The organism is Pseudomonas sp. AC169 (genome assembly GCF_979258515.1).
Genome location: NZ_OZ409866.1, coordinates 3297184 through 3527869, shown reverse-complemented (window position 1 = coordinate 3527869; position 230686 = coordinate 3297184). Strand labels below are relative to the sequence as shown.

Here is a 230686-nt window from a genome sequence, read left to right as displayed (position 1 = left end):
AGAGTCCTGCGGCAGAAATTCTTCGAAGCGGACATCGGCGTCTCCGGCGTCAACTTCGCCGTCGCCGAAACCGGCACCCTGCTGCTGGTGGAAAACGAAGGCAACGGCCGCATGACCACCACCGTGCCGCCGGTGCACATCGCCGTCACCGGCATCGAAAAAGTCGTGGAAAACCTGCGTGACGTGGTGCCGTTGCTGTCACTGCTGACGCGCTCGGCGCTGGGCATTCCGATCACCACTTACGTCAACATGATCTCCGGCCCGCGCAAGGAACACGAACTCGACGGCCCGCAGGAAGTGCATCTGGTCCTGCTCGACAACGGTCGCAGCCAGGCTTTCGCCGACAGTGAATTGCGCCAGACCTTGAACTGCATCCGCTGCGGCGCCTGCATGAACCATTGCCCGGTGTACACCCGCGTCGGCGGCCACACTTATGGCGAGGTGTATCCGGGGCCGATCGGCAAAATCATCACCCCGCACATGGTTGGTTTGGCAAAAGTGCCGGATCACCCGAGTGCTTCGTCGCTGTGCGGTGCCTGCGGCGAAGTGTGCCCGGTAAAAATTCCTATCCCGGCCATCCTGCGACGCCTACGCGAAGAAAACGTCAAAGCCCCGGACAGCCCGAATCAAGTGATGCGCGGTCAGGGCAGCAAGTATTCGCGCAAGGAACGTTTTATCTGGAACGCCTGGGCCAGGCTCAACAGCTCCCCGACTCTCTACCGATTGTTCGGTTTCTTCGCCACACGTCTGCGTGCGTTGACGCCAAGCAACGTTGGCCCGTGGACGCAAAACCACAGCGCACCAAAACCCGCCGCCCGCTCACTGCACGACATGGCCCGCGAGCATCTGGCCAAACAGGGAGATCGCTGATGAGCGCCAAGCAAAATATCCTCGGCAAACTGCGGAAAAGTCTGACCGGCGCCACGCCGATTGCCGACGACTTCGACGTCGATCTGGTGACGCAGCCTTACACCTACAGCGCCGAACAACGCATCCCGCAACTGCGCAAATTGATGGAAGCGGTTCACACCGAAATCCACATGACCTCGGGGGAAGAGTGGCCGGCGCTGCTCGCGCAATTGCTGCGCGATCGTCAGTTGCCGAGTCTGTTGATCGCACCGACTACAGCCCATGGGCAAAAAATCACACAGCACTGGGCGAACAATCCCGAGCTGCCGACGCTGAAATCCTACGACCGGCCGATGGAAGAGTGGAAAGCCGAGCTGTTCAACGACACCCCGGCCAGTCTCACTGGCACCCTCGGCGCGATTGCCGCCACCGGCAGTCTCATCATGTGGCCGACCCGCGAGGAGCCACGGTTGATGAGCCTGGTGCCACCGGTACATTTCGCCCTGCTCAAGGCCAGTGAAATCCGCGACAACTTCTATCAGGTGCAGCAGGAATACGAATGGGCGCAAGGCATGCCGACCAACGCGTTGCTGGTGTCGGGCCCGTCGAAAACCGCTGACATCGAGCAAGTGCTGGCTTACGGCGCACACGGCCCGAAAGACCTGGTGGTTCTGATCCTGGAGGACCAATGACGCTTCCGGTGAATTTCCTGCGTGATGTGCAACAACTGATTCCGGCCGAGCGCCGTTTTGACGATCCGTTATCGACTCTGGCCTTTGGTACGGATGCCAGTTTCTATCGACTGATTCCGCAACTGGTGATCCGCGTCGAGTCCGAAGATGAAGTCGTGGCTCTGTTGAAACTGGCCCAGCGCGATAACGTCCCGGTGACCTTCCGCGCCGCCGGCACCAGTCTCTCCGGCCAAGCGATCAGCGATTCCGTTTTGATTGTGCTTGGGGATAACTGGAACGCCCGCGAGATTCGTGGCCAAGGCACGCAAATCCGCCTGCAACCAGGCGTGATCGGCGCACAGGCGAACGCTTGGCTGGCGCCGTTCGGGCGCAAGATCGGTCCGGATCCGGCGTCGATAAACGCTTGCAAGATCGGCGGCATCGTCGCCAACAATGCCAGCGGCATGTGCTGCGGGACGGCACAAAATACCTATCACACGCTGGCCGGGATTCGTCTGGTGCTGGCCGATGGCACGCGTCTGGATACCGAAGATGCTGCGAGTGTCGCGGCATTCCGCGTTAGCCACGGCGATCTGCTTGAGCGCGTGGCGACTTTAGGTCGCGAGACTCGCGCCAACACCGAACTGGCTGCACGAATTCGCCACAAATACCGTCTGAAAAATACCACCGGCCTGTCGCTCAACGCCCTGGTGGATTTCGATGAGCCTGTGGATATCTTGAGCCACCTGCTGGTCGGCTCCGAAGGCACCCTCGGTTTCATCAGCGCGGTGACTTACGACACCGTGATCGATCACCCGAACAAGGCTTCGGCGCTGATCGTGTTCCCGGATGTCGAGACTTGCTGCAACGCGGTCACCGTGCTGAAAAGCCAACCGGTGTCCGCCGTAGAGTTACTGGATCGGCGCAGCCTGCGCTCGGTGCAAGACAAACCCGGCATGCCTGCTTTCGTAAAACAGCTGTCGAACAATGCCTGCGCGCTGTTGATCGAATCCCGCGCCGCGTCTTCCACTTTGCTACAGGAACAACTGGCGCAGATCATGGCGTCGCTCAGTGGCTTCCCGGTGGAGAAGCAGGTCGACTTCACCGAAGACCCTGTGGAAAATGCCAAGCTCTGGGCCATCCGCAAGGACACCTTCCCCGCTGTCGGCGCGGTGCGCAAAACAGGCACCACGGTGATCATCGAAGACGTGACATTCCCGGTCGAACAACTGGCCATTGGCGTCAATCGCTTAATCGAACTGTTCGACAAACATGCCTACGACGAAGCGATCCTTTTCGGACACGCGCTGGAAGGCAATCTGCACTTCGTCTTCACCCAAGGCTTCAACAACCCGGAAGAAGTCGCACGCTATCAAGCGTTCATGGACGACGTCGCGCAACTGGTCGCCGTGGAGTTCGGCGGCTCGTTGAAAGCCGAACACGGCACCGGCCGCAACATGGCGCCGTTCGTGGAATTGGAGTGGGGCAGCAACGCGTATCAACTGATGTGGCAGCTCAAACGCCTGCTCGACCCGAACGGCATTCTCAATCCGGATGTGGTGCTGAGCGAAGATCCGCAGATCCATCTCAAACACCTGAAACCGCTGCCGGCGGCCGACGAGATTGTGGATAAGTGCATTGAGTGCGGTTTCTGCGAACCGGTCTGCCCTTCTAAAGGCCTGACCTTGAGCCCGCGCCAGCGCATCGTGATCTGGCGCGATATTCAGGCGAAAAAACGTGCGGGCATCGACACCCGAGAGCTGGAAGAAGCCTACGAATACCAAGGTATCGACACCTGCGCCGCCACTGGTCTGTGCGCGCAACGTTGCCCTGTAGGCATCAATACCGGTGAGCTGGTGAAAAAGCTCCGAGCCCGGCACGCGACGCATCAGAAAACCGCTGACTGGATCGAAGGAAATTTCGCCAAGACTCTGCAAGGCGCACGCTTCACCCTGCACGTGGCCAACGGTGCGCGGATGATGCTTGGCGCACCGCGTCTGGCAAAGCTGTCGGCAACGATTACGCGACTGTCTAAAGGCCAGGTGCCGTTGTGGACGAATGCGATGCCGCAGCCGGAGAAGGCGATTCGCTTCAGCCCCAGCGTCTCAGACGAACGTCCGCGTGTGGTGTATCTCGCAGCGTGTGTCTCGCGAGTCATGGGTCCGGCGGCGAGTGATAAAGAGCAAATGTCGCTCTACGACAAAACCCGTGGACTGCTGGAAAAGGCCGGCTACCAAGTGGTGTTCCCGGACAATCTGGACAACCTCTGCTGCGGTCAGCCCTTCGCCTCGAAAGGCTACGCCGAACAGGCCGAACACAAGCGTCAGGAGCTGATCAGCGCATTGCTGCATGCCAGTCGCGGCGGTCTCGATCCGATCTATTGCGACACCAGCCCGTGCACGCTGCGGCTGGTGCAGGACGTAGGAGAAACCCGCCTGGATCTGTACGACCCGGTGCGCTTCATCCGTACGCATCTTCTCGAACGACTGGATTTCACTCCGCAAGACACACCGATTGCCGTGCACGTGACCTGCAGCACGCAACATCTGGGCGAAAGCCAGGCGTTGATCGATCTGGCGCGTAAGTGCAGCAACAACGTGGTGATCCCGGAAGGCATTCATTGCTGCGGATTTGCCGGTGACAAGGGCTTCACCACGCCAGAGTTGAACAGCCACTCGCTACGCACGCTCAAGGATGCCGTGCAGCATTGCAGCGAGGGGATTTCCACTAGCCGCACCTGCGAGATCGGCCTGACGCAACATGGCGGAATCGACTATCACGGGCTGGTCTATCTGGTGGATCGAGTAACCCGGGCGAAGGCCTGCTGAAGAAAAATAGAACCCTTGAGTTCGACTGTAGTCCACAGAATAACCCCGACTGATCGGGGTTTTTCTTCCATTCGGTTGCTCGTCTTGACGGCCAGCGAAGTCTGGACCCACTCGGTTCAAGGAGTTACACATGAAACGTTCTGTACTGTTAGGTCTGTTCGTTACTGCATCGATGATGGCGTCCACTTCGTTCGCCGCCGACAAGCCTGCCGATCTGTGCGATGCCAATATTCAGACCATTGATAATGGCAAGGCGCAGCTTTCAGCGAATCCAGAATTGAGTCAGCGTGCCGAAACCAGTGTGGCCAAGGCCAAGGCACTCAAGGCCCAAGGCAAGATCGACGATTGCGTTGCTGAAACCTCGCAAACCATCGTAGAACTGCGCAAAGCCACCGGCACCAACAACTGATCAGCGTCCCGGCCAACCTTCGGGTTGGCCTTGCGGGCTGATTGGCGTACACTGCGCAGGCTTGTTGCTCAAACAGATGTACTGAGCAATGAGTTCGGGGCCGTTTAGGATTCGACGCCGGTTGCGAAACTCTAGGTGCATGCCGACTTGGTAACAGAAGTCGTAAATCCACTGTTGCAACTACTTATAGTTGCCAATGACGACCAATACGGTGTTGCTCTCGCTGCTTAATTGCAGCTGACAATGCTCCTGGTACCTTCGGGTCCAGCAATCATCAGGGGATGTCTGTAAACCCAAAATGATTGTCATATAGAACAGAATCGCCGTGCAGTACGTTGTGGACGAAGCGGCTAAAACTTACACAACTCGCCCAAAGCACCCTGCCCTTCGGGTCGCTGAGGGTTAACTTAATAGAAACGGCTACGCATGTAGTACCGACAGCGGAGTACTGGCGGACGGGGGTTCAAATCCCCCCGGCTCCACCAAATACACATCTAAAGACGTCCAAGGACGTCTTTTTTTGTGCCTGTAAACCAGCAAAATCAAGGCTTTAGCGTCTATTAGCGTCCATGGGCGTCCGACACAATCCACGTAACCTGGTATTCCAGATGGTATTCCAAGCCCTTCAGTGGTAATTTTTGGAATACCAATTGATGTCATGGAACACCTCATGTGCGCCCAAGCCACCCGCCTCTCTGACCGCCAGCTCAAAGCGGTAGAGCCGAAAGACAAGGACTACGTCCTTAGCGATGGAGACGGATTACAGCTGCGCGTGAGGGTCAATGGCTCTACGCTATGGAACTTCAACTACCGGCAGCCGATTACCAAAAACCGTATCAACATGGGCCTCGGCACCTACCCAGAGCTCTCACTTGCGCAAGCTAGGAAGAAGACGGTCGAAGCCAGAGAGCTTCTCGCCCAGGGCATCGACCCGAAAGAAAAACGTACCGAGTTGGAGCAGACAAAAAGGCAGGCAACCGAACACACATTCGAGAACGTGGCGTCTGCGTGGTTTGAACTGAAAAAGGATTCGGTCACTCAGGCTTATGCCGAGGACATCTGGCGCTCGCTCACGCTGCATGTCTTTCCATTGCTGGGAACAACACCTATCTCGCAGATCAATGCCCCGATGGTCATCGAACTGCTGCGCCCTTTGGAAACCAAAGGTAGCTTGGAGACAGTGAAGCGACTGACCCAACGACTCAACGAAATCATGACCTACGGCGTGAACTCGGGAATGATCTTCGCCAACCCGCTTAGCGGCATCCGAGCTGTTTTCAAAAAGCCGAAAAAGCAGAACATGGCCGCTCTCCGTCCCGAAGAGCTGCCAGAGCTGATGGTTACCATCGCTAATGCGAGCATAAAAAGAACAACACGCTGCCTAATCGAATGGCAACTCCACACCATGACCCGTCCTGCGGAAGCCGCCACGACCTCCTGGGCTGACATCGATCTCGACAAGAAAACTTGGACGATACCAGCAGAGCGGATGAAGAAGCGGCGTGCTCACGTCATACCACTGACCGAACACGCACTTGCTCTGCTTGAGACAATAAAACCCTACAGCGGTCATAGGGAGTTCGTGTTCCCAGCAGATAGAGACCCACGAACTCACTGCAACAGCCAGACAGCAAACATGGCCTTGAAACGTATGGGCTTTGAAGGGCGTTTGGTGAGCCACGGCATGCGCTCCATGGCCAGTACTATCCTGAACGAACAGGGATGGGACCCGGAGCTAATCGAAGTCGCACTTGCACACGTGGACAAAGACGAGGTGCGCAGCGCCTACAATCGTGCGGATTACATTGAGAGAAGGCGCCCCATGATGATCTGGTGGAGCGAACACATCCAGCAAGCCGCTACCGGCAGCTTGTCGGTCTCAGCCATTCAGGAAACGAGGGGGCTGAAAATAGTATCGAGGCGCTGAACTACACCTCAATTAATCTGGCGCGCCAGATAATTGCATCGACTTAACCAGATACTTGCATTCATTTTGACCACCGCCTGCACCCGGCCTGAGCAGCACATGCCGTAGTGACGACAGCTGCACTCGCCCCCAAGCGGTCAGTCGACTAGTCCGCTCTGCGAAGCCAAGACATGGTGTGCACTCAAATTAGGTGGACACCATCGCCTTAAGCGACGGTGTCAGGAAAATGTCTTGCCCGGCCGGTTACGAAATACGCATGCTGCCTGGACGCTTACGACCAACTGGATTCAAACCGCCAAGTCTCCCTCCCCGAGCAAATCCTGAAAGAATCCCGCTCCAGCCTCGGTCAAAACCAGACCGCCCTTTGCATTTCGGTAAGCAACATTTCTGGCCTCAAGTTTCTTAACGTGCTCGACGAGGTTTCCGGACTTCATGCCGCACGCTATCAATACCTCGACCTTGTCCTGCCCCTTGCCGATCTCTTCGATCCGTATATCCGAGAGTCCGGCTTCGTCCTTCAGCAGTAAATCCATGGTGTAACCGAGCTCCATGATGCCGCGGAAAAGGACCAGCAAAAGCCCCTGGAAGTTACGAGCAATATCATCCCTCTCGACTTCAGACGCATCAGCAGTGCGGATGAATGCGAAACCACTCCGCATCACCAGTTCATAGCCGATCAATTCGTAGATAGCACGGTACTGATCAAAGTTGTTCACCAGCTCTTCAAAATGCTGGTTAGAAGCCAACTTGCCCTCAATGCACTGTGTCCGATTGATCATTTTCCCGTACATCAACTGAGCATAAAGCTCCGTCGAGAGCTTTCGATTCAGGACTCTGGACTGGACATGAAGAGGGGCAGGCGAATGTTCAAACATGTGGCGTCTCCAGACGTACCTTGTAGTAGCGCAGTCGTTCAGTCTCGGTGGCGAGCGTGCCGACCTCAAAACGTGGGATCAAGGCAATGCCTTCGGTACCTTTAAGGCAGCTCAATCCGACAAGTAGGTCATTTAGGCCGCAGGGGTCCAGATGGCTGCTTAGGTAGTAGTTCAGTTCTTCATGGAGATCGTCACAGGGGCGTAGCTCCCAGCCAGACACCAGACGACTGATCGAAAACAAACGCTCATCCTCTTCACGCTTAAGACCCAGCGTAGAAAGCTGAGTCGGTTTGACAATCTGAGGTACGGCCACCGGAACCTGGACGTTGGGCAGCTCAGTGCGCAGGTGTTCAGTGAGCAGCAGGCGGTGATTCCGCTCGGGCCATTCGACCTTCGAATCGAAGCGCCTAAACCTCAGGCCATTGAAGGTTGGCCAGTTGTTGAAAACATCGTCGTTGCTCGGTAGCTGATTTCCCTTGAGAGTCCCGTCGTGCAGGTTCTGTACTGCCCCATGCAAAATGTTCCATGCTTGCTCGATTTTGTCGTAGGCCAGGCGATGCGTGGCATTCTGCTGCACATAGCGCATCAGCGATCCACGAATCACATCAATATCATATCGGTAGGAGCGAATGGCCTCGATGTTGTAGTAGATCGAGGTGGCCAGCCGTCGGTGCCCATATTGCGCCAGATGGTCACCGATCATGGTCAGAGCCTGAAGAGCCGGCTTACCCTCCTTCAGGTCCGTGTTCTCGGCAAGGAACTCCAAGGCAGGCAAGATGTTGCGCAGGTAGATGCTATTGATCTCGCTGAGTGCTTCCTTGGCCGCTGACACCTCATCAATATCGTCATAACGCATCTGATCGACAATCTCACCCAGGCGAGTGAGGCGCGATTGGAGTGCCGACACGCAGTCATTCATCTTTGACAGTGCGCTGCGGATCTCTTTGCGCAGCGCGTCTACCTGTTCTTTGAAGTCGAGGTCACCGTCACTAAACGACTGCATGCCAGCAAAAATTCCGTAGAGCCGATTGAAAGAGGCTCGGATTATCTCGTAGTCAGCGCTATTCAGTTTCCTCAGACGGGCCCCATCGAAGTGACGGAACATCTCGATGATGAAGGGCGCGAAAACCATCACTCCGCGGGCGTTATCGACATGGATAACCAGACCAACGCGCTCCAGGTTCTCGATCGACAGCGCAGCCTCCAGCTTACGCCGCGCAGGCGGAACATCCTTCGCGGGCCGATCCTTGTTAAGCGGCCCCACCCTGTCCATCAGCTCGGTCAGCTTGTGCTGGTACATGGCTATCCGGACCTCTTCACCCTCACCAACCTTGTCCATGTAATCAATCAGGTCGAGAAACAGCCCTTTGTTCTCGATCATGGAGATCGTGGCGAACTCCGCATTGACGATCATTCGGTCGGAGCCTCTTCTTCAAGCTCAGACGCGGGCACCTGGCTAGCCGGCGCCTGTTCACCTCCAGGCGCAACCGAGATCAGCGACTCACATTCGCCCGTGAAGATGATGGTTCGTTCAGCACTGTAGGACTCATCTACGGCTTCGAAATAGCTCAAATTCATGAAGGTGCCGATTACCTTCCCGATCGCAGGAGTCCACTCCGGGGTCGCGCCGAAGATGCAAAAACCGTCGGCCTCCGCGATGTCCCGAGCGGACTTCAGGTTGGCCACATCCAACTGGGAAATCTCATCAATCAGCAAGGGCATCGACACCTTGCTGTCGCTTTGCAGAAGCTCCTTGAGCAGAAAGGCAAGTACACGGATGTTGATCATCACCGATGTGCCGGTGGACTGCGCCTCAATCTTGAACTCTTCACGACCTAGCAGGCGAACACGGTACTCAACGCTATTGATCAACTTAGCCAAGTTCAGAGTGGCATCACGGCGCTGATCGGATTCAAAGAACTGGGTAAAGAAGCTACCCAAGCGGTCATACAGCACCTGTGGCGGGAGCTCACCGCCACTCATATTCACCGCTTCAAGGACGGATAGGAGTTCATCGAACTGCGGATGCAGTGTACAGCCGATGCGAATCTCCGCGATATTCGAAATCCTGATGGACTTCAGATGGTCCTCGATCTCGCTAATGAAGCCGGTAATAAGCGTTCTCGTCGCACGGATTTGCCGCATCTGAATATCGGTGTCGGCATTGTGTGCGGCCACCTGATGGAAGAGATTGTCCTCTTCGGAGGTGAGCCGGGCATAAAGCAGGGCATAACGTTCATGCAGCTGGCGCAGATCATTCAGCTCGTAAGCGGCACGGTGCGCTTGCTCGGGACTTTTGTCATCGAGCGGTACCGCATCCAGGAGGTCGGAAACGTGCTTGCAGGTCTCTTGCATCAGCCCCACCAGATTTCGCGACTGATAATCCATGTCGTCGATCAGAGCCTGATTGACCATGACGCACTGAGGGGAGTCCCGCTGGAAGCCGTTTTTCAACAAACCCAGGCGTAGGTGCATATCCTTGATGCGGTTTGCCCAGTGTGTAACGTCGTTGGATTCTTCTTTGGCACGCTCCAAAGCACTCGCGGCAGCATCCCTGTGTGCCTTGGCTTCGTCGAACTTAGAGTTTGCTTCAGCAGTCTGCCCCTCTAACAGGGCTAATTGCTCCTTGGCGTACTCATATTCGCCTTCGAGACGCTGAAGGTCTGCGTCAATACGTTCAGCACTCTTCAGCAGGCTGATGGCGCGCTCATCCTTGACAATCACTTCCAGCAGTTCCTTGCTACGAATCGCCAGCTTTTCTTCGGACTCGGTAACGCGCGTGGATAGCTCACTGTAGCGAGCCTGGGCTTTGCGTAACTGCGTAGTCATGTTACCCAGCTCTACCTGTTTACGCTCGAGCAATTCGGCGGCACTGTAGGACTGGAGCAAGATGCCGGAAGGCTTGCCGAGAAACCTGAGATCATTATCCTCGACGCTGAAAAGGCCGGCGAAGCGCTCAATGACGTCCCGAGTTGTCGGCTCCAGGGCCTCGCACCCAACGCTGAATGCCTGCTGGTTGAGGGAAAACAGCCGGTCAGCGGCCTGTTCGCTCAAGAGATCCAAGACACTGATGGACTGGTTTTTGATCCACTGATCAGCGTCATCAATCAAGGGCTTGAGCCGCTTGATCTCACGATTTTTTTCCTCGAACTCGCTGCGCAGTTTCGCCTTGTCGTTACAAATTTCAAGGTCATGCCGGGCTTCTTCGAGGGCTTCAAGGCGGATTTTAAGGACTTCCTCGAGCGATATGCCTACGTAGCCCGTGCGGACCGCACCGAGCTCAATCGCATCCTTCCGGATCAGCTCGAAGGCCTTCTTGGCGCTATTAACCAAACCGCGGCAATGGTTGTATTCGGCCCACACACGAGCTACGTCCCGTTCCACCTCCCGGCTGTGATCGTTGCGCGACGAATATTCGGCCGCGCGCTCCTGGCGAACTTTTAGGAGCTGTGCCGTCACCTGTTCGATACTGTCTTCCGCGTCGAATAGGAGGTTCAGTAGGACACTAGAACGCGACGACAAGTCAATAAATCCCTGGTTGTATGCGTTCCAGTAGCGCTCTCCGTTGCTGATCGTCTGTAGACGGTCTTGGGTACCACGAAGCCGTTGATAGCGCGCCAGGATTTCGCCAAAGTTGACATTGACCTCAGCTTCAGTCCTGGCCTTGCGACCTTCGATGATGGTCGCAATGGTATCCGGCAGAGTGCGTCGATCTTTAGCTCCAATGTCGAATGACAGATGGATCAGGCGCTTCCAGGCATCGATCTCGCGCTGTTTGGCACCCCCACTTTTAAGTGGTAGCAGGCAATAGCGCCCAGCATCCGAGCGAGTTGGCTGGTGCTTATACATGCGCTCTTTGATGGTGCCGGCGTCGCGGATCAATACCCCGCTCATCTTCTTCAACTCGGCCGCCACCGACTTGATGCTTAGCCCGGAGACAGGTGCACCTTGGCCGCCATTGATCGGCGAGTACACGTTCCAAAACAGGTGCTCGATCTCGCTGAACGCGCACGGCACGCCAGTACGTTCGTAGCTGAAGGGCTTGTTACCCTGGTTCAGGACAATGCAGAACGGCCCGTGCGGATTTTCCGCCTCCAGAATCACGAAGGAGCTGCGCTCCGGAAAATAGAACTGATAGGTGGAGTCGCGGCCATAGAAGCCGTTCGGATTTTTAAGACCGAACTTATGCTCACAACCGTGCAGATTCTCTTCGGGCAGCAGGAAGAACTTCATCGAGTTTAGAATCGACGTCTTGCCCCCGTTGTTGGCCCCGAGCAGGCAGATGTGCTCGTTCAGCGGCACCTTCACGTAGCAATACTTCCCGCTGTTTACGAGAATGATTTGCTTGAAGGAGAACGACCAGTAGAAGTCTTCGATGCTCATGCGTGCATTCCTTCGCCTGGCAGAGTGAGCAGATAGGTCTCCTGCTCCAGAACTGCGTTCTGCCGGCGCATGTGGTGGATGAGTTGGTCGGTCTCGGGCGACAGGCCTGCGTATTGAAGAATGTCCTGACTGCTTTGCCCGGAGAGGCTATAGCGCGAGCGCCCAAGTCGTTCCTCAACGTCGGCCGGAGCCAGGAAACGAAGGCGCGATGTGGGGAGCTGCTTGCGCAATGTGGCGTACATGCGTAGCCCACCTGGATCAACATCGAACAGGCAATGCAACTCACTAAAAGAGTCCAGGAAGGCCGTGTTCAAACGGTTGGTCACCTGGTTACCTGAGCCGTAGATCAGCTCAATCTCTGTGTGCGCTCGATGCAACAGGCCAGTGATGAGGGTGAGCGTTCGCTCTAGGTCGAGAAAGTTCTCCAGGTTTTCCACAATCACCCCAACCTGCCCTGTTGGCCTGGGGGCGTGCCAGTGATCGACCTCGTAGAGAGCCACAACAGGATGTGGGTGTGACTGAGAACGTATCAGGAGGTAGGAGCCGGAGACGCTGGCGCGATGGCTGTCGCCATCGAAAGCAGCGCCTATCCGGCCGGCAAGTCCAGACGGCCTGAAGCGTTCAATCAGGGCGGCGAATGCCGTAGAGTCGGTGATGTGGATCTGGTAGCGGGTCTTGCCCAGCCTGGTCGAAGTGAAAAGGCGCAAGAGTTCGTGGCGCTGGCATCCTGCCTCGACAAGCCGCTCCAGCAGGACTTCAAGATTGATCGCTTGGCCAGCCTCGATCTTGGCCAGGTAGCCATGAATGGTTGCCGACATCAGCAACTGGCCACGCTGGACCGGTCGCGCAGTCGGCAGGGAATGATGAGATTAGTCACGCTCGCTCCTGAGGTTGCGCCGGCTGGCGCACAAATGATCCTTTTGATCCTTGATGGTAACGGATAGGCGAAAAATCCCAAGCCCAACTTTAGCTGCCAAGAATGTGCCTGCTTGAGCTCCTTGCGCTGTTGCAGCAATTGGCGATACCGGGTACGCGCAGCACTGGCAATGCCCAGTATTGCAATCTGCAACGCCTGTTGGCGGTGTTCTGTGCGAACCCGATCGATTTCCTCACGAGCGAACTCGACCTGCCACTGTGGTTGCTCCACATGATCCTTCTCTGCACGCATACCGGCGGTGAGCTCACGGACATTGGCTTCTTGCTGATGATAAATTTCGCACAAGCGATACAAATGCGACTGGCACCCGATCAACGCAACTATCGCCTCACGGCGTCGCAGCACCTGCCAGAACAAGGCGATACTCGCCAGCACGGACACCAAGACTCTGATATCAACCACAACCCAGGAAAGCGCCATCACATTCATCCTCTGTTCTCCCTAAACCAGCCGGCACCATCTAGGCCGACTTGAACGACAGGGTCACGATATGTAACGTTAGAGGACATATCTAGGGTGTTTACCTATACAGGTAAAGTTTTCGAGCAGATGGAGAGGCCATGAAACGCAAGCAAGCAATCGAATACGTACGCTGGGATCTGGCTCTGCGCTACCGCCTGATCGAGACCGTTGCCTGGTGGGAGGGCCGCTTGACCACCAATCACCTGATGCAGAGTTTCGGTATCAGCCGCCAGCAAGCCTCGAAGGACATCAATACCTACATCGCCGAGCACGCGCCAAAGAACCTTGAATATGACAAGCATTTGAAGGGATACGTACCCAGCAGGCATTTCAAACCACTCTTCATAGACGACAGCGCCAGCGCCTACCTTCATCTAGTGAACCAGAACCACGACCGCGCACCTCACATAGACGGGTTGGCATTGGCCTACGCGCACACAGAAGTGCTCGGCGTACCAGACCGCTCGGTTCGACCCGAAGTCCTCCGACCGCTACTGAAGGCCTGCCGCGAAAACCTGCGTCTAGAGTGCGACTACGTTTCGTTCACCACACCCAACGGCGAGATCCGCCTGATATCCCCGCATACGTTGATCTATACCGGTATACGCTGGCACGTACGTGCCTACTGTGAGAAGAACCGCGATTATCGGGATTTCGTCCTCAGCCGCTTTCGAGGCATCCCAGAGTTAATGGATGATCAATCTGAGCAGCACCGCGAACACGATCAGGACTGGCAGACACTTGTGTCGGTGATCATCGTGCCAGACTCTAGACTGAAACCGGAGCAGAGAAGCATCATCGAGGCCGACTACGGCATGCAGAACGGGCAACTCGTCGTCGAGACGCGAGGTCCTTTGGTGCAGTACGTACTGCAGCGCTACCAGATCGACCCGACCAAGGTACATTCAAAAGCGACGGCGCAGCAGATCGTGGTGGCCAATCTGGAGGGGCTACAGTCTTGGTTGTACCGTTGAAAAATCGAATCATCAACGAGCATCGATGGGATCCGGTGCTCATTGAGGTAACCACGCAGGATGTAATGGACGGACGCTTACCCTTTATCTTGCACGTGCAGTTGCAGGGTACCGGTCAGCATTCCCAGTGGATTCAACTGCCCTTAGCAGCGGACAGGAAGGAAGCGCGAAACTGGCAAACGCTAATCGAACAGGCGGCGGGGCGGGGCGCGTAGTAGGCGTCGCGCTCGGAGCCTATAGCGGGCACAGGTTGTTCAAACGTCAGTAACATCGAAGGTCATTCGGGGCGGCCGCTCGCCCGCCCCTTTCCTCACATCCCAATATGGTTTTCCGCGCATGCGCGGATTTTAGATCTGGTGGCACGATGGACCTTACACAAACTACCACCCTCACTGGCAGTGGCCATGCAGAAGAAACCGTAGAGCGTGACGGCGTACGGATGACGAAAGCTGAAGCAAAGGACGCTGCTGAAGAGCGGTTCAAGGCAGGCCAAGAGGCTGCTGCCAATGACGTCCCCTTCGCCACCTTCAGCGGGTTGGATGCAGAGAGTGAAGCCTATGCGGATTTCAAAGCAGGCTACGACAGCCCCTTCAAACAGGCAGATTGGGAAGTCGAGCTGGCCGGCAATGCTCAGGACCTCTACGGATTGACTCGGGGTGGCGGAACGCCGGACTACTTCAGGATCTGGGGTGGCGTAGATGACTGGCATGACTGCCCGAGCGATAGGTACAGTTTTAACTCGCTGTACTTCGAAGGCCAGCATGACCCCGAGGTAATCTGGCAGTTGGCCTACGAACTCGTGAGCCTGCTCAACGGCGCAAGTGAGCTGTTCGGGATTCGGTCAAGGAAGCAGGTCATTCGCGGCATTAACTTCTGCGGAAAGCCAGTTCGGTTCAGAGAGCAAGCTCGGGTGATCTCACTGTTAGGAAGGCCACCCATGTCACCGCGGAGATGGACTGAGCATCTGAGCAAAGCGATGCAGACATCTCCACGCCTAGCATTGCTGATCCTGGCGACGGAGAACGAGGACGTCTACATGATGCTGAAGTACCTAGGCTTTGAGCCAAGTTGGTCTAACTATTACAAGCTGCTGGAGACGATGGAGACCCACGCAGAGCTGAAAGAGAAGACCATTCCTGGTACAAAAGCATCGAGGGGGCGATTCACCAACAACGCGAACAATTTCTCACTCGTTGGCTACGATGCTCGCCACGGTCTTCAGCCGGTTGGCGACAAGAAAAACACTGTAGCCGTCATGACCATTGAGCAAGCCCACGATTACATCTCGGGCGTCTGCAAGGCCTACCTGAACATCGTGTACCCAGAATATTTCAGATTCCAATGATGAGCTTTCAGGCATCCGCCCAGTGAGTTGTGTTATGACTTTTACGCAGGCTGGGGCGGATTGCCTGATGATCGATCTGACCGCCATCAGGAAGGGCTAGAGCCTGTGGCGCAGATAACAAGCTATTCCTACGCGGTTAACGCACGATGCGGATATGCGTATCGCCGACCCGCTCCGCATACCCCTCAAGCAAAATAGGCCCCACATAAGAAGCGATCGCCACCGAGGTGATATTCGCCTGAAGCCAGGCACCAATACTGTCAGCATCGGCGCTTGTCCGAGATGCACCAATAGGCACCGCACGGTTAAGGAAGGTATTTCTCAGTGCCGCATACTGCTCGGCACTGACATGGATCTTTCTATTTTTGCCATAGGTGATAGTAGTACCGGTCAGTACCGTGCCCTCGTAGTCGAAATTGCTACGCATTCCCCAAGTCTTCATAGAGCCCCCATATCTAGCGTTCCAAGCACTTTAATTGTGCTACTCGACGTTGCCTGCAGGTTGAGTCGTCAGCCTGCAACGACCCTTTTTTTGTACACTGCATGACGGGAAGCCGTGGTGCGGATGAATTCCAATCCGAAATCCGCTGCTTCACGTTTTACCTGCTTACCAAAAGTCACCCGGCTTGAGCGATCAAGGGTCTGCCAGACCTCTTGGCCGATGATCTGAGGTATCTCGAACTCCATGTCCTCGGGCAATTTCAGGACGTTTTCTTTTAGGACGGCGGCGGCGCGATCTGCAGGGGTATCCGTACTTTTCACGTGCGCTTGCAACAAAGCTAGAATCGTTGCCGATACGTCGGGCTGTTTTTGTGCCCAGGCAGCGAGCTCGGGGGTAAGCATGAGGGAGATAACCATGGAAGCTCCTAGTGCGCGCATTGCAAAATGCAATTAACAACCGCAAATACAATTGCATTTAAAAATGCAAAATACAACTCAAATATGCAATTTATTTGGGTGACGTAATTCCCTATTCGCCCGCCCACGCAGCTGGTGAGTGAAAATTGGGGAGCTGCTCCCGCATCGTTGACAACCGATTTAGTTATGCAAGACCGGGATACCCGATCGCTTACCCCGTTCTTTCTGATTACGACTTTGACATTGTCAGATTTTTAGTACTAATATCTGACAATGTCAAAACCGGTATTCACTGGGGGCTGGGCGAAATGAGCGATGGGCCACATAGAAGCTTGAAGCTGCGAAAGCCATGGAAAGAACTGGCAAAGCGTGCGGACCAAGATACCTACGATGCCTCCCAGATAGCTGAGGCTACGGCGCAAGCAGTTGCCAGTGACTTCAAAATGGAGGTCTCGTGGCATCTAATGGAAGCCTTGAAAGCAGTCTTTACCGGCTGTGATAACTCTCTGGAAATGCCGGAACTTGCGCTGGATCAACTTGAAAATGCTAAAGCCCTAGCAGCAGCCTCCGTTTTTGGAACGAATCTTGTGGAATGGAGCATCACCCTTATCCATGAAGGCAAATTTGGAATTGAAGCATTCCATGAGGCGGTAGGCCTCGCCGCCAAAGACCGATGCCACGCAAACATACGGTCGATCGAAGAACACTACCTTCGCGACTCGAATGAGCAAAGAGCAGAGCACGTGAGCAAGAGACTCCAGAATGCCATTTCTACTCTATCGAGTACCCAACTCGGTCTGGATCTTGTGGGCCAAGAGCCCACTCGAATCCTCCCCCCTAGGAAGATGGAAGGTCTTGATGACGGGGTATCGTTGTGATGAACACTTTGCCGCCTAAGGAAATAGCTGTAGATATACTTGAACCTGGAGCCCGCAAAAGAAACGGTGTGATCCCGTGTTACATCGAGAAGAACATCGAATTCGACCTTGAGGCTCTCGCGACCTTCTCATCCCATGACAAATGGGAGCCCGTGACGCATGACGCATTACTCATAGCCGCTGCAGTTGAGTTTTGTGATCGCTTCCTTGTCCGGAGTTCCATGAGTTGGGGTAGGCGCTTCATCGTGCATGTGCCAGTTCACGACGTTGAGCAGTGGTCGAGTAACAAGGTAGATCGAGCGCTCGTCAACGCACTGAACCTCCTGACCGGCGACGACTGGCATTTCAACTTTCGACCTCGAAAACAAGTTGCACAGAGACCGCCGCAAGGCCAAATAGCTTTCCCTTCCGATGCAGAGGCGGTCATTGCCTTCAGTGATGGAATGGACTCACGGGCGGTCTCTGAGCTTGAGAGCAAGCGCCTAGGTAAACGCCTTATTCGTCTTCGAATAGGGAACAAACAACACGATATTTCAAAGAAGGAACGTCAGAGGATTCCATTCACGGCCATTCCTTATTCAGTCAAACTTGATGATGCGAGAAGCGCCGAGAGAAGTGCACGCAGTCGCGGATTCAAGTTCAGCATCATATCCGCAATTGCGGCGTACCTGATCGATGCACCAATGGCCATCATCCCCGAAAGCGGACAAGGTGCACTTGCACCTGTGCTCCTTCCTGTTGCGCATGGGTATGAGGATTATCGAAATCACCCTGTCTTCACCAAGCTGATGGAGTGCTTTATCGAAGCACTTCTTGATTATCGATTCCAGTACACCTTCCCCAGGCTCTGGATGACGAAAGGCGAGACCCTGCGCGAGTATGTCGAAACCTGTGGCACTAGCGCGGATTGGGTAACGACCAGGTCGTGCTGGCAGCAATCCCGACAAGTAGCCGTTTCAGGCGCAAGAAGACAGTGCGGCATATGCGCCGCGTGCATGCTTCGCCGCCTTAGCGTTCACGCTGCTGGATTGGAGGAACCCCCAACGAATTATGTGTGGGAATCCCTAGATAGTCCGACCTGGAAGACAGGCGCAGCAAAAGAATTCACCAGTTTTACCGAAGCCTTGCGACAATACGCTATCGCAGGGGTACTTCATTTCGAGCACCTTTCTTCGATTCGGGAATCTTCGCAGTACGAACTGATCAAACGCCGCAGAACGAGCGAACTGGCTCGAGCTCTGGCCGAGTCGCCACATGCCGTGGCGCAGAACCTTGACAGGCTCTTGCAGCAACATGCCAGGGAATGGTCAGCGTTCACGAGCGATATGAGATCAGAGTCGTTCGTGAGGAAGTGGATAGATGGCGCATCATGACCAAACCAGATTTTGAACTGAACCCAGCTGAACTGGGTGAACGACTGAAGGTCGCGCGCGAAACCGCGGCCTTGACCCAAGACGCAGCGGCCAAAGCAATTGGCTTTGCTCGAACCACTCTCGTGGCCATTGAAAAAGGGCAGCGCTCTGCAAGGCTTGACGAGATCCAGATGCTTAGTCGCTGTTATGGAGTATCCGCTAACTCTTTGCTACGCCGAGAAGCGGTCCATGTGGATCTTGTTCCTCGTTTCCGCTCACTCCCAGACACTGGTGATGCCGGCATCGAGCAAGCTGCTCGGATGCTGAATGATCTCGTCAGGGCGGAAGTAGAACTTGAGAATATTTTAGGCGTTCGGAAAACCTCGAATTATCCGACCGAAAAAAGCATCTTACCTGGCGATGTACGCAAACAAGCAGAGCACGATGCACATAGCCTCCGAAGCTGGCTAGGGCTCGGCGAGAGCCCGATTCAGGATCTGTTTTCGCTCATAGAGATGCAACTTGGAATTCGTGTCTATAGCCGGAGACTTGAATCGAAAGTGTCTGGGCTGTTTGCCTATGACGACGCCGTTGGCGCCTGTATGCTAATAAATGCAGTACATCGGAAGGATCGTCAAACTCAGACTGGCGCCCACGAGCTCGGGCACTTTATAGCGACGCGGCGTCAGCCCGAAATTTATCAAGCCGAAAAATATGAGAACTCGCGTGAAGAGCGTTACGCGAACGCTTTCGGAAGCGCGTTTCTAACGCCAGCCCGTACCGTCATGGAAAAGTTCAAGGAAGTGACTATTGGATCAACCCACCTCACTCGTCGGCACATCATCCTGCTCGCTAGTTTCTTTGGCGTTTCACGCCAGGCGATGGTGATGAGGCTTGAAGAATTGGAACTGACGAAAAAGGGAACTTGGGATTGGTTCATGGATAATGGCGGTATAACCGACGACCAAGCCCAGCAGGTACTAGGCTCGATAGCTCACGATTCCACGCCTATGGAAGGCGCGCAATCAACGAGGCTTTTTTTGTTAGCTATCGATGCCTGGAAGAAGGATCTAATCAGCGAAGGGCAAATGTCGGATTTGCTTAAGCTCGATCGGGCGAAAGTACGCGATTTGCTTGATGAGGCAGAAGAGGATGAAGTTGATGACCTTTTCAAGCTGCCTCACTGATCAAGAAAGCATTCTCGTTCTTGACGCCAGTGTCATCATAAACTTGCTGGCGACCGATCATGCAAGCGCAATCCTGCAAGCAGTTCCGACTCCTATTGTTGTCACCGACAATGTAATACGGGAGATTGAGCTAGGGGCAGCAAACGGCCGGCCTGAGCCGAAACAGCTTTTGGAGCTAATCCATAATCAAATTTTAAAGAGAGAAGAGCTTTCTGGCATTGCATTAGAGCACTTCTTCGACTTGGTATCCGGATCCACGGCGGCCTCGCTAGGAGACGGAGAAGCCGCGACACTCGCGCTTGCACATTGCAACGGTTTCACTGCTGGTATTGATGAAAAAAAAGCAACCAAGATCTCCTCTGAACGCTTTGAAAATCTACGCCTGATTACGACGGTGGATATTCTCGCCTATGAACCTGTGCGGATTTCACTCGGAGATGAAGCGCTAGCTAAGGCAACGCTTCAGGCATTGAAAAACGCCAGAATGCAAGTTCGAGAAAACCAATTCGACTGGATTCAAGGGCTGATCGGATGTGAGAACGTAAGTTTATGCCCAAGCCTGAGGCGGCTCATAAAACTCAAGGCTGCAGGACGTTGTTGAATCGGTCAGTAATAGGCTAGAAAGTAAGGGATCAGTAAACACGCCTTGCGTGTTTACACAGTTTGCACTTGGCTCATTATCCCAACTCATAATCCGCATGCCCAACTTTGACCAGATACGCATCGCGTAATGGATATAGTCATGCAGATATTGAATAGCTGCCTCGAATGCGTTGCATGGAACCAGGCTTCACAGCGACCGCATTGGAACCAACTGCCACGACCAGTGCCCTTCTCATATCGGGTGTGTTCAACCCAGTCAAGCCGCGAATCAAAGGCCAGGTTACCGCGATTGTGTTCACTGCTAAAAACTCACGTTGCTCGCTCTCTGAGGACAGATTAAAAAACCTCAGCGCACTATACACCGGACTCAAAACGCTCAACCCACGGACCAAGCCATCATCATACTCTCGCCAGCTTTATGCCTACAGGTGAGCACGATGAAAGACCTTCATTGAACAGCAGCGCCAGCCGCGTCACTTCAGCCTTCTGCTAACCACCCGTGCAAGCACTCGAAAACAGCATCGCGCCTAGTAAGTACCCCAGCCAAATCAACGCTGCAGATCACCAGTTGCACATCCGTGCCTTGGATCGATAGCTTGTCACGCACCCCTGGACTGACGCCTTCCATCGCCGGATAGATCAGCGCCAGCCGCTGACATTGGTAGCGCTGGGCGTAGCTGACCAACTGATACAGGTCGGCTGATGAAATACCCAGCTTGCGCTCTTTGAGATTAAGGATTTTCCACTTGGCATCTGCAATAGCGACCACCTGCGTTCCATGGAGCACCGAGATATCTGGGCGCAATTGGAACACCTCACGCCCTACCTCATTGACCGCAAGATGGCGACGTGGCCCCTGAGCCTGGATGTGATGATCCTTGAAGGTGCGGCGCATCCGCCAGGTAACATAGCCTTCAAACAAACGGTTCATATCGAACAGCAGGGCCAGCGCCGGCATACCGCCGGCAGTCACATTAGGGTGCAGTGCACGTAGAAAGTCCCCACAACGCTGGAATACGGGCTGCCAACGCTGATTGAGCCGATCGAACGCCAGCCCCTCAACTGCCTCAGACGTGAAATTGCGATCCGAAACCGCCGCAAGGTGTATCAGCAGCTCATTGATGCCACGCTTGATACCGGGATGCTGGGTGCGCCGCAACAGCAGACCTAGCACATGGCGTAGCACCTGGTTGTATGGGGTGTCGATATCGAACTCATCAAAACGGCAATGTACTCGCTGCGGTGTGAAGGCATTCAGCCGCACCTGCCTGACCAAATCAATTCGTCCGCGTACGGTGCTGAGTTCATCTTGTCTCGGCACATATCGACGAATCAGTCCGAGCTGCATCTGCTGAGCGATCATGCCGCGAAAGTGTTCAATGAACACATCCAACAGAGCATGTCTTTGTTGGCCCAGTGAAGCCTCTCCGATACTGGGCGGCGACAACGAACCGGTTAGCTGCAGCAGGCGTACTAGAATCTGCCGGCACAACTGCGCGTCACGCTCGTGGCGAGCGATCTTCGGTAGTACCTCGATGATTAGCTCACCGAGCTGGATCACCCCGCAAAACTGGGTGAATTTCACCGCTGTCCGCCGCCACTCAAGCGCCTTGGCTGGCAAGGAAGCAGCAAGCTGTTCGAGCAATACCGCTTGTTGCAAGCTCAGAGACTGACCGCCTCCGGCTCGAATGGGTAGCCACTCGTGCTCGAGAACCTGCAATAACGTCATGCCAGGAGCTCATAGATCTTTCGGATGGCCTCTGGACTGATCTCACCTGGTGAACACACCTCGTAGCGCTGCGACTCGGGAAGGTCATCCTCCAGCTCGCCGAAGATATCGCTCGCCAAGTCACTGAATTCGCGGACGATCTGCATTTCAAGCGGAGCCTTTACATCCCCGAATATCAGCCGAATGCGCTGCCAGTCGTTGTAGAAGACTTCTTGCAATAGCGGAATGACTTCGCGGCACAGCACACTGCGCAACCCTTCCATGTCGCTCACTCGAGTAAGGAAGGCATGACCGATTGTTTGATCCCGGTGCAGCAAATAAGCGATACGACGGTTCAGCGTATCCAACAACGCGCGCAGGTTCAGCACACCACCCTCGCCATCCGGGATATACCCATCCCCCTGTGCCCCTGAAATCACCAGCGAATCAGGCATCAGCTCACGGAATTGGAAGCGTCGGCGCAAGGCCGCATCCAGTAGCGCAATCGAACGGTCCGCCGTATTCATGCTGCCGTAGATATCTAGGTTGCGTGGTACTCCGAAATGCTCCCCGGAGTAAGGCAGAGTCAGCTCCATGCCATCCAACAGTCGGCCTTCGATGTCATAGTGGGCGCGCTTGTCCACCTCAATTAGCGTGATCAGCTCACCCAGGATCTTCGCCACATTGCCGCGGTTGATCTCGTCGATGAAGATGGCATAGCGATGCTGCGGATTCAGCCTGGCCCGTTCACACAGCCGCTTGAACACGCCTGGCTTCACTGCATAAATAACACCCTGACCGTCAGCGGACGGTTCAGGACGTATACCCTCAATGAAATCTTCGTAGCTATAGGACTGATGGAAAGTGACGAACTCGTAGCGCTTAACCAAATGCTGATTGGACGACTTCGGGCCTTTCTTGATCAGCTCCGAATGCTCGATCCACTCAGCGCAACTCTCCTTCCAGTCCCCTGCAAGAAACCATCTCCCTTCCTCGTCCTTATCGAACACATGCGGAGCCCTCCGGGCTGCCGTATCGCGTTGAACGGTCGCTGAGTCGAGAACTGTATGACTCTGCAATGCCTCCCAGCAAGTCGCGCGCAGGTTACTGTTGCTACTGCGAGACTTCGCCTTAGCGACAAAATAGCGATGGCCCATCAACTGACTAACTTTCGCTTTGCCCCCCAGGGCGTGAAGGGCCATGAAAATCACCTGCCACCAGACCACATCCACTAAGTTAGAAAGGAGCCACTCGGTCTCCGTCAGCGTGCTCGAACTGTCTTCATACTTGGATAGGCGCGCTTTCAGGCTATGAGTCTTACCGGTACCAGGAGGGCCATAAAAGATCAGATTCCGCGGTTCCTCGACCAGCAATGGCTTACCCGAAGGCGGCTGTTCAGTTTCAGGCTTTGCCAGGCGCCAACGATCTGCCCAAGGGCTTGTATAAAAGTCCACTTCACTACCTGCTGCGGTCTCCTCGGCCTGCCGAATTTCCAGCAACTCTCTGTCGAGCTTAATCGCTGGCCATGCCTTCACCTCAGGAAGTGCCAAAGTCTTGAAGGCAGATATGATGCTAGCTTTGTCATTGGGGCTGGCAATCCGCTCGAAAGTCCCCGGGAACAACAAATGAAGCAGAATATGCCGCATCTGCCGGCCGCCGCCCCATGGCTGAGCATCCAACCATTCAGCACAGTGCCAAGGCTCCTTCAGATACTCCTCTTGCTGAGCGCGCGGTAACTGATGAAAAGCCTTGACCATTCGAATCAACCAAGCCAGCTCTTCAGCCCGGTAACGATTAAAGCCCTGCCCTGCCGAGCCTAGCCCCTCAAGGGTTTCGTCTGTCATCAGCGTATTACTGAGCGGAAAATCGCTCCCCGACCAACTCCATACCTGCTTGATATTTTCGCGCTTCTTGGTCGCCGTTACATTGCTTTGGAACAACATCACCACCCAGAGCACCTCGGCCATCAGTTGGATAGCCTCGGGCGACGCATCAGCCAACTGCCCTTTAAGCTTCTCCAAGAAGACCGCCGAGGTCTCATCGGGGCTGTCGATGAAACGCAAATGCAGCTCACCAAGCAGATCACTGGTCCAGCGCGGGCCAACAGCAAAAAGCGTCTGACCGTCGAGCAGGCAGTTTTGCTTCCACTGCTCGAAGGCGGCAAAGATGGGTGCTGCATTGTGATGAGGGTTGAAAGTCGACATGACGTTCCCTGTAAAAGCAACTGCGAATTCAGGTACCAGACGCACCTGACGTTAAGTACTACTGCGCGTTGTAGTCCACCCGATTCCACTCAATCGCACGCTTACGCCAATGCTGTTCGATGGCCTGGGTAAAGTCGGCGCGGACAATCTTGGCGCGAGCCTCGCACCAGTCGGCAGATTCGCGGCGGATAACCAGCCCCTCCAAAGGGCCGCTACGAAAATGACTAGACGAAATCTGTACCTGCTCAAGTAGCGACTTCACACTGGTTCGCCCAGAACACACCTGCGGCACGATCTTCAAACCAGCCTGGGCGGCCAGCGTATTACGCCGCGTGGTGCTCCAGAACTTACCGGCGTGGCGGTCATATACATCGAACAACAGGAACCAGTCCGGCAAGGTGCCGTAATCCAGTGAATGCCGAGCAGCACACCACTCGCCGAAAAGCAGCAGTTCGGGGCGTAAAACCACGCGGATCGCTTTGCCATGCTGGGCCAGCCAGGCAGGCAGGCGTGAGAACTGCCCGGCATGCGGCTCCTGTAGGTACTGGCCACGATTCTGTGCACGCAGTTGGCCGTCGTCCGCCAATGAGAGGCCCAAATTTGCCCCGTCGAGCTTTTCCTCCACCGCCACGCTACCCGCCAGCAGGACCTTGGCCTCCGCTGCGTCGAGCACCTTGTCGTCGCGGGGTTTATCTGCACCCAACCAGACAAGATGTGGTGTGTGGGGGAAACGAAAGAACTCAGTCATCGCAACTGCTTTTCTGCATGTTTCTGCCGCGACCAGTCTTCAATGATGGGATCAAGCAGTATCTGATGGGTCTGAAGCGCCACTTCCCAGTCATGCCAGTCCGTGTCGCCAGCAAAAGCGACACACCCCTCCCCGAACGCTACATGTGAAGCCAAAGCAGCAGCCACCATCTTCCTGTCTGCTAAATCATGTACCACGGCCTGTAAGGATTGCGGTAAGACTCCACCGTTCTCATCGTATTCCACTGTCACATTGTCCACGGCGGCTGTGCTCCACTTGTGCATCACCACCTGAATGCCGAAGTCGTTAAATCCCAGCTTGTGATTGTACTCCTCATAAATTTGGCCCTCCCCATCTAGGACCAACCGGGAGTCGCTCTGCTGAAAGCTGTCCAGCCAGGTCCAGACCACCATGCGCAGCGCCGGATCTTGAGGAGTTGCGTCAATGTCACTGGGATGTACCGGATCAGCAGCACTCGCTGCGATCAGCACATTGGTATCGACCACATAACGCGCTTTCAAATCTTTCATGATTTGGCACCTTTCTGACGCTCAAACATCAGTCGTGCCTGTTCGCGTGTCTCACCCAACGCATCACCAAAGAAACCTTCAGGCCAATTCCTTACCCGTCCAAACGCATCAAGCTCCAACTCACGTAACCTTGCATAGTTATGTTCGCGCTCGACGAAGTACATCGCTGCCTCGGCTACTGTACTAATTTCCTGCTTTGCCACAAGCGTCTGCATACGCCGGAACAAGTGCTCTGAGTGTGTCTCGACGATGAACTGCACCTTGCGCTCACGGCTGATCTGGGCAAACAGTTCGGCCAAAAGGGACTGCGCCAACGGGTGCAGATGACTTTCTGGTTCCTCGATGATCACAATATGTCCGGGCTCGGCAAACAGAGCCGACACGATGACCGGAAGAACCTGCGATACTCCTACGCCTACATCCTTGAGGTTCGACATGTTGCCCTGATTCTCGATCAGCAGCTCATAACGCGCCGAGCCACCCAGCGCACGAATGGTAAGGCCATCGGCGAGCCCCATTTCCTTCAGCCAGTGGATAGTCTGCTGGAAGAGTTGCGCCTCAGCTGGCGGGGCCTTTCTGCCCCTGTGTGCAGCTTGTAACGCCACCCCACTGGCAATCAGTGCATCCACGGCCCTCGCGCCATCATCGCCGATACTAGCTGGCATACGGCCTGCCCAGATGTAATCGCGCTGGGCAAGGCGGCGAACCGGCCCCAGATAGATGATCTTGCCCAGCTCATCCAGCAATGCGGGGCCAATATCCCTGATCAGTTCGCCTCGCGTGCCCAGTGAGGCAATCGCCGAGGCTGCAAAGGCGAAGGAGCGCTGAGGCCGAAAGTGCGGGCTTTGCCCCACAGGGCGATGCTCCGCTCCCAACTGCAAGCGGTAGATGCCCGGCCTGCGCCGCGCCACGAAAAAGCCCTGACCATCCTTCCCAAGACGCAGATAATCCAGCTCGGCACTGCCACCCGGCCCCTGCCGGTAGCGTGCGGAAAAGATGGTTGCCTCTTCTGGCTGGCCGGACTCGCTCCACTTGAATTCGACCCCGACCTGATTGGCCTTGATCGCCTCAGACTCACCGCCATGACGGCACAGCAGATCCTTGAATTGCCCCAGCGTGACGGAGTCACCTTCATCAGGGTTGCCGAGATTCAGATCTAGGTTGGGGTCGTCACCTTTCACCGTCTGGCGGATCAGCAATAGACTTTGGATCAGGCTGGACTTGCCTGAAGAGTTAGTACCCAGCAGCAGGGTGATCGGAGCCAGACGCATGGCCCCGGTGGAGCGCCAGATTTTGAAGTTATCCAGTTTCAGATGGGTCAGCATGTTCGCTCCTTAAACCAGCTCGCCCTGCTCCAATTTGTCCCACGCCTCGAGCACCAGGTTCTTGGTGCGATACTCGCCGAACTCACGGATCTCATAGCGTTTCAGCACTGAAAAAGTCTCGGAGGGATAGCCTGGCTTTGCAGACTCTGGATCCAAGATAAATGCAAGTTCAGAACGATTCAGACCATACAAGTAAGCAAAGTAGGCATCTAGCTCAGCCTGCAGGCAGCACCGACGATCCGGATCGAAGGAGAATGGAGCACCAGAATACCCCAAATCAGCCGCCCACTTCCTCAAGTCCACTGCCGTATATGAAAGTTCTAAAACTCTTGGAACAATAAATTCCAGATCAACTTCACCATAAGAAAAAGGCGAAATCACTGGAAACTGCCTCATTGCAAAATAATTAAGATTCAAGCCACCAACCTTATTCCTGACGACATAGTCGAGCACAAGACTAGAAAGATTCCCCAAAAGAGCAGCATATAACCGGCTATCACTAAAATCCCGAGGCATCAAAATATTCAGACTGTCACCTGCCCCTGCATATGGCAGAACAGCAGAAATCAGCGTCCTCGCACTTGCTCGTGAATCCGTGATTTTACGAAATGCGAAATACCATTCTTTAGACCAAGAGAAATCATTCGCTCTAGACTCCACATCAGTATCACGCACCCAATAATAGGGCGAGGGCAGATATTCCGGACTCCGTAGCCTTAAAACATCTACATCAGGCAGTATGTGTGCCCGCTGCCCGCCAGCATCAGAAAAGTCACCATATCGATGAGTGTAAATATGCATGAGCTTAGACTCATACAAGGGAAGCCAGACATCGTCGTTTAGACAGAGCTTATTTCCATCCAAAGCCTCCCACTCACCTTCAAGCCCCGCTTTACTTTTGAAGCGATATGAGTCGTTCGCCATATGGAACATCGCCATAAAGCGAACACCCCAAGGATTCAGTTCCGCCTCCCCTGCGGCAGCTTCGCGCACCAATACTGGAACCCGTGCATATATACCACGGGTAATATCCGCATCCATCCGCGAACGGAAGATCGGGCAGGTACGGGTATTGGGGTTTACCTGGAAGATTTCTTCAGCTGTTAACGTGAATACACGCTCAGGATTCTGCAGTTCATCAAGCTGCTTGCCCTGGAACAGGAAGCGCGTCGCGCCTGCCTGCTGTTGGGAGCCCAGTACTGTAGTCAAGGCAAAGCGAAGCATATGCCCCTGGCCTGCGCCCTTGAAATAACCTTCGTTTTCGAACTCGAAAAAGCTCTCGAGCGACCGTTGCTCGATCAGGTCGCCAAAAAATGCCTTGGTGGTGTTATCGGTAGCCAGCCCGGACGGAACGATAAACCCGGCACGTCCCATCGGGCCAATCACCTGGCGGATCGTCTCGGAGAACAGCGCGTAGGTATTCACATCGCCGACACCGGTCAGCGGGAAGCGCCCACCGTCCTCGCCATTCACATGGGCAAATACACTGGCAGCTTCGGCGGTACGGCGGGCAACAATAAACTCACGATATAACCGCTGCTCGGCCTCACGAGTTTCAAAGCTCGATACTTGGCCCGGATATAGGTTTTGTGCCAGCAGCCCCTGCGACAGCCAGTCAATCCGCTGGCTACGCTCAGCCTTATTCCCCGCACTGGCGACCATTTGACTGCGTGAAGCAAAAAACTCCTCCTCCTGCAGCTTGATGCGCTCCCATGGCGGATTGCCCAGCACGCAGTCGAAGCCACCAGCCCTGAATACCTGCGGAAATACCAGCGGCCAGTGCAGTACCCGCGCTTCCTCACAGGCCATAGTTGCCGCACCAAGCTGCTGTTCATGCTGCGTGCTACGAGATTCGCTAAACAGCTCAAGATACAGCGTCTTGCTGGTGGGAATAATGTCCTGCGATACCTCCGTCTTCTCGAGCAGGAAAGCACCAACCAGCAGATTGGCGGCGTGCAGCAAACGACTGCCTTGAGCTTGCTGCTTGTAAGCACGGTAAGCCTGATCCTTGGCGGCGATATCGGCCAGGGTATCGTCAGGCAAAGCATCGAGAGCTTGCAGCTCGTTGTAACCAACCGCAGACTCCAACGAGAGGCTGATGGTTTGCTGGCGATCAAAGGCTTTCTCTAGAGCTTTGAGACCATCCTTGTTTTCCTTGGCGAGCTGCTTGCAGACACTCTTGTCATCTCCAGAAAGCGCCTTGAAGGCATCTTTCGGAATACCTTTTTCCAACTCATTAAGATCCTTGAGACCAAGCAGCGCGTTACCGCACTGTATATGCGCATCAAGGAAGCCCAGCGGTTTACCAGGCTCCAGCGCCTCCAGCCACAGCGCCGTTTTGCACAGCTCAATGGCCATGGGATTAAGGTCAACGCCGTGAATACAGTGCAACACCACTTCACGTAATGCATGGCGGTACTGCGCTTCGGTGTACTGATCGCCGTGAGCGTCCAACTCAGCCACTTTGGCCGCGAGACGACGGGCCGCGGCGAGCAGGAAGTGGCCACTACCGCAGGCTGGGTCGCAGATCTTGATTAACAGCAGCGCAGCACGTGGCTGCTCGGGATTAGCCTTGAGACGCTGGTCGATCACTGGCAACAACGCGGACTGGATCAGCTCCTGCACCAGGCTGTCCGGTGTGTAGTAAGAACCGCTGGTCTTGCGTGCATTGCCTTGGTCACTCTCGCCCTCGGCATCACCGATAAAGCCAAACTGCCAAGGCGAGGCGGCGGGATTGATACGTGGGATGAGCTCGAGCAGCGACTCGTAAACCGAGCCTAGCTCTTCAGTATCCATGTCGCGGTAGTTGATACGGGTGGCACCGTTCTTGCGCTGCACCCAAGTAACGGCACGAATAGCGCCGAGCAGCGCCTTATTACCGAGATGGGCGGACTCTAGATCCTGACACTGCTCGCCCGCGAAAAGTCCGCCAAGAGCTGGAAGACCGAGCAACGGCTGGCCATTACGCAGTGCCGCGAAGGTGGTGCTTAGTGCTTGCCAGAGGTCGGCGTAGTCGTCATACAAGCGTCGCTTACGCGCTCGCTCGCGAAGCAGACTCAGGCTGTAGCCCTGAGCGTATAGGCGGCAGGCCTCCGGTGTGGCCGTCGCAGGATCATGAAGAATATTGCGATCCTCGGCAGTGAGCAAAAACAGCAAGCGGTAGACCAGACGCAGCAACTGCTGGAAGTAGTCATTAGAACTGAGCTGGCCAGTAGAGAGCGCTTCTCGCAGCGCCTTATTGGCTGGATGAGCCACAAAACCACCACCAAGCGCCCTCAGCGCCTGCTCCACACCCGCACGCAAGTCATCGCGCGCGCGCTCGCCCTCAATCGCAGCCTGCTCACACCACTGCTCCAGCCAGCACTGGGTGACTTTACCGTTCTGGGCGAGAAAGCGGCTGGCATGCAGCGTCAGCCATAGGGCAACAAAGTCCGAGTAGAGGTCGTCTTCGAACAGACGAACCAGATCTACCTCGACAAAGGCAGGGCGCGTCATCGACGGGTTGTCGCGCAGGATACGCAACACCAGCCCGTTGCTGACGATGCCCCACAGCGCCTCGCCGCTGGCGTTGAGGTACTCCTGCAGTAGCCCTTGCGGCGAGCGGCGACGACCCTCGTCGCCGAAGGCGAGGTGGCTCTTGTCCAGATCGAAGTCCGGCCCCGTCAACACCAGCGGGATATGCGCAATGCGGCGGGGCTCGCTGCTGGCACCCATTCCCAGGGCAAACCCTGAGTCGGCCGGATCCTGCTCAACATAGCCCGCCTCGTGCGTGAGCGGAAAACGCCGCTCGCCCAGAGAGCGTGGCTGGCGGCAGGCCTGCAAATCTGTGAAAGCAAACACCTGCTGCAACAATGGCACCAGAAAACGCTCTACGGCTAGCATCGTACGATCAGCGTCCTGACGCTGACGTGCCTCGTTGAAAGCCTCCCACTCAGCCTTGGCAATACGCCAGTAACGACTGACCTCATCACGCAGCTTAAGGGTGCGGTGGAGGCCGTAGTCAGTACTGCCCTGCCCCTTGAGTTTGAGGTCACGCACGGCATTGAGGAACTCGCCTGGAAAAATACCGCCTTCGACACGCAAGCTGTCGAATTCACGGTGGATGGTGCGGGTCATGTGGTGATTTCCGTGTCTTGCCTGCCGGCATGGGCCGGCAGGCGAACATTCATTATTGTCAATCAGCGTTTCAGATCAGTTGTGCGTCCGGCATAAGCACGTAAATGCCGACCACATCGACCGGTAGCTGCGGATACACGTCATAGGTCCCTTTGGCCTTGGCGGCATCACGCACACGACGGTGATCCTTGAGCAGTTCGTTGGCACGCTGGCGGGCGATATCGTCGAGCGCCGGCTGCCAGGCTTGCACATGCTCCAATGCTTGCTCGACCTGCCGCTGACGCATCTCGGGCGTCATATTGCGGCTTACCGGCTGCTGCATTAGAGCCAGTACCTCGGTTGGAGTAATGACTTGCGGTGGATTTTGGCCGTTAACAGCAACAGCGATAGCCTCTTCAGCGAGAAGTTCGCGGCGTTGACTGGCTCGCGTCATAGTCAGCTGGGTGCGCAGACGAACCAGTAGCACAGTAGTACGCAGCGCTACTGCCCGGGTGAACCAGGCACCGGCCCGACAGGCTGCTGCACTGCCGCCCCCTTTAAGCGCCTCCTCAGCGAGCTGGTCAGCCAGCCCAGCTACCAACGGGTGCGTACGGTGGATATGCTCGGCCATCCCAGCCGGTGGATAGCTGAAGTCAATGTTGCGCAAGCTATCAATACCGGACTGAGCGAGACGGTCTCGCAGTGGTTCGGGCAGCTCGGCATAGGGTAGACGCATGATCTGCTTGTACTGACTCAGCGGCGCATTAAGCGCCTGGCAGGCGGCAATAACGAAGCGGCGCACGTCAGCCTCGTCACCCAGCACCTCGGACATACGTGCGAATTCGGGAATGACATCCTCTGGTTTGAGAGTTCGCTGGGCAAAAATGGTCTGGTTGCGGCGCGCCTTTTCTTGAGCGTTCTGCCACTTGCTCTCCAGGTCATCTTCGATGGCCTGCTGACTGTCGAAACCAAAGTCCAAGGAGAAGTTGTGCTTCATCTCGTCGCGAGTGAGCAGCACGGTTCGCATAATTGCCTGACTGATACGGGCTTCATCCTCAGGCATGGGCACGGAAATACCCAGCGCTTTGCGGATGCTATCTGCCTTGCGAATGATGACCTGCAGAACCGCACCGTCCACAGGATTATCAGACCCATATAGCGTCAGAGCACGCACTTTGCTGGAACGCTGTCCAAATCGATCCACGCGGCCTTCACGCTGTTCATGGCGAGTCGGGTTCCAGGAGAGATCGTAATGAACGACAGCGTCGAATACATCCTGCAGGTTGATACCTTCAGATAGACAGTCGGTAGCGACCAGGATGGCCGGCTTGTCGACGTCGCGTAGGACGAGAATCTTTTCCTCGCGCTCGCCGGGGCTGAGCTCACCTGTGATGCTTGTCACTTCGTGATCTTTGAACAACGGCTGCAGGGCCGCCGCCACGTAGTGAGCGGTAGCGATATAGCGGCAGAAGACCACCGGCTTGAAGCCCTGTTTGACCAGCGACTTGATCTCGATGATCAGCTGCTGGAGTTTCGGGTCGTTGTCATCGGCTAGACCAGCGGCCTTTTCGATCAGGTTGCGCAGACGCTCGGCATCCTCCTCCACCACAGCACCTGGTTCGATGTCGTCGGTAGAAAGTCCATGCTCGCTGGAGCCATCCAGCACAGTGTTGATGCCCATGGCCTCAATTTCTGCCAGTTGAGTAGCATCATTGACAGCACCATAACCTTCGGCTCGCTTGAGCCGAGTCTGCAGCGCGCGCACGGCGGCTGCGGGCGAGGAAGAGATACACCTCAGCAATGCTAGAGCAGCCCACCAATTGAGACGCTGATGCAGGGTATCCAGACCTTCCGCCTCACGAACCAACTCGCGGGCGTAATCGAGCACATCGCTGAACAACGCCCCCCAGGAGCCGCTCAGCTGATAGGTCTTTTCTGCTGTTTCGCGTTGAGGAAAGCGCGTGCTGTCTTGCCATTCACTGATATCGACCCGGCGGCGCTGGACCAGGTGATCACCGAGCTGTTTGTACAGCGGGTGGTCGGCGCGGGAAACATCCTTCAGACCTACAAAGGCCTTGTTCAGCAAGCCGAGCAGGTTGTAGTAGGCGTCCTCGTTGCCACTGTGAGGGGTGGCCGTGAGCAGTACCAAGTGACGCTCGGTGTCATCGGCCAGGGCGCGCAGCAGTCGGTAGCGCTGGTGCTTACCGCGACTGAGGCCCTCGGCGCAGGTGTGTGCCTCGTCGACGATGACCAGTTCAGGACAGGCGTTCTGGAACTCGTCGCGGCGCCGGTCAGACTTGATGTAGTCAAGGCTAACCACGGTGAAGGGGTATTCGGTGAATATTGAGGTGTGGGTCTGCAGGCCTCGCTCCAGACGCTCGACGGTACCAGTGGTGACCACCTCGGCGCGAATATTGAACTTACGTTGCAGCTCTTCCTGCCACTGTTCGCAGAGGTGCGGCGGGCAAAGTACGGTGAAGCGCTGGATCTCGCCACGGTCGAGCATTTCCCGGGCGATCAGCCCGGCTTCAATGGTCTTACCGATACCTACATCGTCGGCGATCAGCAGGCGAATCACTTCGTGTTTGAGCGCCATTAGCAGCGGGACCAGTTGGTACGCGCGCGGCTCGACGTTGATGTGACCTAGCGCGCGGAACGGGCCAGCTCCAGCACGCAGTTTTAGTAGCAAGGCATCACGCAGAAGCAGCGCCGAATTCTGCGTACCGCGCTGTGCCTGAGTAGCATCGGGCAACGGGAAGGTCGCCGGTTTCGGCGCCTCTCGCTCAAGCAGAGCGTGAATAACAATTACATCGTCGTCCGAGCCACCCAATGAACGCAAATGCAAACGAGGGCCGTCGGACTCAGGCAGTACGATCCATTCACGCCCGCGGGCGCTGACGATGCTGCCGGGTTGAAACTCCTGAAAAGCGCTCATGCGCGGAAATCTCCAAAAATGTCCGGATAGCGGCGCACGACGTCGGGCCAGCTACGGGTATCACGGGTGAAGCGGATGACCGTAAAACCATGGTCTACCAGCTCGCGGGTCAACTGCTCGTCGAACGCGCGCTGACCCGGCTGCTCATGGTGTGGGCCATCGATATAGACCAGTGCCAGCGCTTCCCGATAAACAAAGTCGGGCCGGGTCTGTTGGGACTCCAGGTAATGCTGGGCAAGATCTGGCTTGCGCAACTGATGTTGCTCGATGAAATCCAGCCATGCCTGTTCCAGGCTGCTGGCGGACTGCTGACGCAGGTTGGCCATGTGGTCCTGCCCTTCGCCGTCGAGGTGTCCGACTTCTAAGGTGGCGCTAGCCAGAGCGCAGAGCAGGTCAGTGACCTCATTGAGCTTGCGATCCAGCAGTTTGTGGTCGGGCTGATTGTAGTAGCTGAGTAGGCAGCGATAACAGGCTGCGTCGCACTCCTCGCTTGCGTTCTCCAGGCTGAAGGCCGACCAACTGTCGTCCGGGCTCCGGTAGTGCATGATCTCCAGCGCCCGGCGTGTGACGCGCGGTAGTCCGGCCGGATCGGTAGCCAAGCGAGTGAGCACACCAGCACCGCCTTCGGCCGACTCGTAGAACAGCATGCTGTTGCGCTCGTCGCGACCAGGCAACGGCTCGACCATCAGCTCGCTTTCTTCAAGCTGGAACTCAGCCTCAATACCGCGCTTAAGGGCGTACTGCAGGGTGGCCATGCCACCTTCATCGAGTGGTATCGAAGGCTTGATCACCAGGACATTTCGACGATCCTCGACAAAGGGCGAGATACGCTGAGCCTGGATTCTATCGATCTCGGCGTTCTCGTTTTCCTCCTTGGGCGCCTGCTCGTCGTTGCTCCAGTAGCCGCTAACCGGGTCAATTTTGAAGCCGTAGATCTCCGTATCCTTACGGCGGCGCCAGCCAAGATTCATGCGCCACACCGTGGCGGCCGGAGCATATTGCAGGTCGAGCAACGGAGCATCACCCTGCAGCATCAGGCTGCGGACTACTTTGGGCACGCCATTTTTTTCCTGATACTGCAAGGTGGTACGCACCTCGTAGCCCTGTCGCATGCGCTCTTCTTCATCACATGTGATGCGGGTAACCCGTTGGGTGCTGACGTTCTCAATACGGAACAGGTTGTTGATGACCTTACCGCCTGCCAGCGGTGCCTGGCACGACAGGCACTGTTCGTAGTGCCGCTGATTGCGGAAATGTCCGTAGCCACAGGCGGGACACAGCAGAGCCTCTTCGGTAACAATCCGAGCCTCGTTGGTGCCCTGATTGCGCACACCTAGAATCACTCGCTTGACCCGGTACTGACTGCCTTCGTGGTAGATCAGGCTCAGCGGTCCAAACTCAGAGATAGCCAAAAAGCGCGGACGAGATAGCACGCTGTCACGGCCGACCCCCCCCATACGGCCGGGTATGAACGCGGAGAGGGGAAGACGCGGGAAGTTGTAACCGGGCAGGAAGCCCTGACTGGCCAGGTAGCGGTAGGTCTCGAAATCCGAATGACCGCCCCCGCTGGTTTCCAGCAGCAGATTATGCTGAATCATCGCCTCGCGGTGACGACGCTCGGCAATCTTGCGCTCTTTCTCGGGCGCTGCCGGGTTGGTCATGATCGCGCTCGCCTCGTCGATCTGCCTGCGCGTGGAGGCATAGAGGTCACGCCAGCGTTGAAGAGCCATGTCGAAGCGTAGGAAAGTGGAACCAAGCTTGGCATCCAGCCATTGAGCAGCAGCCTCGTCAACAGGCTTGCTGCGGTCCAGCCAAATACCCTGCGCGCTTGTTAGCTCGTCACGCAGCATGCCCAGCAAACGAGTTCCGCGTCGACCTGCCCGCGCCAGCGCGTCCTTGTTGCCGAGTGCAACCACATAGTCGTCGAGCAGCGGCATCTCGCTGGGGCTTTCCATATCCAGCATGGTGTTGATGGTCGAGGGCAGCTTGCAGCCAGTTTCCGCCAGCCAGGTGGCGAACAGGTGACTTTCCACCAGATCCTCATTAGCTAGGTCTAAGGTCGGCGGGCTGACCTCTCCATAGACCATGCGCCGCGGCTCCTGGAAGAAGTACTGGTCGTGTGGGCTGAGTGCAGCGCAGTAGGTGATGATCAGCGCCGGTTGCCCGGAACGCCCTGCCCGGCCACTGCGCTGGGCGTAGTTGGCCGGGGTCGGCGGCACATTACGCAGGTAGACGGTATTGAGCGAGGCGATGTCCACGCCAAGCTCCATGGTCGGCGAGCAGAACATGGCGCGCAGATCGCCTGCACGGAAGCGCTCTTCACGCTCCTCACGCAACTCTGCTGGTACCTGGGCCGTGTGCTCACGAGCCTCTAGGGTGAACAAATCACGCTGCTGGCTCTCTAGCATGTCAGCAACGCCGTTGTAGAGCCGCTGGAAATAGGGGTTACGGCTGACCGTCTGGTTGAGCAGGTCGGGCCGTGGATCACCTTTACCCATGCGCCAAAGCAGAGCCTCGCCGAGCACCTGATAACCGCGAATGCCCTTCTCGAGTTCGACGCCCTCGATCAGCCCATAGCTTTCGACGATATCCAGCAGATCCTGGATGAACTGTGCGTAGTTAGCTTCCTTAAGTGGCTCATAATGTCCACCCTCCCAGAACGAAGTGGTCTTAACCACCTGGCCAAAGCGGGTACGCAGGCCCAGGGGCACCGTGTTCAGGTCTTTGCGGGGTTTACTGAGCGTAGCGTAGCCGGCTTCGGTGAGGATCTCGTCCTCGGTAAAGGCCCATGGTTCCTTGAGATGCTGACGGCTCTTGTTTTTCCACTCTTCGAGATTGTAGCGATCGAGGTAGCGGGTCTTGATGCATAGGTTGCGACGCATCACGTCTAACAGCATCTGCACCAGCTTCTGTCGCACGGTGGGGCTGGCGAGCGCCAGCATCGGGTGTACCTGACGCTCACCTGCGACTCCAGGCCTGGAGGTTTTCTGCCAGCGGGCATCGTCGTCGCAAAGGGTCGGCAGGTCCTCGTACTCGATGCGCAACAGGTCAAGCTGTTCGAGGTTGGGATTGTTGAAGCGCCAGCCGCGGCGCAGATCGAAATACAGCCGGTAACCGAGGATGTTGCGCATGGTCTCCTCGGCATCGCGGCGCAGCCGCGGCGCGACGTTGCCGGGATTCTGCAGATATTCGCTGCGGATCAACGGATCATCGATCGCGAAACCTAGGGCTTGGAAAACCTGCTGCGTGATTTGGCTGTCGCTGAGCGGATCGTCGCCACGCTGACGCACGCAGCTGAACAAGGCACTGCGCATCAGCAGTATCTGCATGAAGTCGTTGAAGTGCCCGGCCTGCAACGAAGCGTCCTGACGGTTGTCGGTGAAGCCAAGCAGCTTGCGGGCATCAGCGGCCAGTTCGCTGTCCGCACCCAGCATATACCGCAAGGCGGAAATGCTCAGAATAGTGGTGGCCGAACTGCGCCCTTCACCAGATAGGCCGGACAGCCGCGTCCAGTCCCGACCACGCGACTGATTGGCACCGCAGCACAAACAAAAACGGAAGCTGCCGGGAATAAACCAGCTGCGCACGCCCTGCAAGGTTGTCTGGCCATTGCTAGCGGCAAAGACCTCCTGCGGCTTGTATTTGCGGTAGGAGGACTTGATGCGAGGTTCCTTACCAGCTAGCTCAACCCAGCTTTCTGGATAACTCTCGAGGTTTTCACCATCCCAACTGCGCTGAGGATCGATCATCAGAAAGCCGTGGTGCACATCCTCATCGTCGTGACTGGTTTCCTTGATGCTGCGCGGTGCAAATGAGCGATTGCCGTTCTCGACTTCATCCCAAACTGGATAGTACTCCTGGCCACAATTGCGGCAGAAATGCACACTGTAAAAACGCCGTTCGCGCTCACCAGCAATAGTAAGCTGCCCGGATAAATCCAGCTTGCGTGTGCCTGGCGCTTCCAAAGTGGCGTACAGGTCAGCGGCACCGGAGACGAACTGGTGCAAGCGGAAGGCGAATAGAGGTTTGCCACTAACGTCCTTACACTGATAAGCCGTCAGAAGGAACTCAGATAGGTAGACTGCGCAACGCTCGGCCGACTCTCCGCTCGAATCGGCAAGCCGACGGGCGGCCTCCTCGATGCTAAGCGGTTTTGCGCGCACCCAACGGCCTTCGGTATGCGAGAGTCCGAGCGTCAGCTCGACCCAGGCGGAAATAGGGTGTTCACGCAAGCTCTTGAAGGTGGGGGTCTGCGGCACGCTGGTATTGATGGCACTGGCCAGCACATCTGCAGCGGGGATCTCCAGTGCTGGAGTCACCCGCTGCAGAGTTTCGGTGATGATGTTTTCCGGTTTGACCTTCGCCCCAAAGATCTTCCCGGCAACTTCAGCTACAACCTTGTTGCGTTCGGCGAGAGTGCCTTTTGTGGACATGGTGGCTGATGTGCCAACACACAAAAGACCACTATTTAGGCGTTCGCGCACCCTTCGCACCAGCATAGCAACGTCCGCCCCCTGACGGCCGCGATATGTGTGGAGTTCGTCCAGTACCAAAAATTGCAGTCCATCTGCCGCCTGTATAAAAGCACGATCTTGCTCGCTCTGCCGGGTCATCAGCAGTTCGAGCATCATAAAGTTTGTGAGGATGATGTCTGGCGGATTGATGCGCATTCGATCGCGTTCGTCGGCCTTTTCTTGTCCGGTGTAGCGACCGTAGGTTACCGGACGCCGCTCAGTGCCATAGCTGGCTAAAAACTTTTCCAGCTCCTCACACTGGCTGTTCGCCAATGCGTTCATCGGATAAATGATGATCGCCTTGATGCCCGCTTTGGCGCCCTGCTCCTTGCCCTTAAGGATCGCATCAAAGATCGGAATGAAGTAGCTGAGCGACTTACCGGAGCCCGTGCCAGTAGTCAGAACATAGCTCTCACCTGCTTGGCAGCGAGAAATCGCCTCCTGCTGATGCTTGTGCAAGCTCGCCGGCACGCCTGGTTTTCCGCCTTCCTTACCGAAGCGGAAAATATGCGCACACTCCGGATGTAGGGTCCGGTTGGCAACGAGTTGCTCTATATTCTGCCCGGCGACAAAAAAGGGATTTACCTGAATCAATGGCGATGGCCAGTAACGCCCAGTGCTGTACTCAGCCTCCAAATACGTCCGGATATCCTCAGCTCTCGGATTGGTGAAGCTGCGAGCAAACTGCTCGTAATCTCGAATAACCTGATTGCGAAAGCTAAATGCATCCACCTTGATGCGCTCCTTGGGCTCGAAAATACTGGGACACCGGCCCCGCGTCATATCAAACCAGCATCTTACTTCATAAGTGTCTCAGGTGGGCTGATGGTCTTGATTGGATAGTGGCGATCAGCGAACACCTAGCCGGGAAGGCTAACGTGGTTATGAGCTAGAGGCTCTGCGAGCCAACCTGATTGACTACGTAACAGATCAGCAAGGTGCCTTCGCCGTATGCTTACCGATCTGGTGCATGAAGGACCAGCTATGGAAGGCGCTGCCGTGTAGGCGCTAACGCCGAATAGACCCATATGCCGGTGGAACGCTGGTCTTTCCTTAATCCCATAAGTCCGCATCAAACATGCGCTCTCAAGAACTCAAGCTGGTTCAAAGATATCTCGGTAACTGGGTCAATTTTGTACCGGCACCGACTACCACAAACACAACCTGTAGGCTGCTGCCGCGATAAATAGCCCCTGCGAGGCCCGCGGCAGGGCTCAACGTCGGCCAATAACAATACCGTTGGTGATTCGGCACTTCGTTGGCTCAATGCCATTCCAATGGTTAGTCGCACAACAGCCGTACAAAGGCCACAAAGAAACTCGAATCAAAATATTTTCAGCCCTATATCACCGACATGACAATCACTCCATGGAGCCACCCCATGTCATTGCAGTGTCCCCTTTGTAACTCCCAAAAAATTGCTTCAATCAGAACCGCCATGAAAGCTGGCGCCGCCATCGGCACCATTGGCGGCGCAGCTCGCGGCGCAAGCGCTGCGTTGGCTGGCGGCCGGTTTGGTGCCGCTGTGGGCGCTATTGCCGGACCGATAGGCATCAGCCTCAGCACAATTTCTGGCGCGGTCCTCGGCGGCCTTGTTGGTGGCGTAGGTGGATGTACGTTTGGCGCTCAGCTTGGCGAAAAGCTGGATCGTTATGTCTTAGCAAACAATCTCTGCCTCATCTGCGGTCATCACTTCAACTTAGCTGCCTGACTCAAAACCTACCGACCTTTTTCCGAACAGTGCTGCACGTTGCGCAGCGCTTATACCGCATGAGCCCAAAGGGATTTTCCGCATGAAATATCACAAGCTCAAAGCCGATGAAACGACCGGAACCTATGTCATGGAATCACCAGTCACCGAGGCCGATATTCTGCAGATGGCTCAACAACTAGCGATGAGTCGACTCTCTAAAGGCAGGACACTGACTGATCCGAAGCAGGTTTTCAACCACCTGCAAACGCTACTGCAATATCACGAGCACGAAGTTTTTGCTTTGCTACTGCTCGATACTAAACACCGGGTAATCAGCTTTCGGGAGCTATTTAGAGGTACGCTGGACGGTGCTAGCGTGTACCCACGGGAAGTGCTCAAGATTGCCCTAGAGCACAATGCCGCAGCCGTGATCTTGGTACACAACCATCCATCCGGTGACCCCGAGCCCAGTCAAGCTGATCGCTCACTGACCTGCACGCTCAGAGACGCGCTGAATCTGATAGGGGTACGAACACTGGACCACATCATCGTTGGGAGTAGCGGCTGTACATCACTCGCTGAACAGGGCTACCTGTGAGGAGGCGAGCATGAAGCAAATGCTACAGATCTTTGCAGCCATGTTCATGTTCGCTGGCATTCTGGCGGGATGCATCACAGCGACACTACTGTTGATTCTCATGGTGCGCTTTCCGCTACTGCTGATTGCAGTAGTACTGACCTGTTGGATTTTCAGTCGTCTACGGAGCACTGCGAAAAATACGAAACATACCTGAATGATCAGGAGCATCAACCAACGTCGGGCGCCAGCAGGTGACCGACGTTGGTTGATGGGCATACTTTTTTTGGCCGGCCTATTGCAACTGTAAGACTGCTGGACTGAAAGCGTTCAGGGTACATCCCGAACTTCATCATTAACGGCGATGGATAGTACGTCCGGCCAACTCACCGTCTAAACATCAGTTGGTCAACCAGCTCGGGCGCTATGGGTCAGACGATCTCAAGAGGGCCAGGCACCACCTGAGGCTCAAGATCAAACAGCTCGAGTGCAGGCAGGGCTATTTCATCGAAGGCGATGCAAAGAAGTTTGCAATTTTCACCCTGCTCATCCTACACGATTGGCAACATGCTCTCCCAGGGTAACTGGCAAGCACTGTTCTCAACGTCGTTCGATAGCCCCATCTCTACGCAGATCGTGACCATTGCGATGGCTTTTCTGTTCACGATCTCGTCCGGCGCCATTGCTGCCGGGGCTATCACCAATCGTGACGCTTATCGGATAGAGCTGATCGAGCTGATCGAGCTGGCGTCAGCGTCACGCCAGTCGAGGTTGAAACCTCTTTGGTAATGGCGTCGCAGGGCCGCCAGCATTGACGTCTGGTGAGCATCGACCGAGGCATCTCCCCACTCATCTTTCGAATAGATCAAGTCCATTTTCAAGGAGTCAGGCCGCTTCTCGAGCGCCCGCTTGTTAAGGAATCGCTGGCGCTTTTCGTTGTAGGGCAGATTGCCGTACTCCGAGTTGATACTGCGCGAGACAAGCGCGAGATTGCCAAAGCGGTCCAGCCAATCCTTCGAGACCTTGTTGGTGTCGGTCGCTTGTGGAGACTGCGGCGAAATATGCTCTACCGAGTTCTTTGCGGTGAAACGGAAATTGCCCCATAACTCATGGTCACGTTGCTGTTCATGCCAGAGCACGAAGTCCAGCTTGTAGAACCAGTAATGCGCAAAATCGACGCCGAGGCTCCGCGGCAGCACATCCTCGAACTGGAGTGAAGATGCGGTGCGCCAGGGATCGTCCATGAACGAGCGGGTACGCGCGACAAGCGGTTTGTTGGTGACATCCCCCAGCAACTGGTTATCTAGATGACACAGAAAGCCGTAATAACGCTCCACCTCACCGCCATCACCACGCACGGTGTGCGCATGCTTGTGGATGAAGTAGAGAAATGGCGTCAGCCAGTAATGAGTCGTGATTTCCTGCGAGTGATACAGCATGCTCTGCAGCAACGACAGGCCCTGATGCAGGGAATTGTCACGACTGCGATTGATGTAACGCTTGTCATCACTGGCAGAAATCGAGGTATGGCAAATCTGGTGGATCTCCTCATCGCCTTGATCGACCCACTTGATGACGTACTCATCCCACAGCACGCGCATACGCCAGAGCAGATCGATGAATCCCTGCGCCCTCACCGTACGCTGCATTGACTCCGTCGGCACCAGCAAGTGCGCCTCGAACAAAGCGAGCAACTGGCGATCTAGCACGCGGGGCAGATCCGCCAGCCCTTGCTCCTTCAACCAAATGCGCAACACATGAAGCAAGAAGAGCGGAAAGCCGATAATGCTTCGCGCCCAGGGCGCTTCCCCATCATCCACGGCGAAGGCTGTAGGATCCGTGCCGATATCGGTAAGCTCGCCGTCAACGATAGCTTGCAAGGTCAGTCGTTCGTCGCCTTCCGCTTGCGCGACGTCAACCTTTCGGCTCAGCAGCCCGTGCACGGCGCCTGCATGCAGCAATTGTCCCTTGTTATAGAGATCACCCAGCCGATGCGCCTCGAGCTGGGTTTCCAGGCAAAGATTGCGCTCGACAAAGCCACTCATGTCGGCACAGGCATTCCACAATGCCGCGTAGCGGGAACGGCTTTCTGCAGGGATGTCGCGCAGCAGCCTAGCCTTGAGAATCTCGTGGTGCTGTAGCTGGATGCCACGATTATTGATGACTTCGAACAGCTTGTTCAAGTCCATGCCTTCGGGCACCTGTGTGAGCACCAGCGAGACGTTGCGATAAACAAAGCCGGCCAGCGCCTTGAGATATTCATCATCCACAGGCCCGCCGTCCGCACGTTTGTAGGTCTGCGCGAAGGAGGCCATCAATTGCTGAGCCTCTCTCATGCTCTGGGTGTCTATGGCCTCGCTGGTCGTCGCTCTACCTCCCGGCATCATGCTGACAAGGAAGTCATTCACCTGCTCTCGGATCGAGAAGTGCAGGCGCGGAATCGCACCGCCCTTCAGAACAACTCTGCTGAAGTCCCCCATCACCTGGCTCCATACCGCCACCGTGCTGAGCATCCACAGCGTGGTGAATCGCTGCTGCCCGTCGATCAGGTCGAAGCGGCGCACGCCCTGATCGCGGTCTTCATCGGCGGTTTTCTCCACCAACAGCGTGCCACCCAGGAAAAACTGCGTGTCGCGTCGATCGAAGGCATTGGCCATGTCGGTCAGCAGCGTCTTGATCTGGTCATCACCCCACACGTACAAGCGCTGGTAGATCGGCACATTGAAGCACCAGGCGGCGTCTTGCTTGTTGACCAACTGTTCCAGAGTGCAGAGGCTGGAATCAATTTTCATGGCGACCTTCCTGGAAAGCCTTCAGGAATGCCTCGAGCCATTGCGATTTCCCCGCAAGGCTGCGGTATTCAGAACCCGCTTGCCCCCGATAGAACTCCAGGACAGCCCTTTTGTATCGCCCCTGCACACCATTCCCCACTTCAATCGTTTCATTGGCATACAACGACGCCACGGCCTGTTGCCATTGCTGCAGAAAATCCAGCACCTGTTTCGTGTGGTAACTCTGTGCAATCACATCCAGCAGGTTCAGCTCGGCCAGCCTGAAAAAGTTGGCGGCGGTCTCCTGTTTGACCTGTTTTTTCTCTAGACGAATCGCGCCCAGCAGAAACTCCAGGCGCAGGGCAAACGCAGTCAGTTGCTCAACTTCGAACTGATCCACGTACACCAAGCTGCAGAGCATAAAGATCTCGCGCAGATACTCCTGGTTGTTGCGCAGCAGCTGTCGATAGATAACGCGAAACGAATTCACGTGCCTGCATGGCTCAGGATCGTTCATCAGCCTTTGTAGCAGCTCGGCGTACTTATCTGCGTAGAGAAAGAATCCCACACCCTCATGAATGGGCTGGCGCAGCGCCATCGGCAAGTTCGCGGGGTTGTGGCTGATACGCAGTTGACTGCCCTGCAGTACGTACTCGCCGTCGCCCGCCAGCGTCAGCGCAGTCGCCAGCCGATTGTGCCGGGTGGCGTAGAGCGGCACGCTATCGATACGACTGCGGCTGTCTACAACGTGGGGCCAGGTGTCGCGCTGGAACTCGGCCAGTAGCGCCTCGTGCCTGCCCGCAGGCGTTTGCGATCCACGCCAACGCCGCGCACGCCAGAGAAAACGATTGAATAGGTTGGGTGCGAAATCCTGACCTGGAGAAAGTATCGCGGGGTGGCGTTGCAGTGACTCCCAACGCTCAGCGCAATGCTGCTGCAGAGCTGTCTTGAGCCTGCCCTCACCATCTGCATGATCGATTGCACGCAGGTGATAAGCCTTGAGCAGGTCGGTGGCCTCTAGGCGCACTCCGCGGTTGTTCTGGGTATCGAAAAAGGTGAAGGCAAGATCGGTGCTGTCCACTTCGATCACCGTCAGACAAAGTTTTTCGATGACCTCCCGTGCAATCGGCTCTAGATGCTTCAACGCCTGCAATCCTTTAGAGATATGCCGCGCGGATTGCCCCGAATAGCTGAGCGCCTGGCCCGCTGGCAGCATGCCGGTAGCGCGGTGGTACAACAGCGACAACGCTGTGACGCGTTGCTGACCATCGATGATGAACCGCCTCGACTGGTGTGCATCGCGATGCAGCAACACCACCCCCATGTAGTAAGGCAGGGTGTTGTCCGCCTGCTCTGCAAATTCTGCGAGGTCACTGGCCAGTTGCATCAATTTGTCCGGGCCCCAGACGAAGCCGCGCTGATAGCTGTCCAGTGCCAATGGCCAGTCACTTGCCTTCAGCAAATCGGCGAATGACAGGGTGCTGACCCGAACAAGAGATTCCTGCGTCATGGATCGAGCTCCCCTGCTCAGCTCTCCTCCCAGCGTTTACGCAACGTCCTGATCCGGGCATCACCCCGCAGCGCACGCCGATCTGGCCCACATAGTGCGACTGACCCTTCCGGCAACCCAAAGACTTCTTCGATCGCTGCCCGAATGCTGCTTACCTTCGCATCCGAACGTGCGGCACGATACCGCGCCGCCTTCCGGCTGGCAGTGACAACGGCCAGGTCTTCGTCCTGCTCGTCCGAAGAATCCAGCTCCTCGACATCCCAGACCTCGTCCTCCTCATCCTCCTCGATAGGCTCGGCATCGTCACTGCCCTCTTCGGCCTCTTCGGCTTCAGCTGTCAGGTCTGCCAGACTCTGGCCGTGGGAATACCAGGTGCAGGCGTCCTCTTGCTCCCATACCAAACCATCCTCAACATGGAACGTGCGCAGGGCTGCAGAAGACGAAATGTAATCACTAAACCGCGACTTCACCGTCGACAACTGCTCAAAGCCGACGCCCAAGGCAAGCAGAACTTTCTTGGGACCTGCAACCAACAAGAATTCAGACCAGCACGGCTCGTGGAAATTGACGCTAACAGAACCGTACATGTAGAGGGTCGCCCGCAGTGATGCGTCCTGTTCGGCCAACCGGGTCAGTACCTGCATCACGGTGCGGTAGATGCTGAAGCCAGCATTCTCGATGGACTGCGAATCAACCTCGACGGTGGGCAGCGGGGACCCACTATTGACGAACGCGAGCTCCGATACCGATTTCTTGATCATTGCATTCATTCCTTGAACAGGTCTTGGGCGGGCACATCGCCGTTTGCGGCAAAGTAATGAGCTGGTTTGCAAATCCTTTCGACCGAGTGTGATGAGGTCACGCCCGATAATGGCAAGGGGATGGCTAATTGCGCAGATGGTGCCGGGATACTGCAGTGGCAGCAAGCCCCAAAATCATACCGGGTCGCTCCCCCGACAGATCATTGCCACCGGCCGACACTATCAGCGTCGACACTGTCAGTACCACCTGCCTCAAGAAAGCCCTCCATGCCTACCCGAGCGGCGGAGAGCGTGTAGTTATCGTCATAGACCGTGCAATACCGTGCGAAATTAGTCACAGGCCTGCTGACCGGCTCGTTGTCGGTAACGTCACCGTCGCGCCGGGCTATGTAAAAGTGCTCGATTCTCTTGACCGAGTGACTGAGCTCGGACACGCGGATTTTGGTGAATTCATTTAGCTAGCGCGTCAGCAACGCGCACTCGATTTCCAGCTCCCGGTCCCCCTGTAACACCTGGAACATCTCGACTTTCTGCCTGATTTCAACTCATTGCTGCTTGAAATCCCAATCAAAAAAATTTCAAACCTATATCACCTCTGTGAACGCCCACCGCATCGACTGCGGTAGGGATTTGGAGTGCCTGCTTTTTAGCTCAGCACGCTCATCACTTGAGAGGACCTGCGTATGTATACCCCTTGCCCAAGCTGTAACTCTGGACGCGTCGTCACAAAAAATATCGGTAAGCAAACAGGTGGATTAATTGGTGCGGCAGGCGGTGCCGCCAGTGGTGCCGCCGGCGCCCTGTCAGGTGCAGAAGCCGGCGCGGTGCTGGGAGTAATCGGCGGCCCCGTCGGCATCGCAGTGGGCGGTATTGCCGGTGCCCTACTCGGTGGTCTGTTTGGCGGCGTCGCCGGTGGTCTCGCCGGCGCGACGATTGGCGAAAAGATTGATGACAAGGTTCTGGACAACTACCAATGCGTGGAGTGCGGTCATCGCTTTAGCGTAAGGCGTTAAGTCGTTATGAACCGGCGGCGTTTTCGCAGAAACGCTGCCTTTATCGATTATTTGCCAGGAATCATTCCTATGGCTCATCTTGTTGAAAAAATGGCTTACGTTGGCGCCACGCCTTGGCATGGCCTGGGCAGTCGCCTCTCCCCCAAACAACCCCTCGAAGTCTGGCAACATGAAGCGGGTATGGACTGGAAGATCCAGGACAGCCCAGTGCATTTCAAATCTGAGAACATCGGTGCTCTTGGATCGATTCACTCTTTCCCTGAACAGAAGGTGCTGTATCGCTCTGACACCAAGACTCCACTGTCAGTGGTTTCCAACCGCTACCAGGTTGTGCAGCCCCGTGAAGTGCTGGAGTTTTACCGGGATCTGACTGAGGTCTCGGGCTACGAACTGGAAACAGCAGGAGTGCTCAAAGGCGGTCGCAAGTTCTGGGCTCTGGCCCGTACTGGCCAATCCACTGCTTTGAAAGGCAACGATCAGATCAATGGCTACCTACTGCTGGCCACCTCCTGTGACGGCACCTTGGCTACCACCGCAACACCCACCACGGTGCGAGTGGTCTGCAATAACACGTTGACCATCGCTCTGGATGGTACGGCCCGGGCAATCAAAGTGCCGCACAACACCCGCTTTGATCCGCAAGCGGTGAAGAAGCAGCTAGGTATCGCCGTCTCGCAATGGGACGACTTCATGCACCGCATGCGAATGCTGTCTGAACGCAAGGTTCAATGGCATGAGGCCTTGGGGTTTTTCATGAACGTATTGTGTGATGCCAGCCCCAACAGTCCACTACCAGCAGTACTTCCTAACGAGCGGGCGCTGCGCAAGGTGCAGAGCCTGTATGAAGGTCAGGGGCGTGGCGCCACACTGGTGTCGGCTCAAGGAACCGCCTGGGGCTTGCTCAATGCTGTGACCGAATACGTTGCTCACGAGCGGCGTGCCCGAAGTACCGAATACCGCATGGACTCGGCCTGGTTTGGCCAAGGTGCTGCCCTCAAACAACGCGCCCTGCAGGCCGCACTGCAACTCGCCGCCTAGCCCCACTCACTTACTCAATCATTAAAGCGCCTGGTCAGCTTCTGCTGGCCGGGCGTTTTTTATGCCGCACAGGAAAACATCATGGGCACACAAACTCTGCAACAACCCAGCAGCAAACCCCGTCCTGCCTTACGTCTGGTGGGGACTAAACAACTGCCGCGCGAGGACTGGTTGGCCGTGCGCAAACAAGGTATCGGCAGCTCGGATGCCGCCGCTGCTGTGGGCCTAAATCCTTACAAATCCCAGCTGGAGCTGTGGCTGGAGAAAACCGGGCGTGATAGCTCCCTGCCCAAGATCGATCCACAGGATGAAGAGAGCCCTGCTTATTGGGGCAATATCCTGGAGCCGATTGTCGCAACACATTACACCCGGCGCAGTGGTCACCGGGTGCGCCGGGTCAATGCGGTGCTGCAGCATCCTGATCCCAAACTGCCCTGGATGTTGGCCAACATCGACCGTGAGGTGATCGGCGCCTCAGACGTGCAGATTCTCGAATGCAAAACCGCCGGCATAAACGGCGCACGCCTCTGGAAAGAGGGGGTGCCTGAGTATGTGCAGTTGCAAGTCATGCACCAGCTCGCCGTCACCGGCAAGCAGGCCGCTGATGTGGCGGTATTGCTCGGCGGTCAGCACTTGGAGATCCATCGCATTGAACGCGACGAGTCACTGATTGCTCGACTGGTCGACTTGGAGCGACTGTTCTGGGATTACGTGGTCAGTGATACCCCGCCGCCGGTTGACGGATCTGCCTCAGCGGAACAAGCGTTGCGCTGTCTGTATCCACAGGACAGTGGGCAGAGTGTGGACTTCAGCCAGGACATGCGGCTCTGTACGACCTTTACCGCATTGCAGAAAGTGCGCGAGTCAATTGCACAGCAGGAGAAGCTGGAAGTTCAACTCAAGCAAACATTACAACAGGCCATGGGCGATGCCAGTCGGGCGACCTTTGCCAGCGGCTGCATTACTTGGAAGAAAGCCAAAGACAGCATGGCCCTGGATATCCCCCGCCTACTGAACGAAATGCCCTATCTGCAAGTGCGCTACTCGACCATCAAAACCGGCAGTCGGCGTTTTCTGCTGGCCTGAACGTTTGTTCGCTCCTCGCTTATTCCCATGCCCTTTCTCTCCAACGCCCACCCTGGCCGTTTACGCGGACTCGGTGGCGTATTTATTTCAGATGCAGGAGAACTCCCATGCTCAAAGGTCTGGCTATCACCCCGCCCGTGCTCGGGCGCATTTCCATCGGCAAGGTCGTCGAGAAAAACGGCAAGCGTCTGCCGGAGAAAGATGATCAGTTCACCCTCACCTCTCAGGTACAGAATCGCGACGGCTGGTTACTGCATCCCCTTAACGAAGAACTGCGCAATGGCCAGGACGGCAAGCTGCGCAGTATTCCGATTCGGCTGCTGTTCAACGAGCCGGATCTGAACTTTCGAGCTGACTACAACCTGTTCGACCGAACTACAGGACGACCGCTGTGCGTCGGCAATGGTAAGACCTGCAAGCGTTTGACCAAGGACGGCATCCAATCGTTGCCCTGCCCTTCATCCGATGGCTGTTCACTGGCTCAAGGTAATGCCTGCAAGCCTTACGGACGGCTGAACGTGGTGATTGGTGACGATGATCCACTGGGCAGCTTTGTCTTTCGTACCACCGGCTTTAACAGCATCCGCACCCTGGCAGCACGCCTGCATTACCTGCAAGCCATCTCAGGCAATCGTCTGGCCTGTCTACCCCTGGATCTGCGTCTACGTGGAAAGTCCACTCGGCAGAGCCACGGCACACCAATCTTCTACGTCGACATCACGGTACGCAGTGGGCTGAGCCTAGAAGACGCCTTGCTGGAAGCCAAGCAATTGGAGGAAACCCGACAAGCTTCAGGCTTTGACCAGAGCACCTTGGATCACGCGGCCCGGCTGGGCTTTAACAATGGGGCCTTTGAGGACAGCGAGGAGGACACCGGTGCCGTCGTCGAGGAGTTCTTTCCCGTCCTGGAAGATCAGCCCAACCCTGTAGAGCCCCAAACCCAACTGGCAGCGCCTGCCAAATCCTCACTCGCCCAAAAGCTGGAGTCGCAAGCCACGCGGCAAGAAGACAGGACTTCGGCTCAGTAACCCCTTATCAAACTCTTCTGCGTTCTCCCTACGCTCAGGAATACCCGCATGAAATATCACAAGCTGATAGCCGGTGAAACAACCGGCACCTATGTCATGGAGTCCCCGGTTACCGAGGCTGACATCCTGCAAATGGCGCAACAACTGGCAATGAGTCGTCTTTCTAAAGGCCGGGCATTGACTGAGCCAAAGCAGGTTTTTAGTCACCTGCAAACACTGCTGCAGTACCACGAGTACGAAGTCTTTGCGCTACTACTGCTCGACAGCAAACACCGTGTTATTGCCTTCAGGGAGCTATTCAGGGGCACGCTGGATGGTGCCAGCGTGTACCCGCGAGAAGTGGTCAAGATTGCGTTGGAGCACAATGCGGCAGCGGTGATTCTGGTACATAACCATCCATCCGGCGATCCTGAACCCAGCCAGGCCGATCGCACGCTAACCCTGGCGCTCAAGAACGCCCTCAGCATGATTGGCACCCAGACGCTGGATCACATTGTTGTAGGTCATGAAGGCTGCGTATCGCTGGCTGAACGAGGTTACCTTTAATTCCTATGCTCACACCGTCCGATGGACTGCCCTTGGCGTTGCCAGGGTAGTCATCGGCAAGGTGCCCTTTTTTATTTTTTTGTCGTGATTCTGCGTTGTGCTCAGCTTCTACTGCATCCGAAACCATGGGAACCATCCCCAAAAACCTTCGTGCTCGACTTACACAGATAGCTCGCACGACGGAAGAAGGCGGCCTGTCCGGCTATCTCGTCGCGATACAAGTGATAGTAAGGATTTTGTGGAATCTCGACCAACCCCCTGACAGCCTCTACTGACAACCCTAAAGCACTTGCCCAGGCTCCTTCCAAACGATTGAACATGTTGTCTCTGCCTGATTCGAGCTTACCCAGTGCATTGAAGGCATCGTAGTTCAGCAAGATCGCAAAGTGATGATGTGGCCGCCCGTGCTGCCCTTGCTCCCTGGCCCAGACGTAACGAACCTTGGTGTCGTGTGTATACTTATTCACAAGTTTCGCCATTTGGCGATTGTGCTTGATCTTGGCTTTAAAGGATTCGATGAAACGGTCAACAACCTCGTTCGTGAAAGCGTAATCGGGCAATTGAATGTTAGCTGGTAGCCGTAGGTCAAACCTGAGTGCAAATACACGAGGGTACTGATTAAGCGCTCGAGATACCGTCTGATGAAGACGGTTTAGGTACTCTTGAATAAAAGGCCCCTTATCCACTTGCACGGCCAAGCCTTGATAAGAGCCTTCGTAAAGAAGGGTTAAGTTCGTGTTACCTGGATGTCTAGCCATGATGGAGCTCCGAGTATTGAGTTTCATATAGTCAGGACCCCAAGTACATTTTTACCTTATATCTAAGAATGCGGAGCACAATATTGCTCAGCTTAGAGAGACCACCTCCCCTCCAATACACCCCCTACACTTAACTAATAAAGATAAGCCAACCCCATAACAGAGATGCTTTATAAGCATATTACCAATACCGAAAAACTCTGACGGCACCACACTAAATAAAACACCCACAAACCCTGTTAAAACGCAACATTACAGAGACCACAATCACTCTGGAAAAACACCATCAAGGAACTTATCCTTGATGGTGTTAACTGAACTTAGCCAATCAAGCTTCAAAGCCAACCACAGCAGAACCTCAACTATTCCTACTCACCAATTGATCCCGCTCTTTAACTTTATCCAGAATCCAATCATGAACTTCACTTTCCAGCCAACCTACGCAACGGTCCCCCAAGGGAATAGGCTTTGGAAACAAGTCGCCCGAAATAAACTTGTAAATCGTAGATCTAGCAAGGCCAGTGAGATCCATGACCTCTTTCAATCGAATTATCCTCATGAACGCAGCTCCTGTATTCGTCCAGAGGATTGGCAAGCCCAGTAGAAATTAACGTGCTACCGACTTTACCTCTCATACAGGGGGAGGAGCCTGGCGAGGCAACCGTGGCAGTAAAGCGCACCAAATGTAACCAGACGCAAACGCTACCTGTAAAACGAAGCGACCCCATCTCGCCAGATCGCTGCCACAAACAGGTATCTCCCCAGTAAAGGCTGATAACAGACAACATCCTATCTACTAGAGATCATCTTGATTGACACGTAAAAATGGTAGAGTACACCTAGTTTTTTACTTGAATCGCGCTAGAAGGACCCTACAGTGGCACTACACCTAGAAGACGATCTTTCCCAGATTCTCGGCGAAACGGAATACAAAAACCGCCACGACATATGGCTGTGGTACACACTTGTATTCTTCGAAACTACATTTAACCCAAATGACTACTTCGATACTGGCATGAGAGACAAAATGGCCAGATATCTAAAAACTAGGCCATGGAGAGTCGGCGAATTACTGAAAGAAAGATGCAAACAACTAGTCCACAAAAAAAGAAATTGAATGGATAACAGAAGACCGTCGTGCAACAGAATGGATTACAAGAGAAATTCAAATTTTGACCGAACACAGCCAACTCAATTACTACTTTGACCTCACAGAAAAAGATCTCCCTATAGCGATCCTCGACGTATGGCAAAAAGATATAACTCAGAAAACAAAATTACTAAGAGATCTTGAACAAAGATGGAAAAGCCACCAAACAAACGACAAAGTGTATGCTTGGTTTAAAGACGACGACCAGAAAAGCCAATTCGCTTGGGACTGGCTAACAAAGAACTCCTTCGCCGCCACACTTGGATCAACCCCCTTCGAAACATTCGAAGACATCTTGATTTTTTTTGACAAAACGAATTATTCACGAGAACAAAAAGAACTTTATATAGGAAAAATAAAAAAAGGATGGACCCAACGAAAATACAGGGAAAATCTAAAAGGAAAAGCTCAGTACAACTTCGTTCTTTCAGACAAGGCAATTGAAAGCCTCGAAAAGTTGGCAAGCCGCTATGAAGTTAGCCGAGCAAGACTCTTAGAAATATTGATAGAAATGGAAGCAGAAAAGAATGACCACATACCTGAAAGAATCAGAACATCACAACTACTAAAAATCTCATAACTAAAAAACAGTACCCCACCTTCTTGGGCTCGCCCGTAACCGAGTGGCTCACCGAGGCAGCGCAATGGTGTGCTGGAGGTTGGGAGACCGGCGAGGTACAGCTTTCCCACTTGCTCAAAGTTTGGCGACGCTTACAGCGGGCGGGAAAAAGCGAGACTCCGCTACACCAGTCTCGCAAACAACTGATCTCAGCGCGAAGCATATGAGGAGGCCGCGCGCCTGTTTTACGTGGGTGTGACCCGCGCCAAGGCGCAGGTACATTTAGCGTTCGATAGGGTCGAGTCCCCCTTTATCACCACAATCCGAACGGCGACCTGAATGCGCTGACGATCTTCTGAACCTGGGGCGCACATACGCGACAGCAATAAGGCACGTGCTGACTCGCCAGAGCGAGTGAAGGTATGAACAAGCACCAGCAAGTGCTATCAGAAGCCGTTGGTCGCGCTCAAAAGCGAGAACCGAAGTACAGCGAATCGAGCTCTGGTCGACGTAAAGACGGGAATCTAAGAAGATTCGCGGATGGTATTCCAAAAGGTATTCCAACAAAAAGCTTAACCGAAAATAATCTATTAAAATCAATATCTTAAAGAATCTGTTCAGATTACCCCGGCCCACCAACTCTCAACGACAAAGCCCGCCAAGTGCGGGCTTTGTCGCATCTGGCCATCCCATCCTGCCCCCACCGCAAAAAACCAATCTCTCCCCACACACCTCAATGCTCATGCCGATGATGCACAACCGGAAAATGCGCATGGCTATGCCGCATCGGCTTATGCACATGCGGATGGCTGTGCGGCTCCGTTCCATCCCATCCAAACCCGTGCGTATGCTGGTGATGCTCGTCGTGTGTGTGTGGCGATGTTCATGCTCGAGCAGTTCGTGCTGATGCTCATGAATATGATTCTCCATCAGGTGAATCCATACCCCCACGGCCATCAACGCTGCAGCGAGCAGGAACATCAGCGATACCGACTCGCCCAGCAGCAGAATCGAGATCGCTGCGCCCAGAAACGGCGCGGTGGAAAAGTACGCGCCGGTGCGCGCACTGCCGAGCCCGCGCAGGGCGAGAACGAACATCACCAGGCTGACGCCGTAGCCGAGAAACCCGACCAGCAGGATGGGTACCAGCGAGTCGGCTGCGGGCAGTTGTTTGCCGATGAACAAGGCCAGGCCGCAGTTGACCACTCCCGCCACAAGACCTTTGCTGCCCGCGATAAACAGTGCATCCGAGGCAGACACCTTACGCGTCAGGTTGTTGTCGATGGCCCAGCAAAAGCAGGCGAACGCGACGGCCAACGGCCCTGTCCAGTCCTGCGTCGACACGGCCTCTTGTGGCCACGACAGTACGACACCGCCAGCCACGATGGCGAGCATGCCGATCACGATTCGCCGATCGGCATTTTCCTTGAACACGACCCAGGCCAGCAGTGCCGTGAGCACTGATTCCAGGTTGAGCATCAGTGACGCGCTCGCGCCGGACGTTCTGCTCAAACCGAACATCAACGCCACCGGTGCCAGCACGCCGCCGAAGACGATGGCGCCGATCAGCCACGGCCATTCGCCGGTGCCGAGTCCAGAACGCTGCCGGCCTCGATCGCGGGCGAAACGCAGAACGGTCAAACCCAGCCCGCTGCCCAGATAGAGCAACCCGGCCAATAGAATCGGTGAAATCTCTACCCCCAACAGCTTGGCGAGTGGCGTACTGGCACCAAACAGCGCTGCCGCAATCAACGCGTAGAGCACGCTCACATTCATGACGGGATCACTCGCTCGGGCTGATGGAATGCCGGTGATGATCATGGCAGAACTCAGGTGAGAATTATGTGAACAGTCTCCCTGAAGGATCGAACATCCAACGTCCCCCCCTTCAAGCACACACTCAAATCCAGCAACATTTAATCCGCGCACTCCATGACGCTGGCTCGACGCAGCCTCTATGCTGCAAACATCGAGATGCAACGGAGTTAAAGATGAAAATCTGGATCGCCGCCACGCTGGCTGCACTGATTTCCCTGCCTGTCCACGCAGCAGATGCTGGCGCTGTGCGCGTCGAACCGATCGCTTTCACAACCAGTGCGGACAGTGTCCAGCGCAAACAATCGATCAAGGGTGACCAAACGGCGGAGTACCGATTCAACGCCAGAGCCGGCCAGATGCTCACCGTCGATTTCAAACCATCCAACACCTCCGCTTACTTCAACATTACTGCCAAGGGCGCGGATTACGCGCTGTTCAACGGCTCGATCATGGGCAATCATTTTTCTGGCTCCTTGCCTTCCGATGGCGAGTACACCGTTCAGGTGTACCTCATGCGCAATGCGGCACGCCGCAATGAGGTCGTCAACTATGCGTTGTCTCTGAGGCTCGCCACTGCCGATGCGGTGGACGGGGCAAAACCGTTCGAGCAGACACTGGAATTGCAGGGCATCCGCTTTCACGTCAGCCGTGAACAGGTCGATGGCCAATCCGTTTTGCGCATTGAACCCAAAGGCCTGGAAATCGATAACAGCGCGATCACCCGACCGCTCAAGGGCGATATCGTCCGCGCCGAGATTGGCGACCTGAACAACGACGGTTCGCCCGAGATCTACATCTTCACCCGCGTTCCCGGACGCGGCATGCCGGGGGAGTTGATCGCCTATTCGGCCAACAACAGGAAATCACTGAGCGAAATCTACCTGCCGCCGGTCAGCGACAATCCGAAGATCGCCGAGGGCTATCAGGGCGAGGATTCTTTTGCCGTGGTGGAGAACGCGCTGGTGCAGCGCTTCCCGGTGTATGACAGCGCTGACGCAGGTGCGGGCCGCACGGGGAAGATGCGCCAGGTTCAATACGCGTTGATCGCGGGCGAGGCCGGGTGGGTTTTGCGCGAAGAAAAGGTAACGGAGTATTGATTGCCCGTCACCGGGCTCACACCAGCGGATAAACCCGAAAAGCGCTTTATCGCCACGCCCTCCTTCCCACAACGAACGTCCTAGGAAAATTCCCGCAACACGCGTCGACTTTGATGAACTGGTGGACAGTTCCTCCTGGCGTTACCCTCCACAACCACTGCCATCCAGCGGAAGGTTTGGCAGCCGCAATTGCAGTGAATGTTCACTCCACGGAGCTACGTCATGAAGAAAATCCCTCGCCTTTCGCTGGTTGGCCCGGCACCGTCCGATGCGCCAACGTCCAGCACTCAAATCCAATCGAATAGCACCGAACGCAGCGAGGCGTCGAAGCGGCGGCGTAGCGTGCCGCTGAATCAGCTCATTAGGGTGCGCGACGATGTCGACACACTCACCCTGCTCACCCACGCCAGCGAGATCCTCGATTCCCTCGCGGCCATCAGCGCAAACTTTGCCGATGAGTTCGATGGCTCGAAACGTCATGTGGCGGTGGCGATGAAGCAATTGAGCGCGCTGGCCGAAATTCTGATTTGTCGGGCAAGGGACAATCTGGATCCGCATGGACCGCAGACCTCCTCCGGGCCTGAAACCCGCCATTGACGGGCGAAAACCCGGTGCGCGGTTGCGCATCGGACTGCATTGGAGCCGCCCATCGAGATGAATTTTTCTTCACTGCAGCGGCGCGGCCAACCCTTGTACAGTCCGCTCGCTCATTCAAGAAACTACGGTTCGCCCGCGCTCCTGCGGGCTTTTTTTTGCCTGAAACAAAGTCCCTTCTTCGCCACGACTTGCCGTGACCCCGCTGATTGCGCGACTCTGCCGGAAGATCCCAAACCCCGGAGCGCCCGATGCCGCTGTTGACCCTGCCCTGCCAACGCCTGACGCTGGCGATACTCGCTCCGGATCAGGCCGAGCTTGAAAGCGAGTTCTACCGACGCAATCAGCGCCACCTCGCGCCATGGTCGCCGATCCGCACCACTGACTATTTTTCCACCGAACAGATTCGCCGACGCCTTGAAATACAGGCCAGCGCATTCGAGGCCGGACTGGCCATGCATTTCGCGCTACTGACCCCGGATGGCCAGCAGATGATCGGCGCCTGCAACTTCAGCGGCATTATTCGCGGGGCCTTTCAGGCGTGTTATCTGGGTTATCACATCGACGAGGCCCGACAGGGACAGGGTTTGATGCAGGAGGCGCTGGAGGCGGGTATCGGCTACATGTTCGACAGCCAGAACCTGCATCGGATCATGGCCAACTACATTCCCGGCAACGAGCGCAGTGAGCGCTTGCTTGAGCGGTTGGGCTTCGAACGTGAGGGTTACGCCAAGGCGTATCTGAACATTGCCGGGCGCTGGCAGGATCATGTGCTGACGGCGCTGGTCAATCCGCAGTTCGAAACGCCGGACAAGCGTTGGTCGCGACGACTGGCCTGAGCTTCACAATTTATTCAGGATTGCCGCCGTATGCTTAGGCTCCCGCCCCGTCCGGTTGCCTGAACCCTATGTCACGTGCCGTCACTTCGCTGTTTCTGCTTGCCGCCCTGTTGTTTTTCTTCGCATTGGGCGGCCATCAATTGCAAGGCTCCACCGAGGCTCGCGTCGCCGGGATCGCCATGGAGATGCATCTGGACGACGACTGGGTGACACCTCGCTTGTTCGGCGAACCGTTTCTGGAAAAACCACCGCTAAGCCTGTGGCTGGACGCTGGCGCCATGCGCGTGTTCGGCGTTTCACCGTGGGCGGTGCGACTGGCGTCGGCGGTGGCCGGCTTACTCAGTGTGATGCTGCTATATGGCATGTTGCGGCGTTTCGAGCGGCCGAAAATGATTGCCTGGACCGCAGGCATTCTGCTCGCGACCATGGCCAGTTACTGGAGCAATGTGCGCGGCGTTGGCGAGGACGCGCTGCTCGCACTCGGCGTGACCACGGCGCTGCTGGCCTTTTTCCAGGCGCAACGGGCATCGACCGTGGGCAACTCGCTACTGTTTGTCGTCGGAATTGCCATCGCCACATTGAGCAAAGGTGTGTTGGGGCTGGCCATGCCCGGGGTGGTGATTTTTGCCTACCTGCTGGCTGACAATCTGATGGACAAGCGCCTGAAAATCGCCGACTGGCTGCGACCGGGCTTACTGACCCTGGTCGGTTTGATTCCGCTGCTGATCTGGCTCGTCATCCTCTTTCAGCACGGCGGCGCACAAGCCGTCAGAGAAGTGCTGTTGACCAACAGCGTCGGGCGCTTCAGCGGATCGTTCGTCGAGGCCGGGCACTACGAACCATTTTATTACTACCTCGCCAAACTGCCGGAAGCCTTTCTGCCCTGGAATATTCTGGTGTACCTGGGACTCTGGCATTTCCGCAAACAACTGAAGGTTAACCGTTACCTGTTGTTTTTCAGCCTGTGGATCATTGCGCAGTTCATCATGCTGACCTTGGCGTCGAGCAAGCGCACGGTGTACCTGATGTCGATGACACCAGCCGCTGCGGTGATCGCAGCGGAGTATGCGGGCGTGCTGTTCGAGCGATTGAAGCAGTACGAATCCGGCAATGGATTCGTAGGCCGAATCGCCCGTCACCGTCAGACATTGGCAGTAACTGTGCTCACGCTGGTGATCGGCAGTTACCTCGCCGCCGCGCAATGGGCACTGCCCCACGCCGACAAAAAGCTTTCATTCCTGCCATTGACCGCAGAGATTCAGGCTCTGCAAACTGCCGGGCATCAAGTCGCACTGTTTCAGGCCAATGAGCGGGTCGGTGGCGCCACGGTCTTCTATACCCAGCAAGTACTCAAAGGGCTGGATACCGAAGTGCAGTTGCGAGATTTCCTCGCGGCCTCGCCATCCCATGTCGTGGTAATGGCCGGTGACAGTGAACCCGCGCCGCTACTGAAAGTACTCAAGACCATGATGGTCGGGCGTCAGGCGTATTACTTCGTCGGCTATTGAGGGACCTGCGCAGCCCCATAAAAAAACCCGCCGATGATTGGCGGGTTTTTCATTTGATCCGCACGGGCTCAGATAGAGACCTCAGCACTGAAAGCTTTCTGCTCACGCTTGCCAAGCACCGGCACCTCCAGCCGTGCCCGCCCGTAGAACGCCAACGCCGTCAGCAAACACGCCAGCCACACAAAGATTCCCGCCCAGAAGGTGTGGGACATGTAATGCCAGCCCTGCAGGACGCGGGTGGTGCCGTAAACAAAACCCAACAGCAGCGAGCCCCACAAGATTGCACTGGAAAAACGCCATTGATAGCGCCGCGCCACGAAATACAGCGCCAGCATGGTGAAGCCACCCGACGCATGACCACCCGGCCAGCACCGGCCACTACCGGCTTCGTGGAACAGTTGAAAGTTGCTGTACCACTCAATGTGAGCCATTTTCCCGCCGTACAGCGTGGTCTCGATCGGGCAGTAAACGCTGGTGTGGGATTTGAGGAAGTGGATCACTCCCGTGCAGACCGCAAACGCGACCACCACAAACAGAAAATCCCTACGATGATCAGCGGCAAATCGCAGTACTGGCGCGACTTTGCTGCGCTCCAGCATCGCAGCGAGGCGCGGACGCTTGTGCGGATTGACCAATGGCCAGACCAGCGACAGCAGCGCGCCGATCAGCGCGATTTCCGCCGTCCAGTTGGGAATGATCCGCGCCCATTTGTGGGTGAGCTTTTCAAAGAAGTGGATTTTGTCGAGCGGGAACGACTGCGTCAGTGGATCGAACAGCAGGTTGCTGAAGGCGATGTCGATCTTGGTCATGTCGAACATCAGGAACACCAGCGCCGCGCAGGCTAGCGGAATGCCGAAGTTATAAACGTAGAAACGGGATTTCATCGGGTGGTCACCGTGCGCCAGTCAGAGGCTTCAATGAAGCCGAACATCTTGGGAGCCGCCGGGCTGGCAGCAGAAACAAATAACGACGAGCCGTAACCCACGTCCGAGATCGGCACTTTGAGGTCTTTCTCGATTTGCGCCATGCATTCGCTGTGGGTCACCAGGACCAGATTGCGACCGGGCACCTTGTGGGCCAGCGCATCCTGCAACATGCGGCCCCGGCAATCGATCAACCAGTCTTCGCCGCTGGCGGCATGGTTGAACATGTAAGCGGCGGTCTGCACCGTGCGCATCGACGGGCTGTTATAGATGTCGGCGTTGTTCAGGCCCAGTTGTGCGAACTGTGCACCGACCGCCACCGCGACACTGCGCGAGCGATCGGTGATGCCGTCATTGCCACTCAGGCACGCAGCCCGGGAGTGATCGCAACGCTCAACGTGCCGCACCAAGACGATCATGTCTCCCTTGGCCCATCCCGCGGCCAACGCTTGCGCACCGGCGACATTGCCGTGGGCCAGGTCCGGCACCGCCGCCGGCGCCAGTAACCACAGGGTCAGCGGGATCACCAACACCGATGCCGCCAACATCACCCAGGTGTTGCGAAAACGAGCCAAAAAGCTCAGATCGATCGAGCGTTTGACGCCGAACAGACTCAGTCTCAATTCCACAAAAAACCGCCTCGCCACTCTGCATCACGGGTTCATTCGATGCGGCGAAGGTACAGAGGCGGGCGTGGGTAGCCAGTGAAACCCATGTGAAAAAAGTCTTGGGATCCGTTGTTACAAATTCCGTAGGACAAAATCCTTTCAGCTCTGGGAAATGCGGCCGATACAAACCTGCTAACACCCTTGCTGGCTCAAAAAAACAACAATCTTCCAGCCTAACCGACGACAAGAAACCCAACGTTTCTGGAGGATTTTTGATGAATAGCTGGTTCGGCAACATCAGCGTGAACATGAAACTGGGCCTGGGCTTCGGCCTCGTGCTGGCCCTGACCTGCGTGCTGGCCCTGACGGGCTGGACCAGCCTCGGTGGCCTGATCGACCGCAGCAACTGGATGAGCGACATCACCCAGCTCAACGCCGGTCTGACCAAACTGCGCGTAGTACGCTTGCAGTACATGCTGACCAATGGCGATGAAACCGCCGCGCAAAACGTGCAGACCACCCTTGAAAGCTTCGCCGCGCAACAACAGAAGCTGATCAACAGCTTCAAGAGCCCGGAAAACGTCAAACTGCTCAAGGAGCAGGCCGCGACCATCGCTGAATACCAGACGTCGCTGAATAAAATGCGCAATGCCTATCGCACCGGCAACAGCGCCCGCGACAGCATGAGCGTGAGTGCCGAGACCGCGTACAACCAGATCGAGTCGATCAGCAAACGCGTGCAGCAGATGGACATGAGCGAGCAGCGTTTCGAACAGTTCCAGGCGATCACCGCCGCCAAGGAAGCGTTCATCCTCGCGCGCTACGAAGTGCGCGGCTACACCGCCACCACCAACGCCGAAACCGAGCAGAAAGCCGTTGGCCAACTGGATGTCGCGATCGCCAGCCTCAAGCAACTGAACGTGCATTTTGCTGACTCGCAGCAAGACGCCCTGCGTCAGCTGGAAACCGCACTGGTCAACTATCGCAGCGCGTTGATGGCGTATAAAAACGCCAACACCGACGCGGTGCAGGCGCGGAAAGAAATGACCGATCAGGGCGCCGCCATCGTTACCACGAGCGAGCAGCTGTATCAGATCCAGCTCGACCGTCGTGATATTGAAAGCGCCCAGGCGCGCACCTTCCAGTTGATCAGCACCCTGCTCGCCCTGCTGGTCGGCGTGATTGCTGCGGTGATCATCACCCGTCAGATCACCCGCCCGCTGCAAGAAACCCTCGCTGTGGTCGAGCGTATCGCCAGCGGCGACCTGACCCAGAACGTCACCGTCACCCGCCGCGACGAACTCGGCGTGCTGCAACAAGGCATCGCCCGCATGGGTGTGACCCTGCGTGACTTGATCAGCGGCATCCGCGACGGCGTCACCCAGATTGCCAGCGCCGCCGAAGAACTGTCCGCCGTGACCGAGCAGACCAGCGCCGGTGTGAACAGTCAGAAAGTCGAGACCGATCAGGTCGCCACCGCCATGCACGAAATGACCGCCACCGTGCAGGAAGTCGCGCGCAATGCCGAAGAAGCTTCGCAAGCAGCCGCTGCTGCTGACGGTGAAGCGCGTGAAGGCGACAAAGTCGTTAACGAAGCCATCGCGCAGATCGAGCGTCTGGCCAGCGAAGTGGTGCGTTCGACCGAAGCCATGAGCGTGCTGCAACAGGAAAGCGACAAGATCGGCAGCGTCATGGACGTGATCAAGGCCGTGGCCGAACAGACCAACCTGCTCGCCCTCAACGCCGCGATTGAAGCCGCCCGTGCCGGTGAAGCCGGTCGTGGTTTTGCCGTGGTCGCCGACGAAGTACGTGGTTTGGCCCAGCGCACGCAGAAATCCACCGAAGAAATCGAAGGTCTGGTCGCCGGTCTGCAGAACGGCACCCAGCAAGTCTCGGCGGTGATGAGCAACAGCCGCGCCCTGACCGACAGCAGCGTGGCGCTGACGCGCAAGGCTGGCGCATCGCTGGAAAACATCACCCGCACGGTGTCGAACATCCAGTCGATGAACCAGCAGATCGCTGCGGCGGCTGAGCAGCAGAGCGCCGTGGCGGAAGAGATCAGCCGCAGCATCATCAATGTGCGCGACGTGTCGGAACAGACCGCAGCGGCGAGTGATGAGACGGCAGCGTCGAGTGTTGAACTGGCGCGTCTGGGTGGTCAGTTGCAGCAGATGGTCAGCCACTTCCGCGTTTGATCTTCGTACAGCGCTGAAGCCAAAAACCAATCGCGGGCAAGCCCGCTCCCACAGGGTTCTGAGTCGTTCACAGATGTTGTGTTCGGCTCAGGACGTGTGGGAGCGGGCTTGCCCGCGATTGCGTTATGGCTTGCGCTACTGATGCGTGGTCATACCGTGAAACTGCGTGCCCCGCTTTCAACGCAAAGGCAAATCCAGCTCAACTCCGCCAACGCTTCTGAACCGCTCTTTGATCGTAGTCCCCAAGCCGCCAGTGGATTGATTCTGCTCAAGAGCGTTCTTCAAAATCACACACGCTTGCTCTTCAATCGATCGAGCATTGAGGTCGGCCGCCACCCTAAGCGCTTCGTAGAGCTGAGGGTCAAGATTGTCGATGGTCAAACTTGCCACAATGCACTCCGTCATTACTGAAATCGCAGCAGCGGAGGCTAACATGAAGCTTTTGCTGCGACGGTTTCAGGTTGTAACGTTGAGAAAACCGCGGCAGGTCTGCTACCTCACCGCGTACCCCGCTGCCGCAACGCCGACGGCATAAAATACGTATCCTCCGGCACCGGCTGCGCGAAATCGACAGTCTCCGCTTCCTCGTTATCAAGGTTCTGCACGTAGTAACGCCGTGCCTGCAAATCGTGGAAAACATCCAGCGCACTCCACGTCGTCGGCAGGTCGTAGAAGTTTTTCAGGTAGGCCATAGACACCCGCCACAACTCCCCTCGCCCGTCGTATTGATCAACCAGCGCGGCGCCCCAGCTGTCTTCATCGAGAAACAGCACACGCTTGGAATAGATGTGTCGCGAACCCGGTTTCAGGTTGCCTTCCACCACCCAGACCCGGTGCAATTCGTAGCGGGTGTATTGCGGGTTGAGGTGGCCCGGGGTGAGCAGTTGCGCGTACTTCACGTCGGGGCTGGCGACTTTGTAGTTGTTGTAGGGGATGTAGATTTCCTGTTTGCCCTTGAGCTTCCACTCGTAACGATCCGGCGAGCCGTTGAACAGGTCGGTGTCGTCGGCGGTGCGCAGGCCATCGGAGGATGCGATCGGCGTGTCGTAGGCGAGGTTCGGTGCGCGACGCACGCGGCGTTGGCCGGCGTCGTAGATCCAGGCCTGGCGCGCATCTTTGAGTTGATCGAGGGTTTCGTGCACGAGGGCGGCGCCACCGGCCAGTCGCGCCGGGCTTTTCACGAAGGCGAGGTAGTAGAACAGGATGTTTTTCAGGTCGGCGAACTGGCCGTTCGGGCGGTAATAGTTGAACAGCGCTTCCTGCTGCGAAGTCACCAGCGCGAAGCTGCCGTTGCGCTGGACAGGCGCTTCGGAAGCGCGGCGCACGACGTAGATGCCGCGATAGCGGGTGATATGGTTCCACAGCACTTCAACGCCGTCCTTGGGCACCGGGAATGGCACGCCGCCGTAGGCATCGGAGAAGCCGCTGCCGCCTTCGAGCAGTTTCGCCGAAGTGGCGTTTTTCAGGGTGTTGTCGTACAGCCATTGCGGTGCCGAACCGGAGCGGCGGGACGGATAGATCGGCATCTGGAAGGTGTCGGGGTAGCTGTTGAACAGGGCGATCTGGCCGGGGCTGAGGTGGACTTTGTACTGGTCGAGGTTGGCTTTGGTGATGGTGAACAGCGGTTTGTCGGCGGCAAATGGATCGGGGTGATGCTGGCCCGGTTTGTAGCCGGCCGGGGCTTGAGTGATGCCGCCGGTCCACGCGGGGATGGTGCCGGCGGCGTTGCCCGCGCGTTCGGCGCCCATGGGGGTCAGGGTGGTTTTCAGTTGTTCGGCTTGTTGTGGGGTGATGGCGGCCAGAGCGGTGCCTGCGGCCAGGGTCAGAAACAGCACTAGCGATGTTTTTGTCAGTCTTGAAGTGTGAATCATGACTTTCTCCAAAAATACAAAACCTGTGGGAGCGAGCCTGCTCGCGAAAGCGGTGGGTCAGTCGACATCAATATTGAATGTGCCGGCCTCTTCGCGAGCAGGCTCGCTCCCACAGGGGCTGTGTGTAGCCTTTAAAGGAAATACTTGAGGTTGAACCCGACGTTGTCGCGGTCGCGGATGCCGTTGTTCTGCCCGCCGCCGTAGAACTCGGTGTATTGCAGTTCGGCTTCGAGCTTGTTCTGGTAGTTGGCCTTGATCCCCAGCGTGTAGGCCTTGCGACCTTCGATGGTGTTGCCGGCCTGATAGCTGTTGCCCTCGAAATCGTCCTTGTAAACGATGTACGGCGAGACGTTGACCCCGGCGTACACATCGTTCCAGGTGCCGTTGAGCATCGCCGTGTAGCTGTAGGAATTGCGATTGACCTGATCGTCGCGATCACCGCCAGACACATAGGAATAGTTACCGGTACCGGCGTAGTAACGACGACTGCCGTCATACGCGGTGTATTGCAGACTGCTGCCGCGCAGGTGTTCAGAGGCCAGTTCGAAGATGCCGAACAGCGAGTCGAACGAGGCCGTCGGGCCAAAGTTGTAAATGGTCCCCAGCGAGGTGTTGAACGCTTCGACACGTTCGGCGTTGTTGATCTCGCTGTTGAGATTGACCATCTGCCCGCCGACATTGATCGACCTGCCCGTCACCGCCACGGCAGCTCCGTTGGCCAGGTCACCGATCAAATCGTTGGTGGCTGCGACACCGATCGGCAGATTCGGCCGATAAGCAATTTCACCGAACACCGATGCCTCGCCCAACGTGGTGTTGAAGCTGAAGCCGTACATGCGAATGTCTTCGGCATAACGCCGATGCGCCTGGATATTGCCCATCACATCCGCCGTGGCCAGACCGTTGGCCAACGCCCCGGCCTGACTGCCAGCGACGCCCGTCAGCAGATTGGTCAGCGCATCCATGTCGATGCCGTTGTAGCCGCCCAGGTCCGCCGCGATGGTCGGTTCCTTGGCGTGGTAGTTGACCAGGTACAAACCGAACTCGGTGCTGTTGAGTTGTTCGGCGATGTAGCGAAAGGCGAAGCCGAACTGGCCATCGTTGCGTGCGTTGTAGTCCTTGCCGATGCTCGCCACTTTCAGCGTGTTGCCATAGGCCGGCGTCACGCCGTTGGCGTACAGGCCAGTGGTTTGCAGGGCGGAACTCAGCAATGGGTTGTTGCCCAATGCGCTGTACAAACCGATGACGTTACCGAAGCCCGGTACCGGCGTGTCGAGCGCTGTACCGCTGAAGTTGTTGTAACCGGTGTTGCCACCGTCGGCGAACAGGTCGGTCTGCGAGTAGAACGTACCGACCGGATCAATGCGAGTCTCCTTCCAGTTGGTCTGGTAGAAACTCTCCATGGTCAGCGAATCGGTCAGGCCGATGTTGAAACTCAGCGCCTCAACCGGCACCAGCACTTCCTTCACTTCCGCGCCGGGCAAGCGGTACTTGGCGGCATCCACCGGGTTGGTGGTGTTGATCCCGCCGCGATAGAAAATCCCCTCGCCCCAGTTGAACACCTGCCGACCGACGCGCGCCGTCACCGGCATCTGCGCAACGTCCCAACTGCCATGCACATAAGCGTCGAGCATCTCGATGCGGCTGCCGGCGATGTCGCGGGTCTGGCTGGTGAAATGGTTGTCCTGCGGGTAGCTCTGGCTCGGCTGCGACGGGCTGTTGTTGTCGTAGTAGTCGTTGCGCTTGTCCATCAGTTGCGTGTCGTAAAACGCGGTGCCACGCACGAACACGCCATAGTTCTGATAGTTGGCTTCAAGCTCGGAGGTGATCTTGTACACCTCGGAAACCAGCCCGGTGTCGAAGTTGCGATTGCCGTCGTTGGTGTTGACGTCGTCGTTGGTTTTATCGCGGCCCTGCACCCGCCACAAACGGCCATAGGACAAGGTCGTGTCGAGGGAGCCGGTGACCTGTTTGTCCATGAAACTGAACTCCACCGCGTGCGCCGCATCGACTGCGCACAGTTGCAGCAGCCCTGCCAGGCCGACACCGGGGAGCGCCGCGCCCGTCAGGCGCAATCGAGTGTTGATCATGTATTCCTCCTTCCCTGTTTTTTATTGTTTTGTTGTCCTGCCGCGAGGGCTAGGGCGCCAATCCCGCGCTGACGTAAATCCGGCTGTGCGCGCCGAAATGGCCGAGCAACTTGAACAGTTGCTGATTGAGTGCCGGGTGGTCGAAATCTTCGCGATGCAGTTGATTGCCGCTGCTGAAATCACTGGTAGGCGGTGCCGTCTCAAGCCACTGCCCGATGGCCTCGTCGAACGCTGCGGAATCGTTGACCGACTCGGCGCTGACCACTTCGCGCAAGTAGTCGACCGAGTACGGCGGGTAGGTTTTGTCCTGAGCAACATCGGCGTAAGCCGCGAGCATCGGATGCGGCTGACCGGCGCGCAGCAAGCGCCGCAGCCAGGTCGACTGATACTTCTCGACCTCCATGTGCCGCGTGGCGACGCGTTCGATTGAGGCCTGTTTGTCCTCAGCGAAACCAGCGATTGCCTTGCCTTCCAGCAACAAAAGACTGGCGAGATCGACACCGGGCAACGGCTTGGCGTGGTACGGCTGGGTCAGGTCCTGAATGTGATGCAGGCCCCAGCCGAGAAAGCGATAACCCCAATACGGATGACCGCTGGCAAACGCCAATCGCGCCAGGCCCATGTATTGATACCCGCGCCAGTCCGGCCAACTGCGCTCGAGGAAACCGGCAGCGGCATACACCACCGCGCTTTCATGGAAGAAGCCCATGTGGAACGGCGCCTGCGAGCTGTACTGAAAACGCGCATCGCCGAACGGTTGCGGGCCGAAGCCGTACAGCGCGCCGACCTCGCCAGGGTTGTCGCTGAACAGGTTGATGTCGTGGCCGTAATCCGGCTCGTCGGCGGCGCTGGCGAGCACGGCCAGCGCTGCGACTTTTTCGTGATCGGCGATGACGATGAAGCGCTGGCGATTCCACGGTGACAGGGTCTGCTCGACCATGACCTGATTGGCCTGCAGATGCTCACGTTCGGGCAGGTCTTTGCCGGGCAATGGCTGGATGACCATCGCCAGATGAATCTCGGGATTGATGCGCAGCGCAGTGAGAAAGTCGTGGCGCAAATTGTCACTCGGCACCGCCGGCAATTTCAGATTGTCGGGGCGTGGCGGGTACTGAGCGAAGTGCTCGCGGGCGAAGCTTTCCTGCTGCTCCAACAGCGCCAGAACGGCGGGATATTGCTCGGTGAGAAACTGCTCAAGTGGCTCGACTTCAACCTGCGGTGCATCACGCAACGCCGGCAGATCCTGCAACGCCAGATAGCTGCCGACCGTATGGTTGGACCAGCCCCAGGCGCTCGGGGCCGTTGCACAAAGCAGCAACAGGAGGAAGGTCAGCTTCATTGCTTCTGGTTCTTATTGGAGGTGCCGTGGGGGATGAGCCTAACAACCGACCCCGCTGGTGACACTGTCCGATCTCACCAGAAAAGTTCTCCGATGGCGCCACATCGAGTCGCAATACGGTCCCTGTAGGAGCTGCCGAAGGCTGCGATCTTTTGACGTTGATCTTGAAAAACAAGATCAAAAGATCGCAGCCTTCGGCAGCTCCTACAGGGGGATTTGTGGTGTGCTTTTTAGGCGGGGTAACCGGTGATTTTGCGGATGCTTTGATACAGCGGTTTGAGTTGGCGGTACATGCGCAGGTAGACGTCTTTGTACAGTTGCTCGTAGATTTTTTGCGCATCGGGTTGTGGGGTGAAGACAGCCCCTACTCTGGTCATTGAAGCGATGGCCGTGGGGAAATCCGCATGCAACCCCAACCCCACCGCACAACAAATCGCCGCGCCCAGACCCGACGCTTCATACACATGCGGACGCTCCGCCGGCAGGCCGAAAATATTCGCCGTCAGCTGCATCGCCGCATCACTCTGCGAGCCGCCACCGGCAACGCGCAGACGCTTGACCGAGACCTTCGAACGCCGCTCGATATTCTCCATGCCTTGGCGCAACGCATACGCCAACCCTTCCAGAATCGCCCGGTAAATATGCGCACGGGTGTGTACATCGCCGAAGCCGATCATTGCGCCTTTCGCCTCGACACCCGGCTCGCGAATCCCCGGCGACCAGTACGGTTGCAACATCAGGCCCATCGACCCCGGCGGTACCGCCTCAACCAGTGCATCGAACAACTGCTCCGGCTCGATGCCCTGCTCTTTGGCCTGCTGCATCTCGCGCAACCCGAACTCGTTCTTGAACCAGCTGACCATCCAGTAACCGCGATAAATCATCACCTCGCAGTTGTACTGATCGGGCACCGCTGACGGATACGGCGGGATCAACGGGACAATTTCCAGATAGCGCGAGCGGGTGCTGGTGATCGTCGCCGTGGTGCCGTAAGACAGGCACACCGTATTCGCATCGACCACGCCGGCACCGACCACTTCGCAAGCCTTGTCAGCGCCGGCAGCAATCAACGGCAAACCTTCGGGAATGCCGGTGTGGCGAGCGGCTTCAGCGGTGATGTAGCCAAGGGTTTCACCGGGTTTTTGCAAGCTCGGCAATTGCTCGGGACGCACCGCCAGCGCCTGCCATTTCCAGTCACTCGGCGCGGCCCATTTCAGGCGTTTGAAGTCGAACGGCAGATAGCCGACGCAGCAACCCACCGAGTCGACAAAACGTCCGCACAGTCGATGCGTGAGAAACCCCGAGAGCAGTAAAAACTTGTCCGTCGCCGCCCACACCTCAGGCTGATGCTGAGCGATCCAGTTCGCCTCAGCCTGGGCACGAAAATAATCCACAGTGCCCTGCGCGCCGACAAGTTTGAACAGCCAGCCCCACGGCCCTTTGATCCCGCCCTCGACTTCGCTCTGACGCTGATCGAGCCACAGAATCGCCGGGCGCAATGGCTTGCCCTCGGCATCGACATTGATCACCGTGCCGCGCTGCGTGGTCAGGGAAACGCCGGCAATCTGCGAACGGTCGATGCCGGTCTGTGCCCAGACCTGCTGACACGCCTCGCCGAGTTTCGCCCAGTAATACTCTGGATCCTGCTCGGCCCAGCCCGGTTGCGTCGAGTAATACGCCTGTAATTCGACCTTGCCCTTACCGAGCAGATTGCCCTGCAAATCGAAGAGCAGCGCGCGCACGCTCTGGGTGCCGTTGTCGATGGCCAGCAGGTAACGCTTGTTCGGGTGGTTATCCATGGAGCTCTCTTCAAGGGGCATCAAGGCGTGGCATCCGGCAAGCCGTGATGGCGTTGCCACAACGCCCGGTAACGCTGAATTTCCTGCTGCCAGTGTTCGTCGCTCCAGGCCAGTCGTGGCTGGCAGACCTGGCGGATGGCGGCGAAATAGTCTTCGCCACCGCGCGGTAGCAGCAAACCGAGACGCGTGCGGCGCAGGAGCAGATCGTCGAGGTGCAGAACCATTTCAGTCTCACAGGCGAAAGCCAGTTCGGCCCACAGAGTGTCTGTGGCACCCACCGTTTCGTGCCCTACTTCAACGAGCAACCGCGCCAACCTCGGCAGGTCGCGGCCCTGCCGTCCGGCCAGACGTCGCCATTGTTGGCTGCTCAACTCTGGAATCGCCAGCGCAGGGACGGCGGCAAAAACTGGCGCGGCGTCATCGACGAACGGACGTTCGAGCATGGCCGCGCAGGCCTTTAGCACTTCAATGGCTTGCGGGCGAAACGTGGTCAGTTTGCCGCCGGCCAGGGTCACGCAACCGGGCTCCTGCCACAGCACATGTTCACGGGTTTCGTTCGACGGCTTGTCTTGATGCGCACCTGCGCTGCCCACCACCGGACGCACGCCGGACCAGGTCGATAGCACGTCATTCGCCGTAACCTCAGCGCCGGGAAACTGCTGCGTGCAGGCCGCCAGCAGATAGTCGAGTTCTTCAGCGCTGATGCTCGCGCTCTGATCCAGATCCTCGCGATGATCAAGATCCGTGGTGCCCACCACCGTCGCGCCCTCCCACGGAAAAACGAACACCGGACGCCGATCACGCTCATGTAAAAACGTGAACGCCTGTGCAACCGGCAAACGCCAGCCCGGCAGCAATAAATGACTGCCGCGTAACGGTCGTAATTGCCGAGGGGTCTCATTCGGCCGCAAGCGTTCCGCCCACGCACCGGTGGCCACGGCGAGTACGCCACAGCGCAATTGCATTGACGTGCCGGCCTCGCAATCCTCGATTTGAACGCCGCACACTCGGCCGTTTTCACGCAGCAGCTGTTCGACGCGCACGCCATTGACCACGACCGCTCCCTCGGCCCGCGCTTCGCTCAACACACGCATCACCAGCCGCGCATCGTCGGTCAGCGCATCGACAAAACTGGTGCCGCCGAGCAGGTCATTTTCTCTCACGCCCGGCGCCAGATATCGAAGCTGTTGCGCATCATGAAAGCGATGGCTGCGCCGTCCCGCCAAGGCGTCGTATACGCTCAGCAAACCACCCAGCACCCGAGGCCCGGGAAAGCCGCCGCGATAGTGCGGCATCAGGAAACTCATCGGTTCGACCAGCCCCGGCGCTTCGTCGAGCAAGCGCTGGCGCTCGCGTACCGAATCACGGGTCAGGCGCCACTGGCCCTTGGCGATGTAACGCAAACCGCCATGGACCATTTTCGAAGAACGGCTGGAGGTGCCCCAGGCGAAATCGCGTTGCTCCAGCAGCAGGCAGCGCCAGCCACGACGCGCCGCTTCGCGCAGTATTCCGGCGCCACTGATGCCGCCGCCAATGACGATCAGATCCCAGGGTTCCTCGGCCAGCGTCGGCAGAATCTGCTCGCGCCACGCGGCGTTCCAGTCCTGACTCATGGCCGTCACTCCGTCAACAGCGTGCCGGGGTTGAGGCGCCCGGCCGGATCGAAGTGTTTGCTCAGCGCCTGCAACGCATCCATCGCCAGTGCGCCCTTCTCGCGCAACAGGTACGGCGCGTGATCCTTGCCGACGCCGTGCTGATGGCTGATGGTGCCGTGGTTGTCGACGATGGTCTGGCTGGCTGCGTGCTTGAGCGCTTTCCAGCGCGCGAGTGTCGCCGGATAGTCAGCCGCCGGGCGAAACACGTAAGTGGTGTAGATGCTCGAACCTTCGCCGTAGACGTGGGACAAGTGGGTGAACACATGCACGCGTTCGCCCTCGACGGCCAAGGCCTCGCGCAGGCTGTTTTCGATGCGGTTGAGCAGGTTGTCGACGTTGCTCCAGTCGGTGGCGGTTTCGAGGGTGTCGACCACGTAACCGGCGTTCCACAGGTTTTCGCGCAGGTAAGGGAAACGGAAGCGGTTCTGCGCCCACTTCTTGCCGAGCAAGGTGCCGGTGAACACGCCGCCGAAGGCCTTCAGATGCTGCCGCGCCTGCGTCAGCGACAATGCATTTTGTCGGCGATTGCCGGTGACGCCGAAGGTCAGCAGGCATTTACCCTCTGCCGCCCCCCTTAGCTTCAGGTACTTTTCCAGCCAGGCGATTTGTTGCGGATGACCGGCCAGCGCCAGTTGCGTTTCGGTTTCCACGGCGTTGGACAGGCGCAGCATCGACAGCGGTACGCGCGCCTGGGCCAATTGGCGGATGGCTTGCAGGGCCTTGGTCCAAGAGGGCAGAAACACGCCGTAGAAACGTTCATCGGCCGGCAGCGCACTGACCCGCACCTTGACCTCGGAAATGACCCCGAATCGGCCCTCGCAACCGAGCACCACTTCGCGCAGATCAGGACCCGCCGCTGAGGCCGGGAAAGTTGGAATTTCCAAAGGCCCGGCAAAGGTTTCCAAGGTTCCGCCCGCAAACAATTGCTCGATCCGGCCATAGCGCAACGATTGCTGACCACTGGAACGGCTAGCCACCCAACCGCCCAGCGTCGACAGCTCCCACGACTGCGGAAAATGCCCCAGCGTGTAGCCTTTCGCGCGCAGCTGGCTCTCGACCTGCGGGCCACTCGCACCGGGACCAAACGTCGCCAGCAGACTCTGTTCGTCGAGGTCGATCAGGCGAGTCATCCGCGCCAGCGACACCGTCACCACCGGCCGCGCCGACTCCGGCGGATTGATATGCCCGGCCACCGACGTGCCGCCGCCATACGGGATCAGACACAAGTCCTGTTCATGGGCGAGCGCCAGCAATCGGCGAATATGTTCAGCGGTTTCGGGAAACGCCACCGCGTCGGGATAATTGCCCAGCGCACCCTCGCGCAACGCCAACCAGTCCGGCAGGCTCTGACCTCGGGCATGCAGCAAGCGATCATGGGCATCGACGCTGTACAAGCTGTGCGCCGGCAATCGGGATATCGGCACACGGGCCAATGCTGTTTCGAGCGAAGCATCGGGCAGCGCGCGCCCCTCGCCCAGTCGCTCATGAAGAAACTCCGCGCCCTGGGCCGGCAGTTCGACCACCGTGCTTGCCTCTCCCCAGCCGTTCCAGCGTCGCATGCGTGTGTCCTTTTTGCCGTCAGATCAGTGATATTTCAGGCACCCATACTAGCCAGCGGCCGCAAAGTGTCACGGTCGCATCCGGCCAGTTCCTGTAGCCAATTGAGTCAAACGTCGCGCAAGCGTCAGCCATTTACTTTAGACGCGGTTTCAAATTACCTTTCAGGCTTTCATCCGCCCACGCGGCCGTCGATCAAAGGAAGGGATCATGCAATCGCTCGGCTTCACCTCGGTTCCGCCCCTGCTCAAATACCTGCGCCATGCTGAACAACTGGGCATGGCCATCGAGCCTGCGTTGGCGGCAGCGGGTTTGCAGACGCAACAACTGAGCGATAACACCCTGCGTTTGCCCGGTGAGGCGCATGAACGCTTGCTGGATTATTTCTGCGAACACTCGGGCGATCCGCTGTTCGGGCTCAACGCGGCGAATTTCGTTCTGCCCAATTCGTGGAGCGTGCTCGGTTACATCACCATGAACTGCGCGACCCTCGGTGATGCGATGAGCCGGATCATGCCGTTCGAGAAACTGGTGGGGGACATGGGCGTCAGCCGTGCCGAGTTGCAGGACGGCCATGTACATTTGATCTGGACCTGCCGCTATCAGCGCCCGCGCATTCGTCGGCATCTGGTGGAAAACGTCCTCGGTTCCTGGCTGCAATATGCGCGCTGGATCGCCGATACGCAGATGTCGCCGGCCGCTGTCTGGCTCGAACACGCCTGCCCCGCCGAAGCGACGCCAGCGCAATATGAAGCGTTTTTCGATTGCCCGGTGTCGTTTGATCAACCGTATTCGGCGCTGATCGTACCGCTGGCTTATTTGCAGTTGCCGTTGCGCCAGGCGGATGCGCAGTTGCTGCGCACCCTGGAAGAACACGCACTGGGGTTGATGGCAACGCTGGAGGATGCGTCGCTTGAGCAGCAGGTGAAGAACATCCTGCGGCAGTTGCTCAAGGAAGGGCTGCCGCGCAAGGAGCAGGTCGCCGAGCAGCTCGCTGTTTCAGTGCGCACGTTGCAGCGGCAGTTGCATCAGGCGGGGACGTCTTATCAGCAGATTCTCGATGATCTGCGTCAGGAGCTGGCGGAGCATTATTTGCTCAACAGCACGCTGCCGATTCAGGACATTGCGCAGTATCTGGGGTTTACCGAACCCCGCTCGTTTCACCGCACGTTCAAGAGTCGGCGGGGGATGCCGCCGGGGGAGTTTCGGCAGATGCATCGGGGGTGATTGTTCGGGCCTCTTCGCGAGCAGGCTCGCTCCCACAGTTGATCTCCGTTGTTCACAAAACTGATGGCCACCGCAGACCCATTGTGGGAGCGAGCCTGCTCGCGAATGCGCCAGTTGCAGCACCCGATTCCTACAGGTAAATCTTCGATACTTGAGCGCAATAAACATCCCGCACCACAGGCGTTTAAAGACACTCAGCGTTACGCGAAACAGCCCACAAATCCTTGCGCCGTAACCTACGCCTAAGCCAGAATCCGCCGGCTTGTGCGCCCGGAGCATGCTGCGTAACTTGATTGCGTCACTGATCCCAGTGATCGGGTTTAGTAGCCCGGTGGTAACTCTGCTGGTCGTACACTCATCACAGGTGCTCCCGCACCTGAGCTTTATGGTGGCTGTACGCAGGGCGCTTCGGCGCGCCGGCTTAGCTGAGTTCCCCGGTCTACTAACCTGCGTACAGCTGCCACCCTTTCGTTTAGTAGCCAAAGGGTTGCCGCTCAATAAAGGGAACACAGCTATGTTCAAGATAACGCCAAACCCGCCGGTCACCGACCCGGCCTCCCCCTACGAATCCGCTGATTCAAAGAAATTCCACGAAGCCGCCGAGCGCGCGCTCGACCACTATCTCGGTCCGACGAACGCCGACCTCATGGCCACCCCCTACTCCCCCAACACGCTGTACATGGCCAACCCCAATGCCGACACCGAATCCCTGCTGGCCGACGCCAGCGAAACCCTGGGTTCGGCGACGGTCATGCTCAACAACCATGCCGCGCAGGTTGAAGGCACGCACCGCAAGACGCTGCAGGGTATTGCGCAGGTGGTGATGGTGGCGGAAATGGCCGTTAATCGCGTGTTGGACAGGTTGGTGCCGACCGAATAACAAAAAAAGCCCGCTACCCCAACTGTGATGGTTGGGTGGCGGGTTTCTTTTTGCGCTGTGCCATTTTCCCCTCACCCCAGCCCTCTCCCGGAGGGAGAGGGGGCCGAACGGGGGATATTTGTGAATGACATCGACCTGACAGTGCTGCTTTGAATCCATAATCGCTGCAGATCTTTCAGGTCAATGGATAACTTCATACACCTCGGTCAGTCCCCTCTCCCTCCGGGAGAGGGCTAGGGTGAGGGGCTTTTCGCTTCAGAGGCTGATCGCGTTGGTGAACACCAGCCGATTACCAAACGGATCGGCAATCGTCATGTCCTGGCTGCCCCACGGCATCGCTTGAATCTGCGGGTGCGAAAACTTGTAGTCCTTGGCGATCAGTCGCTGTTGGAAAGCTTCCAACTCATCCGTCTCGATACGCAGCGCCGAACCCGGGCACGCATCGCCGTGATGCTCGGACAAATGCAGCACACATTCACCGCGAGACACCTGCAGATACAACGGAAAATTCGCCTCGAAGCGATGCTGCCAGTCGATCTTGAAACCGAGGAAATCGACGTAAAACTCGACAGCCTTGGCTTCATCGAAAATCCGCAGAATCGGGGTGGTTTTGCCGAAGCTCATGGGGTGCTCCCTGACTGATTGGCCCCACAGTGTAGACGGGGTGGATGTCAGCAATTCGGCCTGTTGATGGCTTTCTTTAGTCGCAATGTGCCATCACTGTGACGCAGTCCGCGAAACCTCAGTGAAAGTTGTCGCGCAAATCACCCTCTCGGGCGAGAAAGCGGCCTTCCCTGCGACCATTCGCCTGCCCGTCGCGATAGCTCAAAACACCGTTGATCCAAACACCGTCGATGCCCAACGCCGCACGTTGCGGGTCGTGAAAGTCGGCCACATCACGCACAGTCACCGGGTCGAACAACACCAGATCCGCCCAATATCCCTCACGAATCTCGCCTCTTTCCTTCAGACCAAATCGCGCCGCCGACAGACCGGTCATCTTGTGCACCGCGGTGTGTAACGGAAACAGCCCGACGTCGCGACTGAAATGTCCCAATACCCGTGGGAAAGCGCCCCACAGGCGCGGATGCGGGAACGGGTCTTCCGGCAATCCGTCAGAGCCGACCATCGACAATGGATGCGCGAGGATTCTTCGTACATCCGCCTCGTCCATGCCGTAGTACACCGCACCCGCCGGTTGCAGGCGTTTCGCGGCATCGAGCAGCGGCATGTTCCATTCGGCGGCGATGTCGATCAGGTCGCGGCCGCTGACCTCGGGGTGCGGGGTCGACCAGGTGATTGTGATGCGATGCGCATCGGTGACCTGCTTCAAATCCAGCGTCGATGAACTCGCCGCGTACGGGTAGCAATCGCAACCGACCGGGTGGGTTTTGGCGGCGTCTTCCAATGAGGCGAGCAACTGCGGACTGCGCCCCCAGTTACCCACGCCGGCGCATTTGAGATGAGAAATAATCACTGGCGATTTCGCATGTCGACCGATTTGAAAGGCTTCATCCATGGCCTCCAGCACCGGTTCGAATTCACTGCGCAGATGCGTGGTGTAAACCGCGCCGAACGCCGTGAGTTCTTCGGTCAGTTGCATCACTTCATCGGTGGAAGCGCTGAAGGCGCTGGCGTACGCCAGACCTGTGGATAACCCAAACGCGCCCGCCTCCAGACTCTCACGCAGTTGCTTGCGCATCGCCACAATTTCCTCCGGCGTTGCACTGCGAAACAGGTCATCCAGATGATTGCTGCGCAGCGCCGTGTGGCCGATCAGTGCCGCCACGTTCAGCGTGGTATTCGCCGCTTCGACCGCCGCACGGTAATCGCTGAAGCGTGGATAAACGAATGCCGCCGCGCTGCCGAGCAGGTTCATCGGATCCGGCGGATTGCCCTTCAGACTGACCGGCGAGGCGCTGATCCCGCAGTTGCCGACAATCACCGTGGTCACGCCTTGGCTGAGTTTTGGCAGCATCTCGGGCTGACGAATCACCACGGTGTCGTCGTGGGTGTGCACGTCGATGAAACCGGGCGCCAGCACCCGCCCTGCCGCGTCGATTTCTTCAGTGGCGCTCGCATCGTGCAAGTCGCCGATGCGTTCGATGCGCCCCTTACGGATTGCTACATCGGCGGGGTAGCCGGCCACGTTGCTCCCATCGATGATGAGCGCATTGCGGATCAGCGTGTCGTACTGCATGTCAGTCTCCCGGCGGCAGACTGGTATCAATGTCTGCCCTTGATCAAATGGTGATCGAAGCCTTGTTCTATCAGGTATCGCCAGGCCGCCTCAACCGCTTCGGGAATCACCTGCGGGGCCTGAAAACCCAGCGAAGGGTAAACCATGATCCGGTGCACATCGCCGACCATTTCGTCGATCACCCCCAAGACTCCGATCAGATTGCTGATCTCGTCAGGAAAACTGAACGACGGCGCGTCCACCCAAGCTTCAACTTCGGGCCACTGAACGGGCAAGGTCAATGCCACGCGGCGGATCGAATTCGGCTTGGTCAGAAAGGTCGCCCGGCGTACATCGGGAAACAGCGCCTTGGCAAACGCAATGTTTTCAGCAAAGTTGGTGGCGCGCGATTCCAGGGTGAACTGATCCGGCCTGACGCCCAGCGCCATGGCCCGTTGGGCAAAAATATCGGCTTCGCTGCGGTCCCACAAATGCTTCGTCCAGTTGCCGGTATGGCCGGTGAACAGCAGGTGTTCAGCAATCCCTTTGCTCAACAGTTCGCAGGCGTAATCGCAGACTCTGAGGTCGTAGGAGCCGCAGACCACAATCAGTTCACACCGCTTGTGCGTGCGCCCGGCGCCAAGGAAATCCCACAGAACGCGGGCGTGTTGCAGGGTCTGGGTCATGGCCGGGCGAACCTCTGTGCAATGTGCCCACTGATGCGCAGACCGCGCTCGGTGTAAGCGTGTGGCCCCGCCTCTGTCCGGGAAACCGCCAGCGCAGTGAAATCGGCATACGCACACAGCGCACCGTGCGCGGTCAGGGTTGGGTCATCGCCAATGCCGATACACAAGGCGCCGCTGCTGATCGCCGACTGCACACCGCTGACTGAGTCCTCGAAGACCAGACATTCATCGCTCTGACGCGCCAATTGAGCCGCTGCCAGGCGATAGGGATCGGGGGCCGGTTTGCCACTGCGTACGTCGTCTCGACAAATGATGCTGTCAAAGACCGAGGTCAGATTGTGTTGCTGCAGAACATGCTCGACGCGTGCCCGCCAACTGCTGGTGACCAGCGCCAGGGGCACCGCGCAATCCTTGAGCAGCGTGATAAACGCCGCGACGCCGGGCACCAGCGAACAATCGGAAAGCTCCTCAAGGGTATCGACCTGTTGCTTGATCGCCACCCGTTCCTGTTCGTCAAACTGTCCGAACAAGGCTTGTAACGTGTAGCCGCCCGGGCGCCCGTGAATGTGCTCGTGGATAAACGCCTGATCGACTTCGATACCGTATTGGCGCGCGACGGTGGTCCAGGCCGCTTCAATGACCTCGCGAGACTGGATCAGCACGCCGTCCATATCAAAGCAGACGGCGGTAAAGGTTCGTTGTGTCATGAGTTGAACTTCGCATTTTCAGATGAGCGAGAAATGCCAGCACTGTGCCCACCAGGGCAAACAGCGCCATCACGTAATAGGACCACTGCGGGTGAGTTTCGTACAAATACCCGGCGAAGGGCGTCGCCAGCCCCATGGGCAAGGCCACCGCCAGAGAGTAATAAACCCCTTGAGTAAAGACTTGAATATCCTGCGGCGCGTGATCGCGAATAAAGCGCATGATCGCCGCGTGATACGCGGCAAAACTCAACGCATGCAGGCACTGCCCGAGCACGATCACTGGCAGCGCATCGCTATTGGAAAACAGCGCCCAGCGCGCCGCAGCACAGACGCTGGAAAACATCACGATGGATAACGGCGAGCACCACGACAGGACTTTGTTGGACAGGGCGAAATAGCTGATTTCGGCAATGACCGCCACCGACCAGAACATCCCGATGGCCGACGAAGAGTAGCCCTTCACGCCCCAACCGATCGACGCGGTGGAGAAATACAGGGTGTGGCTAAGTTGAATGAAACTGGCCGCGGCAATCGCGATCAACAGACTTTTTTGCGCCAGCAACGCCTTCCAGTCCGGCCGTTTGATTGCGCGCCTGAGCGGTTCCGCTTGCGTGCGCGAGACCTGGCGTTTCAAGCGCAGACAGGCGATGGCGGTAAACAACATGCACGCGGCCACCACCATCGGCACCCATGACTGGCTGTACTGCGCAAACAGAAAACCGCCCAGGGTCGAGGTCAGAATAAACGCCGAGGACCCCACCGCCCGCACCCAGCCATAGTTCTGCAGCGCCTGTTTATCGCGCTTGAGCAGATAGGCCTCGGACAAGGGCAACACCACCATCCACAGCCCGCCAAACAGAATGCTCAGCCCGACAAACAGCCACAAATGCACCGGCACGAAATAAAACAGCGCGGTGCACAACGCCGCCGAGAAGCCGAGAAATGCCGCCAGACGCAGTTGGTCTACACGCCAGTCGGCCACGTAGGTGATAAACACTCCGCTGAACACCTGTGGCCAGTACGCCGCCGCAATCAGCAGGCCGATCTGACTGGCGCTCAAGCCCAGTGAATCAAGCCAGGTTGGCCAGAACGGATAGATGATCCCTTCTGCCGCAAAGAATCCGAAGAAGATTAGATACATTCGATATCCATACGCTCGATCCGCCAAAACAGGGCTCCAGCGGAGCCCTGCCCACCTCACTTCATTACTCGAAGCGTGTTTGGGTGAAGCTGTTTTTGCCCTTGCGCCAGACGATCAGCGATTCGCTCATGACCACCAGATCGACCATGCCTTCTTTCAAGGCATCCAGGGCATCCTGAGAAGAACACACGATGGGCTCTTCGTGACGGTTGAACGAAGTGTTGATCAACGCCGCCTGACCGGTCCTGGCGTGCCAGGCATTCAGCAGACGGTGCATGAACGGATCGGCTTGCGGCCGAATGATCTGCGGCCGTGCGGTGCCATCGATGTGCACCACCGCCGGGCTCGCCTCGATGAACGCCGGGTGACAATCGTAGGTCATGGTCATGGTGTCTGCCGCCACTTGCTCCTCGTCCCACCCGACGTAACAGGCGGCGGCCTGTTCAATCGCGGTGACCGGCCCGAAGGGCATGAACTCGGTGCGGTGCATGCGTTTGTTGAGCCAGTCGTTAACCTCGGCATCCTGGGCGTGATAGACGATGCTGCGATTGCACAGCGAGCGCGGGCCGAATTCCATCTTGCCTTTGAACATGCCCAGCACCTGATTTTCCAGCAGCGCCTCGGTGAGCACCTCGATGAGGTTGGCAGGCGTGTGGTAACCCAGTTCCGGGTAGTCGCGATGGATCAGATTGATGTTCTGCGAAACGCTGCGCGACTCCGGCCCGAGCGCCATGGTCGGGGCCCTGAAGCGAGTACCGTTTTGCAGATAAGCGGCGCCGACCGCTGCCGCCAATGCCAGGCCACCATCGCCCATGCACGGCAACACATAGACATTCTTGACGTTGGCAATCTCGCGCAGGCGTTGATTGAGCTTCACGTTGCCAAACACACCGCCGGCCAGACACAGATTGCTGCTGCCGCGTTGTTCCAGATGATGGGTGACCACCGCGACCAGCAAGTCTTCGCTATGCCGTTGTACGGCGGCCGCGATGTCCTCGGGGGTTTCCTCAGCGAACAGCGCTTGCAGCGGATCGCTGTAGTTGTTGTAGGACGGCAGGAACAGATCGCCGCAATACGCCTTGATACGCCCGTCCTCGAAACGGATCATCTGCTGCATCACCCCCAGCAGTTTTTGCGGATCGCCGAAGGCTGCGAGGCCGGTGACCTTGCCTTCATGGCGGTTCGGTTTGTAGCCCAGCAAATGGGTAATCCGCCCGTAAAAATAGCCCAGGCTGTCGATGCTGGTCTCGCGTTGCAACACGCTGGTTTCAGTCGGGCTGTACCAGGTCACGGTCAGCGACTGGAAGTCGCCGCGTCCGTCACAGGTCAACGTCAGCGCTTCATCGAACGGCGAACAGACGTAGGCACCGAGGGCATGACATTCATGGTGATCGATGTAGTACGCCTTGCCCAGCAAACCATTGGCCGCGATGAACTCATCAAATTCGGCGCGTTTCTCTTTATCGTTCCTGACCTCATCGGTGACTCGCTGGCGGAATTGCGTCAGGCCTTGAGGGTTGGTCCTGACCTCCTCAACGATGCGATCAAAATACAATTCAAGATGCTTGTCGGCACTGAATCCGGCGTTCCATCCATAAGCGACATAGTCGACGTCCTCCAGAGACAAACCCGCCTGACTCAAGACGAATTCAATGGATTGGCCGGGCCAGATCTTGTGGTCCTTGATACGGGTGAAGCGCTCCTCGCTGACCGCTGAAAGAATCAGGCCGTCGCGCACCAGGCAAGCTCCCGATAAATCGTTGTTGGTAACACCCAAAATGATCATAACTATTCCTTGTTTTTGCCAATTTCAGTGATGACGTTACCCACGCCCTGAACACGCGAAGCGCAGGCGGGACTGTTTGAAGGAGGTGCGGCAGCAATGGCCGACAGCCATTAACCGCGAGAAGGCGAAGTGAATCTGTCCGCCCGGGATACACCTTTACGAAAAGGCATCAGTAGCGTGCTGTCATCGCAAAATCCTTTTGCATAAAAACTCCACAAGCATTGAGCTGCAGAACCGGCTTCATGCCGTTACAGCCCGTTGATGTGGCTATCCAGAGGGCGACGCGAGGGGCGCCGAGCTGTTTAGCCGGATGACAGCCTAATAGGAAATTTCCGGCTAAAACGGTTCAGGTTGACCTAAAAATTAAATGCCATCTGCCGTGCCATGGTTTTCCGGGACAGCCGTGGAGGTGAAAAAACCTGCGGGAGCGAGCGTGCTGGCGAGGCGTTTTTTTCATTCAACATGCGCGTTGAATGGTTGGCCGCTATCGCTGGCAAGCCAGCTCCCACAGGTTTCGGGGGGATCACTCGGAAGGGCTGAACTCACACCATTTCGTTACGAATCCATTCAACCACCGACGTGCGCTTCGGTGCCCAGCCCAGCAGTTCACGAGCGTGTTTGCCGCGTACTCGGCTGTTGGAGCCGAGGCCGTAGTTGGCCATTTCGTAGCCCCATTCAGCTTCGGCGTCTTTCAGCGGCCAGTCTTGCGGTTGGCCGAGGTTCAGGGCTTCGGCCATGGCGGTGGTCATGTCGATGAACGAGGCTTCGCCGCTTTCGACGAAGTAGAAAGTGCCTGGGATGTTTTTGGTCAGCGCCAGCAGGTAGAGGGCGACGACGTCTTCGATGTGCACGTTGGACCAGATGTTCTGGCCGGTGCCGACGTGGCGCACTACGCCGCTTTTACGTGCCTGCTTGAGCAGTCGCGGCAGTTGCACGCTGTCGCGATTGACGCCCAGGCTGTGGCCGTAAATCAGCGTGTTGCAGATGACGGCGGAATTCACGCCGTCCTTCGCCGCCGCGAGAATCAGGTTGTCGATGGCCACGCGCGCGGCTTTGTCGACGGTCGGCTCCGGCAGGTTGTCCTCAAAGTAGATAACGTCGCTGGATTTACCGCCCGACGCATCGCCAACGATGCTCGAACCGCTGGTGTGCAGGAAGACTTTGTTGGAACCGCGCAAGGCATCGAGCAAGGCTTCGACCGCGCCGCGATGGTCGCTGCTGGCGGCGTTGATCACCGCGTCGGCAGCGCGGGCCTGTTCGGCGAGCAGTGCTTGGTCGTCGAGAGTGCCGATGACCGCGGTGATTCCGATGGCTTTCAGCTCTTCAGCCTGTTCGGCGCTGCGCACCAGGCCTGTGACTTTGTGCCCGGCCGTGACCAGACCGGTAGCGATCGAGCCGCCAATAAAACCGGCAGCGCCGGTGACGAATACGTTCATGGAATAACTCCCTGCGTGAGTAAGTGATGGGACGAGTATCTGCCCCTGAGCTGGAGGGAAAAACCCGCCCCCGCCCAATTCACTCTTGCGCAGAGGTCACGAATCAGCCCTTGAAGTCGGCGCTGGCGTAAGCAGCGAGTTTGCTCTGAATAAAGTCGAGGAAGCACTGAATGCGCAGCGCCAGTTGCGAGTTACGGTAGTACACCGCGTTGATTGGCTGGCGATAACCGCTATTGAATTCGCCGAGCAGGACTTTCAGGCGCCCGGCGCGAATGTCATCGATGGTCATGAAGTGCGACAGACAGGCGATGCCCTGCCCTTCCAGCGCCAGATGGCGCACGGTCTCGCCGCTGGAGGCGCTGATCGCCGGAGTGATCGGCCAGCGGTCGCCGTGCACATAGCGCAGCGGCCACTGGTTGAGACCTTCGTTCTGGGTGAAACCGAGCAAGGTGTGTTCGCTCAAGTCCGCCACTTGCAGCGGCGCGCCGTACTTTTCCAGATAGGCCGGGCTAGCGACAATCAACAACGGACTGCAACCGAGTGAGCGCGCGTGCAACGTCGAATCGGCGAGGGTGCCGATGCGGATAGCGACGTCGGTGCTTTGTTCCAGCAGGTCAATGATCAGGTCATTGCTGTTGAGTTCGAGCTGAATGTCCGGATAGAGCCGGCGGAACTCGTCGATGTACGGGACCACCGCGTGCAGCATGAACGGTGATGCGGCATTGATCCGTAGGCGCCCGGACGGGGTTTGCTGACGAGAGGACAGCCGCTCTTCAAGTTGATCCATCTGATCGAGAATCAGCTTGGCCTGCTCGAAGAAGTACTTGCCCTCTTCGGTCAGGTCCATGCGCCGCGTGGTGCGGTTGATCAGCGTAGTGTCGAGCTTGGCTTCCAGCTTCGACAACGTGCGACTGACCGCCGACGGCGTCTGTCCGACTTGCTCGGCGGCGGCGGAAATCGAACCGCATTCGATCACGCAGACGAAAATCTGCAACTCATCGGATCTGGCTTTCACGGGTGTCCTCAAATCGATTGGCCTGCCCCGCAGGCTCAGGCCTTCGATAGTAGCCGAGCATCAGCCCTTGAGGCCAAACACCTCGGTCAGATGCTGTTCATAGCGCGCCACATCAGCCTCGATGTTCGGCCGTTTCATCACGTCGACACAGAGGAACGTCGGCAAACCGGTCATGCCGAGAAACTCATTGGCCTTGTGAAACGGGAAGTACACCGCGTCGACACCTTTGGCTTCAAAGAAATCAGTCGGGTCATCGAACGCTTGTTGCGGTGCGTTCCAGGTCAGCGACAGCATGTATTGCTTGCCCTGAATCAAACCACCGCTGCCGTACTTCTGCGAGGCATCGGAACGGGTGCGACCATCGCTGGCGTAGAGGCTGCCGTGGCCTTCGGTGAAGACTTCGTCGAGGTACTTTTTCACCGTCCACGGCGCGCCCATCCACCAGCCGGGCATCTGATAAATGATCACGTCGGCCCAGAGGAATTTGGCCACTTCTTCGGCAACGTCGTAGCCCTCGTCGATGAAGGTGGTTTTGACGTCGACACCGCCGCGATCGAGCACGCTTAGCGCCGCTTCGTGCAGGGTGGTGTTGTAACGACCGTCAGAGTGGGCGAATTTTTTACCGCCATTGAGCAACAGCACTTTTTTCATGAGAAAGCCTCGGCGCAGCCATTGGGCTGGATGGAGAAGGGAAACGGGAATGGCGGCAGATTAACGATCCGCCTCGCGCGGAGTAAGCCAGATTTGCGCAAAATACATTTGAGTAAAAAGCACGAATCGAATGCCGATTGTTGCCATAGCATTTGCGGCTATCAGAATTTGAGGAGTTGCTGCGATGAGTGAACGCCAGGGTTTTATCCTGCACGCCAAGACCCGCCCGGAAAAAGCCGAGGCTTTCGAATCACTGTTTCGCGCTTACGTTGAGCCGAGCCGCGCCGAGCCCGGCTGCATCGAATACCACATGCTGCGCGACAAGGAAGATCCGTCGCTGTTCATCTTCTACGAAATCTGGGCGTCGCAAGCGCACCTGGATGTGCATTCGAATCTGCCGCACATGAAGGCGTTTTTTGAACGGCGCATGGATTATCTGGAGCGCGATTTTGATATCCGCCAGATCGAAATGCTCAGCGAGTCCTCGGCTAACCGCTGATCAATAAATGGGCGCCGAGCGCACCCAGACCGACAAAGAAAACCCGCTTGAACAGCACGGCGCTGATGCGCTCGCGCAGCCATTGCCCGAGCAGCATGCCGAGAATGGCCGGGATCAGCGCCAGCAGCGAAGCACTGAGTTCGCCGCCACCGAGGGCGCCACGCCAGAGCAATCCAGCGGCCAGTGCCAACGTCGAAACGGTGAATGACAGGCCCAGCGCCTGGACCAGTTCATCGCGATTCAAGCCCAGTGCTTGCAGGTACGGCACCGCCGGAATCACGAAGACACCGGTGGCCGAAGTGATGACGCCGGTGATCAATCCGCACAAGGGGCCGAGCCAGGTTTCATGGCGCGGGGGGATGTGCAGCGTGGCCAGGAACAGTCCGCTCAACGCGTAGAGCAACAGCGCCGCGCCCAGTCCCCGCACCACCCAATGCCCGCCCGTCATGCCGATCCATAAGGTGCCGAGGCCGGTGCCGAGAAAGATCATCAGCAACATCGGCCAGAGACGCTTGAGCAGCCCTTGCAGATGCCCGCCGAATGCCAGTTGCCAGACATTGGTCAGGGTGGCCGGGATGATCAGCAAGGCGGCTGCCTGCGATGGCGCCATAGCCAGACCGAGCAAACCCATGGCGACGGTGGGCAGACCGAGGCCGATGACACCTTTGATCAGACCGGCGAGCATGAAAGTCATGATGACCAGCAAGGACAGGGCAAGGCCGAGGTGTTGGTAGAAATCTGTGAGAGTGTTCATGGCGTTACTGTGCGCCAGGCGGGGTTGGCTGGAAATCTGCCATATACTGAGGCTGCCTCTCACCAGACAAGAGGCTGATATTTTCTTTGAGGCTTCCGGCCTCTTCGCGAGCAAGCTCGCTCCCACATAGGATGTGTGTCGTACACAACTCCCCTGTGGGAGCGAGCTTGCTCGCGAAGGGGCCAGCCCGAACACACTAAAACCAGAGGCTGCCACCATGCACTTCGACCTCACCGACCTGCGCCTCTACCTGCACATCCTCGACACCGGCAACATCACCGCCGGCGCCGCCCGCAGCCATTTATCCCTGGCCGCTGCAAGCGCCAGAATCCGTGCCATGGAAGCCTCGCTCGGCACCGACTTCCTTGAGCGCGGCCGCCGTGGTGTCACGCCGACGCCAGCCGGTAAAGCGCTGGCCCAACACGCGCGCATCCTCCTGCAACAAGCCGAGCGCATGCAGCAGGATCTGGCCGACTACGCCCAAGGCGTCAAAGGACAGGTGCGGTTACTGTGCAACACCACGGCGATCACCGAATACCTGCCTGAAGTACTCGCGGACTTCCTGCGCGATCACCCAAATCTCGACATCGACTTGCAGGAACTGCCCAGCGCGCGCATCACTCATGCCTTGCACCAAGGCGCGGCGGATTTAGGGATTGTGTCCGACGCGGTGGACACCAGTGACCTGCAGACCCAGCCATTTCGCGACGATCCGCTGGTGCTGATTCTGCCTCTCGACCACCCATTGTCTGACGCCGCCGAGGTCAGTTTCAGCGACGCTTTGCACCATGACTTCGTCGGACTCAGCGCCAACAGCGCTTTGGCGATCTATCTGGAAGAACAGGCCCTGCACAGCGGCGCGCGCATGCAGGTGCGTATCCGTGCGGATGGTTTCGATGGCGTGATGCGCATGGTCGGCCGTGGCGCCGGGCTGGCCATCGTGCCGCTGGCCGCCGTCGAACGCGCGGGGCAGCGCTCATTCAACAGCGTGACATTGAACGAACCCTGGGCGCGCCGAACCTTGATGCTCTGCGCCAAGGATTTCACCACCCTGCCGGGATACGCAAAAGCCCTGCTGCACGCCTTGACTCTCCCCTAAGGGGCAGACTTCATCCTTGGCTTTTCATCAGCAAGGACAGTCATGATGGGTAAACGAATTCTGCTGATTCTCGGTCATCCCTCCTCCACAAGTTTTTGTGCTGCACTGGCCGAGCGCTACGCGCAGTCAGCGATGGACGCCGGTCACGAAGTCCGCCAGTTGCGCCTCGGCGAAATGAATTTTGATCCGGTGCTGCGCGAGGGCTATCAACAGATTCAGGCGCTGGAAGATGACTTGAGCGCGGCGCAGACCGACATCCTCTGGGCCGAACACCTGACGCTGATTTACCCGATTTGGTGGGGTGGGATTCCTGCGCTGCTCAAAGGTTTTTTTGATCGCGCGTTGCTGCCGGGCTTCGCCTTCAAATACCGCGTGGGCAAAGCTTTTCCCGATAAATTGCTCAAGGGCCGTACCGCGCATTTATTGGTGACGATGGACACGCCGGCCTGGTATTACCGCTGGTTTTATCGCATGCCCGGACTGCATCAGGTGCGCAAGACCACCCTCGAATTCTGCGGGATCAAACCGCTGCGCACACTGACGTTTGGTCCGATACTCGGCTCAAGTGAACCCCAGCGAAAAACCTGGCTGGGGCAGGCGCAGGCTATCGCCGCACACTGACTCTGCTGATAATGCAGCGCGCTGTTTCCCACTGAAAAAGGACTTTTATGTACATCGGCCAAGCCGCGCAACGCTCCGGCACCACCATTAAAAGCATCCGTCATTACGAGTCGATCGGCCTGCTGCCCAAGCCCCGGCGTCAGGGCAATTATCGTCTCTACGACCAGCAGACCGTCGAATTGCTGGTGTTCATAAAATGCGCCAAAGACATGGGTTTCCGTCTCAAGGAATTGCAGGTGATTTTCGCCGACCATCAGGGTGAAGCGATGCCTTGGGCACGTGCGCAGCAAGCCATCGAGACGAATAAGCGCGAAATCGGTGATGCCATGACCGAACTCACCCGGCAATTCGCGCAACTGGAGGTATTCGAATCCAGCCTCGAACAGGCCCGAAGCGAATGCCCGCTGGAAAAACTCTGAGCCTGCGCGCGTTTCTGAGCAGCTTGATGTCGACCCCAGACATCTGAACGCCGACCGGGCGCTATAGGGTGCGAGTTCATTTCTCAAATCCACTGCCCGGAGTCCTCATGACCGCGACCGCCCCTATCACCGTTCTGCGCGACACCCATCCGCTACCGGTACTCGATGCCTGCAAATGGGAAAAACTCGAAGGCGACCCGCACACTGTCAACCTCAACGCCTACACCAGCGAAGACGGCAGCAAGATCATGGGCACGTGGATCTGCACCCCGGGCAAGTGGCGCGTCGATTATGTGAAGTGGGAGTACTGCCATTTCCAGGAAGGCTACTGCGTGATCACCCCGGACGGCATGGCGCCGATTCACCTGCGCGCCGGCGATATCTTCGTGGTTGAGCCGGGCATGAAAGGCACGTGGGAAGTGGTCGAGACCGTGCGCAAATATTTCGTGTTCGCCTGATGCAAAAAAGCCGGGAGATCACCCGACGTGATTTCCCGGCAAACAATGTCTGATACACACAAGTCCCCTGTAGGAGCGAGCCTGCTCGCGAAAGCGCACGGTCAGTCACTTCCTTATTGAAGCGACCGCCGTCATCGCGAGCAGGCTCGCTCCCACCGAGGGTTCAGCGCTGTCCTTCTATTGCAGCAGGCTTGCGATAGCTGTTGATGATCGCCGAGAAATCTTTCCCGCCGTCCCCACGCTGACTCATCGCCTGATACAACTGCTGCGCCACCGCGCCGAGCACCACCGGTTGGTGCGCCTGACGCGCCGCTTCCGTCGCCAGCCCCAGATCCTTGAGCATCAATTCGGCACCGAACCCACCGGTATAACCACGGGACGCCGGCGCGGTTTCGACGATCCCCGGCCACGGGTTGTACATCTCGGAACTCCAGCAGCGCCCGGTCGAACTGTTAATGATCCCGGCCAGCACCGTCGTGTCGATGCCCAGCGCATCACCCAGCGCCATCGCCTCACTGACCCCCACCATCGAAATCGCCAGCAGCAGGTTGTTGCAGATTTTGGCGATCTGCCCGGTGCCGACTTCACCGCAATGCACGATGTTGCGGCCCATCTGCGCCAGCACCGGTTGCAGCGTGGCGAACAGTTCCGGGGTGGCGCCGACCATGAAGGTCAGCGTGCCTGCGGTCGCGCCGCCGGTGCCGCCGGACACCGGCGCATCAGCCATGGCCACACCTTGTTTGGCCGCCGCCGCTGCCACATCGCGCGCCGTCTGCGGATCAATGGTGCTGCAATCCACCGCCGGCACACCTTTGCCGACACCAGCAAGCACGCCGTCTTCACCCAGCCAGACACTGCGCACATGCACAGCGGCCGGCAGCATGGTGATCACCAGTTCGGCATCCTCGGCAGCCTCACGCGCCGAAGCACGAATGCTGCCGCCCAGTTGCTCCAGCTCCGCCAGCACGGTTTTGTTCAGGTCGACCAGATTCAGCGAGTGACCAGCCTTGATCAGGTTGCGCGCCATCGGCGCGCCCATGTTGCCCAGACCGATAAATGCGATTTTCATGGCCGTTCCTCAGCGCAGGTTGATGGTGGTGTTCACGCCGTCGTTGACGCTGTCGTCATCGAACCAGCGCGCCGTGACCGTTTTGGTCTGCGTGTAGAACTGCACCACTTGCTTGCCGTACGGGCCGAGGTCGCCGAGTTTCGAACCGCGCGAACCGGTGAAACTGAAGAACGGTACTGGCACCGGAATCGGGATGTTGATGCCGACCTGACCGACATCGATTTCAGTCTGGAACTTACGCGCCGCCGCGCCGCTCTGGGTGAACAGGCCGGTGCCGTTGCCGAACGGGTTGGCGTTGACCAGCGCGATAGCCTGATCGAGGGTGTCGACTTCCAGCACCACCAGTACCGGTCCGAAAATTTCCTGGGTGTAGATCTGCATGTCGGTGGTCACGCCCGAGAACAGGGTCGGGCCGACAAAGTTGCCTTGCTCGTAGCCCGGCACCTTGATGTCACGACCGTCCAGTTCCAGCTTGGCGCCTTCCTTGATGCCGCTTTCGATCAGCTCGAGAATTCGTGCTTTGGCTTTCTTCGAGATCACCGGCCCAACATCGGTGCCCGGCTCGCTGCCGGCGTTGACGGTGAGTTTCTGCGCCAGCGCTTTCAGGTCCGGCAGCCATTGTTTCGCCGCACCGACCAGCACAACGACGGAGGTGGCCATGCAACGTTGCCCGGCCGCACCGAAACCGGCGCCGACCAAGGCATTCAGTGCTTGCTCGCGATTGGCGTCGGCCAGCACCACAGCGTGGTTCTTCGCGCCCATCATCGATTGCACGCGCTTGCCGTGCTTGCCGGCCAAGTCGTAAACGTGGGTACCGACAGCGGTCGAACCGACGAAGGACACGGCTTTGATGTCCTTGTGCGTGCACAGGCCATCGACCACGTCTTTACCGCCGTGCACCACGTTCAACACGCCGGCCGGAACACCGGCCTCGATCGCCAGTTCCACCAACAGCATGGTCGACAGCGGATCCTGTTCGGACGGCTTCAAGACGAACGTGTTGCCGCAAGCGATGGCCATCGGGAACATCCACAGCGGAATCATCGCCGGGAAGTTGAACGGCGTGATGCCGGCGCACACGCCGATCGGCTGACGCAGGGTATAGGTATCAACGCCGCCGGCGACGTTCTCGGCGAACTCGCCCATTTGCAGGCTGCCGATGGAGCACGCGTGCTCGACCACTTCCAGTCCACGGAAAATATCGCCCTCGGCGTCGGCAATGGTTTTGCCTTGCTCGGCGCTCAGGACCACGGCGATGCGTTTGGAGTGTTCGCGGATCAACGCTTGCAGCTTGAGCATGATGCGCATGCGTGCGCCGATCGGGGTCAGTTTCCAGGTCTGGAACGCATGCTGGGCGGCGCTGACGGCGGCATCGACTTCAGCGGCGGTGGCGAACGGGACTTTGGCCAGCACTTGCTGGGTCGCCGGGTTGACGATGTCGTGCCATTCGGTGGTCTGCGACTCGACCCACTCGCCATTGATCAGCAGCTTGACCTTCTGGACCGTGGTTTCGTTGGGCGTAAGCGATGCGTTCATGCTGGTCTCCGAAACTTGTTTTTATCGTAGGAGCCAAGGCGAAGGGTTCGCCTTGAGATGAGGCGTGTGTCACGAATTGGTTGTCGGACTGTTTTTGGAGTATAGATGTGCAAACTTCTAATAAGAACGCACATATAAGCCCGTCCATCATGCAAAAAAACATCACCTCGCTAGGCTCGCTGAACTGGGACGACCTCAAGTTTTTTCTCGAAGTCGCCCGCACCCGCAAGGCCAGCACTGCCGCCAAACGGCTGGCTGTCGACTACACCACCGTGTCGCGGCGGATCAGTTCGCTGGAGGCGGCATTGGGCACTTTGCTGTTCGAGAAGTCGCGGACCAGCGGCTTCGTCCTGACCACCGAAGGTCAGCGTTTGCTCGGTTATGCCGAGTCGATTGAAAGCACCTTGCACATGGCCTGCGAGCAGGTGTCAGGCTCTGGCGTAGCGCTGTCCGGGCATGTGCGCATGGGTTGTACCGAAGGCTTCGGCAGTTTTTTCATCACCCCGCAACTGAGCCACTTCGTCGACGCCTACCCGGCGATCTCGGTGGACATCCTGCCGCTGCCGCACTTCATCAGTCTGTCCAAGCGCGAGGCCGATATCGTCATTGCGCTGGAGCGCCCGGAGCATGGGCCGTACGTCTGCTGCAAACTCTGCGACTACCGTTTGCAGCTCTACGCGACCCAGGACTATCTGGACAAACACCCACCGATCCGCCGCCCGGCAGACTTGGGCAAGCATCAATTCATCAGTTATGTGGATGATCTGGCGTTCAGCTCGGAGCTGCTCTACCTGGCGAACGTGCTGCCCGGCGCCAGCGCCAACTTGCGCAGCACCAGCGTGATTGCGCAGTTCGTCGCGGCGCAGCAAGGGCGCTCACTGGCGATACTGCCGTGCTTCCTCGCCGCGCAGGATCCCCGCCTGCTGCCAGTTTTGCCGGAGGAAATCGACATCACCCGGCAATTCTGGATGTACTGCCGGGAGGATCTGCGAAAGCTCAAGCGGATCACCCTGTTGTGGGATTACATCCGTGAGGTGACTGAGCGTAATCAGGGTCTGCTGATGGGGCAGACCGGCGAGATGCAGTTCGCCGATTAGTCGGCGCTCACCACAATCGAGACCCGGCGGTTTTCCGTGCGACCGGCCGCCGTATCGTTGGACGCCACCGGCTCTTTGCTGCCCAGCCCCTGCAACTGGATGTTCTCTTGCTTCATGCCGACCGTGCCCAGCACGTTGGCGACACTTTTCGCACGACGCAGCGACAGTTGCTGGTTGTACGTTTCCTTGCCCGATGCGTCGGTGTGACCGTCGACCCGTACGCGTTCGATGCCGACACCCAGCAATGCCTTGCCGATACGCTCGACGATCTCGGTGCTTTGCGTGTTCAGGCTTTCGACGTCGCTGCCAAACAGCACTTTGCCGGACAGGCCAAACTCCCAGCCCTCGTCGGTCAATTCAAAACCCTGTTGTTTGAGCACGGCGACTTGCGCCGGGGTCAGGCCTTTCGGCGGGGCGGTCTGGCAACCGGTCAGGGCCAATACGGCCATCAACAGCACAGCGTAAAAAGTTCGAATGGACAGTGTGAACACGAGAGTCAGCTCCTGGTTTGAACGGAATCGACCGGGTGCTCCGCCCCAGCCGTGAATTGGGCGCCGCGCGACAAGCGCTTGGCTTGATACATGGCCGCATCGGCGGCATCGAGCAAGGCCCCCGGCGTGACACCATGATCGGGAAAAACCGCAATGCCGATACTGAGCGAAGTCACCACACTGGTGTCACCCGGCAGCGCGATGGGCATGTCCATGCTGGCGAGGATCTTGTCGGCAATACGCTCGGCGTCTTCGACCGCGTGCAGCGGCGTGAGCAGCACGGCGAACTCATCACCCCCCAACCGCGCCACCAGATCCTCTTCGCGCAACTGCGCACGGACGCGATTGGCCACCGCCACCAGCACCGCATCACCCGCGGCGTGGCCAAAGTTGTCATTGATGCCTTTGAAGCGGTCACTGTCGAGAAACAACACGGCCACTCGCTCATCGTGTTTGCCGGCATTGCGCAACGCACGAATCAATCGCCCTTCGAAAAAGGCGCGGTTTGGCAGACCGGTCAGGCTGTCGTGACTGGCCTGGTGAGCGAGGGTTTCGTTTTCGTTTTTCAGGTGGGTTTGCCACGACTCCAGTTCGTCGAGCAAGGCGTTGAAGTCATTGCCGAGGTTGTCGAGTTCGGCGATCTGCGCTTGTGGTACACGGCGGTCCAGCGCGCGTTCGCTACGTGCGGCGTGCGCCACATTGGCCAGACTGCGCAGAGGACCGGTAATCGCGCGTAATTGGCGCCGCGCCAGATAGAGCGCCACCCAGGCGCTGATCGCGGTACAGAGGATGATCCCCGCCAGACCGCTGAGCAGAAAGCGCATCAGGCTGCCACCATGGCCGGTGAGCAGTACACGACCGATTTCACGGTCCTGATGCTCGATTGGCAGGCTGACGGGTTTTTCCAGGACGGCGCGGGTGATCTGCATTTCCAGCTCAGAGAACAATCCGTTTTCCGGGCGTTGCCAATGTGCGAGCAGTTTTCCCTGGCTGTCCAGTACCTGGGCATCAGCAACCTCTTCGGCAGAAGCAATCAGCGCCAGCGATTCGTTGGCGGCCGCCTTGTCGTTGAACACCACTGCGGCTTCCACGGTGTAGCTGATCGAACGGGCGATCAAGTGCAGGTTGTGATCGGCGTACACCCGTAATGCCAGTACGCCGAGCAACGTCAGCGAAACGCTGGCCATCGCTACGCCCACCAGCGCGACCGTCAGATGCCCTCGGCCAATGACCGAACCCAGTGTTGGGCGGCTATTCGATCTGAACAGGTTCATGGCGCCGCCGGTTTGCGACGCGACAATTGCAGCACGCTGGGGTGAATGCGCACGCCACTGCGGGCAACGGAGTCGAGATTGACCTCGAAGGACACTTGCTCATCGCCAACGCGCAGACAGAACAGGCTACCGACCGTGCACTGATCGCCACCTTCGCTAATGCTCAACACTGGATGACCGATCAGCGATGCGAACAAGCGAGTGCGTTCATCCGCGGTGAGTTTGCCGATGTACACCGCATCGCATTCGCTGACGATGGCCGGGTTGTCGGCCAGCAGGCGATGTACGATGACCGGTCGCCCCGTGGCTTGCGTGGTGCCTTTGACCAGATCATCGGTGTACTCGGTGGGGCCAACGATGCACAGACGTAATTGCGCAGGTTCCACAGGCCAGCGCGCATAGCTGAGAATGCCAAGAACCACCTGAGTGACAGATTTGGCCCGTTGTTCGGCCATGCCCGCCGGCGCTTGCGGCTGCGCGACAGCTGCGCCCGTCAACATCCAGAGCAGAGCGACAAGCAACGCGTGCTTGCAGACAACTACGCGCTCTGTCGCCCAGACAGACACCTTCATGCAGGGATTCTCTTGGATCGTAGCGAAATGATGCCGCAACGATAGCACAGCAGTGAAACGCCAGCGAGGCAGCGACCTCTGACCAGTTGGTCAGTAATCGCCGCTATTCGTCGGGACTTTCACGCCTTAGGCCCGGCGCCCTCCTCCAGTTCCAGCATCAGTCCGCTCAGGCGTTTGACCTTGCGCTGCACCGCTTCTTCAAACACGCCTGCGCGGGATTCGATCAGGGTGAACCAGTGCTTGGCCCGGGTAATGCCGGTGTAGATCAATTCTTTGGTCAGCACCGGGTTCAAAGCATCGGGCAGAATCAGCGCCGTGTGGGCAAACTCCGAGCCCTGGGACTTGTGCACCGTCATCGCATAGACGGTTTCGACGTCATTGAGACGGCTTGGCAATACGAAGCGCACACCGCCCTGACCATCGTTGCGCGGGAACGCCACGCGCAACACCGGTTTACCTGCGTCAGGTCCTTCGCGCTCGGGCAGTTTGAGGGCGATCCCGATATCGCCGTTCATCAGGCCCAGACCGTAATCATTGCGCGTCATCAGGACGGGCCGGCCTTCGTACCATTGCTGATCGTTTTCAATCAGACGCGCTTTGAGCAACGCAGCGGTGATGCGTTGATTCAGACCTTCGACGCCCCACGGCCCTTTTCGCACGGCACACAGCAACTGGAACGTGTCGAATGCCAGCAGGACTTCGCGGGCCCAAATGACCCAGTCCGGATGTTCAAGTGGCCTGCCCGACGCTGGACGCTGATCACGCAGCAGGCTCAGGTAATGGCGGTAGCCTTGTGGACCGTCGCCATGCCCGTCCAGCAACAGACGCTCAAGTTTGTGATCGTGTTCGCCCTTCAGCTGCAACGAATACACATCGTCGTAGTGACCAGTCGTGAGCAACTGGCGCGCTTCATCCGGCAACTGTTGATTGACCCGGCGCGCGAGCTGACCGATTCCACTGCCCTCGCCGAAGCGCCGAGAGTGGCGCAGCATCACCACTTGCTGAGCCAGCGGATGAGAGCCATCGACGTCCTCATGCAAGCCGCTGCCCTGCAACGACTCACCGCTGACCGACTCCAGCCACTGCCGGGTCGGCGGGCTGTACCAGCCACCCTCGGCGTCACGGCACAAATCCCCCAGCACCGCACCGGCCTCCACAGAGGCCAATTGATCCTTGTCACCGAGCAATACCAGTCGAGCATGGGCTGGCAAGGCATCCAGCAGATTGGCCATCATTTCCAGGTCGATCATCGAAGCTTCGTCGACCACCAACACGTCCAGTGGCAGGCGATTGCCGGCATGGTGGCGGAAGTGTCGGGTGCCGGGACGGCTGCCCAGCAGACGATGCACGGTGGTGACGTCGCAGGGGATTTTCGCCCGCACCTCTTCGCTGACTTCCAACGACTGCACTTGCTGGCTGATGGACTCGGTCAACCGCGCCGCCGCCTTGCCCGTCGGTGCCGCCAGTCGAATGCGCAGCGGGTGACCCGTGGCTACGGCAGGCGCTTGAAGCAAGGCCAGCAAACGCACCACGGTGGTGGTTTTGCCGGTACCCGGCCCGCCGGTGACAATGCTGAAGGCGCCTCGAGTGGCGAGGGCACAGGCGAGCTTTTGCCAGTCGATCACAGCTCCCGCTTTGGCTGATCCGAACAGCTCACTCAGTCGCTGCGGCAGATCGTCCGGTGTCGGCTCAACCTGCTGCAGACGCTGGCGCAACGCCGTATCAATCCGCCGTTCATAGGCCCAGTAGCGTCGCAAATACAGGCGTTTGCCCGCCAACACCAGCGGGCGTTGCTGTGCTGAGTCACTGCTATCTGCGGCCAGTGCGACCAGAGAGCTGCCTGCCAGAACCTTGCACCAGTGAGCGCCATCCAGCGCCTCAAGCAATTGCGAAGGCAGCAGCAACACACCACCTTGCACGTCCCCTTCGGGCGGCAGCGACAGAGCAAAGTCGGGAGCTTTCAGGGTTTCATACAGATCGAGACAGACATGCCCGTGGCCAAGTTGGTGGCTAGTCAGGGCAGCCGCGAGCAACACCAGCGGATCCGTGTCGCGCTCAAGTTCGTGAAGGAACGCCACAAATGCTTTGTCCAGCGCACGCAGCCAGCCGCGCTCGACCCAACGAGTCAGCAATATCAACAGATCATCGGCGCTGGTCAGCGGCGACAGCCGCGACAGACTGTCGGCTGCCAGCGGTGTCGGTAACAGATCGGCAAAGGTGCGGCTCATAGCAGGACTCCCTGTTCCCAGGCGGGTTCGGTCTTGGGTTCGGGTTTTCCTTGAAACATTCGGTCGAGACGCTCGATCAGCTCACGGGGCGGACGAGCGAAATACACGCCGCGACTGTCTGCGCGAGTACCCCGCAGGAAAAGGTACAACGCGCCGCCAACATGCCGGTCGTAATCGTAATCCGGCAGCCGTGCCTTGAGCTGGCGATGCAACGCCAACAGGTACAGCACGTATTGCAGGTCGTAGCGGTTGTCGAGGATCGACTGCTCCATGGCTTGCTCGGTGTAAGCCAGTTCATCCACGCCGAGCCAGTTGGATTTGTAGTCCGCCACGTAATAGCGGCCTTCGTGTTCGAAGGTCAGGTCGATGAAGCCTTTGAACATGCCGTTGAGTTGCACCGGTTCTGCCGCCACACGGGCCACGCCTCTGTGAGTGTGCTGGCGCACCAGTTCGTCGAGTTTGAGTACATCGACTTTATGGCTGGCGAACCAGAACTCCATCTCGACCCGATATTGCTTCAGTTGCTCGAGAACAACCGGCGGTTGCCCGCCAGCGATCGGCAATGGCGATGTGAGCAGATGCTGCAGCCAGTCACTCAGGGTGGTGATCCAGCCTTCCCAGCCACGCAGGTTACAGCGCCGGGCAATGGCGTCTTCCAGTGTCTCGCGGGAAACGGCAAAGCCGTCATCACCGGCCCATTCCAGCAAACCGTGGAGAAATGTTCCCGGATTGGGGCCGCGCGGGAAGCGGTGGATATCAGCGCCGCCGGTAATGATTTCCCGCGGGGCATCGGGGTCGAGGCGTTCGTCATCAAACAGTTTTTGCGCTTGCGGGCTATCCGGTGCTTCATCGCTGCCGACACTCAATACGTCGCTGATGCGCAATGCGCTGTAGGAAGCGATCCACCAGTTTTCACTGGCCTTGCGCTTGGGCAACAGTGTGGCGCTCAGCACGGCGTTATTGCGTGGTGGCTGGTAATGCTCGTCGGTAGGTAGTGGCATTTCATCGGTGTGGATAGCCGGGCAGTCTTGTTGCAGGTCTTGCAGCCAGCGTTTCAGTTCGCTGGACTCGCCCAGCGATGCACCACCGCCGAGCAGATAACCCAGTGCCGAAAGGTGCAGCACCGAGCTGTTGTTATTGCCCCGTTTGAGATCCGTCACGCCCAACCAGCACGCGTGCTGCGCGCGGGTCAGGGCAACGTAAAGCAAGCGCAGATCCTCGGCCAGACGCTCATCATCCGCTTGCGCAATCAGCTCGACAGTCGGCTTGAGACTTATCTGAGCCTTGCCTGCGGTATCGTGGTAATGCAGCGGCAAACGGCTGCCATCCACAGGTTTCGCCGAGCAAATGAACGGCAGGAACACGAGTGGATACTCCAGGCCTTTGGACTTGTGGATGGTCACGACCTTGACCAGTTGTTCGTCACTTTCCAGGCGCAGGATCTGCTCTTCGCCAGCCTGACCGGACACTGCCAGCAGCTCGGCCAGATGACGAATCAGCGCTTGTTCACCGTCCAACTCCGCAGCCGCTTGCTGCATCAATTCCGACAGGTGCAAAAGGTTGGTCAGTACACGCTCGCCATCGGTGCGTGTCATCAAGGTTTGCGGCAGATGGAAGTCATGCAGCAGGCGGCGCAACATCGGCAGCACGCCTTGTTTGCGCCATAACTCGCGATAGCCACGGAACTGCATGACCCGGGTTTCCCATACCAGCTCGTCCTGGTTCAGGCGTTCCAGTTCGGCCAATGGCAGGTTCAGAGTAATACAGGCCAACGCGGCTTTCAGGGAACGCTCGACATCCGGCTCGGCACAGGCCTTGAGCCAGGACAGCAGGTCGTGAGCCTCTTGCGCCGCGAATACCGAATCCTTGTCCGACAGGTAAACGCTGCGCACGCCACGGGCAGCAAGTTCGCCGCGCACGGCCTGCGCCTCTTTGCCATCGCGCACGAGAATCGCGATGTCGGACGGCCTCAGGCCTCTGAAGTCTTTGCCGTCCTGGACGAACCCCGCGCTAGCGCTTTGCCCACCATTGAGCAGCGCGGTAATTTCGCTGGCGCACGCCGCTGCCAATTGTTGGCGATAGACCTCCCCTGACAGTGGTTGGTCGGTGGGTAAATGCCAGATATTCAAAGCCGCGACATCTTGCCCGGCAACCTGCAAGCGCTCCTTGCGGCCTTGAGATTCCACAGGCAGGAACGGCACCGGATTGTCGCCGCTTTTCTCCCGAAACAAAAACGCACCGCGCCCCAGTTCCCGGGACTCGGCGCGTGCGAATACATGATTGACCGCGTTGACCATGCCGTGGCTGGAGCGGAAGTTGGTGCCCAGCGTATGCAGTCGGCCGGTGGTTGCCTGACGCGCGCGCAGGTAGGTGTAGATGTCTGCACCACGGAAAGCGTAGATCGCCTGCTTCGGATCACCGATCAGAAACAGGCCGGTGTCAGGGCTGTTGTCTTCGATACGATAGATGCTCTCGAAGATTCGGTACTGCACCGGGTCGGTGTCCTGGAATTCGTCGATCAGCGCGACCGGGAACTGCTCGCGAATCAACGTGGCGAGGCGTTCGCCACCGTTGGATTGCAAAGCAGCATCAAGTCGCAACAGCATGTCGTCGAAACCCATCTCGGCGCGACGCCGCTTCTCTTCTTCAAAGCGTGCGCCTACCCATTTGGCGGCATGTTGCAGCACGGCGGCATCCGGGGTTGGCAATGCATCGAGACTCGACTTTAGGGCCTGCATGGCGTCCAGGCCGGGATGGCTTGGGGGCGGCCCCTTCCAGGCCTCGGCCATGCCATCGGGAGTCAGTCGGGTGAAGCCGGTGCCGATATCGAGTTGCTCAAGGGACCCGTCTTCAGCCCACGCCTTGAGTTTCTCGAACCAGGGTTCAAAGTAACGCGCTTGCATCTTGCGGCCATCGACAGTCTTGCTGGCGACGCCTTGATGACAGATGGCGAGCAATTCGTCTGCCCATTGGCGCCAGGGCATTTTCAGTTCGATCAGTGCCGCACGACGTTCTTGCAGGCACTCATCGATCAGCTCCGCAGGCGCCTTGCCCTCGTCGCTGTCGCGCTCACTGGCAAACAGGCCACGCACGCGAGGCAACAACGCCGCAGGCCCGCCCCAGTTGCTGCGAACCCAATTCAAGGCATCGTCCTGCATCGGGTAACAGAACAGCCGCCAGTAATCACGCAACACTTCACCGAGCAAGTCGCTGTGGTCGGTTTCCAAAGATTGAGTGAACAAGCTACCGCTATCGAACGCGTGCTCACGCAGCATGCGCTGGCACCAACTGTGGATGGTCGAAACGGCGGCTTCGTCCATCCATTGCGCGGCGACATCCAGGCGGCTGGCACAGCCGGGCCATTGTTGAGTGTCGAATTGGTCACGCAATTCGGCGATCAGTGCATCGGGTGCGGGCGTCTCGTCACGGAAGAATCGAGCGGCCTCGGCCAGACGCGTGCGTATGCGCTCACGCAGTTCCTTGGTCGCGGCGTCGGTGAAGGTCACAACGAGAATCTGCGGCGGTAGCAGTTCACGGCCGAACCTGCTCGACTCGTCGCCATGCCCCAGGATGAGCCGCAAGTACAAAGCAGAGATGGTAAAGGTTTTACCAGTACCGGCACTGGCTTCGATCAACTGGCTGCCCTTTAGCGGGAATGCCAGTGCGAGGGGTGTCTTTGTACTCATGCGCCAGCCCCTTCGGTGGACAGCGAACGCCAAGGCGCTTCGAACAGCGGGCGATACAAGGCGTCACACCAACCGGAAAACGTCTCGTCGGCAAGTAATGCCTCAAAATCGGCAAATTGCCGTGACAACGCCGGGCTTTCGCGGCGCTCACCTTCGCTGGTCTGCCCGTCACCCTCATAGGCTTTTCTGGCGGCCGCTTCGGCCTTCAGCGGGTCGGTCTGAGAGAGCCACGCGAAAGCAGTTTTTACCGCGATCGGCAGTGGCTGTCGCATCCCGGCCTGCCAGGCGAGGAGCAAATCGCCGAGGAACCGTATTGCCCGATCTGGCGCCATGGGTTCAAGCAGCAGCGTGTCATCGCTGGCCACCAATGCTGTGCTCAAGGAAAGCCCGCTGGCGCAAGCCACCAGATGATTAACCCAAGGCTTGGTCAGGCGGTGCCATTTGCGACTTTTGATCGAGCCAATGTTGTTGGGAATGGTCGTGACTGACAACAGGCCATCGTCGGCGCGTTGATGCAAACCGGCGAGCCAGCCTTCAAGGCGCAAGCCCTGCAATTCAAGGTTGACCGGCAACGCACTGTTCAACGGCTTTGGCCAGAGCATGAGCAGTTGCTGATAACGCTGTAGCAAATCGGGCAGAGGCTCGATCAACTCTCGCTGCAGGCACTCGCCGAATCCAGCCATTGGCAACAGGCCGCTATTTTGCAGACGCCGGGCCTGGGCAGTCAGCGCCTGATCGACATCGTGCGGTTGTCTGAGAGCTGCTTCGAGCAGACTGTTGCTCAGCGTATAACGCTGCAATGCGTCAAGCACGAAGGGTTCTTCATCGGCCAGCGGTGCTTCAGCGGCCTCGAAATACACCTTGAGACGCTGGGTGAAAAAGTGCCGAACCGGGTTGCGCAAAAAATCCTGCAGCAAGGCCAGGCTCAACGGCTCTTCTTGTACATAAGGGGTGAGCAATTGCGTTTGGTTTCGAGGCGCCTGCTGTTGATGCAGAACCTGCCATTCGCTGGCATAGCTGAAGAGTGGATCGCCTTCATGAAAATAGCGCGCACTGAACGGTTGCAGCGGATGCTCTTGCGTCAAGGCACTCAACAGATCGCCGCTTTCGTCGGGCAATCGCCAACCGCTGGCGAGGTGATCACGCAACTGACCAATCAACACTGAAGCCGGTCGCTCACTGTTGTCGCGAATACTACGGCCAACCCAACTGATGTAGAGCTGATTGCGCGCAGACAAAAGCGCCTCGAGCAAAAGATAACGGTCGTCTTCACGCCGCGATCTATCTCCCGGACGGTAATCGCTGCCCATGAGGTCGAAGTCCAGAGGAGGCTGCGCACGAGGATAGTCGCCGTCGTTCATTCCCAGCAGACAGACCAGTTTGAATGGAATGGCGCGCATAGGCATCAGCGTACAAAAATTCACGGCACCGGCCAGAAAGCGCTGAGACAAACGCCCCTGGTCCAGCCCGGCGAGCCAGGCTTCGCGAACCACTGTCAGTGGCAGCTCATCCGCCAGACCTACAGCCTCACACGTCTCCAGCCAGGTTTCGCGAAGCTCTTCGAGCTGCGCTAACAAATAATCGTCATGCTCGTTGCTGGCTTTGAAGAACAGTTGCATCAGCGCTTGCAATCGATAACCCCACTCGCTGGGTTGAGCGGGTTGAGTGAGCTGCTGATGGGCGAGTTCCAAGGCATCGAGTAGAGCCACCAACGGCCCGATCAGTGCGGCGTCGAGCCCACCAATTTCATCGTAGGGTTCAATCCCTTCACACGCGTTGGCGCTGCCGACGGCATAACCCAGGAGCATTCGGCGCAGACCGAAATGCCAGCTGTTTTGCTCAAGCTCGTCGGGTAACCCCAGACCCGCTCGCTGCTCGGCATTCATGCCCCAGCGCACACCCGCGCCTTCGATCCAGCGGTGCAGGGTTGGCAGGTCGCGCTCCTCCACACCAAAACGAGCGCGAAGTGCTGGAACGTCAAGCAGGTCGAGGATTTCACTGACCGGGAAACGACTGTCGGGAAGCTTGAGCAGGTGCTCAACCGCGATCAGCAATGGATCACGACCACGCTGCCCCTGATCCGCCAATGTGAAGGGGATGAACCGCGAATCATGGCGATCGAGTTGACCAAACACCGCGCGGATATGCGGCGCGTAGCTATCGATGTCAGGCACCATCACGATTACATCGCGAGGACGCAGATCCGGGTTGGCGCTGAAGCGCGCCAGGAGCTGGTCATGCAGTATTTCGACTTCACGTTGGGCACTGTGGGCAATGTGGAAACGGATCGACTCGTCCTGTGCCAGATCGACAGCAGGCCAGTGTTCACGTGTTTCGTTGAGTGGACGCAACTCGAGGATATCGTCCTGTAGTTGATTGAGCAGATTGTGTGGCTGAGTTTCGCTGAACAGGTCTATGCGGCCGTCGCGGAAAGCCGCCCGATAGCTATTGGGATCGTCATAACTGTCGAGCAGGTTGATGTAGTCTCGACCTTGTTTTCCCCATGCAGCCAATAACGGATGGGCGTGCTGGTGCATTGCATCAGGGTCCAGCACTGCGGGCATTCCGGTCTTGCGCGATTGTCGTTTGTACTGGTGCCGCAACAGATCCTTGTCGGCGACAATATCGGCCCAATGGTGACGGCACGGGTTATGTACACATAACAAGACCTGGCTGAAACGCGCAAGCCCGGCCAGCGCCTCAAGCACTTGGGCAGGCAGCGAAGAGATCCCGAATACAATCACTCGCGAAGGCAATCCCGCTGGGGCCTCGGTGAGGTTGTTGATGCGCTCGATAAACCGTTGGTGAACGCCGGCACGGCTCTGCGCCATACCCTGTTCGCCGACGTCATCCAACAGCGCACGCCACAACTCTGCTTGCCAGCAACTGGTGGGGGGCAGAGGTTTTACTTCACCTCTGACATTGCGCAATTGATGCCGGCCTTCTGCCCAGTCTTCAAGCCAGTCAGCCCGGTACACCTGATATTGGTCGAACAGATCCGCCAAGCGTTCGGACAATTGATAACGCTTGCGCAGGTCGGTGTCATGGGTGAGGAAGCGTTGTAGCGGCTCAAAATGCGGACGATCAATGACCTGGGGAAGCAGGCGCATAAGGCGCCAGGTCAACGGGGCTTTATCGAGAAGGGATTTGGGAGGAATTTCATCTCGGCCCAGCACCATGCGGTACAACTGCCACATGAAACTGCCCGGCAGTTGCACATCAATCGCTGCGGCAATACCGCAACCGCCAAGGTCGTCTTCTTCAGGGTCTTCAGCCAAAGCCAATTTGAGCCATTGGGCAATACCGTTGCTCTGTACCAGAGCGATTTCGTTTTCCAAAGGAGCCAGCGGATAGCGTCGCATAATGCTGATCACAAGGCTGCGCAGTTCGTCCAGGCTGTTGCTCTGGACAACCATGAGTGCAGCGTTGAGGGACTGAGCGTCCGGCATGAGAGATTCCTTGGAAAAGTACGAAAGCCAGGGCAGAACCTTAGCATTGTCGGCAGGTTGTGACAGCCGGACAGCGTCCGTGAGTGCTGTAAGAACTTTCCTGCGGGCAAAACAAAACCCCAACTGCTTTCGCAATTGGGGTTTCGGAATTTAATCTTGACGATGACCTACTCTCACATGGGGAAACCCCACACTACCATCGGCGATGCATCGTTTCACTGCTGAGTTCGGGATGGGATCAGGTGGTTCCAACGCTCTATGGTCGTCAAGAAATTCGGGTACTGAGTCGTGGCCTTGTGGCCTCGCTTCAGCAAATTGGGTATGTGACAGCTAGGTGTTTTGTGAGTCTTTCGAACTTTCGGTTCATTTCGTCTTCACACACCGCAATCTGGTCTCTTCGACGCAAATTGCTTGGGTGTTATATGGTCAAGCCTCACGGGCAATTAGTATTGGTTAGCTCAACGCCTCACAGCGCTTACACACCCAACCTATCAACGTCGTAGTCTTCGACGGCCCTTCAGGGAACTCAAGGTTCCAGTGAGATCTCATCTTGAGGCAAGTTTCCCGCTTAGATGCTTTCAGCGGTTATCTTTCCCGAACATAGCTACCCGGCAATGCCACTGGCGTGACAACCGGAACACCAGAGGTTCGTCCACTCCGGTCCTCTCGTACTAGGAGCAGCCCCTCTCAAATCTCAAACGTCCACGGCAGATAGGGACCGAACTGTCTCACGACGTTCTAAACCCAGCTCGCGTACCACTTTAAATGGCGAACAGCCATACCCTTGGGACCGGCTTCAGCCCCAGGATGTGATGAGCCGACATCGAGGTGCCAAACACCGCCGTCGATATGAACTCTTGGGCGGTATCAGCCTGTTATCCCCGGAGTACCTTTTATCCGTTGAGCGATGGCCCTTCCATACAGAACCACCGGATCACTAAGACCTACTTTCGTACCTGCTCGACGTGTCTGTCTCGCAGTCAAGCGCGCTTTTGCCTTTATACTCTACGACCGATTTCCGACCGGTCTGAGCGCACCTTCGTACTCCTCCGTTACTCTTTAGGAGGAGACCGCCCCAGTCAAACTACCCACCATACACTGTCCTCGATCCGGATAACGGACCTGAGTTAGAACCTCAAAGTTGCCAGGGTGGTATTTCAAGGATGGCTCCACGCGAACTGGCGTCCACGCTTCAAAGCCTCCCACCTATCCTACACAAGCAAATTCAAAGTCCAGTGCAAAGCTATAGTAAAGGTTCACGGGGTCTTTCCGTCTAGCCGCGGATACACTGCATCTTCACAGCGATTTCAATTTCACTGAGTCTCGGGTGGAGACAGCGCCGCCATCGTTACGCCATTCGTGCAGGTCGGAACTTACCCGACAAGGAATTTCGCTACCTTAGGACCGTTATAGTTACGGCCGCCGTTTACCGGGGCTTCGATCAAGAGCTTCGCGTTAGCTAACCCCATCAATTAACCTTCCGGCACCGGGCAGGCGTCACACCCTATACGTCCACTTTCGTGTTTGCAGAGTGCTGTGTTTTTAATAAACAGTCGCAGCGGCCTGGTATCTTCGACCGGCATGAGCTTACGGAGCAAGTCCTTCACCCTCACCGGCGCACCTTCTCCCGAAGTTACGGTGCCATTTTGCCTAGTTCCTTCACCCGAGTTCTCTCAAGCGCCTTGGTATTCTCTACCCAACCACCTGTGTCGGTTTGGGGTACGGTTCCTGGTTACCTGAAGCTTAGAAGCTTTTCTTGGAAGCATGGCATCAACCACTTCGTCACCCAAAGGGTAACTCGTCATCAGCTCTCGGCCTTAGAATCCCGGATTTACCTAAGATTCCAGCCTACCACCTTAAACTTGGACAACCAACGCCAAGCTGGCCTAGCCTTCTCCGTCCCTCCATCGCAATAACCAGAAGTACAGGAATATTAACCTGTTTTCCATCGACTACGCTTTTCAGCCTCGCCTTAGGGACCGACTAACCCTGCGTCGATTAACGTTGCGCAGGAAACCTTGGTCTTTCGGCGTGGGTGTTTTTCACACCCATTGTCGTTACTCATGTCAGCATTCGCACTTCTGATACCTCCAGCAAGCTTCTCAACTCACCTTCACAGGCTTACAGAACGCTCCTCTACCGCATCACCCGAAGGTGATACCCGTAGCTTCGGTGTATGGTTTGAGCCCCGTTACATCTTCCGCGCAGGCCGACTCGACTAGTGAGCTATTACGCTTTCTTTAAAGGGTGGCTGCTTCTAAGCCAACCTCCTAGCTGTCTAAGCCTTCCCACATCGTTTCCCACTTAACCATAACTTTGGGACCTTAGCTGACGGTCTGGGTTGTTTCCCTTTTCACGACGGACGTTAGCACCCGCCGTGTGTCTCCCATGCTCGGCACTTGTAGGTATTCGGAGTTTGCATCGGTTTGGTAAGTCGGGATGACCCCCTAGCCGAAACAGTGCTCTACCCCCTACAGTGATACATGAGGCGCTACCTAAATAGCTTTCGAGGAGAACCAGCTATCTCCGAGCTTGATTAGCCTTTCACTCCGATCCACAGGTCATCCGCTAACTTTTCAACGGTAGTCGGTTCGGTCCTCCAGTTAGTGTTACCCAACCTTCAACCTGCCCATGGATAGATCGCCCGGTTTCGGGTCTATTCCCAGCGACTAGACGCCCTATTAAGACTCGCTTTCGCTACGCCTCCCCTATTCGGTTAAGCTCGCCACTGAAAATAAGTCGCTGACCCATTATACAAAAGGTACGCAGTCACAGAACAAAGTCTGCTCCCACTGCTTGTACGCATACGGTTTCAGGATCTATTTCACTCCCCTCTCCGGGGTTCTTTTCGCCTTTCCCTCACGGTACTAGTTCACTATCGGTCAGTCAGTAGTATTTAGCCTTGGAGGATGGTCCCCCCATATTCAGACAAAGTTTCTCGTGCTCCGTCCTACTCGATTTCATGACTAAGAGATTTTCGCGTACAGGGCTATCACCCACTATGGCCGCACTTTCCAGAGCGTTCCGCTAATCTCAAAGCCACTTAAGGGCTAGTCCCCGTTCGCTCGCCACTACTAAGGGAATCTCGGTTGATTTCTTTTCCTCAGGGTACTTAGATGTTTCAGTTCCCCTGGTTCGCCTCTTGCACCTATGTATTCAGTACAAGATAACCATCTTATGATGGCTGGGTTCCCCCATTCAGACATCTCCGGATCAAAGTCTGTTTGCCGACTCCCCGAAGCTTTTCGCAGGCTACCACGTCTTTCATCGCCTCTGACTGCCAAGGCATCCACCGTATGCGCTTCTTCACTTGACCATATAACCCCAAGCAATCTGGTTATACTGTGAAGACGACATTCGCCGAAAATTCGAATTTCTCAACTAAGAGAACTCACAAATTTTACCTTAGCCTGATCCGTTACCAGTGAAAGTAACGTTCAGTCTATCTTTCTATCACATACCCAAATTTTTAAAGAACGATCTAATCAAAAGACTAGAAATCAATATTCTCAATGGAATACTCATTTCTAAGCTTTCAGAAGCAGTTATATGGTGGAGCCAAGCGGGATCGAACCGCTGACCTCCTGCGTGCAAGGCAGGCGCTCTCCCAGCTGAGCTATGGCCCCATAACAAAATTGGTGGGTCTGGGCAGATTCGAACTGCCGACCTCACCCTTATCAGGGGTGCGCTCTAACCAACTGAGCTACAGACCCAATTTCGAGCGCGTAACTGTTAGCTTGGAGCTATCAGCTTGGAGCTTAAAGCTGCTTCTATCGTCTTCTTCAATGAATCAAGCAATTCGTGTGGGAACTTATGGAGCAGCTGATGTCGTCGATTAAGGAGGTGATCCAGCCGCAGGTTCCCCTACGGCTACCTTGTTACGACTTCACCCCAGTCATGAATCACACCGTGGTAACCGTCCTCCCGAAGGTTAGACTAGCTACTTCTGGTGCAACCCACTCCCATGGTGTGACGGGCGGTGTGTACAAGGCCCGGGAACGTATTCACCGTGACATTCTGATTCACGATTACTAGCGATTCCGACTTCACGCAGTCGAGTTGCAGACTGCGATCCGGACTACGATCGGTTTTATGGGATTAGCTCCACCTCGCGGCTTGGCAACCCTTTGTACCGACCATTGTAGCACGTGTGTAGCCCAGGCCGTAAGGGCCATGATGACTTGACGTCATCCCCACCTTCCTCCGGTTTGTCACCGGCAGTCTCCTTAGAGTGCCCACCATTACGTGCTGGTAACTAAGGACAAGGGTTGCGCTCGTTACGGGACTTAACCCAACATCTCACGACACGAGCTGACGACAGCCATGCAGCACCTGTCTCAATGTTCCCGAAGGCACCAATCCATCTCTGGAAAGTTCATTGGATGTCAAGGCCTGGTAAGGTTCTTCGCGTTGCTTCGAATTAAACCACATGCTCCACCGCTTGTGCGGGCCCCCGTCAATTCATTTGAGTTTTAACCTTGCGGCCGTACTCCCCAGGCGGTCAACTTAATGCGTTAGCTGCGCCACTAAGAGCTCAAGGCTCCCAACGGCTAGTTGACATCGTTTACGGCGTGGACTACCAGGGTATCTAATCCTGTTTGCTCCCCACGCTTTCGCACCTCAGTGTCAGTATCAGTCCAGGTGGTCGCCTTCGCCACTGGTGTTCCTTCCTATATCTACGCATTTCACCGCTACACAGGAAATTCCACCACCCTCTACCATACTCTAGCTCGACAGTTTTGAATGCAGTTCCCAGGTTGAGCCCGGGGATTTCACATCCAACTTAACGAACCACCTACGCGCGCTTTACGCCCAGTAATTCCGATTAACGCTTGCACCCTCTGTATTACCGCGGCTGCTGGCACAGAGTTAGCCGGTGCTTATTCTGTCGGTAACGTCAAAATTGCAGAGTATTAATCTACAACCCTTCCTCCCAACTTAAAGTGCTTTACAATCCGAAGACCTTCTTCACACACGCGGCATGGCTGGATCAGGCTTTCGCCCATTGTCCAATATTCCCCACTGCTGCCTCCCGTAGGAGTCTGGACCGTGTCTCAGTTCCAGTGTGACTGATCATCCTCTCAGACCAGTTACGGATCGTCGCCTTGGTGAGCCATTACCTCACCAACTAGCTAATCCGACCTAGGCTCATCTGATAGCGCAAGGCCCGAAGGTCCCCTGCTTTCTCCCGTAGGACGTATGCGGTATTAGCGTTCCTTTCGAAACGTTGTCCCCCACTACCAGGCAGATTCCTAGGCATTACTCACCCGTCCGCCGCTGAATTAAGGAGCAAGCTCCTGTCATCCGCTCGACTTGCATGTGTTAGGCCTGCCGCCAGCGTTCAATCTGAGCCATGATCAAACTCTTCAGTTCAAACATCTTTGGGTTTTTAAGAAACCCTAAACTTGGCTCAGCAATCGTTGGTTACACCTTTGATTTCTCGCGGAGTAACTTGTGATGCTGATAATCTTGTTGACTATCAGTCTGACTCCACAAGCACCCACACGAATTGCTTGATTCAGTTGTTAAAGAGCGGTTGGTTAAGATCTTTCGTCTCAACCGAGGCGCGCATTCTACAGCAGCCTCATTTGCTGTCAAGTGATTATTTTCAGAAGTTTTCGAAGAATTCTTCAACAACTTCAACCACTTGCGCTTCCGATCTCTCGTCAGCGGGAGGCGAATTCTACAGCGTTACACGCTGCTGTCAACACCTCTTTTTCAACTTCCTTCTGGCTTCGATAAACTGAAGCAACCTGCTGCCGAAACCTACATAACTCATTGAATCTCAAGGAGTTTTCCGTTTCGACTGCGCCGGAAGTGGGGCGAATTATAGACATCTGAGATCTGCCGTCAACACCTATTTTCATAAATCTGTCACATCGGTCAAAAAACCCCGAAAATACGAAGGCCGACCCCCAAGGGGTCGGCCTTCCTTGCCCTGCTCTTCTACTTAAAGGCTAGGGAATGCGAATTGCGAAGCCTCGTGGCTCGCCCGCTGCGGCCAGCGCTGAGTGATCGCCTTGCGACGGGTATAGAAACGCACACCGTCCGGACCATAGGCGTGCAGGTCGCCGAACAGCGAACGCTTCCAGCCGCCGAAGCTGTGGTAAGCCACCGGCACCGGCAGCGGTACGTTAACGCCAACCATGCCGACTTCGATCTCGTCACAGAACAGACGCGCCGCTTCACCGTCACGGGTGAAGATGCAGGTGCCGTTGCCGTATTCGTGATCGTTGATCAGTTGCATGGCCTCTTCCAGGCTGTTCACGCGAACGATGCACAGTACCGGGCCGAAGATTTCTTCTTTATAGATGCGCATCTCTGGGGTGACGTTGTCGAACAGGCAGCCACCGAGGAAGAAACCTTCTTCATGACCGGCCACGCTGAACCCACGACCGTCGACCACCAAGGTCGCACCCGCCGACACGCCGTCATCCACATAACCGCTGACTTTGTCGCGCGCCTGACCGGTTACCAGTGGGCCCATGTCCAGACCGCACGAAGTGCCGGCACCGATTTTCAGCGCTTGAATCTGTGGAACCAGTTTCGCTATCAGCGCATCCGCAACCTGGTCGCCGACACAAACGGCAACCGAGATCGCCATGCAGCGCTCGCCGCACGAACCGTACGCTGCGCCCATCAGTGCGCTGACCGCGTTGTCGAGATCGGCATCCGGCATCAGCACTGCATGGTTCTTCGCGCCGCCCAGTGCCTGAACGCGTTTACCGCGCTTGGTGCCTTCGGCGTAGATGTATTCGGCAATCGGCGTCGAACCGACGAAGCTCAGCGCTTTGACTTCCGGTGCTTCGATCAACGCGTCAACGGCAGTCTTGTCACCGTGCACCACGCTCATCACGCCTTTCGGAAGACCGGCTTCCAGCAGCAACTGAGCAATCAGCAGTGTCGAGCTTGGATCACGCTCGGACGGTTTGAGGATGAAGCAGTTGCCGCAGACGATCGCTAGCGGGTACATCCACAGCGGGACCATGGCCGGGAAGTTGAACGGGGTGATCCCGGCAACGATACCCAGCGGCTGGAAGTCCGACCATGCGTCGATGTTCGGGCCAACGTTGCGGCTGTACTCGCCCTTGAGGATTTCCGGGGCCGCGCAAGCGAACTCGACGTTCTCGATGCCGCGCTTCAATTCACCGGCGGCGTCTTCCAGCGTCTTGCCGTGTTCTTCGCTGATCAATTGCGAGATGCGCGCTTCGTTCTGTTCCAGCAGTTGCTTGAAGCGGAACATCACCTGCGCACGTTTGGCCGGTGGCGTGTTGCGCCACGCCGGGAACGCAGCCTTGGCGGCATCGATGGCTTTCTGGATGGTTGCCTGACTGGCCAGTGGCAGCTTGTGGATAGCCTGACCGGTGGACGGGTTGAACACATCAACCGCACGACCGTTCTCGGTCACCAGTTCGCCATTGATCAAATGCGGAATAACGCTCATCGAAAACTCCTGAATTTTGGTCCACAGACGCCCGCGAGGGGCGCCGGTTGTTTGTACTTATATATAGAGGGAAAAATCAGTCGAGCTTGTTCAGCACTTCGCCGACCGCGTCGAACAGACGATCGAGGTCTTGCGGCTTGCTGTTGAAGGTTGGGCCGAACTGCAGGGTGTCGCCGCCAAAGCGTACGTAGAACCCGGCTTTCCACAGGGCCATGCCCGCTTCGAACGGACGCACGATCGCGTCACCGTCACGCGGGGCAATCTGGATCGCGCCGGCCAGACCGAAGTTACGAATGTCGATAACGTTCTTCGAACCTTTCAGACCATGCAGCGCGTTCTCGAAATGCGGCGCCACTTCGGCGACGCTCTGCACCAGGTTTTCCTTTTGCAGCAGGTCGAGTGCCGCCAGGCCAGCGGCGCAAGCCACCGGGTGCGCCGAGTAGGTGTAGCCGTGGGGGAATTCCACGGCGTATTCCGGGGTCGGCTGATTCATGAAGGTCTGGTAGATCTCGGAGCTGGCAATCACCGCGCCCATCGGGATCGCGCCGTTGGTGACTTGCTTGGCGATGCACATCAGGTCCGGGGTCACGCCAAAGGTGTCGGCGCCGAACATGTTGCCGGTACGGCCGAAACCGGTGATCACTTCGTCGAATACCAACAGGATGTTGTGCTGATCGCAGATCTCGCGCAGACGTTTCAGGTAGCCCTGCGGCGGCACCAGTACGCCAGCGGAACCGGCCATTGGCTCGACGAATACGGCGGCGATGTTCGAGGCATCGTGCAGTTCGATCAGCTTCAGCAACTCATCAGCCAGTGCGATACCGCCCTGCTCCGGCATGCCACGGGAGAACGCATTGCTCGCCAGTAGCGTGTGCGGCAGGTGATCGACGTCCATCATCGATTGACCGAACAGCTTGCGGTTGCCGTTGACGCCGCCGAGGCTGGTGCCGGCAATGTTCACGCCGTGGTAACCACGGGCACGACCGATCATTTTGGTTTTGGTCGACTGGCCTTTCAGGCGCCAGTAGGCACGGACCATTTTCACCGCAGTGTCAGCGCACTCGGAACCCGAGTCAGTGAAGAACACGTGGTTCAGGTTGCCCGGGGTCAGCTCGGTGATTTTCTCGGCCAGTTGGAACGACAGCGGATGACCGTACTGGAAGCCCGGCGAGTAATCGAGGGTGCCCAACTGTTTGGAGACCGCTTCCTGAATTTCCTTGCGGGTGTGGCCTGCGCCGCACGTCCACAGACCGGACAGCGAGTCGTATACCCGACGGCCCTTGTCATCGATCAGCCAGCTGCCTTCGGCGCCAACGATCAGACGCGGATCGCGCTGGAAGTTGCGGTTGGCGGTGTATGGCATCCAGTGCGCGTCCAGCTTCAGTTGGCTGGCCAGTGGCGACGGCGCGTTTTCAGGCATGTTCATCGGGCAAAACCTCGCAGGGCATAAGCGTCAGGGAGATAAAAAGCGTTGTTGCAGCTAAATTGCCACGCGGATAAAGTCGGTGAAATTCAACTCTTCTAACCTTCAGTTAGAACTTTGCTAAACAATGAGAACAATAAGATGAGCAGCCGCCGCCCCGATCCGCTGGCCCAGGTCAGTGACTTTGATATTCGCTTGCTGCGGATTTTTCGCAGCGTGGTGGAATGCGGCGGCTTCTCGGCGGCGGAAACCGTGCTCGGCATCGGTCGCTCGGCGATCAGTCAGCAGATGAGCGATCTGGAGCAGCGTCTCGGTTTGCGCCTGTGCCAGCGCGGTCGCGCGGGGTTCTCGCTGACCGAGGAAGGTCGCGAGGTGTATCAGTCGGCGCTTCAACTACTGAGCGCGCTGGAAAGCTTCCGCACCGAGGTCAACGGCCTGCACCAGCATTTGCGTGGCGAGTTGATCATCGGCCTGACCGACAATCTGGTCACCCTGCCCCACATGCGCATCACCCACGCCCTCGCGCAGTTGAAGGAACGCGGGCCGGATGTGCAGATTCAGATCCGCATGATTGCGCCGAATGAAGTTGAGCAAGGCGTGCTCGATGGGCGTCTGCATGTCGGCGTGGTGCCGCAGGCCAGTGCGTTGTCGGGGCTGGAGTATCAACCGCTGTACAGCGAGCGTTCGCTGCTTTATTGCGCGGTGGGGCATCCGCTGTTTTATGTCGATGACAAGCAACTCGATGACGAGCGTTTAAACAGTCAGGACGCGATCGCGCCGACGTTTCGTTTGCCGGCGGATATCCAGGCGCATTACCAGGCGCTCAATTGCACGGCCAGTGCTTCTGACCGTGAGGGTATGGCGTTTCTAATTTTGACCGGACGTTACATTGGATATCTACCGGATCACTACGCCAGTCTCTGGGTACAGCAAGGTCGCTTGCGTGCTTTAAAAGCAGGAACGCGGTTTTACGATTTGAGTCTGGCATCGGTCACGCGCAAGGGGCGGCGCCCTCATTTGGTGCTGGAAAGCTTTTTGGAGAGTCTGGCGGCGACGCGCTGAAAATCCTCCGAGGCCCGCCAGCGTTGGTGCTTGGCGACAAATTCGACAAATAACCTGAGCAAGTGGACAGTTTTTTGCAAAGCAGGATCAACCCCGATCCTTCAACAAGAAGCCTTCAGCCATGCAGCCAGATTCCGCACCGTCCAGCGACCTGATCTACGGCCTCAACGACCGCCCCAAACCGCTCGCCGCCACGCTCGCGGCGTTGCAACACGTGCTCGCCAGTTTCGTCGGCATCATCACCCCACCGCTGGTGATTGGTTCGGCACTCGGGCTGACCGTCTATTTGCCCTACCTGATCAGCATGGCGTTGATGGTCTCCGGCGTCGGTACGTTTATTCAGGCGCGGCGGCCGTTCGGGATTGGCGCGGGGATGATCTGCCTGCAAGGCACCAGTTTTGCCTTTCTTGGTGCGGTGCTGTCGGCGGGGTTTCTGGTCAAGCAACGCGGCGGCAGCCCGGAAGACATTCTGGCGATGATTTTCGGTGTGTGCTTTTTCGGCGCGATGGTGCAGATCGTCCTCAGCCGTTTCATCGGCCAATTGCGTCGAGTCGTTACGCCGCTGGTGACCGGTATCGTCATCACCCTGATCGGCATCAGTCTGATCAAGGTTGGTATTACCGATCTGGGCGGTGGTTTCAATGCAGCGGACTTCGGCGCGCCGGGCAATCTGGCGCTGGGCGTGTTTGTGTTGCTGACGATCATTCTGCTCAACCGCTCGAACACGCCGTGGGTGCGTTTGTCGGCGATCATCATCGGTTTGCTGCTCGGCAGTCTGGCCGCGTGGTTCAGTGGGAAACTGGTGCCGCAGCCGTTGCCTGACTTGCCACTGGTGAGTTTTCCTACGCCGTTCAAGTTTGGCTTCAGCTTCGACTGGACGGCTTTCCTGCCGGTCGCGCTGATTTATCTGATCAGCACCATCGAAACCGTCGGCGACCTCACCGCGAACTGCATGCTCGCTCGCCAGCCCATCAGTGGCCCTTCTTATATATGCCGCCTGCGCGGTGGCGTGCTCGGTGATGGCGTGAGCTGCATGATCGCCGCGACCTTCAGTGCGTTCCCCAACACCACGTTTGCGCAGAACAACGGCGTGATCCAGTTGACCGGCGTGGCCAGCCGCTACGTCGGGTTGTACATCGGCGCAATCCTGTTTTGTCTCGGTATGTTCCCGATGATCGGCGCGGTGCTGCAACAGATTCCGAAACCAGTGCTCGGCGGCGCGACCCTGGTGATGTTCGGCGCGGTGGCCGCAGCCGGCGTGCGCATCCTCGCGCAGTCACCGCTGGATAGGCGCAGCATGTTGATCATCGCCACCTCGTTCGGCGTCGGCCTGGGCATCGCCGCACAACCGAACCTGCTGCACCTGCTGCCGAAACTGGTGCAGAACCTGTTTGATTCGGCGATCACCAGCGGCGGTCTGACCGCAATCATCCTGTGCCTGTTGCTGCCGGAGTCGAAAACCGAGGCCGCTGAAGCGCACGCATCGCTGAACAAGATCGAACAGGCGTAACGGTTTTATCGCTCAAACACTTGTCGGATGCCTGTGGGTGCGCTATCAACGCAACTGGTTGCACCCACAGACAAACCCGGAAGTGCCTATGACCTTTGAAGTCCCAGCCCATGGCGGCAAACCCGCCAGCCGCATTCGTCAGAAAAACGAAGAGACCATCCTCAAAGCCGCCGAAGACGATTTCGCCCGTCACGGTTACAAAGGCACCAGCATGAACACCATCGCGCAGAATGCCGGGTTGCCCAAGGCCAACCTGCATTACTACTTCACCAACAAGCTTGGATTGTACGTGGCGGTGCTGAGCAACATCATCGAGCTGTGGGACAGCACCTTCAACACACTCACGGCCGAGGACGATCCGGCCGAAGCATTGACTCGCTATATTCGCGCGAAAATGGAATTTTCCCGTCGCCAGCCGCAGGCCTCGCGGATCTTTGCGATGGAAGTGATCAGCGGTGGCGAATGCCTTAGCGAATATTTCAACCAAGACTACCGCGCCTGGTTTACCGGTCGTGCGGCGGTGTTTCAGGCGTGGATCGATGCGGGCAAAATGGACGCGGTCGACCCGGTGCACCTGATCTTTCTGCTATGGGGCAGCACTCAGCATTACGCCGACTTCGCCACGCAGATCTGCCGCGTCAGCGGTCGCAGCAAGTTGACCAAGCAAGACATGGAAGACGCCGGCAACAACCTTATCCGCATCATCCTCAAAGGCTGCGGCCTCACTCCTCCTCTATAAGACGTTTATGCCTTTCACCCTCAGCGGTTTTTGCGAGTACCGCGAAGAGATTCGCAAAAGCCGCTTTATCACCTTCGCCACGCCGATCGGCAGCCCTGCCGAGGCCCAGGCATTTTTTGAACAGCACAGCGACTTGAATGCCTCGCACAATTGCTGGGCGTGGAAACTCGGCGATCAATATCGCAGCAATGACGATGGCGAACCGGGCGGCACGGCCGGGCGACCGATTCTGGCGGCGATTGAAGCGCAGGATTGCGATCAGGTCGCGGTGCTGGTGATTCGTTGGTACGGAGGGATTCAACTCGGGACCGGCGGTTTGGCCCGGGCGTATGGCGGTGGTGCGAACAAATGTTTGCAGACGGCGGCGAAGGTTGAGTTGATCAGTCGGGTGGCGTTGAGTTGTGCTCGTGGGTTTGCCGAGTTGGCGTTGGTGAAATTGCGCGTGGCGGATCTCGGTGGATTGGTTGTGGAGGAGAACTTCACGGCGAACGGCGTCGAGTTGAAATTGGCGGTGGGTGAGGCGCAGATCGAGTTGTTGCAAAGCCAATTGGCAGATCTGAGTCGTGGGCGGATTTTGTTGCAGCGGTAAGCCAGATCGCAAGATCGTCCCCAGGCTGCGATCTTTTAGGGCATACCCCGTTTTCCTTATTCCACAGACTTGCCCACATCTGCTGTGCACCCGACTGTGGATAACCTGAGCACATTCCGCTGTAACCCTTCTGTCACGTGGCTTTGCGCGGTTTGTTCACTTTTCGTTCAATTCACCCGACGAACTGAAAATTTCAAACAGAAACAGTCAGTTAGCGTCGTTTATCACCAATAGAAAGAAAGCACCGCAGTGCTTATGCCCGGGTTTGCAGCTTGCGCACAATAACTGTGGAACAAGCTGTGGATAACCCGTTCATGGCTGGCGCAGTCGCAGGTGCTGCCTAGTCCCCAAGGGTTTGCTCGTTTTTTGATCAGTTACCAACGGGCAAAACTGGAGCCGGATCAACGGCTTTGCTCTGAATTGGTGCCGGGCACAGGCTCTTTTTACCTGGAATGCTCTACACCAGCGGCTGGCACACGCGGCCCGCTCGCGTTCCTGACTCAATGGCCAGGAAATTGCTTTATCCACAGGCACAACTCCAAGCAAGTCGAGCCTGTCATGCCCATTGCTCCCGTAACCCCGCGCCTGCAACTGCGCCACATCAGTAAACGCTACCCCGGTTGTCTGGCCAACGACGCCATCGACCTGACCATCGCTCCCGGAGAAATCCACGCCCTGCTCGGCGAAAACGGCGCGGGCAAAAGTACCTTGATGAAGATCATCTACGGTGTCACCCAAGCCGATGCCGGCGAGATGCTCTGGCAAGGTCAGCCGGTGAATATGCGCAACCCGGCGCAGGCGCGGCAGTTGGGCATCGGCATGGTGTTCCAGCATTTCTCACTGTTCGAAACCCTCAGCGTGGCGCAGAACATCGCGCTGGCAATGGGCGCGGCGGCCGGGACACCGAAACAACTGGAGCCCAGGATTCGCGAAGTATCGCGCCACTACGGCATGGCGCTGGAGCCGGAGCGACTTGTCCACAGCCTGTCGATCGGTGAGCGGCAACGGGTGGAGATTGTTCGCTGCCTGATGCAGGACATTCGTTTGCTGATTCTCGATGAGCCGACCTCAGTGCTGACCCCGCAGGAAGCCGACGAATTGTTCATCACCCTGCGCCGCCTCGCCGCCGAAGGCTGCAGCATTCTGTTTATCAGTCACAAACTCGGTGAGGTGCGCGCGTTGTGTCACAGCGCGACAGTTCTGCGCGGCGGTCGAGTCGCCGGTCATTGCCTGCCGGCCGAATGTTCGGATCAGCAATTGGCGCAGTTGATGGTTGGCGAAGCGGCAGCGTTGATCAGCGATTATCCGAAAGTCAGCGGCGGCGCGGCGTTTTTGCGGGTGAGCGGGTTGAGTTGGCATAACCCGGATCCGTTTGGTTGCTCGCTGACTGATATTGACCTGGAAGTATGCAGCGGTGAAATCGTCGGCGTCGCTGGCGTTGCTGGCAATGGACAGGACGAGTTGCTCGCCCTGCTCAGTGGCGAACAAACCTTGCCTCGGGCCGAAGCGGCAACCCTTCGATTCGCTGAGCAGAATGTTGCCGACTTGCGCCCGGACGCGCGGCGCAAACTGGGTTTGGCGTTCGTCCCCGCCGAACGCCTCGGCCACGGCGCGGTGCCGGAATTGAGTCTGGCGGACAACGCCCTGCTCACCGCCTTCCAACAAGGCTTGGTCAGCCACGGTTTGATCGAGCGCGGCAAAGTCGAAGCTCTCGCCCAGCAAATCATTCAGCGCTTCGGCGTGAAAACCCCGGACACGCACACCGCTGCGCGCAGCCTGTCCGGCGGCAACTTGCAGAAATTCATCCTCGGCCGGGAAATCCTCCAACAGCCAAAACTGCTGATCGCCGCGCACCCAACCTGGGGCGTCGACGTCGGCGCCGCCGCGACCATCCACCGTGCGTTGATTGCGTTACGCGATGCGGGCGCGGCGATTCTGGTGATCTCAGAAGATCTCGACGAACTGTTCCAGATCAGCGACCGCCTCGGCGCGTTGTGCGGCGGACGGCTGTCGGCGTTGCACAACACCGGCGACACACAACTCAGCGACGTCGGCAGCTGGATGGCCGGCCAGTTCGACAACCCACCTTCCGCCGCCACGGTTTAACGGAGTTTCAACATGCTGCTTTCCCTCGAACCCCGTGGCCAGCAATCGCGATTGATGCTGTGGTGCTCGCCGTTGTTGGCAGCGGCGCTGACACTTGGCTGCGGCTCGCTGCTGTTCATCGCCCTCGGTCACGACCCGCTGCAAACTTTGCACACGCTGCTGATCGCGCCGGTCAGCGATTTGTATGGCGTCTCCGAACTGCTGGTCAAGGCGCTGCCGATTCTGCTTTGCGCGCTGGGCCTGGCAGTGGCGTATCAGGCGCGGATCTGGAACATCGGCGCCGAAGGTCAATTGCTCTTCGGCGCGCTCGCCGGGAGTGCCTTGGCGGTGAACATCATCGACATGCAAAGTCGTTGGGCGCTGGTATTTATTCTGCTCACCGGCACCGTCGCAGGCGCGGCGTGGGCCGGACTTACCGCGTGGTTGCGCACACGCTTCAATGCCAACGAAATTCTCACCAGCATCATGCTCAATTACATCGCGCTGAATCTGCTGTTGTTCTGCGTGCACGGGCCGCTGAAGGATCCGGCCGGATTCAACTTTCCCGAATCGGCGATGTTCGGCGACGCCAGCCGTTTGCCGCTGCTGATGGAGGATGGCCGCGTGCATGCCGGGGTGTATTTCGCCCTGCTCGCACTGGTCGTGGTGTGGGTGTTGCTGCAGAAAAGCTTTGTCGGTTTCCAGATCAAAGTGCTCGGGCTGGACAAGCGTGCGGCGGGGTTTGTCGGCTTTCGCGAGAAGCGCTTGATCTGGCTGGCGCTGTTGATCAGCGGCGGCTTAGCCGGGCTCGCGGGTGTCTGCGAAGTGACCGGACCGATTGGCCAATTGGTACCGCAGGTTTCGCCGGGGTATGGCTATGCGGCGATTACCGTGGCGTTTCTTGGCCGACTGAATCCAATCGGAATTCTGTTTTCGAGTTTGCTGATGGCGCTGCTGTACATCGGTGGCGAGAGCGCACAAATGACGATGAATCTGCCGCAAGCAATCACCCAGTTGTTCCAGGGAATGATGCTGTTTTTCCTGCTCGCCAGTGACGTGCTGATTCTCTATCGGCCACGCCTGAACCTGCGCTGGGCGAAGCGCACTTCGACCACCGCCGTAACTGCCGGAGCGCTGTGATGGATATCGATCTGTTGAGCAATATTTTCTACGCCATGGTGCGTTGCGGCACGCCGCTGTTGCTGGTGGCGTTGGGTGAACTGATCTGCGAGAAGAGCGGCGTGCTCAATCTTGGGCAGGAAGGGATGATGCTGTTTGGCGCGGTGATCGGTTTTATCGTTGCGCTGAACAGCGGCAACCTGTGGCTCGGCGTGTTGTTGGCGATGCTCGCGGGGATGTTGCTGTCGTCGCTGTTTGCCTTGGTGGCACTGGTGTTCAACGCCAATCAGGTGGCGACCGGATTGGCCCTGACGATTTTCGGTGTCGGACTGTCGACCTTTGTCGGCGCGGCCTGGGTGGGTAAACCGCTGGCCGGTTTTGAGCCGTTGGCGATTCCTTATCTGAGTGAGATTCCGCTGATCGGACGGATGCTGTTTGCCCAGGATTTGCTGGTGTATCTATCGTTCGCGCTGTTTGCGCTGGTGGCGTGGGTGATCGTCAAAAGTCGTGTCGGTTTGATCATTCAAGCGGTCGGCGAGAACCCGGATGCGGCCAGTGCGATGGGGCTGCCGGTGTTGACCGTGCGCACGTTGGCGGTGCTGTTTGGCGGGGCGATGGCCGGGTTGGCCGGGGCGTATTTGTCGCTGGCGTACACGCCGATGTGGGCGGAAAACATGACCGCCGGACGTGGCTGGATCGCGCTGGCGCTGGTGGTGTTTGCCAGTTGGCGGGTGTGGCGGTTGTTGCTCGGGGCGTATCTGTTTGGCCTCGCCAGCATCCTGCATTTGGTGGCGCAGGGGTTGGGGCTGGCGATTCCGTCGAGTTTGCTGGCGATGCTGCCGTACGTGGCGACGATTGTGGTGTTGGTGCTGTTGTCGCGGGATGCGTTACGCACGCGGTTGTATGCGCCGGTGTCGCTAGGGCAGCCTTGGCAGGCGGGGCATTAAGAGGTGAATTTACTGGCCTCTTCGCGAGCAAGCTCGCTCCCACAGTTGACCGAGTTCACTCAAATCCCCTGTGGGAGCGAGCTTGCTCGCGAAGGCGTCCGCACAGGCAACGCCTGAGCGATGCCCCACGCCAGTTCGAAAACCAGGAAAACCAACAAAATCGAACTGGCACCGTGGAGCAAGGCGTACGCTTGCCAAGCCGCAAACAAAAATCTGGCCACCGCGTCATACCGTCCATAAAGCGCCTGCGGATCACAAATCCGCAGCACCGCCCAAACGCACACCACCGAACCCAACAGATTCGCCATCAACATATGCACAGGCTGAAACGCCGGCAGTTCGCCGGGCAAATTCAGTGCGCTCAACAACCCGTGCACAAGCGCAAAACTCCACGGCGTGGCAAACGCCGCCGTGACGATCAAGTCATACCAGGCACTGCCGCGCACCACGTTGCGATATTGCGTTGAAGTCCACATCATCCATGCTCCAGAAATTTGAGGAGCAACCACGGTAAAGCCTGGAGTATGCTCCAGGGTCAATAGCCCTTTTGAGAGCCAGCATGCGCATCGGTGAATTAGCCCAGGCCAGCGCCGTCAGTCGTGACACCTTGCGCTTCTACGAGCAGCGCGGATTGATCGCAGCGCAGCGCAGCGCCAACGGTTATCGCGACTATCCACCGGAAATGGTGCAACTGGTGCTCTATATCAAAACCGCGCAACGCTTGGGATTTACCCTCGGCGAGATCGGTAACAGCGTTGCTGCGTTGTGGAACGCCCCCGATCCGGACAACGCCGTGGCGCAGTTGCTGCGCGACAAACTGCAACTGATCGAAACCCGCATGGGCGAACTCGACGCGCTGCGTCAGGAACTGCAACTTCGCCTCGGTCAGGCCTGTCCATTGAATCCATGATCCTCATTCATCAAGGAAGTCTCTCATGTCTGCAAAAAACGCACTGATCATCGGCGCCTCCCGTGGCCTTGGCCTCGGTCTGGTGAAAACCCTGCTGGCCGACGGCTGGCAAGTCACCGCCACCGTGCGCAATCCTGCCAATGCTCAGGCGCTGGAAGCATTGGGCAAGGTGCGGATCGAGAAGCTCGACATGGACGACCAGCAAGCGGTCATTGCGCTGAGTCAACAGCTCAAAGGCGAAACCTTCGACCTGCTGTTTGTCAACGCCGGGGTCAAAGGCCCGATTGACCAGACCCCGGGCGGCGCGACACTGGCGGAAGTCGGTCAGCTTTTTTTCACCAACGCGGTGGCGCCGATCAATCTGGCTCAGCGTTTTGTCGGGCAGATTCGTGATGGCAGCGGCGTGCTGGCGTTCATGAGTTCCGGGCTCGGCAGCGTGACAGTGGCGGATGCGCCGGAGCTGGCGCTGTACAAGGCTAGCAAGGCTGCGCTGAATTCGATGACCAACAGTTTTGTCACGCAATTGGGCGAGCAGAAGATGACAGTATTGTCGCTGCATCCGGGTTGGGTGAAGACCGATATGGGTGGCGAAGGGGCTGATCTGGATGTGGAAACCAGCACCCGTGGCCTGGTTGATCAGGTGAATGCGTATACCGGCAAGGGCGGGCATCACTTCATCAACTACAAGGGTGAAACGATCCCCTGGTAAACACTGAAGATGCCAATGTGGGAGCGAGCCTGCTCGCGAATGCGGTGTGTCAGACAATGGATATCGACTGATACGACGCCTTCGTCGGAACGCCGCCCGGAGCAGGCTCGCTCCCACAAGGGTTGTGTGGTGAATGGTCGGGTTGGGCTTGCCCGATGCGGCGTTTTGTTTGAAACTGCGCACCTCGTCCCCCGCGGCGACCCTGGATCAGCAGACAGGGCATCACTGAGCTGGCAACCCTGAACCCCATTTTCAGAGGAGCCGGCAACATGCCCGCGACCCGTACCTGGTTAAAAAATCCCCTCGCCATTTTCACCTCCAACGAGCTCGATGCCCGTGGCGGTCTAGTCGTGCAAGACGGTGTCATCGTCGAAGTGCTAGCTGCCGGCCAACAGCCGTCGGCGCCGTGCAATGAAGTCTTTGATGCCCGCGAGCATGTGATCCTGCCGGGCCTGATCAACACCCACCATCACTTCTATCAAACCCTCACCCGTGCCTGGGCGCCGGTGGTCAATCAGCCATTGTTCCCGTGGCTGAAAACCCTGTACCCGGTGTGGGCGCGCCTGACGCCTGAGAAACTCGCGCTCGCCACCAAAGTCGCTTTGGCCGAGCTGCTGCTGTCCGGCTGCACCACCGCTGCCGACCATCACTACCTGTTCCCGGACGGCCTGGAAAACGCCATCGACGTGCAAGTCGAAAGCGTTCGCGAACTGGGCATGCGCGCCATGCTCACTCGCGGCTCGATGAGCCTCGGCGAGAAGGACGGCGGCCTGCCGCCGCAGCAGACCGTGCAGGAAGGTCAGGTGATTCTCGACGACAGTCAGCGCCTGATTCACGAGTACCACGAACGCGGCGACGGCGCGCAGATTCAGATCGCATTGGCACCGTGCTCGCCGTTCTCGGTGACCCCGGAAATCATGTCGGCCAGTGCTGAGTTGGCCAACAAGCTCGACGTGCGTCTGCACACCCACTTGGCCGAAACCCTCGACGAAGAAGATTTCTGCCTACAGCGTTTCGGCCTGCGCACCGTTGATTATCTGGACAGCGTCGGCTGGCTCGGCCCGCGCACCTGGCTGGCCCACGGCATTCATTTCAACCCGGACGAAATCGCTCGCCTGGGTCAGGCTGGCACCGGCATTTGCCATTGCCCGAGTTCGAACATGCGCCTGGCCTCCGGCATTTGCCCGAGTATCGATCTGACTGACGCGGGTGCGTTGTTTGGTCTGGGCGTGGATGGTTCGGCGTCCAACGATGCCTCGAACATGATTCTCGAAGCGCGTCAGGCGCTGTACATCCAGCGCCTGCGTTACGGCGCCGAGAAGATCACTCCGGAACGCGTGCTGGGCTGGGCGACCAAGGGTTCGGCGAGCCTGTTGGGGCGTACCGATATTGGTGAGATTGCCGTGGGCAAGCAGGCAGATCTGGCGTTGTTCAAGCTCGATGAGCTGCGCTTCTCGGGCAGCCATGATCCGATTTCGGCGCTGTTGTTGTGCGGCGCGGATCGGGCGGATCGGGTGATGATTGGAGGCAAGTGGCGCGTGGTGGATGGCCAGGTTGAAGGGCTGGATCTGAAAGGCCTGATTGCCGATCACAGCCAAGCGGCTCGCCAGCTCATCGCCGGTACCTGATCCCCCTCCCCATATGATCGTTCCCACGCTCTGCGTGGGACTGCATCTCGGGACGCTCCGCGTCCCAGCAGCGGACGCAGAGCGTCCATGGCGGCATTCCCACGCGGAGCGTGGGAACGATCAATATCAAAGACCGAGCAGCGACAACATGATGAACGTCGCAAACAGCACAAAGTGCGTCATGCCTTCGATGGCATTGGTCTCGCCGTCATTGAGGTTGATCGCGCTGACGATCAGCGTGATGAAGATCATCACCGTCTGCACCGGCGTCATCGCCATCTGAAACGGTTGACCGGTATACAGCGCCATCGCCTCCATCACCGGCACGGTCAGGATCACCGTCGACAATGACGCGCCCATTGCAATGTTCACCACCGACTGCATACGGTTGGCCAGTGCCGCACGCAACGCAGTCAGAATCTCCGGCGCAGCGGAAATCGCCGCCACCAGAATCGCCGTGATCACCGGCGGCGCGCCCGTGCCTTCCAGGCCCAGATCGAGGGTCTTCGACATCACCTCGGCGAGTGCGCCAATCACCACCACACCGAACACCAGAATGCCGATCGACAATGCGAGGCTGACCGGTTTCGGCTCCTCCTCGACGGGTTCTTTCTTGCGGCGTTTGTCCGGGTAGCTGTAGCTGAAAAAGTAACTGTGCGGGCCGACCTGCATGCGCAGGAACAGCGCATAAAGCACCACCATCGCACCGATGGTGAACGCCGAATAAATCTTCCAGTTGGCCTCGGGAATAAACTCCGGCACCACCATCGATACGCCCATGGCGGTGAGGATCATCACGCTGTAGCTGCGCGCCGAGTCATCGTTATAGGACTGCTCGCCGTGCTTGATCCCGCCCATCAGCGCGGCGAGGCCGAGGATGCCGTTGATGTCGAGCATGACCGCCGAATAGATGGTGTCGCGCACCAAAGTAGCCGAGGCTTCGTTGCTCATCATGATCGCGAGGATCACCACTTCCACCAGCACGGCGGCGAGGGTGAGGATCATCGTGCCGTAGGGATCGCCGACTTTTTCCGCGAGCAATTCGGCCTGATGAGCGACGCGCATCGAGGCGGCGACAATGAAGGCGATCAGCACTAATCCGCCGATCAGCGCAACGATCTGGCCGCTGTGCAGCAGCCAGTGTTCCAGCGGATAGGCGACGCACGCGGCGATGACGGCCAGCAGCAGAAAGCTTTCTTGCTTGAGGATCGAGAGCATGGCGGGCCTTTTTGCCGAAGAGAACGAATGAGCTACTGACTGCGGGGCGGCGCTAACGTTTCGTTACACCTTAGCGCACCAGCGAATGGCAGCTAGTTCGGCAGGTGCCCTTTTATTGGCCTTACCGGCTCCTTCGCGAGCAAGCTCGCTCCCACAGGTGACCGCATTTCAATGTGGGAGCGAGCTTGCTCGCGAAGGCCGCGCCTCGGTTCTGGATTGTTTGTTGTCTTGTTGGTCAGCAATTTGCATTGGCCCTGTCCACACACAACAAAATGGAGTTCGAGTTCATGCAAATACGTCCGCTGCACAAACTGCTGTGCGCCGCCCTCGGTCTGGGGATCAGCCTGAGCGCCAGCGCTGCCGATCCGCTGAAGGTCGGTTTCGTCTACATCGGTCCGATTGGTGACCACGGCTGGACGTATCAGCATGAGCAGGGGCGCAAGGCACTCGCGGAAAAATTCGGCAATCAGATCACCACCAACTACGTCGAGAACGTCGCCGAGGGTGCCGACGCCGAGCGGGTGATCCGCAACATGGCCAAGGACAAGTACGACCTGATCTTCACCACCTCTTTCGGCTACATGAACCCGACGCTGAAAGTCGCCAAGCAATTCCCCAAGGTGACCTTCGAACACGCCACCGGCTACAAACAGGACAAGAACCTCGGCACCTATCTGGCGCGCACTTACGAGGGGCGCTACGTCGGCGGCTTCCTCGCCGCGAAGATGACCAAGACCAAGAAGATCGGTTACGTCGCTTCGTTCCCGATCCCCGAGGTGATCCGCGATATCAACTCGATCCAATTGGCCTTGAACAAGTACAACCCCGGCACCGAGATCAAGGTTGTGTGGGTCAACTCGTGGTTTGATCCGGGCAAGGAAGCCGACGCGGCCAACGCGCTGATCGATCAGGGCGTCGACGTGGTGTTCCAGCACACCGACAGCCCGGCGCCGATTCAAGCCGCCGAACGTCGTGGCGTGTACGCGGTGGGTTACGCCTCGGACATGGCGCACTTCGGGCCGAAAGCGGTGCTGACCTCGATCGTCAACGACTGGGCGCCGCACTATATTCAGGCGACGCAAAGCGTGATCGATCACACCTGGAAATCGCAGGATTACTGGGGCGGGTTGAAGGAAGGCACGGTTGAACTGCCGATCAGCGATCTGGTGCCAGCGCCGGTGAAAGCCGAGGCCGAGCAGATCATTGCCGACATCAAGAGCGGTGCGTTTCAACCGTTTACCGGGCCGATCAAGGATCAGGCCGGGGTCGAGAAAATCCCCGCAGGCGTGAGCGCGACGAATGCGGAACTGGCGTCGATGAACTATTACGTTGAAGGCATGAAGGCGGAGATGCCGAAGTAATCTACCTGACCCCGATCGTTCCCACGCTCTGCGTGGGAATGCCGCCCGGGACGCTCCGCGTCCCTGCTGAAAGCGGACGCAGAGCGTCCATTGAGGCATTCCCACGCGGAGCGTGGGAACGATCTCCCGTACTTTTCAAGGATTGCGTATGGATCAGCTTCCGATCATCGATATCAGCCCGCTCTATAGCGACAATGAAAACGCTTGGCCAGCCGTCGCCGAGCAGATCGACCACGCCTGCCGCGAATGGGGTTTCTTCTACATCAAGGGCCACCCAATCGCAGCGCAGCGCATCGACGAAGTCCTCGATCAGACTCAACGTTTTTTTGCTCTGCCCGCAGCAGAAAAACTCAAGATCGACATCACCCAGACCCGCCACCATCGCGGCTACGGCGCCATCGCCACCGAGCAACTCGACCCGAACAAACCCAGCGACCTCAAAGAAACCTTCGACATGGGCCTGCACCTGCCAGCCAACCATCCTGATGTGCTCGCGGAAAAACCGTTGCGCGGGCCGAACCGGCATCCGGCGCAAACCGGATGGGCTGAGTTGATGGAGCAGCACTACCTCGACATGCAGGCCCTCGCGCAAACCCTGCTACGGGCAATGACCCTCGCTCTCGACATCGAGCGCGACTTCTTCGACAGCCGCTTCGTCGACCCGGTCAGCGTCCTGCGCATGATCCATTACCCACCGCGCCACACCGCCAGCTCCGCCGAGCAGCAAGGCGCCGGCGCGCACACCGATTACGGCTGCATCACCCTGCTCTATCAGGACAGCGCCGGTGGCTTGCAGGTCAAGAATGTGCGGGGCGAATGGATCGATGCGCCGCCCATCGACGGCACCTTCGTGGTCAACCTCGGCGACATGATGGCGCGCTGGAGCAACGACCGTTATCGCTCGACCCCGCACCGGGTGATCAGCCCGCTGGGCGTGGATCGCTACTCGATGCCGTTCTTCGCCGAGCCGCACCCGGACACCCGCATCGAATGCCTGCCCGGTTGCCAGGACGCGCAGCATCCGGCGAAATATCCGACCACCACCTGCGCCGAATTCCTGCTGTCGCGCTTCGCCGATACCTACGCCTATCGCCGCGAACAGGAAGCGGTGTGATGGATCGCTTGGTCAGGTTTTGCCAATTGTTTCGGCGCGCATCTGTAGAATGCCGTCATTGCACCTGATGAGAAAAGAATATGTACGACTGGCTCAACGCCTTGCCCAAGGCTGAACTGCACCTGCACCTGGAAGGCTCGCTGGAGCCCGAGCTGCTGTTCGCCCTGGCCGAACGCAACAAGATCGCCCTGCCGTGGAACGACGTGGAAACCCTGCGCCAGGCTTACGCCTTCAACAACCTGCAGGAATTCCTCGACCTGTATTACCAGGGCGCCGACGTGCTGCGCACTTCGCAGGACTTCTACGACCTGACCTGGGCGTACCTGCTGCGCTGCAAAGCGCAGAACGTGATTCACACCGAACCGTTCTTCGACCCGCAGACTCACACCGATCGGGGCATTCCATTCGAAGTGGTGCTCAACGGCATCGCCGCCGCGCTGAAGGATGGCGAGCAGCAACTGGGCATCACCAGCGGTTTGATCCTCAGCTTTCTGCGCCACCTGAGCGAAGAAGAAGCCGAGAAAACCCTTGATCAAGCGCTGCCGTTCCGTGATGCGTTTGTCGCAGTCGGTCTGGACAGTTCCGAGATGGGTCACCCGCCGAGCAAGTTCCAGCGCGTGTTCGACCGTGCCCGCCACGAAGGCTTCCTCACCGTTGCCCATGCTGGCGAAGAAGGCCCGCCGGAGTACATCTGGGAAGCCATCGACCTGCTGAAAATCCAACGCATCGACCATGGCGTACGCGCCATCGAAGACGAGCGTTTGATGCAGCGGATCATCGACGAGCAAATCCCGCTGACCGTGTGCCCGCTGTCGAACACCAAGCTTTGCGTGTTCGATCACATGTCGCAGCACAACATTCTCGACATGCTCGAGCGTGGTGTGAAGGTCACGGTGAATTCCGATGACCCGGCGTACTTCGGTGGTTATGTGACCGAGAACTTCTACGCGCTGCATGAGCACTTGGGCATGACCCAGGATCAGGCCAAGCGCCTGGCGCAGAACAGCCTGGATGCGCGTCTGGTAAAACCATAAGCCACACCGCCCCCCCCTGTGGGAGCGAGCTTGCTCGCGAATACGGTCTGTCATTCAACGAAGTTGTTGTTTGATACACCGCTTTCGCGAGCAAGCTCGCTCCCACAGTTGGTTTAGGGGTCAGCCAATAACTTCTGCTTCGGTCAATTCTTCCAGGGTCTTACCCCGCGTCTCCATCCCGAACAGCCACACCACCCCCGCCGCTATCGCAAAGCACGCCGCGCCCAGCGCAAACACCCCGCCCTGCCCGGTTATCGGGAACACCAACCCGGTCACCAACGGCCCGAGCAGCGAACCCACCCGCCCGATCGCCGAAGCAAAGCCCGAGCCTGTCGCCCGTGCCGACGTCGGATACAGTTCCGGCGTGTAGGTGTAAAGCACCGCCCACATGCCGAACAGAAAAAACTGCATCAACAGCCCGGTGCCGATCAGCAGCGCCACGTTGCCGCCAAACACCGCACTCTGCCCGTACAGAAACGCCATCACCCCGCCGCCGAGCAACGTGACGATGCACACCGGTTTGCGTCCCCAGCGCTCGACCAGCCACGCAGCCATGAGAAATCCGGGAATCCCGCCCAGGGAAATCAGCACCGTGTAATACACCGACTGCGTCACGGCAAAACCCGACTGTTGCAGCAAGGCACTGAGCCACGACGTCAGCCCATAAAACCCCAGTAGCGCAAAGAACCACAGACTCCAGATCATCGTGGTGCGCTGGCGATACTGCGGCGACCAGATCTGCTTGAGCGCGGCAAAGAAATCGCCCGGCGGGGTCACGGTGCGCGGCAAGCGCAACGGTTCCGGCAACGCCGCACCGCCCAGCGACAAACGCACCCGCGCCTCGATGCCGTTCAACACCTTGTCTGCTGCCTCATACTTTCCAGCCTGTTCCAGCCAGCGCGGTGACTCGGGAATGAAAAAGCGGATCGCCAGCACAAACACCGCTGGCACGGCCAACACCAGAAAGATATCGCGCCAGCCAATCAGCGGCAGCAGGAAGTAAGACAGTACGCCGGCCGCCACGAAACCCAGCGGCCAGAAGCCATCCATCAATGCGATGTAGCGCCCACGTCGTTTGGCAGGAATCAGCTCGGACAGCATCGACTGGGCGATGGGAAATTCCATGCCCATACCGATTCCCAACAGAATGCGGAACAACGTCAGCGTCTCGACCGTTTGCGCGGTCGAGCACAGATAACTGGCCACGCCCCACAAGACGATGCTCCACTGAAACACCGGTTTGCGTCCGAAGCGATCGGCGAGCATGCCGGACAGCGATGCCCCCAGCACCATGCCGAAAAAACTCGAACTGGCGAGCAGCCCCGCTTGCGCACTGCTCAGGCCGAACTCGGCTTTGATCGAGCCAAGCAGGAACGTCATCATCGCCAGATCCATGGAGTCGAAGAAAAACGCCAGGGCGATGATGATGAAAATGATCCGGTGATAACCGCTGACTGGCAGTCGTTCCAAGCGTTCTGCCGCACTGTAGCCGTGAGTGTCCATGCCGCCTCCCCCATCCGAAATGTCCCCGGATCGAGTGTGCGTGATAGTGCCTCGGCGTTCGTGCTGGATGCGACCTGTTCGCAGTCGTGGACGACGCCCGTAGCGATGAAGCAGTTCCGGACGTCAATGGCAAGGCGCTCTACAACGCCATTTCCAGCTCGGTCTCCCTGGCGAATCGATGCAATTCCCGTTGGCCGGTGGCCGTCAATTGCAAGGCTCGAGAGTCGTTGGGCAGCGTCAGCCAGCCGGACTGCATGAACAACTGCAACAGTGCGGCGCCGAGTGAGCCCCCCATGTGCGGACGACGTTCGCTCCAGTCCGGACAGGCACATGCCACCTGCACGTTGCGATGGGCCAGCGCCTGAATGAACACGCCACGGCCCGCCAAGCGTTTCGCACCTTTGTGGGTCACCACGACGCGTTGTTCAAGCTGTTCGATCCAGCCGGCATCGAGCAACCGTTGATACAGATCCGCCGCCAGCGTACCGCCGAGATGGTCATCGCAAAAACGCGCGCGCAACAACGAGGACGGCGCGGTTTGCGGTTTGGCCATGGGGGTGGTGCGTTTGAAGACCTCGGGAATTTCCCGTGGAGCACTGGCAATGGTGGCGCTGGCCAATGCTTCTATCGCAGCGCCGACCTCCGGTGCCGAGAGACGGAAAAAGCGTTTGCGACCACGGACTTCGACCTTCAACAGACCACCCGTGGATAGCCGTGCCAGATGCGCACTGGCCGACGACGGCGACAGCCCTGCCAGTAGCGCAAGCTCCTCGGTTTGCCGGGCCGAGCCATCCATCAACGCCCACATCATCGCGCTGCGCTTGGGGTCGGCCAGCAACGTGGCGATCTGGCTGATGCAAGGTGCATGTTCCATGTGTTCACTCCCTGTTGAATCGTATCGTCTACTGCTCGGAGACATCTTGGCCGGTAATGAGTCATCGGCCAAGACGCGAAAATCGCCATGAACCGGGGCGAGGCAAGCCACTGACGCAGCCTGCTCCGGCACAGAACCCGCAGCAGTTGCGCGACCGTCACTCGAATACTGGCGACGCGGTGCGAGGGTCTCCGGGCCGGGGTGTCGGTGCTGGCATGAGGCGGGCGCTAGTATAAGCGGGTTAGCCCGCGCGTCCCGCGCCGGGGCCTGCGCAGGTGGTGATTGTTCCTGACAGAAATTTCTCTATTTAGCTGCGACTAATGATCAACTTTCGGAAAAACGGGAAATTGACTACTCAAATCAGCGCATCGGCTGGCGAGCATGTCCCTCAGAAGGTTCACCGGCTTACTCAATTGAGCGCGATGGGCGCACAACAAATTCAGCGGTGCGCGCTCACAGAGCAGCTCCGGCAACAGTACTTTGAGACGCCCGGCGAGCACATCAGCGCCCACGTCCAGCCACGACTTGTAGGCAATTCCGGCGCCGGCCAGCGCCCACAGACGCACGACGTCGGCGTCATCGCTGAAACGGTCGCCACTGACGGTCAGGCCGACTTCACGTTTGCCATCGTGAAAACTCCAGTGGTCATGAATCCGGCTACCGAGCATGTACAACAGGCAGTTGTGCTGGGCCAGTTGTTCGAGTTGGCGCGGTTCGCCGTGTCGGGCCAGATACGCCGGCGAGGCACACAACACGCGGCGGTTTTGCGCGGCGATGGGCAAAGCCACCAGGCTTGAGTCTTCCGGCTCGCCATAGCGCAAGGCGATGTCCACCGGTTGACGAAACAGATCGGCGATACGATCGCCGAGCAACAAGCGCACGGTCAGCTTCGGGTGCTCGCGCTGGAACTCGTCGAGCCATGGCAGCAGCAGATTGCGACCGAAATCCGACGGCGCCGACAACTGCAAGACCCCGCTGACCTGATCCTGGCCACTGGCGAGCAGGCGCCGACCTTCATCGAGATTACTCAGCGCCGCCCGTGCGTATTCGAGAAAACCTTCGCCTTCGGCCGTCAGGCGCAAGCTGCGGGTCGAACGCGCCAGCAGCCGCGCGCCGAGCTGCTGTTCAATTCGCTTCAACGCCGCACTGGCCACAGCTGCGGACATGTCCATCACTCGCGCTGCCGCCGACAGGCTGCCCAGATCCGCCGCCCGGACAAATAACTGCAAATCATCGAAACGCAGCATGCTCAGCCTCGATTATCAAAAAAATATTGAAAGAGACTGCTCTTTTAGCCGGTTTTATCTCGCAGAGAAATAGCCAATCATCTCTCTATCGCATTCATCCCGCTGCTCTGGAGCCGAGCATGTCCCAGCCCTTCACCGCAATCGCCACCCTGATCGCCAAACCCGGCCAACAGGACCTTCTCGAACAGGGCTTGCGCGCCCTGGTTGAGCCGAGCCGCGCCGAAGACGGTTGCAGCCAATACGACTTGCACCGCGACCTCGCCGACCCGCAGGTGTTTTATGTGATCGAGCACTGGGCCAGCGAAGCGGTGCTTGAGGCGCACAACGCCAGCGCACACTTTCAGAACTTCCAGGCCACTGCCGGCCACACCATCGAACACTTCCAGCTCAAACGCCTTGGCGCGATTGCCTGATTTCTTCTTCTATCAACTGTACGGAGTCCTTCATGAAAGCCATCGCCTATTACGCTTCCCTGCCGATCAGCGACGCAAAATCCCTGCAAGACATCGAACTGCCAGAACCGGTAGCCGGCCCGCGCGACCTGCTGGTGGAAGTCAAAGCCATTTCGGTCAACCCGGTCGACACCAAAGTGCGGCAGAACGTGGCACCGGAAAACGGCGCGGCGAAGGTGCTGGGCTGGGACGTTGCCGGTGTGGTCAAGGCTGTCGGCAGTGAGGTGACGTTGTTCAAGGCCGGCGACAAGGTCTTCTACGCCGGCTCCATCGCCCGTGCCGGTGGCAACAGTGAACTGCACGTGGTGGATGAGCGCATTGTCGGCCATATGCCGAAATCCCTCGGTTTCGCCGAGGCCGCCGCGCTGCCGCTTACCGCGATCACCGCGTGGGAGTTGCTGTTCGAGCGCCTGCAAATCCGCGAAGGCAAAACCACAGAAGACCAGAGTCTGCTGATCGTCGGCGCGGCCGGCGGGGTTGGCTCGATCCTCACGCAACTGGCCAGGCAACTGACCGGCCTGAAAGTCATCGGCACCGCTTCCCGCGAGCAGACCCGCGACTGGGTCAAAGAGCTGGGCGCCGACCTGGTGATCGATCACAGCCAGCCGCTGAGTGAAGAACTGAAACGCGCCGGCATCGATAACGTCACCCACGTCGCCAGCCTGACCCAGACCGATCAGCATCTGGATCAACTGGTTGAAGCCCTGGCGCCGCAAGGCAAACTGGCGCTGATCGATGATCCGAAATCACTGGATATCAGCAAACTCAAGCGCAAGAGCCTGTCGCTGCACTGGGAATTCATGTACACCCGCTCGCTGTTCGAGACGCCGGACATGATCGAGCAGCACAACCTGCTCAACCGCGTGGCCGAGCTGATTGATGCCGGGACGTTGAAGACCACGGTGGGCGAGCATTTCGGCACGATCAATGCGGCGAACCTGCGTCGCGCCCATGAGCTGCTGGAAAGCGGCAAAGCCAAGGGGAAAATTGTTTTAGAAGGTTTCTAAAAAACCGCACAGCGCAGCCGCCGCCGAACCTAGAGCGTTCGGCGGCGGCTGCGCAGTTTTTTGCCGTCAGTCCGATGCTTGACCGTTGTCACAATTGCGATCGTATTCAGGACTACAATCGAAGCCTCTGCGATACATCTTTTACGCAAGGGAGGTCAGCAATGAAGATCCTGATAAAAGAAGTGGCAAAGTCTCAATGGCAGGTTCGTCTGGACCAACACGCCGTGACATTCCGCAGTGAAGCCGAAGCACTGGCCTTCACCCGCACCCTCGAAGCGCGACTTTGCGCGCCCCACCAGATTCCCGACCGCAGCCAGCAGCGCGCTGCCGGCTGAGGTTTTTTATGCCTCGGCCTGAGCTTGCGCCAGAGCCCGGGCATTCTGCAGACGGCGGGTGAGCAGCGCCACGCACACCACCAGCAAACCGCAAATACTGATGACGATCGCCATCGGTACCGCCGTGCCGTCGTGCAACACCCCCACCAACGCCGAAGCGCCAGCGGCGACGCTGAATTGCATGCAGCCGAGCAGCGCCGAGGCACTGCCGGCGCGCGCGCCCTGCCCGTTCATGGCGCAGGCTGCTGCGTTGGGGCTGATGCAACCCAGGCTCGATACGCAGATAAACAATGGGATCAGCAGCGGCCACAAGGATTCGGTGTGCATCGCGCTGACCGCAAGCAGCGTCAGCCCGGCAGCGAAATAAACCCACACCGCCCGCGACAGCAGGAATGCCGGACCTCGCTTGGCCAACAGCCGTGCGTTGACCTGCGCCACCAGAATGAACCCCGCCGCGTTGGTGCCGAACAGCCAGCCGAAATGCTCGGCTGGCACGCCATACAGCTTGATGAAGATGAACGGCGAGCCGGCGATGTAAGCGAACATCCCGGCGATGGCGATGCCACCGGTCAGGGCATGGCCGAGATAAACCCGATCCTTGAGCAGGCGCCCGTACTGACGCAGTGCGCCGGACAACGGCTGACGCGGCATGTGCGCCGGCATGCTTTCCGGCAGACCCAGCGCCACGGCCAATCCGGCCAAGGCACTGAATCCGGTCAACACCAGGAAGATCGACTGCCAGCCTGTGGTGTTGACCAGCAGACCGCCGAGCATCGGCGCCAGAATCGGCGCCAGGCCCATCACCAGCATCAATTGCGAAAAGACTTTCGCCGAGCCCACCGCGTCGCACTTGTCGCTGACCACCGCCCGGGAAATCACCATCCCCGCACAGCCGCCCAACGCCTGGACGAAACGTGCGCCGATCAGCCATTCCAGGTTTGGCGCATAAGCGCAGGCCAGCGACGCCAGGGTGAACAGCGCAAGCCCGACGAGCAACGGGATGCGTCGGCCAAAGCGATCTGCCACTGGGCCATAAAGCAACTGACCGATGGACAGGCCGGCGAAATATGCCGCCAACGTCATCTGCACGTGTTTCTCGTCGGTGCCGAAGGCCAGCGCCATCGAGGGAAAGGCAGGTAAATAGAAGTCGATCGCCAAGGGCCCGAAGGCGGTCAAGGCACCGAGAATCAGAATGGTACGGAAGTTCATCAGGCATCCAGGTTGGCAAGTCGGCAGCCCGACAGTCTAGCCGTGCCCGGACGCCTTGAACATTCCGATAGCTCGCTAACTATAAAACTTCAGACGAGTTTCACTGCGTAGCCTTCTTCGCTGATGACCTCAATCACTTGTTCGGCGCTCAGCGTACTTTCCACGCCGACTTCTTTGGCGGCCAGATCAACCCGCACACTGGCCGCCGGATCTTTGGCCTGCACAGCGTTGGTGATGGCTTTGACGCAGTGACCGCAGGACATGCCTTGAACGTTGAACACTTGCATGGAATGACTCCTTTGAGTGAGGTTGCCGGCAGTCTCGAGCTTGCCACGATGGCAAGGTCAAGTTCTTGAATAAGCTGCCGGGCTGGCAATCGGTGCCGCGCTCGGCCAAGCTGCGTACATCTATGACTCGATTCAGGAGATTCAGCCATGCGCTGGTCAGTTTTCAGCCTGTTTGGCTTTCTCAGCCTCTTCGCCGCCGTTCCTCAAGTGCAAGCTGCCGGAGAGGATTACGGGGTTCTGATCATTTCCCGCGAGCGCCTGGAAGTGGCAACCTCCTGCGAAATCGGTGTGTATATCCAGGATCAGCTTTCGGCGCGCCTGTTTCAGGAACAGAGCACGTCTTTCAACCTGCCACCGGGCACTGTATCGCTGCGTCTGAAACTGCTGCCGGGGCAAGTACCGGGTTGCAATCCAGGCTTGCTCGCACCGGGCTCGCAGGAAATAAAACTGCAAGCGGGCGATGTGCAGAAGTACCGGATAGCGATGACACAGGAAGGCATGTACCTGAAGCGCGCCGATCTCGGCTATTAAGCAAATCCAGACCTGTGGGAGCGAGCCTGCTCGCGAATTTGGTGTGTCATTCAGCGATGATGTTGACTGACCCACCGCTTTCGCGAGCGGGCTCGCTCCCACAGTTGCTTTTGCCACTCATCAAAGAATGGCGCTTGACCTTGCCCGCATGGCAAGGTTGATCCTTGTAGGCATCTACTACAGGGAGTACGACCGATGTCCGATTCCATCACGTTCGATCTGCCGATTGCCGGCATGACCTGCGCCAGTTGCGCTGGCCGTGTCGAGCGGGCGTTGAGCAAAGTCAGCGGCGCCAGTGCCGTCAGCGTTAACCTCGCCACCGAGCAGGCCCGCGTGCAGGCGCCCGGCGACAGCTTGCCGGCGTTGATGGAGGCGGTTGAACGCGCCGGTTACAGCGTCCCGCAGCAAACAATTGAACTGAATATTGAAGGCATGACCTGCGCCTCCTGCATCGGTCGTGTCGAGCGTGCCCTGAACAAAGTTCCCGGGGTGAAAAACGTCAGCGTCAATCTCGCCAACGAACGCGCGCACCTCGATCTGCTTGGTCAGGTCGATCCACAAAGCCTGATCGAAGCCGTAGAAAAGGCCGGCTATTCCGCCAGCATCTGGCAAGCCGAACACCCGCAAACCGATAATCAGCAACAGCGCCTCAAGCATGAACGCTGGGCGCTGATCTGCGCCATCGCCCTGGCCCTGCCGTTGGTGGCGCCGATGTTGCTGCAACCGTTCGGCATTCACTGGATGCTGCCGGCTTGGGCGCAATTCGCCCTTGCCACGCCCGTGCAGTTCATTTTCGGTGCACGCTTTTATGTGGCGGCGTGGAAAGCCGTGCGCGCTGGTGCCGGCAATATGGATTTGCTGGTCGCCCTCGGCACCAGCGCCGGTTACGGTCTGAGTCTTTACGAATGGGCCACCGCCTCCGGGCGCATGCCGCATCTGTACTTCGAAGCGTCGGCGGTGGTCATCGCTTTGGTACTGCTCGGCAAATACCTGGAAAGCCGCGCCAAACGCCAGACCGCCAGCGCCATCCGCGCCCTCGAGGCGTTACGCCCGGAACGGGCCATTCAAGTGATCGACGGCCGCGAGCAGGATGTCGCCATCAGCGCGTTGCGCCTGAACGATCTGGTGCTGGTCAAACCCGGCGAACGCTTCCCGGTCGACGGCGAAGTGATCGAAGGCCAGAGCCACGCCGATGAAGCACTGATCAGCGGCGAAAGCCTGCCGGTGCCGAAACAACCGGGCGACAAAGTCACCGGTGGCGCGATCAATGGTGAAGGCCGCTTGCTGGTGCGCACTCAGGCGCTCGGTGCGGAAACCGTGCTGGCGCGGATCATTCGTCTTGTCGAGGACGCTCAAGCTGCCAAGGCACCGATCCAGAAACTGGTGGATAAGGTCAGCCAGATCTTCGTGCCGACCGTGTTGCTGATTGCCTTGGCAACACTGATCGGCTGGTGGCTCTACGGCGCCCCGATCGAAACCGCGCTGATCAATGCCGTCGCTGTTCTGGTCATCGCTTGCCCCTGCGCGCTCGGTCTGGCCACGCCAACAGCAATCATGGCCGGCACTGGCGTGGCTGCGCGCCACGGCATTCTGATCAAGGACGCCGAAGCCCTGGAACGCGCCCATGAAGTCAGCAGCGTGGTCTTCGACAAGACCGGCACGCTGACCTCTGGCACGCCGCGTATCGCCCATTTCAGTGCAGTGGATGGTGATGAAGACACCTTGCTGAAGCTGGCCGGCGCACTGCAACGCGGCAGCGAACATCCGTTGGCCAAAGCGGTGCTGGATGCGGCAGCTGAGCGAGGCCTGAACGTGCCGGATGTCAGCGACAGTCAATCGCTGACCGGTCGTGGCATCGCCGGCAATCTCGATGGACGACGTCTGGCGCTGGGCAATCGGCGCATGCTTGAGGAAAGTGCTTTGAGCGCCGGCAACCTGAGCCAATCTGCCCAAGCCTGGGAAGCCGAAGGCCGCACCCTGTCATGGCTGATCGAGCAAACCCCTGAGCCGAAGGTGCTCGGTTTATTCGCCTTCGGTGACACCCTGAAACCCGGCGCACTGGAAGCCGTGCAACAACTTGCCGCCCGGGATATCCACAGCCATTTGCTGACCGGCGACAACCGCGGCAGCGCTCGTGTGGTCGCCGAAGCGCTGGGCATCCGCAATGTCCACGCCGAAGTGCTGCCGGCGGACAAAGCCGCGACCGTCAGCGAGCTGAAAAAAACCGGCGTGGTCGCGATGGTCGGTGACGGCATCAACGACGCCCCGGCCCTCGCCGCTGCCGACATCGGCATCGCCATGGGCGGTGGCACCGACGTCGCCATGCACGCGGCGGGCATCACCCTGATGCGCGGCGATCCACGGCTGGTGCCGGCGGCGCTGGAAATCAGCCGCAAGACTTACGCGAAGATCCGCCAGAACCTGTTCTGGGCCTTCGTCTACAACCTGATCGGCATTCCGCTGGCGGCGTTCGGCTTCCTCAACCCGGTGCTGGCCGGCGCAGCGATGGCGCTGTCGAGCGTCAGTGTGGTGAGCAATGCGCTACTGTTGAAAACCTGGAAACCCAAGGATCTGGAGGAGCACCGATGAACATCGGTCAAGCGGCCAAAAACAGCGGCCTGAGCGCGAAAATGATCCGCTACTACGAGTCGATCGGCCTGCTCAAAGCGGCCCATCGCACCGACAGCGGTTACCGGGTCTACGGCGACGATGACCTGCACACGCTGGCATTTATCAAGCGCTCGCGGGACCTGGGCTTTTCGCTGGAAGAGGTCGGCAAACTGCTGACCCTCTGGCAGGATCGCCAACGTGCCAGTGCCGATGTGAAGGCATTGGCCCGCCAGCACATCGACGAGTTGAATCAGAAGATTCGCGAACTCGGCGAGTTGCGCGACACCCTGCAAGACCTGGTCGAGCATTGTAACGGCGACCATCGCCCCGACTGCCCGATCCTCAAGGAGTTGGCGTCGGGCTGCTGCGCGCAACCCGCCCGCGCTTGAGCGCCAGTCCTTTCACCAGCAACAAGGTACTGAGCGGAATGCCGTGGAAGAGCATGACCACGGCACCCGGCGTCCACCATCCGTAGAACGGTGCGGCGATCAGCATGCCGATGCCAAAACCGGTCATTTGCAGCAAAGTCAGAAAGCTGAATACCGGCAGGCGCAAATGCTCGGGCTCACGTTGCAGACGCGACATCAGCCCGACTTCGGAAAAGCCGTCGCCCAACCCCGCGGGCAAGGAAAACAGCAGCAGTCCGTAGAGGCTGTGTTGCTGGAACATCAGGATGAAGCCGCAGGACATCAGCGCCACGCCGAAGAAAAACCGTCGTTCAAGGTTGATGTTGTCCGAACCCTTGAGGCGACTGGCGATTCGCGCACCCAGCAGTTTGCCGCTGGCCCACACCGCGAGCATCAGGCCTAGCGTGGTGCTCGCCGACTCCGGTGTCAGCAGCTTGGAAATAATCGGAAAGCCGACGTTGTGCGCAGCGCTGCCCAAGGTGTCGGCCATGGTCACTGCAAGCATCGCAGCAATCACCGGCGTAGCACGCAGGCCCTGCTTGAGCGCTGTCCATTCGCCGCGATCAGGTTCGTCGTTGACGGTCGCCGGTTCGAACCGCAGCGGCACAATCAATAATGCTGCCAGCAGGTAAGTCAGCGCATTCAGGGCGAACACCGTTTCAAAACCAAAACCCGCCACCAGCAAACCCGACACCAGGCTGCCACCGACCATTGCGGCGGATGAAGCCGAGGTGATCCAGGCATTGGCCTTGAGCAATTGATCGGCGCGAATCAAACGCGGCAACTGGCTGTTAAGACCTATGGCGAACATCGAATTGCCCAGACCCAGACCGAAGGCGATCACCGGCAACAGCAAGGCCTGCTGGCTGACGGGCACAATCAACAGCAAACCCAGCACGCTGGCGCGCAGCAGGTCGAACGCGATCAGCGGTGCGCGGCCACTGCAGCGGCGGTAAAACGCGGTGCCGATCAGACTGGCAACAATCCCGCCGCCCACGCGACTGGCGAGAAAGATCCCGACGCTCATGGCGCTGTTGCTTAGCAGGTAAACGTAGGTGGCCAGCGCGACCATGTTGAGGAAGGCGCCGAAATCGGAGATCAGGCGGGCGGTGACGATCAGGTGGGTGTTGCGGGGGGTAGTCACATTCAGTCCTTGAGTGTGGTTGGAGCGGTGGACAGTAGACGTGAAATTGCGTTGATCCGAAAGAGGCCCTCACCCTAACCCTCTCCCAGGGGGAGAGGGGACTGATTGGGGGATGCTGTGGAGATACGCCGACCTGAAATTTCTTTACCGAATCCAGACAGGTCCAAATGCTGACCTCATCCAATCCATAATCGACCCGGTGTTTCAGGTCGATGTATGACGCAAGACACTTCGGTTGGCCCCCTCTCCCTCTGGGAGAGGGCTGGGGTGAGGGGCTTCTGGGCTTCCAAGCATTCTGATCCAAACAAAAAACCCGGCCGAAGCCGGGTTTCCTGTCAAACAATCACTGCATCCACGGTGGCGGCGGTGGCTCGTCAGACTTGCCTTTCGGCTCGTCGTCCGCCGCACGGATGGCCTGCTTGCGTTCCTCGTCGAGGCGCGCCGCTTCGATCTCGCGCAACACCCCGCCAACATCGGCCAGGTCCTCCGGATCATCGAATTCACCGGTCAGCACGCTAGCTGGATGCAAGGTGCCGGCTTCGTACAACGCCCACATTTCCTTCGCGTACTTGGTCGTCTTCAACTCCGGGGCAAAGCGGCCGAAGTACGAAGCCATGTTACCGACATCACGCTCCAGCATGCTGAACGCGTGGTTGTTGCCAGCAGCGTCGACGGCTTGCGGCAGGTCGATGATGACCGGGCCGGTCGGCGTCAGCAGCACGTTGAACTCCGAGAGGTCACCGTGCACCAGACCGGTACACAACATCAGCACGATCTGCGAAATCAGGAACGCGTGATACTCACGCGCCTGATCCGGCTCCAGCACCACGTCATTCAGACGCGGCGCGGCGTCGCCGAACTCATCGGCCACCAGCTCCATCAACAGCACGCCGTCGAGGAAGTCGTACGGTTTGGGCACCCGCACCCCGGCACCGGCCAGACGGAACAGCGCCGCCACTTCGGCGTTCTGCCAGGCATCTTCGGTCTCTTTGCGACCGAACTTGGAGCCTTTCGCCATCGCGCGAGCCTGTCGGCTGTTGCGCACCTTGCGGCCTTCCTGATACTCGGCCGCCTGGCGGAAACTGCGTTTGTTCGCCTCCTTGTAGACCTTTGCGCAACGTAACTGATTGCCGCAGCGCACCACATAAACAGCTGCTTCTTTACCACTCATCAGTGGGCGCAGCACTTCGTCGACCAGACCGTCCTCGATCAGGGGTTCAATGCGTTTTGGAGTCTTCATCAGCTTTTATTGTGGGTCCTTTATTACCAAACACGCGAATGTCACTCGTTATACGGCAATCCTCGCATTACGGGGAGGGGTTGCCGACCTGTGAACCTGTGAATGCACACACTGTGCCGAAAAATTGCCCGCTGCGAATCATAGCTGAGCCGCCCTTGAATGTTGGTATCGGCCGTTGAGGGCATTTGCGACAGAATCTGACATCTGCGGTTTTAGCCCTTTTACCCTCACCCCAGCCCTCTCCCCGAGGGAGAGGGGGCCGACCGAGGTGTCTGGCGTTATACATCGACCTGAAATACCGCGTCGATTATGGATTCGGTGACGCACGTTCAGGTCGGCGTATCTCTCAAACATCCCCCAATCAGTCCCCTCTCCCTTTGGGCGGTCCGACGTTTCGGGAGGGTTAGGCGGGCGGCGTTCCGATGAGGGGCTGTTCTAGCGTTCGATAATGGCAGTGACGCCCTGCCCACCCGCCGCGCAAATCGAAATCAGCCCGCGCCCCTTGCCTGCCGCATCCAGCAGCTTCGCCAAATTGGCGACGATACGCCCGCCAGTCGCGGCAAACGGATGACCCGCCGCCAGCGAACTGCCCTTTACATTGAGTCGGCTACGATCAATCGAACCCAACGGCGCATCCAGGCCCAAGCGGGTTTTGCAGTATTCGGGATCTTCCCAGGCCTTGAGCGTGCACAGCACCTGCGCAGCAAACGCTTCATGAATTTCGTAGTAGTCAAAGTCCTGCAAGGTCAGGCCATTGCGCGCCAGCAACCTTGGTACGGCATACACCGGTGCCATCAGCAGCCCTTCGGCGCCATTGACGAAATCCACTGCCGCCGCTTCGCCATCGCGCAGATACGCGAGGATCGGCAAGCCACGCTCTTTGGCCCACTCTTCGCTGCCGAGCAGCACCACGGAGGCGCCATCGGTGAGTGGCGTGGAATTGCCTGCCGTCAGCGTGCCTTTCGCGCTTTTTTCGAACGCTGGTTTCAACGTTGCGAGTTTTTCCAGGGTCAGGTCCGGACGCAGGTTGTTGTCGCGGGTCAAGCCGAGAAACGGCGTCATCAAGTCGTTGTGCCAGCCTTCGCTGTAGGACGCGGCGAGTTTGTGGTGGCTTTCGAGGGCCAGCTGATCCTGATCTTCGCGGGCGATGTTCCAGGTCTGCGCCATCAGCTCACAGTGCTGGCCCATCGACAGGCCGGTACGCGGTTCGCCGTTGCGCGGAAATTCCGGGATCAGGTGTTTGGGCCGCAGTTGCAGAAAGGTTTTCAGCTTGTCGCCGGTGGTCTTGGCGCGGTTGGCTTGCAGAAGGATTTTGCGCAGACCTTCGCTGACGCTGATCGGCGCATCCGACGTGGTGTCGACGCCGCCAGCGATGCCACACTCGATCTGGCCGAGGGCGATCTTGTTCGCCACCAGGATCGCGGCTTCAAGCCCTGTGCCGCAGGCTTGTTGAATATCGTAAGCGGGCGTGGCCGGAGACAGACGCGAGCCGAGGACGCACTCACGGGTCAGATTCATATCTCGTGACAATTTCAGCACCGCACCCGCCACCACCTCGCCAATGCGCTGGCCGTGGAGGTTGTAGCGTTCGATCAGGCCTTCGAGGGCGGCGGTGAGCATCGCCTGATTGCTGGCCGTGGCGTACGGCCCGTTGGAACGGGCGAAAGGGATACGGTTACCGCCGATGATCGCGACGCGGCGCAGCTGACTCATGAATGACTCCTTAGAAAAGTTCGGGTTGAAACAATCCCTGTGGGAGCGAGCTTGCTCGCGAAGGGGGCGGCACATTCATCACTTTTACCGACTGATACGACGCCTTCGCGAGCAAGCTCGCTCCCACAGGGTCCGCGCATGTCTGCAAGACCTGCTAAACCTCAGTGTCTAGCGTAGGCCTTATTGCGTGGATCGAACGATTGATTGCCATCGGCAGTCCACACTTTGAACCCCAACTTCTGGAGAGCGTTCCATGTCTGACCGCTATATCGACTTCGCCAACTCGTCCATCGGCCATCGTCTGGTCGGGGCGTTGGGACTGCCGTCGCCGGTGCGACTGGAACGCTGGCAGGCCGGACGCCTGCGGCCGGTGGAAGGTGCGCTGCTGATCGGCGGCGGGCCATTGGCCGAGCGCATCAGCGCCTTTGCCAACCGTTTGACCGACGGCATTTACCGCTACGGCGAACAACCGGCGACAGCCACCGAATGGATTCCCGGCCACGGCCCGAAACTCAAAGCGGTGGTGTTCGACGCCAGCGACTTGCAGCACACCGACCAGCTCAAACAGCTGCGCGAATTCTTCCAGCCGTTGATGAAGAACCTTGAACACAGCGCGCACCTGGTGATTCTTGGCCGCGCGCCGGAATCCCTCAGTGATCCGTTTGCCGCCAGTGCGCAACGAGCGCTGGAAGGGTTTTCCCGTTCGCTGGCCAAGGAACTGCGCAGCGGCGGCACGCTGCAACTGATCTACGTTGGCGAAGGTGCTGAAGATCAGCTGGAAGGCCCGCTGCGGTTTTTCCTCTCGCCGAAAAGTGCGTTCGTGTCCGGCCAGGTGATTCGTCTGACGGCTTGTGCGACGCCAGTAACTGACTGGACACGCCCGTTGGCCGGGCGCAAGGCGCTGGTCACTGGCGCAGCTCGCGGTATCGGCGCATCGATTGCCGAAACCCTGGCTCGTGACGGCGCCGAGGTGATCCTGCTCGACGTACCGCCGGCGAAGACCGATCTGGAAGCCCTCGCCGCCCGCCTCGGTGGCCGCGCGATTACCCTGGATATCTGCGCCGCCGACGCCGCTGCGCAACTGATCGAACAATTGCCCGATGGCCTCGACATTCTGGTGCACAACGCCGGCATCACCCGCGACAAAACCCTGGCCAATATGACCCCGGAATTCTGGGACGCGGTGCTGGCGGTCAACCTCAATGCGCCGCAAGTGCTGACCAAAGCGCTGCTCGACAGCGGCACGCTGCACGATGATGCGCGGGTCATTCTGCTGGCCTCGATCAGCGGCATTGCCGGTAATCGCGGGCAAACCAATTACGCCGCGAGCAAGGCCGGACTGATCGGGCTGGCGCAAGCCTGGGCGCCGACGCTGCTGGAACGCGGTATCAGCATCAATGCCGTTGCGCCCGGTTTTATCGAGACGCAGATGACTGCACACATTCCGTTCGGCCTGCGTGAGGCGGGCCGGCGTATGAGTTCCCTCGGTCAGGGCGGCTTGCCGCAAGACGTCGCCGAGGCCGTCGCGTGGCTGGCGCAGCCGGGCACCGGCGCATTTACCGGGCAGGCGCTGCGGGTCTGTGGACAAAGTGTTCTGGGGGCTTAGGCATGAGCATCGAATGGCACACGCTGGATCGCGAACCGAGTCTGCCGGGGCTGTATGCACGGGCGGCGACGCGACGCAAAATCACCGGCACGCAATTGCCCGACAGCGGTTTGCGCTGTTGGGTCGATGTCGATGGCAAACGCTTGTCGGCTTATCGCAAGGTTTGCGGATTCGTCGATGACGGTCTGTTGCCGCCGACCTATCCGCATATCCTCGCCTTCGCGTTGCAGATGCAGTTGCTCACTGCCAAAGAATTTCCGTTTCCACTGCTGGGGCTGATTCACCTGAGCAACCGCATTCGCGTGTTGCGCCCGATGGGCGGGATCGGTCGGGCGCAAGTGAGTGTGCGCGTGACGAATCTGCAAGCGCATCCCAAAGGTGCGACGTTCGATTTGCTGACCACACTGGATGATCAACTCGGACCATTGTGGGAAGCCGAAAGCCAGATGCTCTGTCGTGGCGTGAAGCTTGAGGGCGAGGCTGTCGAGCAGAACTGGCAGCCCGCGCAGTCGCTGGTGGAAGTGGCGCACTGGAAAGCTCCAACGGATATCGGTCGGCAGTACGCCAAAGTGTCCGGCGACTACAACCCGATCCATCTGAGTGCAGCGAGTGCCAAGCTGTTCGGTTTTCCAACGGCCATTGCCCATGGTTTGTGGAACAAGGCACGCACACTTGCGGCGCTGAACGATCACTTGCCCAAGGCCAACTTCGAGATCGCCGTGCACTTTCGCAAACCGGTACGTCTGCCCAGTGAAGTGACGTTGCTGGCGAGTGCGGCGGGGTCCAGTGGTGAGTTGCGCCTGATCGGTGCGCAAGACCTGGAACATATGGTCGGGCAGTGGCAACCGATTGCCTGAGCCCTCGGGACACCGTTAATTGTGTGTATATAACTTAAGTTTTCCCCAGCCTTTGCCGCTTCGCCAAAAAAACCGGGCCTTGATTATCAAGGCCTTTTTTTGCGCGGCTATATCCTGAGTATTACTCCTTATGCACTGCACTACGCCTTATATATAAAGGCGTTAATACCAACTTGAGAATGGTCGCCAACCTGCTTCTGGACTGAGATTGAGCACAACGGACGAAGGCATCACCGACAACAGATCGGCGAGCCATCGAAGGCAACGAACGTTGTGACAGGTGCAAGGAATTACGATCATGAAAACTCAAGGCGTGTGGTGCAAATCGGCAATCGCTCTGGCATTGATTCTCTCCCTCGGCCTCACCGGCTGCAGCAGCGGTGGTGGCGGCCATAAAAGCAGCTCCGGCAGTTCCTCGGCGGACGGTACCGCCGGGACTGGCGGTACCTCGGGTACCGGCGGGACGGGTGGCACCGGCGATACCGCAGGCACGGGCGGCACTGGCAATACTGGCGGCACCGGAGGTACCGGTGGCACGGGAGGCACGGGAGGCACAGGTGATACTGCGGGCACTGGAGGTACCGGCGGCACGGGTGGCACGGGCGGCACAGGTGGCACCGATCCGACCAATCCAACCAATCCAACCAATCCGACCAATCCGACCAACCCGACAGATCCAACGGATCCAACCAACCCGACCAATCCAACCCCTTTGCCATTGGTCACCACCACACTGGTGCAGGATGTCGGCACCACCGTGGCGGGGGTCGGCGATGGCGTTGGCCAGATCGGCGACTCGCTGAGCAGCGTTCCTGTGGTCGGTGGCGTGGTACAGAGTGTGGCCAACACCGCTGGCAATGTCGTCACGACACTGGGTGACGGGGTGAGTAACGGCATTGGCAAACTGGCCACCGATCCTAACGGCCTGACCACCACTGTTGCTTCGGCCGGCGGTGTGGTCACGAATGTTGGCGACGGCGTCTCCGATCTCAGTGGCAAACTGGCGACGGCCACCAACAAAGTTCCGGTGGTGGGCGGTGTGGTTACCAAAGTCGCGCCGCTGCTCGACGGTGTCGGTGAGAAAGTCACCATGCTCGGCAATACGCTCGACACCACACTGACCAATGGCCCGACCAGCCAACTGACGAACAAACTCGGTGGCGGTCTGGTGCCGGTGATCGCGATGGTCGAAAGCACCACGGACAGACTCGGCGCCACCACCGGCCTTGGCGGTCCGCTCAAAGGCGTAGTTGCGCAAGTCGGCGGCGCCGTGAATACCTTGGGCGGCAAAGTCACCGTCGCGGGTAACGGCAATGCCTTGACCAACACAGTCGGCGGCGCGTTGAGCAATACCGGCACCGCCGTCGGCAAGGCCGGCGGTCTGGTGTCCAACGGCACCGGCTCGGGTACTGGCGGTGGAGTGGGTGGTGGTCTGGGCGCAGGCCTCGGCGGCACTGGCCTGCTGCAAACTGTCGGTGGTGCGGTAGTCAACGTCGGCGCAGGCTTGAATGCCGGAAACACCAATGGCGTGGTCAGCGCTGGGGGCGTTACGGCTGCAGGACTGGGTAATACCGTGGCCTCGCTCAACACCGTGTTGGGCGGATCGGGCACACCGATCACCGCGCCAACCTCACCTCTGGCCACCGTTGCCGGTGCCGTGGGGGCAGGCCTGAACCCGGTCACCAGCGCGGTTACCAACGTGACCCAACAAGTCGGCGCAGCTACCGGTATCGGTGCCCCCGTCGCCAGCCTCACCGGCCAGGTGGGCGGTGCGGTCAGCAGCATCGGCAGCAGCATTGCTGCAACCAATAACCCGGTCACCACCGCAGTCGGTGGTCTGGTCAACAACGTCGGCGGTACCGTCGCAGCAGTCGGTGGCCTGGTCAACGGAGGTGCCAGCGGGGGCGCCAGCGGGGGCTCGGGCAGCGGTGTCGGCGGTATCGTCGGCGGCCTGGTCAACACCTTGGGAGGCAACAAACGCTAAATTGCACCTGGCCGATTCGACGGCCTCACCTACAGCGCCTACGCTTGGTTGAGGGCGGAAGATTCCCACGAGTCTTCCGCCTTTTTTCTTAGGAGCAATCAGCCCTGCGCTGTGATCTGACCATGGAGTGTCCTATGCGCGTAATGGCATCCCTGCTGTTCCTCAGTCTCAGTTCCGCCGCCCTCGCCGATACCCTGCCCAGCTTTCTCAACAGCAACGAAACCATCCGCAATCTGCCCGTGCCGAACCTGCCAGCCGACGCCTATCGCCCGAACGCCACGCCGGTGCAAGTGCCGGACGCCGGTGCAGCCGCCGCGCAACCGCTGTCGATGGAGACCAGAATCAATCTGCAAACCGTGCAGATCGAAGGCGGAACCCTCTATCCGCTCAACGAACTCGCCGAAATCTATAAGCCTCTCATCGGTCACGAGACCCGTCTCGCCGATCTGATCGAAGCGACCCGCAACATCACCCGACGTTATCAGCAGGACGGTTACCTGCTGTCGTACGCGTTCTTGCCGCAGCAAAATTTCAATGACGGCGTGGCGCGCGTGGTGTTGGTGGAGGGCTATGTGCGCGATGTCCAGATGCAAGGCGATGTCGGCCGGGTCAAAGGTCTCATCGATAAACTGGCTGCGAAGATCCAGGCCGAACGGCCGCTGACCCGCAAGACTTTCGAGCGCTACACCACGCTGATGACGCGCATCCCCGGCGTAACGATCCAGGCCCAGGTGCCTCCGCCCGGCACCACCGACGGCGCCACCACGTTAATCGCCCAGGCCAGTCGCAAACCCTTTACCAGTACGCTGAGCACCACCGAAGACAACCGCAACGGCACCCAGGCCCTGTTCGGCGTCAGCAGCAATTCGCAGACCGCGATGGGTGAACAACTGACCCTCAGCGGCCTGTTTCCGCCAGGTGACGATCACGAACATTACTACCGCCTCGACTACAACCAGTTCATCAATGACGAGGGCGCACAACTCAACGTTTCCGCCTCACGCTACCGCGCCGATCCGAGTACCGAAGTCCTTATCGACGGCGGTGGACGACTCAGTACCCATCGTGAAAACGACCGCTACTCCATCGGTTTCACCCTGCCATTGATTGCCGCCTCCAACGAACTGCTGACCGCCGGCTCGCGTCTGTACGCGGTCGATGACAAGACCCGCTACAACGGCATCAACTTCCCGTTCAGCACCGAGTTTCGCACCGACGTACGCGCCCTGGCGTTCGAAGGCGACTGGCGCAAGGCCGATGCCCGGCAACTGCGTATTCTCAGCGGCGGTGTGTATCAGGGTTTCGACAGCCTGGGCGCGCACACCAACTACGACGACATCGCCCTCGATTTCTTCCGCGTGCGCCTGTCCGGCGTACAGAGCGACAAATTCCTCGACAACTGGCAAGGCGTACTGTCGGCCGCGCTGTACTGGAGCGACGACACCCTGCCCGACAGCGAGCGTGCAGTGTTCGGCGGACAGAACTTCGGTCGTGGTTATCCCGACGATCAAGCGTCCGGCGACAAGGGCTGGGGCGTGGCGTACGAGGTCAACTACAGCTTCAACCGCGACGGCAACTGGGTGCGCATCCTGCAACCGTATATCGTGCTCGATCGCTCGCGCAGCTGGTTCAACAAACTGCCGGTACAGGCCAACAATCTTTCATCGGCCGCGATCGGACTAAGGTTTGGTGACGCCAAGTACTACAACATCGCGCTCGAGGCGGCGAAGGCGATGTCGGATGAGGCCCTGGACACCTTCAACCGCAAGCCCCGGTACAGCATCAGTTTCAGTTATCAGTTGTGACTAGCAACACCCCTCAGCCGCTCGGTGAACTGAACAGCCGGAAGAAATTGGCCGGCTGGCAGGCCGCCTTCGCAAGCAGGCTCGCTCCTACAATGGACGGCGTGCATCTGCCAGAAATTGGTCGGCTGTCAGGCCTCCTTCGCGAGCAAGCTCGCTCCTACAATGGAGGGTGTGCATCTGCCAGAAATGGGTCGGCTGTCAGGCCGCCTTCGCGAGCAAGCTCGCTCCCACAATGGAAGGTGTACATCTGCCAGAAATGGGTCGGCTGGCAGGCCGCCTTCGCAAGCAAGCTCGCTCTCACAGAAGAGCAAAACGCGGATCGCCTCTGCTCTTCACCACTCAACAGGATGAGCGTTAGCTCGGCTGCCGCTCTTGATCTTGACTCACCGGCCGCGTCGGCAGGCTGAGTGGAGGGATTGATCCGGGGGTGGGAGCGCAGCGACCGTTTGGCGAAGCCAAACGCATCGAGAGGAGGTGCAGCGAAGCAAACCGTAGGCGATGCCCCCGGATCGATCCCGGAGCGAAGGAACCCCGAGCTTTAGCGAGTGGGCCGAACGTTGCGGCAAGCCTTTTTGGGTACTTTTTCGGCGTCTGGAAAAAGTGCCTCGCCGTAAGGGCGAAACCGCCAACAGCAACACCCGCAGCAACGGATATTCACCAAAAACCCCCAAAACACGGTCGGCCCAAAGGCCGCCGAGTCCCCCCTCAGCCAACCTGAACCTTAGGCTTGGGAAACAAATTATCCAAAGTCTCCAAAAGCCTGACGTGATAAATCGGCTTGCGAAACAGATCCAGCACCTGCAACCGCAACATATCGCTGACATCCTCCATATCCGCATGCCCCGACGTCACAATCACCGGCAAATGCTGCCGAGAAGTATGCTCACGCAAGCGCTTGATCAACGACATCCCGGACTCCTCCGGCATACGCAAATCAGTAATCACCAACGCGATATCGGGATGGCGAGTCAGATGATGCAACGCCAGCTTCACCGACGTTGCGGTATGACAGACAAACCCCTCACCCTCCAGCAATTCCGCCAGCTCCAGTAACGCGTCCTCTTCATCGTCAACCAGAAGCAACTGTTGGCGCGGCAGCGAGGAAGCAGTCATGGGCAATCCCTGAAAACTGAAAGTGAACCCGAGTGTAGCCCGGCATCAGCCGGGCATTGAGCTTCGTTCAGCTCAGGACGGCGGCGCGGGCGCTGTCACGGCTGTACCGCCAAGAGCCACCAGCAAATTATTGAACATGACCAATACGCGGCCGCCCACAGGCGTGACAAACACAATGACCACCACCGCCACCATCGCGACGACAATCGCATATTCGATCGCCGAGGCCGCTTCAGTATTGGCGAAGAAACCGCGGACACGCACCTTCAAGTAATCAAAGAGCATCGCCATTCTCCTCGCCAGTCAGGGCCTGGTGACCGCTGTGCCACCCAGCCCGGTCAGAATGTTGTTGAAGTAAGCCAGCACCCGGTTACCCAGCGGAGTGACAAAAGCCACAACGACCACGGCAACCATCGCCACCACGATCGCGTATTCGATCGCCGACGCCGCTTCTTCGTTTTTGACCAGCAGACGAACTCTGGCCATCAAATAATCGAGGATCATCCGACACATACGACCACTCCTTTGCGCCCATGGCGCCAATGTCACGCTGCAGCGGCAAAGACCCACCGTGCCATTTGAGCATTGTCAACAAAGCCCCACCCAACAACTGTAAGAACGGATTAATCACAAAGGATTAACCCGATCGGGGCTGCGCCAATTGCTGCTGTTAATTGGCCAAGACTCATACTTTCGTGGGTTATTTGCCTGTCACTAATGGCGTTTTGGCTTGGATCAGCTAGCGTGGAAATAGCGAAATAGTTGCATGTTCATAGCTGCCGGATTGGGAACTTCTCTCGTAAGCAAGTGCGGTGGGTAGTGCAGCAGGAAAGGGAGAGCCGTCATGAACAGTCGCGTCACCATGGGCCTTGCAGCCATTCTTCTGCTTGGAGCGATCTTCGTCGGTTATTGGGGACTGGTGCTCAGCCGCCAACCGGCACCCGTCGCCGAAGCGCCCGTTGCTCCAGTCGTCACCGTCGAAAAAACTGTCGCGATCGCCGAAGATCAGACACGCCAACCGGTGGTGGTGTTGCTCCACGATGTGCCGCCATTCACCGCGCTGACGGCTGCCGATGTCGCGGTGGAAAAACTGCGCAGTGCACCGGCCGGCAGCTTGAGCAATGTCGATCAGGCCATCGGCCGCACGCCGTGGCGGCACCTCAGCGCAGGCACCTGGCTGAATGATGAAAGCTTCACCGCCGGCGGTTCACTGGCACGCATGATTCACAGCGATGAACGCGCGCTCACCGTCGCCGTCGACGAAGTGATCGGTGCGGCCGGGCAACTGATTCCCGGTGATTACGTCGATGTGCTGCTGTATCTGCGCCAGGACACCAGCAACCTCGAACAGTCCGCGCAAATCGTCGTGCCGGCCATGCGCGTGCTCGGTGTTGGCGATCAGTATGGCCTGACCAACGATGGCCAACCCGCTTCACCGGCCCTGAGCGCCGAGGAAAAACTCAAACAGGATCAACGCCGAATCGCCGCGCGCACCGTGGTGCTGGCGGTGCCGGAACAACTGCTCAGTCGCCTGATGCTGGCAACGCAAGTCGGCACATTACGCCTAGCCGTACGCAGCAGTGAAGAACAACGCCTGGCCAAATACTGGGCCGGCGAACCTCAGGCGCCGGCACATCTGAACAGCGCCAACAGCCAACTCTTCCAGTTCACCCAACTGGCCTTGGGCGCCGGACCGAAAGCGCCTACTGGCGGTGGTTCCGGTGCAGCCCCGAGGCCTGCCGTGGAAATCATTCGCGGCAATCAGATCACCCAACAAAACCCATGACTGCGCAAGGATCCAAGGGCATGCAGAGTCGTTTCAGGCCGACATTCAAACCCGTGCTGCGCGCCCTGTTATTGATGGGCCTGTCGATGGACGCCGCGCTGGCGGCGGTCGGCAATTGCTCGGCACTCGGGCGCATGCCGCCGGTGATCGAAATCGGCGAAGGCTTTCAGCAGGACGTGCAATCGCCAGTGGCGATCACCCGTCTGGCGATCGGCGACCCGAAAATCGCCGACGTCCACGCCAACGGCAGTTCATCCTTTCTGCTCACCGGCGTCGCACCCGGCGCTACCAGCCTGATGGTCTGGACTTCGTGCTCGAGCGAGCCGCGCCAGAGCATGGTGTTCGTGCAGGGCGCTGCCACTGCAGCGTTGAGCAGCACGCTGCCCTCGGATGATCCGAGCCTGCCTTCGCAAGTGCAGACCGACATCCGTTTCGTCGAAGTCAGCCGCACCAAGCTCAAGGAAGCCACCGCCTCGCTGATCGGCACGCGCGGCAATTTCCTGTTCGGTTCGCCCGGCACCTTGCCACCGATTGACGGGGTACCGCAGCCACGTTTGCCGGTGGACAACTCGCTGTTCAACTTCTCGTGGATCGGCGGCAAGACCATGGCAATCATCAACGCCCTGGAAACCAGCGGCTTCGCCTACACCCTCGCGCGGCCGAGCCTGGTCGCGCTGAACGGGCAGAGTGCAAGCTTTCTGGCCGGCGGCGAAATCCCGATTCCGGTGCCCAGCTCCGGCAGCGACAGCGTGTCGATCGAGTACAAGGAATTCGGCATTCGCCTGACCCTGACGCCGACCATTATTGGCCGTGATCGCATCGCACTGAAGGTCGCTCCGGAAGTCAGCGAACTGGACTTCAGCAACGCCGTACAAATCGCCGGCACCACCGTGCCCGCCCTGACCATCCGCCGCACCGACACCAGCGTGTCACTCGGCGATGGCGAAAGCTTCGTCATCAGCGGCTTGATCAGCACAACCAACAGCTCGCAGGTGAACAAGTTTCCCGGCCTCGGCGATATCCCGGTGCTCGGCGCATTTTTCAAGGGATCGCAGATCAAACGCGAAGAACGCGAACTGCTGATGATCGTCACTCCGCACTTGGTGCAGCCATTGGCCGCCGACGCACAACTGCCGTCGTTACCGGGCGAAAAGCTGCGCAATTACGATCCGAATTTCTACCGCATGTTTTTCCTCGAGAACGGCAACTTCGACAAGCGCAGCGGGTTATCGCAATGAGCCAGAGCCTGAGCCAGACCTTTCTCGCCATCACCCGCAACAGCACCGATCTGGAGTGGCTGCAGGGCGCGCTCGCGCCGCTTGGTCAGGTGGTCAGCGCCGGTGGCGGCAGCCTCGACGAACTGCTGGCGCTGGTGGACGTGACCTTTGCCAACCTGGTCTTCGTCGGTCTGGATCGCGAGCATGTAGTCGCCCAGAGCGCGTTGATCGAAGGGGCGCTGGAAGCCAAACCGATGCTGGCGATCGTGGCCCTCGGCGACGGCATGGACAATCAGTTGGTGCTTAATGCGATGCGCGCCGGTGCCCGCGACTTTGTCGCCTACGGTTCGCGCTCCAGTGAAGTCGCCGGGCTGGTACGGCGCTTGAGCAAACGCTTGCCGCCAGTGGCGCCGAACACGCAACTGGGTGGCTTGACGGTCATGTATGGCGTGCAGAGCAGCTCCGACGGCGCACTGCTGGCCAACCACATGGCCTTGGTGGTGCAAAAGAGCGGTCAGCAAACCTTGTTGCTCGATCTCGGCTTGCCGCGCGGTGACAGCCTCGCCCTGCTCGGGCTTGAGAGTTCGTTTCACTTTGGCGATGCCTTGCGCCACTTGCGAAGGCTCGATGCCACGCTGATCGACAGCGCCTTCACCAGCGCCGAAGCCGGCCTGCGGATTCTTGCTTATGCCAGCAACGACGAGCCGCTGGAAAGCACCAGCGCCGCCGAGCTGTACATGCTGCTCAGCGCCTTGCGTCAACACTTTCAGCACATCGTCGTGAACCTCACCGGCCAAACCGATAGCGAAGCTTTGCGCACCTTTGTCAGCCACTGCGACAAGTTGCTCTGGTACACAGACCAGAACGTCCTCAACTGCCGACGCAACCTCGCCGTGCTCAATCTGTGGCGGGAAAAAGGCATGAAACTCGACCACGGGCGTCTGCTGATCGACCGCTATTTGAGCAACGTCGCGCCCAATTCGGAAACCCTCGGCAAGACCTTCAACCTGGAAGTGATCGCCACGCTGGCCCTCACCCCGGAAGTGCGCCTGAACGCGAAAAACCAGGGCGTCAGCCTGTTCGAACTGGCCCCGCGAGAAAAACTCACCCAGAGCCTGCGCGCCCTCGGCGAGCGTCTGGCGAAACGCTCCGAAGGCCTGGCCAAACCGAAAGCCACCTGGTTCGACCGCTTGCGAGGCACCTCATGAGCGCAGAAAAACTCTTCGGCGCGGCGCCCCGCAGTAGCACCGGCAACAGCGATCACGAAGGCCTGAAACTGGTCTTGCATCGCTACATCATCGACGCACTCGAAGAGTCCGGGAAAAACCTGCTGGAAGGTTCACGCCAGCAACTCGCGCAATTTGTCACCGACAAAGTCGCCGAATACATCGCGCGTTTGCACTTGGCGATATCGCGCTACGAAATGGAGCGGCTGGCCGAAGAGATCGTCGACGAGCTCACCGGTTTCGGTCCGCTGGAAGTGTTGCTGCGCGATCAGTCGGTGACCGAAATTCTGGTCAACGGCCCGCACCGGGTGTTCATCGAGCGCGACGGTGTACTGCACCAGAGTGACCTGCGTTTTATCGACGCGCATCACGTCGAACGCGTGATGCAGCGCATCCTCGCGCCGCTCGGTCGGCGCCTCGACGAATCCTCGCCGATGGTCGACGCACGCCTGCCGGATGGCAGTCGGGTCAACGCGATCATTCCGCCGATCGCCCTCGACGGTCCATGCCTGTCGATCCGTAAATTTCGCAAGGACATGCTCAAGAGCAGCGACCTGATGGCCATGCAAACCATCGACCTGTCGATCTTCGAGTTTTTCCAGGATGCGGTCGGCAAGCGCTGCAACATCCTCATCAGTGGCGGCACCGGCACCGGCAAGACCACACTGCTGAACATTCTCAGCCAGTTGATCAACCCGCACGAACGTCTGGTGACCATCGAAGACGTCGCCGAATTGCAACTCGGCCACCCGCACGTGGTGCGCCTCGAAACCCGGCCGCCGAACGCCGAAGGCCACGGGGAAGTGAAGGCCAGCGACCTGATCCGTAACGCCCTGAGGATGCGCCCCGACCGGATCATCCTCGGCGAGATTCGTGGCGTCGAAGTGGTCGACGTCCTCACCGCGATGAACACCGGTCACGACGGTTCGATGAGCACCGTGCACGCCAACAACGCCCAGGATGCCTTGCTGCGTCTGGAAACGCTGGTCGGACTGACCGGCCGTTCCATCGCCGAACGCACCCTGCGCCAGATGATCTGCGCCGCCCTCGACGTGATCATCCAGTTGACGCGCATGCCTGACGGGCGTCGCTGCGTCAGTGAAGTGGTGGAAGTGGTCGGTATTCGCGAAGACGTCTACGTCACCAACACCCTGTTTCGCCTCGACCGCCGTACCGGTTTCGGTTTCCTGCGCGAAGCCGTCAATCCGGCTGGCGACAAGCTGCGCCACGAAGCGCATCTGGGCTGACGCAAGGAGCTGCGAGCATGCTGGGACCGATCATTCTCATCGTTATCTGCCTGATGCTGCTGGGGCTGTCGATTCGCCTGTTCCTGCAAGGCCTGCGCAAGACTGCCACGGAAAAAGTCCTCAACCGGCTCGCAGCAGGGCAACCACAACTAGCGCCGGAAAAACCGGTCTGGGTCGGCCTGGAACGGATGTTTCTGCGCGCCGGACTGGGCCGTCCGACCGAGCGTTTCGGCCTGTGGCTGAGTCTGTGGGCGCTGGCGATGGTGCTGGGTTATGTTCTCGCCGACTGGGTCGGCCTGCTACTGATGATCGTCGTGCCGCCGCTGGCGTTGCGGCTGTACATCGCCTTCCTTTACCAACGCAGGATCAAACGCATGATCGAGCAATTGCCGCAGTTGCTCGACCACACCGTACGCAGCCTGAAGTCCGGGCGCACGCTGAGCGACGCAGTCATGGGCGGTATCGAAGCCAGTGAAGACCCGCTGAAAAAAGCCATGGGCCGGGTCCAGCGCAATGTGCAACTGGGCGTGAATTTGCCCGACGCCGTCAGCGACTTTGCCGAACTGTATGAACAGGACGAACTGCGCATGTTCGCCCTCGGCCTGAAGGTCAATCATCGCTACGGCGGCAACGCCAGCGAGCTGCTGGAAAACCTGATCAAACTGATCCGCGAACGCGACCAGGGCGCCCGGCAACTGCGCGCGCTGACCGGTGAAACACGCATGACCGCTTGGGTACTCGGTTCGTTGCCGTTGTTGCTGGTGAGTTACTTCATGCTGACCAACCCCGGCTACATGCTCGGCATGTGGAACGATGCGAGCGGCCAGCACATGTTGATCAGCGCCGCCGTGCTGCAAGTGTTCGGCAGTCTGGCGCTGTGGCGCATGTTGCGGAGCGTCTGACATGGTCTACCTCGCCGCTCTCATGTTGCTGCTTGGCGCCCTGCTACTCGTGGTCAATCACTTGCTCACCGAACGGCGTCGGGTGCGTCAGGTCAATCAACGCCTGCAAGGGCATCTGGTGCGCGAGAACCGTTTCGGCAGTTGGCTGCGCGCACTGGGCAGCAGCAAGTTTGGCCAGCGCTCGGTGAGCATCGACAGCGAAACCCAAACCCTGCTCAACCGCCTCGGCTGGCGCCGCGCCAACGAACGCGCGCTGTTCGCCGCCTGCCAGATCGGCACGCCACTGCTGACATTGGGCTTGGCCATTTTTCTCCAGGAAGTGTTCTTTCCCCAGGCCAGCAACCGCTGGATCGTCCCCATGCTCGCCACCGGCGGCGGTTATCTGCTGCCCAAACGCTTGCTGGCGTATGCGGCGGCACGCCGGCAGAAAACCATTGCGGTGGAGGTTTCGACGTTCATTCCGCTGCTGCGCATCCTCTTCGAATCCGGCATGGCCGTCGAACAGGCCCTGCGCGTGCTCAGCATTGAAGCGCAGAAGCTGCTGCCGGAACTGACCAGCGAATTGCGCCTGATCCTGACCCGTGTCGACTCCGGTCTGGAACTTGGCCAGGAGTTGAACAAAGCGGCGGTGATGCTCGCCGTGGACGAATTCAGCGACACCTGCGTGATCCTCCAGCAACTGATTCAACAGGGCGGCGGCGCGATGAAATCGCTGCTGGCGCTCAAGCAATTGCTGGATGACCGGCGCCTGACGCGCCTGCAGGAATACATCTCGAAAATGTCGGCGAAGATGTCGGTGGTGATGATGCTGTTTCTGTTTCCGGCACTGCTGATCGTCCTCGCCGGCCCGGGCTTCACCGCGATTGCCCGGGCGTTCGCCAACTGACCTTGCTCATGGAGAGCGTTTGATGAAAGTACTGATAGTCATGGCAAGTCTGTTGCTGCTCGGCGGTTGCGCCACCGACGGCCAGGCCCCTTGGACAGCGCTGCTGGCACCGAGCAGTTGCAGCAAAATGACCCAGGAGCAGGAACTGGCCCTGAACCTCGCGGACGACCTGGCCAACGACGGCAAACTGCACGCCAGCCTGGCCAACCTGCAAAGCCTGCCGGACACCATCAGCGAAGTGCGCCTGCGCAAAGCCAAGGTCTACCGCCTGCTCGGCCGCAGCGAAGCCGAGCCGCTGTACCGCGGCCTGCTCGGCGGCTGCCTGACCGCCGAAGCCGAACACGGCCTCGGCCAACTCTACGCCGCCCGTGGCGACAACGGCCAGGCCCAGGCCCACCTGCAGCGCGCCGCCCGCCTGGCCCCCACCGACGAAAAAATCCGCAACGACCTCGGCGTGGTCTACCTCAACCAACTGCGCCTCAACGACGCGCGCTTCGAGTTCCTCACCGCCATCGAACTCAAGCAGAACAACCAACTGGCAACGCTGAACATGGTCACCCTGCTGCTGTACCAGAACGACTGGCCACAAGCCGCGGAAATCGTCAGCCGCGCGAAACTGACTCCGGAACAATTCACCGAAGCCCAGCAACGCGCAGAAAAACTCAAAGCCCCGGTCAAGGCCAAACCGGCCACCAGCAACCAAGTGGCCGCCGTCGCCGACCCGTTGCCGTCGTCGCTCAAATAAGGAGACAGCCATGCAATTCTTCAAAGGCCTGTGCTACCTGACCCTGCTCAGCCTGCCGCTCAGCGCCGCCGCCATCGACGCCGGCCCCGCCTCGGCGCAGCAACAGGAAACCGAAGGCTGGCTGGTCCTGCAAAGCCGCAACAAAGCCGCCTCGCCCAAGCCACAAACGGCGACCGCGACCGAACGGGATCTGGCGATGCAGCGGTGGCTGAAGAAGTACAAATATGAGATTCCGGATTTTTATGATCCGGATGCGGGTGGGAAGATCGAGAGCAGGAATTAGTGATGTGCTGACCTTGCGAGCGCTTTCGCGAGAAGGCTCGCTCCCACCTTTTGAAATGCACTCCACCTGTGGGAGCGAGCCTGCTCGCGAAGAACGAGGACGCGGTCTGCCTGCCAGATCAGGTCTGCGGATCTACCCGATCAAATGCCCGGTTTACCGCCAGCTCAGCCAGCATGATGATCTGCTGAATCGCCAATGCCGTATTGCGCTCCGGCCGGGCCAACTGATCGGCAAAGTTACCCGCCAGCGTGTTCGCCGAAGCCAGGGATTCGCAGGCGTGGGCGAGCAGGCTTTCGGTATCGATTTTCGGGTGAATGAGGAACATCGTGCTGGGCTGGCGGGGTTTTGCAGGTTCGGGACAGAGGTAGAAGTCCAGAGCGCGCTTGATGGCTTCGCGGTTTTTGGCAAGGTTGTCGACGCGGATGGCTTCTTCGAGCGGGGTGGTGGATTCGTTGGGTGGGTCGGGGATCAGTTTGTCCATATCAACTCCTACTTGGCTGAGGAGCCACCTTTGTCGTTTCCACACGACAAAAGGTGGCAGCTGTACGCAGGGTGGAAAACCGATAAGTAGGCAACCGGCCAGACCGAAGCCTGCCCGCGCACAGCCGCCGCGACACAGTTTGCAGACGAAAGAAGACGCCGACAATGATTGCGGTAGCGATGCAACGCATCTACTTGAAATTCAGGTTTCCACACCCGGTCGCTGAATTGGCAGCGACAGCCAGAGACTAGAGAGCGCACGTCCGACGGACAACCTGAAAACCGTGTGGGAAGGTTCCGGTTATCTGCCACAAATTTAAACAGCCAAAAGCCAACCCTCACCCTAGCCCTCTCCCAGAGGGAGAGGGGACTGACCGTGGTGTTTGGGAGAGCTACGTCGACGTGAAATACCGAGTCGGACTCAGATTCTGAAACAGATCAAAAGCCCCTCACCCTAGCCCTCTCCCAGAGGGAGAGGGAACTGACCGTGGTGTTTGGGAGAGCTACGCCGACGTGAAATACCGAGTCGGACTCAGATTCTGAAACAGATCAAAAGCCCCTCACCCTAGCCCTCTCCCAGAGGGAGAGGGAACTGACCGTGGTGTTTGGGAGAGCTACGCCGACGTGAAATACCGAGTCGGACTCAGATTCTGAAACAGATCAAAAGCCCCTCACCCTAGCCCTCTCCCAGAGGGAGAGGGAACTGACCGTGGTGTTTGGGAGAGCTACGTCGACGTGAAATACCGAGTCGGACTCAGATTCTGAAACAGATCAAAAGCCCCTCACCCTAGCCCTCTCCCGGAGGGTGAGGGGACTGACCGAGTTGTCTGGGAGAGCTACGCCGACGTGAAATACCGAGTCGAATTCAGATTTTGAAACAGATCAAAAGCCCCTCACCCTAGCCCTCTCCCGGAGGGCGAGGGGACTGACCGAGTTGTCTGGGAGAGCTACGCCGACGTGAAATACCGAGTCGAATTCAGATTTTGAAACAGATCAAAAGCCCCTCACCCGCTCCTAACCACTCAACAGGATGAGCGTTAGCTCGGCTGCAGCTCTTGATCTTGCTGTGCTGGCCCCTTCGGCAGGCTGAGTGGAGGGATTTATCCGGGGCTGGGAGCGCAGCGACCGTTTGGCGAAGCCAAACACATCGAGAGGAGGTGCAGCGAAGCAAACCGTAGGCGATGCCCCCGGATAGATCCCGGAACGAAGGAACCCCGAGCCCTAGCGAGGGGCCGAACGCCGGGGCCTAGCCTTTTGGTTACTTTTTGGCGTCTGAAAAAGTGACCCGCTGTAAGAGCGGAACCGCCAGCCGCAACACCCGCAGAAACGGATATTCACCCAAACCAACCACAACATGGTCGGCCCACAGGCCGCCAAGTCAATGCGCCGTAACCCGCTGCCGAGAAGCAGAAGCGCTAGGCGACAAAGCCAAAGCCAACTGCGTCCGATTATGCATATGCGTCAACCGCAACACCTGCGAAACATAAAGCTTCACCGTGTTCTCGGTAATCCCCAACTCACAGGCAATCTGATAATTGGTCTGCCCTTTGCCCACCAACCGCGCCACATCCAATTGCCGCGGCGACAACTGATTGAAAATCGCCGGCATCTCCAGCGCCTCAGCCTCACCCGCCTGCGCCACATCACGAGCCGAAGCCGGACTGCGCCGCACCTTGTCCAGATCCTGATACAGGTCATCGATCGACTCAGACAAATACTGCAACTTCTGATTCAAATGCCCCAGTTGCAGATTCTTCTGCCGCTCCTGCAGAGCAACCTCCTGACGCCGCACACCTTCGAGCAACTCATCCAGATCAATCGGCTTCTGATAGTAATCGGCAATCCCGGCACGCAATGCCTTGATCACGTCCTGCTTGTCAGCACGCCCCGTGAGCATGATCGCTTCAAAAGCCCGATGCTTGCCCGCCAGTCGCTGCAACTCCTGAATCAACTGAATGCCATCCATGTCCGGCATGTGCAGATCACTCAGCACCAGACCGATCTCCGCGTCCTCACTGAAACGCTCGATCGCCTGCGCACTGGACTCACACGGCACACAGCGATAACCGCTACTTTCAAGAAACTCGCACAACTCCTCCACAATCAACGGCTGATCGTCGACCACGAGGACTTTTACCGCAGACGTAAGCTTGTTCACGTGCTACTCCATGTCCCAGGCCAAAGCTGACCATTCCTGTACTGCCAGCCTTTGGCTGTATAACCAGTTCCTTTGAAAGTAGACGTACTTTCCGACTATGTACATAGAACTAGTGGCGCTTGGCGACTAATGGATCCAAAGCAGAACAAGCATCGTTCCAATCAGCACAAACGGTGCAAATGGCAGCTTTTTTGACATCATTGGCCCCAAATATCGCAGACGATCTCTAAGCCCTTGACTCATATGAAGCCAGACTCTTGGCGCCAGCAGCATCCAGACCACGCTGGCGAGCCCAGCGCCAATAAATACCCCAAGAATGAACAGACCGTCTGTCGCAAGTCCCAGAGCTGTCATTAACTTCACATCGCCGGCGCCCATGCGCCCGATGAGAAAACCCGGCAGGGTCAGTGCCAGCGCAATCAGGCAGGCCCAACCGCCCTGCCCCGCATCAGCGCCCAGCCAAGTGCTGCCGGTGCACACCAGCCAGATCAGCGCCAGCGCGGCGACGCCGAGGGTCAGAGCATTGGCAATGCGGCGCTGGCCGGCGTCTTGCGCCGCGCACAGCACCAGCCAGATCAGGAGGATAAAACTGTGCATCCGGTAAAAACCGTCCGTTTTTGCTGAATGATTCTATGCTGATACTACGCAGTGACAGTCAGGGTAGACGCACTCATGAAAACCGGCTTTCGGAAGTCGCAAAAAGGTGCGGTGGCGATCGAGTTCGCCTTGGTGTTCATCATCTTTTTCGCCGTGTTTTACGGTCTGGTCAGTTACAGCCTGCCCTTGGTGATGATGCAATCGTTCAATCAGGCCACGTCCGAAGCGGTACGCCGCAGCGTCGCGGTCGATCCCAACACGCCCAACTATTCAACGGTCGTGCTCAACACCGCAAACGCGACACTGACTCAGCAATTGTCCTGGATTCCGCCGGTCTTCAATCTGGTGGTCGGCGTTGATACCAGCAGCCAATACAGCCCGTCAGGCCTGCTGACGGTGCGCGTGGATTATCCGGTCAGCAAGTTGAATCAGGTCATGCCGTTCCTGGTGCTTCCGGTCGTTGGTACCGTGCCCAGTCTGCCCACCTATCTGACCGCCAAATCGAGTCTGCAATTTTGACGTCGGGGGACAAGCTCTTCGGGCGCCTGCTCAAACGCACACTGCCCGCCGCCCACGAGTTGCCCGACCCGCTCGGCTCACCCGCCACAGGTTTGCACCTGTACCTCAACGACGACGCTGGCGTGCTGCATATCGCTGGCCCTTTACGTCATCTGCTGGCGCAGCACAAACCCCACAATCAGCCCTTGCCATTGAGCGCCTACCTGTTGCCGCACAGCACATTGGCCATCGAAGGTCGGCCGAGGGAGTGGCAAGGGCTACTGCTCGATCTCGACTTCTCGGGCTTGGGCGAGCAGCCCTTGCACTTGCGTGGCTGGGTCCAGCCGCAGGGCGAAGGCTGGCTGTTGCAGTTGATCGATATCGCCGACTTGCTGCTCGAACGCCAGCAGTCGCGCCAGCGTGACGCCTGCCAATTGATTGCCGGGCAGATCAGCGAACAGTTGCGCGCGTGCAGCCAGCTGCGGTTGCCGGTGATCGTCAGCGAACAACTGCAGGTGATTGCCCAGCGCTGGCACATTCCATGTGTGGCGCTGGCGTTGCTCGATGATGAGGCACAGGGCTGGCAGATTTATCGCCAGTACCGCGGCCACGATGCGCCGAGCCTGTGGCATGACGGCCAGCGTCTCGGCACGCCGCTGGACAGCCTCAACGGTGCCGCGCCACAGCGTGTCGGCGCGCACCATGGCCTCGACGAACATTCGCGGGTGCAGGCCTTGTTCGGCAGTGCCGAAGGATTTGCAGTGCCCTATAGCGATGAACGCGGTGTGGAGGCCTGGCTGCTCTGCGGGTTTTATTCCGTGGACAGCGCCGCGCCGTACCTGAACGAACGCGATTGGTTGGCGCTGCACGCTGCGCTGGCCGGGCCGCTGCTCGGGCGTCTGCGCGAACAGCAACATCATCTGCAACTGGAGCGCATCGAAGCGCTGCAAACCCTCCTCGGCACCGGCTGGTGGGAGATCCTTGCAGGCGACGACAACATTCAACTGGCGCCCGCGCTGGCCGCCGCCCTGAAAGTGCCCCCAGGCGGGTTAGCGCTGCAAGACTGGCTCACGCAGATCCATCCCGCCGACCGCGATGAGTTGCGCAGCCGTCTCCAGGCTTTGCGACAACACGGTGAAGCCCTGACGCTTTCAGTGCGCCTGCGCGACGGCGATCCCGCGCAGGCGCCCACGTGGTATCGCGTGCAAGGTCAACTGATTGGCAACGCTGAGCACCGACGGCTGGTCGGCTTCATGCTCGACATCAGCGACATCCAGAACCAGCAACAACGGGCCGCCGCCGCACATGCGCGGCTCGACAACCTGATTGCCAGTTCGCCCGCAGTGATTTACGTCCAGCAGTACCACGAAGGTGCGCTGATTCCGGCGTTTTTCAGTGCCAGCCTGCAACCCTTGCTGGGCTGGAGCCTCGAGGACTGTGGCGACGGCGCACTGGTCGAGATGATCCATCCCGAGGACCGTGAGCTGTATTTCGCCCGCAGTCGCCAGTTGCTGCGCGAAGGTTCGGTGCGCGCGCGTTATCGGTTGCGCGACCGTAGCGGCGATTATCACTGGCTGCTTGATGAAGCCAAACTGCTGCGCAATGACCTTGGCCTGCCGGTGGAGGCGATCGGCCTGTGGCTGGACGTCACCGAAGCGACCCTGGCAGCCGAGCAGGTGAAAAAGAGTGAAGAGCGCTACCGGATTCTGGTGGAGGACTCACCGGCGATGATCTGCCGCTACCGCCCCGACCTGATTCTGACCTTCGGCAACCGGCCGCTGGCGATGTATCTGGAATGCACGCCGGAAGAGTTGCCGGGGGTCGATCTGGGCAGTTGGATGTCCGACGAACAACGTGCCGCCTTCGTCCAGCGCCTCGGATCACTGACGGCGGAGCACCCGGTGAGCACCACAGAAATCAGTCTGCAACTGCCCGGCCGCGAACACGCCTGGTGGGTCTGGTCCGATCGCGGCGTGTTCGATGAACACGGCCAGTTGATCGAAGTGCAAGCGGTGGGCCGCGACAACACCGAAGTACGCCGCTCGCAACAGCAACTCACGCAAAGTGCGAAAATGGCCACCCTCGGTGAAATGGCCACCGGCCTGGCCCACGAAATCAACCAGCCGTTGAACGTGATGCGCATGGCCATCGTCAACGTGCTCAAGCGCCTGGGCAACGGCGATGTACAGATCGATTACCTGACCGACAAGCTCAACCGCATCGACGCGCAGGTGCAGCGCGCAGCAAAAGTGGTCGATCACATGCGCGTGTTCGGTCGGCGATCGGAGATTGAGCAGCAACTGTTCAACCCGGCGTCTGCTATCGAAGGCACGCTGTCGCTACTGGCCGAAGGCATGCGCGGCAAAGGCGTGGATTTGCGCATCAGCGAGACCGGCTTCGAGGTGCAAGTGCGCGGTTACGTCGATCAGCTTGAACAAGTGCTGATCAATCTGATGGTCAACGCCCGGGATGCGTTGCTGAGCAAACGCGAGAAGGATTCAAGTTTCAAGCCGTGGATTTCAATCTACGCCGAACGCGATGAGCAGAACGTGCGGCTGTGGGTCGAAGACAACGGTGGCGGTATCGATCCGCGCTTGCTGGAGCGGATCTTCGAGCCGTTTTTCACCACCAAACCCATCGGCGTCGGCACCGGGCTGGGGCTGTCGGTGAGCTACGGCATCATCGACAACATGGGTGGCCAGTTGAGCGTACGCAACTCGCTGGAGGGCGCGCGGTTCTGCATCGAGCTGCCGATCGCCCCGGACACCTAGATCACCAGATAGGCCTTGCCGGTCTGGCCGCAGGTCATGTTGGCGCCGACGTCGACGTCCATCAGGTTGATGCCCAGGCCTTTGAGCAGGTTGTTCAGCAACGGGTCGAGCAACGGGCTGAGTGCCCCGGTGACCACCGGTAACAAGCGGTTGGTGACATCACTGATCAGCGAGGCGACGCCGGTGACGATGGCACCCAATGGATTACTGCCCTGCGGTTTGTAGACGATCAGGTTGATGCCCGCGAGGGTGCTCGACAGGCTGCCGACGATATTGTTGGTCGGCACGGCGGGCAGCACACTCGGCGGCAGTTTCAGGTTGGCCGGAGTGGCGAACGGTGTGCTGCTGGAGAACACCAGGTCTTGCGAGTTTTGCGCGACGCTGGTGTCGAGCATGATGCCGATGCCACCCGCGCCATAAGGAACATGGGTAGCGGGATCACAAGTGCCGAGCAACAAGATCTTGTGGCAGGTGACGATGCCCAGATCGATCAACGCTAAAGGCGCCACCGTCGGTTCGGCGGCGGAAGAAAAGGCGTTGGTCGGATCGATCTTGCCAAGCTTCAGGTCAGCGATTGAGGTAACCGTGTGTGCGGTCAGACTCTTGGTGCCGGTGGTCCCCGTCGGACAACTGTAATCAGTGACATAACTTTTGGCGCCGCCGGCATCCAGGCTGATGTCGATTTGCGGTGACGGCAGCAATTGCGGATCAAGCTGCTCGCAACCGGCGCCCAACAGGCACAGGACGGAATTGAGCGTACTGACCAGGTTCAGGCTCAGCAGCGCGTTGAGGGTCGGGGTCAGTCCACCCACCAGCCCCAGCACGGCATTGGTCAGACCGGTAACGCCACTGAGCACCGGCAGATTCAATGAAATCATCGTGCGGATCTGCGCAGTTCGGACATAGATCCGATCAGGCCCCAGTGGATTGACCTTGGCCCGCGCCGGATCACCAATCGCAGAGAACTGCGGCGGCTCGATCACTTTCACCCGCACCGTGACATTCGCCAGCCCGAGCACACTGATCGGCAACGTCGCCGCCACCGCACTCTTGCTGTTGGCCAGTTGCACCACGCCCTGAATCAACTGCAGCAGTTGCAGATTGGCATCCAGCCCCGCCGATGTAGTCCCTGTCTGCAACTGAAGAATGTCACCCAGCTTGACCGGCGCCGCGTTGATCGCCGCCACCTGCAACTGGCCCAGCGCGGTGATCACCTGAGCGGTCGCACCATTGAGTTGCACCACCGTCGCCGCCGCCTGAATCAGTTGCGTCACGGTGGCCTGGGTGTTGAGCAACTGCGTGTAGTTGCCGGCGGCGACGTTGAGATTGATCGCCAACTGATCAAGGTATTTGAGCAAGTTGATGTCGGTGTTGAGCAATCCATTCCAGCCCAGTGCGGTGAGATTGACGTTACCGCCAAGCAAACCGGAAAACAGCGGATTGAGGATGTTCGACTGGGCAGTATCGATGCTCGCCAGGGTGCTGCGAATATTCAGTTGGGCCACCGTCGGCTGCGGTTTGGCGGCCACCGCCGTGGCATTGAGCGTGGTGTTGAGACTGACCGGTGTGCCACTGAACAAGGCCTGTACGCCACCGGCAAAACTGGAGGTCACCGTGCGACTGGCGACCACTTTGACCGCGGCTGCTTGAGTGGCATCTACCGCGAACGTGCGCAGGCCGGTCGCGGCGGTCACCAGCGTGCCGCAGGTGGTGGCGAGGGTGTTGCCGGCATCGACGATGAAGCCATTGCGCACCGCGCTTTGTCCGGCGTAACTGGCGGCGCTCAGGCCCGGCAGGCAATTGCCGCCACGACTGACCGCTTCGAGGGCGGCATTGTCGACCACCCGCTGCAATTTGCGTTGCTCCATGTACAAGCGGCCGGTGTCGACCACCAGCAACATCATCACCACCGCCAGACTGAGGGTCGCAGCCGCCATCAATCCGATCGCCCCCTGTTGCCGGGCCGGGCTGGTGAATCGCGAACGAGGCGACATGGCACACTCCTTTGCCGCTAGCTCCATTGGTGCAACTGAGTGTAGACGCGCCTAATGGCAACGCGCCATTTCGAACAGACAAACATCCCTGTGGGAGCGAGCCTGCTCGCGAAGGCGTCGTGTCAGATAAATAACAGTGGAATGACACCCTGCTTTCGCGAGCAGGCTCGCTCCCGCATTGGAATTCAGGGTGGAACAAAAAAATGGGAGCTCAACAGCTCCCACTTTTTATCCGATTCAGCGCGGTGGATAGTTGGTCAGAATTCGCGTGACCGTTTCGCGGATGGCATTGCTGCGATCTTCGGGATTGGGTTTGCTGGCGAGCATCTGTTCATCGCTGCCGCGCCACACCAGTTTGCCGTCCTTGCCGTCGAGCAGGTCGATCTGGATGGTCGCGACCTTGTAGGTGATGTTGCGCGTTTCGTTGTACATCGGTGCGCCCCAGTAACCGTTCCACGGACCGCCCCAGCCGCCGCCGTAGTTGGTCGTCACTTGCTGCTGACGATCCTCGACGATCAGGTAGGTCTGCACATTCAAGTCAGCTTTGGTGCCCGCAGCGGCCGGTCGCAAGCCGCGCTGGTCGAGCTGATCGGCCACGGCCTGGCGGATGCGTTGCTCGGTCAGGTCACTCTTGATCCGTGGATCATCGGGACGATATTGCAGGGCGGGATCTTTCCAGCTCCAGTTGCGATAGGCAGCAAAATCGCGGCTGGCATCGAAGTCATGATTGACCTGGTTGGCGGCGCAGGCGCTAAGCAGCGCGGCCATGGCCAGTAAAGCGAGACGGCGGAACATGGTTTTTCTCCGTTTGAAGACATGAACCTGCTAGAGCTTCTCATTTGCCGGAAGCTAACCGGGAGGATACGCCGACATGGCCTTTTCCACAGCCTCGCGGATCGAATCGGTACGATCGATTTCGCTGCCCTTGTTCGCGGTTTCGGCACTGGCACTCCAGACTGGTTGCCCACTGCCGGCGTCGAACAGGTTGACCTGTACCACCACGACCTGCTCGGAATAGGTGCGCACGATCGGCACTGTGTTGTACATGCCGTAACCGCGACCATATCGATCGTAGCCGCCGTAACCGCCGCCGTAATAACCGTAGTCGTCCTGAACCTGACGCAAGCGGGTTTCCAGGCGCAGATTGGCGCTGACCAACAGGTCGGCCGGGCGATTGTCGTGCAATGGACGCAAACCGCGCTGATCCAGCGCATTGCTCACCGCTTCGGCCACTTGCGCCGAGTCCGCCCACGCCGTGCCCGGCGGCAGTTGCCCGTTGAGCCAGGCCCAACTGCGGTAGCGTGCGTAATCACGCGGAGGCGCCGGGTACGCACTGCGGTCGAAGGTGGTGGCGGCTTGCGCCGGCGCCGGTGGCAAGGGCCGCGATTGCGCCACGTACGGGTTGCTGCTCTGGCAAGCAGCCAACCCCAGACAGATCAGCAGTAACCCGGATTGAGCTTTCATGTTGCGCTCCGATCAGATCGGCCGGCAGATCCAGTGCAAGTAGCGCCCAAGCCCGGCGAAGCTTGGGTGACGACGGTGAGCGAGCTCCATCTCGAGCAAATCCGCGAGTTCGGCGCGGGACTGGAATTCCACTGGCATATAGTCATGGAAAACGCGGATCCCGCTTTGGGTTTCGACCTGCCACAGGCCGTCGAGTTGCGTTGCCAATTCCCGTGGGTCAAGCGGCTGCTGCGGGGTCAGGCTCTGCTTTTCGCCGGCCATGTCGTTCTTGCGCATTTTCTTGAAATGGCCTTTGAGCAGGTTGCGATAGATCAGCGCATCACGGTTGTAGAACGCCAGCGACAGCCAGCCACCGGGTTTGGTCAGTTGATGCAGCACCGGCAGGATTGCGTGGGGTTCAGCCAACCATTCCAGCACGGCATGGCAGATCACCAGATCGTACGGTTCGGTGAGTTGGCCGAGCAGTTCCTGCCACGATGCCTGAATGAACGTAGCGGTTTGCCCGGCTTCGGCGAAACGCTGGCGCGCGCCTTCGAGCATCGGCGCGGCCGGTTCGGTGAAGGTCACCTCATGGCCGCGCTCGGCCAGCCACAGCGACATGTGGCCGAGGCCGCCACCGATGTCCAAAATGCGCAACGGACGATCCGGCAACGCTTCGGCGAGGTCAGCCTGCAACACTGCAAGACGAATCGCGCCTTTGGCACCGCCGTAGATTTTTTCGGCGAAACGCGTCGCCAACTGGTCGAAATGCCGGTCGCTCATCAGCTGAACCGCCGTTCGCTGTCGGCGAGCTTGGCGCGCACCACTTCATTCATGTCCAACCCCAACTCGCTGCACAGCAGCAACAGATACAACACGATATCGCCGACTTCCTGGCCGGCATGGGCGAGCTTGTCAGCGGGCAACTGGCGCGACTGGTCTTCCGTCAGCCACTGGAAGATTTCCACCAGTTCGGACATCTCGACGCTGGCCGCCATGGCCAGATTTTTCGGGCTGTGAAATTGCCGCCAGTCATTGCGGTCGCGAATGGCGTGCAGGCGTTCGGTCAGTTCAACAAGGTTCATCGGGCTCTCCTGAAGGCTTATAGCTTCGGGGGGATACGACCTGAAGGCAAGCAGCGCAGACGATCTATTGTGGGAGCGAGCCTTCTCGCGAAAGCGGTGTGTCATCAACCATTGATTTAACTGACACACCGCCTTCGCGAGCAGGCTCGCTCCCACACAGGAATGGAGTAAACCTTCTATCATGCAGGGAACTCGGCCACCTGCGTTGTGGCCCAAGGCTCAGCTCTTTCATCAGGATGCACACATGCAGGTAGAAAGCTTTTTCGAATGGCTCGGCCAGGCGCTCGGTTCGGTCATCCGGTTTATCGTCGATGGCCTCAGTGGGCTCTTCAATATTCTGAGCAATGCCGGTGGCAACTTTGTCGACGGGCTGGCGAAGACGCTGGGGATGGATACCTCGATCATCAGCATCATCGCCCTGATTGTCGGGCTGATGCTGTTGTGGTCGGCAATTCGGGCGTTCATGAATGCGTCGATCATTGCCGGGATCATCTGGTTGTTGCTGGGGTTGTGGTTGTTGAGCTGGATTATTCATTAGGCCTTTGAAGAGCCCCTCACCCTAGCCCTCTCCCGGAGGGAGAGGGGACTGACCGAGTCGCTTCGAAAATCTCTGCCAACCTGAGATACCGAGTCGAACCGAAGCTTCTGACAGCATGAAGATCGGCTCCCTTTCCCCCTCGCTCTTGGGGGAGAGGGCTGGGGTGAGGGGGTTGTTTCTGTCATACACAGCAAATCCTCCATGAATCGTTACAATCCCCGCTCCCCCAAGGAGCCCGCATGTCCACTCTGATCGCCGACTGGCGCGACCGCCCGACGCACCGCAAGGTCTGGGCACTCGCCGCGCCCATGATTCTTTCAAACATTTCCGTACCGTTGGTGGCGCTGGTCGACAGCACCGTGATCGGCCACTTGCCCCACGCCCATCAGCTGGGCGCAGTGGCGGTCGGCGCCAGCCTGTACACCTTTCTCGCCTGGGCCATGGGCTTTTTGCGCATGGGCACCACTGGATTCGCCGCACAAGCTGCCGGGCGCAGCGACGGTGCGGCGTTGCGGCAGATTCTGTTGCAGGGCTTGCTGCTGGCGATGGGGCTGGCGTTGGTGCTTGGCACGTTGGGTGTGCCGCTGAGCGGAGCCGCGTTGCACTTCATGCAACCGTCGGCAGAGCTAGATCAACTCACCCGGGACTTTTTCCATACACGCCTGTTCGGCCTGCCAGCGGCGCTGGCCAGTTATGCGCTGGTCGGCTGGTTCCTCGGCACGCAGAACGCCCGGGCGCCGCTGGCGATTCTGCTGACCACCAATCTGATCAACATTGCCCTCAATCTGTGGTTCGTCATCGGCCTGGACTGGGGCGTGGTCGGTTCAGCGCGGGCCTCGGTCATTGCCGAATGGAGCGGCGCCCTGCTCGGCCTGCTGCTGACCCGCAAGGCTCTGCGCGCATACCCCGGGCACATCGTCTGGGCGGCGCTGAGAATCTGGCAGAGCTGGCGCCCGTTGCTGGCGGTCAATCGCGATATCTTCATCCGCAGCCTGGCGCTGCAATCGGTTTTCTTCCTGATCACCGTGCAAGGCGCGCGGCTTGGCGATTCGACGGTGGCCGCCAATGCGCTGCTGCTCAATGGCTTACTGCTGACGGCGCATGCGCTGGACGGTCTGGCCCATGCCGTCGAGGCTTTGTGCGGACACGCCATCGGCGCCCGTGATCGTCTGGCCCTGCGTCGTTCGCTGGTGGTGGCCGGCGGCTGGTCGCTGATCGCCAGTCTTGGCTTTGCCACATTGTTTCTGCTGGCCGGGCACCTGTTCATCGAGATGCAGACTGACATCCAGAGCGTGCGCGACACCGCGTTCGTCTACCTGCCCTACCTCGCCGTGCTGCCGCTGATTGCAGTCTGGAGCTACCTGCTCGACGGCTTGTTCATCGGCGCCACCCGCGCGCGGGAAATGCGCAACGGCATGCTGATCACCGTGTTGCTGTTATTGCCGTTCGCTTGGGCGCTGCAAGGTTTCGGCAATCACGGGCTGTGGATAACTTTTCTGCTGTTCATGGTGTTGCGCAGCCTGACCCTCGGTGCGCAAGCCTGGTGGCTCAAGCGCAACGATGGCTGGTTCACTGGCGGCGTTCACTGAGCTGGCGTGTGGGCGATAAACCCGACCACCTGATCGAGCACCGGTGCCAAGCGTCGTAACGGCCGTGACAAGGTTGCCACCAACGTAATGTGATTGGGCCGCGAGTAATACAAATCCTGCACCGGCACCCCGGCCGCGCGGAGTTTGCTCGCGAGACCGCCGGTGTTGCGCGCCGGGTTGACCAGATCATCCTCACTCGCGGCAATCAGCAGAGCCGGCGGTGCGCCACGACTGACATGATTGATCGGCTGCGATTGCGGCGGCGAGTCCGGCCAGAAGAATACCGGACGCAACTCGGGATTCTTGATCGGCAGAAAATCATACGGCCCGGCCAGACCGATCCAGCCCTGTACATCCCTGGGTGACATGCCCACCGCGGCGAGCCATTCGCCATCCAGTGCGAGCATCGCCGCGTTGTAGCCGCCGGAGCTGTGACCCATCAGATACAAACGCTGAGGGTTGCCGGAAAACTCGTGGATATGCGCTTTGGTCCACGCCACCGCTCGCGCTCCATCCTGCAAAAACAGCGGATAGCGCACCTGTGGATACAAACGGTAATCCGCCACCACGGCGACAATCCCCCGGGACGCCAGCGCCTCGCCGACAAAACTGTAGTCCGCACGCGAACCGCTGTTCCAGCTGCCGCCATAGAAAAACACCACCACCGGCGCGCCGGGCATCGGTTGATGCGGTACATACACATCGAGCTTCTGCCGCGGATCGTCGCCGTAGGCGATGCCCACGGTTTTGTCGTACGTGCTGTCCGGAGTCAAAGCATTCAGCACCTGCACCGGCGAACAACCGCCCAGCACCAGCAGCAACACGATGCCCAATCCTCGCCGGAATAATCCTGCCATACGCGCCGAACCTCGCCTCAGAACTGATCGCCGCGCCACTGACGCCGCACATGGTCAAGCCGCTGCTGTTGGGTCAGCCCCACCGGCGGCGGCACCAGCACGGCACGCGGATGCAGCAAGCGTAGCCATAACCAGCCATCGAGTACGCTGCGGTCACTGAATCCCAGCGCCAGGCCTTGTTGGACATGGGAGGCCATCGTTGCGTAATCGGTTCCCAGCGATTGGCTCCAGCGCCAGATATGCTGCTCCAGCAGGCCGGTTTGCAGGCGTTCGCGCTGGCGCCGGGTCAGGCTCTCCTCAATGCTCAGCGGCTCGACGGCAAGCCCCGGATTGCGCAACTGTTGCCAGCCCTGGCTGCCAATTGCCCGGTCGGCCCAGGTACCGCCGAACCAGCGCAGTTGTCGAATCGGCCCGAGCCAGCGGCTCAGTTCGGCGGCGTCACAAGCGTCGAAAAAATAGCTCGCGGTCTGCCGGTTGTAATAACTGAGCAGCGCCCGATGGCTCAATCCAAACGACACCGTGAGCATGCGTTGCAAGTGACTCAGCAGCCGTTGCGCCGAGACCTCACTGCCCAGCAACAGGCCGCGCCAGGTATTCGGGTCGCTGTGACACAGTGCGGTCAATGCCGGGCTATCGCGCAAATCGATCAATATCGGTCCATGTTCACTCACCGGCTCGAACTCAGTGCCTGCGAACAGACTGAAGCTCTGCACATCGGCAAACGCCCGGCGCAAGGTCAGCAGGGCCTGCGGTGCATCGAGGCCGTCGAGCAACAGCCACTGCGCCACGGGTTCAAATGCCGCGCCACTCATGTTGCGCCGCTCTGTTCAAGGGCGGTGACCAGCCGACAGCTGCAGACGGGCTCAGGGCAGTGGCTGAAACTGCCGCCGCCGGGAATCAGGCACAACAGCAGCAACGGCTCACCCGCCGCCAGCAGTTGCTGCAAACCGTCACTGATCAGAGAGTCGGGCAATGGCATCGGCTGAACCTCATCGGTGTCGCCGTCGTCAGCAATGATGGGCGGCTGCAGCACGCCGCTGATCATCGGCTGATCCGGATCACCCTCGAAGAAACTCACCACCACTTCGACACCATCGCTCAGCGCCGCCATGGGCACCTGCGCCAGGGACGGCGCAAGCGGTAGCCAACAATGACTCGGAGCGGCCCCCTCCCCCTGATAGAGCCAGTCGAATTGCACCGCCACCGGGCGCAAGCTATCCGGTTGTGGTTCATCAACCGCCACCACCCACGCCCGTTGCAGACTGTGCATGCGCAGGCGCGAGGGTGCCGTGGCCGATGCGCACGGCACCTGCACCGCGCCGAACAGACGGTTGGCGTAGGGAGATTGCTGGAATGGATCGGCGCGATGTTCAACGCGCGTCAACAACCATGGGCGATTGCATTCGGCGAAAGGATGACCGGCCAATCGCAGCCAATGACCGCTACGCAACGTCGCCAGATCACTCTGACCTTCGGCCCTTTGCACACTCGATGAATTGGCCTCGATCGCACTTTGCAGTTGCCATTGGCGCAACGCAGGTGACGTGCCATGTCCGTCGTCACGGTGCTGATAGCGCGCGGCACCGGCCATTGGCAACTGCAGCGGATCATCGGCAAAAACCAGGCAATGCCGGTCGCGGTGATGTTCAAAGTAATAGTGAATCCGCGCCTGCGCGCACAGGCGCTGAAGCAGTTGCAGATCGGACTCGCGGTACTGCGTGCAGAACGTCCGGGCCGGGTAGTCGCCCCGCAATTCGAAACGGCGCTGAGCACCGACGATTCCGTGTTCCCTGAGCACTTGTTCAATGATCTGCGGCACCGAACGGCCGCTGAAAATGCGTTGACTGAAGCGCAGCGCAAGGCAATCCAGCTTCGGCCCCAGACGGATACGGCTCAACCGCAAACCTTGTCCATGCTCATGCTGGACAAGGCTCTGCAATTGTCCGTGCACGCCCTCCCCCGACGGCCCGAAACAGAGGAATGCCGAACGGTAAAGCAGGCCGGCGAGATCCAGATGCGGATCGTCGATCAACACATCGATCTCGAACGCAAAGGATTCGCTGAGGGCTTCGCTACCGGTAAAGGCCAGGACTTCGAAGGGGTCGGACAGGCCCGCTACATCGAGACGAAACGACGACTCGTTGACTGGATCGAACATGGGCGGATCTCTACAGGAGGGGCGGTCGGGGATTCTCGCCGAGAGCCATGGCCGAGTAGAGAGCTGAAGTACAACTTAGGAAATGACCTACGCGAAAAGCAGACCGGATGACTTTGCTGGCCAGGACAGCCAAGCATTTCGCGAGGTTTTTGGGAGATATCCCACCGGGTCATGCGAATTTTCCACCACTTTCGGGAAAAATTCGGACAACCCGGCGCGATCGCACCTGGCCTCAGGAAGACAGGTAGGAGGAGCGGGTCAGGCCCAGACGCAAGGCATCAAGGAATTGCGTGCGCTCGCTGGCGCTGATACGGGCACTGGCGCACTTGTCGCGGTAGTGGGTCATCAGTTCTTCCGGCGACAAATGCACGTAACGCAGCATGTCTTCGATGGTGTCGTGGGTCTCGATACCGGCGTGGTACACGCTGCCATCGGCGTTCTGGTAGATGTTCACCGAGTCGGTGTCACCGAACAGGTTGTGCATGTCGCCAAGGATTTCCTGATAGGCGCCGACGAGGAACACGCCCAGCAGATAATCTTCGCCTTCATTCAAACCGTGTACCGGCAGGCTGGTTTCAATGCTCTGCTCGTCGACGTACTGGTTGATCTTGCCGTCGGAGTCGCAGGTCAGATCCTGCAGCACCGCACGGCGCAGCGGCTCTTCGTCGAGACGGTGCAGCGGGATAATCGGCAGCACCTGATCGATTGCCCAAGTGTCCGGCAGGCTCTGGAATACCGAGAAATTGCAGATGTATTTGTCGGCCAGCTTGTCGTTGAGCTCGTCGAGCACCTGACGGTGCGAACGCTGACGGGCTTTCAAGGAGTTGTGCAGGCGACGGCACACCGCGAAATAGCATTGCTCGGCCAAGGCTTTTTCGGCCAGGGTCAGCTTGCCGTCGGCATACTGCGCCGCCACGTCACTCATGTAGTGGGTGGCGCGCCAGTAGGTTTCGGTGACCATTTCGATGTCGGTCGGGCCGAGCAGGTCAACCAGCCACTGCACGGTTTCCGGCAGCGCTTCCTTGTTCTCGATCTGCGGGATTTCGTCGTTGTGTTTCTCGACGTCGGTCACCTGCACCACCAGCATCGCGTGGTGCGCGGTCAGCGAACGGCCACTTTCGGAGAAGATGTGCGGATGCGGCAGGCTCTGCGCATCGCAGAATTCCTTGAGCATGCCGACCACGACACCGGCGTAATCGTCCATGTCGTAGTTGATCGAACTGGCATTGCGCGAGTGCGTACCGTCGTAGTCGACACCCAGACCGCCACCGACGTCGATGTGATCGACCGGCAGACCGAGGTTGCGCAGCTCGCCGTAGTAACGGATGGCTTCTTTGAAGCCGTGCTGGTAGTCAGCGAGGTTGGCAATCTGCGAACCCATGTGGAAGTGCAGCAGACGAATGCCCTGATCGAGACCGGCAGCGCGGAAGCGCTCGACCACGGACAGGAGCTGCGCGGCCGACAGACCGAATTTGGATTTTTCGCCACCGGTGTCCGCCCACTTCGACGACGCCAGCGACGACAGACGCACGCGCAGGCCGACCTGTGGTTTGACCTTCAACGAGGCGGCTTCTTCGATCACCAGGCCGACTTCGGATTCTTTCTCGATGACGATGAAGACGTTATGGCCAAGCTTCTGCCCCATCAGCGCCAGACGAATGAACTCGCGGTCCTTGTAACCGTTGCAGACGATGGTGCCGCCCTTCGGCGCCAGCGCCAGCACGGCCAGCAGCTCAGGCTTGGAGCCGGCCTCCAGACCGATCGACACGTCCTGGGTGGCGATGATGTTCTCGATCACCGCTTCTTGCTGGTTAACCTTGATCGGGTACAGCGCGGTGTATTTGCTCTGGTATTCCAGACGCTCGATGTTCGAATCGAAAGCGCCGGTCAACTGGCGGACACGGTCTTGCAGAATGTCGGGGAAACGAACCAGCAACGGCAAGGACAAACCGCTTTTGCGCAGTTGGTCGACTTGCTCGAACAGGTCGATAGGCGAGCTGCTCGGGCCGTTCGGACGAACTTCGACGCGACCGGCGTCATTGATCGCGAAATATCCGGCCCCCCAATGGCGAATCCCGTAAACACTGCGGCTGTCCGCAACTGTCCATTGGCTGCCATCGTCTTTGCGTGTGCGTCGTACGGACATCGAAGTCCCCTATAAAGAAGTCATAGTGCGTCGCCTGATCGCAGGCCGGCGCAGTCTAAAGAATGAAAATGACGGTTCGTCAGCGCGGCGGTAGACCGCACTGACTGCGTGGAGTTTAGAAACCGGTCATGAACAGGCTCTGTGAAAACCATGGAGACGACGCCGGATCTGCAGTGTGTCAGAGCCGGATCAAGCCGCAGGTGGTTTTCACAGAGGCTGCTAGCCGCCGGACTTCTTCGCTTTGAAACCGTGCTTGATCAGCTCAGCCAAGAGTAGCTCGACATGATCGCCCTGGATTTCGATGATGCCGTCTTTCAACGCCCCGCCGGTGCCGCAACGTTTCTTCAACGTTGTCGCCAACTCTTTGAGCGCGTCTTCGGCCAGTGGCACGCCGGTGATGGTAGTCACCGTCTTGCCGCCACGGCCCTTGCTCTCGCGACGCACGCGGGCAATGCCGTCGCCGGCCGGGATCACGGTTTGTTTGCAGATACAGGCGTCCACCGGCTTACTGCATTCCGGGCAATGACGACCTGCGTCGGTGGAAAATACCAGGCCACCAAGGGCGGCGAAGGATGCGGCTTTTTTGGCCACCGGCAATCCTCTTGGGAGGACAAAGACTGATCGCAACCTTGGGCAAGGTCAGCGACCGCGAAGCCCCACTCAGGCAGGGGCAGCGCTACTGCACCGGATGCTTCAATAAAAGCAGGCCGGTGCAGCTTGAAAAGGTCGCGCAGTGTAACGGCAAAAAAGCCGATTGCTAAGTGCCAATCGGCGCCAATTTATGTGTTCTTTGCGACGTCGCTTTGCTGCGCCTTCAGATAGCGCTTGAGCGCGGCCAGAGAGTCCGGGCAATAAGGCTTCTGCTGGATTTCCTGCATGACCTGTCCGACCGGAATAAAGCGTGCTTCGAGGACTTCTTCGGGCTGCAGTTTCAGCGGGCCGTCCCACACCGCGGAAAACGCCGAACACCACAAACGGTTGCCGGTGTCTTCGAAGTAGAAATGGTCATGGGCCGTCAGCTCTACGCCGCTGACCCCCAACTCTTCTTCCAGCTCTCGCGCTGCCGACTCGGCGTAGGTCTCATCGGCCTGCACCATGCCGCCCGCCGCGACATCCCAGTAACCGGGATAAATCGCCTTGCTCAACGTGCGCCGGTGCACACAAAGCTCACCGGCGGAATTGAACAACATGATGTAGGTGCCACGCCCGATCAGCCCGCGCTCGCGCAAATCGGCGCGCACCAGTGCGCCGAGCAGGTTGTCGTGCTCGTCGACCCAGGCGATCTGTTCGGCATCGGAGGCGGCGCGATGGGCCGCCTCTTTGGCGTTCTGGCTCATGAATCAGCCCTGATTGAGCAGTTGACGCAAATCGATCACAGCAGCGTTGGCCCGGGAAATATAGTTGGCCATGACCAGCGAGTGGTTGGCCAGCACGCCGAAGCCGCTGCCGTTAAGAATCATAGGACTCCAGACCGGTTCCTGCGAGGCTTCCAGTTCGCGGATGATCTGACGCACGCTGACCGTGGCGTTCTTCTTCGCCAGTACATCGGCGAAGTCGACTTCGATGGCGCGCAGCAGATGCGACAGCGCCCAGGCCTGACCGCGTGCTTCATAGAAGACGTTGTCGATCTGCATCCACGGAGTCTCGACGACTTCCTCGTCAACCTGTGGCACTTCGCCGATCGCCGGCACTTCGGTTTTCAGTGCGGTGTTGAGTTTGACCCGACCAACGCTGGCCGACAGGCGTTGCGACAGCGAGCCGAGACGGGTGCCGACATCGCCCAGCCAGTTGTTCAGGTTGTCGGCGCGGGCATAAAACAGCGCGTTTTTCTGAGTAGGATCGGAGAGGCGCGCCTGATAACGGCTCAGGGAGTTGATGCCTTCCTGGTACTCCGACTCACTGGACGGGAGGATCCAGCTCTTGTTGTCGAAGTTGAAACGCGGCTCGGCTTTGGCCAGATCGGCATCTTCCGCCGACTGCGATTGTGAACGGGCGAAGTCTTTACGCAGGGCACGGGTCAGGTCACGCACCTGCACCAGTACGCCGTATTCCCAGCTCGGCGTGTTGTCCATCCACAGGCCCGGCGGGAAGCGGTCATTGGAGATGTAGCCGCCCGGTTTGTTGAGCAAAGTGCCGGCGACGGTCTTCAGGGTTTCGACGGTGGTGTAGCCGATCACCATCTGCTTGCCTTCTTTCTCGGCAGCCACTTGCGCGTTTTGCGCAACCGGAAACAGCGCCGGCTCTTGGCTCCAGTACCAGCCAAGGCCGATGGTCACCAGCAGGTAGAGGCCGATCAGCGTGGCCAAAGCACGGCTGAACAACACGCCGCCTACATAGCTGCGGGTGGCCGACTTGGGTTCAGCGGCACGTTCAGGCGCACTGCCCGCGCGGTTTTTCCAGTCCAGCATGGCGATATCCTTTCAATCACTTGGGTTCAACGGTTCGACCACAACCATACAACAACGTGCCAGAGCCGGGCACCCGCGCGTAAAGATAAGCCGCAAATCATGTGAGCGAATGACGCTTCGACGCTCACTAAGGGAATCCCCGATGCTGCGTCTCAGCCAATCGGCTTGCAGGGCATTGAAAACCATCGCAAAGCTTATTTGCGGTGCAGATAAGATCGTCACAGACAACTCATCCCGATCGTCCCGTTTACGCAGGGAGTGCCCGGCTCACGGGGGGCGCACAGACGCCGAGGTCAAAAACAAAACCGCCCGGTCAGAAACTGAATGGTGACGCACTGCAGATTATTGACGTACGACACTCGTCTAAGGGAAAAGAGGTGCTAGCATAGAGCCACCAGTCGATCTCAGCATGCAGCCTAACTAGTAGTCAGGATATGACCGAGCCAGAAGACCCCAGCCGTGAGCGTCTCAAGCACCACTTTGCCCAGCGGGTAATTCATCAGGCACGTCAGATTCTTGAGATATGGCAGCGCCTGCAACGCAGTGAGTGGTCCACAGTCGATCTCGCCGAATTGAGCGAGGCGAACTTACGCCTGCTGCGTTTTGCCGAGCGTTTCGAACAGCCGGAACACACGCAACTCGCGCACCACATCAGCCAGTCGCTGGAAGCGGTGGATGCCAATCGCGGTCGCCTCAGCAGCGGCCTGATCACCGACCTCAATCGCTTGATGCAGCGTTTGTCGCGCACTGGCCTGCGCCATGGCGATCAACTCGACCAGACCTTTCTGCCGCCGCTGCGCAAACCAATCTACGTGATGTTGCAGGATCATGACCGTGCCGAACGGCTGGCCAAGCAACTGGAATTTTTCGGCCTCACCGCCCAGGCGCTGGACAGTGTTTCGGCCTTTCGCTCGTCGATGGTCGAACGCCTCCCGGCAGCCATCGTCATGGACGTGGATTTCAGCGGTGCCGGCATCGGCCTGAAGCTCGCCGCCGAAGCCCAGGTCGGCCTGGACGAACCGCTGCCGCTGTTGTTTTTCAGCTTGCACGAAACCGACACGCCGACCCGTCTCGCCGCCGTGCGCGCCGGCGGCCAGGAATTCCTCACCGGCACTCTCGAAGCGTCGAGCCTGCTGGAAAAGATCGAAGTGCTCACCTGCGTCGCTCAGTACGAACCTTATAAAGTGCTGATCATCGACGACTCGCGCGCGCAGGCCCTGCACACCGAGCGCCTGCTCAACAGCGCCGGGATCGTCACGCGCACCTTGATCGAACCGATTCAGGCGATGGCCGAACTGGCGGATTTCCAGCCGGATCTGATCATCCTCGACATGTACATGCCGGCCTGCACCGGCACTGAGCTGGCCAAGGTGATTCGCCACAATGATCGCTATGTCAGCGTGCCGATCATCTACCTGTCGGCCGAAGACGATCTGGACAAGCAGCTCGACGCCATGAGTGAGGGCGGCGATGACTTCCTGACCAAACCGATCAAACCGCGCCACCTGATTACCACCGTGCGCAACCGCGCCGCCCGTGCACGCAATCTGAAAGCACGGATGGTGCGTGACAGCCTCACCGGGTTGTATAACCACACGCACATTCTGCAATTGCTCGAAGACTGCTCGTTCCGCGCCCGCCGCGAGAACAAGCCGCTGAGCTTTGCCATGCTCGACATTGATCACTTCAAACGGGTCAACGACAGCCACGGCCACCCGATGGGCGACCGGGTGATCAAGAGCCTCGCGCTGTTTCTCAAGCAGCGTCTGCGCAAGACCGATTTCATTGGCCGATACGGCGGCGAAGAGTTCGCCATCGTCATGCCCGACACCGATATAGAAGCTGCGCACAAAGTCCTCGACGAAATCCGCCAACGCTTCGCCGAAATTCATTACCCGGCGCAGCCGCAGGATTTGTGGTGCACCTTCAGTGCCGGCGTGGTGGAAATGCACGACGACTGCGACAGCCTGATGATGGCCAGTCAGGCCGACGAGGCGCTGTATCGCGCCAAGGGCGCCGGACGCAATCGCGTGCAGACCGCGCGCGACTCAAAGCAAAGTGCCACTTTTTCATCGGATTCCACTGATTCGGTCATAACCCTGTAACAGAACCGCAATAAATTCAGGCGCTTACCATTTCTGCCGTTGGTAGCCGTCATGCGCCTGAAGTTGCTCACCAATCTCAATACGCTGCTGCTGGTCGCCGTGTGCCTCGCACTCGGCGCCACGCTGTGGTGGTCGCAAAAAGCCCTCGAACGCCCGTATCTGTTGATGGAGCGCTATCTGGGGTTGTCGCAGCAATTTCAGAACGAGGTCGCGCGCAACGTCGAAGACTACCTCGCCAGCGGCGACGCCTTGCGCCTGAGCAGCGCCGGCCAAGCCATCGACAACCTGCGCAAAGAACTTGATGAATTGCCTCCTGCGCTGGCTGAAACGCTGCGCCCGAGCCTGACGAGCCTGGATGAATTCAGCAAAACCGACCTGCTCGCGGCCGGCAAACTGGCCGGTGATCCGCAAGCCTTGCTGTTGCAGGCCGAGCGCGAACTGAGCGCCAGCCTTGAGCAACTCAGCACTTATGCCAACGGCAACGCGGCCTATATGACGCCACTGCTGGTTGCCTCTCAGCACTTGGGCAAACTGTCGCTGGCGCGGGACAAACTGGTCAGCAGCGGGCGCAGTGAACTGGCCGCCGACGTCGAGCGCGAGGTCACCAATATCCGTGCACAGGCGCAGTTGATCGATGCCCTGCCCCTGCTTGGCGTGGTTGCCAGCGGTGAGTCCGGCAGTGATGACTTCGCCGCGATGATGGGTATCGAGAGCACCGAAAAAACCGTCGCCGAAGATGCCGGTGTCAGCTTCAAACGCGAACTCAACAGCCTGCTCGGACGATACCCGGCGGAGCTGGCACGCACTCGCGACCAGATCCAGAAACGCGCCGACCTCAGCACTTCCACTCACCAGAAAATCGCCGCCGTGCAGCAGGCCATCGCCGGACTTGAGCCGGTGGTACGTGCCCAGCACGGGCAGATCCAGGGCGAAGTGCGCCTGATGCAAGGCGTGATGATCGGCCTGATTCTGCTGATCGCATTACTGATCGACACCTTGCAGCGGCGCCTGGCGCGCACGCTGACCAGCCTCGCACCAGCGCTGTCGACTTGGGCCGAAGGTGATTTCAGCCGCGACATTCATCTGGGCAAGACCAACCGTGAGTTGCACGACATCGAAGCCTCGCTAAACCGTCTGCGTGCCTATCTGGTCGACCTGGTCGGCACCATTCGAGGCAATGCCGAGCAAGTCGCGGGCAGCAGCCGCACCCTCGCCGAACTGAGCAACGACCTGCATAGCGGCGCCGAACATCAGGCTGGCGACACCGCGCTGATTCGCGATTCCCTCGGCGAACTTGAAGCGACCATTCAGCAAGTCGCTGGCGATGCGCAGCAGGCCGCAGACGCCAGCCGTCACGCCGGACTGGCTGTCGAGCATGGCCAGACCGTGATCGGCCAAAGCCTGACCGGCCTGCACGCGCTGGTTGGTGAGGTTCAGGGCAACGCGCAGATGATCGAGCATCTGGCTGAAGAGTCGGCGACCATCGGCGGCGTATTGACGGTGATTCGCTCGATTGCCGATCAAACCAACCTGCTGGCCCTCAATGCGGCGATTGAAGCGGCCCGCGCCGGGGAAATGGGTCGCGGTTTTGCTGTGGTGGCCGAAGAAGTGCGCTCGCTGGCCCAGCGCACGGCGGGCGCGACGGCGGAGATTCAAACCTTGATTGCCGGCCTGCAAACCGCCGCCCGACAATCCGTGGAAGGCATGCGTGCACAGGTTGAACATGCCGAAGCCACGGCCAATCAGGCGCAAGCGGCGGATGGTGCGCTGGATAAAATTGTCGGCGCGATCCAGACCATTTCCGACACGGCGATCCGCATTGCCGACGTGACGGCGCAGCAAAGTGGCGCCGTCAGCGAGATTCGCGATCACAGTGAGCGGATTCATCAGTTGGGTGGGGATAATCTGGTGCGTATCGGCCGTGGGCGCGAACAGGGCGAGAACTTGCTGGTTCTTGGCGGGCAACTGCATACAGCCGTTCAAGCCTTCCGCGTCTGACAAATCGCCTTCGCGAGCAAGATCGCTCCCACATTGGAATGCATCCCCCTGTGGGAGCGAGCTTGCTCGCGAAGGCGTCAGTCCAGTCACGACAAGTGACCGGATCAAATCACTTGGTCACATATTTCGCGCAAACATCGGCCATCGTGCTGCCTATTGCATAGAACTGGACAGTCACAAAGTCTTTGCGGCATAGTCGCCGGGTTCTGACGAATGCTCATTGATAACAAGGACTACGCAGATGGCGACCCTACTGGTGCTGCACGGCCCCAATCTGAACCTGCTCGGCACCCGCGAACCCGGCACTTACGGTTCAACGACCCTGGCGCAGATCAATCAGGATCTGGAGCGCCGCGCCCGTGAAGCCGGCCATCATCTGCTGTATCTGCAAAGCAATGCCGAATACGAATTGATCGACCGCATCCACGCCGCACGCGGCGAAGGCGTCGACTTCATTCTGATCAATCCAGCAGCTTTTACGCACACAAGCGTCGCATTACGTGACGCGTTGCTGGGAGTGAGCATCCCATTCATCGAAGTGCATTTGTCCAACGTGCACAAACGCGAACCTTTCCGCCATCACTCTTACTTCTCCGACGTAGCGGTGGGAGTGATCTGCGGCCTTGGCGCCAGCGGTTACCGACTGGCCCTGGAGGCTGCACTAGAACAGCTTGAAACACAGGCAACGACTTGAACTACAAGCGTTAAGCGCCCCTGACCGACCCTTGGGAGTTGATGATTCATGGATATCCGTAAAGTTAAGAAACTGATCGAATTGCTGGAAGAGTCCGGCATCGACGAGCTCGAGATCAAGGAAGGCGAAGAGTCCGTACGCATCAGCCGTCACAGCAAGACCCCGGCTCAGCAGTACTACGCGCCAGCTCCGATGCAAGCACCGGCTGCCGCACCTGTTGCAGCTGCTCCAGTAGCTGCCGCTCCGGTTGCCGCTGCTGCGCCAGCGCTGAACGGCACCGTTGCCCGTTCGCCGATGGTCGGCACCTTCTACCGTAAATCTTCGCCAGCCTCGCCAGCCTTCGTTGAAGTCGGCCAGACCGTGAAGAAAGGCGACACTCTGTGCATCGTCGAAGCCATGAAGATGATGAACCACATCGAAGCTGAAACCAGCGGTGTGATCGAGTCCATCCTCGTCGAAGACGGCCAGCCGGTTGAGTACGACCAACCGCTGTTCACCATCGTTTGAACTGCGGAGAGCCTTTGATGACTGCGAAGTTGGAAAAAGTTCTGATCGCGAACCGCGGTGAGATCGCCCTGCGGATTCTGCGTGCCTGCAAAGAGATGGGCATCAAGACCGTCGCCGTTTACTCCAAGGCCGACAAAGAGCTGATGCACCTGGGTCTGGCAGACGAATCCGTCTGCATCGGCCCGGCGTCTGCCGCTCAGTCCTACCTGCACATCCCGGCCATCATCGCGGCCGCTGAAGTGACTGGCGCTACCGCCATTCACCCAGGCTACGGTTTCCTCGCGGAAAACGCCGATTTTGCCGAGCAGGTCGAGAACTCCGGCTTCGCCTTCATCGGCCCGAAAGCCGACACCATTCGCCTGATGGGCGACAAGGTCTCGGCCAAGCACGCGATGATCGAAGCGGGCGTACCAACCGTTCCAGGTTCTGACGGCCCACTGCCGGAAGACGAAGAAACGGCGCTGCGCATCGGTCGTGAAGTCGGCTACCCGGTGATCATCAAAGCCGCTGGCGGCGGTGGTGGTCGCGGCATGCGCGTGGTGCACAAGGAAGAAGACCTGATCGCCTTCGCCAAACTGACCCGCACCGAAGCAGGCGCGGCGTTCGGCAACCCGATGGTGTACCTGGAAAAATTCCTGACCAACCCGCGTCACGTCGAAGTGCAGGTTCTGTCCGACGGCCAGGGCCACGCCATCCATCTGGGCGACCGCGATTGCTCGCTGCAACGTCGTCACCAGAAGGTTCTCGAAGAAGCGCCGGCACCGGGCATCGACGAGAAAGCGCGTCAGGAAGTCCTGGCTCGTTGCGTCAAGGCGTGCATCGACATCGGTTACCGCGGCGCCGGCACTTTCGAGTTCCTGTACGAGAACGGTCGTTTCTACTTCATCGAAATGAACACCCGTGTTCAGGTGGAGCACCCGGTTTCGGAAATGGTCACCGGTATCGACATCGTCAAGGAGATGCTCAGCATCGCCGCTGGCAACAAGCTGTCGTTCACGCAGGATGACGTGGTGATCCGCGGTCACTCGCTGGAATGCCGGATCAACGCTGAAGACCCGAAAACCTTCATGCCGAGCCCGGGTACGGTCAAGCATTTCCACGCCCCGGGCGGCAACGGCGTTCGCGTCGATTCGCACCTGTACAGTGGCTATGCCGTTCCGCCGAACTACGACTCGCTGATCGGCAAGCTGATCACTTACGGCGCCACTCGCGACGAAGCCATGGCACGCATGCGCAATGCCCTGGACGAAATCGTGGTTGACGGGATCAAGACCAACATCCCGCTGCACCGTGATCTGGTCCGTGACGAAGGCTTCTGCAAGGGCGGTGTGAACATTCACTACCTCGAGCACAAGCTGGCTGGCGAGAAGCACTAAGCTTCAGCCCGCACCCAACAACGCCGCCTTCGGGCGGCTTTGTTGTTTGTGCAGTAAAGAAAATCAAAAGATCGCAGCCTTCGGCAGCTCCTACAGGGGATCGCATTTCAGTGTAGGAGCTGCCGAAGGCTGCGATCTTTTGATCTTCAACCATGTTCGTGTTCTGCCGCGCGCTCGCGTAAACTTGCGCGCTTCTCGCTGGCCGCTAGGCTGCAATCATATTTTTTTCAAAGGTGCCCGCCATGCCTTGGCTGCAAGTACGTCTCGCCATCAGCCCGGAACAAGCCGAAACCTACGAAGACGCTTTCCTTGAAGTGGGCGCCGTGTCGGTGACCTTCATGGACGCCGAAGATCAGCCGATCTTCGAGCCGGAACTCAACACCACCCCGCTGTGGGCGCACACCCACCTGCTTGCGTTGTTCGAAGGCGGCACCGAACCGGCACCGGTGCTGGCCCATCTGGAACTGCTGACCGGCAGCCCGCTGCCCGAGCATCACAGCGAAGTCATCGAAGATCAGGATTGGGAACGCAGCTGGATGGACGGTTTCCAGCCGATGCGTTTCGGCCAGCGCCTGTGGATTGTGCCGAGCTGGCACGCCGCGCCGGAACCTGATGCAGTCAACCTGCTGCTGGATCCGGGCCTGGCGTTCGGCACCGGCACTCACCCGACCACCGCACTGTGCCTGGAATGGCTCGACGGTCAGGAACTGAAAGACTGCAACGTGCTGGATTTCGGCTGCGGCTCGGGGATTCTGGCGATTGCCGCCCTGCTGCTCGGCGCCAAGGAAGCGGTCGGCACCGACATCGACGTGCAGGCGCTGGAAGCCTCGCGCGACAACGCCGGGCGCAACAATATCGCCGACGAACTGTTCCCGCTGTACCTGCCGGAAGATCTGCCACAGGTTCAAGCCGATGTGCTGGTCGCCAACATCCTCGCCGGCCCGCTGGTTTCGCTGGCGCCGCAACTGTCCAGCCTGGTGAAATCCGGTGGCCGTCTGGCACTGTCGGGCATTCTTGCCGAGCAAGGTGATGAAGTCGCCGCTGCTTATGCGCAGGACTTCGATCTCGACCCGATCGCCAATCGCGATGGCTGGGTGCGCATCACCGGCCGTCGGCGCTAATATGACCGCCTGCATAATCCGGATCGCCGCATGACCGACAGCTTCGTCACCCAGTGCCCGCATTGCCAAACCAGTTTCCGTGTCAGCCATGCTCAATTGAGCGTGGCCCGCGGGGTGGTTCGCTGCGGCTCCTGCCTGCAAGTGTTCAACGCGGCCAAACAGCTGCTGGAACAACACGCCGGCAAGGACGCGGTGACGCCGGTTGCGCCGTCGATTGTCGCGCTGCCCGACGAAGTCCCGCCGGCTATCGCGCCGCCGCCCATCGTCGAACAACCCGAGCCGCGCGCCATCAGCCAAAAGCAGTGGAGCGCTTCGGAGCTTGATCTCGACAGCCTCGATCTGGACGAAGAACTCGCCCGCCTCGAACAACGGGAAATCCAGCCCGCCACCGAACTCGGCCGCCCGCGCGAAGACTCTCTGAGTGCCCGTCGCGACAGTCAAGAACCGGACGATGCCGCGTGGCCTGACAGCCTGTTCAGCGAACCCGCCGATGAGCGGCTGCCTGAGCCGGAAGATGAGCCGCAGATCGACGACATTGAACCGGTCAAACCCGAGCGCACCGAGCCTTCGCTGTCACTGGAACCGGTGGATCTGGATGATGAGCCGGCGATCCCTCATCTGCGCCTGCACGACCCGATCGACCCGAATGCCCGTCGCGAACGCTTGTCGACCAGCGACAAAGTCGATGACGATGATTTGCCATCGATCGAGCCGCTGCGCAAAAAGCGTGAGCGCGCAGAACCCGGTGTACGCGCTGAAGTCCTGCAAGACCTGACTGACGACCCGCTGCAACTGGACTGGCAGAAACGCCGCTCGCCATGGGGCCGACGCATGCTCTGGCTGCTGTTGGTTCTGCTGGCGGCAGGCGGACTGGCCGCCCAGTACATCTCTTATCATTTCGAGGAGCTGGCGCGACAGGACCAGTATCGCCCGTGGTTCCAGCAAATCTGCCCGCAGATCGGCTGCACGGTGCCGTCCAAGGTCGACATCGCCCGGATCAAGAGCAGCAATCTGGTGGTGCGCAGCCACCCGGAATTCAACGGTGCGCTGGTGGTCGACGCGATCATTTATAACCGCGCGACGTTCTCCCAGCCCTTTCCATTACTGGAACTGCGCTTCGCCGACCTTAATGGTCACCTGATCGCCAGTCGTCGCTTCAAACCCGGCGAATACCTCAAAGGCGATCTCGAAGGTCTGGCGGAAATGCCGCCGCAGACGCCGATCCACATCGCGCTGGATATTCTCGATCCGGGCCCCAAAGCGGTGAATTACAGCCTGAGTTTCCACTCGCCCGAGTGACGCGCTTTACCGTTTCTGAATTGACGGCGGTTTTCTGACTTCGCAGCGAGCAACCAAACCGCTGGCGATAACAGAATAACTGTTCAGATTTTGTTCAATTCAGCCTTTATCCAGTCATCGAGAGCGGGTATCATGCCAACCCTTTTTCGAACTCTCATGATCCGGCCCCACCTCAGGGAAGTCCTATGTCGGCGGTACGCATCGGCCCATACACATTGCAGAACGGCTTGATTCTCGCCCCGATGGCGGGGGTCACCGACCAGCCCTTTCGTCAGCTGTGCAAGCGTTTGGGCGCAGGGCTTGTTGTCTCGGAAATGGTCACCAGTGACATGAGCCTGTGGAACACCCGCAAGTCGCGCATGCGCATGATCCACGAAGGCGATCCCGAGCCCCGCTCGGTGCAGATTGCCGGTGGCGACGCGCAAATGCTGGCGGATGCGGCCCGGGCCAACGTCGAACTGGGCGCACAGATTATTGATATCAACATGGGTTGCCCGGCAAAGAAGGTCTGCAACAAGGCCGCCGGTTCCGCGTTGTTGAAGGACGAAGCACTGGTGACCGAGATCCTGCAGGCTGTAGTGGCTGCGGTTGATGTGCCGGTCACCTTGAAGATCCGCACCGGCTGGGATCGCGACAACAGGAACGGCCTGACTGTGGCGAAGATCGCCGAGCAGGCCGGCATTACGGCGCTGGCAGTGCATGGCCGCACTCGCGCCGATCTGTACAAGGGTGAAGCCGAGTACGACACGATTGCCGCGATCAAGCAGGCCGTGTCGATTCCGGTGTTTGCCAACGGCGATATCGATTCGCCAGAAAAGGCCCGTTACGTGCTCGACGCGACCGGAGCCGATGGCCTGTTGGTAGGCCGCGCCGCCCAAGGGCGGCCATGGATTTTTCGCGAGATCGAACACTTCCTGCGTACCGGCGAGAAATTGCCGGCACCGGAGCTGATCGAGGTGGAACACATACTGCTAGAGCATCTGGCCGCACTTCACGCTTTCTATGGGGATGTGATGGGCGTGCGCATTGCGCGCAAGCATGTGGGCTGGTATCTCGCAACCTTGCCGGGCGCCAGGGAGTTTCGCGCCCACTTCAATCGTTTGGATGGTACGGAAACACAATGCGCCAATGTTCGGGAGTTCTTCGCCGAACATTACAAGAGCCTGACAGGGGACGAAGAAGGGGTGGCCGCATGACGATGATGACCGAGACTTTAGTGAGTGGAACAGCACCCGTGAGCGACAACGTGAATTTGAAACAGCACCTCAATACCCCGAGCGAAGAAGGTCAGACCCTTCGCGGGAGTGTCGAGAAGGCGCTGCACAATTATTTCGCCCACCTTGAGGGCGCGTCCGTCACGGATGTGTACAACCTGGTGCTCTCCGAAGTCGAGGCTCCCCTGCTCGAAAGCGTGATGAACTACGTCAAGGGCAACCAGACCAAGGCCAGTGAGCTGCTGGGACTCAACCGCGGCACGCTGCGCAAGAAACTCAAGCAGTACGATCTGCTGTAAGCATTCAATCAAACCAGAAAGGCGCCCGCGTAAAAAACGGTCGCCTTTTTTGCTGACTTCCTTTGCTTTTGATGGAAATTGAGATGACCGACCAGACTACCCGCCTGCCGATCCGCCGCGCCTTGATCAGCGTTTCCGACAAGACCGGGATCCTCGAATTCGCCAAGGAGCTCGAAGCTCTGGGCGTCGAGATCCTCTCCACCGGCGGGACGTTCAAGCTGCTGCGCGACAACGGTGTTGCCGCAGTGGAAGTCGCGGATTACACCGGTTTCGCCGAAATGATGGACGGTCGGGTGAAAACCCTGCACCCGAAAATCCACGGTGGCATCCTCGGTCGTCGCGGTATCGACGACGCGATCATGAGCGAGCACGGCATCAAGCCGATCGATCTGGTTGCAGTCAACCTCTACCCGTTCGAAGCCACCATCAACAAGCCAGGTTGCGACCTGCCGACCGCGATCGAGAACATCGACATCGGCGGCCCGACCATGGTCCGTTCGGCAGCGAAAAACCACAAAGACGTCGCGATCGTGGTGAATGCCAGCGATTACGCCAGCGTGCTGGAAGGCCTCAAGGCCGGCGGTCTGACCTACGCTCAGCGCTTCGACCTGATGCTCAAGGCGTTCGAACACACTGCCGCCTACGACGGCATGATCGCCAACTACATGGGCACCGTGAATCAGGCCGCTGAAACCCTGAGCACTGAAAGCCGCAGCGAATTCCCGCGCACCTTCAACAGCCAGTTCATCAAGGCCCAGGAAATGCGCTACGGCGAGAACCCGCACCAGAGTGCGGCGTTCTACGTGGAAGCCAAGCCTGCCGAAGTCGGCATCGCCACCGCGACCCAACTGCAAGGCAAAGAGCTGTCGTACAACAACGTGGCCGACACCGACGCCGCGCTGGAATGCGTGAAGAGCTTCGTCAAGCCAGCCTGCGTGATCGTCAAGCACGCCAACCCGTGCGGCGTGGCGGTCAGCCCGGACGCTGAAGGCGGCATCCGTCAGGCTTACGAACTGGCCTACGCCACCGACACTGAATCGGCATTCGGCGGCATCATCGCCTTCAACCGTGAACTGGATGCCGAGACCGCCAAAGCGATCGTCGAGCGTCAGTTCGTTGAAGTGATCATCGCCCCGAGCGTCAGCGAAGAAGCCCGCGCCATCGTTGCGGCGAAAGCCAATGTGCGCCTGCTGGCCTGCGGCGAGTGGTCGGCTGACCGCGCTGCCGCGTGGGATTACAAACGCGTCAACGGCGGCCTGCTGGTACAGAGCCGTGACATTGGCATGATCAGCGCCGATGACCTGAAAGTCGTGACCAAACGCGCCCCGACCGAACAGGAAATCCACGACCTGATCTTCGCCTGGAAAGTCGCCAAGTACGTTAAATCCAACGCCATCGTCTACGCCAAGAACCGTCAGACCATCGGTGTCGGCGCGGGCCAGATGAGCCGCGTAAACTCGGCGCGTATCGCTGCGATCAAGGCTGAGCACGCCGGTCTGCAAGTCGCCGGTTCGGTGATGGCATCGGACGCGTTCTTCCCGTTCCGCGACGGTCTCGACAACGCGGCCAAGGTCGGTATCACTGCAGTGATCCAGCCGGGCGGCTCGATGCGTGATGCTGAAGTGATTGCTGCAGCCGACGAAGCCGGCATCGCCATGGTATTCACCGGCATGCGCCACTTCCGTCACTGAAATACGGCAGCTACAAGTCTCAAGCTGCAAGCTGCAAGAAAGAGCAGGCATGTGTCGCTCTTTCTTGCAGATGCAGCCTTATTAATTCAGAGCCATAAGCTGTAGTTAAGAGCCACACATTCGCTCTTGCTTGCAGCTTATAGCTTGCAGCTTTCTCCGAAGGAGTCTCTCTTTGAACGTTTTGATCATTGGCAGCGGTGGCCGTGAACACGCCCTGGCCTGGAAAGTGGCTCAGGATCCGCGCGTGCAGAAGGTTTTCGTCGCACCGGGCAACGCTGGCACCGCCATCGAAGCCAAGTGCGAGAACGTCGCCATCGACGTGCTGGCCCTTGAGCAACTGGCCGACTTCGCCGAGAAAAACGTTTCCCTGACCATCGTCGGCCCGGAAGTGCCGCTGGTGGCTGGCGTCGTTGACCTGTTCCGCTCCCGTGGTCTGGACTGCTTCGGTCCGACCGCCGGCGCTGCGCAACTGGAAGGTTCGAAAGCCTTCACCAAGGACTTCCTCGCGCGTCACAAGATCCCGACCGCCGACTACCAGAACTTCACCGAGATCGAGCCGGCCCTGGCTTACCTGCGTGAAAAAGGCGCTCCAATCGTGATCAAGGCCGACGGCCTGGCGGCCGGTAAAGGCGTGATCGTCGCGATGACCCTTGCCGAAGCCGAAGACGCCGTGCGCGACATGCTCGCCGGCAACGCTTTCGGTGATGCCGGTTCGCGCGTGGTGATCGAAGAGTTCCTCGACGGCGAAGAAGCTTCGTTCATCGTCATGGTCGACGGCAAAAACGTTTTGCCGATGGCCACCAGCCAGGATCACAAACGTGTTGGCGACGGCGACAGCGGCCCGAACACCGGCGGCATGGGTGCTTACTCCCCTGCTCCGGTGGTCACCGCCGACGTGCACCAGCGCGTGATGGACCTGGTGATCTGGCCGACCGTGCGCGGCATGGCTGAAGAAGGCAACGTCTACACCGGTTTCCTCTACGCCGGTCTGATGATCGACAAGGCCGGTAACCCGAAAGTCATCGAGTTCAACTGCCGCTTCGGCGATCCGGAAACCCAACCGGTGATGCTGCGTCTGCAATCGAGCCTCGTGCTGCTGGTCGAAGCCGCTCTGGCGCAAGCGCTGGACAAGGTTGAAGCACAGTGGGATCCACGCCCGAGCGTGGGCATCGTGCTGGCGGCTGGCGGTTACCCGGGCGATTACGCCAAGGGCGCGGCGATCAACGGTCTGGACGCAGCCGCGAAACTGGAAGGCAAAGTCTTCCACGCCGGTACTGCGCTGAAAGATGGCAACGTTGTCACCGCCGGCGGTCGCGTGCTCTGCGCCACCGCAATGGGCGCCAGCGTCGGTGAAGCGCAGCAGCAAGCCTACAAGCTGGCAGCGGCGATCACCTGGGAAGGCTGCTTCTACCGCAAGGACATTGGCTACCGCGCCATTGCCCGTGAACGTGGCGAAATCCAGGAATAAGCTGTACCTCAAGTCCGGCGAGGGATACCGTTCCTCGCCGGGCTGTTCCGCCGCCGCGCATCGTTATATTCTGGCATCAACCTACGAAGGGATTTCGCCGTGCGCTGGCTCAGGATTGCCATAAGCTTCACCGTCACGTTGCTGACCTTGCTCTGCATGCTCCCGGCCCAGGCCGCGCAAGGCAGTGGCTGGTCGGTATTGCTTGACGATCAGGGCAATCTGCAATTGAGCGATATCCGCTCAACTCGCTACACCAATCAATTCAGCCCCATCGACCTCGACCGCCTCACGGCGTCCGAGCCCGACGGCGCCCTGTGGCTGCGCTTCAAACTGGCGCCGGGCAAGCACGAACAAGTGCTGCGCATCTTTGCCCCCGACCTGTCACAGCTCAATCTCTACGTACTCGACGGCGACAAGCTGATCGAGCAACGCAACACTGGCACCGACCAGCCACAGGCCGAACGGCCGTTGCCGAGCAGCGATTTCATGCTGCCGTTGCCGCAGAGCGACAAACCTCTCGAGGTCTATCTGCGTCTGGTGTCCGACCATCAGCTGCGCCCGCACGTCACCCTGCAATCGGCGGTGATGAGCGCGGCCAACCACAATCAGACGCTGGTCTTCGGTTTACTGTTCGGCTGCCTCGGCATGCTGCTGTTGCACAACCTGGTGCGCTACGTCTATTCCCGCTCGCGCAGCAGCTTATGGCTGGCGGTCTGCGAAGGCCTGTTGGGCCTGAGCCTGCTGTTGTTGCTAAACCTCGCCGGCCCCTGGTTGCCGAACTGGCATGCGGTGCAAACGCCGGGCGCCTATCTGGCGTTGCTGCTGACGGCTCCCGCCGGATTGATGTTCGCCTATCGCTTCTTCGCCCCGCTCGGCCCGCACCCGCTGAACAAGCTGTTGCTGGGCGACATCCTGTTTATCGTGACCTGCAGCCTGTTGCTGCTGTTCGTCAACACTCTGCCGCTGAACATCATCACGTATGCACTGGTAGCCTTGGCCGGTCTGAGCATGTTGTTTGTCGCGTTCTATCACTGGCAGAAGGGTTATCGGCCGGCGCGTTTGTTCGTCGCCGCGATGGTGGTGTTCAACATCGGCACCTTGATCATTCTTCCGGCCTTGCTGGGGCTGACGCTGGTGTCCCCGCAAGGCTTGATCATGACCCTGATGGGGTTCATCTGCATCAGCGGACTGTTGATGAGCATCGCCCTCGGCGAGCGACAGCGCAGCATCACCGAAAGCCGTTTCAGCGTCAGCCGCGACCTCGCCGCGAGCAATGCCGAGATCAATGCCAAAGCCGAGTTCCTCGCCAAGATCAGCCACGAAATCCGCACGCCGATGAATGGTGTACTGGGCATGACTGAACTGCTGTTGGGCACGCCGCTGTCGGTCAAGCAACGCGACTACGTGCAGACCATCCACAGCGCCGGCAACGAACTGCTCACGCTGATCAACGAGATCCTCGATATCTCCAAGCTCGAGTCCGGGCAGATCGAACTGGACGACGTGCAGTTCGACCTCAACGCCTTGATCGATGATTGCCTGAGCATCTATCGCGCCAAGGCCGAACAGCAGAACGTCGAACTGATCAGCTTCATCCAGCCGCAAGTGCCACGGGTGATCAGCGGTGACCCGACACGCCTGCGCCAGACCTTGCTGAGCCTGCTGGAAAACGCCCTGAAGAAAACCGATGAAGGCGAGGTGCTGATCGTCGTCGCGCTCGACGAACGCAGCAGCAAACCGCGCCTGCGCATCGCCGTGCAGGACAGTGGCGCGCCAATGGAGCAGGAAGAACGCGATGCGCTGATGCACGCCGAGCTGCACAGCAAACACTTCCTCTCGGCGAATCGCTTGGGCGGCAATCTCGGACTGGTCATTGCGCGGCAATTGATTCGTTTGATGCAGGGCGAATTCGGCATCAAGAGCGGTGCCAGTCAGGGCAGCACCTTGTGGCTGACCTTGCCGCTGGATCCGGATCGCCTCGAACACCCGACCTCTGATCTCGACAGTCCTCTGCAAGGCGCACGGGTACTGGTGGTCGACGACAACGATACCTGTCGCAAAGTGCTGGTCCAGCAATGCAGCGCGTGGGGGCTGAATGTCAGCGCCGTGCCTTCCGGCAAGGAAGCGTTGGCCCTGCTGCGCACCAAGGCGCACCTGCGTGATTATTTTGATGTGGTGCTGCTCGATCAGAACATGCCAGGCATGACCGGCATGCAGCTCGCGGCCAAGATCAAGGAAGACCCGAGCCTGAACCACGACATCCTGCTGATCATGCTCACCGGCATCAGCAACGCGCCGAGCAAGATCATCGCGCGCAACTCGGGCATCAAGCGGATCCTCGCCAAACCGGTGGCCGGCTACACCCTCAAGACCACCCTCGCCGACGAGCTCAATCAGCGCAACAAAGGCCAGGTGGTGTTCCAGCCGCAAGTGGTCACCCCGGCCACCGCCGCCAAAGTGCCGAGCGATTTCCGCATCCTCGTCGCCGAAGACAACACGATTTCGACCAAAGTGATTCGCGGCATGCTCGGCAAGCTCAACCTGCAACCAGACACCGCTGCCAACGGCGAAGAAGCCCTGCAAGCGATGAAAGCCCAGCGTTACGACCTGGTGTTGATGGACTGCGAAATGCCGATCCTCGATGGCTTCTCGGCGACCCAGCAATTGCGTGCATGGGAAGTCAGCAACCAACGCATCCGCACGCCAATCGTGGCGTTGACGGCGCATATTCTCGCCGAACACAAGGAGCGTGCGCGTCAGGCCGGGATGGATGGGCACATGTCCAAGCCGGTCGAGCTGTCGCAATTGCGCGAGCTGATCGAGCACTGGGTTGCCCAGCGTGATCAGCAGAATCGCACGGCGTCGACCTTCTAAGCGGGTTTCGCCGCGACCTGCTCAGATGTCCAGGTCCGCCAGGTATTTCAAGGACTGCGACAGCACGGAGTGTTTCACCCTTTCTCGAAAATCAGCGTAATGCAGCGTGTTGAACGTGATGCGCGTCATCTGCTCGATGCTTTGATACTCAAGCGAGTCATGTTCGGTAAACAGGAACCGCGAAACATTTCGCCGGATTTCGAACTGTCGGTGATAGATCCCCATGTCGACCTTGTGTGCGCCGTTCATCACACAGGGAATCATCTGAAAGTAACCGACATTGGCGCTGAGGCTGGCAGTTTCGAATAATTCGAGCGCCCGTAAGTTACGCTCCAGTTCTGCCAAGGCACGGCTCATGGGCAAGGAAAATTCGTCTCCAAGGGATGCCGAAATGCGCTGCACAGCTTTTTTGCCCATGGGTGCCAGGCCCACGGGCGAGAACGTTTGCGGCTTTGGCACATCCCAGCCGAGATACTTCAATTGCTTGCAGTAATAGTCGAACCAATCCTCCGATAATCCGTCTGCGAGGGCTAAGCGGGTAGCCCTCTGCGCAAAAGCGCTACTCATGTAAATGTCTTCTCGGTGTGACGCCGGCAAGCCTGAGGCGAAAGAAACAACACTGCCGCCCACCACGGCCGCCGGAGGTGCAAACAGATCTTTCATGGCTGCATCTCCCGGGAAGGATCAACAGCACCCGGTTCATCACCCACCGTTAACAGGGCGACATTCGCCGCAACCCGGTCTTTGATCTTCAGAGCGACGCCATCACGTGCAAGGCCATACAGGACTTGCGAGAGGTTCGCGCGGGCACAACGCAGAGTCATGACACCCTGCAGATCCGCCTCCCGATCGAGTGGCACCAGTGAATGGCGATCCAGCGTCTGACGGGTGTGAAAGTGGATATACACGCTGCTGAACGAATCCGGCGTTCGCGCGATGATGACGAGCATCTGCGCACCTTCCGCCGCGTCGCTCGATCGCTCTACGGATGCATCGCCTGCTTTATGCATATGCTGGCGCAACAGCTTGATCGCTGGATGCGAATCGGGAGCTTTAACCAGTCGAGACATGGCCTCGGCAGTCAGGCGTCCCAGGTCGTCATCCATTTTGGCCATCGCGGCAACAATCAATGTCGCTACCGACGCCGCACTCTCTGGCTCCAAATGATTGTCTTCGCGCGTTTTTAAAAACCTTGACCAGAAGTTATCGAGAACTTGTGAGTAAGCGTCATACCAATCAACGCTCGAGTCTTTCGCCACCTGTTTATTTGCCACCAACTGCGCAAATAACACGCTATTGATTACATCATCATAGTCACCAGGCTTTGCTGAGCCAGGCACTAACAGGATTGCCGCACCGACAATCAGAACTGAACAATCAGACTCCACATCAACCCCTCCAAAAAAGGGGCAGTCGATACACGACTGCCCTCCCCGACATCGATCAGATGTCGTAATCGATTTTCTTGGTAATGTGGTTAACCAACTTCTGCGCAATAAACTCGCGAGTAGCGGCAGCCAGCGTCTCATTTTTCTCAAATACAGTTTCGCCGCGATACAGATCGACGTTACGAACATCGACATCGACGAAAAGAACTTTGGTAGATGTATTCCTGCGGGTAAAGCGTACTGCACCAATGGCAAATACTGTCGCACCATTGATTTCGGTACATGCACCCGCCGTTACACCGCCAACACCATTTTGCAGCACGTTGCGTTCATACACGGTCAGTGCGGTATCGCGTTTTTGCAGGGCTGCAATCGCATCACCAGCCACTTTCAACATCAGCGCAGTGGCAGGCCCCGGCACGGCGGCGCCGGCAATAACCGAACCGAGTATCTCCAGTACCAGTTTGTCCATGCGCACACTGGTGCCGCTGACGTTGAGATCGCTGTAGAACTTGCTGATCGGCGTCCAGCCCGAATTGGTCATGACCTCACGAAAGAGCATGTACCATTCTTTACCCTGATGCTCCAGTGGATAACTTTTGTTTGCCACCAGCGAAGCGTAGAGGAATGCATTCTGCGCATCTGCTCGATTGACACCGGAAAGACCGCCACTGAAAGAAATAATGCCCTCACCGACCACAGAGCCTTTGGTCGGCGCTTCGATCTCATCACCCGGCAGTACCAGGCCACGAGGACGAATAACCAACTCATCGCCAAGATCATACTCTTGAATATTTTTAATACAGGCATCGATATAACGCTGACTAACAACTGAATTGTTCATTATTGAATCCTTGATAACGATTAAAACAAGCTCCTCATGAACTTGCTAAAAGAACAATACTCAAGCCACACAACACTGACAAACTTAAACATGTAACACCATATCCACAACAGCAAAAACAACACTAACAAAACAACTTGGCTATTACATCACTTCGAAAAACCAAACACTGCATCTCAACGCACACAGACATTAGAGCAACTGATAGACTCCGTCCCACCTACTCTGGATGCGAGCCGAAACCATGCTCCATGTGCTGTTCAGCGTTTATCTGAAAATGCTCGTGCTCTACAGCCCGTTCTTCGTGTTGTCCTGCTTTATCAGCCTGACCCGTGGTTACTCACGCAAGGAACAACGACGTCTGGCGTGGAAAGTGGCCTTGGCGACGCTGGTCTCCAGCGTCTTGCTGTATTTGTTCGGGCGGGTGATTTTCGATGTGTTCGGCATCACCGTGGATGCTTTCCGCATTGGTGCCGGCAGTGTGCTGTTCATTTCGGCACTGGGTATGGCGCAGGGCAAACCGGCGGTGCAGGCAGACAATGTGCAACAGGACGTCACCATCGTGCCGCTCACTATTCCGCTGACGGTGGGTCCGGGCACCATCGGTGCTTTGCTGGTGATGGGTGTCAGTCAGCCGCATTGGGACGACAAGCTCACTGCGATCATGAGTATCGCGCTGGCCAGTTTCACCGTGGGCGTGGTGCTGTATCTGTCGAATCGTATCGAGCGGATTCTGGGCGATCAGGGATTGCAGATCGTCAGTCGTTTGATGGGATTGTTTGTCTGTGCCCTGGCAGCGCAGATCATTTTTACCGGGATTAAAGGCTATTTGGTGCCCTGATGCAGGCCCCCGGCGCGCCGGCCAAGATTAAAACGCCGCGAACGACAACGTTCGCGGCGTTTTGCTTTTCAGACGAATTTACCGGTCAGGGCAAACGTTCAGCCACCACCGCCAGGCTGGCAATAACGTCATTGCCCTGCACGCTCGCAAAGGCTTTCAACCATTGCTCGAGTGCGCACAGGTATTGACGGCCAGCGATTCTGACCGCCAGTTCACATGTTCCCTGCTCCTCGACCCCGCGAACGATCAGACTGTGACCATTGTCCGGATCAGCGAGCACCAAGTGCTTATCGACTCGCGACATCAGCCAATGCCCGCACTCAGGCATATCCAGCAGCAACGAGCCAGGTTCCATCTTCTGCTCCCCGGATGGTCGCCGTACATCAATAACGATGCAATCAAGACGCTGCCAGGTTTCGGCCGATATACGATAACCTTCCGTGCGCGAACCGAAGGTCAGAATCAACTTTTCGACACTGTCTGCAAGCAATGGCTGCACCGCGGTGAAGTCGTCACTCACTTCCAGCACCATGACCTCCTCGTCACGGTGCGCGTAACTGTCCGGCAACCCAACGCCATCGGCCGTGCCGGCGCTGAAGATCAATTGATCAACCGGATCGAACAGCAGCGGATCGGCCCCGCCACGCGTACCGAGAAACGTCGCCCATTTTCCGTCGTCCCGTGCGGACACCTCGAATAGTCGATCAAGCGTCGGAACATAATATTGGTATCGATTGCCGGTGTTTTCGACGGGGATAAATGCGGCATGGGCCTGCCCCTCCAGCCGCTGCTTCAAACGCTTCTGCAATTGCGCAGGTGTCTGGCCACGGACGTCTGACCAGCGGTTTTCCATGCTGACAATTCGTGCCGGCTGCTGATCCTGCAATTGCAGCGTTACACCTTCGCGGGTACGTCCGAGCAGCCCGTCGCCGTGCGGCAGCACTTCAGAAAACGCCCACGATGACCATACACGCTCGGCCTGTGGCAACGCCTGGCGATGCCGTAATACGCTGCCGCTGCCGAACGCCATGCGCACCTGTTCGAGGGGGACCAGCGTCTGTCGCCACAGTTGCCCGGAAGTAACATCAAACAGCCAAACCGCCTGCCGGTCGGGCGTCAGCCCCAGCAACACAAGCTCGTGATTGCCCATTGCGTCCATCAGCACAAGCTTTTCGTCGATACACCAAACCGGCAGATACGTCTGACCCACTTGCGCACGCAGGCCGATGATCGCAAACGCGGCGCTGCGGTATTCCTTGGCAAGGGCCGGTAACGCCGCCAGCCAATCAGGGTTTTGTTGCAGCCAGCGCTGGCCGAGGCCGACAAACTTCAGAACATTTCTATCCAGTTCGGACAGCCAGTTGTCATCCTTGGCACCGAGATCGATTTCGAACAGCCGCCCATCGTCCTGAGTGGCCAGGAAGCTTTCGCCAACACGCGTCACGTCAATCACATTTTTCGCCAGCGCCTTGTGCCATGGCCCGTTGTCACGCAGCTCGATGCCATGGCTGAGCATTTGATTCTGCCTGCTGTAAAACAGCAGCGCAGTGGCGGGATCAGCGGATCGCGGCATCAACATCACCCGGTCCGCGTCGCTGTCGACATCAGCTCGGAAGTACCTGTCGTGATGCGCGGCAATCCATGCCCGCTCAAGCAGCCGCTCGAAGGCCCAGGCACGGGCGTGAATGTACGGCGCGTAGCCCCAGGTGCTGATGGGCGAAGCCATGCCAGGCGTCTCGTCGGCGTAGGGACGACGCTCTTTCTGGCGATGGCGGAAAAACGCGATTCTCGTCCCCTCCTCGGGCTTGAGGAAAGAGTTTTCCAGACCGGGCGACCACAGGTTGATGTCCGTCAGCGTCACCTCGCGATCGGCCAGATGGAATTGCAGTGTCGTGCGCACGCTCAGGGATATTCGCTCAACCAACTGCTGCGAAACCCGCAGGGTGCCGTCCGCCAGTTGCTCGAAAGCGCTGATTTTCGTACCGGGTTCCAGACTCAGTAACCGATAACGATGCACGACCAGGCCGGTGATCACCTCGACGCGCCAGACCGTGGCATGGTCGGGATGATAAAACCATGCATGGGCAGCGTTGGCGGCGCCCAGCATCAGGCCGTCGTTGACTTCGCGCGGCAGATTGCGCGCGTACAACAAGCGTCGTTGCGCGACATCGTAAAAGGCCGTCGTACGCACCGCGTTGCTGGCCGGACTGAACGGAACCATGAACCGCTGAAGCGTGACGTACCCGGTGCCCAGGCGCCCCTCATTGCCTCGCTGGCGCAGATGGGCAAGGACATCACGCGGATTGTTTTTATCATCGCCGAGGGTGATGGCAACCAGACGCAGCGCATTGCTTTGCCAATCCAGTTGAAACAACTGTCCCCCGGCCAGTTCGATCAGCCCCTCAAATACCGACAACGCGATACCGTCGACCGTTAGGTGACGCCCCGCCAGATACGTCCGCTTGACGCCGTCATCCATCGTTGGTCCGTCGTGGAAGCTGACCTGCTCGACGTCGACCCAGGGTGCATGCACCAGCCATTGGCCTGCGCCCTTGAACGTCACCGCTCGCAATCCCGGCGTCAGACGCAGCTGACAGCGGCCTGATATGGCGGAGATTTCGTAGGACAGCTTTTGCTGACACTCCAGCGGCAAGGTGGGAACCACTAATTGGCGCACATGCTCATCCAGTTGCACGCTGATCGTTGTAGGTTTGTAGACCGGATGCAGTTTGTAGAGGATGTGTTTTAACGACGGCGTGCTGTGCAGATAAAAACGCCGGTTACCCTGCTCGTCGTATTCCAGCTTGTCCGCAATACTGTTGCGCAATTGCGGATAGCGTGTGTGGATGCGCGTATCCAGACGGGTCGCCAGCGTATCGCCCAGTGCCGTGAACGCATTGAAATGCGAGTACCAGTGGGGTTCAGGCATTTCACTGTCTTTGCGAGGCTCGACCTGCTCCCCGGGCAACGGCTCGTACACATAGCCCGCGCCTCCCAGTTGATATTCGTAGCCGTAATAGCAAAGCGGTGTGCAGGGCAACACCACACTATGGAAAGCGGCAGCCCCCTGGATATTCAGCGCGGTGCTCTCGGGGAGACCAAAGGCCTGCCGGATATTGAGGGAATGCTGTATCTGTTGCGGATCATCGTTGTATTGCGGCAATTCGAGTGCGCCGCCGCCCCACGGATAAAAGCGCTGGCTGTCAAAACCAACCCGCCTTTCCAGCAGATCCAGATGGGTGATCACCGCTTCTGGCGGGAACTGCAACACCCCGTCTGCGACCGTGAACGCGCCAGGTTTGTAAGCGTTGTGGATGGCTCGCAAATGATTGCCGACCGCTGTTGCCTTGTCGGCAATCTGCCCAAGATTGCTGGCGATGGCAGTGGCTCCGATACCGATACCGAGCAACGGCACAGACAGAAAAGCCGCCGCTCCCCCCACCGTTCCGCCTGCCGCCAGTGCAACTACATCCAGTGCCAACGCCACCGTGTTGAACGCCAGAGACGTGGAGTACCGCGAGCGTTGCTCGTGATTTTGCGCCAGTGCCAGGTTGTGAATATCAAAGCCGATATTGACCAGCGAAAACGCAAAACCAACGCCAGTTGCCGCTCGACCGAGCACACGCCCGGACAACGACGACTGGCGCAAGACCAACGCCTGTTCACTGGCCACCACTTGCCGCACCAGATTGATCATCTGCGCGGTATCGCTGAGCACACCAAAACCCAACTGCGCATAGCTGACGTAAACCTGAACCTGCAGCGCAATCGACAAGGCTGGCAACGGGTTACCGGCCTGTTCTTCACGATGGCGCATTTCGCTGATCAGCGTCTGGATCGCAAAGGCGAAACTCAAGCGGCTACCGCCATCAGCCTCGGTCGGACCACTCGGTTTGCCTGCCTTCACGCGCTGTTGCAGATGCTGCTTGAGCTGGGTGAAGCGCGGGTCTGCCGTGCTCACTGTTCGCACCTGATGCGGATTCTGCGCGTCGACCAGCTTCAGCGAAAAGTCGCCGTCCGCCTGAGGTTTGAGCGTTTCCAGCAACGGCAAATATTCGCCCCCAAGCGAATGTTCCCGGCGCAACTGCTGCATGGCCTGATCAAACGCCTGCGCCCAGTAGCGCGCGTCCACTTGCGCCAGGCTGGCGCCCATTCGCGCGTTTTCGTTGAGCGAACGCTGACGCGCCACGGCCTGCATTGCCCAGACCGGACCATGGCGTGAATCACTCGAAGGAATGCGCAAAAAACTGTCCAGGCGTAAACCCGTCGATAGCTTGCGGGCCGCGATCGACTCGGTGTTCAACTCGATCACGTTGAATCGCGCACCGGCCATGTCACCCAAACCGTAGAGCCTGGCCAGCGCACTGTCGCCGGCGCTTAGATAACGCTCAACGCCAGATTGCAGATGCGCTCCTTCGGCGAACGCATAAATGGCGAAGTTCGGGTCATAGAATCGGTAGACGAACTGGTCTCCTGCCTGCACTTTGGCCACCAGCAGGGCGTGATCGCCGGTATCGAGCAATAGAACCGTGGATGCATTTTTCGCCTCCAGTGCCTGTATGACCGAACCCAGACTCTGCAAGCCGCGGGACTCACCAACAGCACTGGTGGGCAAGGTACGCAGTTCATTCAACGCAGTCAGCAGAGCCTGTGAACTGAGTTCCTGGTGGTTGATATTGGCCGTCGCGACATGCCCCACCAGTGTCCGTTCGGCCGACTCGCCGGCAGCCACCGCTGCGCCCATCAGCAACGCCAGCGGATAACACCGACGCCCCGGATCACTGGGCGTATGCATCAGTAAATCCTGCGACAGTTGCCGGGCCGAGGTCGCGCCGGCCGCGAAGAACATCTCGCGCACCTGCGCACTGCGCTGGAGAATCCGCGAGCGGTATTCGCCTTGCGCCGTGCGATTGATTTGCCCGATACGTTCGCCCCATTGGCGCAAGGTCAGTGGTTCAAACAGTGCCTGAACCTTGAGTTCGCGCGCCGTCAGAAGAGCATGCGCCTGGCCACGCGCCAGCCCGGCTTCGAATTCGGGCGACTGCCGCTGGCGCAGGGCTTTTTCAACCGCATCGTAACGAGCGAAAGTACCGTCACCGTCAGTGTCGACAGCGAGGTCGCGCACGGTTTGCCAGACGCTGGCAAAACTGGCGTCGTCCAGACTTGTCGCGCCGAAAATCCCGCCGAGCATGACGCGCACCAACGGGCTGAGTTGTTCAAGCGGCAGAGATTCATGGGCGATGCGGCTGAGCAGTTCGTTGAGGTTGCTTGAGGATTCGGCGCCATGGGAAACGGGCAGTTCGCGCACAGGTTGCGCAAGGATCAACTGACGATTATCGAAGCCGATGGAAAAAGCTTTGGTGAAGGTGAGGTCACCGCTCAGCTTGTCCCTCATGGCTCGCACAAAGGGCTCGCCCAGATCATCCAGCAATTGTTGTAGGACCGACGTCAGCAGCACTGCTTTACCGCCTATTACTGGCCAGCCTTGTTTGAACGTCAGCGTCTGTTGCGGCTGAAGCAGATCCGTCATCTGGCCGGTGTAGCGTGATTTGAGTTTGCCGGCTTTCCACTTTTCCTGCTCTTTGGCCAGCCATTGCTCGGCGTCGTCATTGACGGTCCAACCGGAAATCGCCTCCTCCTCGGTCTGCACGTTGTAACCCTCGGCCAGGCGCAAGCGCTCCTGAACCGCAACCTCGCTGTGCGGCAGAAGGTGAGTCTCGACATGATTTTTCAACCCGGTAACGGCCGCACCGGGACCGGTAAGTGCAATGGTGCCGCGTGCTCCGACGCGAATACCATCACGGTAGTAACTTAAAATGGCCTCGCTCAATTTACCGATAAAATCCCGCAGCGTGCGCGTCAGCTGTCCCTGCTCGACTTTCTCGTTCATGACGTTTTCTATGACATCGAGCAATCGTTCAGTCTCCGACCAGTCCACCGCCGACGCGATGGCCGACTGTTCAACGGCCTGGAGGCAGTCATAGTTGAAGCGGATTAATTGCATGACTGCGAGTGTCATCTCGCTTTGCGGCTGTGCCAGCAGATAAGCGTTCATCTCCCTGCCCAATTGCGCGCCCATACGCAGGCCGTTCCGAGGGCTGTGGACTTCACGCGGGGCGACAAATATATGCTCGACGCCAGGCTTGCTGCGGGCAAACTCCAGCAGTGCCTGCCGCTGTGCGGCAGGCAAAGTATTCGAGTGATCGGCGTAGCGCCGGCGGTCGCGACCGGGCATCAACGTTTCATCATGATTGAGCAACAGCTGCAACACCCCCAGCCGTTGCTCGTCACTGAACCCGCTGATGTCGACTCCACCCAGTCTGTCAGCCAGCGGCGGCAAGTAATCCATGTCACTGTAACGCCCGCCTTCGGCATATTCGGCCTGTAAGCGCACAACGTCACTTGCTGCCGCAAAGTTGCCGCGCATTGCCACTTCGCGTTGATAGACATCCTGTAAAAAGTGCCCGGCGAACTCCCGCCGAACATCACGCAACTGCAAGTCGCTGCCGGCCATTTGCTGATGGGTTTGCAGACAGTGTTGACGAAAAACTTCCAGGGTCGCGCGGTCCTTGCCGTAGGCGCGTACCATCAGCTCGATTCGGGCCTGATCAGCCTTTCCTTGCCATTGCGGTTGTTGCAGATATTCGAACATCTCGCGTTTCAATACACGCGCACGATCTTCGATCATTTTTGAAAGTTCGCCGGGGTTGGTCACTGCCCCCCCGCCCGACTCCATCGCATCAATTCTGGCGCTGTCGGATATAGTCCGGTTCATCTCGAAAGCCAGCAACGCATCGCTGTCGTACCAGAGATTGAACTGATAATTCTCGGCAGCCAGAACCTGACGCCAGATATTCATGTAATCGCGCTGAATACCGCCGACTTCACTGCCACCCACCCAGACAAAGTGCATGATTCGCGGCACCGGACCGGACACGTCACTGAGCATGTTTACAGTGCCCGCCACACGGGCGGCGTAATCGCGCAATTTGCCTTCGACGGTATCGATCAATGCCGACACAGGCGCCGAATGGCGATTTGCCAAGCGTTCAAAGTTTTGCAGAAACAGTGTTACAACCTGAAGCTTTTCAGCAAGGCTCGTGGCCTGGCCAGCCTGCTCGTAAAGCGTCACCAACATTGCATATTCGGCAGAATCGGAAAACGCCTTGAAGGTTCGCTTTAAAGCTGAGTATTCGTCCGCCGAGATAAATTCAAACTCATCAATATATTGCTCCATTACACCCATCGGACTTCATCCTTTATTCATTGAGAGAATCCAGGACGAAGTTAGTCTGCCCGCGAGGCAACTTCAAAAAGCACAAAACTCAAATAATTTCCCGGGAAACATCAAACTACAGACAAGTTGATTGCATGCATGATTCGGCAACAAACAGACGCGTAACAAGTTATTCGACAAACACACGAAGCGGCGCTCCCAACGGATCCACCGCACGGTTTTGAACTTTATCGTCCGATAATGAATTTCGACTTGATGTCACACCGAGGCAACTTGCTTACAACTTGCCTCGGCATGGCACTCAGGAATGTGGTTTTTCACCGTACCAACGCGGTGTGTAAACCCAATCACCGCCGCTGGCACGGGGAAAGGTGCATGTGGTGGACGAACCGATCAACACCATGGTGCGCATATCCACCTGCTCGGGGGTTAATGCGCCGAGTGTCGTGGCGCGCAGGGTCTGGCCCGGACGGCCGATGTCGCGGCCCAGCACCACGGGGGTTTCAGGTGAGCGATGCTGCGCGACAATCTCCAGCGCCCGGCCCAGTTGCCACGGACGCGCACGGGAGATCGGGTTGTAGAACGCCAAGGCCAGGTCCGCTTCAGCGGCCAGATCCAGACGTTTTTCGATGATCGACCAAGGCTTGAGGTTGTCCGACAGCGACATCACGCAGAAGTCATGGCCTAGCGGTGCTCCAGCCTGCGCGGCGGTAGCCAGCGAAGCGGACACGCCCGGGAGAATTTCCAGGTCGACACTGTGCCACGCCGGATCCGTCGACTCGTGCAAGGCTTCGAGCACCGCCGCAGCCATGGCGAACACACCGGGATCGCCCGAGGACACGACGATCACCGAACGCCCCTCGGCGGCCAGCCTGAAGGCGTGACGGGCGCGCTGCATCTCTTCGCGGTTATCGGTGCAATGCTGCACTTGATCGTCGCGGAAGGGACCGGCCATGCGTACGTAGGTTTCGTAGCCGAGCACATCGGTGGCACGAGCCAGTTCGGTTTTCACCGCCGGCACCATCAGTTCGGCAGCGCCGGGGCCGAGGCCGATCACGGCGAGACGGCCGCGCGGCCGGCCAATGCTGGAAACATCCAATGGCTGCTCGGCGACAGCGATTGCCATGCCGTGGCTGATCACGACGGTAGACTCAGGCACTGCGGCACGCGCCAGGGTTTCGAGGTTGCTTTGTGCCGCGACAAAACGCAGCGGCACTCCCAGCTCAAGCGCCGCTTCACGCAAAAGTGGCGAAGCCATTTGCGTCTCGCTGGCCAGCAGACAGGCCAGCGATTGCACGGCGAATTGCGCCTGCTGCAACGCGCTGCGCACGGCATTCGCCAGATCCGCTGTTTCAGCATTCACCGTCACTGCCACACTGCGTGGATAAATCAGTAACTCACTGGCACTCGCCTCACGCGCGGCACTGCCGACATGAATCGAGCGCTGCGCCTGCGGATCTTCCGGCAATTGCGCCTGATCCAGCCACGGCGCCGCGCCTTCGATACGCACGCTATGGCCGGCCAACAGATCGGAGACAAAGCGCTTGCCCAGTTCCAGATCGCCCAGTGCGTAACCGCTCGGCGGATTGAGCAGGCAGGTGCCAAAACGCAATTCGCCGCTGGTGGTGATCGCTGCTGCGACTTGCAGCCCGGCGGCGATGTCCCGCGCCATGACATTCACCCCGCCGAGGCCGCCCAACAACGGCACCACGGCGCTGCCGTCTTCGGCCACGGCGAGTACCGCAGGTTCGGCGCCTTTCTCCAGCAACAGCGGCGCCAGCGTGCGAATGACGATGCCGGCGGCGCACAGGGCAATGATCGGCGTGTCCTGCTGATACAGCGCGCGCAGGGTCGCGCCGAATTCCTGATAGGAGCAATCGGCGCCGTCGACGCGCCCGACGAGGCCGTGGATCTGCGCCGCTGGATAGACCTGCTGAATGCGCCGCGCGGTGACCAGGCTGCCCTGACCGAGAATGACGATAGCGGGGGTGGATTGAGTCATCAGCCTTGCCACCGTTCGCCCGGCACAATGATCAGCGAGAAGTACGGCGACGACATCGGCTCGACCTGATCCATTGGCACGATCTTCTGATTGGCCATGGTTGCGCGCTCGACATACAGCGCCCGCTCGGCCAGACCGAGTTCTTCCAGCACCTGCCGCACTTTCGGGAAGTTGCGCCCCAGCTTCATGATCACCGCCGCGTCGGCATCGGCCAGACGCCGCTTCAACTCTTCATGGGGCAACACACCAGAGAGCACCGACAGGCTCTGATTGCGATACACCAACGGCGCGCCGAGCACCGAAGCGCCGCCGAGCATCGAGCAAACGCCCGGCACCACTTGCGCTTCATAGCGTGTGGCAAGGCGATCGTGCAGGTACATGTAGGAACCGTAGAAGAACGGATCACCCTCACAGATCACCGCCACATCGCGACCGGCATCCAGATGCGCGGCGACGGTCTCGGCGGCTTCATCGTAGAAATCGCTGATGATCTGCTCATAGGAAAGCGGTGCCGGCAGCGCTTCGGTGGTCACCGGGTAGACCAGCGGCAGCAGGTTCTGTGCTTCCTGCAGGTGCGCCTCGATGATGCCGAACGCGTTGCCCTTTTTGCCCTTGGCGACGAAGTACGCCACCACCGGCGATTCGCGCAGCAGGCGCAGGGCTTTGACGGTAATCAGTTCCGGATCACCCGGGCCGACGCCCAGGCCCAGCAAACGTCCTTTGGCCTGCATCATTCGATCTCCGTGGCGAGGGCGTTAACGGCGGCGGCGGCCATGGCGCTGCCACCGAGGCGGCCTTGCATGATCACGAACGGCACGCCACGGCTGTCGGCGGCCAGCGCGGCTTTCGATTCGGCGGCGCCGACGAAGCCGACGGGAAAGCCCAGAATAAGCGCCGGTTTCGGTGCCCCGGCATCAAGCATTTCCAGCAGATAAAACAGTGCGGTCGGCGCGTTGCCGATCACTACAACGCTGCCTTCCAGGTGCGGACGCCATAGTTCCAGCGCGGCGGCGGAACGGGTATTGCCCAGCTCACGGGCCAGATCCGGCACGCTCTCATCGCGCAAGGTGCAGATCACTTCGTTGTTGGCCGGCAGGCGCGTGCGGGTCACGCCTTCGGAGACCATGCGCGCATCACACAAAATCGGCGCACCGGCGGCCAGCGCATCGCGCCCGGCCTTGCCCGCGCCCTCGGAGAATTGCAGACCGTCGATGGCCTCGACCATGCCGCAGGCGTGGATCACCCGCACCGCGAGTTTTTCCAGATCGGCCGGGATGCGCGCCAGGTTGGCCTCGCTGCGAATGATCGCGAAGGAGTTGCGATAAATCTCCTGACCATCGCGGATGTAATCAAGCATCAAGGGGGCTCCGAGAGCGGGCGGCGAGCAGGGTCGCGGCCGCTTCAATAGTAAGGTTGCGTGCGTGCAGCGCGCCGAAACCCGGCAGCGTTGCATCGCGAAAATAGAGGTCGTAATGACCGGGACTGACGGCCAGCAACGTCACCGGGGCACAGTGGGCGGCGGCGCAGGAGCGCGAGCAACCGCAAAGGTGCACGCTGACATTCGAGGGCAATCGCGTCGCCAACTGGCGTGCATCCTGTTTAGTGTCTGCCAGACCTTTGCCGCAGCCATTAGAACCGGTGCAAGCGATCAGTTGTGCCAGCGGCTCGCAGGCCCGGGTCAGCAGATTCGACTGCTCAAGTGCCGCGAGCACCACCGCAGCATCGCTCGCGTTTACATTCGGCAGCAGCAGACTTTGCCATGGCGTGAAGCGCAGGCTGCCGTCACCGTACTCGCGAGCCAGTTGCGCAGCGGCGCGCAACATCGCCGGGTCAAGACGCCCGAGCGGCGGCACGGCGCCGATGTACACCCATCCCGAGGTATTTTGCGGGTGAATGCCGATGTGCAGATCCTGCGTAACGGCGATGCGCTGCCACTGGCTGATCGACTTGATCGGCACGCGCGTTCGCAGGGCGTCGAGAAAGGCCAGCCTCGGCAGTTCATCGAGCAAATGACGCATCCGCGTCTGTTCGGGGCGGGCCAGTTGCAGGAACAATTCCAGCACCGCGACCACCAGCGCGTGGCCGTTTTCCGCCGCCACGGCGCCGATGGCGCGATCCGTCGGGCATCCGGCCAGACCGAACGCCCACAACTTTTCCCCGTCGCGCTCAAACGCTGACAACCACAGATCATGCGGATGTTCGAGCATCGCCAGCGCTTCGCCGCCATCGATTTGCACGGCGAACTTGGCGCTCAACTCATGAAAGCGTGGATGGCTTTGCAAGGTGTCGAGGATCTGTTCGGCCAGTGCACGGGTATCGACGCGCATCTGTCGGTCGATACCCGCGGCCGGGCTGAGCATCAGGTTACGCACGTCATCACCGGCGGCGGTGCGTGGGCCGAGCCCGGCAGCCAGCAAACGCTCGATCAGCGCGGCGGATTGCTCACCGATCCCGCGAATCTGCAGATTGGCCCGGTTGGTCGCTTCAATGGCCCCGCCCGCAAACTGTTCGGCGGCCCCGGCCACCGCGTCGGCCTGATCGGCACTGATCGAGCCGCCATTGAGCTTGATCCGGCAGATGCCGCCGTCCAGTGCCTGGACGATACGCAGCAACCCCGGGCAGGCCGAGGGGCGTAAAGCGGTGGACATCGGGCGTTCGTTCAAGGGGCTGACCGGCTGCGTGGGAAAGGCGCTTCGTGGGCGAAGGCGCGGTATTATGCCTGCTTTGTCCGCTGGCATGAAAAGTCTGCCCGTCGGAACGGCCTGTTTAGAGGAATATAGATGTCGCCCTGGCTGACGGTAGTGGGAATCGGTGAAGACGGCTTCAAGGGCCTGGGCAAAAACGCCCGGCGTGCCCTGCTGGGCGCCTCGCGGATCGTCGGTGGCCAGCGTCAACTGGATTTGCTGCCGGTGTGCATTCGCGGTGAACGCCAGTTGTGGCCGAGTCCGTTTTCCCTCGCGCCTGCGCTCGAACAGCGTGGCGATGCAGTTTGCGTATTGGCCAGCGGTGATCCGATGTTTTACGGCGTCGGTGCCAGCCTTGCCCGCCAGGTGCCAAGCGACGAAATGCTGATTCTACCCGCACCTTCGTCGTGCTCGCTGGCTGCGGCCCGCCTCGGCTGGCCGCTGCAGGAGGTGGTGACGCTGTCGTTGGTGGCCCGACCACTGGCGGCGCTCAGTGCGCAATTGTTCAGTGGCGTGCGGCTGTTGTTGCTGAGCAACGACGGCCAGAGTCCGGCGGCTGTTGCGCAATTGCTCAGCGAACGCGGCTTCGGTTCGAGTCGCATGAGCGTTTTCGAGCATCTGGGCGGTGACGCCGAGCGGCGCATCGACAGCAGCGCCGACGCTTGGGACAACGCGGCGATAGCCGACCTCAATGTCATCGCCATCGAGTGCCAGGCCGATTTACACGCCCCGCGCCTTTCACGTCTCGCCGGATTACCGGACTCGGCATTCCAGCACGACGGCCAACTGACCAAACGCGACGTGCGCGCGATCACCCTCGCCCGCCTCGCCCCGACCCCCGGCGAACTGCTCTGGGATGTCGGCGCCGGCAGCGGCTCGATCGGCATCGAATGGATGCGTGCGCATCCAAGCTGCCGCGCCTTGGCCATTGAAGCCGACGAAGGTCGCCAGCAACTGATCGAACACAACCGTGATGCGCTGGGTGTGCCCGGTCTGCAACTGATTCGCGGCAAGGCACCGCAGGCACTCGCGGGACTGGAACGCCCGGACGCGATCTTCATCGGTGGCGGCGTGACCCGCGAAGGCGTGTTCGAAACATGCTGGGAACACCTCAAACCCGGTGGCCGTCTGGTCGCCAACGCCGTGACCCTGCAAAGCGAAGTGGCCCTGATGAGCTGGCGCGAACGTTACGGCGGCGAACTGACGCGTATCCATGTCGCCCAGGCGCAACCGCTCGGCGAGTTCGATACCTGGCGCCAAGCGTTGCCAATCACCCTGCTCGATCTGGTCAAACCCCTCGATGCGTGACGAAACCGCCGAACAACCCGCGCCCCTGCGCAGTGGTTTGACCACCGGCAGTTGCGCCACGGCCACCAGCCTCGCCGCCGCACGCCTGTTGCTCGGCGGTGTCTCGGTCGATGCCGTGCAGATCGTTCTCCCGAAAGGCAAACAGGTGCAGATGCGTCTGGAGTTCTGTCGATTGACGGATGATGGCGCCGAGGCCGGGACGATCAAGGATGCCGGCGACGATCCCGACGTGACGCATGGCGCGTTGTTGTACTCGCGAATCCGGCTGATGGCCGAACCGGGGATTCGTTTCAATGCCGGTGCCGGCGTGGGCACCGTGACCCGGCCGGGTCTGGTGCTCGGCGTTGGTGAGCCGGCAATCAACCCGGTACCGCGCAAGATGATCAGCGATCACCTGACATTGCTCGCGGCGGAAACCGGTTATGCCGGCGGCTTCGATGTCACGGTCAACGTCGAGGGCGGCGAAGCGCTGGCGCTGAAAACCATGAATCCGCGACTGGGCATCCTCGGTGGATTATCAATCCTCGGCACCAGCGGCATCGTTCGGCCGTTTTCCTGCGCGGCGTATATCGCCTCGATCCATCAAGGCATCGACGTGGCGAAAACCAACGGGTATCTGCACATCGCCGCGTGCACGGGCAACGCCAGCGAAGACACCATGCGCCGGGTCTACAACCTGCCGGAAATCGCCCTGATCGAAATGGGCGACTTCGTCGGCGCGGTGCTCAAGCATCTGCGCAAAGTGCCTGTGGATAAACTCAGCCTGTGCGGCGGTTTCGGCAAGATCAGCAAACTGGCGGCCGGGCACATGGATCTGCACTCGCGGCATTCGAGTATTGATTTGCCGCAACTGGCTGAGTGGGCCGCAGCGATTGGTGCCGATAAGGCGTTGCAGCAAGGCATTCGTGAAGCCAATACCAGTCAGCAGGCATTGGCCATGGCCAGTGCGGCGGGGATCGCCCTCGGCGATGAAGTCTGCCGCCATGCGTTGAATTTCGCTCGCAGCGTGGTGCCGCCGCAGGTGCAGGTCGAGGTGTTTGCGATTGATCGTCAGGGTGGGATTGTCGGGCAGGCCGGAGGTTTTGCATGAAGCGGATTTTGCTGCTCGGCGGCGTGACGGAAGCGCTGGCGATCGCCCGCACGCTGGGGCCACAACATATCTACAGCCTCGCCGGCGTTGGCCGGGTGCCGACCGATCTGCGCTGTCAGGTGCGCGTCGGCGGCTATGGCGGCGCCGAAGGACTGGCGCAGTTCATCCGAGACGAAAGCATCGATCTGCTCCTCGACGCTACGCATCCCTATGCAGCACAGATCAGCCAGAACGCCGCGACCGCCGCGCGACTGGCAGACATCCCCTGCTGGGCTTTGCGCCGTCCGGCATGGCAACCGCAGCCTGGTGATGATTGGCGCGAAGTCGGCGACTGGGCCGAGCTGATCACTGCCCTCAAACCCTTCCATCGCCCCTTGTTCACCCTTGGCCGCGAACCGCTGCAGCACCTCGATGAAATCCCCTCCGAGCAGTTCTGGACCCTGCGCGCCCTCGACGTCTACCCCGGCAACGAACGCTGCGAAGTGATCGGCGCCCGTGGGCCGTTTCTGTTGGAAGATGAACGAGCGTTGTTCGAGCGACGGCAGATCGATGTGCTGGTCAGCAAGAACAGTGGCAGCACCGCCACCGAGCCGAAGCTGGAAGTGGCGCGCGAGCGAGGGGTGCCGGTGGTTGTGTTGAAGCGACCGGGGTTGCCGGGGGTTGATCGGGAGTTTCGATCAGCGTCTGAAGTCCTTGAAGCCCTGACGACGTCAGACTTTTCCTGACTTCGAGTTTATTTGCAAATTTACCTGCAATTTTTGAGGACGCCGCCGACTGTTTTTCACTACATCCTCACCCCAATACTTCGGTTCCTTTAATCCCGACAAGCAGACAGCCAAGAAAAGCGGCTTGCCAGCTTGTATCCCAAGGAATACGATCCCGACATGATCGCTTTTGAACGATCCCGCATATTTTCCGAATGGCTCGACTCCTTGAAAAACATCAAAGGGAAAGGCCGAATCATCTCCAGAATTAAAACAGCCGGAAATGGCAACTTCGGTGATTGCGGGTTCGTCGGTGACACTGTTTATGAAATGCGTGTTCATTACGGCCCTGGTTACAGGATGTACTTCACACGCAAAGGCGAAGTGATTTATCTGCTGCTGATCGGAGGCGACAAATCGACACAAAAAAGAGATATCAAACGCGCCGTGCAGATGGCTCATAAAATCGGAAATGAGGAGTAAATCATGACCGAAGAATTCGCCCGTTTTGACGCCGCCGAGTACCTCAAAACTCCCGAGGACATGGCGGCATATCTAGATGCCTGTTTTGACGATGATGAAGGCGACGGCGTCCTTATCCGTGCAGCGCTCAATGACATCGCCCGGGCTCAAGGCATGACACAAGTGGCGCGGGATGCAGGTTTGGGCCGCGAAAGTCTTTATAAAGCGCTGAGTAGCACTGGCAATCCCGAATTCGCAACTATCATGAAAGTCATGAAGGCTCTGGGTTTGCGATTGCATGCCGTAACTCTGTGAACGCGCTGCGACACCAAACCGCACGACGCTTTTTTACTTATCGGCCCTGATCAGGCTAAATAGCCGCGCCTGATCGCCCACCCAACGGATCTGTCCCATGAACCGACACCGGCTAGCCATTGCCTGGATCGCCTGCTTTGCAGTGCTGTTCAACATGCTCGCCATGCCGATGACCGGGGCGATGGCGCAGGCGGCCAGTTCACCGGCCGAGCAATTGCTCTGGAGCAGTTTCTGCACCGGCAGCGGGACGAAGATGGTGGCGATCAACATCGGCACCACCGATCAAAAAGCCCCGACCAACGACACTCATTCGAACATGCAGCATTGCTGGTGTTGCTCAGGCTCGGCGCCGTTGGTGGCGCTGCCGGGGCATTCGCCGCAGCTGTATTTCGCCCGCTATGAAAGCAATCGCAGTGTGGCGCCCGCCTCGCTGCAAACCCCGACACCGCGCCAGCAATGGCCGAGTCTCAATCCCCGCGCCTCCCCTCTGGTTTGATTTGTTCGCGCAATTGACCTGCGTTTCAAATCGTTCTGGAGAACTGCCATGTTGAACAAACTCATCGTTGTCGCTGCGCTGCTGTTGCCGGCGTGCTTTGCCCATGCCCACGAATACAAGGCTGGCGAACTTGAGATCGCCCATCCGTGGTCGCAAGAGCTGCCGCCGAATGCACCGACGGTCGCCGCCTATTTCATCATTCACAACGCCGGCAAGACGGACGACCGCCTGCTCAGCGTCGACTCGCCGATTGCCCCCGAAGCGCAATTGCACGAACACGTGATGCAGGGCGATCTGATGAAGATGCAGCAAGTGCCGAGCGTGGAAATTCCCGCTGGCGGCAACGTGACCTTTGCGCCGATGGCCTGGCACGTGATGCTGCTCAACCCGACCGATCGCAGCCTGCTCAGCGACGGCAAGCGCTTCCCGCTGACGCTGCATTTCGAGAAGGCCGGTGACGTCACCGTCGAAGTCTCGGTGCAGAAGAAGCCGCCGGAAACCACGCAGGCCCACGCGCACGCTCAGTAAGCTTTGCGGCAGACTCCGCCCATGCGCACGTTGAGCGCCAGGCCCTCCCGGCAGCGCCGTCAGACTCAACACCTGACTCGCGGCAGCTGGATCGCCCTGTTCGCCATGTTGATGATCTTCATCGGCCCACTGATTTCTCAGTCGATGCCGATGGATCAGCACGCCTCGACCTCCATGCCGATGAGCATGGACATGTCGATGGCCATGCCGGGCATGGATCACAGTGGCCATGACGCGAAACCGAATGCCGAACACTGCCCGCCGCAATCCTCGCACCACGTGCTGTGGGAAAAGTGCGGCTATTGCAGCCTGCTGTTCAACTGCCCGGCGCTGACCGGCGGCGGCGATTTCGTTGCCTTCAATATTGCGCCGCTGAACACCTTCACACCACCCTCCCCGCGCCTGGGCCATGCCCGGCAGACCTTTTTTCCCGGAGCGCGCAGCCGCGCCCCGCCCGTCGCCGCGTAAACACGCACCTTTGATTGCACACGGTTGAGAAGACAGCTTGAGGCTGCCGGCCGTGTCGTTTACGACTGTTTGATGGAAATTGTCATGTCCAGGTTTGCTGCTGTTCCACGCTCGGGCTGTGCCCCGGCGTCCTTCGCTTTGAACGAATCGCGGATTCGTTTCAGGCACGCTACCGCCGTCCTTTGCGGCGTCCTCCTGTCCCCGCTGGTGCTGGCCGATGATCACGCTGGCCACAACGAAGAACTCAGTCCAACGGTGATCACCGCAATTGCGCCGAGCTCGCCGCTGACCATCGTCACCAATCCAAAAGACCCGCGCCAACCGGTGCCGGCCAGTGACGGCGGCGATTATCTGAAGACCATTCCGGGCTTTGCGCTGGTGCGCAATGGCGGCACCAATGGCGATCCGGTGCTGCGCGGCATGTTCGGTTCGCGTCTGAACATCCTCACCAACGGCAGCATGATGCTCGGCGCCTGCCCCGGCCGGATGGACGCGCCGACCTCGTACATTTCGCCGGAAACCTACGACAAACTCACTGTGATCAAAGGCCCGCAAACCGTGCTTTACGGCCCGGGCGCGTCGGCGGGTACGGTGCTGTTCGATCGTGAACCGGAAAGCTTCGGCGAACTCGGCACCCGCGTGAACGCGAGCATTCTGGCTGGCTCCCACGGCCGCTTTGACAAGGTCGTCGATGCCGCTGCCGGCGGCCCGTTGGGCTACGTGCGGGTGATCGGCAACACCGCGCACTCCGACGATTACCGCGACGGCAACAACGACATCGTCGCCTCGCGTTACGACAAGTGGAACGGTGACATCGCCGTCGGCTGGACCCCGGATGCCGACACCCTGATCGAACTCACCGCCGGCAAAGGCGATGGTGAGGCGCGCTACGCCGGACGCGGCATGGACGGCTCGCAGTTCCTGCGGGAAAGCCTCGGCCTGCGTTTCGAAAAATCCAACATCACTGATGTGTTGGAGAAACTCGAAGCGCAGGTCTACTACAACTACGCCGACCACGTGATGGACAACTACACCCTGCGCACGCCGTCCGGCACCGGCATGATGGCGGGGCCGATGGCGTCCAATGTCGACCGCCGCACCCTCGGCGCACGGATCAAGGCCACCTGGCGCTGGGCTGACATTCAACTGATCACCGGCCTCGACGCGCAAACCAACGAACACCGCCAGCGCAGCGGCATGGGCATCGATACCTACAAGGATCAGCCGTACAGCAAGGACGCCGATTTCCATAACTACGGCGTGTTCAGCGAGATGACCTGGTACGCCGCCGACCGTGATCGCCTGATCACTGGCGCCCGCGTCGACCGCGCTTCGGCCAAGGATTATCGGCAGACCTCTGGCTCGGGAATGATGAGCCGACCGAATCCGACCGCCGACGACACCCGCGCCGACACCCTGCCCAGCGGTTTCATTCGCTACGAACATGACCTGGCCGACAGTCCGACCACTCTGTATGCAGGCCTCGGCCACGCGCAGCGCTTCCCGGATTACTGGGAGCTGTTTTCGCCCAAGTCCGGCCCGGCAGGATCGGTCAACGCGTTCGATTCGATCAAACCGGAAAAGACCACCCAGTTCGACTTTGGCGTGAACTACAAATCTGCCGAAATTGAAGCCTGGGCCTCGGGCTATATCGGCGTGGTGCGCGATTACATCCTCTTCGATTACACCCCGGGAATGATGGGCATGAGCACCTCGCGCGCCGAGAACATCGACGCGCGAATCATGGGCGGTGAACTCGGTGCCGCATACAAGCTCACCGACCACTGGAAAGCCGATGCGACCCTGGCTTACGCCTGGGGCAAGAACAGCAGCGACGGTTCGGCCCTGCCGCAAATGCCGCCGCTGGATGCACGCTTCGGACTGACCTATACCGAAGACAACTGGAGCGCCGGCGCACTGTGGAGGGTGGTTGCCGCGCAAAACCGTATCGACCAGAACAAGGGCAACGTGGTCGGCAAGGATTACGACAAGAGTTCGGGCTTCGGCGTGTTCTCTCTCAACGGAGCCTATCGGATCAACAAGCACTGGAAGGTCAGCAGCGGCGTCGACAACCTGTTCGGCAAGGCTTACGCCGAACACCTGAACCTGGCGGGCAACGCCGGATTCGGCTACCCGGCCAACGACCCGCAAGCGATCAATGAACCGGGGCGTACGCTCTGGACCAAGGTGGACATGAGTTTCTAACACCCACCCATGTGGGAGCGAGCAGGCTCGCTCCCACAGGGTTGCAGAACAACCAGAAGATCCAAGCCAAGCGGAGCACACGTGATGAAACAGCCCAAACCGAATTTCTACAACCTGGCCTGGCGTTGGCATTTTTACGCCGGCCTGTTCGTCGCCCCGTTCATGGTGATGCTGGCCCTGACCGGCATCATTTATCTGTTCAAACCGCAGCTCGATTCGCTGATGTACAGCAGCCTGCTCAACGTCCCGGCCGGGCATCACACGGTGCCGGCCGATGATTTGCTGCAACGGGTGAAAAGCGCTTATCCACAAGGCCAGGTCACCCAGTACCTGCCGCCGGTCAACGCCGAACGCAGCGCACAGTTTGTGGTGACCAACGCCGGCCACGAACTCAACGTATTCGTCGATCCGTACCACGGCGATATCCTCGGCGAGCAGGATGCCAAGCAAAATCTGCAAGCCATCGCCCGGGCGATTCATGGCGAATTGATGATCGGCACCGTCGGTGATCGGCTCATCGAAATGGCCGCCGGGTGGGGCGTGGTGCTGGTGGTGTCGGGCCTGTTCCTGTGGTGGCCGCGCGGTCAGGCAGCGGGCATTTTGTGGCCACGGCTGAACAGTCGCGGTCGCGTGTTGTGGCGTGATTTGCACGCGGTCACCGGGTTCTGGGGCGCGACCCTGTTGCTGGTGATGCTGCTCAGCGGCATGACCTGGACCGGTTTCTGGGGCAAGCAGTACGCGCAAGTGTGGAACGTGTTTCCGGCGGCAATGTGGGACAACGTGCCAACCTCCGACGTCGAGGCCCGCAGCCTCAACAGCGCTACGCGTCAGACCGTGCCCTGGGCGATGGAAAACACGCCGATGCCAATGTCCGGCGACCACGCCGAACACATGAACCACGGCGCCACCAACGCCGGCCCCGCCGCACCCACCATCCGCCTGCAAGATGTGCAGAACATCGCCACCGAGCGCAAGGTCGAACCCGGTTACAGCATCACCCTGCCGACCACCGCCACCGGCGTGTTCACCATCGCCGTGTTCGCCGATGACCCGCGCAACGATGCCACCCTGCATATCGATCAATACACCGGTAAAGTCCTCGCCGATGTGCGTTTCGAGCAGTACGGCACCGTCGCCCGCGCCACTGAGATCGGCGTGATGCTCCACGAAGGCAAAATGTTCGGCACCTTCAACCAGATCGTCGTGTTGCTGATCTGCCTGATGATACTGCTCAGCGCCGTCAGCGGCGTGGTGATCTGGTGGAAGCGCCGGCCACAAGGCAAATTCGGCGTGCCGCCACTGCGGCATGATCTGCCGAAGTGGAAAACCGGTGTGGTGATCATGCTCGCGCTGGCGGTGATTTTCCCGCTGGTGGGGGCTTCGCTGGTGGTGGTGTGGTTGCTGGATCGCCTGCTGCTATCGCGCCTGAGCAGGCAAACCGAGTCCGCCTCGACTTCATCCTGACCCACCTCATGTAGGAGCTGCCGCAGGCTGCGATCTTTTGATCTTGATCTTGAAAAACAACATCAAAAGATCGCAGCCTGCGGCAGCTCCTACACGGATTGTTCGCGCCCCATTCTGGCGCGACCGCCTGCACCAACGCCTCATGCGCGTCCCTTCATGGTGCAGAGCTCAGCAGCGCAACCGCTCTAACACGACATTTTCTTGCCAAAACCCGACCGGGCACAGCCCTTGCAAAACACCCTTCAGTCGTCCGCATCTGCCAACCAAAAAAACTTCAAATGTTCATGGAGATCGCACAATGAAGCGTCGCAGTTTGATCAAGGCTTTCACACTCTCGGCATCGATTGCCGCGATGGGCATGACCTGGACTGTCCAGGCTGCCGAGACCATCAAGGTCGGGATTCTGCATTCGTTGTCCGGCACCATGGCGATCTCCGAAACGTCGCTCAAAGACATGGCGCTGATGACCATCGACGAGATCAACGCCAAGGGTGGTGTGAACGGCAAGATGCTTGAGCCGGTGGTGGTAGACCCTGCATCCAACTGGCCGCTGTTCGCCGAAAAGGGTCGGCAGTTGCTGACCCAGGATAAGGTCGCCGTGGTGTTTGGCTGCTGGACTTCGGTGTCGCGTAAATCGGTGTTGCCGGTGTTTGAAGAGCTAAACGGCCTGCTGTTCTACCCGGTGCAATACGAAGGCGAAGAAATGTCGCCGAACGTCTTCTACACCGGCGCCGCGCCGAATCAGCAAGCGATTCCTGCCGTTGAATATTTGATGAGCGAAGAAGGCGGCAGCGCCAAGCGTTACTTCCTGCTCGGCACTGACTACGTCTACCCGCGCACCACCAACAAGATTCTGCGTTCGTTCCTGCATTCCAAAGGCGTGGCCGACAAGGACATCGAAGAGGTCTACACGCCGTTCGGTCACAGCGACTATCAAACCATCGTCGCCAACATCAAAAAATTCTCCGCTGGTGGCAAGACTGCGGTCATCTCGACGGTCAACGGCGACTCCAACGTGCCTTTCTATAAAGAGTTGGCCAACCAGGGCTTGAAGGCGACCGACGTACCGGTTGTGGCGTTCTCGGTCGGCGAAGAAGAACTGCGCGGCATCGATACCAAACCGCTGGTGGGCAACCTCGCGGCGTGGAACTACTTCGAGTCGGTAGAGAATCCGCAGAACAAGAAATTCGTCGCTGACTGGAAAGCCTACGCGAAGAAACACAACCTGCCGGGCGCCGATAAGGCCGTGACCAACGACCCGATGGAAGCCACTTACGTCGGCATTCATATGTGGGCGCAAGCGGTTGAGAAAGCCAAATCCACCGACGTCGACAAAGTCCGCGAAGCGCTGGCCGGGCAGACTTTTGCCGCGCCGTCGGGTTACACGCTGACCATGGACAAGACTAATCACCACCTGCACAAACCGGTGATGATCGGTGAGATCCAGAGTGACGGTCAGTTCAACGTCGTGTGGCAGACCGAAGGGCCGATCCGCGCGCAACCGTGGAGCCCGTTCATTCAGGGCAACGACAAGAAGCCGGATTATGCGGTGAAGAGCAACTGAGTCTGACTTGGGTTTTGGGCTGGGGCGGAGATCCTTTCCCCCTCACCCCAACCCTCTCCCCCAAGGGGGCGAGGGGGAAGGGAGCTGATCTCTATCGCTTTCAGGACCTGAGTTCGACGCAGCAATGTCAGGTCGGTGCTGGATGACCTGACAACTCGGTCAGTCCCCTCTCCCTCTGGGAGAGGGGGAAAGGGAGCCGATCTGTATGGCTTTCAGAACCTGAGTTCGACGCAGCAATGTCAGGTCCGTGCTGGATGACCTGACAACTCGGTCAGTCCCCTCTCCCTCTGGGAGAGGGTTAGGGTGAGGGGCGGATTCACAGCCGGACACCGCTCCATCGGCCACCGCTAGAAAGGACACACCACTAATGCCCACTGCCATACACCGCTTTCTCATAGCCATCGCACTCTTGCTGCCGATGCTGGCCCACGCCGGCGACGCCGAAGACTTCGTCGCGGCCAATCCCGTGCAACAGGCCAAACTCCTGGAAACCTGGGCCGCGCAGCCCGACCCGGCCCGTATCGAACTGATCAACGCCCTGCAACAAGGCGAGCTGACCATCGACGGCCAACCGAAAACCCTGCGCCTCAACAATCGCCTGCGGGGTCTGATCGACACCGCCATGGCCAGCCACCAATTGCTCGCCGCCGACGCCAAAATCCGTCTGACTGCCGCGCAGCAATTGCAGAAAAGCGCGAAACCCGCGCAGCTGAAATTCCTCGACCAGCAACTCGCTAGTGAAAAAGATGAAAGCGTTCATGCCGCCCTGAGTCTGGCGCTGGCCAATCTGCAACTGGTCGACACCGACCCATCCGTGCGCCTCGCCGCTGTGCGATTGCTCGGCGAAACCGGTGATCCACTGGCACGCACACGCCTGGAAGGTTTGCTCGAACCCGGCGTCGAGAGCGATGCCGGCGTACGTACCGCTGCCGAAACCAGCCTCGCCCAGGTCAAGCGCAAATTGCTGATCGGCGAAGTGCTCGGCCAGGCCTTCAGCGGCATGTCCCTCGGTTCGATTCTGTTGTTGGCGGCACTTGGTCTGGCGATCACGTTCGGCCTGCTCGGCGTGATCAACATGGCCCACGGCGAGATGCTCATGCTCGGCGCCTACTCGACGTATGTGGTGCAGTTGATGTTCCAGCGCTACGCACCGCAGGCCATCGAGTTCTATCCGCTGATCGCGCTGCCGGTGGCGTTTTTTGTCACGGCGGCAATCGGCATGGCCCTGGAGCGCACGGTGATTCGGCATCTCTACGGCCGCCCGCTGGAAACCCTGCTCGCCACCTGGGGAATCAGCCTGATGCTGATTCAACTGGTGCGCCTGTTGTTCGGCGCGCAGAACGTTGAAGTGGCTAACCCGGCGTGGCTGTCCGGCGGCATTCAAGTGCTGCCGAATCTGGTGCTGCCGTACAACCGCATCGTCATCATCGCCTTCGCGCTGTTCGTGGTCGTGCTGACCTGGCTGCTGCTGAACAAAACCCGCCTGGGCCTCAACGTCCGCGCCGTCACCCAGAACCGCAACATGGCGGCCTGCTGCGGCGTGCCGACCGGGCGCGTCGACATGCTCGCTTTCGGTCTCGGCTCGGGCATTGCCGGCCTCGGCGGAGTGGCGCTGAGCCAGATCGGCAACGTCGGCCCGGACCTCGGTCAGAGTTACATCATCGATTCGTTTTTGGTGGTGGTGCTCGGTGGCGTTGGCCAGTTGGCCGGTAGCGTGCTCGCGGCATTTGGCCTGGGCATCGCCAACAAGATTCTCGAACCGCAGATCGGTGCGGTACTCGGCAAGATCCTGATCCTCGCGCTGATCATTCTGTTTATCCAGAAACGTCCGCAAGGCCTCTTCGCACTGAAAGGACGGGTGATCGACTGATGAACCAGCCTCTGCTTGTTACCGCTACACGAAAGGCCGGGCCGAAAGTCACCATTGCCATCGGTGCGGTAATCCTCGCCCTGCTGATCGCCCTGCCGCTGCTGTCGTTGTTGCCAGCGGAAAATGCCCTGTCGGTGTCGGCGTACACCCTGACGCTGGTCGGCAAAATCCTCTGCTACGCCATCGTCGCCCTCGCGCTGGATCTGGTCTGGGGCTACGCCGGTTTGCTCTCGCTGGGCCACGGTCTGTTCTTCGCCCTCGGCGGTTATGCGATGGGCATGTACCTCATGCGCCAAGCCGCTGGTGATGGTTTGCCGGCGTTCATGACCTTCCTGTCGTGGAGCGAATTACCGTGGTACTGGACCGGCACCAGCAGCTTCGTCTGGGCGATGTGCCTGGTGGTGTTGGCGCCGGGCTTGCTCGCATTGGTGTTCGGATTCTTCGCCTTCCGCTCGCGGATCAAGGGCGTGTATTTCTCGATCATGACCCAGGCCCTGACCTTCGCCGGCATGCTCCTGTTTTTCCGCAACGAAACCGGGTTTGGCGGCAACAACGGCTTCACCAATTTCCGCACGATTCTCGGTTTCGGCATCACTGAACCGGGCACTCGTGCGGTGTTGTTTTTGGCGACGGTGCTGTTGCTGGTGGCAAGCCTGTTCATCGGCTGGCGTTTGGCGCGGAGCAAGTTTGGCCGCGTGCTGACAGCATTGCGCGATGCGGAAAACCGCTTGATGTTCTGTGGCTACGACCCGCGCGGGTTCAAGTTGTTTGTCTGGGTGTTGAGTGCGGTGTTGTGTGGCTTGGCCGGGGCGTTGTATGTGCCGCAAGTCGGCATCATCAACCCCAGCGAAATGTCGCCGACCAACTCGATTGAAGCCGCAGTGTGGGTGGCCCTCGGCGGGCGCGGCACGCTGATCGGGCCGTTGCTCGGTGCCGGGGTGGTCAACGGCATGAAGAGCTGGTTCACCGTGGCGTTCCCGGAATACTGGCTGTTTTTCCTCGGCGCGCTGTTCATCGTCGTGACGCTGTACTTGCCCAAAGGCGTGATCGGCCTGCTGAAGAAACGAGGTGAACAATGAGAGTCACGGCGAGCGCTGAATTCATGCTGGAACCGGCCTTCTTTCCCGTGGAGCCGAACAAGGACGCCGGCACCAGCCGCGACTCGATCGGCCTCGGCCAACGCGTTGGCCCGGGCCTCGACACCCGTCACGGCACGATCCTCACTCTGGAGGACATCAGCGTCAGCTTCGATGGCTTCCGCGCGCTGAACAATCTCAACCTGTACATCGGCGTCGGCGAATTGCGCTGCATCATCGGCCCCAACGGCGCCGGCAAAACTACGCTGATGGACGTGATCACCGGCAAGACTCGCCCGAGTCACGGCAAGGCGTGGTTCGGCGAAACCCTGGACCTGACGCAGATGAGCGAAGTGCAGATTGCCCAGGCCGGCATCGGCCGCAAGTTTCAGAAGCCGACTGTGTTCGAAGCGCTGAGCGTGTTTGAAAACCTTGAATTGGCGCAGAAAACCGACAAGTCAGTGTGGGCCAGTTTGCGTGCGCGGTTAAGTGGTGAGCAGAAGGATCGAATCGGCGAAGTGCTGGAAACGATTCGCCTGACCACCTCGGTCAATCGCCCGGCGGGGTTGTTGTCCCACGGGCAGAAGCAGTTTCTCGAGATCGGCATGTTGCTGATGCAGGACCCGCAATTACTCCTGCTCGATGAGCCGGTGGCGGGGATGACCGATGCTGAAACCGAGTTCACCGCTGAACTGTTCAAGAGCTTGGCCGGCAAGCATTCGCTGATGGTCGTGGAGCATGACATGGGCTTCGTCGGCTCGATTGCCGACCACGTCACCGTGTTGCATCAGGGCAGCGTTTTGGCGGAAGGCTCGCTTGAGCAAGTGCAGGAAAACGAGCGCGTGATCGAGGTTTATCTAGGCCGATGAATCAGCCAGCTGCAAGCGACAAGCTTCAAGCAGCAAGTAAAAGCAAAGTCATAAACAGCCCTGCTCTTGCTTGCAGCTTGCAGCTCGCGGCTTGAAGCCCAACTAACGGAGTTCCGATGCTACAGGTCCAACAACTTCATCAGTACTACGGCGGTAGCCACATCCTCCGTGGCCTCAGTTTTGACGTGAAGGTCGGCGAAGTCACCTGCCTGCTCGGCCGTAACGGCGTCGGCAAGACCACCCTGCTCAAATGCCTGATGGGCCTGTTGCCGGCCAAAGAAGGCGCGGTGAACTGGGAAGGCAAATCGATTACCACGTTCAAGCCGCATCAGCGGGTTCACGCTGGCATCGCTTATGTGCCGCAGGGCCGCGAGATCTTCGGGCGGCTGACGGTTGAAGAGAATCTGTTGATGGGCCTGTCACGCTTTCCCGGCAGCGAAGCCAAGGAAGTGCCAAGTTTCATTTATGAATTGTTCCCGGTGCTGCTACAAATGAAGCAGCGTCGCGGCGGCGATCTGTCCGGCGGTCAGCAACAGCAGTTGGCGATTGGCCGCGCATTGGCCAGCCGCCCGCGTTTGCTGATTCTTGATGAACCCACCGAAGGCATTCAGCCGTCAGTGATCAAGGAGATCGGCGCGGTGATCAAGAAACTCGCGGAGCGTGGTGACATGGCGATTCTGCTGGTCGAGCAGTTCTACGATTTCGCTGCAGAACTGGCCGATCAGTATCTGGTGATGTCCCGGGGCGAGATCGTCCAGCAGGGTCGCGGTGAAAATATGGAGGCCGAGGGCGTACGCGGGCTGGTAACGATCTAGTACAACGATCTAATCTGTAGCTTCCTAACGATAATTACAAACCATGAATTCAACTGTCGCACCTGCCCTGTTTACCCCGAGCTGGCACGCCGAGCTGGAACTGGCTTATGCCCGATTCGGCGACTGCACGCGCCCGGTCATGCGCCGACACCTCGGCCCGCTGCGGGTGCAGAAGCACCTGTACGCAGAAGGCCCCGAGGTCTGCCAGCACATTATCGTCCACCCGCCGGGCGGGATTGCCGGCGGCGATCGGCTGGACATCAGCGCCCGCCTCGAACCAGGCGCTTGGGCACAGATCACCAGCCCCGGCGCGGCCAAGTGGTATCGCGCGGGTGGGCCGGCTTATCAGAAGCTCGACTTGAAAGTGGCGGCCGGGGCGACGCTGGAATGGCTGCCACAGGAGACCATCGTCTACAGCGCTGCCCAGGCTGAGCTGAGCACGTCGATTGATCTTGAAGGTGATGCGCGGCTGTTCTACTGGGACGTGGTGGCGCTGGGTCGCCCGGCCAGTGGCGAGCGTTTTGACCGTGGGCATTTTCAGGCGCACCTGGATATTCGCCGCGACGGGCAATTGCTCTGGCATGAGCGCCAGCGCATTGTCGGGGGGGACGGATTGCTTGATTCACCGATCGGTCTGGATGGCAATCCGGTGTTTGCGACGTTGTTGGTGACCGGTGAGGTTGATGCTGAGTTGCTTGAGCGTTGTCGTTCGCTGGGCCATGAAGTGCGCGGGGATTTGACCCAGTTGCCCGGCCTTTTGGTCGCCCGTTGTCTGGCGTCTGAAGCACTGCTCGCCCGCGCCTGGCTCATCGATTTATGGCGCTTGCTCAGACCGGCCCTGCTCGGTCGCGAGGCGGTATCTCCCAGAATATGGAGCACCTGAAAGCGACCCTCACCCCCCGCCCTCTCCCGGAGGGAGAGGGAGCCTGACCGAGTCGCCTGATAAAGATCTGATTGCCTGAACGAATACTGCTGACTGAACCGGCCATTGAAAACAACCGGGATCAGTCCCTCTCCTACGAAAGAGAAAGCCTGACCGAGTAGCCTGATAAAGATCTAATTGCCTGAACGAATACTGCTGACTGAACCGGCCATTGAAAACAACCGGGATCAGTCCCTCTCCTACGAAAGAGAAAGCCTGACCGAGTCGCCTGATAAAGATCTAATTGCCTGAACGAATACTGCTGACTGAACCGGCCATTGAAAACAACCGGGATCAGTCCCCTCTCCCTCGGGAGAGGGCTAGGGTGAGGGGCCGCTCCAACTGGCACCCCGCGCCCGCAAGAACCTCACAAAACTGCCCTGACGGAACCCCACAATGGACCTGACCCCACGCGAAAAAGACAAGCTGCTGATCTTCACCGCCGGCCTCGTCGCCGAGCGGCGTTTGGCGCGCGGTGTGAAACTCAATTACCCGGAAGCCATGGCCTACATCTCCGCCGCCCTGCTCGAAGGTGCGCGTGACGGCCAGACCGTCGCCGAGCTGATGCACTTCGGCACCACCCTGCTCAGCCGCGAACAAGTGATGGAAGGCATCCCGGAAATGATCCCGGAGATCCAGGTTGAAGCGACGTTTCCCGACGGCACCAAACTGGTCACCGTCCACCAACCGATCGTCTGAGGAGCGCCATGACCTACGCCATTCGCGATGCCGTCCACGCCGATCTGCCGGCGATCCGCGACATCTACAACGACGCCGTGCTCAACACCACGGCGATCTGGAATGAACAGGCCGTCGACCTCGGCAACCGTCAGGCGTGGTTCAGCGCGCGTCAGGCCCAGGCCTATCCGATTCTGGTGATCGTCGACGCCGACAACACCGTGCTCGGCTACGCTTCGTTCGGTGACTGGCGGCCGTTCGACGGTTTCCGTCACACCGTCGAGCACTCGGTCTACGTGCGCAGCGATCAGCGCGGCAACGGCCTCGGCCCGCAATTGATGACTGTGCTGATCGAACGGGCGAAGACCTGCGACAAGCACGTGATGGTCGCCGCCATTGAAAGCGGCAATGCCGCCTCGATTCGTCTGCACGAGCGCGCCGGTTTCAGCATTAGCGGGCAGATGCCGCAAGTCGGCACCAAGTTCGGTCGCTGGCTCGACCTGACCTTTATGCAACTGACCCTCAACCCTGGCGCGGAGCCGCCTGACGCCAACAAGGAGTGACACCGATGAACGCCGCCCAACTGCGCCGCGTCAACGCTGAAAGTTTTGCGCATTACCGTCAGGGCCTGATTGATCTGCTGCTGGATGCGGTGGGGTATGGCGCCAGCGTCGGCTTCATGGCCGACCTCGACGCGGCGCAGGCGCGCGCATATTTCGATGAGGTGCAGGACAACGTCAACAAAGGCAGCGTGCTGCTCTGGGTGGTGGTCAAGGACGAGCAAGTGCTGGCCAGTGTTCAGTTGGGCCTGTGCCAGAAGGCCAACGGTCTCAATCGCGCCGAGGTGCAGAAACTGCTGGTGCGCGAACACGCACGGCGGCGCGGTCTCGGCCAGCAATTGATGAGTGCGCTGGAGCTCGAAGCGCCCAAGCACAAGCGCGGCATGCTTTACCTCGACACCGAGGCCGGTTCGCCTGCCGAAGATTTCTACAAGGCGTTGGGCTACACCCGCGCGGGTCAGATTCCCGATTACGCCTGCGACCCGCACGGCACTTATCGGCCAACCGCCCTCTATTACAAGATTCTGCAAGGAGCCCAGTGATGATTCCTGGCGAGTACCAGATCCAGCCCGGCGACATCGAACTCAACGTCGGCCGCCGCACCGTCAGCCTGAAAGTCGCCAACAGCGGCGACCGGCCGATTCAGGTCGGCTCGCACTATCACTTTTTTGAAACCAATGATGCGCTGACCTTTGATCGCGCGGCCAGCCGGGGCATGCGCCTGAATATACCGGCGGGCACGGCGGTGCGTTTTGAGCCGGGACAGAGCCGTGAGGTTGAACTCGTGGATTACGCCGGGCATCGGCGGGTGTTCGGGTTTGCCGGACGGGTCATGGGTGATCTCTGACATCTGCGTGCACCCTGCCCCTCACCCCAGCCCTCTCCCGAGGGAGAGGGAGCCGAATGGGGGCTTTTCCGATCCTGAGTTCGACTCGATATTTCAGGTCGATGTCTGTCGAAAGAAACCCGCGATCAGTCCCCTCTCCCTCTGGGAGAGGGCTAGGGTGAGGGTCAATGGCTCACCACTATTTTCCTGAAGGACGCTGCATGAAAATCTCCAGACAAGCCTACGCCGACATGTTCGGCCCCACCGTCGGCGACAAGGTGCGCCTGGCCGACACCGAGCTGTGGATCGAAGTCGAAAAAGACTTCACCACCTACGGCGAAGAAGTGAAATTCGGTGGCGGCAAAGTCATCCGCGACGGCCAGGGCCAGAGCCAGCTGCTTGCCGCCGAAGTCGTCGACACGCTGATCACCAACGCGCTGATCATTGATCACTGGGGCATCGTCAAAGCCGACGTCGGCCTCAAGGACGGGCGCATCGCCGCGATCGGCAAGGCCGGCAACCCGGACGTACAACCCAACGTCAACATCGCCATCGGCGCGAGTACCGAAGTGATCGCCGGCGAGGGCATGATCCTCACCGCCGGCGGTATCGACACGCACATCCACTTCATCTGCCCGCAGCAGATTGAAGAAGCGCTGATGAGCGGCGTCACCACCATGATCGGCGGTGGCACAGGACCTGCCACCGGCACCAACGCCACCACCTGCACCTCCGGGCCGTGGCACCTGGCGCGCATGCTCCAGGCCGCCGACGCCTTCCCAATGAACATCGGCCTCACCGGCAAGGGCAACGCCAGCCTGCCGGAGCCGCTGATCGAGCAGGTCAAGGCCGGCGCCATCGGCCTCAAGTTGCACGAGGACTGGGGCACCACGCCGGCGAGCATCGACAACTGCCTGAGCGTTGCCGATCAGTTCGACGTGCAGGTGGCGATCCACACCGACACGCTCAACGAATCCGGTTTCGTTGAAACCACCCTCGGCGCCTTCAAGGGTCGCACCATCCACACCTATCACACCGAAGGCGCCGGTGGTGG

At 58.9% G+C, this 230686-nt stretch carries 188 protein-coding genes, 2 tRNA genes, 3 rRNA genes, 1 other RNA gene and 2 pseudogenes (2 of these 196 running past the window's edge); 105 read left to right on the top strand and 91 right to left on the bottom strand.

Features of this window, described 5'->3' with window-relative positions; genetic code table 11:
- From ACZZ0G_RS15810 to ACZZ0G_RS15785, 6 genes are all read left to right on the top strand, one after another.
- Positions 1-870: the 3' portion of a LutB/LldF family L-lactate oxidation iron-sulfur protein gene (locus ACZZ0G_RS15810; RefSeq protein WP_007915200.1), read on the top strand. 585 nt of this gene lie to the left of the window's left edge; the window shows 870 of its 1455 coding nt (coding positions 586-1455); its start codon lies beyond the left edge, outside the window; the stop codon is at positions 868-870.
- Entirely contained in the window at positions 870-1541 is a 672-nt protein-coding gene (locus tag ACZZ0G_RS15805) for a LutC/YkgG family protein (protein ID WP_463556765.1), read from the top strand. The genes ACZZ0G_RS15810 and ACZZ0G_RS15805 overlap by 1 nt, the downstream gene beginning before the upstream one ends.
- Positions 1538-4348: an FAD-binding and (Fe-S)-binding domain-containing protein gene (locus ACZZ0G_RS15800; RefSeq protein WP_463556764.1), complete on the top strand. Its 2811-nt coding sequence runs from the start codon at positions 1538-1540 to the stop codon at positions 4346-4348. The genes ACZZ0G_RS15805 and ACZZ0G_RS15800 overlap by 4 nt, the downstream gene beginning before the upstream one ends.
- A 130-nt stretch (positions 4349-4478) precedes the next feature.
- Positions 4479-4757, top strand: a complete 279-nt coding sequence (locus ACZZ0G_RS15795) for a hypothetical protein (protein ID WP_158958624.1) — start codon at positions 4479-4481, stop codon at positions 4755-4757.
- 96 nt (positions 4758-4853) lie between these two features.
- Positions 4854-5242: a transfer-messenger RNA gene (gene ssrA / locus ACZZ0G_RS15790) on the top strand.
- Between the two features lie 185 nt (positions 5243-5427).
- Positions 5428-6684, top strand: a complete 1257-nt coding sequence (locus ACZZ0G_RS15785) for an integrase domain-containing protein (protein ID WP_463556763.1) — start codon at positions 5428-5430, stop codon at positions 6682-6684.
- Between the two features lie 287 nt (positions 6685-6971).
- Here the strand turns inward: ACZZ0G_RS15785 and ACZZ0G_RS15780 are convergent, their stop codons facing one another.
- The 5 genes from ACZZ0G_RS15780 to ACZZ0G_RS15760 are packed head-to-tail and all read right to left on the bottom strand — an operon-like array spanning position 6972 to position 13308.
- The gene (locus ACZZ0G_RS15780; RefSeq protein ID WP_463556762.1) at positions 6972-7559 is read right to left on the bottom strand and encodes a condensin complex protein MksE; all 588 of its coding nucleotides are present in this window, start codon (positions 7557-7559) and stop codon (positions 6972-6974) included.
- Positions 7552-8973, bottom strand: coding sequence for a hypothetical protein (locus tag ACZZ0G_RS15775; RefSeq protein WP_463556761.1), 1422 nt, complete (start codon positions 8971-8973; stop codon positions 7552-7554). Before ACZZ0G_RS15775 ends, ACZZ0G_RS15780 begins: the two co-directional genes overlap by 8 nt.
- A complete protein-coding gene (locus ACZZ0G_RS15770) occupies positions 8970-11942 on the bottom strand; it encodes a coiled-coil domain-containing protein (RefSeq protein ID WP_463556760.1) in 2973 nt (990 codons plus the stop codon). Before ACZZ0G_RS15770 ends, ACZZ0G_RS15775 begins: the two co-directional genes overlap by 4 nt.
- Positions 11939-12760, bottom strand: coding sequence for a Wadjet anti-phage system protein JetD domain-containing protein (locus tag ACZZ0G_RS15765; protein ID WP_463556759.1), 822 nt, complete (start codon positions 12758-12760; stop codon positions 11939-11941). The genes ACZZ0G_RS15770 and ACZZ0G_RS15765 overlap by 4 nt, the downstream gene beginning before the upstream one ends.
- Positions 12760-13308, bottom strand: coding sequence for a hypothetical protein (locus ACZZ0G_RS15760; RefSeq protein ID WP_463556758.1), 549 nt, complete (start codon positions 13306-13308; stop codon positions 12760-12762). The genes ACZZ0G_RS15765 and ACZZ0G_RS15760 overlap by 1 nt, the downstream gene beginning before the upstream one ends.
- A gap of 131 nt (positions 13309-13439) precedes the next feature.
- On the opposite strand from ACZZ0G_RS15760, the gene ACZZ0G_RS15755 reads away from it, so the two are divergent.
- Complete coding sequence (locus tag ACZZ0G_RS15755; protein ID WP_463556757.1) at positions 13440-14315, top strand: helix-turn-helix transcriptional regulator; 876 nt, start codon at positions 13440-13442, stop codon at positions 14313-14315.
- A 364-nt stretch (positions 14316-14679) separates the two neighbouring features.
- Positions 14680-15660 (top strand): hypothetical protein, encoded by a 981-nt coding sequence (locus ACZZ0G_RS15750; protein WP_463556756.1) that lies wholly within the window; start codon positions 14680-14682, stop codon positions 15658-15660.
- Positions 15661-15796: 136 nt separating this feature from the next.
- Here the strand turns inward: ACZZ0G_RS15750 and ACZZ0G_RS15745 are convergent, their stop codons facing one another.
- Entirely contained in the window at positions 15797-16087 is a 291-nt protein-coding gene (locus ACZZ0G_RS15745) for a hypothetical protein (RefSeq protein WP_463556755.1), read from the bottom strand.
- An 83-nt stretch (positions 16088-16170) separates the two neighbouring features.
- On the bottom strand, positions 16171-16518 hold the full coding sequence (locus tag ACZZ0G_RS15740; protein WP_463556754.1) for a DUF1413 domain-containing protein: 348 nt from the start codon (positions 16516-16518) through the stop codon (positions 16171-16173).
- Between the two features lie 308 nt (positions 16519-16826).
- Between ACZZ0G_RS15740 and ACZZ0G_RS15735 the strand changes: the two genes are divergently transcribed.
- The 4 genes from ACZZ0G_RS15735 to ACZZ0G_RS15720 are packed head-to-tail and all read left to right on the top strand — an operon-like array spanning position 16827 to position 20536.
- Positions 16827-17396, top strand: coding sequence for a hypothetical protein (locus ACZZ0G_RS15735; RefSeq protein WP_463556753.1), 570 nt, complete (start codon positions 16827-16829; stop codon positions 17394-17396).
- Positions 17396-18769, top strand: coding sequence for a 7-cyano-7-deazaguanine synthase (locus tag ACZZ0G_RS15730; RefSeq protein WP_463556752.1), 1374 nt, complete (start codon positions 17396-17398; stop codon positions 18767-18769). Before ACZZ0G_RS15735 ends, ACZZ0G_RS15730 begins: the two co-directional genes overlap by 1 nt.
- The gene (locus tag ACZZ0G_RS15725) at positions 18766-19935 is read left to right on the top strand and encodes an XRE family transcriptional regulator (RefSeq protein WP_122469367.1); all 1170 of its coding nucleotides are present in this window, start codon (positions 18766-18768) and stop codon (positions 19933-19935) included. The genes ACZZ0G_RS15730 and ACZZ0G_RS15725 overlap by 4 nt, the downstream gene beginning before the upstream one ends.
- Positions 19910-20536 carry a hypothetical protein gene (locus ACZZ0G_RS15720; RefSeq protein ID WP_463556751.1) on the top strand — a complete coding sequence of 209 codons (627 nt, stop codon included), beginning with the start codon at positions 19910-19912 and terminating at the stop codon, positions 20534-20536. Before ACZZ0G_RS15725 ends, ACZZ0G_RS15720 begins: the two co-directional genes overlap by 26 nt.
- A 480-nt stretch (positions 20537-21016) precedes the next feature.
- On the opposite strand, the gene ACZZ0G_RS15715 is transcribed toward ACZZ0G_RS15720, so the two are convergent.
- The 8 genes from ACZZ0G_RS15715 to ACZZ0G_RS15680 form a co-directional block, all read right to left on the bottom strand.
- Positions 21017-22267, bottom strand: a complete 1251-nt coding sequence (locus tag ACZZ0G_RS15715) for a 5-methylcytosine restriction system specificity protein McrC (protein ID WP_108118920.1) — start codon at positions 22265-22267, stop codon at positions 21017-21019.
- Positions 22264-24450: an McrB family protein gene (locus ACZZ0G_RS15710; RefSeq protein WP_463556750.1), complete on the bottom strand. Its 2187-nt coding sequence runs from the start codon at positions 24448-24450 to the stop codon at positions 22264-22266. Before ACZZ0G_RS15710 ends, ACZZ0G_RS15715 begins: the two co-directional genes overlap by 4 nt.
- 58 nt (positions 24451-24508) lie before the next feature.
- Positions 24509-25198, bottom strand: a complete 690-nt coding sequence (locus ACZZ0G_RS15705; RefSeq protein ID WP_463556748.1) for an RNA ligase family protein — start codon at positions 25196-25198, stop codon at positions 24509-24511.
- On the bottom strand, positions 25195-25728 hold the full coding sequence (locus tag ACZZ0G_RS15700; RefSeq protein WP_108118923.1) for a hypothetical protein: 534 nt from the start codon (positions 25726-25728) through the stop codon (positions 25195-25197). The genes ACZZ0G_RS15705 and ACZZ0G_RS15700 overlap by 4 nt, the downstream gene beginning before the upstream one ends.
- On the bottom strand, positions 25725-27053 hold the full coding sequence (locus ACZZ0G_RS15695; RefSeq protein WP_463556747.1) for an AAA family ATPase: 1329 nt from the start codon (positions 27051-27053) through the stop codon (positions 25725-25727). Before ACZZ0G_RS15695 ends, ACZZ0G_RS15700 begins: the two co-directional genes overlap by 4 nt.
- A gap of 9 nt (positions 27054-27062) precedes the next feature.
- A complete protein-coding gene (locus ACZZ0G_RS15690; protein WP_463556746.1) occupies positions 27063-31169 on the bottom strand; it encodes an Eco57I restriction-modification methylase domain-containing protein in 4107 nt (1368 codons plus the stop codon).
- 70 nt (positions 31170-31239) lie between these two features.
- A complete protein-coding gene (locus tag ACZZ0G_RS15685; RefSeq protein ID WP_463556745.1) occupies positions 31240-34083 on the bottom strand; it encodes a helicase-related protein in 2844 nt (947 codons plus the stop codon).
- On the bottom strand, positions 34080-39329 hold the full coding sequence (locus ACZZ0G_RS15680; RefSeq protein ID WP_463556744.1) for a DEAD/DEAH box helicase: 5250 nt from the start codon (positions 39327-39329) through the stop codon (positions 34080-34082). The genes ACZZ0G_RS15685 and ACZZ0G_RS15680 overlap by 4 nt, the downstream gene beginning before the upstream one ends.
- 649 nt (positions 39330-39978) lie before the next feature.
- Here ACZZ0G_RS15680 and ACZZ0G_RS15675 point away from each other — a divergent pair.
- The 3 genes from ACZZ0G_RS15675 to ACZZ0G_RS15665 all read left to right on the top strand — a co-directional run bounded on the left by ACZZ0G_RS15675 (position 39979) and on the right by ACZZ0G_RS15665 (position 41084).
- A complete protein-coding gene (locus ACZZ0G_RS15675; RefSeq protein ID WP_463556743.1) occupies positions 39979-40308 on the top strand; it encodes a hypothetical protein in 330 nt (109 codons plus the stop codon).
- Positions 40309-40390: 82 nt separating this feature from the next.
- The gene (gene radC / locus ACZZ0G_RS15670; RefSeq protein ID WP_463556742.1) at positions 40391-40888 is read left to right on the top strand and encodes a RadC family protein; all 498 of its coding nucleotides are present in this window, start codon (positions 40391-40393) and stop codon (positions 40886-40888) included.
- A gap of 10 nt (positions 40889-40898) precedes the next feature.
- Positions 40899-41084 (top strand): hypothetical protein, encoded by a 186-nt coding sequence (locus ACZZ0G_RS15665; protein WP_463556741.1) that lies wholly within the window; start codon positions 40899-40901, stop codon positions 41082-41084.
- Between the two features lie 496 nt (positions 41085-41580).
- Here the strand turns inward: ACZZ0G_RS15665 and ACZZ0G_RS15660 are convergent, their stop codons facing one another.
- The 3 genes from ACZZ0G_RS15660 to ACZZ0G_RS15650 are packed head-to-tail and all read right to left on the bottom strand — an operon-like array spanning position 41581 to position 45909.
- Positions 41581-43659 (bottom strand): DUF262 domain-containing protein, encoded by a 2079-nt coding sequence (locus ACZZ0G_RS15660; protein ID WP_463556740.1) that lies wholly within the window; start codon positions 43657-43659, stop codon positions 41581-41583.
- On the bottom strand, positions 43649-45148 hold the full coding sequence (locus ACZZ0G_RS15655) for a DUF262 domain-containing protein (RefSeq protein WP_463556739.1): 1500 nt from the start codon (positions 45146-45148) through the stop codon (positions 43649-43651). Before ACZZ0G_RS15655 ends, ACZZ0G_RS15660 begins: the two co-directional genes overlap by 11 nt.
- 17 nt (positions 45149-45165) lie before the next feature.
- Positions 45166-45909 (bottom strand): hypothetical protein, encoded by a 744-nt coding sequence (locus tag ACZZ0G_RS15650; RefSeq protein ID WP_108118930.1) that lies wholly within the window; start codon positions 45907-45909, stop codon positions 45166-45168.
- A 683-nt stretch (positions 45910-46592) separates the two neighbouring features.
- Here ACZZ0G_RS15650 and ACZZ0G_RS15645 point away from each other — a divergent pair.
- The 5 genes from ACZZ0G_RS15645 (at position 46593) to radC (ACZZ0G_RS15625) (ending at position 50620) form a co-directional block, all read left to right on the top strand.
- Positions 46593-46922 carry a hypothetical protein gene (locus ACZZ0G_RS15645; protein WP_108118931.1) on the top strand — a complete coding sequence of 110 codons (330 nt, stop codon included), beginning with the start codon at positions 46593-46595 and terminating at the stop codon, positions 46920-46922.
- Positions 46923-46991: 69 nt separating this feature from the next.
- Positions 46992-47960 carry a DUF932 domain-containing protein gene (locus ACZZ0G_RS15640; RefSeq protein ID WP_463556738.1) on the top strand — a complete coding sequence of 323 codons (969 nt, stop codon included), beginning with the start codon at positions 46992-46994 and terminating at the stop codon, positions 47958-47960.
- An 81-nt stretch (positions 47961-48041) separates the two neighbouring features.
- A complete protein-coding gene (locus ACZZ0G_RS15635) occupies positions 48042-49046 on the top strand; it encodes a YqaJ viral recombinase family nuclease (RefSeq protein WP_463556737.1) in 1005 nt (334 codons plus the stop codon).
- Between the two features lie 107 nt (positions 49047-49153).
- The gene (locus ACZZ0G_RS15630; protein ID WP_463556736.1) at positions 49154-50074 is read left to right on the top strand and encodes a recombination directionality factor; all 921 of its coding nucleotides are present in this window, start codon (positions 49154-49156) and stop codon (positions 50072-50074) included.
- Between the two features lie 48 nt (positions 50075-50122).
- Complete coding sequence (gene radC, locus ACZZ0G_RS15625; protein ID WP_459732060.1) at positions 50123-50620, top strand: RadC family protein; 498 nt, start codon at positions 50123-50125, stop codon at positions 50618-50620.
- A gap of 101 nt (positions 50621-50721) precedes the next feature.
- On the opposite strand, the gene ACZZ0G_RS15620 is transcribed toward radC (ACZZ0G_RS15625), so the two are convergent.
- Positions 50722-51378 carry an inovirus Gp2 family protein gene (locus ACZZ0G_RS15620; RefSeq protein WP_463556735.1) on the bottom strand — a complete coding sequence of 219 codons (657 nt, stop codon included), beginning with the start codon at positions 51376-51378 and terminating at the stop codon, positions 50722-50724.
- 358 nt (positions 51379-51736) lie between these two features.
- Positions 51737-51937, bottom strand: coding sequence for a helix-turn-helix transcriptional regulator (locus ACZZ0G_RS15615; RefSeq protein ID WP_463556734.1), 201 nt, complete (start codon positions 51935-51937; stop codon positions 51737-51739).
- Between the two features lie 613 nt (positions 51938-52550).
- On the opposite strand from ACZZ0G_RS15615, the gene ACZZ0G_RS15610 reads away from it, so the two are divergent.
- Positions 52551-53108 carry a hypothetical protein gene (locus ACZZ0G_RS15610; protein ID WP_463556733.1) on the top strand — a complete coding sequence of 186 codons (558 nt, stop codon included), beginning with the start codon at positions 52551-52553 and terminating at the stop codon, positions 53106-53108.
- 401 nt (positions 53109-53509) lie between these two features.
- On the top strand, positions 53510-53695 hold the full coding sequence (locus tag ACZZ0G_RS15605; RefSeq protein ID WP_463556732.1) for a hypothetical protein: 186 nt from the start codon (positions 53510-53512) through the stop codon (positions 53693-53695).
- A gap of 125 nt (positions 53696-53820) precedes the next feature.
- On the opposite strand, the pseudogene ACZZ0G_RS15600 reads toward ACZZ0G_RS15605, so the two are convergent.
- Positions 53821-54863: pseudogene (locus tag ACZZ0G_RS15600) on the bottom strand (DMT family transporter).
- 215 nt (positions 54864-55078) lie between these two features.
- Here ACZZ0G_RS15600 and ACZZ0G_RS15595 point away from each other — a divergent pair.
- From ACZZ0G_RS15595 to ACZZ0G_RS15580, 4 genes are all read left to right on the top strand, one after another.
- Entirely contained in the window at positions 55079-56002 is a 924-nt protein-coding gene (locus ACZZ0G_RS15595; protein WP_463556731.1) for a hypothetical protein, read from the top strand.
- Positions 56003-56224: 222 nt separating this feature from the next.
- The gene (locus ACZZ0G_RS15590; RefSeq protein ID WP_463556730.1) at positions 56225-56599 is read left to right on the top strand and encodes a DUF6124 family protein; all 375 of its coding nucleotides are present in this window, start codon (positions 56225-56227) and stop codon (positions 56597-56599) included.
- A 248-nt stretch (positions 56600-56847) separates the two neighbouring features.
- Positions 56848-57435: a ribosomal protein S5-alanine N-acetyltransferase gene (rimJ, locus tag ACZZ0G_RS15585; RefSeq protein WP_463556729.1), complete on the top strand. Its 588-nt coding sequence runs from the start codon at positions 56848-56850 to the stop codon at positions 57433-57435.
- 68 nt (positions 57436-57503) lie between these two features.
- Positions 57504-58943, top strand: coding sequence for an ArnT family glycosyltransferase (locus ACZZ0G_RS15580; RefSeq protein WP_463556728.1), 1440 nt, complete (start codon positions 57504-57506; stop codon positions 58941-58943).
- Positions 58944-59011: 68 nt separating this feature from the next.
- Here ACZZ0G_RS15580 and ACZZ0G_RS15575 read toward each other — a convergent pair whose 3' ends face one another.
- A complete protein-coding gene (locus tag ACZZ0G_RS15575; RefSeq protein WP_463556727.1) occupies positions 59012-59827 on the bottom strand; it encodes a phosphatase PAP2 family protein in 816 nt (271 codons plus the stop codon).
- Complete coding sequence (gene pmrG, locus ACZZ0G_RS15570) at positions 59824-60495, bottom strand: lipopolysaccharide core heptose(II)-phosphate phosphatase PmrG (protein WP_463556726.1); 672 nt, start codon at positions 60493-60495, stop codon at positions 59824-59826. The genes ACZZ0G_RS15575 and pmrG overlap by 4 nt, the downstream gene beginning before the upstream one ends.
- Before the next feature lie 254 nt (positions 60496-60749).
- Between pmrG and ACZZ0G_RS15565 the strand changes: the two are divergent.
- Positions 60750-61811: pseudogene (locus ACZZ0G_RS15565) on the top strand (methyl-accepting chemotaxis protein); the annotation flags it as partial.
- A complete protein-coding gene (locus ACZZ0G_RS15560; RefSeq protein WP_371748303.1) occupies positions 61806-62669 on the top strand; it encodes a methyl-accepting chemotaxis protein in 864 nt (287 codons plus the stop codon). The pseudogene ACZZ0G_RS15565 and the gene ACZZ0G_RS15560, both read left to right, overlap by 6 nt.
- A 177-nt stretch (positions 62670-62846) precedes the next feature.
- Here the strand turns inward: ACZZ0G_RS15560 and ACZZ0G_RS15555 are convergent, their stop codons facing one another.
- The 7 genes from ACZZ0G_RS15555 to ACZZ0G_RS15525 form a co-directional block, all read right to left on the bottom strand.
- Positions 62847-63059 (bottom strand): FitA-like ribbon-helix-helix domain-containing protein, encoded by a 213-nt coding sequence (locus ACZZ0G_RS15555; RefSeq protein WP_463556725.1) that lies wholly within the window; start codon positions 63057-63059, stop codon positions 62847-62849.
- A gap of 107 nt (positions 63060-63166) precedes the next feature.
- Positions 63167-64540 carry a DUF1329 domain-containing protein gene (locus ACZZ0G_RS15550; RefSeq protein ID WP_463556724.1) on the bottom strand — a complete coding sequence of 458 codons (1374 nt, stop codon included), beginning with the start codon at positions 64538-64540 and terminating at the stop codon, positions 63167-63169.
- Positions 64541-64671: 131 nt separating this feature from the next.
- Positions 64672-66630, bottom strand: coding sequence for a DUF1302 domain-containing protein (locus ACZZ0G_RS15545; RefSeq protein WP_463556723.1), 1959 nt, complete (start codon positions 66628-66630; stop codon positions 64672-64674).
- A 49-nt stretch (positions 66631-66679) separates the two neighbouring features.
- Positions 66680-67969 carry a phospholipase gene (locus tag ACZZ0G_RS15540; RefSeq protein WP_463556722.1) on the bottom strand — a complete coding sequence of 430 codons (1290 nt, stop codon included), beginning with the start codon at positions 67967-67969 and terminating at the stop codon, positions 66680-66682.
- Between the two features lie 230 nt (positions 67970-68199).
- Positions 68200-69768, bottom strand: a complete 1569-nt coding sequence (locus tag ACZZ0G_RS15535; RefSeq protein WP_463556721.1) for an FGGY-family carbohydrate kinase — start codon at positions 69766-69768, stop codon at positions 68200-68202.
- 20 nt (positions 69769-69788) lie between these two features.
- Positions 69789-71381 carry a glycerol-3-phosphate dehydrogenase/oxidase gene (locus ACZZ0G_RS15530; RefSeq protein WP_463556720.1) on the bottom strand — a complete coding sequence of 531 codons (1593 nt, stop codon included), beginning with the start codon at positions 71379-71381 and terminating at the stop codon, positions 69789-69791.
- Between the two features lie 5 nt (positions 71382-71386).
- Entirely contained in the window at positions 71387-72982 is a 1596-nt protein-coding gene (locus ACZZ0G_RS15525) for an FAD-binding oxidoreductase (RefSeq protein ID WP_463556719.1), read from the bottom strand.
- A 208-nt stretch (positions 72983-73190) separates the two neighbouring features.
- Here ACZZ0G_RS15525 and gliR point away from each other — a divergent pair, with 208 nt between their 5' ends.
- Both gliR and ACZZ0G_RS15515 read left to right on the top strand, forming a co-directional pair.
- Positions 73191-74207: an AraC family transcriptional regulator GliR gene (gliR, locus tag ACZZ0G_RS15520; RefSeq protein ID WP_463556718.1), complete on the top strand. Its 1017-nt coding sequence runs from the start codon at positions 73191-73193 to the stop codon at positions 74205-74207.
- 514 nt (positions 74208-74721) lie between these two features.
- On the top strand, positions 74722-75087 hold the full coding sequence (locus ACZZ0G_RS15515) for a DUF6124 family protein (RefSeq protein WP_463556717.1): 366 nt from the start codon (positions 74722-74724) through the stop codon (positions 75085-75087).
- A gap of 255 nt (positions 75088-75342) precedes the next feature.
- Here the strand turns inward: ACZZ0G_RS15515 and ACZZ0G_RS15510 are convergent, their stop codons facing one another.
- The 9 genes from ACZZ0G_RS15510 to mdaB form a co-directional block, all read right to left on the bottom strand.
- Entirely contained in the window at positions 75343-75711 is a 369-nt protein-coding gene (locus ACZZ0G_RS15510) for a glyoxalase superfamily protein (RefSeq protein ID WP_463556716.1), read from the bottom strand.
- Between the two features lie 118 nt (positions 75712-75829).
- The gene (locus tag ACZZ0G_RS15505; protein WP_463556715.1) at positions 75830-77287 is read right to left on the bottom strand and encodes an N-acyl-D-amino-acid deacylase family protein; all 1458 of its coding nucleotides are present in this window, start codon (positions 77285-77287) and stop codon (positions 75830-75832) included.
- Between the two features lie 26 nt (positions 77288-77313).
- On the bottom strand, positions 77314-77952 hold the full coding sequence (locus ACZZ0G_RS15500; RefSeq protein ID WP_463556714.1) for a YdcF family protein: 639 nt from the start codon (positions 77950-77952) through the stop codon (positions 77314-77316).
- Positions 77949-78659, bottom strand: coding sequence for an HAD family hydrolase (locus ACZZ0G_RS15495; RefSeq protein ID WP_463556713.1), 711 nt, complete (start codon positions 78657-78659; stop codon positions 77949-77951). The genes ACZZ0G_RS15500 and ACZZ0G_RS15495 overlap by 4 nt, the downstream gene beginning before the upstream one ends.
- Positions 78625-79800, bottom strand: coding sequence for an MFS transporter (locus ACZZ0G_RS15490; RefSeq protein WP_463556712.1), 1176 nt, complete (start codon positions 79798-79800; stop codon positions 78625-78627). The genes ACZZ0G_RS15495 and ACZZ0G_RS15490 overlap by 35 nt, the downstream gene beginning before the upstream one ends.
- Before the next feature lie 64 nt (positions 79801-79864).
- Entirely contained in the window at positions 79865-81586 is a 1722-nt protein-coding gene (locus tag ACZZ0G_RS15485) for a carbamoyltransferase family protein (RefSeq protein WP_463556711.1), read from the bottom strand.
- Positions 81587-82128: 542 nt separating this feature from the next.
- Positions 82129-83022, bottom strand: a complete 894-nt coding sequence (locus tag ACZZ0G_RS15480) for an NAD-dependent epimerase/dehydratase family protein (RefSeq protein ID WP_463556710.1) — start codon at positions 83020-83022, stop codon at positions 82129-82131.
- A gap of 103 nt (positions 83023-83125) precedes the next feature.
- Positions 83126-84037, bottom strand: coding sequence for a LysR substrate-binding domain-containing protein (locus ACZZ0G_RS15475; RefSeq protein WP_463556709.1), 912 nt, complete (start codon positions 84035-84037; stop codon positions 83126-83128).
- Positions 84038-84097: 60 nt separating this feature from the next.
- Entirely contained in the window at positions 84098-84688 is a 591-nt protein-coding gene (gene mdaB, locus ACZZ0G_RS15470) for an NADPH:quinone oxidoreductase MdaB (RefSeq protein ID WP_095119572.1), read from the bottom strand.
- A gap of 184 nt (positions 84689-84872) precedes the next feature.
- Here mdaB and ACZZ0G_RS15465 point away from each other — a divergent pair, with 184 nt between their 5' ends.
- A complete protein-coding gene (locus ACZZ0G_RS15465) occupies positions 84873-85187 on the top strand; it encodes a putative quinol monooxygenase (RefSeq protein WP_463556708.1) in 315 nt (104 codons plus the stop codon).
- On the opposite strand, the gene ACZZ0G_RS15460 is transcribed toward ACZZ0G_RS15465, so the two are convergent.
- A complete protein-coding gene (locus tag ACZZ0G_RS15460) occupies positions 85177-85941 on the bottom strand; it encodes a sulfite exporter TauE/SafE family protein (protein ID WP_463556707.1) in 765 nt (254 codons plus the stop codon). The two genes, ACZZ0G_RS15465 and ACZZ0G_RS15460, sit on opposite strands and share 11 nt — an antisense overlap.
- A 217-nt stretch (positions 85942-86158) precedes the next feature.
- On the opposite strand from ACZZ0G_RS15460, the gene ACZZ0G_RS15455 reads away from it, so the two are divergent.
- The 4 genes from ACZZ0G_RS15455 (at position 86159) to ACZZ0G_RS15440 (ending at position 88538) form a co-directional block, all read left to right on the top strand.
- Entirely contained in the window at positions 86159-87040 is an 882-nt protein-coding gene (locus ACZZ0G_RS15455) for a LysR family transcriptional regulator (protein ID WP_463556706.1), read from the top strand.
- A gap of 42 nt (positions 87041-87082) precedes the next feature.
- On the top strand, positions 87083-87661 hold the full coding sequence (locus tag ACZZ0G_RS15450) for an NAD(P)H-dependent oxidoreductase (RefSeq protein ID WP_463556705.1): 579 nt from the start codon (positions 87083-87085) through the stop codon (positions 87659-87661).
- 47 nt (positions 87662-87708) lie between these two features.
- On the top strand, positions 87709-88080 hold the full coding sequence (locus ACZZ0G_RS15445) for a MerR family transcriptional regulator (RefSeq protein WP_463556704.1): 372 nt from the start codon (positions 87709-87711) through the stop codon (positions 88078-88080).
- Between the two features lie 107 nt (positions 88081-88187).
- Positions 88188-88538 carry a cupin domain-containing protein gene (locus ACZZ0G_RS15440; protein WP_016770579.1) on the top strand — a complete coding sequence of 117 codons (351 nt, stop codon included), beginning with the start codon at positions 88188-88190 and terminating at the stop codon, positions 88536-88538.
- A gap of 163 nt (positions 88539-88701) precedes the next feature.
- Here ACZZ0G_RS15440 and mmsB read toward each other — a convergent pair whose 3' ends face one another.
- Together mmsB and ACZZ0G_RS15430 are read right to left on the bottom strand one after the other, a co-directional pair.
- Positions 88702-89607, bottom strand: coding sequence for a 3-hydroxyisobutyrate dehydrogenase (gene mmsB / locus ACZZ0G_RS15435; protein WP_463556703.1), 906 nt, complete (start codon positions 89605-89607; stop codon positions 88702-88704).
- Positions 89608-89616: 9 nt separating this feature from the next.
- Positions 89617-91143, bottom strand: coding sequence for a CoA-acylating methylmalonate-semialdehyde dehydrogenase (locus ACZZ0G_RS15430; protein ID WP_463556702.1), 1527 nt, complete (start codon positions 91141-91143; stop codon positions 89617-89619).
- A 149-nt stretch (positions 91144-91292) separates the two neighbouring features.
- Between ACZZ0G_RS15430 and ACZZ0G_RS15425 the strand changes: the two genes are divergently transcribed.
- The gene (locus ACZZ0G_RS15425) at positions 91293-92240 is read left to right on the top strand and encodes a LysR family transcriptional regulator (RefSeq protein ID WP_463556701.1); all 948 of its coding nucleotides are present in this window, start codon (positions 91293-91295) and stop codon (positions 92238-92240) included.
- Here the strand turns inward: ACZZ0G_RS15425 and ACZZ0G_RS15420 are convergent.
- The 13 genes from ACZZ0G_RS15420 to aptA form a co-directional block, all read right to left on the bottom strand.
- Positions 92237-92689, bottom strand: a complete 453-nt coding sequence (locus ACZZ0G_RS15420; protein ID WP_463558861.1) for an OmpA family protein — start codon at positions 92687-92689, stop codon at positions 92237-92239. The two genes, ACZZ0G_RS15425 and ACZZ0G_RS15420, sit on opposite strands and share 4 nt — an antisense overlap.
- 47 nt (positions 92690-92736) lie before the next feature.
- Entirely contained in the window at positions 92737-94005 is a 1269-nt protein-coding gene (locus ACZZ0G_RS15415; RefSeq protein ID WP_463556700.1) for a diguanylate cyclase domain-containing protein, read from the bottom strand.
- Entirely contained in the window at positions 94002-94577 is a 576-nt protein-coding gene (locus ACZZ0G_RS15410) for a YfiR family protein (RefSeq protein ID WP_463556699.1), read from the bottom strand. The genes ACZZ0G_RS15415 and ACZZ0G_RS15410 overlap by 4 nt, the downstream gene beginning before the upstream one ends.
- Positions 94578-94696: 119 nt before the next feature.
- Positions 94697-96805 (bottom strand): exodeoxyribonuclease V subunit alpha, encoded by a 2109-nt coding sequence (gene recD, locus ACZZ0G_RS15405; RefSeq protein ID WP_463556698.1) that lies wholly within the window; start codon positions 96803-96805, stop codon positions 94697-94699.
- Complete coding sequence (recB, locus tag ACZZ0G_RS15400; RefSeq protein WP_463556697.1) at positions 96802-100491, bottom strand: exodeoxyribonuclease V subunit beta; 3690 nt, start codon at positions 100489-100491, stop codon at positions 96802-96804. The genes recD and recB overlap by 4 nt, the downstream gene beginning before the upstream one ends.
- The gene (recC, locus tag ACZZ0G_RS15395) at positions 100488-103940 is read right to left on the bottom strand and encodes an exodeoxyribonuclease V subunit gamma (RefSeq protein ID WP_463556696.1); all 3453 of its coding nucleotides are present in this window, start codon (positions 103938-103940) and stop codon (positions 100488-100490) included. Before recC ends, recB begins: the two co-directional genes overlap by 4 nt.
- 154 nt (positions 103941-104094) lie before the next feature.
- Positions 104095-104210, bottom strand: a 5S ribosomal RNA gene (gene rrf / locus ACZZ0G_RS15390).
- Positions 104211-104362: 152 nt separating this feature from the next.
- Positions 104363-107256 (bottom strand): 23S ribosomal RNA (locus ACZZ0G_RS15385).
- Between the two features lie 234 nt (positions 107257-107490).
- Positions 107491-107566, bottom strand: a tRNA-Ala gene (locus ACZZ0G_RS15380).
- A gap of 10 nt (positions 107567-107576) precedes the next feature.
- Positions 107577-107653 (bottom strand) — tRNA-Ile (locus tag ACZZ0G_RS15375).
- Positions 107654-107776: 123 nt separating this feature from the next.
- Positions 107777-109313 (bottom strand): 16S ribosomal RNA (locus ACZZ0G_RS15370).
- The 16S, 23S and 5S rRNA genes sit together here with 2 tRNA genes alongside, the layout of an rRNA operon.
- Before the next feature lie 577 nt (positions 109314-109890).
- Positions 109891-111384 (bottom strand): CoA-acylating methylmalonate-semialdehyde dehydrogenase, encoded by a 1494-nt coding sequence (locus tag ACZZ0G_RS15365; protein ID WP_463556695.1) that lies wholly within the window; start codon positions 111382-111384, stop codon positions 109891-109893.
- A 76-nt stretch (positions 111385-111460) separates the two neighbouring features.
- A complete protein-coding gene (aptA, locus tag ACZZ0G_RS15360; protein WP_463556694.1) occupies positions 111461-112810 on the bottom strand; it encodes an omega-aminotransferase AptA in 1350 nt (449 codons plus the stop codon).
- 138 nt (positions 112811-112948) lie between these two features.
- On the opposite strand from aptA, the gene ACZZ0G_RS15355 reads away from it, so the two are divergent.
- The 7 genes from ACZZ0G_RS15355 to ACZZ0G_RS15325 all read left to right on the top strand — a co-directional run bounded on the left by ACZZ0G_RS15355 (position 112949) and on the right by ACZZ0G_RS15325 (position 120858).
- On the top strand, positions 112949-113869 hold the full coding sequence (locus ACZZ0G_RS15355; RefSeq protein WP_053116962.1) for a LysR family transcriptional regulator: 921 nt from the start codon (positions 112949-112951) through the stop codon (positions 113867-113869).
- A 121-nt stretch (positions 113870-113990) separates the two neighbouring features.
- Entirely contained in the window at positions 113991-115379 is a 1389-nt protein-coding gene (locus ACZZ0G_RS15350; RefSeq protein WP_463556693.1) for a uracil-xanthine permease family protein, read from the top strand.
- An 88-nt stretch (positions 115380-115467) separates the two neighbouring features.
- Positions 115468-116118: a TetR/AcrR family transcriptional regulator gene (locus ACZZ0G_RS15345; protein ID WP_463556692.1), complete on the top strand. Its 651-nt coding sequence runs from the start codon at positions 115468-115470 to the stop codon at positions 116116-116118.
- Between the two features lie 7 nt (positions 116119-116125).
- Positions 116126-116707: an IMPACT family protein gene (locus ACZZ0G_RS15340; RefSeq protein ID WP_463556691.1), complete on the top strand. Its 582-nt coding sequence runs from the start codon at positions 116126-116128 to the stop codon at positions 116705-116707.
- A 558-nt stretch (positions 116708-117265) separates the two neighbouring features.
- Positions 117266-118813, top strand: a complete 1548-nt coding sequence (locus tag ACZZ0G_RS15335; protein WP_463556690.1) for an ABC transporter ATP-binding protein — start codon at positions 117266-117268, stop codon at positions 118811-118813.
- A 12-nt stretch (positions 118814-118825) separates the two neighbouring features.
- Complete coding sequence (locus ACZZ0G_RS15330) at positions 118826-119932, top strand: ABC transporter permease (protein WP_463556689.1); 1107 nt, start codon at positions 118826-118828, stop codon at positions 119930-119932.
- The gene (locus tag ACZZ0G_RS15325; protein ID WP_123594072.1) at positions 119932-120858 is read left to right on the top strand and encodes an ABC transporter permease; all 927 of its coding nucleotides are present in this window, start codon (positions 119932-119934) and stop codon (positions 120856-120858) included. The genes ACZZ0G_RS15330 and ACZZ0G_RS15325 overlap by 1 nt, the downstream gene beginning before the upstream one ends.
- A 59-nt stretch (positions 120859-120917) precedes the next feature.
- Here the strand turns inward: ACZZ0G_RS15325 and ACZZ0G_RS15320 are convergent, their stop codons facing one another.
- Positions 120918-121334, bottom strand: coding sequence for a hypothetical protein (locus tag ACZZ0G_RS15320; RefSeq protein ID WP_463558860.1), 417 nt, complete (start codon positions 121332-121334; stop codon positions 120918-120920).
- A gap of 83 nt (positions 121335-121417) precedes the next feature.
- On the opposite strand from ACZZ0G_RS15320, the gene ACZZ0G_RS15315 reads away from it, so the two are divergent.
- The 3 genes from ACZZ0G_RS15315 (at position 121418) to ACZZ0G_RS15305 (ending at position 124105) form a co-directional block, all read left to right on the top strand.
- A complete protein-coding gene (locus ACZZ0G_RS15315; protein WP_463556688.1) occupies positions 121418-121768 on the top strand; it encodes a MerR family transcriptional regulator in 351 nt (116 codons plus the stop codon).
- A 25-nt stretch (positions 121769-121793) separates the two neighbouring features.
- On the top strand, positions 121794-122477 hold the full coding sequence (locus ACZZ0G_RS15310) for an SDR family oxidoreductase (RefSeq protein ID WP_463556687.1): 684 nt from the start codon (positions 121794-121796) through the stop codon (positions 122475-122477).
- 269 nt (positions 122478-122746) lie between these two features.
- Positions 122747-124105 carry an 8-oxoguanine deaminase gene (locus ACZZ0G_RS15305; protein WP_064387749.1) on the top strand — a complete coding sequence of 453 codons (1359 nt, stop codon included), beginning with the start codon at positions 122747-122749 and terminating at the stop codon, positions 124103-124105.
- A gap of 126 nt (positions 124106-124231) precedes the next feature.
- On the opposite strand, the gene ACZZ0G_RS15300 is transcribed toward ACZZ0G_RS15305, so the two are convergent.
- Positions 124232-125323 (bottom strand): calcium:cation antiporter, encoded by a 1092-nt coding sequence (locus ACZZ0G_RS15300; RefSeq protein WP_463556686.1) that lies wholly within the window; start codon positions 125321-125323, stop codon positions 124232-124234.
- A 287-nt stretch (positions 125324-125610) separates the two neighbouring features.
- Here ACZZ0G_RS15300 and ACZZ0G_RS15295 point away from each other — a divergent pair, with 287 nt between their 5' ends.
- The 3 genes from ACZZ0G_RS15295 to ACZZ0G_RS15285 all read left to right on the top strand — a co-directional run bounded on the left by ACZZ0G_RS15295 (position 125611) and on the right by ACZZ0G_RS15285 (position 128832).
- On the top strand, positions 125611-126684 hold the full coding sequence (locus tag ACZZ0G_RS15295; protein WP_105709456.1) for a BMP family ABC transporter substrate-binding protein: 1074 nt from the start codon (positions 125611-125613) through the stop codon (positions 126682-126684).
- Between the two features lie 148 nt (positions 126685-126832).
- Positions 126833-127798, top strand: a complete 966-nt coding sequence (locus tag ACZZ0G_RS15290) for a 2-oxoglutarate and iron-dependent oxygenase domain-containing protein (protein ID WP_463556685.1) — start codon at positions 126833-126835, stop codon at positions 127796-127798.
- An 80-nt stretch (positions 127799-127878) separates the two neighbouring features.
- Entirely contained in the window at positions 127879-128832 is a 954-nt protein-coding gene (locus ACZZ0G_RS15285; protein ID WP_463397785.1) for an adenosine deaminase, read from the top strand.
- A gap of 120 nt (positions 128833-128952) precedes the next feature.
- Here ACZZ0G_RS15285 and ACZZ0G_RS15280 read toward each other — a convergent pair whose 3' ends face one another.
- The 3 genes from ACZZ0G_RS15280 to ACZZ0G_RS15270 form a co-directional block, all read right to left on the bottom strand.
- Positions 128953-130335, bottom strand: coding sequence for an MFS transporter (locus tag ACZZ0G_RS15280; protein ID WP_463556684.1), 1383 nt, complete (start codon positions 130333-130335; stop codon positions 128953-128955).
- 139 nt (positions 130336-130474) lie between these two features.
- Positions 130475-131209, bottom strand: coding sequence for an ArsR/SmtB family transcription factor (locus tag ACZZ0G_RS15275; protein WP_122606378.1), 735 nt, complete (start codon positions 131207-131209; stop codon positions 130475-130477).
- Positions 131210-131526: 317 nt separating this feature from the next.
- A complete protein-coding gene (locus tag ACZZ0G_RS15270) occupies positions 131527-132456 on the bottom strand; it encodes a LysR family transcriptional regulator (RefSeq protein ID WP_463556683.1) in 930 nt (309 codons plus the stop codon).
- Positions 132457-132575: 119 nt separating this feature from the next.
- On the opposite strand from ACZZ0G_RS15270, the gene ACZZ0G_RS15265 reads away from it, so the two are divergent.
- The 3 genes from ACZZ0G_RS15265 (at position 132576) to ACZZ0G_RS15255 (ending at position 134250) form a co-directional block, all read left to right on the top strand.
- Positions 132576-132869 (top strand): putative quinol monooxygenase, encoded by a 294-nt coding sequence (locus tag ACZZ0G_RS15265; protein ID WP_463556682.1) that lies wholly within the window; start codon positions 132576-132578, stop codon positions 132867-132869.
- Positions 132870-132901: 32 nt separating this feature from the next.
- Complete coding sequence (locus ACZZ0G_RS15260; protein ID WP_463556681.1) at positions 132902-133915, top strand: zinc-binding alcohol dehydrogenase family protein; 1014 nt, start codon at positions 132902-132904, stop codon at positions 133913-133915.
- 161 nt (positions 133916-134076) lie between these two features.
- Entirely contained in the window at positions 134077-134250 is a 174-nt protein-coding gene (locus ACZZ0G_RS15255; RefSeq protein ID WP_007914687.1) for a hypothetical protein, read from the top strand.
- Positions 134251-134256: 6 nt separating this feature from the next.
- Here the strand turns inward: ACZZ0G_RS15255 and ACZZ0G_RS15250 are convergent, their stop codons facing one another.
- Both ACZZ0G_RS15250 and ACZZ0G_RS15245 read right to left on the bottom strand, forming a co-directional pair.
- Positions 134257-135459: a multidrug effflux MFS transporter gene (locus ACZZ0G_RS15250; RefSeq protein ID WP_463556680.1), complete on the bottom strand. Its 1203-nt coding sequence runs from the start codon at positions 135457-135459 to the stop codon at positions 134257-134259.
- Between the two features lie 89 nt (positions 135460-135548).
- A complete protein-coding gene (locus ACZZ0G_RS15245) occupies positions 135549-135746 on the bottom strand; it encodes a cation transporter (protein WP_463556679.1) in 198 nt (65 codons plus the stop codon).
- Positions 135747-135893: 147 nt separating this feature from the next.
- On the opposite strand from ACZZ0G_RS15245, the gene ACZZ0G_RS15240 reads away from it, so the two are divergent.
- The 3 genes from ACZZ0G_RS15240 (at position 135894) to cueR (ending at position 139276) form a co-directional block, all read left to right on the top strand.
- Positions 135894-136277, top strand: a complete 384-nt coding sequence (locus tag ACZZ0G_RS15240) for a hypothetical protein (RefSeq protein ID WP_463556678.1) — start codon at positions 135894-135896, stop codon at positions 136275-136277.
- A gap of 195 nt (positions 136278-136472) precedes the next feature.
- Positions 136473-138866 carry a copper resistance metal-translocating P1-type ATPase CueA gene (cueA, locus tag ACZZ0G_RS15235; protein ID WP_463556677.1) on the top strand — a complete coding sequence of 798 codons (2394 nt, stop codon included), beginning with the start codon at positions 136473-136475 and terminating at the stop codon, positions 138864-138866.
- Positions 138863-139276: a Cu(I)-responsive transcriptional regulator gene (gene cueR / locus ACZZ0G_RS15230; protein ID WP_463397793.1), complete on the top strand. Its 414-nt coding sequence runs from the start codon at positions 138863-138865 to the stop codon at positions 139274-139276. The genes cueA and cueR overlap by 4 nt, the downstream gene beginning before the upstream one ends.
- Here the strand turns inward: cueR and ACZZ0G_RS15225 are convergent.
- From ACZZ0G_RS15225 to ACZZ0G_RS15215, 3 genes are all read right to left on the bottom strand, one after another.
- Positions 139230-140438, bottom strand: a complete 1209-nt coding sequence (locus tag ACZZ0G_RS15225) for an MFS transporter (RefSeq protein WP_463556676.1) — start codon at positions 140436-140438, stop codon at positions 139230-139232. The genes cueR and ACZZ0G_RS15225 overlap by 47 nt on opposite strands.
- 343 nt (positions 140439-140781) lie before the next feature.
- Positions 140782-141678, bottom strand: a complete 897-nt coding sequence (locus ACZZ0G_RS15220; protein WP_463556675.1) for a PA4780 family RIO1-like protein kinase — start codon at positions 141676-141678, stop codon at positions 140782-140784.
- Positions 141679-142113: 435 nt separating this feature from the next.
- Complete coding sequence (locus ACZZ0G_RS15215; RefSeq protein ID WP_463556674.1) at positions 142114-143391, bottom strand: acetyl-CoA C-acetyltransferase; 1278 nt, start codon at positions 143389-143391, stop codon at positions 142114-142116.
- A gap of 253 nt (positions 143392-143644) precedes the next feature.
- Between ACZZ0G_RS15215 and ACZZ0G_RS15210 the strand changes: the two genes are divergently transcribed.
- From ACZZ0G_RS15210 to ACZZ0G_RS15195, 4 genes are all read left to right on the top strand, one after another.
- Positions 143645-144997: a 3-oxoacyl-ACP reductase gene (locus tag ACZZ0G_RS15210; protein WP_463556673.1), complete on the top strand. Its 1353-nt coding sequence runs from the start codon at positions 143645-143647 to the stop codon at positions 144995-144997.
- Between the two features lie 2 nt (positions 144998-144999).
- A complete protein-coding gene (locus ACZZ0G_RS15205; RefSeq protein ID WP_463556672.1) occupies positions 145000-145854 on the top strand; it encodes a MaoC family dehydratase in 855 nt (284 codons plus the stop codon).
- 298 nt (positions 145855-146152) lie between these two features.
- Positions 146153-147838, top strand: a complete 1686-nt coding sequence (locus tag ACZZ0G_RS15200) for a collagen-like triple helix repeat-containing protein (protein ID WP_463556671.1) — start codon at positions 146153-146155, stop codon at positions 147836-147838.
- 134 nt (positions 147839-147972) lie between these two features.
- The gene (locus ACZZ0G_RS15195; protein ID WP_463556670.1) at positions 147973-149643 is read left to right on the top strand and encodes a ShlB/FhaC/HecB family hemolysin secretion/activation protein; all 1671 of its coding nucleotides are present in this window, start codon (positions 147973-147975) and stop codon (positions 149641-149643) included.
- Positions 149644-150348: 705 nt separating this feature from the next.
- Here ACZZ0G_RS15195 and ACZZ0G_RS15190 read toward each other — a convergent pair.
- The 3 genes from ACZZ0G_RS15190 to ACZZ0G_RS15180 form a co-directional block, all read right to left on the bottom strand.
- Entirely contained in the window at positions 150349-150756 is a 408-nt protein-coding gene (locus ACZZ0G_RS15190) for a response regulator (RefSeq protein ID WP_463397800.1), read from the bottom strand.
- A 72-nt stretch (positions 150757-150828) separates the two neighbouring features.
- On the bottom strand, positions 150829-151041 hold the full coding sequence (locus ACZZ0G_RS15185; RefSeq protein ID WP_463556669.1) for a Flp family type IVb pilin: 213 nt from the start codon (positions 151039-151041) through the stop codon (positions 150829-150831).
- An 18-nt stretch (positions 151042-151059) separates the two neighbouring features.
- Positions 151060-151269: a Flp family type IVb pilin gene (locus ACZZ0G_RS15180; RefSeq protein WP_007914649.1), complete on the bottom strand. Its 210-nt coding sequence runs from the start codon at positions 151267-151269 to the stop codon at positions 151060-151062.
- A 331-nt stretch (positions 151270-151600) separates the two neighbouring features.
- Here ACZZ0G_RS15180 and cpaB point away from each other — a divergent pair, with 331 nt between their 5' ends.
- Genes cpaB through ACZZ0G_RS15140 form a run of 8 tightly spaced genes read left to right on the top strand, consistent with a single transcriptional unit; the run spans position 151601 to position 159048 of the window.
- A complete protein-coding gene (gene cpaB, locus ACZZ0G_RS15175; RefSeq protein ID WP_463556668.1) occupies positions 151601-152542 on the top strand; it encodes a Flp pilus assembly protein CpaB in 942 nt (313 codons plus the stop codon).
- A gap of 20 nt (positions 152543-152562) precedes the next feature.
- A complete protein-coding gene (locus ACZZ0G_RS15170) occupies positions 152563-153780 on the top strand; it encodes a type II and III secretion system protein family protein (RefSeq protein ID WP_463397803.1) in 1218 nt (405 codons plus the stop codon).
- Complete coding sequence (locus ACZZ0G_RS15165) at positions 153777-154967, top strand: pilus assembly protein (RefSeq protein ID WP_463556667.1); 1191 nt, start codon at positions 153777-153779, stop codon at positions 154965-154967. The genes ACZZ0G_RS15170 and ACZZ0G_RS15165 overlap by 4 nt, the downstream gene beginning before the upstream one ends.
- Positions 154964-156232, top strand: a complete 1269-nt coding sequence (locus ACZZ0G_RS15160; RefSeq protein ID WP_463556666.1) for a CpaF family protein — start codon at positions 154964-154966, stop codon at positions 156230-156232. Before ACZZ0G_RS15165 ends, ACZZ0G_RS15160 begins: the two co-directional genes overlap by 4 nt.
- Positions 156233-156249: 17 nt before the next feature.
- Positions 156250-157134: a type II secretion system F family protein gene (locus tag ACZZ0G_RS15155; protein ID WP_463556665.1), complete on the top strand. Its 885-nt coding sequence runs from the start codon at positions 156250-156252 to the stop codon at positions 157132-157134.
- A gap of 1 nt (position 157135) precedes the next feature.
- The gene (locus ACZZ0G_RS15150; protein ID WP_463556664.1) at positions 157136-158020 is read left to right on the top strand and encodes a type II secretion system F family protein; all 885 of its coding nucleotides are present in this window, start codon (positions 157136-157138) and stop codon (positions 158018-158020) included.
- Between the two features lie 22 nt (positions 158021-158042).
- Positions 158043-158765 (top strand): hypothetical protein, encoded by a 723-nt coding sequence (locus ACZZ0G_RS15145; RefSeq protein ID WP_463556663.1) that lies wholly within the window; start codon positions 158043-158045, stop codon positions 158763-158765.
- Positions 158766-158775: 10 nt separating this feature from the next.
- Positions 158776-159048, top strand: coding sequence for a DUF3613 domain-containing protein (locus ACZZ0G_RS15140; protein ID WP_463397809.1), 273 nt, complete (start codon positions 158776-158778; stop codon positions 159046-159048).
- A 118-nt stretch (positions 159049-159166) separates the two neighbouring features.
- Here the strand turns inward: ACZZ0G_RS15140 and ACZZ0G_RS15135 are convergent, their stop codons facing one another.
- The 3 genes from ACZZ0G_RS15135 to ACZZ0G_RS15125 all read right to left on the bottom strand — a co-directional run bounded on the left by ACZZ0G_RS15135 (position 159167) and on the right by ACZZ0G_RS15125 (position 162283).
- On the bottom strand, positions 159167-159529 hold the full coding sequence (locus ACZZ0G_RS15135) for a DUF6124 family protein (protein WP_463556662.1): 363 nt from the start codon (positions 159527-159529) through the stop codon (positions 159167-159169).
- 1377 nt (positions 159530-160906) lie between these two features.
- Complete coding sequence (locus tag ACZZ0G_RS15130; RefSeq protein ID WP_463556661.1) at positions 160907-161686, bottom strand: response regulator transcription factor; 780 nt, start codon at positions 161684-161686, stop codon at positions 160907-160909.
- Positions 161687-161812: 126 nt separating this feature from the next.
- Positions 161813-162283 carry a prepilin peptidase gene (locus ACZZ0G_RS15125; protein ID WP_463556660.1) on the bottom strand — a complete coding sequence of 157 codons (471 nt, stop codon included), beginning with the start codon at positions 162281-162283 and terminating at the stop codon, positions 161813-161815.
- A 75-nt stretch (positions 162284-162358) separates the two neighbouring features.
- On the opposite strand from ACZZ0G_RS15125, the gene ACZZ0G_RS15120 reads away from it, so the two are divergent.
- Both ACZZ0G_RS15120 and ACZZ0G_RS15115 read left to right on the top strand, forming a co-directional pair.
- Positions 162359-162802 carry a TadE/TadG family type IV pilus assembly protein gene (locus ACZZ0G_RS15120; RefSeq protein ID WP_463397813.1) on the top strand — a complete coding sequence of 148 codons (444 nt, stop codon included), beginning with the start codon at positions 162359-162361 and terminating at the stop codon, positions 162800-162802.
- On the top strand, positions 162799-165552 hold the full coding sequence (locus ACZZ0G_RS15115) for a PAS domain-containing sensor histidine kinase (RefSeq protein ID WP_463556659.1): 2754 nt from the start codon (positions 162799-162801) through the stop codon (positions 165550-165552). The genes ACZZ0G_RS15120 and ACZZ0G_RS15115 overlap by 4 nt, the downstream gene beginning before the upstream one ends.
- On the opposite strand, the gene ACZZ0G_RS15110 is transcribed toward ACZZ0G_RS15115, so the two are convergent.
- The 5 genes from ACZZ0G_RS15110 to ACZZ0G_RS15090 all read right to left on the bottom strand — a co-directional run bounded on the left by ACZZ0G_RS15110 (position 165549) and on the right by ACZZ0G_RS15090 (position 170074).
- Positions 165549-167546: a pilus assembly protein TadG-related protein gene (locus tag ACZZ0G_RS15110; RefSeq protein ID WP_463556658.1), complete on the bottom strand. Its 1998-nt coding sequence runs from the start codon at positions 167544-167546 to the stop codon at positions 165549-165551. The genes ACZZ0G_RS15115 and ACZZ0G_RS15110 overlap by 4 nt on opposite strands.
- A gap of 237 nt (positions 167547-167783) precedes the next feature.
- Entirely contained in the window at positions 167784-168341 is a 558-nt protein-coding gene (locus ACZZ0G_RS15105) for a DUF4136 domain-containing protein (RefSeq protein ID WP_463397816.1), read from the bottom strand.
- 54 nt (positions 168342-168395) lie between these two features.
- The gene (locus ACZZ0G_RS15100) at positions 168396-169010 is read right to left on the bottom strand and encodes a DUF4136 domain-containing protein (RefSeq protein ID WP_463556657.1); all 615 of its coding nucleotides are present in this window, start codon (positions 169008-169010) and stop codon (positions 168396-168398) included.
- 12 nt (positions 169011-169022) lie between these two features.
- The gene (locus tag ACZZ0G_RS15095; protein WP_463556656.1) at positions 169023-169772 is read right to left on the bottom strand and encodes a methyltransferase; all 750 of its coding nucleotides are present in this window, start codon (positions 169770-169772) and stop codon (positions 169023-169025) included.
- Complete coding sequence (locus tag ACZZ0G_RS15090; RefSeq protein WP_007914625.1) at positions 169772-170074, bottom strand: MazG-like family protein; 303 nt, start codon at positions 170072-170074, stop codon at positions 169772-169774. The genes ACZZ0G_RS15095 and ACZZ0G_RS15090 overlap by 1 nt, the downstream gene beginning before the upstream one ends.
- 244 nt (positions 170075-170318) lie before the next feature.
- Here ACZZ0G_RS15090 and ACZZ0G_RS15085 point away from each other — a divergent pair, with 244 nt between their 5' ends.
- Together ACZZ0G_RS15085 and ACZZ0G_RS15080 are read left to right on the top strand one after the other, a co-directional pair.
- Entirely contained in the window at positions 170319-170612 is a 294-nt protein-coding gene (locus tag ACZZ0G_RS15085) for a hypothetical protein (protein WP_007914623.1), read from the top strand.
- A gap of 239 nt (positions 170613-170851) precedes the next feature.
- Complete coding sequence (locus ACZZ0G_RS15080) at positions 170852-172201, top strand: MATE family efflux transporter (protein WP_463556655.1); 1350 nt, start codon at positions 170852-170854, stop codon at positions 172199-172201.
- Here ACZZ0G_RS15080 and ACZZ0G_RS15075 read toward each other — a convergent pair.
- The 7 genes from ACZZ0G_RS15075 to ACZZ0G_RS15045 form a co-directional block, all read right to left on the bottom strand.
- Positions 172195-173058 carry an alpha/beta hydrolase gene (locus tag ACZZ0G_RS15075; protein WP_463556654.1) on the bottom strand — a complete coding sequence of 288 codons (864 nt, stop codon included), beginning with the start codon at positions 173056-173058 and terminating at the stop codon, positions 172195-172197. The two genes, ACZZ0G_RS15080 and ACZZ0G_RS15075, sit on opposite strands and share 7 nt — an antisense overlap.
- A 17-nt stretch (positions 173059-173075) precedes the next feature.
- Complete coding sequence (locus tag ACZZ0G_RS15070) at positions 173076-173870, bottom strand: DUF4123 domain-containing protein (protein WP_463556653.1); 795 nt, start codon at positions 173868-173870, stop codon at positions 173076-173078.
- Positions 173867-175216: a type VI secretion system Vgr family protein gene (locus tag ACZZ0G_RS15065; RefSeq protein WP_463556652.1), complete on the bottom strand. Its 1350-nt coding sequence runs from the start codon at positions 175214-175216 to the stop codon at positions 173867-173869. The genes ACZZ0G_RS15070 and ACZZ0G_RS15065 overlap by 4 nt, the downstream gene beginning before the upstream one ends.
- A 232-nt stretch (positions 175217-175448) precedes the next feature.
- Entirely contained in the window at positions 175449-177362 is a 1914-nt protein-coding gene (speA, locus tag ACZZ0G_RS15060) for an arginine decarboxylase (protein ID WP_102901631.1), read from the bottom strand.
- A gap of 219 nt (positions 177363-177581) precedes the next feature.
- Positions 177582-177953, bottom strand: coding sequence for a translation initiation factor Sui1 (locus ACZZ0G_RS15055; protein ID WP_007914613.1), 372 nt, complete (start codon positions 177951-177953; stop codon positions 177582-177584).
- Positions 177954-178141: 188 nt separating this feature from the next.
- Positions 178142-178699, bottom strand: a complete 558-nt coding sequence (locus ACZZ0G_RS15050) for an NUDIX hydrolase (protein ID WP_463556651.1) — start codon at positions 178697-178699, stop codon at positions 178142-178144.
- Between the two features lie 3 nt (positions 178700-178702).
- Positions 178703-179770 (bottom strand): DUF2333 family protein, encoded by a 1068-nt coding sequence (locus tag ACZZ0G_RS15045; protein WP_064388778.1) that lies wholly within the window; start codon positions 179768-179770, stop codon positions 178703-178705.
- Between the two features lie 434 nt (positions 179771-180204).
- Between ACZZ0G_RS15045 and gcbA the strand changes: the two genes are divergently transcribed.
- From gcbA to ACZZ0G_RS14985, 12 genes are all read left to right on the top strand, one after another.
- The gene (gene gcbA, locus ACZZ0G_RS15040; protein ID WP_463556650.1) at positions 180205-181875 is read left to right on the top strand and encodes a diguanylate cyclase GcbA; all 1671 of its coding nucleotides are present in this window, start codon (positions 180205-180207) and stop codon (positions 181873-181875) included.
- Positions 181876-181926: 51 nt separating this feature from the next.
- Positions 181927-183873: a methyl-accepting chemotaxis protein gene (locus ACZZ0G_RS15035; RefSeq protein ID WP_463556649.1), complete on the top strand. Its 1947-nt coding sequence runs from the start codon at positions 181927-181929 to the stop codon at positions 183871-183873.
- A gap of 241 nt (positions 183874-184114) precedes the next feature.
- On the top strand, positions 184115-184567 hold the full coding sequence (aroQ, locus tag ACZZ0G_RS15030) for a type II 3-dehydroquinate dehydratase (RefSeq protein ID WP_007914604.1): 453 nt from the start codon (positions 184115-184117) through the stop codon (positions 184565-184567).
- 48 nt (positions 184568-184615) lie between these two features.
- On the top strand, positions 184616-185074 hold the full coding sequence (accB, locus tag ACZZ0G_RS15025) for an acetyl-CoA carboxylase biotin carboxyl carrier protein (protein WP_463556648.1): 459 nt from the start codon (positions 184616-184618) through the stop codon (positions 185072-185074).
- A gap of 17 nt (positions 185075-185091) precedes the next feature.
- On the top strand, positions 185092-186450 hold the full coding sequence (gene accC / locus ACZZ0G_RS15020; protein WP_064388761.1) for an acetyl-CoA carboxylase biotin carboxylase subunit: 1359 nt from the start codon (positions 185092-185094) through the stop codon (positions 186448-186450).
- 242 nt (positions 186451-186692) lie between these two features.
- Positions 186693-187571, top strand: a complete 879-nt coding sequence (prmA, locus tag ACZZ0G_RS15015; RefSeq protein ID WP_463556647.1) for a 50S ribosomal protein L11 methyltransferase — start codon at positions 186693-186695, stop codon at positions 187569-187571.
- A gap of 30 nt (positions 187572-187601) precedes the next feature.
- Positions 187602-188870 (top strand): DUF3426 domain-containing protein, encoded by a 1269-nt coding sequence (locus ACZZ0G_RS15010; RefSeq protein ID WP_463397828.1) that lies wholly within the window; start codon positions 187602-187604, stop codon positions 188868-188870.
- A gap of 185 nt (positions 188871-189055) precedes the next feature.
- Positions 189056-190066, top strand: a complete 1011-nt coding sequence (dusB, locus tag ACZZ0G_RS15005; RefSeq protein ID WP_463556646.1) for a tRNA dihydrouridine synthase DusB — start codon at positions 189056-189058, stop codon at positions 190064-190066.
- Complete coding sequence (gene fis / locus ACZZ0G_RS15000) at positions 190063-190383, top strand: DNA-binding transcriptional regulator Fis (protein WP_003221275.1); 321 nt, start codon at positions 190063-190065, stop codon at positions 190381-190383. Before dusB ends, fis begins: the two co-directional genes overlap by 4 nt.
- 83 nt (positions 190384-190466) lie before the next feature.
- Complete coding sequence (gene purH / locus ACZZ0G_RS14995) at positions 190467-192074, top strand: bifunctional phosphoribosylaminoimidazolecarboxamide formyltransferase/IMP cyclohydrolase (RefSeq protein WP_463556645.1); 1608 nt, start codon at positions 190467-190469, stop codon at positions 192072-192074.
- 172 nt (positions 192075-192246) lie between these two features.
- Entirely contained in the window at positions 192247-193542 is a 1296-nt protein-coding gene (purD, locus tag ACZZ0G_RS14990) for a phosphoribosylamine--glycine ligase (protein ID WP_463556644.1), read from the top strand.
- A 99-nt stretch (positions 193543-193641) separates the two neighbouring features.
- Complete coding sequence (locus ACZZ0G_RS14985; RefSeq protein WP_463556643.1) at positions 193642-196416, top strand: hybrid sensor histidine kinase/response regulator; 2775 nt, start codon at positions 193642-193644, stop codon at positions 196414-196416.
- 21 nt (positions 196417-196437) lie between these two features.
- On the opposite strand, the gene ACZZ0G_RS14980 is transcribed toward ACZZ0G_RS14985, so the two are convergent.
- From ACZZ0G_RS14980 to ACZZ0G_RS14970, 3 genes are read right to left on the bottom strand one after another with little or no spacing between them, the layout of a single operon-like run.
- Positions 196438-197079 carry a hypothetical protein gene (locus ACZZ0G_RS14980; RefSeq protein ID WP_463556642.1) on the bottom strand — a complete coding sequence of 214 codons (642 nt, stop codon included), beginning with the start codon at positions 197077-197079 and terminating at the stop codon, positions 196438-196440.
- Complete coding sequence (locus tag ACZZ0G_RS14975) at positions 197076-197804, bottom strand: hypothetical protein (protein ID WP_463556641.1); 729 nt, start codon at positions 197802-197804, stop codon at positions 197076-197078. Before ACZZ0G_RS14975 ends, ACZZ0G_RS14980 begins: the two co-directional genes overlap by 4 nt.
- A gap of 55 nt (positions 197805-197859) precedes the next feature.
- The gene (locus ACZZ0G_RS14970) at positions 197860-198648 is read right to left on the bottom strand and encodes a hypothetical protein (protein WP_463556640.1); all 789 of its coding nucleotides are present in this window, start codon (positions 198646-198648) and stop codon (positions 197860-197862) included.
- A gap of 244 nt (positions 198649-198892) precedes the next feature.
- Here ACZZ0G_RS14970 and ACZZ0G_RS14965 point away from each other — a divergent pair, with 244 nt between their 5' ends.
- Entirely contained in the window at positions 198893-199489 is a 597-nt protein-coding gene (locus ACZZ0G_RS14965) for a MarC family protein (RefSeq protein WP_064117315.1), read from the top strand.
- An 85-nt stretch (positions 199490-199574) separates the two neighbouring features.
- Here ACZZ0G_RS14965 and ACZZ0G_RS14960 read toward each other — a convergent pair whose 3' ends face one another.
- From ACZZ0G_RS14960 to cobG, 5 genes are all read right to left on the bottom strand, one after another.
- Positions 199575-206627, bottom strand: a complete 7053-nt coding sequence (locus ACZZ0G_RS14960) for a TcdA/TcdB pore-forming domain-containing protein (RefSeq protein WP_463556639.1) — start codon at positions 206625-206627, stop codon at positions 199575-199577.
- A gap of 400 nt (positions 206628-207027) precedes the next feature.
- Positions 207028-208728: a precorrin-3B C(17)-methyltransferase gene (cobJ, locus tag ACZZ0G_RS14955; RefSeq protein WP_463556638.1), complete on the bottom strand. Its 1701-nt coding sequence runs from the start codon at positions 208726-208728 to the stop codon at positions 207028-207030.
- Positions 208728-209462 carry a precorrin-2 C(20)-methyltransferase gene (locus tag ACZZ0G_RS14950; RefSeq protein WP_463556637.1) on the bottom strand — a complete coding sequence of 245 codons (735 nt, stop codon included), beginning with the start codon at positions 209460-209462 and terminating at the stop codon, positions 208728-208730. Before ACZZ0G_RS14950 ends, cobJ begins: the two co-directional genes overlap by 1 nt.
- On the bottom strand, positions 209459-210085 hold the full coding sequence (locus tag ACZZ0G_RS14945) for a precorrin-8X methylmutase (protein WP_463556636.1): 627 nt from the start codon (positions 210083-210085) through the stop codon (positions 209459-209461). The genes ACZZ0G_RS14950 and ACZZ0G_RS14945 overlap by 4 nt, the downstream gene beginning before the upstream one ends.
- Positions 210078-211376: a precorrin-3B synthase gene (cobG, locus tag ACZZ0G_RS14940; RefSeq protein WP_463556635.1), complete on the bottom strand. Its 1299-nt coding sequence runs from the start codon at positions 211374-211376 to the stop codon at positions 210078-210080. Before cobG ends, ACZZ0G_RS14945 begins: the two co-directional genes overlap by 8 nt.
- 132 nt (positions 211377-211508) lie before the next feature.
- On the opposite strand from cobG, the gene cbiE reads away from it, so the two are divergent.
- From cbiE to ureC, 21 genes are all read left to right on the top strand, one after another.
- Entirely contained in the window at positions 211509-212720 is a 1212-nt protein-coding gene (gene cbiE, locus ACZZ0G_RS14935) for a precorrin-6y C5,15-methyltransferase (decarboxylating) subunit CbiE (protein WP_463556634.1), read from the top strand.
- On the top strand, positions 212713-213810 hold the full coding sequence (locus ACZZ0G_RS14930; protein WP_463556633.1) for a cobalt-precorrin-5B (C(1))-methyltransferase: 1098 nt from the start codon (positions 212713-212715) through the stop codon (positions 213808-213810). The genes cbiE and ACZZ0G_RS14930 overlap by 8 nt, the downstream gene beginning before the upstream one ends.
- On the top strand, positions 213807-214535 hold the full coding sequence (locus ACZZ0G_RS14925; RefSeq protein WP_463556632.1) for a cobalt-precorrin-6A reductase: 729 nt from the start codon (positions 213807-213809) through the stop codon (positions 214533-214535). The genes ACZZ0G_RS14930 and ACZZ0G_RS14925 overlap by 4 nt, the downstream gene beginning before the upstream one ends.
- Before the next feature lie 159 nt (positions 214536-214694).
- A complete protein-coding gene (locus tag ACZZ0G_RS14920) occupies positions 214695-214997 on the top strand; it encodes a type II toxin-antitoxin system RelE/ParE family toxin (protein WP_463556631.1) in 303 nt (100 codons plus the stop codon).
- 3 nt (positions 214998-215000) lie between these two features.
- The gene (locus ACZZ0G_RS14915) at positions 215001-215291 is read left to right on the top strand and encodes an addiction module antidote protein (RefSeq protein ID WP_007914567.1); all 291 of its coding nucleotides are present in this window, start codon (positions 215001-215003) and stop codon (positions 215289-215291) included.
- Between the two features lie 97 nt (positions 215292-215388).
- Positions 215389-215787: a DUF2946 domain-containing protein gene (locus tag ACZZ0G_RS14910; RefSeq protein WP_123448449.1), complete on the top strand. Its 399-nt coding sequence runs from the start codon at positions 215389-215391 to the stop codon at positions 215785-215787.
- 48 nt (positions 215788-215835) lie between these two features.
- On the top strand, positions 215836-216315 hold the full coding sequence (locus tag ACZZ0G_RS14905) for a copper chaperone PCu(A)C (protein WP_150647819.1): 480 nt from the start codon (positions 215836-215838) through the stop codon (positions 216313-216315).
- 21 nt (positions 216316-216336) lie between these two features.
- A complete protein-coding gene (locus tag ACZZ0G_RS14900) occupies positions 216337-216783 on the top strand; it encodes a DUF2946 domain-containing protein (protein ID WP_463556630.1) in 447 nt (148 codons plus the stop codon).
- 84 nt (positions 216784-216867) lie between these two features.
- Positions 216868-218988 carry a TonB-dependent copper receptor gene (locus tag ACZZ0G_RS14895; protein WP_463556629.1) on the top strand — a complete coding sequence of 707 codons (2121 nt, stop codon included), beginning with the start codon at positions 216868-216870 and terminating at the stop codon, positions 218986-218988.
- A gap of 84 nt (positions 218989-219072) precedes the next feature.
- Entirely contained in the window at positions 219073-220452 is a 1380-nt protein-coding gene (locus ACZZ0G_RS14890; RefSeq protein WP_463556628.1) for a PepSY-associated TM helix domain-containing protein, read from the top strand.
- 298 nt (positions 220453-220750) lie between these two features.
- Complete coding sequence (gene urtA / locus ACZZ0G_RS14885; RefSeq protein ID WP_122842924.1) at positions 220751-222016, top strand: urea ABC transporter substrate-binding protein; 1266 nt, start codon at positions 220751-220753, stop codon at positions 222014-222016.
- Between the two features lie 367 nt (positions 222017-222383).
- Positions 222384-223886, top strand: coding sequence for an urea ABC transporter permease subunit UrtB (gene urtB, locus ACZZ0G_RS14880; protein WP_463556627.1), 1503 nt, complete (start codon positions 222384-222386; stop codon positions 223884-223886).
- Positions 223886-224965 carry an urea ABC transporter permease subunit UrtC gene (gene urtC, locus ACZZ0G_RS14875; protein WP_463556626.1) on the top strand — a complete coding sequence of 360 codons (1080 nt, stop codon included), beginning with the start codon at positions 223886-223888 and terminating at the stop codon, positions 224963-224965. The genes urtB and urtC overlap by 1 nt, the downstream gene beginning before the upstream one ends.
- Positions 224962-225831: an urea ABC transporter ATP-binding protein UrtD gene (gene urtD / locus ACZZ0G_RS14870; RefSeq protein ID WP_463556625.1), complete on the top strand. Its 870-nt coding sequence runs from the start codon at positions 224962-224964 to the stop codon at positions 225829-225831. Before urtC ends, urtD begins: the two co-directional genes overlap by 4 nt.
- Positions 225832-225947: 116 nt before the next feature.
- Positions 225948-226646: an urea ABC transporter ATP-binding subunit UrtE gene (urtE, locus tag ACZZ0G_RS14865; RefSeq protein WP_463556624.1), complete on the top strand. Its 699-nt coding sequence runs from the start codon at positions 225948-225950 to the stop codon at positions 226644-226646.
- 43 nt (positions 226647-226689) lie between these two features.
- Positions 226690-227529, top strand: a complete 840-nt coding sequence (locus tag ACZZ0G_RS14860) for an urease accessory protein UreD (RefSeq protein WP_463556623.1) — start codon at positions 226690-226692, stop codon at positions 227527-227529.
- A 435-nt stretch (positions 227530-227964) separates the two neighbouring features.
- On the top strand, positions 227965-228267 hold the full coding sequence (ureA, locus tag ACZZ0G_RS14855; RefSeq protein WP_007915951.1) for an urease subunit gamma: 303 nt from the start codon (positions 227965-227967) through the stop codon (positions 228265-228267).
- 8 nt (positions 228268-228275) lie between these two features.
- Positions 228276-228809, top strand: a complete 534-nt coding sequence (locus tag ACZZ0G_RS14850; protein WP_463556622.1) for an N-acetyltransferase family protein — start codon at positions 228276-228278, stop codon at positions 228807-228809.
- 5 nt (positions 228810-228814) lie between these two features.
- Positions 228815-229348, top strand: a complete 534-nt coding sequence (locus ACZZ0G_RS14845; protein WP_016984790.1) for a GNAT family N-acetyltransferase — start codon at positions 228815-228817, stop codon at positions 229346-229348.
- The gene (locus ACZZ0G_RS14840; protein ID WP_007915947.1) at positions 229348-229653 is read left to right on the top strand and encodes an urease subunit beta; all 306 of its coding nucleotides are present in this window, start codon (positions 229348-229350) and stop codon (positions 229651-229653) included. Before ACZZ0G_RS14845 ends, ACZZ0G_RS14840 begins: the two co-directional genes overlap by 1 nt.
- Before the next feature lie 200 nt (positions 229654-229853).
- On the top strand, positions 229854-230686 hold the 5' portion of the coding sequence (gene ureC / locus ACZZ0G_RS14835; RefSeq protein WP_463556621.1) for an urease subunit alpha. It continues 868 nt past the right edge of the window; only the first 833 of its 1701 coding nucleotides appear in the window; it begins with the start codon at positions 229854-229856; its stop codon lies off the right edge, out of view.

What these genes read in the sequence shown, in the direction of transcription:
- ACZZ0G_RS15805 (WP_463556765.1), top strand. Translation starts at nt 870, where the DNA reads ATGAGCGCCAAGCAAAATATCCTCGGCAAACTGCGGAAAAGTCTGACC.
- ACZZ0G_RS15800 (WP_463556764.1), top strand. Translation starts at nt 1,538, where the DNA reads ATGACGCTTCCGGTGAATTTCCTGCGTGATGTGCAACAACTGATTCCG.
- ACZZ0G_RS15795 (WP_158958624.1), top strand. Translation starts at nt 4,479, where the DNA reads ATGAAACGTTCTGTACTGTTAGGTCTGTTCGTTACTGCATCGATGATG.
- ACZZ0G_RS15785 (WP_463556763.1), top strand. Translation starts at nt 5,428, where the DNA reads ATGTGCGCCCAAGCCACCCGCCTCTCTGACCGCCAGCTCAAAGCGGTA.
- ACZZ0G_RS15780 (WP_463556762.1), bottom strand. Translation starts at nt 7,559, where the DNA reads ATGTTTGAACATTCGCCTGCCCCTCTTCATGTCCAGTCCAGAGTCCTG.
- ACZZ0G_RS15775 (WP_463556761.1), bottom strand. Translation starts at nt 8,973, where the DNA reads ATGATCGTCAATGCGGAGTTCGCCACGATCTCCATGATCGAGAACAAA.
- ACZZ0G_RS15770 (WP_463556760.1), bottom strand. Translation starts at nt 11,942, where the DNA reads ATGAGCATCGAAGACTTCTACTGGTCGTTCTCCTTCAAGCAAATCATT.
- ACZZ0G_RS15765 (WP_463556759.1), bottom strand. Translation starts at nt 12,760, where the DNA reads ATGTCGGCAACCATTCATGGCTACCTGGCCAAGATCGAGGCTGGCCAA.
- ACZZ0G_RS15760 (WP_463556758.1), bottom strand. Translation starts at nt 13,308, where the DNA reads ATGAATGTGATGGCGCTTTCCTGGGTTGTGGTTGATATCAGAGTCTTG.
- ACZZ0G_RS15755 (WP_463556757.1), top strand. Translation starts at nt 13,440, where the DNA reads ATGAAACGCAAGCAAGCAATCGAATACGTACGCTGGGATCTGGCTCTG.
- ACZZ0G_RS15750 (WP_463556756.1), top strand. Translation starts at nt 14,680, where the DNA reads ATGGACCTTACACAAACTACCACCCTCACTGGCAGTGGCCATGCAGAA.
- ACZZ0G_RS15745 (WP_463556755.1), bottom strand. Translation starts at nt 16,087, where the DNA reads ATGCGTAGCAATTTCGACTACGAGGGCACGGTACTGACCGGTACTACT.
- ACZZ0G_RS15740 (WP_463556754.1), bottom strand. Translation starts at nt 16,518, where the DNA reads ATGGTTATCTCCCTCATGCTTACCCCCGAGCTCGCTGCCTGGGCACAA.
- ACZZ0G_RS15735 (WP_463556753.1), top strand. Translation starts at nt 16,827, where the DNA reads ATGAGCGATGGGCCACATAGAAGCTTGAAGCTGCGAAAGCCATGGAAA.
- ACZZ0G_RS15730 (WP_463556752.1), top strand. Translation starts at nt 17,396, where the DNA reads ATGAACACTTTGCCGCCTAAGGAAATAGCTGTAGATATACTTGAACCT.
- ACZZ0G_RS15725 (WP_122469367.1), top strand. Translation starts at nt 18,766, where the DNA reads ATGACCAAACCAGATTTTGAACTGAACCCAGCTGAACTGGGTGAACGA.
- ACZZ0G_RS15720 (WP_463556751.1), top strand. Translation starts at nt 19,910, where the DNA reads ATGACCTTTTCAAGCTGCCTCACTGATCAAGAAAGCATTCTCGTTCTT.
- ACZZ0G_RS15715 (WP_108118920.1), bottom strand. Translation starts at nt 22,267, where the DNA reads ATGACGTTATTGCAGGTTCTCGAGCACGAGTGGCTACCCATTCGAGCC.
- ACZZ0G_RS15710 (WP_463556750.1), bottom strand. Translation starts at nt 24,450, where the DNA reads ATGTCGACTTTCAACCCTCATCACAATGCAGCACCCATCTTTGCCGCC.
- ACZZ0G_RS15705 (WP_463556748.1), bottom strand. Translation starts at nt 25,198, where the DNA reads ATGACTGAGTTCTTTCGTTTCCCCCACACACCACATCTTGTCTGGTTG.
- ACZZ0G_RS15700 (WP_108118923.1), bottom strand. Translation starts at nt 25,728, where the DNA reads ATGAAAGATTTGAAAGCGCGTTATGTGGTCGATACCAATGTGCTGATC.
- ACZZ0G_RS15695 (WP_463556747.1), bottom strand. Translation starts at nt 27,053, where the DNA reads ATGCTGACCCATCTGAAACTGGATAACTTCAAAATCTGGCGCTCCACC.
- ACZZ0G_RS15690 (WP_463556746.1), bottom strand. Translation starts at nt 31,169, where the DNA reads ATGACCCGCACCATCCACCGTGAATTCGACAGCTTGCGTGTCGAAGGC.
- ACZZ0G_RS15685 (WP_463556745.1), bottom strand. Translation starts at nt 34,083, where the DNA reads ATGAGCGCTTTTCAGGAGTTTCAACCCGGCAGCATCGTCAGCGCCCGC.
- ACZZ0G_RS15675 (WP_463556743.1), top strand. Translation starts at nt 39,979, where the DNA reads ATGTCATTGCAGTGTCCCCTTTGTAACTCCCAAAAAATTGCTTCAATC.
- radC (WP_463556742.1), top strand. Translation starts at nt 40,391, where the DNA reads ATGAAATATCACAAGCTCAAAGCCGATGAAACGACCGGAACCTATGTC.
- ACZZ0G_RS15665 (WP_463556741.1), top strand. Translation starts at nt 40,899, where the DNA reads ATGAAGCAAATGCTACAGATCTTTGCAGCCATGTTCATGTTCGCTGGC.
- ACZZ0G_RS15660 (WP_463556740.1), bottom strand. Translation starts at nt 43,659, where the DNA reads ATGAAAATTGATTCCAGCCTCTGCACTCTGGAACAGTTGGTCAACAAG.
- ACZZ0G_RS15655 (WP_463556739.1), bottom strand. Translation starts at nt 45,148, where the DNA reads ATGACGCAGGAATCTCTTGTTCGGGTCAGCACCCTGTCATTCGCCGAT.
- ACZZ0G_RS15650 (WP_108118930.1), bottom strand. Translation starts at nt 45,909, where the DNA reads ATGATCAAGAAATCGGTATCGGAGCTCGCGTTCGTCAATAGTGGGTCC.
- ACZZ0G_RS15645 (WP_108118931.1), top strand. Translation starts at nt 46,593, where the DNA reads ATGTATACCCCTTGCCCAAGCTGTAACTCTGGACGCGTCGTCACAAAA.
- ACZZ0G_RS15640 (WP_463556738.1), top strand. Translation starts at nt 46,992, where the DNA reads ATGGCTCATCTTGTTGAAAAAATGGCTTACGTTGGCGCCACGCCTTGG.
- ACZZ0G_RS15635 (WP_463556737.1), top strand. Translation starts at nt 48,042, where the DNA reads ATGGGCACACAAACTCTGCAACAACCCAGCAGCAAACCCCGTCCTGCC.
- ACZZ0G_RS15630 (WP_463556736.1), top strand. Translation starts at nt 49,154, where the DNA reads ATGCTCAAAGGTCTGGCTATCACCCCGCCCGTGCTCGGGCGCATTTCC.
- radC (WP_459732060.1), top strand. Translation starts at nt 50,123, where the DNA reads ATGAAATATCACAAGCTGATAGCCGGTGAAACAACCGGCACCTATGTC.
- ACZZ0G_RS15620 (WP_463556735.1), bottom strand. Translation starts at nt 51,378, where the DNA reads ATGGCTAGACATCCAGGTAACACGAACTTAACCCTTCTTTACGAAGGC.
- ACZZ0G_RS15615 (WP_463556734.1), bottom strand. Translation starts at nt 51,937, where the DNA reads ATGAGGATAATTCGATTGAAAGAGGTCATGGATCTCACTGGCCTTGCT.
- ACZZ0G_RS15605 (WP_463556732.1), top strand. Translation starts at nt 53,510, where the DNA reads ATGAACAAGCACCAGCAAGTGCTATCAGAAGCCGTTGGTCGCGCTCAA.
- ACZZ0G_RS15595 (WP_463556731.1), top strand. Translation starts at nt 55,079, where the DNA reads ATGAAAATCTGGATCGCCGCCACGCTGGCTGCACTGATTTCCCTGCCT.
- ACZZ0G_RS15590 (WP_463556730.1), top strand. Translation starts at nt 56,225, where the DNA reads ATGAAGAAAATCCCTCGCCTTTCGCTGGTTGGCCCGGCACCGTCCGAT.
- rimJ (WP_463556729.1), top strand. Translation starts at nt 56,848, where the DNA reads ATGCCGCTGTTGACCCTGCCCTGCCAACGCCTGACGCTGGCGATACTC.
- ACZZ0G_RS15580 (WP_463556728.1), top strand. Translation starts at nt 57,504, where the DNA reads ATGTCACGTGCCGTCACTTCGCTGTTTCTGCTTGCCGCCCTGTTGTTT.
- ACZZ0G_RS15575 (WP_463556727.1), bottom strand. Translation starts at nt 59,827, where the DNA reads ATGAAATCCCGTTTCTACGTTTATAACTTCGGCATTCCGCTAGCCTGC.
- ACZZ0G_RS15560 (WP_371748303.1), top strand. Translation starts at nt 61,806, where the DNA reads ATGGGTGTGACCCTGCGTGACTTGATCAGCGGCATCCGCGACGGCGTC.
- ACZZ0G_RS15550 (WP_463556724.1), bottom strand. Translation starts at nt 64,540, where the DNA reads ATGATTCACACTTCAAGACTGACAAAAACATCGCTAGTGCTGTTTCTG.
- ACZZ0G_RS15545 (WP_463556723.1), bottom strand. Translation starts at nt 66,630, where the DNA reads ATGATCAACACTCGATTGCGCCTGACGGGCGCGGCGCTCCCCGGTGTC.
- ACZZ0G_RS15540 (WP_463556722.1), bottom strand. Translation starts at nt 67,969, where the DNA reads ATGAAGCTGACCTTCCTCCTGTTGCTGCTTTGTGCAACGGCCCCGAGC.
- ACZZ0G_RS15535 (WP_463556721.1), bottom strand. Translation starts at nt 69,768, where the DNA reads ATGGATAACCACCCGAACAAGCGTTACCTGCTGGCCATCGACAACGGC.
- ACZZ0G_RS15530 (WP_463556720.1), bottom strand. Translation starts at nt 71,381, where the DNA reads ATGAGTCAGGACTGGAACGCCGCGTGGCGCGAGCAGATTCTGCCGACG.
- ACZZ0G_RS15525 (WP_463556719.1), bottom strand. Translation starts at nt 72,982, where the DNA reads ATGCGACGCTGGAACGGCTGGGGAGAGGCAAGCACGGTGGTCGAACTG.
- gliR (WP_463556718.1), top strand. Translation starts at nt 73,191, where the DNA reads ATGCAATCGCTCGGCTTCACCTCGGTTCCGCCCCTGCTCAAATACCTG.
- ACZZ0G_RS15515 (WP_463556717.1), top strand. Translation starts at nt 74,722, where the DNA reads ATGTTCAAGATAACGCCAAACCCGCCGGTCACCGACCCGGCCTCCCCC.
- ACZZ0G_RS15510 (WP_463556716.1), bottom strand. Translation starts at nt 75,711, where the DNA reads ATGAGCTTCGGCAAAACCACCCCGATTCTGCGGATTTTCGATGAAGCC.
- ACZZ0G_RS15505 (WP_463556715.1), bottom strand. Translation starts at nt 77,287, where the DNA reads ATGCAGTACGACACGCTGATCCGCAATGCGCTCATCATCGATGGGAGC.
- ACZZ0G_RS15500 (WP_463556714.1), bottom strand. Translation starts at nt 77,952, where the DNA reads ATGACCCAGACCCTGCAACACGCCCGCGTTCTGTGGGATTTCCTTGGC.
- ACZZ0G_RS15495 (WP_463556713.1), bottom strand. Translation starts at nt 78,659, where the DNA reads ATGACACAACGAACCTTTACCGCCGTCTGCTTTGATATGGACGGCGTG.
- ACZZ0G_RS15490 (WP_463556712.1), bottom strand. Translation starts at nt 79,800, where the DNA reads ATGTATCTAATCTTCTTCGGATTCTTTGCGGCAGAAGGGATCATCTAT.
- ACZZ0G_RS15485 (WP_463556711.1), bottom strand. Translation starts at nt 81,586, where the DNA reads ATGATCATTTTGGGTGTTACCAACAACGATTTATCGGGAGCTTGCCTG.
- ACZZ0G_RS15480 (WP_463556710.1), bottom strand. Translation starts at nt 83,022, where the DNA reads ATGAACGTATTCGTCACCGGCGCTGCCGGTTTTATTGGCGGCTCGATC.
- mdaB (WP_095119572.1), bottom strand. Translation starts at nt 84,688, where the DNA reads ATGAAAAAAGTGCTGTTGCTCAATGGCGGTAAAAAATTCGCCCACTCT.
- ACZZ0G_RS15465 (WP_463556708.1), top strand. Translation starts at nt 84,873, where the DNA reads ATGAGTGAACGCCAGGGTTTTATCCTGCACGCCAAGACCCGCCCGGAA.
- ACZZ0G_RS15460 (WP_463556707.1), bottom strand. Translation starts at nt 85,941, where the DNA reads ATGAACACTCTCACAGATTTCTACCAACACCTCGGCCTTGCCCTGTCC.
- ACZZ0G_RS15455 (WP_463556706.1), top strand. Translation starts at nt 86,159, where the DNA reads ATGCACTTCGACCTCACCGACCTGCGCCTCTACCTGCACATCCTCGAC.
- ACZZ0G_RS15450 (WP_463556705.1), top strand. Translation starts at nt 87,083, where the DNA reads ATGATGGGTAAACGAATTCTGCTGATTCTCGGTCATCCCTCCTCCACA.
- ACZZ0G_RS15445 (WP_463556704.1), top strand. Translation starts at nt 87,709, where the DNA reads ATGTACATCGGCCAAGCCGCGCAACGCTCCGGCACCACCATTAAAAGC.
- ACZZ0G_RS15440 (WP_016770579.1), top strand. Translation starts at nt 88,188, where the DNA reads ATGACCGCGACCGCCCCTATCACCGTTCTGCGCGACACCCATCCGCTA.
- mmsB (WP_463556703.1), bottom strand. Translation starts at nt 89,607, where the DNA reads ATGAAAATCGCATTTATCGGTCTGGGCAACATGGGCGCGCCGATGGCG.
- ACZZ0G_RS15430 (WP_463556702.1), bottom strand. Translation starts at nt 91,143, where the DNA reads ATGAACGCATCGCTTACGCCCAACGAAACCACGGTCCAGAAGGTCAAG.
- ACZZ0G_RS15425 (WP_463556701.1), top strand. Translation starts at nt 91,293, where the DNA reads ATGCAAAAAAACATCACCTCGCTAGGCTCGCTGAACTGGGACGACCTC.
- ACZZ0G_RS15420 (WP_463558861.1), bottom strand. Translation starts at nt 92,689, where the DNA reads ATGGCCGTATTGGCCCTGACCGGTTGCCAGACCGCCCCGCCGAAAGGC.
- ACZZ0G_RS15415 (WP_463556700.1), bottom strand. Translation starts at nt 94,005, where the DNA reads ATGAACCTGTTCAGATCGAATAGCCGCCCAACACTGGGTTCGGTCATT.
- ACZZ0G_RS15410 (WP_463556699.1), bottom strand. Translation starts at nt 94,577, where the DNA reads ATGAAGGTGTCTGTCTGGGCGACAGAGCGCGTAGTTGTCTGCAAGCAC.
- recD (WP_463556698.1), bottom strand. Translation starts at nt 96,805, where the DNA reads ATGAGCCGCACCTTTGCCGATCTGTTACCGACACCGCTGGCAGCCGAC.
- recB (WP_463556697.1), bottom strand. Translation starts at nt 100,491, where the DNA reads ATGAGTACAAAGACACCCCTCGCACTGGCATTCCCGCTAAAGGGCAGC.
- recC (WP_463556696.1), bottom strand. Translation starts at nt 103,940, where the DNA reads ATGCCGGACGCTCAGTCCCTCAACGCTGCACTCATGGTTGTCCAGAGC.
- ACZZ0G_RS15365 (WP_463556695.1), bottom strand. Translation starts at nt 111,384, where the DNA reads ATGAGCGTTATTCCGCATTTGATCAATGGCGAACTGGTGACCGAGAAC.
- aptA (WP_463556694.1), bottom strand. Translation starts at nt 112,810, where the DNA reads ATGAACATGCCTGAAAACGCGCCGTCGCCACTGGCCAGCCAACTGAAG.
- ACZZ0G_RS15355 (WP_053116962.1), top strand. Translation starts at nt 112,949, where the DNA reads ATGAGCAGCCGCCGCCCCGATCCGCTGGCCCAGGTCAGTGACTTTGAT.
- ACZZ0G_RS15350 (WP_463556693.1), top strand. Translation starts at nt 113,991, where the DNA reads ATGCAGCCAGATTCCGCACCGTCCAGCGACCTGATCTACGGCCTCAAC.
- ACZZ0G_RS15345 (WP_463556692.1), top strand. Translation starts at nt 115,468, where the DNA reads ATGACCTTTGAAGTCCCAGCCCATGGCGGCAAACCCGCCAGCCGCATT.
- ACZZ0G_RS15340 (WP_463556691.1), top strand. Translation starts at nt 116,126, where the DNA reads ATGCCTTTCACCCTCAGCGGTTTTTGCGAGTACCGCGAAGAGATTCGC.
- ACZZ0G_RS15335 (WP_463556690.1), top strand. Translation starts at nt 117,266, where the DNA reads ATGCCCATTGCTCCCGTAACCCCGCGCCTGCAACTGCGCCACATCAGT.
- ACZZ0G_RS15330 (WP_463556689.1), top strand. Translation starts at nt 118,826, where the DNA reads ATGCTGCTTTCCCTCGAACCCCGTGGCCAGCAATCGCGATTGATGCTG.
- ACZZ0G_RS15325 (WP_123594072.1), top strand. Translation starts at nt 119,932, where the DNA reads ATGGATATCGATCTGTTGAGCAATATTTTCTACGCCATGGTGCGTTGC.
- ACZZ0G_RS15320 (WP_463558860.1), bottom strand. Translation starts at nt 121,334, where the DNA reads ATGTGGACTTCAACGCAATATCGCAACGTGGTGCGCGGCAGTGCCTGG.
- ACZZ0G_RS15315 (WP_463556688.1), top strand. Translation starts at nt 121,418, where the DNA reads ATGCGCATCGGTGAATTAGCCCAGGCCAGCGCCGTCAGTCGTGACACC.
- ACZZ0G_RS15310 (WP_463556687.1), top strand. Translation starts at nt 121,794, where the DNA reads ATGTCTGCAAAAAACGCACTGATCATCGGCGCCTCCCGTGGCCTTGGC.
- ACZZ0G_RS15305 (WP_064387749.1), top strand. Translation starts at nt 122,747, where the DNA reads ATGCCCGCGACCCGTACCTGGTTAAAAAATCCCCTCGCCATTTTCACC.
- ACZZ0G_RS15300 (WP_463556686.1), bottom strand. Translation starts at nt 125,323, where the DNA reads ATGCTCTCGATCCTCAAGCAAGAAAGCTTTCTGCTGCTGGCCGTCATC.
- ACZZ0G_RS15295 (WP_105709456.1), top strand. Translation starts at nt 125,611, where the DNA reads ATGCAAATACGTCCGCTGCACAAACTGCTGTGCGCCGCCCTCGGTCTG.
- ACZZ0G_RS15290 (WP_463556685.1), top strand. Translation starts at nt 126,833, where the DNA reads ATGGATCAGCTTCCGATCATCGATATCAGCCCGCTCTATAGCGACAAT.
- ACZZ0G_RS15285 (WP_463397785.1), top strand. Translation starts at nt 127,879, where the DNA reads ATGTACGACTGGCTCAACGCCTTGCCCAAGGCTGAACTGCACCTGCAC.
- ACZZ0G_RS15280 (WP_463556684.1), bottom strand. Translation starts at nt 130,335, where the DNA reads ATGGACACTCACGGCTACAGTGCGGCAGAACGCTTGGAACGACTGCCA.
- ACZZ0G_RS15275 (WP_122606378.1), bottom strand. Translation starts at nt 131,209, where the DNA reads ATGGAACATGCACCTTGCATCAGCCAGATCGCCACGTTGCTGGCCGAC.
- ACZZ0G_RS15270 (WP_463556683.1), bottom strand. Translation starts at nt 132,456, where the DNA reads ATGCTGCGTTTCGATGATTTGCAGTTATTTGTCCGGGCGGCGGATCTG.
- ACZZ0G_RS15265 (WP_463556682.1), top strand. Translation starts at nt 132,576, where the DNA reads ATGTCCCAGCCCTTCACCGCAATCGCCACCCTGATCGCCAAACCCGGC.
- ACZZ0G_RS15260 (WP_463556681.1), top strand. Translation starts at nt 132,902, where the DNA reads ATGAAAGCCATCGCCTATTACGCTTCCCTGCCGATCAGCGACGCAAAA.
- ACZZ0G_RS15255 (WP_007914687.1), top strand. Translation starts at nt 134,077, where the DNA reads ATGAAGATCCTGATAAAAGAAGTGGCAAAGTCTCAATGGCAGGTTCGT.
- ACZZ0G_RS15250 (WP_463556680.1), bottom strand. Translation starts at nt 135,459, where the DNA reads ATGAACTTCCGTACCATTCTGATTCTCGGTGCCTTGACCGCCTTCGGG.
- ACZZ0G_RS15245 (WP_463556679.1), bottom strand. Translation starts at nt 135,746, where the DNA reads ATGCAAGTGTTCAACGTTCAAGGCATGTCCTGCGGTCACTGCGTCAAA.
- ACZZ0G_RS15240 (WP_463556678.1), top strand. Translation starts at nt 135,894, where the DNA reads ATGCGCTGGTCAGTTTTCAGCCTGTTTGGCTTTCTCAGCCTCTTCGCC.
- cueA (WP_463556677.1), top strand. Translation starts at nt 136,473, where the DNA reads ATGTCCGATTCCATCACGTTCGATCTGCCGATTGCCGGCATGACCTGC.
- cueR (WP_463397793.1), top strand. Translation starts at nt 138,863, where the DNA reads ATGAACATCGGTCAAGCGGCCAAAAACAGCGGCCTGAGCGCGAAAATG.
- ACZZ0G_RS15220 (WP_463556675.1), bottom strand. Translation starts at nt 141,678, where the DNA reads ATGAAGACTCCAAAACGCATTGAACCCCTGATCGAGGACGGTCTGGTC.
- ACZZ0G_RS15215 (WP_463556674.1), bottom strand. Translation starts at nt 143,391, where the DNA reads ATGAGTCAGCTGCGCCGCGTCGCGATCATCGGCGGTAACCGTATCCCT.
- ACZZ0G_RS15210 (WP_463556673.1), top strand. Translation starts at nt 143,645, where the DNA reads ATGTCTGACCGCTATATCGACTTCGCCAACTCGTCCATCGGCCATCGT.
- ACZZ0G_RS15205 (WP_463556672.1), top strand. Translation starts at nt 145,000, where the DNA reads ATGAGCATCGAATGGCACACGCTGGATCGCGAACCGAGTCTGCCGGGG.
- ACZZ0G_RS15200 (WP_463556671.1), top strand. Translation starts at nt 146,153, where the DNA reads ATGAAAACTCAAGGCGTGTGGTGCAAATCGGCAATCGCTCTGGCATTG.
- ACZZ0G_RS15195 (WP_463556670.1), top strand. Translation starts at nt 147,973, where the DNA reads ATGCGCGTAATGGCATCCCTGCTGTTCCTCAGTCTCAGTTCCGCCGCC.
- ACZZ0G_RS15190 (WP_463397800.1), bottom strand. Translation starts at nt 150,756, where the DNA reads ATGACTGCTTCCTCGCTGCCGCGCCAACAGTTGCTTCTGGTTGACGAT.
- ACZZ0G_RS15185 (WP_463556669.1), bottom strand. Translation starts at nt 151,041, where the DNA reads ATGCTCTTTGATTACTTGAAGGTGCGTGTCCGCGGTTTCTTCGCCAAT.
- ACZZ0G_RS15180 (WP_007914649.1), bottom strand. Translation starts at nt 151,269, where the DNA reads ATGTGTCGGATGATCCTCGATTATTTGATGGCCAGAGTTCGTCTGCTG.
- cpaB (WP_463556668.1), top strand. Translation starts at nt 151,601, where the DNA reads ATGAACAGTCGCGTCACCATGGGCCTTGCAGCCATTCTTCTGCTTGGA.
- ACZZ0G_RS15170 (WP_463397803.1), top strand. Translation starts at nt 152,563, where the DNA reads ATGCAGAGTCGTTTCAGGCCGACATTCAAACCCGTGCTGCGCGCCCTG.
- ACZZ0G_RS15165 (WP_463556667.1), top strand. Translation starts at nt 153,777, where the DNA reads ATGAGCCAGAGCCTGAGCCAGACCTTTCTCGCCATCACCCGCAACAGC.
- ACZZ0G_RS15160 (WP_463556666.1), top strand. Translation starts at nt 154,964, where the DNA reads ATGAGCGCAGAAAAACTCTTCGGCGCGGCGCCCCGCAGTAGCACCGGC.
- ACZZ0G_RS15155 (WP_463556665.1), top strand. Translation starts at nt 156,250, where the DNA reads ATGCTGGGACCGATCATTCTCATCGTTATCTGCCTGATGCTGCTGGGG.
- ACZZ0G_RS15150 (WP_463556664.1), top strand. Translation starts at nt 157,136, where the DNA reads ATGGTCTACCTCGCCGCTCTCATGTTGCTGCTTGGCGCCCTGCTACTC.
- ACZZ0G_RS15145 (WP_463556663.1), top strand. Translation starts at nt 158,043, where the DNA reads ATGAAAGTACTGATAGTCATGGCAAGTCTGTTGCTGCTCGGCGGTTGC.
- ACZZ0G_RS15140 (WP_463397809.1), top strand. Translation starts at nt 158,776, where the DNA reads ATGCAATTCTTCAAAGGCCTGTGCTACCTGACCCTGCTCAGCCTGCCG.
- ACZZ0G_RS15135 (WP_463556662.1), bottom strand. Translation starts at nt 159,529, where the DNA reads ATGGACAAACTGATCCCCGACCCACCCAACGAATCCACCACCCCGCTC.
- ACZZ0G_RS15125 (WP_463556660.1), bottom strand. Translation starts at nt 162,283, where the DNA reads ATGCACAGTTTTATCCTCCTGATCTGGCTGGTGCTGTGCGCGGCGCAA.
- ACZZ0G_RS15120 (WP_463397813.1), top strand. Translation starts at nt 162,359, where the DNA reads ATGAAAACCGGCTTTCGGAAGTCGCAAAAAGGTGCGGTGGCGATCGAG.
- ACZZ0G_RS15110 (WP_463556658.1), bottom strand. Translation starts at nt 167,546, where the DNA reads ATGTCGCCTCGTTCGCGATTCACCAGCCCGGCCCGGCAACAGGGGGCG.
- ACZZ0G_RS15105 (WP_463397816.1), bottom strand. Translation starts at nt 168,341, where the DNA reads ATGTTCCGCCGTCTCGCTTTACTGGCCATGGCCGCGCTGCTTAGCGCC.
- ACZZ0G_RS15100 (WP_463556657.1), bottom strand. Translation starts at nt 169,010, where the DNA reads ATGAAAGCTCAATCCGGGTTACTGCTGATCTGTCTGGGGTTGGCTGCT.
- ACZZ0G_RS15095 (WP_463556656.1), bottom strand. Translation starts at nt 169,772, where the DNA reads ATGAGCGACCGGCATTTCGACCAGTTGGCGACGCGTTTCGCCGAAAAA.
- ACZZ0G_RS15090 (WP_007914625.1), bottom strand. Translation starts at nt 170,074, where the DNA reads ATGAACCTTGTTGAACTGACCGAACGCCTGCACGCCATTCGCGACCGC.
- ACZZ0G_RS15085 (WP_007914623.1), top strand. Translation starts at nt 170,319, where the DNA reads ATGCAGGTAGAAAGCTTTTTCGAATGGCTCGGCCAGGCGCTCGGTTCG.
- ACZZ0G_RS15080 (WP_463556655.1), top strand. Translation starts at nt 170,852, where the DNA reads ATGTCCACTCTGATCGCCGACTGGCGCGACCGCCCGACGCACCGCAAG.
- ACZZ0G_RS15075 (WP_463556654.1), bottom strand. Translation starts at nt 173,058, where the DNA reads ATGGCAGGATTATTCCGGCGAGGATTGGGCATCGTGTTGCTGCTGGTG.
- ACZZ0G_RS15070 (WP_463556653.1), bottom strand. Translation starts at nt 173,870, where the DNA reads ATGAGTGGCGCGGCATTTGAACCCGTGGCGCAGTGGCTGTTGCTCGAC.
- ACZZ0G_RS15065 (WP_463556652.1), bottom strand. Translation starts at nt 175,216, where the DNA reads ATGTTCGATCCAGTCAACGAGTCGTCGTTTCGTCTCGATGTAGCGGGC.
- speA (WP_102901631.1), bottom strand. Translation starts at nt 177,362, where the DNA reads ATGTCCGTACGACGCACACGCAAAGACGATGGCAGCCAATGGACAGTT.
- ACZZ0G_RS15050 (WP_463556651.1), bottom strand. Translation starts at nt 178,699, where the DNA reads ATGAGCCAGAACGCCAAAGAGGCGGCCCATCGCGCCGCCTCCGATGCC.
- ACZZ0G_RS15045 (WP_064388778.1), bottom strand. Translation starts at nt 179,770, where the DNA reads ATGCTGGACTGGAAAAACCGCGCGGGCAGTGCGCCTGAACGTGCCGCT.
- gcbA (WP_463556650.1), top strand. Translation starts at nt 180,205, where the DNA reads ATGACCGAGCCAGAAGACCCCAGCCGTGAGCGTCTCAAGCACCACTTT.
- ACZZ0G_RS15035 (WP_463556649.1), top strand. Translation starts at nt 181,927, where the DNA reads ATGCGCCTGAAGTTGCTCACCAATCTCAATACGCTGCTGCTGGTCGCC.
- aroQ (WP_007914604.1), top strand. Translation starts at nt 184,115, where the DNA reads ATGGCGACCCTACTGGTGCTGCACGGCCCCAATCTGAACCTGCTCGGC.
- accB (WP_463556648.1), top strand. Translation starts at nt 184,616, where the DNA reads ATGGATATCCGTAAAGTTAAGAAACTGATCGAATTGCTGGAAGAGTCC.
- accC (WP_064388761.1), top strand. Translation starts at nt 185,092, where the DNA reads ATGACTGCGAAGTTGGAAAAAGTTCTGATCGCGAACCGCGGTGAGATC.
- prmA (WP_463556647.1), top strand. Translation starts at nt 186,693, where the DNA reads ATGCCTTGGCTGCAAGTACGTCTCGCCATCAGCCCGGAACAAGCCGAA.
- ACZZ0G_RS15010 (WP_463397828.1), top strand. Translation starts at nt 187,602, where the DNA reads ATGACCGACAGCTTCGTCACCCAGTGCCCGCATTGCCAAACCAGTTTC.
- dusB (WP_463556646.1), top strand. Translation starts at nt 189,056, where the DNA reads ATGTCGGCGGTACGCATCGGCCCATACACATTGCAGAACGGCTTGATT.
- fis (WP_003221275.1), top strand. Translation starts at nt 190,063, where the DNA reads ATGACGATGATGACCGAGACTTTAGTGAGTGGAACAGCACCCGTGAGC.
- purH (WP_463556645.1), top strand. Translation starts at nt 190,467, where the DNA reads ATGACCGACCAGACTACCCGCCTGCCGATCCGCCGCGCCTTGATCAGC.
- ACZZ0G_RS14980 (WP_463556642.1), bottom strand. Translation starts at nt 197,079, where the DNA reads ATGAAAGATCTGTTTGCACCTCCGGCGGCCGTGGTGGGCGGCAGTGTT.
- ACZZ0G_RS14970 (WP_463556640.1), bottom strand. Translation starts at nt 198,648, where the DNA reads ATGAACAATTCAGTTGTTAGTCAGCGTTATATCGATGCCTGTATTAAA.
- ACZZ0G_RS14965 (WP_064117315.1), top strand. Translation starts at nt 198,893, where the DNA reads ATGCTCCATGTGCTGTTCAGCGTTTATCTGAAAATGCTCGTGCTCTAC.
- ACZZ0G_RS14960 (WP_463556639.1), bottom strand. Translation starts at nt 206,627, where the DNA reads ATGTTGGTGACGCTTTACGAGCAGGCTGGCCAGGCCACGAGCCTTGCT.
- cobJ (WP_463556638.1), bottom strand. Translation starts at nt 208,728, where the DNA reads ATGACTCAATCCACCCCCGCTATCGTCATTCTCGGTCAGGGCAGCCTG.
- ACZZ0G_RS14950 (WP_463556637.1), bottom strand. Translation starts at nt 209,462, where the DNA reads ATGATGCAGGCCAAAGGACGTTTGCTGGGCCTGGGCGTCGGCCCGGGT.
- ACZZ0G_RS14945 (WP_463556636.1), bottom strand. Translation starts at nt 210,085, where the DNA reads ATGCTTGATTACATCCGCGATGGTCAGGAGATTTATCGCAACTCCTTC.
- cobG (WP_463556635.1), bottom strand. Translation starts at nt 211,376, where the DNA reads ATGTCCACCGCTTTACGCCCCTCGGCCTGCCCGGGGTTGCTGCGTATC.
- cbiE (WP_463556634.1), top strand. Translation starts at nt 211,509, where the DNA reads ATGTCGCCCTGGCTGACGGTAGTGGGAATCGGTGAAGACGGCTTCAAG.
- ACZZ0G_RS14930 (WP_463556633.1), top strand. Translation starts at nt 212,713, where the DNA reads ATGCGTGACGAAACCGCCGAACAACCCGCGCCCCTGCGCAGTGGTTTG.
- ACZZ0G_RS14925 (WP_463556632.1), top strand. Translation starts at nt 213,807, where the DNA reads ATGAAGCGGATTTTGCTGCTCGGCGGCGTGACGGAAGCGCTGGCGATC.
- ACZZ0G_RS14920 (WP_463556631.1), top strand. Translation starts at nt 214,695, where the DNA reads ATGATCGCTTTTGAACGATCCCGCATATTTTCCGAATGGCTCGACTCC.
- ACZZ0G_RS14915 (WP_007914567.1), top strand. Translation starts at nt 215,001, where the DNA reads ATGACCGAAGAATTCGCCCGTTTTGACGCCGCCGAGTACCTCAAAACT.
- ACZZ0G_RS14910 (WP_123448449.1), top strand. Translation starts at nt 215,389, where the DNA reads ATGAACCGACACCGGCTAGCCATTGCCTGGATCGCCTGCTTTGCAGTG.
- ACZZ0G_RS14905 (WP_150647819.1), top strand. Translation starts at nt 215,836, where the DNA reads ATGTTGAACAAACTCATCGTTGTCGCTGCGCTGCTGTTGCCGGCGTGC.
- ACZZ0G_RS14900 (WP_463556630.1), top strand. Translation starts at nt 216,337, where the DNA reads ATGCGCACGTTGAGCGCCAGGCCCTCCCGGCAGCGCCGTCAGACTCAA.
- ACZZ0G_RS14895 (WP_463556629.1), top strand. Translation starts at nt 216,868, where the DNA reads ATGTCCAGGTTTGCTGCTGTTCCACGCTCGGGCTGTGCCCCGGCGTCC.
- ACZZ0G_RS14890 (WP_463556628.1), top strand. Translation starts at nt 219,073, where the DNA reads ATGAAACAGCCCAAACCGAATTTCTACAACCTGGCCTGGCGTTGGCAT.
- urtA (WP_122842924.1), top strand. Translation starts at nt 220,751, where the DNA reads ATGAAGCGTCGCAGTTTGATCAAGGCTTTCACACTCTCGGCATCGATT.
- urtB (WP_463556627.1), top strand. Translation starts at nt 222,384, where the DNA reads ATGCCCACTGCCATACACCGCTTTCTCATAGCCATCGCACTCTTGCTG.
- urtC (WP_463556626.1), top strand. Translation starts at nt 223,886, where the DNA reads ATGAACCAGCCTCTGCTTGTTACCGCTACACGAAAGGCCGGGCCGAAA.
- urtD (WP_463556625.1), top strand. Translation starts at nt 224,962, where the DNA reads ATGAGAGTCACGGCGAGCGCTGAATTCATGCTGGAACCGGCCTTCTTT.
- urtE (WP_463556624.1), top strand. Translation starts at nt 225,948, where the DNA reads ATGCTACAGGTCCAACAACTTCATCAGTACTACGGCGGTAGCCACATC.
- ACZZ0G_RS14860 (WP_463556623.1), top strand. Translation starts at nt 226,690, where the DNA reads ATGAATTCAACTGTCGCACCTGCCCTGTTTACCCCGAGCTGGCACGCC.
- ureA (WP_007915951.1), top strand. Translation starts at nt 227,965, where the DNA reads ATGGACCTGACCCCACGCGAAAAAGACAAGCTGCTGATCTTCACCGCC.
- ACZZ0G_RS14850 (WP_463556622.1), top strand. Translation starts at nt 228,276, where the DNA reads ATGACCTACGCCATTCGCGATGCCGTCCACGCCGATCTGCCGGCGATC.
- ACZZ0G_RS14845 (WP_016984790.1), top strand. Translation starts at nt 228,815, where the DNA reads ATGAACGCCGCCCAACTGCGCCGCGTCAACGCTGAAAGTTTTGCGCAT.
- ACZZ0G_RS14840 (WP_007915947.1), top strand. Translation starts at nt 229,348, where the DNA reads ATGATTCCTGGCGAGTACCAGATCCAGCCCGGCGACATCGAACTCAAC.